The sequence below is a fragment of the Microbacterium sp. IEGM 1404 genome (assembly GCF_030056775.1).
GTDB lineage: Bacteria > Actinomycetota > Actinomycetes > Actinomycetales > Microbacteriaceae > Microbacterium.
In genome coordinates this window covers 160,045-390,730 of sequence record NZ_JASHKP010000004.1, presented here as the reverse complement: position 1 = coordinate 390,730, position 230,686 = coordinate 160,045, and the positions used below count along the sequence as shown (strand labels likewise).

Sequence of the window (230,686 nt, the reverse complement as noted above, 5' to 3'; positions counted from 1 at the left end):
GCGCCCACCCCGATCGCACGGAGAGGCACCTCGTCCCGTGGCGACGGCGGGACACCGCGTTCGTGCTGGCGTTCTGGGCGGTGTCGGCGGCGGTGTTCCTCGCCGTGTGACGCGGGTCAGTACGTCGGCGCGGCCGGGAGACCGAAGAACTCCTCGAGGGTCGTGAAACCCCCGTCGTGATACGCCTTCGCGAGCTCGGGCCCGATGTAACGGAGGTGCCACGCCTCGGGCTCGTACCCGGTGACGTCGATGCGACCGACGTCGTACCGGGTGATGAAGCCGTACTCCCAGGCGTGGTCGCGCACCCACGCGCCCTGACTCGACCCGGCGACGTCGTCGAGGGTGCCGCAGGAGCGGTTGCACGGCACGATGTCGACCGCCAGCCCCGACTGGTGCTCGCTGAACCCGGCGCGCGCGCTCTCGCGGTCGGCTTCTTCCACCCCACCGACCGAGACGCGATCCGCGTACGTCGCCTGCTGGTTCTCGTAGGAGCGGAAGGCGCTGAGATACCCGATCTCGCCCACCCCGGCATCCGCGGCCGCGCCCACGAGCGTCGTCAACGCGTCGGCCGCGGTCCGGCGCAGACCCGATTCCTTGAGGGCGCGCACATCGTCGGGCATCACGAGGTCGCCGGGCCGGTAGTCGGCGGGGTCGAACGGACGCTTCTTGTTCACCACGACCCATTCGCGGTTCGGGTCCGACAGCGAGATGCACGGAGCGATCCCGGATGCCACGGCGGACCGGAACGCCCCTGCCCCGCCGATCGCGGCGATCGTCGCGGTGTCGTCGCCCGTTGCGAGGACGGCGGTGAAGGCCGGGTCGTCGCACGGGCTCGTCGGCGCGGGCGCCTCGGCGATCACCGGGACGGGCAGGCCCTCCGCCGGCACCGCCGGTGGACCGACCATCGCCGCCGCCTCGGGCGCGGCCACCGGGGTGGACACGTTTCCCGCCGTCGCAATGCCCGCGGCGATGAGTCCCGCGGCCGCGGCCGTCAGCCCGAGCGCCAGCACCGCCATCCGTCGACGGACCCGCCGTGGGCGCGAAGCCCACCGCACGCCGAGACCCGCGGCCGTGGGGGCGTCGCGGCGCAGGCGCCGCGTCATCGGCGCGACGGGCTCTCCTGGAGGCGTGACCACCTCGATCGCTTCCGTCGCCCGCCGTTCGGCCTCGGCGCGCGCGGCGCGGCGGGGCGAGAGCTCGGGATCGAAGGAAGTCACTCGACCCATTCTCTCCCGCCGCTCCGGGCCGGTCGAGGGGGCGCACGGACGGGCACGGAATCCCTCGTTGCCCGGAAGCGCCCGCCCGGGCAGGGTGGGAGGGGTGGAATCCGACCGGGGGGCAACGATGATCGACGACCACGACCGCGAAGCGCTGCGTACGGTTGCCCGCTACCTGGAGCACGTGCAGAGGGTCGCCGCAGACGACCACGCGGACGGACGCAGCGCGTTGGCCGACGTCATCTCCGACCATTTGGGGGTGGATGCCGCGACCGTCCCCGTCACGACGGAGTCGCTGTCGCTGCACCGGTACGTGGATGCGGACATCGCCCTCGACGAGTTGACGGCCGTCGGCGGCGGCCGCGTCATCGGCGTCACGGGCGGCGACCAGCGGTGGCACGTCTCGGCATCCGAGCTCCTGGCGTCCTCCTACGCGCGGTTCGCACCCGGCCCCATCTCGTACGAGACGCGCGCGATCGGTCCCGGCACCGAGCGACGCGTCGTCGCCTTCGGCGTTCGGCTTCTGACGTTCGACGGGCACCCCCTGGCCGTGGTGCAGCGTTCGAGTTCGCCGAACGTCATGCCGCCGGCCGCACGGCTGGAAGTGTTCGGATCCGACCCGGATGCCACGAGCGCCGCGCTCGCCGAAATCCGCCGCCTCATGGTCGAGCGGAGCGTGCTGCGCGGTCAGGTGCTGTCGTTCGCGCCGACCGAGTACGGGTCGCACGCGGGAGCGACGTTCCTCCCCCGCCCGTCCGTCGAGGCCGACGACGTCGTGCTCGCGGACGGCGTGCTGCAGACCATCGTCGACCACGTCGTGGGCATCGGCGACCAGCGCGAGGTCCTGCGCGCCGCGGGGCAGCACCTCAAGCGCGGTGTCCTGCTGTATGGGCCGCCCGGCACCGGCAAGACGCTGACGGTGCGCCATCTGCTGTCGCGCACGCCGGGCACCACCGCCGTCGTGCTCACCGGATCGAGCATCCGCTTCGTGTCCGCTGCCGCGGAGATCGCGCGCACGTTCGCGCCCGCGCTCGTCGTGCTCGAGGACATCGACCTCGTCGCCGCCGACCGCGCGTACTCGCCCGAGCCGGTCCTGTTCGACGTGCTCGACGCGTTGGACGGCCTGGAACCGGATGCCGACATCGCGTTCGTGATGACCACGAACCACGTGCAGATCCTCGAGGAAGCCCTCGCGGCCCGCCCCGGCCGCGTCGACCTCGGCGTCGAGATCGCCCTGCCCGATGTCACCGCCCGACGCCGCCTGTTCCAGCACTACGCGGGCAGCCTCCCCTTCTCCGCCGAGGCGCTGCACGCCGCCGCCGAGCGCGCCGAGGGCACGACCGGCTCGTTCGCGAAAGAACTGGTGCGCCGTGCGGTCCTGCGGGCGGCGCTCCGCGGGGACGAGCTGCCCACCGACGACGACCTCGCGGCCGCGCTCGACGACCTGCTGTCGTCCGGCGCAGCGCTGACCCGGCTGTTGCTCGGCGGACGGGAGTCCTTTTCTTCTAGTCAGTGACGCAGGCGCTTGCCAATTCCTCGAACACATGTTCCCATGGGGAGATGAGGTGGCAGGGTCAGAAGCTGGGCGTCGACGACACGGCGGCGCTTCCCGGCATGGAGCGCATGGACGGTCTCGTCCGTTCGGTGACTACTCCCGAGTTCGCCGGAATGACCTTCCACGAGGTGCTCGCCAAGACGGCGCTCAACCGCGTCCCGGGCGCCTCGGCGATGCCCTTCGACTGGACGGTGAACCCCTACCGAGGGTGCAGTCATGCGTGTGCCTACTGCCTGTCCCCCGACACGCTCATCATGACCGCCGACGGGAGACATGTGCCTCTCCGCGAGGTCAAGATCGACGATGAGATCATCGGCACGCAGAAGCAGGGCGCCTACCGCCGATTCGTGCGCACGACGGTCACAGCCAAGTGGCCCACGAGAAAGCGCGCCTTCCGGGTGACGTTGGCCGACGGAACGGAGATCGTCGCCAGCGCTGACCACCGCTTCCTCACCGACCGAGGGTGGAAGTTCGTCTCCGGCGCGATGCAGGGGTCGAATCAGCGCCCCTATCTGACGACGTCGAACCGTCTGCAGGGGTTCGGTCTGGGCGCCCCGATCGCTCATCCCGTCGAGAGCGAAGACCGCAAGCAGGGGTATGTCACCGGCATGATCCGCGGCGACGGCATGATCTTCCACCGAACATACGACGACGGACATCGGGTCCGCGACATCCACCGATTCCGCCTCGCGCTCGCAGACCCGGAGCCGCTGGCGCTGACTCGCGCCTACATGGATGATCTCGATATCCAGACGACGCAACGCCCATTCGCGGTGCCTGAGGGATACCGGCCGATGACGGCTCTACACACAGCGCGTTCAGCGGACATCGCCCGCCTCGAGGATCACATCAGGGTCCCGCAACACCGATCCTCGGAGTGGCTCGCGGGATTCCTGGGCGGGATCTTCGATGCGGAGGGGTCCTGCTCCCGCGGCATCCTAAGAATCTCGAACGCGAACCCCGAACTGCTCGATCTGATCGAGGAGGGCTTCGCACACTTCGGCTTCGATGCCGTGCGCGAGAGCAAGACGACCACGGACGTGTGCTCCGTTCGACTTCGCGGCGGGCTGGCTGCGCGACAGCGCTTCTTCCGTATCGCGCGCCCTGCCCTGACGCGGAAGCTCGACGTCGTAGGGGCCGCCGTGAAGACCAGCTCCGACCTCCGCGTCGTCGCCGTGGAAGACCTCGGGTACGAGATCGACATGATCGATATCAGCACCGGCACGGGGGACTTCATCGCCAACGGCGTCGTCAGCCACAACTGCTTCGCCCGCAAGACGCACGAATACCTGGACCTCGACTCGGGGGCCGACTTCGACTCCCAGATCGTCGTGAAGATCAACGTCGCCGACGTACTGCGCAGCGAGCTGCGACGAGGATCGTGGGCGCGGGAACCCGTGATGCTCGGGACGAACACCGATCCGTATCAGCGGGCCGAGGGTCGCTACCGCCTGATGCCCGACATCATCGGCGCGCTCGCCGAGAACCGCACGCCGTTCTCCATCCTCACCAAGGGCACACTGCTCCGGCGTGACCTTCCGCTCCTCACCGATGCGGCGAAAGAGGTGCGGGTGACGCTCGCGATGTCGATCGCGGTGTTCGACGACGCGCTGCAACGGTCGCTCGAGCCCGGCACCCCCACCGCGGAGGCGCGACTCGACACCGTTCAAGCGGCGACCGCGGCCGGGTTCCGCGTGACGGTCTTCCTCATGCCGATCCTCCCGCACCTCACCGACTCGGTCGCCGCCCTCGACCACGCTCTCGGGCGCATCCGTGCCGCCGGCGCGGCGCGAGTCGTGTACGGGGCACTTCACCTTCGGCCCGGGGCGAAGGAGTGGTTCCTGCAGTGGCTCGAGCGCGAGCATCCGGAACTCATGTCCTCCTACCGGGGTCTGTATCCGGGGGTGTCGGTGCAGGCACCGCAGGCCTACCGGCGCTGGCTCGGCAAGCGCGTGCAGCCGCTGCTGAAGATGCATCGCCTCGACGGATGGGACGAGGACGACCACCCGCGCGGCCGACCGCAGCCGGGGCTCGCCGCGCGCACGGCGACCGCACCGCGACTCGGACCCGTCCGCACCACCGGGTCGGCGGCATCCGCCCGCCCGTCCGTCGCCCCCGCCAGCGAACCGACCCTGTTCTGAAACGGCGAAAGCCCCGCCCGCACACGGCGGACGGGGCTTTCGAGATCGACTCAGGACGTGACGTCGGAGAGCTGACGACCCGCGAGCTCCTCGAGCACGTCGTCACCCAGCTGCGTCGGCTCGAACGGCGCCTCGATCTCGGCACGATCGAGCAGCTCGGTCATACGGCGCTGACGCTGACGCGTGATGAGCGTCACGACGGTGCCGCGGCGACCCGCGCGACCGGTACGACCGGAGCGGTGCAGGTAGGTCTTGTACTCGTCGGGGGCGTCGGCCTGGATGACCAGATCGATGTCGTCGACATGGATGCCGCGCGCGGCGACGTCCGTGGCGACGAGCACGTTCACGCGACCCGAGGTGAGCTTCTCCAGGTTGCGGGTGCGCTTCTGCTGGTTGAGGTCACCGTGCAGGGCGACCGCGGCGATGCCCGCCTCGTCGAACTGCTCGGCGAGCATTTCGGCGTAGGCGCGCGTGCGGGCGAAGACGAGCGTCTTGCCCTCGCGGTCGACGAGCGAGTCGAGGATCTGCGCCTTGTCGCGGTGCTCGATCACGAGGACGCGGTGCTCGATGGTGCTCGAGTCCTGGTCTTCGCCGGCGACCTCGTAGACGGCCGGCTCGACGAGGAACTCGTCGACCAGGGCCGCGACCTCGCGGTCGAGCGTGGCCGAGAAGAGCAGCTTCTGGCTGCCCTCGGCGGTCGCGCGCAGGATGCGCTGGACCGGCTCGAGGAACCCGAGCTCGCACATGTGATCGGCCTCGTCGAGCACGGCCACCTGCACCTGCGAGAGGTCGAGCTTGCCCTGGTTGAGCAGGTCTTCGATGCGGCCGGGGGTGCCGATGACGATGTCGACGCCCTTCTTCAGCGCACCGACCTGGCGCGCCTGGGGCACACCGCCGTAGATCTGCGTGGTGAACAGGCCGACGCTGCGCGCGATGGTCTGCACCGTGCGGTCGATCTGCAGGGCCAGCTCGCGCGTGGGGGCCATGATGAGCGCCTTGGGCGCACGGGCGAACTCGCGACGCTGACCGGCCTGGGCACGGAGGATGCGCTCGACGAGCGGCGCGCCGAAGGCGATCGTCTTGCCGGAGCCGGTGCGGCCGCGGGCGAGGACGTCGCGGCCCTCGAGGATGGGCACGACCGTGGCCGCCTGGATCGGGAAGGGCTTCTCGGCCCCGAGGCCGGCGAGCGCGCGGACGATGTTGTCGCCCAGACCCAGGTCGGCGAAGCCGGCTCCGGTCACGGTCGCCGCATCGACGGCCTCGGCCTGGAGTCGCTCGTGCACGACGTCGACCCGCTGCTCGTGCTCGGCCGAGCGCTTCGGCGACGCGTTCCAGTCCGAACGGTTGGGGCCGTCCGTGCGGCGGGGACGGTCGTCACGACGCTCGAAGGACCGCGCGGGACGGTCATCGCGGGCGGGACGATCGTTGCGGTCGAACGAACGAGCGGGACGGTCGCTTCGGTCGAACGAACGGGCCGGACGGTCGTCACGGTCGAACGAACGAGCCGGACGATCGTCGCGGCGCTCGAAGGACCGAGCCGGACGGTCGCTGCGATCGAAGGAACGAGCGGGACGGTCATCCCGGGCCGGACGGTCGCTGCGGTCGAAGGACCGGGCGGGACGGTCATCCCGAGCGGGACGGTCGTCGCGACGGTCGAACGACCGCGCCGGACGGTCGTCACGGTCGAACGAACGAGCCGGACGGTCATCCCGGACCGGACGGTCGCTGCGGTCGAACGAACGAGCCGGACGGTCGCTACGGTCGAACGAACGAGCCGGACGGTCATCCCGGACCGGACGATCGTTGCGGTCGAAGGACCGAGCCGGACGATCGTTGCGGTCGAAGGACCGAGCCGGACGGTCGTTGCGGTCGAACGAACGGGCCGGACGGTCGTTACGGTCGAACGACCGCGCGGGACGGTCATCGAACGACCGGGCCGGACGCTCATCGGCGCGCGCGTTGCTGCGGATGCCGCGGGCCTCGTCGCGACCGGCACGGTCCGACGCGCTCCAGCGGCGCTTGGCGGGGGCGGTGTCGGCCTCGGGAGCGCGGTAGCCGCGGTGGGTGGGGCTCTTGCTGCCGGGCTTGGCGGGCGCGTCGGCACCGGGACGACGCTTGCGATCCTGGAACGAGGTCTGAGCGCCGTAGCGGGGCTCGAAGTTCTTCGCGGCGCGACCGCCGGCGGGCTTCTTGTTCTTGGGCATGGGGGACTTCCTGGGTTCTGTTCGCGCGAAACAGCGACACCGCTCAGGGCGGTGCGAAACCCGGACTGTCGTCGGCCGGGGGCCATTCACTGATGATGGTCGAGGCCGCGATCGCGTCCTGTCCATCGGCCCCTTGGACTCACAAACCCATCCGCGCATCACACGCGGCGTCCAGAGCCGACCGCACCACGTTACAGCCCGCGCCTGGGAATGGCATCCATGTCTTTGCCGAGTCGGACCTCGTCCCACCTTCTGCGGTTCTCACACCCACAGACCGGCCACTTCCGGAACATGCGGCGCGATAACCGGGACGAGGGCCGGGAGAACCGGGACGTGGACGGTAGCCGAAGATGGAACCATGGCAGACACCGACGCCCACCCCATCACGGTGGCGATCGAGCGGCGCATCGACCCGACGCGCACCGCCGAAGCGACCTCCTGGATGCAGGCCGGCACCGACCTCGCGACCGCCTTCCCCGGATTCCTCGGCTCGGGCTGGGTGCGCGCGGGGGAAGACAGCGACCTCTGGTACATGCTGTACCGCTTCCGCGACATCACCACGCTCGAGCAGTGGGAGACCTCGTCGCAGCGGCAGTGGTGGCTGGATTCCGGCCGCCCGTTCGCCCGCGAGGAGCGCGTGGAACGGCGCACCGGCATCGAGGGCTGGTTCGACGCCTCGCTCGGATCGGTGCTGACCGGGACGGATGCCACGACCCAGACCGTGCAGCAACCGGTCCCGGCCGCACCGCCCCGATGGAAGCAGGCGGTGACGATCTGGATCGGTTTCTTCCCCACGAACCTGCTCGCCAGCTGGCTGCTCGGGTTCATCCCGGGCTTCGCCGAGGTTCCGCTGCCGCTGCGCGTCCTCGGCACGACGCTGCTGCTCACGCCCGTGATGACCTACGCGGTTCTTCCCTGGGTGACCCGCCTGCTGCGACCCTGGTTGCAACGCCCGCCGCGTCCTCGAAAGGTGTCCTCATGACCGCCGACCCCACCGGCCACCGGTTCCGCTTGAACGGACCCCGTTCCTCGGCCGAGATCGCTCAGGTGGGCGCGACTCTGCGCGCCCTCACCGTCGACGGAGTCGATCTCGTCCCGCGCTACGCCGACGACGTGCCCACGCCCGCGGCATCCGGGGTCGTCCTGGTGCCCTGGCCGAACCGCATCCGCGACGGCAAGTACTCCTTCGGCGGCGTGGACCGTCAGCTCGCCATCAGCGAGCCGGCGTTCGGCAACGCCAGCCACGGACTGCTGCGCTTCGGCTCGTACACGGCGGAAGAAGTCGCCGACGAGCGGCTCGTGCTGACGGCGGACGTCGTCCCCCAGACCGGGTACCCGTTCCACCTGCGCACGCACGTGACCTTCACCCTGCTCCCGGACGGTCTGCACGTGGAGCACCGCATCGAGAACGTCGGCGCCGACACGGCGCCGGTGGCGCTCGGCATCCACCCGTATCTGCAGATCGGCGGGGTCGCCACCGAGGATCTCGTCGTGCACTCGACGGGCACGACGACGCTCGTCCTGGACGACCGGAAGCTCCCGGTCGACGAGGTCCCGGTCGACGAAGCCACCGACCTCCGCGCCGGTCGGCGCCTCGGAGACATCTCGCTCGACAACGCCTACCGCGGGCTCGAACGGGATGCCGACGGCCGCGCGCGTCACACCCTCACGGCCCCCGACGGTCAGGTCGTCGAGCTCTGGCAGGATGCGGGCTTCGAGTGGGTGCAGGTCTTCACCACCGACCGATACCCGGGGAACTCCCTGGCCGTGGCCGTCGAACCGATGACGGCGCCGTCGAACGCTTTCGCGACGGGGACGGATCTGCTGTCGCTCGAGCCGGGTGGAGAATTGCGTCGCGAATGGGGTATTTCCTACCGCGGATGAGGTTCTCGTCCCCCTGAATATGCCCCTTGTCCCCCAAATGGGGGACAAGAAATTCCGCCGACGATCTGGGGAATTCGCAGGCAAGACCTTTCCTATGAGGGCTCGGGGAAAGTTACCATTCCCTTGACGGATTCCGTCGCCACCGGGGAGACCGAGGACCATCGTTCCCTCGGTTCACAACCCGAATGAGCCGACGGGGGCCGGGGGTCTCGCGGTGTGGGGGGACACCCGTTCCGTCCACGACGAAAGTGCCCGACATGAGCATCGCGGTCCGCCCCGCCGTCCCTTCCGCCTCCCTTCCCGTCCTCGCGCGCCGGCTGGCCCGCCGCTTCGACGACATCCCCACCATGCACCTCGCCGGGCTCGTGCTCGTCGTGCTCGTGGGCGGCATCCTCGCGTCGATCCTCACCACCAGCGACCCGCTCTGGTGGCAGCTGCACTTCAGCCAGCTCGGCACGTTCCACGACCTGTCGGCCGCATTCTTCAACAACACGCTCAAGATCGGCGGGTCGCTGGTCGTCGTCTACGCGGTCCGTGTGCGGCGGGATCTCCGTCGCCTCGGTCGTCGCGCCGGACGCCGCGGCGCGCCCACCTCGGCGGCGTTCTTCCTGACCGTGATCGGTGTGAACCTCGCCCTCGTCGGATGCGTTCCGCTCAACACCAACAAAGACCTGCACGACAAGGTAGCCGGAATGATGGTCCTCGGGTTCGCGGCACTCCTGCTCACGTCGCCCTTCCTGCTGCACCGCCTGCCGAAGCGCCTGGTCATCTCCACGTCGGTCGTGTTCGTGTTCCTCTTCGCCGGCGCCTGGATGTTCGTGACGGCGACGATCAACCTCGCCCTGTTCGAGGTCATCGCGTTCAGCGCCATGTTCGCCTGGTCGGGCGTGTTCACCCACTGCCTGACGGGCGTCGGGACCCGTTCCGCGGTGGAGCCCGTCCACGCACCCGCGACCGTCGTCGCGCCCCGCATCCTGCCCCGGGGAACCGACGTCGCCGTGGCGGCGCTCTCGTCGCGCCCGACGCGGCGCATGCGCGGCGCGCTCGTCGGCACCGGCCGAGTCCGTTCGAGCCTGGCCCGGCGCCGCCCGGTGATCGTCAGTGGCCCTCGCGCAGCTGTCGCCGGCTCACCGGGTGCTCGCCCGTCGTCGGCTCCGCCGCGCCTGCGTCCGGCGTCGATGTCGCCGCGCGGCGGGCGGTCCTCCGCTCCCGCGCTCCCTCGACGAGGTTGTACAGCGTCGGCAGCACGAGCAGCGTCAGGAACGTCGACGACACGAGTCCGCCGATCACCACGACGGCCAGCGGCTGCGAGATGAAGCCCCCGTGCCCCGTGATCCCCAGCGCCATGGGCACGAGCGCGAAGATCGCCGCGAGGGCGGTCATGAGGATCGGACGCAGTCGGCGTGAGCCGCCGACGACGGTGGCGTCGAAGACGCTGAGTCCGCGCGCGCGATACTGATTCACCAGGTCGATCAGGACGATGGCGTTCGTGACGACGATGCCCACGAGCATCAATGCGCCGATCATGCCGGCCACACCGAGCGGGACGCCCGTGATCGCCAGCATGAGGATGGCACCGGTCGCGGCGAACGGCACCGAGACGAGCAGCTCGAGCGGCTGCCGCAGCGACTTGAACGTCGCGACCATCACGACGTAGACGATGAGGATCGCCGCGAGCAGCGCGAGGCCGAGCTGCCCGAAGGCGTCCTGCTGGTTCGTCACGACGCCGCCGAGCTTCGCCGTGGCCCCGTCCGGCAGCGCCACGTCCGCGAGCGCGTCGCGGACGCTCGCCGAAGAACTGCTGAGGTCGTCGGTCGTCGGGGTGACGGTCACGGCCGCGGTGCGAAGGCCCCGCGACGTGGTGATGCTCGGCGGCGTCTGACTCGTCTCCACCGTGGCGATCTCGTCGAGCCGCACCACACCGCCGGCCGTCGGGATCTCGAGCGCCTTGAGCGTGTCGATCGTGGTGGGCGGGTCGTCCGACGCGATGTAGACGCTCACGCCGCGCCCGTCGATCTCGACGGTGCCGGCCTGGCGCGGCTGCATCGCCCCCGACACGAGCGCTCCCACGGTCCGCTCCGAGAGTCCGCGCTCGGCGGCGGCATCCCGGTCCACCCGCACCGAGACGAAGGGCAACGAGGCCGACAGGCTGCTGGAGACCTGTCCGATGCCGTCGCGGCCCTCGAGCCCCCCGACCACCGCGTCGGTGGCCTGCTGAAGGCCGTCGGCGTCGGCGGCGGTCACGTCGATGGTGATGTCGGTCGAGCCGAATCCACTGCCCTGCGCACTGACCTCGATGTCGCCGGCGTCGGCGATGTCGGACACGGCGGTGCGGACGCGCTCACGCAGGTCGACCTGGTCGACCCCGGCCTCCGACGTGATCGAGTAGGTGATCCCCGAGCCCCCACCGGAGAAGGCATCGCGGAGGGCGGAGCCGCTGGACCCGATCGAGGTCTGCACGGTCTCGACACCGGGGATGTCGCGCAGCACCGCCTCGACCTTCTGAGCGGCGGCATCCTCGGCGGTGAGGCTGGGCGCCGAACCGATCTTCTGCGTCACGGTGAACGTGTTCTGACCCGAGTCGCCCAGGAAGTCGGTCTTGAGGAGGGGGACGGATGCCACGGTCCCGGCGAGCACGAGGAGAGCGAGGCCGAGGGTCACCCAGGAATGCCGGAGGGTCCAGCTGAGAATGGGGACGTAGGCCTTCTGCAGGCGCGAGGGCGGCGCGGTCGGCGATTCGGGATCGACCGGGTTGCCCTCGGCATCCCGGACCACCTTCCCGGGCTTGAGGAACCACGAGGCCAGGACGGGCACGATCGTCAGCGACACGAGCAGTGACGCCGCCATGGCGATGGTGACCGTGAGCGCGAACGGCCGGAACAGCTCGCCGGTGACGTCGCCGACGAAGGCGATGGGGAGGAACACCGCGACCGAAGTGATCGTGGATGCCGTGATGGCGGCGGCCACCTCCCGCACGGCGCGGATGATCGTGGGGATCTTGTCGGCGTCGCCGACGTAGTGGCGCTTGATGTTCTCGATGACGACGATGGAGTCGTCGACCACGCGCCCGATGGCGATCGTGAGGGCGCCGAGGGTCAGGACGTTGAGCGAGTAGCCGAATGCCTGCAACCCGACGAAGGTCACGAGGACGCTCGTGGGGATCGAGATCGCCGTCACGAGCGTCGAGCGCACGGACATCAAGAAGATCAGGATGACGACGACGGCGAACGCGAGTCCGAGGAGTCCTTCCTGCGCGAGCGCCTCGATCGACTGCTCCACGAACGGCGCCTGATCGAACACGACCGTGAACGTCGCGCCGTTGAGCGAGGACTCGAGGTCGGGGATCGCCGCCAGCACGGCGCGCGAGACGTCGACGGTGTTGGCCGCGGGGAGCTTCGTGACCGCGATCGTGAGCGCGGGCTCGCCGTTGACCCGCGACAGGGTCGTGACCGGGTCGGACTGCTGCGCCACGGTCGCGACGTCGCCGATCGTCGTGGGCCCGGCGGATGCCTGCGCGGCGTCGGTGGGGACGAGCGGGAGCGCCGTGATCTCGTCGACGCTGGTGAGCTTGGCACCCGTCTGGACCGTCAGCGTCTGGTCGCCCTCGGTGATCGATCCGCCGGGGAAGAGCACGCCGTTGGCCTCGAGGGCGTCGGAGATGGCCTGCTGACCGAACCCGCGTTCACCCAGGCGCGTCGGGTCCGGCGTGATCGTGACGCGCTGGCCGGTGCCGCCGACCACCTGGGCGGCATTGACCCCCGTGACGTCCTCGAGCGCCGGGACGACCACCGACTCCAGCGTGGACTGGATGGTCTGGGCGTCGGAATAGCCGGTGACGGCGAGCTGGATGACGGGGAAGTCGTCGATGCTCGCGGAAGCCACGGTCGTGTCGGCGGATTCGGGGAGCTGGTCCTTGATGCGGGCGATCGCCGCGAGGATCTTCTGCTGCGCGGCGGCCAGGTCGGTGCCGTAGGTGAAGGAGGCCGAGACGATCGAGGAGTTCGTCGTGCTCGTGGCCGTCGTGGATTCCAGTCCCTCGACGCCGCGGATCGCGCCCTCGATGGGCGTCGACACGTCGGCTTCGACCACCTCGGGCGAAGCCCCCGGGTAGGTCGTGACGACCGCGAGCTGCGGGAACTCGATCGACGGGATCAGCTCCTGCTTCAAGTTCGTCAGCGCGAGTCCGCCGAAGACGGCGGCGACGATCGTGACGAGCGCGATGAGCGCCCTGTTGCGGAGGCTCAGGACGGCCAGATACGACACGCGGGGCCCTTCGGGTCGACCGACTCGATACAGGACTGTATCGAGGCCAGTATCCCACGGCCGCGGTGGTGGGAGCGCGCTCAGAGGGCGCGGCCGAGGGCGAGACCCGCCGCCGCCGCGAGGACGGATCCCACGAACGAGGCGACCGCGTACGTCGTGGCCGCGCGGGCACGCCCCTCTTCGGCGAGCAGGGCGGTGGTCACCGCGACCGCGCTGAAGGTCGTGTACCCCCCGAGCAACCCGGTCCCGACGATCCAGCGCCACGCCTCGTCGACGACGAGCGGGGTGACGAGGCCGAGCACGAAGGCTCCGGTCAGGTTCACCACGAGGATCCCCCAGGGGAACCGGTCGCCGGTGCGCGCGCGCACGGCGGTGTCCAGCGTGAAGCGGAGCGCCGCGCCGACTCCACCGGCCACGAGCACCGCGAGGAAGACCAGGGGCGTCACGCGACGCGCCCCCCGCGCCCGATCAGAACGCCGAGCCACGCGGCGAACGTCCCGACCACGACGGTCACAGCCCCCCACCACAGCAGCGACAGGTCGGCGGACTCGACCGCCAGCGCGCTGTACGTCGTGAATCCGCCGAGGACGCCGGTGCCGAAGAACAGCTGCGCCCGCTGAGCGCGGGTGGACATCGGCATCCGGGCCCGGATCCCGAACAGGATGCCGATGGCGAACGCGCCGACGACGTTGATGAGCGGAACGAGCGCGGGGCCGAGATCGCCGGCGAGGACGAGGGTCAGGCCGGCGCGCGCCGCGGTTCCGAGCGCACCGCCGACGAAGACCGAGACGAGATCGCGCCAGGACACCACGCGATCACCTTATGCGCCCCGGGTCTCGGCCGTCCGTTTTGCATACCCCCGGGGGTATTGATACGCTGAGCCCACGACCGAGAAGGAGACAGATATGTGTCGAGCCGTCACCTGCCGCACCTGCGGGAAGACCACGTGGGCCGGTTGCGGTCAGCACGTGGACATGGTCATGGCCGGGGTCCCCCGGGCCGACCGCTGCCCCGGGCACGAGCGCTCGGAGTCCGGCGGACTCTGGTCGCGGCTGTTCGGACGATGACGGCAGCCCGCACGATCATCGTCGGCGGCGTGGCCGGGGGCATGTCCGCCGCCACCCGCCTGCGTCGACTCGACGACGCCCGCGAGATCATCGTCATCGAGCGGGGACCGCACGTGAGCTTCGCGAACTGCGGACTGCCGTACTACGTCGGCGGCGAGATCGAGGATCGATCCGCCCTCCTCCTGCAGACCCCGCAGACCCTCGGTGCCCGCTTCGGCCTCGACGTCCGCGTCCGCACCGAGGTGGTCGCCATCGATCGGGTCGCCCGGGCGGTGCGGGTTCACGACCTCGCCACGGGCACGGATCAGACGATGACGTACGACCAACTGATCCTGTCGCCCGGGTCCGTGCCGGTCCCCCCTCCGCCGGCCGACGAGGACTCCGTTCCGATCCTGACGCTGCGCACCATCGACGACGTCGACGACATCGTCGCCCGACTCGACGCCGGCGCCCGACGCGCGGTGGTCGCCGGCGGCGGCTTCATCGGGCTCGAGGCCGTGGAGAACCTCGCGCGGCGCGGCATCCGCGTCTCGCTCGTGCACCGCGGTTCGCACCCCTTCCGCCCTCTGGATGCCGAGATGGCGGGGCCCGTGATCGACGAGCTCCGGCGGCACGACATCGACCTTCACCTCGCGGACGAGATCACCCACGTCTCGGCGACCGCGGTGACGCTGGCCTCCGGCGCCCAGATCGAGACGGACCTCGTGATCGACGCGCGGGGGACTCGTCCCGACACCGCCCTCGCCGCGGCGGCGGGCCTCGCGCTCGGAACGAGCGGCGGCATCGCGGTCGACCCGTGGCAGCGCACCTCCGATCACCGGATCTTCGCCGTGGGCGACGCGGTCGAGAAGGTCGACGTCGTCTCGGGGGCACCGGCGCTGGTCACCATGGCGGGGCTGGCCAATCGGCACGGGCGCACCGTCGCCGACGTCATCGCGCTCGGGACGGATGCCGTCGACGCCGCCGACGACGCGACCGGCCTGGCCATCCTGCGGGTGTTCGACCTCGTCATCGCCACCGTCGGGGCCGGAGAAGCACGCCTGCGCGCCGAGGGGCGACCGCACCGGGTGCTGCACACGCACCCCACCGACCACGCCGGCTACTTCCCCGGGGCCGAGCGCATGTCGATGAAGCTGCTCGTGGACCCGGGCGATGACCGCATCCTGGGCGCGCAGATCGTCGGCGGGCGTGGCGTCGACCGACGCATCGACGTGCTGTCCCTGGCGATGCAGACCGGCGTCAGCGCTTCGCGTCTGTCCCGCCTCGAACTCGCCTACGCACCGCCGTTCGGGTCGGCCAAAGACCCGGTCAACCAGCTCGGGTACGTCGCCGACAACCTCCGCACCGGCCTGACGCGCGCCGTGCAGTGGCACGAACTCGCCGGCGTCCTGGCCGAGGGAGCGACCCTCATCGACGTGCGCTCCCCCGCCGAGGTCGCGGCCGGGGCGATCCCCGGCAGCACGAACATCCCGCTGGACGACCTCCGCGCGGGCACGACCCCGCTCCCGGACGGCCCCCTCGTCGTACACTGCCAGGTCGGACAGCGCGGACACACGGCCGCCCGGCTCCTGGCCGGGGCGGGGCGCGACGTCCGCAATCTCGACGGCGGTTACCTCACCTGGCTCGCCGGCCGCACCGTTACCGAAGGGACCCGCTCGTGACCGAGACGGACGCCGAGACCATCCGCAAGACCGCGAACCGCCTCAAGCGCGCCCGCGGCCAGCTCACCGCCGTCATCGAGGCGATCGAGGCCGGCGGCGACTGCCGCGCGGTCGTGACGCAGCTCGCGGCGGTCAGCAAGGCGATCGACCGGGCGGGATTCGCGGTGGTGAGCACCGCGATGCGCACGTGTCTCACCGACGACGAAGCCGCGGACCGAGAGGACGACCGGCTCTCGCTCGAGGACCTCGAGAAGCTGTTCCTGACCCTGGCCTGAGCTACTCGCCCAGGATGAGGCGGCGGATCGCGGCATCCTTCGATCCGCCCAGCTCCATCGTGCGGCCGCGACGGTAGAGCGAGAACACCCGCGGGTCGATGTAGCTCGAGCGGGCCACCGCGGGCGTGTTGCCGAGGGCGGCGGCCGCCGCGCGCACGGCGGCGAGCTCGACCTTCTTGCGCTCGTTCTTCGTCGTGGCGACGCCCGCCTCCGCGAGCGCCTCGGCGGCGAGGATCGTGCCGCGCAGGGTTCGGAAGTCCTTCGCGCTGAACGGCCCGCCGGTGAGCGACCGCACGTACGCGTTCACGTCGCCCGGCGTGAGCGGGACGCGACGGCGTCCCCGGCGGTAGCTGAGGAGGGCCGCGCGGGAGCGACCGGTCGCGAGCTCCGTCATGAGCGCCGCGACCTCGGCGTCCTTCAACGAGAGCTCGGCACGCTTGCCGCTCTTCGCGGGGAAGGACAAGCGGATGAGATCGCCCTCGACCGCGGCATCCCGGCGCTGGAGGGTCGTGAGTCCGCGGCTGCCGTTGCTGACGAAGTAGCGGGCGTTGCCCACGCGCGGGGCGACCTGGTCGAGCAGGCGGAACGAGACCGCGAGCACCCGCTCACGGTCGACGTCCGAGCGGCGCAGCGACTGGGTGACGCGCGCGCGAGCCCGTGGCAGCGCCTCGGCCAGTTGCAGGGCACGAGCGTACTTGCCCTTGTCCTGACGCTTGGACCAGTCCGCGTGGTACGTGTACTGGCGTCGCCCGGCCTCGTCGGTGCCCACCGCCTGGATGTGGGCGTTCGGCTCGCGGGCGATCCATACCTCGCGCCAGGCGGGCGGGATGACGAGCCCCCGGGCGCGATCCGCCTCCCGCTCGGGGACGGCCGCCCCGGTGTGGTCGACGAAACGGAACCCCGACCCGGAGCGGACACGACGGAAGCCGGGGTCCTCGTAGGGACGCACCCGGACGAGGCGCGCCACCGTCAGTGGGTGCGGAGCATCTCGATCAGCTCCGCCTTCTTCTTGCCGGAGTACCCGGTGATGCCCAGTTCCTTCGCCCGCTTCTTCAGCTCGTCCACGGTGCGGTCCTCGTAGTCCTCCGCACGGCCCCCGCGGGCGCCGACCTTCCCGCGCCCCTGGGCGGCGGCGGCGTTCGAGATGCGCGCGGCCTTCTCCTTCGAGTCGCCCTGCTTCCGCAGCTCCTCGTAGAGATCCGGGTCCTTCAGGCTGTTCGATCCTCGCCCCTGGGGCATGGCCGCCTCCTTCCGTGGAATGCCATGACGGTACGACTCGACGCCGACCGGCATCGGCGGGGTTGACAGCCACGCCCGGACGCCCCCACTCAAAGCCCGCGCGGGCTATCAGCCGATTTCCAGGAACGTCAACCCCCTGCCGGGATCCGCGCGCAATGAGAACGTGGAGGTCAACCACTCGCCGGTTGCCGCGCCCAGCGGAGACAGCAAGGAGCCCCCCATGAACATCTTCCTGATCATCATCATCGTCGCCGCGATCGTCATCGCGATCTTCAGCGGACTGGGTCAGGCCGCGAGCTTCCTGCTCTGGGTCGCCATCATCGTCGGCCTCATCGCCCTGATCGTGTTGCTGTTCCGCCTGATCAGCGGCCGCAAGCCGGTTTAACCCCCGAGAGGAGCGCTCGCGTTTCGGGTGCACGAGCCTCCTCATCCCCGCGGGTCCGCCCGCCCCGGATGCCACGTCCTCCCCCAGGACGTGGCATCCGTCGTTTCTGCGGGTCCCTGCGGAGCCACTTCACGTGATCTGGTTCCTGCGGAGCCACGCGCCCGGGTCCCTGCGGCGCCGCATCACGCGCCCGGGTTCCTGCGGAGCCCCATCACGCGCCCGGGTTCCTGCGGAGCCAGTTCACGTGATCTGGTCGAATGCACACGCCGCGACCGTGCACCGCGTGTGCGCTCGGCCAGTTCACGTGAAATGGATGGATGCCGGGACGCTGAACGCACAGCGAGACGCGGGGGCTTGACCCGGGGGCCCGGCGCACGACCCCGGCACGAACCCCAGCGCAGGCCTTGACGCGGACGCGATATATCGCGATACTCGAATCAACGCGATATATCGTGAGTAAGGAGATCGCCATGGAGAAATGGATCGTCCACCCCGGCGAGACGCGCGTCATCGACGTCGACGGACTGCGAGAACTGAAGATCGGCCTCGTCGGGGGCCAGGTCGACGTGATCGCACACGACGACCCGGGCGCACGCATCGAGGTGCACGGCGTCACCGTCAAGGACCTGCGCATCGAGATGATCGACGGCCGCCTCGAGATCGACCACCCGCAGCTGCGGTGGGACAACTTCCTCGAGGTGTTCCGCAACTTCGGCGCCGGCGGCCCCAAGGCCGAGGTAAGCGTCGCCGTCCCCCGCACCGTCGCCCTCACCCTCGGCGTCGTCAGCGCGAGCGCGCTCGTCTCCGGCCTCCGGACGGATGCCAAGCTCAACACCGTCTCGGGCGACATCATGGTCGACGGACTCGTCGGCGACGTGAGCCTCAACGCCGTCTCGGGCGACGTGCAGGTGCGCGAACTCGAGGGCGCCCTCACCGCCAACAGCGTCTCGGGCGACATCGCCGTGACCGGCGCCGTCACGAAGGCCTCCGTCGACACCGTCGCGGGCGCTCTGCTCGTGGACTCGACCGGCACCGTGCAATCCATCACCCTGAACTCCGTCAGCGGCTCGGCCACGATCCGTCTCGACCGCGGCCTCCCCGCCAACTACGTCGCGCGGTCGGTGAGCGGACGCGTGCAGATCGACGGAAGCGTGCGCTCGGGCTCGGGCCCCACCAACTACACCGGTTCGACCGGCGCCCTCGCGGGGTCGTTCGTCGACGTGCGGGCGAACACCGTCTCGGGCGAGATCACGGTCCTCCGCCGCGGCGTCTCGGGTCTGCGCCCCGACGAACTCGCCGGAGAGGAGGAGTGGTGATGAGCCCCGTCTTCTCCCACGGTGATCTGCGCCTCTACATCCTGAGCCTGCTCGCCGAGGCCCCCCGCCACGGCTACGACCTCATGCAGGCGCTCACCGAGCGCACGGGCGGGACCTACTCGCCCTCGGCCGGCACGATCTACCCGCGCCTCGCGAAGCTCGAGGAGGAGGGTCTCGTCACCAAGACCGTCGACGGCCGCAAGACCGTCTACGAGATCACGGATGCCGGTCGCGCCGAGGTCGCCTCCCGCGAGGGAGACCTCGAAGGCATCCAGGCGGGCCTCGCCGACAGCGTCCGCCTCATCGCCGACGAAGTCCGTGGGAGCGTCCGGGATGCCATGCGCAGCCTCCGCGCCGACCTCGCCGCCGCCTCGCGCGACGAACGCGAGCAGGCCGACAGGGCGCCCGCGCACGACCCGCGCGCACTCAGCCGCGAACAGCTCCATCGCGCGGATGCCGCGATCACCGAGTTCCGCGGACGCGTCCGCTCCGAACTGCGCTCGCACGTGGCTCGCGGCGGCGAGCTCACGGCATCCGGTGTGGATGCCATCGAGTCCGCGCTGCAGCAGGCGTCGGAGGCCGTCGCCCGCGCGGTGCGCGGCTGAGGGTCACTCCCAGACGAGTTCCTCGTCGGGTGCGAGCGGCTCACCCAGCGGGACGACCAGCACCGGTCGACGCTGCCGGTGGGTGAGTCGCGCGGCGACGGACCCGGTGAGGAACTCGCGCAGCGACTCCCCCAGCCCGCGTTTGCGGGTGCCGACGACGAGGAGCGACGCGTCCAGCTCGTCCGCGAGGTGGATCAGCGCGAGCGCGGGGTCGCCGATCGCCTGCCGCACCGACCACGTCACCTGCGCGTCGGCCAGCGCGGCGTCCGCCGCGGCCTGCACCTCGGAGAGGGCCGCCTTGGCCGCCGCTCCCGCGACGTCGACCGTCGAGGGGCTCACGTAACCGTCAGGGTCCTCGAAGGCGACGAAACGGGTCGTGTCGACGTGCGCCACGATCAGGTCCGTTCCCGCGAGCGCGGCCTGCCGCGCGGCGGCCCTCAGGACCCGCGGCGACTGGCCGGGAACGACGCCCGCGATCACGACACCGGGGCGCTTCGGGGCGGGGTTGTCGTCTGCCATGGTGACTCCTCTGAACGTGCGGCACCGCTCCCGTCGGCCCACAGCAGGCGGGGGCGGAAAGCACCGTGATATCCTGGCTGTTACTCTTACCGGCTCGGTCCGGAACCGCAATACGCAGGGCCCACAGCATGGCCCTCGACGTCGATCGTGAGGGGGTCTCGCATGGGGCGTGGCCGTCAGAAGGCGAAGAACACCAAGATCGCCCGTGAGCTGAAGTACGACACCTACTCGGTGAACTACTCCGCTCTCGAGCGCGAACTGGGTGCACCCGAACCGGGTGAGGACGCGTACGTCGACAAGTGGGCCGACCAGTACGCGGACGAGTACGAAGACGAGAAGGCCTAGCCCTCGTCCCACGCTCGACCGTGGCGGCGTTCCCACGCCTCCTCGATCGATTCCGAGCGCGCCACGACAACGGCCGCGGGGACGACGAGCACGATGACACCGCCCACGACGAGCAGTCCGGCGGTCCATCCGCCGGTCAGTTCGTGGGTGACTCCGATCGCGAGCGGAACGAGCGCGGCCAGGGCGTAGCCCAGGCTCTGCACGAACCCGCTCAGCGCGACCGCCGTCTCGTGCGACCGCGTGCGCAACCCGAACAGCACCAGCACCATCGGGAACATCAGCGGGGGGAGTCCGATGAGGACGACCCACAGCACGGTGGCGGCGCCCGGCGCGAAGAGCAGCCCGGCGACCCCGGCGAGGCCGCTGGCGACCGCGAAGACGTAGAACGGTGTGGTCCGCCGCAGGCGTGCCACGAGAAGCGGCACCACCAGCGACACCGGCAGCCCCATGAACGAGAACAGCGCGAGCAGACTCCCCGCGGTGGCGGCGTCGACACCGGCGGTGTCGATGAGGATCGTCGGCAGCCACGCGAACATGCCGTACGCGACCGACGAGTTGACGGCGAAGGTGATCACGAGCGCCCACGCCTGCGGCACGCGCACCACGCGGGAGAGCACTGACGCGCGCGGTTCCTCCACGGCATCCCCGCGTCCGGCCCGGGCCCGGAAGCTCGTCACCACCCAGGGCACGACCGCGACGACCGCGACGAAGGCCCACACCGCGAACGATCCGCGCCACCCGATCGCTCCGGCGAGCGGCACCGCGACCAGCGGCGGGGTGAAGGTCGCGACCGCCATCGTCGTCGTGTAGACCGTGGTCATCAGCCCGACGCGCTCGGGGAAGTACTTCTTCACCACCGCCGGGATCAGCACGTTGGCGACGCCGACCGCCGCGAACACCCCCGCCGTCGCGGCGAGGAGGGTCCAGGCATCCACCGCCACTGCCCGGAGGCCCAGCGCCGCAGCCGCAGCCACCGCGGCGATGAGGACGAGGCACTCCAGCCCGACCCGACGCTCGATGACAGGTGTCACGACCGCCGAGAGCGCGAAGGCCACGGGCGGCGCCATGCCGATGAGCCCCACGACCGCCGCCGGCAGAGGGAAGTCACGCGAGATGACGGTCAGCAGCGGCGACAGGGACGCCACGGCGATGCGCAACGTCAACGCGAGCAGCACGATGGCCGCAGCCGCCCACACGACCGTCCCCGCGCGGCGGGGCGTCAAGACTCCTGGCTGCCCTCGACCCAGGCGAGGTACTCCTCCGACACGGTTCCGGTGACGTACCGACCGTCGAAGCAGCTCATGTCGAGGTCGACGAGGTCGGTGCCCTCCATGATCGCGGCCTTGAGATCCTCGACCTCCTGGTACACGAGGTAGTCGCAGCCGAGCTCCTCGGCGATCTGCGGGATCGTGCGGCCGTGGGCGACGAGCTCCTGGCGGGACGGCATGTTGATGCCGTACACGTGCGGGTAGCGCACCGGCGGGGCCGCCGACGCGAACGTCACGCTCTTGGCACCGGCATCCCGAGCCATCTGGATAATCTCGCGGCTGGTCGTCCCCCGCACGATCGAGTCGTCGATGAGCAGGACGTTCTTGCCCTGGAACTCCGTCGACATCGCGTTGAGCTTCTGACGCACGCTCTTCTTGCGGATCGCCTGCCCGGGCATGATGAACGTCCGGCCGACGTAGCGGTTCTTGTAGAAGCCCTCGCGGTACTCGATGCCGAGCTTGCGCGCCACCTGCATCGCGGCGGGGCGCGAGGAGTCGGGGATCGGCATGACGACGTCGATCGACCCGTGCGGGGTGTACTTCGCGATCGTGTCGGCGAGGCGCTCGCCCATGCGCAGGCGCGCCTCGTACACCGAGATGCCGTTCATCACGGAGTCGGGACGGGCGAGGTACACGTACTCGAACGAGCACGGCGCCAGCGTCGGGTTCTGGGCGCACTGCTGCGCGTGGAGCGTGCCGTCGAGGGTGATGAACACGGCCTCGCCGGGCTCGACATCGCGGACGACCTCGAAACCGGCGTTCTCGAGCACGAGCGACTCGGAGGCGACGACCCATTCCTCACGGCCGTCGCGCCCGTTCGCCGGGCGCTTGCCGAGGATGAGGGGACGGATGCCGAAGGGGTCGCGGAACGCGAGGAGACCGTAGCCGGCGATCAGCGCGATCGTCGCATAGGAGCCCTCGACGCGCTCGTGCACCCGTGCGACCGCGCGGAACACCTGCGCCGGATCGAGGTCGGGGCCGGAGATCTCGGACTGCAGCTCGGAGCCGAGGATGTTCACCAGCAGCTCGGTGTCGCTGCTGGTGTTGAGGTGCCGGCGGTCCTTGCTGAACAGCTCGCGCGTGAGCTCGCGCGTGTTGGTCAGGTTGCCGTTGTGCACCAGCACGATGCCGTACGGGGCGTTGACGTAGAAGGGCTGCGCCTCTTCTTCGTTGGAGGCCGTGCCCTTCGTGGCGTACCGGACGTGGCCGAGACCGATGTCGCCCAGCAGCGCACGCATGTCGCGCGTGCGGAACGCCTCGCGCACCTGCCCGCGGGCCTTGTGGATGTGGAACACGCCGCTGGACTCGGCGGTGGCCATGCCCGTGGAGTCCTGCCCGCGGTGCTGGAGGAGAAGGAGCGCGTCGTAGATCTCCTGGTTGACCGGGCCCTGCCCGGCCATGCCGACGATGCCGCACATGGGGGGTTACTTCGCTCCGTTCGCCGGGAACCCGGCATCCGCGTACGAGCCGACCAGGCGCACCGCGCCTCCGTCGACGCCCTTCGCGCCCTGTTCGAACTCTCCGTCGGGGCGCGCGTCGTCGCGCACCACACCGACCTGCCAGGTGTCGATGCCGTCGGCCCGGAGCGCCGCGGTCGCGGCATCCGCGACCTCGGGCGCGACGACGGCCAGGAAGCCGATCCCGAGGTTCCACGTCCCCTCGGTCGCGGTCAGGTCGAGGCCGCCCATGTCGGCCAGGACGCGGAACACCGGCGAGGGGCTCCACGTCGAGCGGTCGACGTCGACCCACGTGTTCTGCGGCAGCACCCGGGCGAGGTTCGCGGCGATGCCGCCGCCGGTCACGTGGCTGAGCGAATGGATGCCGGCCCCCACGGCCGCATCGTCGATCAGGCGCAGCAGCGGCGAGGTGTACAGGCGCGTGGGCTCGAGCAGCGCTTCTCCCCAGGTGCCGCCGAGCTCGGCGGAGGCCGCGCCGTACGCGATGCCGCGGCCGGCGACGATGTGCCGCACGAGGGAGTAACCGTTGGAGTGCAGACCGCTGGAGGCCAGCGCCAGCACGATGTCGCCGCCGCGGACGCGGTCGGCCCCGAGCACGCGGTCGGCTTCGACTGCACCGGTCGCGGCGCCCGCGACGTCGTAGTCGTCGATGCCGAGCAGGCCGGGGTGCTCAGCCGTCTCGCCGCCGACGAGCGCCGTGCCGGTCAGCGCGCAGCCGCGCGCGATCCCGGCGACGATGTCGGCGATGCGCGTGGGGACGACCTTGCCGCACGCGATGTAGTCGGTCATGAAGAGCGGCCGCGCACCGACCACGACGATGTCGTCGACGACCATGCCGACGAGGTCTTCGCCGATCGTGTCGTGCTTGTCGATCGCCTGGGCGATCGCGACCTTCGTGCCGACGCCGTCGGTGCTGGTCGCGAGGAGCGGACGCGCGTAGTCGCGCAGGGCGGAGGCGTCGAAGAGGCCCGCGAAGCCGCCCACTCCCCCGAGGACCTCGGGGCCGTGGGTGCGTTTGACGGCCGACTTCATCAGTTCGACGGCGAGGTCACCCGCGGCGGTGTCGACGCCGGCAGCGGAATAGGGGTTTTCGTGGGGAGCAGAGGCCACCGCACCAGACTACCCGCAGGATCCGACACGCTCCCCGCGCCCGTCTGCGCCGGCGCCAGGGGCCCCCGCGCTCGACGTGGATGCAAGGCCCGCCCCCGGCGACCGCCTCGATCCCTACAATGGCGCCATGACGGGCGGCCAGCCGGAGTGGGTGATCCGCGAGGACGCGGCAATTCCCGTGCTCATCGCGCTCTACCTCCGGCAGGCCTGCGGCATCCGCTCCCCCGAGGAGCTCCCGGCGCTGCGGAGGGTCCCGGGGTACGACGGCGTCGCCCGCCCCGACGACGATCAGGCGCTCCTCGAACGGGAATGGCGGGAGTTCTGGGCGATGAGCGTCGAGCCGCTGGCGCACCCCTCGCCCGTCCCGCTCGAACTGGTCGAGGGCTTCGACGACCTGTTGGCGCTGCCGGTCGGTCGAGCCGAGGCGTTGCGTGAGGCGATCGCACCGCACGCGGCCGGCGCTCTGGAGTTCGCCCGATCCGCCCACGCCCGGTACGGAGCCGAGGGCGCCGCGCGCCCGGGCGTCTCGTATCGCGCCTACGCCAGCGCGATCGCGGTGCACGAGCGCCGGGTGGGTCGCCGCGCGCATTCTTTCGAATTGAACGTCCAGGTGCTTCCGCTGGCCCAGCGGGGGGTGTGGTGGATCGGCTCGCTCACCGTCGCGGTGACCGACGGACTGCGCAGCGACGTCGTCGCCTTCGACGCCGCGATCCACCCGATCATCGCCGAGCTGGCGTGATCTCCGCGATCAGTAGCGGTAGCGCTCGTGGTCGACGGCGACGTCGCGGACCCTCCGGCCCACGACGCGCTCGAAGATGAGCGCCGCGATCGCCCCGAGCGTCGCGCCGATGACGACGCAGATGAGGGCGGTGAACCCGAAGACCTGCAGCTGCGAATAGACGACGTTCGTGTACGGGCTCAGGTCGGTGCCGTCGATCGCGAAGGTGAGGATGAGGGCGGCCAGGATGCCGAGCACCGCACCGGCGGCCAAGAACACGCCGTACTTCGGGGCGCGCCGCACGCGCAGCGTGACGATCTCCTCGTGCACGAGGGGCTTACGTTCGGGGGCGGGCTGCTCAGCCATGCTCACATTGTCCCACCGCGGCAGCATCGGCGGGTCGCCGATTCCGCGACGTCGAGATCATGGCGCAGCGTCCGCGACGGTCACGGCCGCAGCGGCAGCAGCGCGCTGAGGTCGGCGCGGACGCCGGAGGCGACGATCCGCCCCGAGGCCGCGGCATCCGCCCAGTCCTCCGCGCCCGTGGCGACGGCGATCCAGGTGGCGGCGTCGGTCTCGACGACGTTGGGCGGGGTGCCGCGCGTGTGCCGGGGTCCTTCGACCACCTGGACGGCGCCGAACGGCGGGACGCGCATCTCGACCGAGTTGCCCGGCGCCTTCTCCACCAGCAGTTGCAGCAGGTATCGGACGGCGGTGGCGGTCGCCGTCCGGGGCGCGTCGCCCGCGGCCACTGCGGCGAGCGCCGCGCGGCCGTCTCCGGTCTCGATGCGGCGGGGAGGCATGGCATCCACGGTACTCGTGGGCGTTGCGACGGGGCACGAAGGTCGAGTGTCCAAGAAACGCCGTGTGGAGCGCCCGCCGTACGGCGTGTCTTGGACACTGAGCGGACGGTCCGAGCCGCGGCGGGCGGTGTCCGGGGCGCTCGGTAGGCTGACGGCGTGAGAATCCTGGTCCTCGGTTCGGGCGCGCGCGAGCACGCCATCATCCTCGCCCTGCGCTCCGAAGAGGTCTCGCACGCGATCTACGCCGCCCCCGGCAACGCCGGCATCGCCCGCGACGCCCACGTCGTCGAGCTCGACGCGAACGACCCGGCCGCCGTGACCGGGTTCGCGAACGCCGAGGCGATCGACCTCGTCGTGATCGGCCCCGAGGCGCCTCTCGTGGCCGGTGTCGCCGATGCGCTCCGTGAGCGCGGCATCCCGGTGTTCGGTCCGGGCAAGGCCTCGGCTCAGCTCGAGGGGTCGAAGACGTACGCGAAGCGGATCATGGATGCCGCCGGCGTGCCGACCGGTCGAGCCGTGCGCGCGCACGACCTCGCCGGCGTCGAGGCGGCGCTCGACGAGCTCGGCGCCCCGCACGTGGTGAAGGCCGACGGTCTGGCCGCGGGCAAGGGCGTCATCGTGACGTCCGATCGCGCCGCCGCCCTGGCCCACGCCGAGGCGTATCTGCCGACCGGCCCGGTGCTCATCGAGGAGTTCCTCGCCGGCCCCGAGGTGTCGCTCTTCTTCCTCAGCGACGGCGACCGCGTACTGCCGCTCAGCCCCGCGCAGGACTTCAAGCGCCTCCGCGACGGCGATGAGGGCCCGAACACCGGCGGCATGGGCGCGTACTCGCCGCTGCCGTGGCTGCTCGAGCGCTTCGGAGGCGAGGAGCAGTTCGTCGATCAGATCACGCGCGAGGTGGCCGAGCCGGTGATCCGGCAGATGGATGCCGAGGGCACCCCGTTCATCGGACTGCTGTACGCCGGGCTGATCCTCACGGAGTCGGGCGTGAAGGTCATCGAGTTCAACGCGCGCTTCGGCGACCCCGAGACGCAGGTCGTGCTGCCGCGCCTCGTCGACCCGCTGTCGACCCTGCTCATGGCCGCGGCCTCGGGCACCCTCGAGGATCAGCCTCGCCCGGCGTTCGCGGACGCGACCGCGGTGACGGTCGTGCTGGCGAGCGAGGGCTATCCCGAGGCCCCGATCACGGGTCGCCTGCTCACCGGGCTCGACGAGGCAGACGAGGTCGACGGGGTGCACGTCGCCCACGCCGCGACCGCGCTGCGCGACGGCCGTCTGCACGCCACCGGGGGTCGCGTGCTCAACGTCGTGGCGCTCGGCACGACGTTCCGCGAGGCCCGCTCCGCCGCCTACGAGGCGCTGGGCCTGATCGGACTCGAGGGCGGCCAGTACCGCACCGACATCGCCGCCCGCGTCGTCGAGGACTGACCCGGGCGGACCGGCGTCGTCCTGAGGCTGCGAGCCCTCGCCCTGGCATCCGGTTCGGGCTACCGTGTGCGCATGGTGGACCGGGATGCCATGGCACGCGGGCGCGCGATCTTCGACCCCGTCGTGCAGGATCTGTGCACGCTGCCCGACGTCGACAGGGGACGGATGTTCGGCACGGAGGGCGTTCGCGTGCGCGGCAAGGTGTTCGCCTTCGTCGCGCATGAGGGGTCTCTCGTCGTGAAGCTGCCGGAGCAGCGCATCGGCGAGCTCACCGCCGACGGCGTCGCCGCCCCGATGATCATGCGGGGGCGCCCGCTCCGGGAATGGGCCGAGGTCTCACCCGACGCCGGCGAGACCTGGGCCGCCCTGATCGACGAGGCGCACCGTTTCGTCGACGAGATCACGCCCTGAGTCCGTCGCCTCCGCTGCCGCCGCGGCGGCCGGCCCGGCGCGCGGGGGCCGCCACCTCCTCGCGCGACATCGCCGAGACTGCAGCTGCCTGACATCTCCACTGCGATCTGCAAGGGAGATGTCAGGCGCGTGCAGTCTCGGCGATCCGGGGCTCCCGGACGAACGACGCGGCTACTCGCCGGCGGTGGCCGGCGCTGCCTGGGCGGCGGGGGCAGCGTCGCGCGGGGCGCCGTGCGGACGGATCACCGACGGACGCTGCATGAACAGCACGGCGACCAGGCCCACCGCGATGACGATGATCGGCAGCAGAAGCGACTGGCCCATCGCCTGCGAGAAGCCGTCGACGACCTGCGGCGGCAGCGTCCCGGAACCGAAGCTCGCACCGGCATCCGCTGCCCCGGGCAGGTTCGCTTCGAGGCGGGCCTGCATGAAGGCCGCGATGGATGCCGATCCGATCACCGACCCGACGGTGCGGGTGGTGTTGTAGATGCCCGCGCCGGCACCCGCCTGCCGAGGGGGGAGGTTCCGCGTCGCGGTCGTGGCGAGCGGACCCCACATGCCGGCGTTGCCGACGCCCATGAGGGCGGAGGGGATGAGGAACGCCCAGATCGGGGCGTTGTTCAGGATGAGCGCGGTGTACAGGCCCAGGGATCCGCCGACCAGGAGGAGGCCCGGCACGAGGAGGAAGCGCGGGTCGGTGCGGTCGAGCAGCTTGCCGGCGAAGGGAGCGAGCACGCCCGACAGGATCGCGAGCGGGATGAGCAGCAGCGCCGACTCCGTGGGCGTGAGACCGCGGGCGAGCTGCAGATAGAACATCTGAGGCAGCGCCATGCTCGTGACGGTGAAGCCGACGGCCGCGATCGCGATGTTCGCGATCGAGAAGTTGCGATCGCGGAACAGGTCGAGCGGCACGAGCGGCTCGGTCGTGCTCCGGGCCTGCGTCCACACGAACAGGGCCATGACGACGACACCGCCGGCGACCATGGCCCAGATCCAGGGCGCCCAGCTGAAGTGCTCCCCCTCCTGCAGGCCGAACACGATGAGGAACAGACCGATGGCGCTGAGGACGACACCGAGGATGTCGAACTTGTGGGCGGTGCGCGGGAGCTGAGGAACGAGGATCAGCGCGGCGATGAAGCCGATCACGCCGACGGGGATGTTGATGAAGAAGATCCATTCCCACCCGAGTCCGTCGACGAGCAGTCCGCCGGCGAGCGGGCCGACGAGGGTGGCGACGCCGGCCGTGGCGCCCCACAGGCCCATCGCCGCACCGCGGTTCTGCGGCGGGAAGGTGCGCGTGATGACGGCCATCGTCTGCGGGGTCATGAGCGCGGCGCCCAGACCCTGCACCGCGCGGGCGATGATGAGCACCTCGAGCGTCGGGGCCAGACCGCACGCGAGCGAGGCGAGGGTGAAGATCGCGAGGCCCGTGAGGTAGACGTTCTTCGGTCCGAAGCGGTCGCCGAGACGACCGGTGATCAGCAGGGGCACCGCGTAGGTGAGCAGGTAGGCGCTCGTGACCCACACGACGTTGTCGAGGTTGTTGGTGTTCGGGTCGAGGGCCGCCTTGATCGCGGGATTCGCGACCGAGACGATCGTGGTGTCGACCAGGATCATGAAGAACCCGATGACCAGCGCCCAGAGGGCCGGCCACGGGCTGCGCGCGGGTGTGCCGTGCGTCCCGGTTCGAGGGGATGCCGCGGAGGCGGCGCGGGAGTCGGTCATGCGAGGGTCTCCTTCGAGACGTGGAGTCGTTGGTGGTGAGAGGGAAGGCCGTCGGCACCCCAGGGCAGGGTGCCGGTGACCAGGCCGTGGCGCAGGGAGTCCTGCCAGGCGAGTTCGGCGTCGAGGAGGACGGACTGCCGTTCGACCTCGACCATGAATTGATGCGGCACCGCGCGCTCGCGCGCACGGGAGAGCCCGTCGCGGTGCACTTCGCGCGAGGCGACGAGGAGCTCCCGCCGCCGGTCGAGGAGCGCGACGACGTCGTCGCGGTCGAGGTTGTGGGCCTCGGCGAGCGCGACGCGGAAATCGCCGGGCCGATCGATCTGCGGGAGTTCCGCGCGCACCCACGAGTCGACGGCGTCGCGTCCGGCGTCGAGCAGCCGATAGGTGGTGCGCTCGGGGCGGTTGCCGTCGCGGTCGACGCCCACCTCGGCGATCAGCCCCTCCCGTTCGAGGCGGGCGATCGTGTGGTAGATCGTGCCCTTCTGGAGGGGGACGAGCCGGTCGTCGCGGCGGTCGCGCAGGAGGCGCAGCAACTCGTACGGGTGCATGTCGCCCTCGCGCAGCGTCGCGAGCAACATCACCGCGAGCGGTGTGAGGCGCGTGGTCTCTGGCATCCACTCTCCATGGTCCGTGTCGACTAGTCCACGTGGACTATACCGCACGGATGGCCGGCGGGGGCGCGCGCGACGGATGAACGTTCGGTGTCCAGGACACACGGATGCGCTCGCGGGTCGTCCGCGTGTCTTGGACACTCAACGGGGAGCGGGGGCGGGGGCGGGATCAGAGGCGGGGCACCGGATGCCGGAACCCGGGCGTCACCCGAGACCGGCGTCAGCGCACAGGGGCGTCAGCCGACGGGGGTGTCGTGCTCCGCGGCGCGGTGACGCCGCCAGCGGGCGGGGAGGCCGAAGATGCCGCGTTGGTTCGCCTCTTCGACCTCGAGGCCGTAGTGCTCGCCGATCTGCTCGCGCAGCCGAGCGCGGTCGGCCTTGTCGTACGCCTTGAGTTCGCGCCGGAAGGCGACCACGGTGGCCCAGCAGATCGCCAGGAGGACGACGCTGAAGGGCAGGGCGATGCTGATGGCCGCCGCTTGCAGGGCCGTGAGCCCGCCCGCGAGGAGCAGGGCGAAGGCGATCACGGAGGTCGCGAGCGCGAAGAACACGCGCGTCCAGCGCGGGGGCTCCTCCTCGCCGCCCGTGGCGATCATGCTCATCACGAGGGCGCCGGAGTCGGCGGAGGTGATGAAGAAGATCCCGATGAGGAGCAGGAACCCGACGACGAGGAACACCGACCCGGGGACCGTCTCGAGCAACTGGAACAGCGCGGTGGACACGTCGACCGTGCCGTCCGGCCCGACGAACGACGCCGAATCGGTGAGTTGCGCGTAGATCGCCGAGCCACCGAGGACGGTGAACCACAGGATGCCGACGAGCGTGGGCACGAGGATCACCCCGGTGACGAACTCGCGCACCGTCCGGCCGCGCGAGATACGCGCGATGAAGATGCCGACGAAGGGCGCCCACGAGATCCACCAGCCCCAGTAGAAGGCCGTCCACGCGCCCTGCCACGCCACGCCCGCGTCGCCGGAATAGGCGCTCACCGTGAACGACAGTCCGATGAAGTTCTGGATGTAGTTGCCCAGCGACTGCACGACATCGCGCAGGAGGAATTCGGTGGGCCCGACGAAGAGCAGGAACAGCATCAGCACCCCGGCCAGCACGAGGTTGATGTTCGACAGCCACTTCATGCCGCGGCCCACGCCCGACAGCACCGAGAACAGGACGAATCCGGTGATGATGCCGATGAGGATCGCCTGGCTGACGATCGACGTCGGCACGACGTTCAAGAACTCGAGGCCGGCGCTGATCTGGATGACCCCGAGGCCGAGCGACGTCGCGACACCGAACAGCGTCCCCACGAGGGCGGCGACGTCGATGGCGTTGCCCCACCCGCCCTGCACGAGCCGGGCGCCGAGGATCGGCTCGAGCGCCCACCGGATCGTGCGAGGGCGCTGGCGACGGTGGAAGGCGTAGGCCAGCGCGAGACCGAGCACGACATAGATCGACCATGCGTGCACCCCCCAGTGGAGGAACGTCTGCGACATCGCCTGTTGCGCGAGCTGCGTGGGCGTCCCCTCGACACCGGGGCGGGGCGAGACGAAGTGGCTGAGCGGCTCGCTCACGCCGTAGAACACCAGACCGATGCCCATGCCCGCGGCGAACAGCAACGAGAACCACGACATCGTCGAGAATTCGGGCTCGTCGTCGTCCCGACCGAGCTTGATGCGGCCGAAACGGCTGAAGCCGACGACGAGCGCGAACACGACGAAGAACGCCGCGATGAGCACGTAGTACCAGTTGAACGCCGAGACGATCGCCGTCTGCAGCGCGCTGAAGGCCGCCTCGGCGGAGGCCGGGAAGATCAGCGAGAAAGCGATGAACACCAATGCGATGGCGGCGGCGGGCCAGAACACCCAGCCGCGCAGGGTGTGGCGTTGGGAGCTTCCGTCGGAGGGATCGATGGATGCCGCGGTGTCGGGGGTCGCCTCGGTCATCCTTCAACGGTAGCGAGGTGTCCCCGCGGCGCAGGGGGGCGGGCGCGCGCGGGCGCGATGTGACAAAATCCGCGGCCTCGGGGCCGTCGTCGGTCGAGCCGACCCGCGATAATGAGCGGGTGATCCCCGCTTCCCCCCTCGCCCTCGACGGCTGGCGCCACGTCTACTCGGGCAAGGTCCGCGACCTGTACGTCCCCGCCGACACCGCCGAGGGGGCCTCGCCCGCGCACCTCCTCGTCGTGGCGAGCGACCGGGTGAGCGCCTTCGACCACGTGCTGAGCCCCGGCATCCCCGACAAGGGCGTGCTGCTGACGACGCTGAGCCTGTGGTGGTTCGACCTTCTCGCGGGTTCCGACGGGGGACGTGGCATCCCGAATCATCTCGCCGCCGACCACGCGCTCGAGGGCGATGAGGCCGTCGAGCTGATCCCGGATGCCGTGCGCGGACGCGCCATGCTCGTCCGCTCGCTCGACATGCAGCCGATCGAGTGCGTCGTGCGCGGCTACCTGACCGGGTCGGGGTGGGCCGAGTACCAGGCGTCGCGCACGGTGTGCGGCATCCCGTTGCCCGAGGGGCTCACGGACGGCGACCGTCTCCCCGAACCGCTGTACACGCCCGCGTACAAGGCGCCGATGGGCGAGCACGACGAGAACATCACGTACGAGCGCTCCGTCGAGCTCGTCGGCGACGACACAGCCGCCGCGCTGCGCGACCTGTCGCTCGAGATCTACCGCCGCGCCGCCGCGATCGCCGAGGAACGGGGGCTGATCCTCGCCGACACGAAGTTCGAGTTCGGATACGACGACGCCGGGGTGCTGACGCTCGCCGACGAGGTGCTGACCTCGGACTCGTCCCGGTACTGGGATGCCGAGGCCTGGCGCACCGGCACGACCCCCGCCGAGCGCATGGCGAGCTTCGACAAGCAGATCGTCCGCGACTGGCTCGCCGCGAACTGGGACAAGCAGGGCGAGCCGCCCGCGCTGCCCGACGACATCGTGACGCGCACCCGCGCCCGCTACGCCGAGCTGCTCGAGCGCCTGACGTCCTGAGCCCGGCCGGCGGGCGGCCAGGCGTCGCACGGCACCGCACGGCGTCGAGAACACACGTTCGGGCCCAGCGCGTACGCTGCGGACGCACGGAGCGTGTGCCTTCGGCCGGAACGTGTGCGCTCGGCATCCATCCCCCACCCCCATCGCGAGGAGAACCATGTTCCAGTGGAAGCTGCACGGCAACGGGCGCACCGTCGAGGCCGGAGCGGTCGTCGCACCGGGTGAACGCCTGAACTGGGGCGCCACGGTCGCGATCGGGCTGCAGCACGTGATCGCGATGTTCGGGGCGACCTTCCTCGTCCCCGTGCTCACCGGCTTCCCGGTGTCGACGACGCTGCTGTTCTCGGGTCTCGGGACGCTGCTGTTCCTGCTCGTCACCCGAAACCGGCTCCCCAGCTACCTCGGTTCGTCGTTCGCGTTCATCGCGCCGGTGACCGCCGCCACCGCGATCGGCGGAACGGGGTCGGCTCTCGCGGGCATCGTCGCGGTCGGCATCCTGCTCGCTCTCATCGGGGTCGTCGTGCAGTTCGCCGGCCTCGGGTGGGTCGACAAGGTCATGCCGCCGGTCGTCGCGGGGGCCATCGTCGCCCTCATCGGCTTCAACCTCGCCCCGTCGCGTGGTCGAACTTCCAGCTGCAGCCGCTCCCCGGCACGATCACGCTCGTCGCGGTGATCCTGTTCAGCGTCCTGTTCCGCGGGTTCCTCGGCCGCATCTCGATCTTCCTGGGCGTCATCGTCGGCTATGTCGCGACGGTGCTGATCCAACTCGGGACGGGTGAGACGCTCATCGACTTCGCGCCCGTCGAGGCCGCGCCGTGGTTCGGCCTGCCGGAGTTCCACCTCGCCGATTTCACGACGCCGCAGACGTGGTCGGTCATCGCGATGTTCCTCCCCGTCGTGCTGGTGCTGGTGGCCGAGAACGTCGGTCACGTGCGGGGTGTCGCGGCGATGACGGATGCCACGGCCAACCGCTCCACCGGACGCGCGCTGATCGCCGACGGTGTCGCCACGACGCTGGCCGGAACATTCGGCGGGTCGGGCACCACGACGTACGGCGAGAACATCGGCGTCATGGCCGCCACCCGCGTGTACTCGACGGCGGTGTACTGGGTCGCCGGTCTCACGGCGATCGTGCTCAGCCTGTCACCGAAGGTCGGGGCGGTGTTCAACACCATCCCGCCGGGAGTGCTCGGCGGTGTCACGACCGCGCTGTACGGCCTCATCGGGATCATCGGCATCAAGATCTGGGTCGACAACCGCGTCGACTTCTCGCGCCCCGTGAACCAGTACACCGGCGCCGTCGCGCTGGTGCTCGCGATCGCCGGGTTCACGATGCAGTGGGGCGACTTCCAGCTCGGCGCGATCGTGCTCGGCGCCGTCGCGGCCCTGGTGATCTACCACCTCGGCAACGCGATTGCCCGGGCCCGCAAGACGGGCGCCGACGACGGCGGTCCGATCCCCGCGGTCGGCCCGCTGGGCGGCGACCCGTCCTGACGCGCGGGCGCCCGGCATCCGGCGCGTCCGCGCGGTCGCGCGCTGCCGCGTCCGCGCGTCCGCGCGCTGCCGCCGAAAGCACACGTTCGGGTCGAGCGCACACGCTCTGGACGGCCGGGGCATGTGCGCTCGGCCGGATCGTGTGCGCTCGGCGCAGCCCGGCGCGGCGGCGCGCGGCGCGCGGGCCGGGGAGTGCGCCACCGGGAGCCGTTTCACGTGAACTGGGCGACCGTACACGACGTGACGCGGCCAGGAGCCGTGCGCTCGGCCGGATCACGTGAAATGGGCCACCTCGGCACCGCCGCCCCGCACCGATCGCCCAGGCCGTCCCGGTAAACTGGATGAGGCGTGTCGGGAAGTCTGGTCGACGAATGAGTCGATCGACCCCTGGAAGGGATGCCATGACCGAGACCCACACGCGCGCGCCGAGCTGGCCGGGCTACCGCGAAGTCCACCGCGTCACGACCGTGCTGCGCCGCGAGTCGGTCGGCGGGATGCTGCTCGTCATCGCTGCGATCGCGGCGATCATCTGGGCCAACTCCCCCGCCGCGGACGCGTACTTCGCGCTGCGCGACCTGCGCTTCGGGTACGAGCCGTGGCACCTCGAGCTGAGCGTCGGCGCGTGGGCTGCCGACGGGCTGCTGGCGATCTTCTTCTTCATGGTCGGGCTGGAGCTCAAGCGCGAGATCGTGGTGGGAAGCCTCCGGCGCTTCAGCACCGCGATCGTGCCGATCACCGCGGCCGCGGCCGGTGTCGCGGTTCCCGCGCTGATCTACGTCGCCGTCGTCGCGTCGCAGCCGAGCCTGCTCGCCGGCTGGGCGATCCCCGCCGCGACCGACATCGCGTTCGCCGTCGCCGTGCTCGCGCTCGTCGGTTCGCATCTGCCCGGGCCGCTCCGCATCTTCCTGCTCACCCTCGCGGTGGTCGACGACCTCATCGCGATCGCGATCATCGCGCTGTTCTACACCAGCGACATCTCGCTCGTCCCCCTCGCCGTCTTCGCGGTACTGGTCGTGGTCTACGGCACGATCGCGCACCTCGGCCGTGCCTGGTTCGCCCGCAATGCGTGGGCGGCGTGGGTCGTGCTGCTGCCGATCGGTTTCGCGGCGTGGGCGTTCCTGCACGCGTCGGGCGTCCACGCAACGATCGCGGGTGTCGCGCTGGCGTTCACGATCCCGGTGGCCGCGTCGAAGCGGAAGCCCGAGATCCGCGGCATGGACCTCGCCGAGCAGTTCGAGCACCGCTTCCGACCCCTGTCCGCGGGCATCGCCGTGCCGATCTTCGCGTTCTTCGCGGCCGGCGTCGCGATCGGCGGCGGCGAGGGCCTGCTCCGCGCCATCCAGGACCCCGTCACCATCGGCGTCGTCGCGGGTCTCGTGCTCGGAAAGCCCATCGGCATCCTGCTCGGGGTCCGTCTGCTCACGCTCGTGACGAAGGTGCGCCTCGACCCGGCGCTCAAGTGGATCGACCTCGCGGGAGTGGGCCTCCTCGCGGGGATCGGCTTCACCGTGTCGCTTCTGATCGCCGAGCTCAGTTTCCCCGCGGGTTCACCGCACACCGACGACGCGAAGATCGCGATCATGGTCGCATCGCTGCTGGCATCCGTGCTGGCGGCCAGCGTGCTGCTCACCCGCAACCGCCGCTACAAGCAGCTCGCGGCGATGGAGGACGTGGATGCCGACGGCGACGACGTCCCCGATGTGTACCAGCAGCCGCTCCCCCGCGACAGCTGATCCCGGAGCGGGTCAGCCGTAGATCTGCGCGGCGATGTCCGACAACCAGGCCCGCGCGTTGACGTTCACGGTCTCGAGGTAGATCCAGACGTCGTCACGCGCGACGACGACGTCTTCGCTCGTGGCCGCGTCGCCGGGGCGCATGCAGTACTGCGCCCCGAAGTCCTGTGCCGCCTGGCACTGGTACCCCTCGGATGCCAGCTGCTGGAGGCCGGTCGAGACGTCGGCGTCGCTCGCGGTGCTGACGATGATCAGGACCGCCGCGGCTTCTTCCTGGATCCAGTTGCACGACAGCTTCGTGGTGGCGTTGGGGGGCGAGGGGCGGACGAACCCGTCGGCGTGCTGCGCGGTGAGGTTGCCGACGGTTTCGGCCCGGCTGCTTGCGGTGCCGAGGTCGTCGCAGGATGCCGGGATGTTGGCCGCCGCGCTCGGAGGCGTCTCGGAAGCGGTGGGTGTCGGCGTCGGACTCGGCGTCGCGACCGTCACCGTCGGCGTCGCGGTCTCGGACGCGACGGGCGTCGCCTGTTCGGGTACGCATCCGGCCAGGCTCGCGATCGCCACCAGCGCGGCGACCGCGGCGACGCTTCTCCATCGACGCATCGTCGATCCTCTCGACACCGGCGCGGACTCGGGTATCCGCGCGCTCGATAGCGCTCACAGTATCGGCTGGCGCCGACGTCCGCCCGACCCGTCACCCGACGGGGTCAGGCGGATCCGCGCTCGATGATCTCCGTCGGCAGGATCGCGGTGTTCGCCGTCGCCCGGCCGGCGAGCACGTCGAGCAGCATCGTCGCCATCTGTCGCCCCTGGTCGCGCGAGGGTTGCCGCACGGTCGTGAGGGCGGGAACGAGCGAGGTCGCGACCGCAGAGTCGTCGAAGCCGATGATCGCGATGTCGCGACCCGGCTCGTGCCCCTGCTCGCGCAGAGCGGTGTACGCGCCGCGGGCCATGAGATCGCTCGCGACGAACAGCGCCTCGGGAAGATCGCCGGATGCCAGGATCCTCCGCATCGCGTCGGCGCCCCCGGCCTCGGTGAAGTCGCCGTCCTCCACCGCGACGGGCTCCAGTCCCGCCTCGGCGAGCACGTCGCGGAAGCCCTGCAGACGGTCGATGCCGGCGGGCATGTCGGCGGGTCCGGCGACGGTCGCGATTCGGCGGTGGCCGCGGTCGATCAGGTAGCGGGTGGCATCCCGCCCGCCCCGGACGTTGTCGACGTCGACGTAGTGGTCGGCGGGACGCACGCGCGCGGGCCGCCCGCCGAAGACCACGGGCACGGTGTCGGCCAGGCGGTCGACGAACGTGTCGCTGGTGTGGTGGGAGGCGACGATGGCACCGTCGACGCTGCCCCCGCGGAGGTAGCCGAGGGCTTTGGCGCTGGCGTCGTCGGTGGCGATGAGCATGTTCATCACGTAGTCGGACTCGCCGATGACCTGCGAGATCCCGGCGACGATCGATCCGAAGAACGGGTCGCCGAAGAAGCGGTCGGTGTCTTCGGGGATGACCAGGGCGATCGCGCGCGTCTGGCGGCTGGCGAGCGAGCGGGCGGCGCGGTTCGGGACGTACTGGAGATCTTCGATCGCCCGGCGGACCGCTTCGAGCGCCGACGGAGAGACGGCGGTCGAGCCGTTGACGACGCGGGACACGGTGGAGCGGGAGACACCCGCTCGAGCGGCGACCTCTTCGATGGTGGCGGCACCGCGCACGGGGGTCAGTGACATCGGGCTCCTCCCGGGATCAGCGACGCGACGGTGAGCCGGATCACTCCCGGCGACGTTGCGAGCGTACTCCTCCGTGCTGTCGCACAACCCGCTCGGCGCGACCGAATGACGCGCCGAGCAGGTCGACGATGAGGGTGAAGTACGTCAGGCGGCAGGCAGCGCGTCGGCCGAAGCCGGCGCCACCAGCGCCCTCTCCTCGATCACTCGCGCGTACGCCAGGCCGGAGTCCTTCACGGAGCGCTCCTGCGTCGCGTAGTCGACGTGCACGATACCGAAACGCTTCTCGTAGCCCCAGGCCCACTCGAAGTTGTCGAGCAGCGACCAGTAGAAGTAGCCGCGGACGTCGATGCCCTTGTCGACGGCATCCAGGACGGCGGCGAGATGCGCCTCCACGAACTCCACGCGCTCGGAGTCGTGGACGCGCGTCTCGCCGTCCTCGGTCACGGGCACGTCGTCGTAGGCGGCACCGTTCTCGGTGATGTACAAAGCGACGTCGGCCTCGGCCGAGTACTCGGCGCTCACACGCTCGAGCAGACCGGTGAGGGCCTCGGGCTGCACCTCCCAGCCCATCGTCGTACGGGGAAGGCCCCGCTCGTGCCAGTACAGGTTTCCGTGCGCGGGGAACGGCGACGCGATCGGGCGCACCGTGGGGGCGTCGCCCGCCGGCGGGTTGACCAGCGGCGGCCTGCCGCCGACGTACTCGCCGTGGTAGTAGTTCACGCCGAGGGTGTCGATCGGGGTCGAGATGACGTCGAGGTCGCCCGGGCGCACGGCCTCCTGCCACTGCCGCACCGCGTCGGCATCCACGTTCCGGAAGTCCTGGATGATGTCGGCCGGGTAGCTGCCGCGGAACACCGGGTCGAGGAACCAGCGGTTGAACTGGCCGTCGATGCGGCGCGCGGCGTCGAGGTCGGCGGGGTCCGTGGGGTCGACGGCATCCGCCACGGTCAGGTTCAGCGTGAGCCCGAGGTTGAGCGAGGCGTCGCGGGCGCGGAGCTCGCGCACGGTCTGGCCGTGCCCCAGGAGCAGGTGGTGCGCGGCGAGCATGCCCTCGGCCTGCGAGTAGTGTCCGGGCGCGTGGGCGCCGGCGGTGTAGCTGAGGAACGACGAGCACCACGGCTCGTTGAGCGTCGTCCACACGTTCACGCGGTCGCCCAGGGCGTCGTGCATGTCGAGCGCGTACTCGGTGAAGAGGTCGCTCGTCTCGCGGACGGTCCAGCCGCCGCGTTCCTGCAGGGCCTGGGGAAGATCCCAGTGGTACAGGGTCAGCCACGGGAGGATGCCGGCATCCAGGAGCTCGTCGACGAGGCGCTTGTAGAAGTCGACGCCCTTCGAGTTCAGCGCACCGCCGTCGGGCCGCACGCGCGACCACGACGTGGAGAAGCGGTAGGTCTGCAGGCCGAGGCTCTTCATGACCTGCACGTCGTCGGCGTAGCGGTGGTAGTGGTCGCACGCGACATCGCCGTTGTCGGCGTTGATCACCGCGTCGGGAACCCGGCTGAAGGCGTCCCAGATCGAGGCCGTGCGCCCGTCCTCGAACGCGGCCCCCTCGATCTGGTACGCGGCGGTCGCCGCACCGAAGAGGAAGCCCTCGGGAAAGGCTCGGGTGTGGGACATGGATCGGGTTCCTTCCGTGGGCGCAAGCGTCATCCCTTGACCGCCCCTTGCATGATGCCACTGACCAGCTGCTTGCCCGCGAAGACGAACAGCAGCAGCAGCGGGATCGTCGACAGCAGCACGCCCGCGAGCACGATGGAGTAGTCGACGAAGTAGTTGGACTGCAGGAGCGACAGCGCCACCGGCAGCGTCGGGTTCTGGCGGTCGAGCACGATGAACGGCCAGAAGAAGTTGTTCCACGCGCTCACGAACGTGAACAGCGCGAGCATCGCCGCAGCGGGCCGAGCCGCCGGGACGCCCACGGTCAGGAACGTGCGGAACGAGCTGGCGCCGTCGACGCGCGCCGCCTCGATCAGCTCGTCCGGCACCGCCTGGCGCAGGTACTGCGTCATCCAGAACACGCCGAACGCGCTGGTCAGCGCCGGAATGATGATCGCGCCGAGCTGCCCGGTCCACCCGAGCTCGCTGAACAGGATGTACAGCGGCACGACGCCCAGCTGCGTCGGCACGGCCATGGTCGCCACGACGAAGACGAGCAGCCACGGCCCCCCGCGGAACTTCAGCTTCGCGAACGCCCACCCCGCGAGGGTGGAGAAGAAGACGACGGATGCCGCGATCAGACCCGAGCTGATGATGGAGTTCACCAGCGCCGGCCAGAAGTTGACCGCGGGGTCGCCCATGACGGACGCGGCATTGGCGAAGAAGTTGCCCCCGGGGATCCACGACCGGTTCGCGTCGCGGATGGTCGACGAATCGCCCGACCCGATCAGCAGCGACCAGTAGAAGGGGAACACGCTCGCGAGCAGCACCGCGCCGAGGGCGGTGTACACGAACCAGCCCGGGCGCGAGCCGCGCACCGCGCGGGGACGGCGCGGCTTCGTGGGCAGGTCGGGGTCGACGACGGCGACCGGGACGGCGTTGACGGCGGTCATCGGGCCGCCTCCTCTCGCTGGAGCTGCTTCTTCGCCGCGCGCGCCTGGGCGCGCAGCTCGCGGCGGGACCGCGTGTCGCGCCGGCCCTCGTCGCGCACGAGCGAGCGCGTGATGAACAGATTGACGACGCCGATGGCGAGGATGATGAGGAACAGGATCCACGCGAGCGCCGCCGCCCGTCCGAAGTTCCACTCCCCCCAGCCGACGTTGTAGAGCCACAGCGTCACGGTCAGCCACTGGTTGTCGGCGCCGCCGGTGCCGTACTGGTCGTACATGCGCGGCTCGTCGAAGATCTGCAGGCCGCCGATGGTCGAGGTGATGATGACGAAGATCAGCGTCGGCTTCAGGCTCGGCATCGTGATCGAGAAGAACTGCCGGACCTTGCCGGCGCCGTCGACGGTGGCCGCCTCGTAGTACTCGCGGGGCACGGCCTGCATCGCGGCCAGGAGGATCAGGGTGTTGTAGCCGGTCCAGCGGAAGTTCACCATCGTCGCGATCGCGATGTGGCTGGCGAAGGCATCCGAGTGCCAGGGCACCGCGGGCAGGCCGAGGTTCTGCAGCGTGGTGTTCACGACGCCGTACTGGTCGCCGAACATGTTGCTGAAGATCAGGGCCACGGCCACGGGCGCCATGACGTAGGGGATGAGGACGCTCATGCGCCAGAAGGTCTTGGCGCGGATGTTCTGGTCGAGCATCGCGGCGATGAAGATCGCGAGGATCAGCTGCGGCACGCTCGAGAGCAGGAAGATGCTGAACGTGTTGCGCAGCGCGATCCAGAACTTCGGCTGGCTGAGCACCCACGCGTACTGGTCGAACCCGATGAACTGGCCCGAGTTGCGCACCAGGTCCCAATCCATGAACGAGATCACGGCGGTGTACGCGATCGGGAAGAGCCCGGTGACCGCGAACAGGACGAAGAACGGCGAGATGTAGAGGTAGGGCGAGAGCTTCAGGTCCCACGCGCTGCGGCGTGCGCTGAAGCCGACCCGTCGCGGTTCGCGCGCCCTCGGCGCCGCGGCCCCTGTGGGTCGTTCGAGTGTGCTGGTCACGGTGTGTGCTCCGTTTCTGACGCGTGAGGGGTCAGAATCTGTCGCCTGCGACGGAGCCGAAGCGACAATTCTTGACCCCTCACGCGAGAAGGGGATGGGCGACGGATGCCAGGGGTGCGCAGCCGCGGCCCCTGGCATCCGTTCGCGGGGGTCAGGACAGGGCGTCGACCTCTGCCGCCCACTGCTTCCAGGAGTCGGTCGCGCTCTGCGTGCCGTCCTCGACACGGGTCAGCGCCTTCTGCATGGCGTCGTTGATCTGGAAGTAGAACTTCCCCTTGTAGGGCGAGACCTTCACGGCCTGCGCACGCTCGGAGAGGATCTCCCCGACGGGTGCGTTGTTGAAGTACTCGTTGGTGTTGCTCAACAGCGAATCGGCCTTCAGCGCGTCCGTCTGGCTGGGGAACGTCCCGGCGCTCTCGAACGCCTTGACCTGCGTCTCGGGGTTCGTCAGCCAGTCGGCCAGCTCCTGCGCGGCCTCGACGTTCTTGCCGTTGGCGGGGACGGTCAGGTACGAGCCGCCCCAGTTGCCGGCGCCGCCGGGGAAGACGTTGGCGATGTCCCAGCCCGTGACGTCGGGGGCGTTGCCCGAGATGACACCGAGCATCCAGCCGGGGCAGAGCATCGTCGCGAACGCGCCGTTGGACAGACCCGCGAACCAGTCGTCGGACCACTGGCCGAGGTGCGCCGACTGCGTGGCGCTGGCCGCGAGGACCTCGTCGTAGATCTTCTTGACCTCGGGGTTCTGGGTCGCGGTGATCGCGCCGCTGTCGGGGTTCTCGTACGCGGCCTCGACCTGATTGATGGCGCCCTGGTACGTGCCGCCGGCGGAGTCGAAGAACGCCTTGCCGGTCGCGGCGACGTACTTGTCACCCAGGGCGAAGTACGTGGACCAGTCGCCCTCGAGGAGCTTGGCGACCTCGGCGCGATCGGTGGGCAGACCCGCCGCGGCGAACAGATCGGAGCGGTAGCAGACGCCTTCGGGTCCGATGTCGGTGCCGTAGCCGATGAGATTGCCTTCGGGGCTCGTCGCGGCCGTCACCTTGTAGTCGAGCCAGCGGCTCTTCAGGTCGTCGGGGACCGGGGCGAGGAGGTCGGCGTACTGCATGACCTCGGGCAGCCAGTCGACCTCGATCGCCTCGATGTCGGCGAGGCCGGTCTTGCCGAGCTTCTGGAAGTAGTTCTCGCGGGCCTCGTTGCTGGTCGCGGCCTTGTTGTGGACGATCTTCACGTTCGGGTGCGCGTCCATGTACTCCTGCAGGAGCGCGTCGGTGTACCCGAAGTCGTTGAACGTGGCGACGGTGAGGGTGACCTCGCCGTCGGCCGATGCGGTGCCCCCGCCACCGGAGCAACCGGCGAGCACGAGGGCGGAGGTGGAGGCGGCGGCCGCGACGAGGGCGGCACGACGCAGGGCACGTGATTTCACAGAACACTCCTTCGTGGTGGGTGATGCGGTGTGCTCCTGTGCGCGGCGCCCCCTCGACCTCTGAACCGTGGGAGCGCTCTCACCGATCCCGCATGACGTTATGGGATCGCTCCCAAAGTGTCAAGAGAGCGCTCCCACACTCCGCCGCGGGACGCAATCCCTTGTCTCGACGGCGCAAGCCGGTGTCGGCGGCGGCGTGGAACGGCCCCGTAGAATGGCATCCACTGCCCTTCCGACACCTGGAGCTGGAATGCCCACCATCGTCGTCGACGTCATGCCCAAGGCCGAGCTTCTCGACCCGCAGGGGAAGGCCGTCGCCGGCGCCCTGTCGCGACTGGGCGAGAACCGCTTCTCCGACGTGCGGATCGGCAAGCGCTTCGAGCTGACCGTCGAGGGCGAGGTCGACGAGGCCACGCTGGCCCGCGCCCGCGAGCTCGCCGACGAGATGCTCTCGAACGCCGTGATCGAGGACGTGGTGAACATCGAGGTCGTCGAGTGACGACGCGCATCGGGGTCATCACCTTCCCCGGCTCCCTCGACGATCGCGACGCGCAGCGGGCCATCCGCCTCGCGGGCGCCGAGCCGGTCGCGCTGTGGCACGGCGAGCACGACCTCCGAGGCGTCGACGCCCTCGTCCTCCCCGGCGGCTTCAGCTACGGCGACTACCTCCGCGCCGGAGCGATCGCCGCGTTCGCGCCGATCATGGCCGAGGTGAAGGATGCCGCCGCCAAGGGCATGCCGATCCTCGGCATCTGCAACGGCTTCCAGATGCTCGTCGAGGCGCACCTGCTTCCCGGTGGGCTGATCCGCAATGCGCACCAGCAGTTCATCCGCCGCGACCAGCGCCTGCGCGTCGAGAACGCCTCCACCGCCTGGACCAGCGCATTCGACGAGGGCGACGAGATCGTCATCCCGCTGAAGAACGCCGACGGCGGATACATCGCGGATGCCGAGACCCTGGCTCGCGTCAACGGCGAGGGCCTCGTCGCGTTCCGGTACCTGGGCGTGAACCCGAACGGTTCGCTCGACGACATCGCCGGCCTCACGAACGAGCGCGGCAACGTCGTCGGCCTGATGCCGCACCCGGAGCACGCCGTCGAGCCCGGCTTCGGCCCGGGCACCTCCGTCGCGATGCGCTCCGGCGTCGACGGGCTCGGTTTCTTCACCTCGGCCATCTCGGCCGTCGTCGCCGCGGCGGCGTAACACCCCCCGCGGGTACCCGCCGTCCCACCTCCGGATCGTGCGCGATGCCGGCCGACTGACTATCGTTCTTCCTACCGACGGTCGGAGAGCCCGGCGGCACGGTCGCGGCGGACCCGACATCGCCCGATCCGCACCATTCGTTGCGCGTCGTACCGCAACGATCGCCGATGCTCACCCGCACCGACGGACGGGGAGTCCGGTGCACGTCGACGCGTGCGCGGGCGGAGGGGGATCGTCGTGGCAGAGGAAGCACCCGCGGGCGGGGACCTCTTGCGCGCGGCATCCGTCCAGACGCTGCTGCGACTGGAACCCGGGCACGGCCAGCCGATCGGGCGGCATCTGACCGTGCTCGCGGAGGTGGACCCCGGGCCGGCACCCGCGACGTGGACCGACGCCCGCGCCGGCGTACTCTCGAGCGTCCTCGCCGCACGCGCTCGGCGGGACGCCCTCGGCGACGGCCTGGACCTGATCCACCGCTACTTCGTCGACGGACGTCTCACCCGGCCGGCCTCCCTCTCGACGGCGGCCCGCTCGCGTCTGTACGCGAGCGTCAGCGAGTACTGCTCCGCGGTCGGTTGGCCGCAGATCGCGGCGCGGTACGCCGCGGAGGCCCGGGAGTTCGCCGACGCCGATGCGCAGCGATACCGCGCGCACAGCGTGCATGCCCTCGCTCTCGCCCTCAACGCGGAATACGTCTCGGCCGCCGACGCCGTCCGCGAGGCGCATGCCCTGTTCGCTGCGCACGACTGGCACGACGACGACCTCTCGCACTGTCTCTTCCTCGGCGAAGCGATGCTCGCCCTCACCCGCGCCGATGCCGAGCGCCTCCGCCAGCTCGCCGACGGCTTGCAGCGCACACCGTCGGATCAGCCGTACTGGAACTTCGGTGCAGCGGTGATGCGTGTCGCCGCGCACTTCTTCGACCGCGATCTCGCGTCCGGCCTGGCCGAGAGCCGTCGTCTGCTGCACGCCTCCGATCGCGCCCGCAGCCCCCGCCTCCAGCGCGACCTCCTCCTCGGGATGCACGCCGACATGCTCGCCCTCCATGGCGAGTTCGACGAAGCCCTCGCGGTGCTGTCCACCGGCGTCACGCATCCCGGTCACGCCGTGTGCTTCCCGATGCAGCGCGCCGCTACGCTGCTGCTCACCGGTCGCGAACGCGAGGTGATCGAGTCGACGAACGCGTGCGTCGCCCTCCACGACGAGCACTGCCTGCGCACGCTCACGCCGCTGCTCACGCGCCGCGCGGTGGCATTCCTGCGACTGGGCAACGACCAGCGCGCGACCCAGAGCATGGAATCCGCCGTGGTGCTCATCGCCCAGACCGGCGGATCGCTCATGCCGTTCCTGATGATCCCGAGCTCGGACGCGGCACGACTCCTCGACCTCGTGGCCGGAGTCCGCGACGATCTGGGCGAGACCATCGACCGGCTGCGTTCGGCCCTCCCGGCCCTCGCCGCCCGCCAGGCCCTGTCCCCGGCCCTGACGCCGCTGACACCGACCGAACGGGAACTCGCGCACCTGTTGCGCACGACCCGGTCGGTGGCCGAGATCGCCCGGGCTCGCGGGGTCTCGGTGAACACCGTGAAGTCGCAGATGCGCTCGATCTACGGCAAGCTCGGCGTCTCCCGACGCGAAGAGGCCCTGCGGGTGCTGGAGTCCCGCCCCGACTGAGGGGCCTGCGAGACGCCCGGGCCCGCGGAGACCAGCGACCCGTCACCGAGCAGGCTCTCCCGTGAGCCCGCCGCAGGCCACCCCTCCTCCCCCGCGCCGCTCGGCCGAGTTTCATCCGCTTCTCCGCCCCTCCCCGGGCGGAAGGCGGACATTTGTCCTATCCTCATGAATGGGACCGCTCCCCGGGGGCTGGCGGTTCCAGCGGCCGCTCGCGAACCCGAATCCGTGTCCGACCGCCCGTCCTGGGTGCCTGTCTATCCATGACGCGACCGTGGGCGCACCGATGCGCCGCACGTAGGCGGTCGCGTTCGTGTCACGGAGGTCACATGAGCGATTCCGATGGTCCCATCAGCCCGAGCGCCGCGCTCCGCGCGGCTGCGGCCCACACGTTCGCGCGCCTGGAACCCGGGCACGGGCAACCGCTCGCGCGCCACCTCGCCCTCCTGGCGGAAGCCGAGCCGGGCGCGACCCCCCTGATCTGGACAGACACCCGGGCGATGGTCCTCACCTCGATGCTGGTGGCACGCGCGCGTCATGACGCGCTCGGCGACGGCATCGAACTCGTGTCGCGCTACTTCGACAGCGGACGTCTCACGCGTCCCGCGGCACTGTCGGGTCCGGCCCGCTCCGCGCTGTACGCGGGCGTCGCGGAGTACTGCGCCGCGGTCGGATGGCCGCAGATCGGTGGGCACTACGCCGCCGAGGCCCTGCTCTTCGCCGAGACCCCGGCGCAGCGCTACCGCGCGTTGAGCGTGCAGGCGTTGAATCTCGGGCTGAACGCCGAATACCCCGGCGCGGCAAGGGCGATCGACGACGCGCGCCAGCTGTACGGCGACTACGGGTGGGCCGCCGAGGACGTCTCGCACTGCCTCCTGCTCGGAGACGGATTCGTCGCTGCCAGCCGCGCGGAATCAGCACGTATGCACGCGATCGCCGACGAACTCGAGCACGCCCAGCCCGATGATCCGTATTGGGTCTTCAGCGCCGAGATGACCCGGGTAGCCGCGATGTTCATCGGCCGCTCAGTTCCGGAGGCACTCGCCAAGAGCTGGGAACTCCTGCACTCCTCGGGCCGCACGCGGAGCTTCCGGATCGTCCGCGGCCTGCTCCTCGGCCTGCACGCCGACATGCTCACCGCCCTCGGTGAGTACGAAGAGGCCCTCGCCGTGCTCGACAACGCCGTCACCAACCCCGGCCATGCCGTGTGCTTCCCTATGCAGCGCTCGCGGACGCTCCTGCAGATGGGACGCGAGCGCGAGGTCATCGAGAACACGAACGCCTGTGTCGCCCTGCACGACGAACATTGCCTGCGCACCCTGACCCAGGTCCTCACTGTCCGCGCCGTCGCTTTCCTCCGGATGGGCGGCGAGAAGCGCGCACTGCAGAGCATGGAGTCCGCGTTCCGGCTCATCCAACGCACGGGAGGTTCGATGATGCCGTTCCTCATGATCCCGTTCTCGGAGACCGACCTCCTTCTGGATCGTCTGTCGGCGACCACTCCCGACCTCGCGTCCGCGGCAGCGACGACGCGACAGATGCTGCCGAAGATCGCCGCCCCTTCCGCCCGCGACGATGCCTTCGCCGCGCTGACCACCACCGAGCGGGAGCTCGCGTACCTCCTCACCTCGAGCCTCGGCATCCCCGACATCGCGCGGGCGCGGAACGTGTCGGTGAACACCGTGAAGTCACAGGTCCGGTCGATCTACGGCAAGCTGGGGGTGTCGAGCCGAGAGGATGCCGTCGCGTTGCTGCAGCGTCCGCACGAGTGACCGGGGAGCTCGCACCGAACGAGGAGCCCATGCGCGCGACAGACCAGGATGCCGTCATCGACCGGATCCTCGCGCTCTGGAGCGGCGATCTCGAGACGTTGCCGTCCGAACCGCGGCTCGCGGAGCTCACGGGGGCGAGCAGGGCCTCGGTCCGCGAAGCACTCGTCCGGCTCGAAGAGCGCGGGTACGTGCACCGGACGCAGGGGACGCGCACGACCCCCAACCGCCGGCTGCCCGACGTCGGGCGCCGGATCGACGAGCAGTTCGATCACTCCCTGTCGATCCGTGCGGCCGGATACGAGCCACGACTCGAGGTCGCGGCATCCGGGGTCCGGGTTCTCGCGGCAGGCGACCCCGAGCGGTTCGACGATCTGCCCGACGGCACGCGGGTGTTCCGCACCGTGAAGGTGTGGAGCGTCGACGGCGCGCCGTACGCGCTGGCGGAAGACCTCGTCCCCCTGGCCCAGGTCGTCGACCTCGACCCCCGGCGGCCGGTGTTCGACCTGGCGGAAGAGGCCAACGGCATCCGGGTCGCGTGGGAGACCCTGTGGGTCGACGCGGTGAGCCTGGACGCCGAGCGGGCGGCGCTGCTGTCGACGACGCCGGGTGTTCCGGTCGTCGAGATGACCTACTGCGGATACGGGACGGGCGACGACGTCGGCTACTGGTCGCGGGAGGTGCAGGTGTCCGCCCCCGCGGGGTTGCGGAATGCCCTCATCCGGCGCGTCCGCCACGATCGGGGCGTTTCGGGGTCGTAACGAGGTCGTGAACGTGTCAGACAAGTTGTCGCAGGACTTGTCTGACAGGCGTATCTTCGGGGCATGACCGAGCCGCTCCCCACCCACCCCCTCGCCGCCGCTACCATCACCGCCGAGGCGTTCGCCCCCTTCGGTGTCGTTCTGACCCCCATGGCAGACGGCACACCCTTCACGGCGGAAGAGGCCGTGCTCGACGTGTCCGGTGGCATCCCGCGCTTCTACCTGATGTCGCTCGACGACAAGAAGCCCGAGTTCGTCCGGGTCACGCGGCACCTCGAGACCACCCAGACCCTCATGGCCGTCGGCGATGTCGAGTGGACGATCGCCGTCGCACCCGCGGGCATCGACGAGCCGACCCTCGACGACCTCCGCGCGTTCCGGATCCCGGCACGCACCGCGATCACGATGCTCAAGGGCACGTGGCACGCCGGCCCGTTCTTCGCCGAGCCGAGCATGGACTTCGTCAACCTCGAGCTCGACGACACCAACGTCACCGATCACCACAACTTCCGACTCGACGACACCTACGGCGTGCGCGTCGTCGTCGAGTGAGCACCCTCACCCCGCTCGCCGACGCAAGTGCTCGCCTGGCCACCCTCGAACGCGAGGCCGCGCACCAGGAAGCGCTGAGCGCCGGAGACGGACGGTCGTGGGTCGGCGAACGCGACGGTGAACACCCGGTCGTGATCGTGGGCGGCGGACAGGCCGGGCTCGTCCTCGCCCGGGGCCTGCGCCGCCGCGGCATCGACGACGTCGTCGTCCTCGACTCCGCCCCGGTCGACGCCACCGGTCCGTGGACCACGTACGCGCGCATGCACACGCTCCGCACCCCGAAGGACATCGCCTGGCCGACGTGGGGCGTCCCGGCGGTGAGTCCGCGCGCGTGGTTCGAGGCCGTGTACGGCGCAGCGGCGTGGGACGACATCGCCTTCTTCCCGACCGTCGCGTGGCAGGGGTTCCTGCAGTGGTACCGGACGGTCGCCGGCATCGAGGCCGTCGGTTCCACCGCGGTCACGTCGATCACCCCGCCGGATGCCGACGGCCCCCTGCGCCTGCACCTCGAGGGCCCCGACGGGTCCTGGGTGCTCCTCGCCCGGCACGTCGTGCTCGCCACCGGCATCGAGGGCGCCGGAGGCCGGCAGGTTCCGGCGCTCCTCGACACCCTCCCGGCCGAGCGGGTGCACCACACCCACGACGCGATCGATTTCGCCGCCCTCGCCGGGAAGCGCATCGGCATCCTGGGCGCCGGCACCGGCGCGTTCGACAACGCCGCCACCGCCCTCGAGCACGGGGCGGCCTCGGTCGACGTGCACATGCGGCGCCCCGAGATGCCACAGGTCAGCCCCTACCGGTGGATGGAATTCTCGGGCCTCATCGAGAACTACGGCTCGCTCACCGACGCGCAGAAGTGGACGTTCAACGTGCACCTGTCCGCCGTCGACCAGCCCGCGACGCAGAACGCGATCTGGCGCGCGCACGCCTTCGACGGCTTCCGTTTCCTGACGGCGTCGCCGTGGCGATCCGTCGAGTGGGACGGCACCGACATCGTCGTGACGACGCCGCACGGCATCCATCGCTATGACGTCGTCATCGCCGCGACCGGGATCGTCGCAGATCTCTCGCGCCGTCCGGAGCTGTCGACGGTGGCCCCGGATGCCACGCTCTGGAGCGACCGTCTCACCCCGGCGCAGATCGCGGAGAACCCCGGGCTCGCGGCGTTCCCGTACCTCGACGACGACTTCGGCCTCGTCAGCCGGAGTGGGGCGGCGGGGTCGGCGCTGTCGCGCATCCACATGTTCAACCACGGAGCGCGGATCAGCCAGGGCATGCTCAGCCACCAGATCCCGGGACTCGTCGGGGGCGCGACCAAGCTCGCCGCGGCGCTGTCGCGGCGGCTCTTCACCCGCGACGCCGAGGCGCTGATGGCGGAGTACCTCGCCTACGACGTTCCGGTCGGGGTGCACATCGGGCGGCGGCCCGTACCGGCGGACGTCACCGGCTGAGGCGGCCGCGCCGCGTGTCCGCGGGGCCGCGGTCGCCGGACCCGCGGGTAGCGTGGGGCGGGTGACTTCCCCGCTGATCGTGTCCGTGCCCACCGCGCAGCTCCGCGACGATCTGCAGCCCCTGCCCGAGGGCGCGGAGGTGCTCGTCTGGGACATGACGGATGCCGCCCCCCGCCCGCACATCGACATCGTGGTGCCGCCGTACATGTCGATGGACGGCGTCATCGCGCGCCTGACCGAGGTGACGACGCGGCTCGTGCAGGGCCAATCGATCGGGTACGACAACGTCGAGGGGCGCCTCCCCGAGGGCATCGTGTTCGCCAACGCCACCAGCGTGCACGAGACGGCGACCGCCGAGCTCGCCGTCTCCCTCGCCCTCGCGGCCCAGCGCGCGCTTGCGGACTTCGTCCGCGCGCAGGACCGGGCGGAGTGGGAGGGGAAGTGGACACCGGGCCTCGCCGACGCCCGCGTCACTTTGCTCGGTTTCGGCGGTGTCGGCCGCGCCATCGCGGCGAGGCTGAAGCCCTTCGAGGTCGATCTCCGCGCGGTCGCGTCGCACGGACGACTGCAGGACGACGTCGAGGTCCTCCCCCTCGGCGAGCTGTACGACGTCCTCGCCGCCACCGACGTGCTGATCGTGTCGCTCCCCGGCGGCGACAAGACCCAGCACCTCGTCGACGACGCCGCGCTGTCGGCCCTGCCCGACGGAGCGCTCGTCGTGAACGTCGGCCGCGGCCCCGTGATCGACACCGACGCCCTCGTCGACCACGTGCGGCGCGGACGCGTCCGCGCGGCGCTGGACGTCACCGACCCCGAGCCGCTGCCCGCCGACCACCCGCTGTGGACTCTCGAGGGCGTGCTCATCGCGCCGCACGTCGGCGGCGCCACAGGAGCGATGCGGCCCCGGATCGCGCGGCTCGTCCGCCGGCAGATCGAGCACTTCCTCGCGGGCGAAGAGCCCGAGAACGTGGTGCTGCGCGGCTGATCCGCCGTTCAGCCGGCAGCGCGTGCGGCGTACGTGTTCGCCGTGGCGGCGACGTCGTCGACGTAGCTGTCGAGGTGGTTGTACGAGAAGATCGCCCGCCGCCAGCCGGAGGCGCTCGTCATCTCGCCGGCGGCGCACAGGTAGCGGCCCGCGGCAAGTGCGGCGTCGTCGATCTGGTTCGGATCGGCCACCCCGTCGCCATTGCCATCGGCGCCCCACCGCTGCCACGTCGCGGGGATGAACTGCAACGGGCCCACGGCGCGGTCCCAGGTGGCATCCCCGTCCCAGCGTCCGCCGTCGGTGTCGCCGATCGCGGCGCTGGCGGTGCCGTCGAGGGGGATGCCGCGGATCGCCGGCTGCGGATACCCCGCGTCGTCGAGGTGACCACCGGAGTGCGTGCCGTGGGCGGACTCGATGGCGCCGATCCCCGCGAGGGTGTTCCAGCCGAGCCCGCAGCCCGGCTGTTCGGCCTTCAGCGTGAGCGCGGCCGACGCGTAGGCGCGCAGGGCCCGCTCCGGGATGCCGGTCGCCGCCGCCGTGCGGGCGGTCCAGGCCGGATCGGCGGGGACGATCTCCGCGAGGGGCGGGGCCGACGGCACGGGAACCGCGGTCGGCACGGGGGCGGAGGCCGGCGCGTCGGCGACGGGCGCGGCATCCGGCTCGACCGCGGGGGCGTACGCCCCCACCCTCTCCTCGAGGGGACGCTCACGGCCGACGGCTTGCGACGACACGACGAGGGCGATCGCGATCACGACGAAGAGCACCGCCGCGACGGCGGCGGCGATCGAAGACCACGAGCGTCCGCGGTCGGCGTCGAGATCCACGCGGACCCTCCCTCGGCATCCACCCGGGTAGGGAACGCCGCGGCGAGACTAGCCACGCGAGGCGACGTGCGGGTGAACGGGGGCCGTCGAACCGGGGCGCCGCGGCACGCTCGTCCGGTTCGGTGTCCAAGACACGCGGATGCGACGCGAGGGCGTCCGCGTGTCTTGGACACTCAACCGGGAGAGGGGGCACCGAACTCGGAGGAGGCACCGAGCGCGGCCGGATGCCGCGGGACCGGCGTCAGCCGCGGCACCGGGCGTCAGCCGCGGAAGCCCGCGGGGTTCGCGAGGAGGTCGGCGAAGGCGAGCTCGGCGGGGCCGATGAGCATCAGGCGCGAGCGCAGGTGCGCGCGCTCGAGACGGATCGTGCGGCCGTCCGCGCCCAGCGGATGCACGCGTACCGCCTCGGCCAGACGCTCGCGGCTGACCGACAGCAGCGCGCCGAGGTATCCCGACAGCACGACCGTCTCGGGGCTGAAGGCGTTGACGAAGTTCGTCAGCGCCAGCGAGAGCACCTCGACCTGGCGCGTCACCTCCGCGAGCACCCGGGGATCGCGGGCGACGCCGAGCTCCACGTCGAGTTCGTCCTCGTCGAGCTTGCGCCGGCCGAGCAGCGGCTCGAGGAGGTCGAGGCGGACCTCGGCTTCGAGGCATCCCTTGCGTCCGCACACGCACGTGCGGCCGCGCGGGTCGACGACGGTGTGGCCGAGTTCGCCGGCGTAGCCGGAGGTTCCCCGCAGGAGCGTGCCGTCGATGATCAGGCCGCCGCCGATGCTGTGCATCGCGCCGCCGAGGTAGAGGAGGTTCGACACGCCGACGCCGACGCCGAACCGCGACTCGGCGAGCGCGCCGATGCTCGCGTCGTTTCCGGCGGAGACCTGGATGCCGAGTTCGTCGCTCAACCGCGCGGCCACCGGATCCCGGCGCCACCCGAGGGTGGGCGACACCAGCACGGAGCCGTTGGCGTTGACGAGTCCCGGGACGGCGAGGCCGGCGCCGACGACCCGGTAGTGGCGGTCGATGTCGGCGCGCATCGCCTCGACCGAGGAGGCGACGATCTGAACGAAGCGGCGGGGCGACGGCGCGCTCGCGGTGTCGTGGCGCAGCCGCGCGTGGACGACGCCGCCGAGCCCGACGAGGGCGACCGTCACGGCGTGGGGCTCGGCCCGCACGCTCAGCGCGGCGACGTGATCCTCGGGCTCGATGTCGAGCGTGGGGCGGCCGACCTTACCGGTGCGTTCGCCGGCGGCCACCTCGCGGACGAGCCCCAGTTCGGTCAGCTCCATGACGAGGCCCGTGACCGTCGAGCGGTTCAGGCCGATCGTCGCGCCCAGCTGTGCGCGTGAGAGCGCTCCCCGGAGGTGCAGCATCGACAAGACGGACGCGAGGTTCTGCTGACGGATCAGGTCGTTCGTCGTACGACCTGAGGGTGGTGCGAGCGGCGTGGCGGGCTCGAACACGGCAGGGGTCATGAGGGCACCTCCCCCATTCTCGCATCGACGGCCCCCCGGTTACGGCCGGTGTGGGGAGCACGGCGGACAGCCGCGCTCCCCACCCGATCAGACACCGCCGTTGCGTCGCTTGTTGAAGATGTCGAACGCGACGGCCAGGAGCAGAACGATGCCCTTGATCGCCATCTGCCAGGCCGCGTCGACGCTGAGGATGGACAGGCCCATGTTGAGCACGCCCATGACCAGACCACCGACGACGGCGCCGACGACCGTGCCGATACCGCCCTGGACCGCGGCGCCACCGATGAACACCGCCGCGATGGCATCCAGTTCGTAGTTCTGACCGGCGGATGCCACGGCCCCACCGGCGCGAGCGGTGCTGACCACCGCGGCGAGACCGGCGAGCACACCCATGTTGACGAAGATGAAGAAGTTGACCCACTTCGTCTTCACGCCGCTCATCACGGCGGCGAACAGGTTGCCGCCCATCGCGTAGATGTGCCGACCGAACGTCGTGCGGTTGAGCACGAACGTGTACGCCAGCACGAGCACGGCGAGGATGATGAGCACGATCGGCGTGCCGTTGTAGGCGGCGATGGTGAAGGCGACGGCCATGATCGCCACGACGGCGATCGCGTTCTTCAGCCAGAACGACCACGCGACCTCGCGGGGCAGCTCGAGGCGGCGGAGCGTCGCACGGGTGCGCAGCTGCTGGACGATGAGCAGGACGCTCGCGATCGCGCCGAGCACGAGGGTGAGGCTGTCCCAGTTGCCGACGTAGCCGAGCACGGGCGGGAGCCATCCGGCACCGATGGCGGTGAACCCGTCGGGCAGACCGCTGATCGTGCCGCCCGTGAGGAGGACGAGCGTGAGCCCGCGGAAGAGCAGCATGCCCGCGAGCGTGACGATGAACGCGGGTATCCCGACGAAGGCGACCCAGAAGCCCTGCCACGCGCCGACGATCGCGCCGACGACGAGCGACAGGACGACCGCGATGTACCAGGGCAGACCCCATTGGTTCATGGCGATCGCCGCGATCGCGCCGACCATGGCGACGACCGAACCGACCGACAGGTCGATGTGGCCGGCGATGATGACCATCACCATGCCGATCGCGAGGATCAGGACGTACGCGTTCTGCTGGATGAGGTTGTTGACGTTGCCCGGCATGAGCAGGCGCCCGCCGGTGAGCACCTGGAACAGCACGATGATGATGACCAGGGCAGCGAGGATGCCGAACTGCCGGAAGTTGATGCGCGCGAGCAGACCGCGGCGGCGCGGTCCCGGTTGCGTCGGCGCTTCGACCGTCTGGGTGGATGCGGTGGCCATTGCTGTCAGTTCCTTCCGGCGGTCATGTGCCGCATGAGCGTCTCCTGCGTGGCTTCCTCACGGCTGACCTCGGCCGTGATGCGTCCCTCGGAGATGGTGTAGATGCGGTCGGAGAGGCCGATGACCTCGGGCAGCTCCGACGAGATGACGATGACGGCCTTCCCCTGGGCCGCGAGTTCGTTGATGATGCCGTAGATCTCGTACTTCGCCCCGACGTCGATGCCGCGGGTCGGCTCGTCGAGGATCAGCACGTCGGGTCCGGTGAACATCCACTTCGACAGGACCACTTTCTGCTGGTTCCCGCCGGAGAGGCGTCCGGTGATCGCGGCGACACTGGGCGCCTTGATGTTCATCTTGTAGCGGTACGAATCGGCGACCTTGTACTCGCGGTACCGGTCGACGACGCCGAGGCGCGCGAGGCGGGCGAGGGCGGATGCCGAGACGTTGACCTGGATGTCGCCGATGAGGTTGAGGCCGTACTTCTTGCGGTCCTCCGTGGCGTAGGCGATGCCGTTCTTGATCGCCGCGTCGACGGTGCGGACGTCGATCTGCCGGCCGCCCTTGTACACCTCACCGGAGATGCCGGTGCCGTACATGCGTCCGAAGATGCTCATCGCGAGCTCGGTGCGCCCGGCACCCATGAGACCGGCGAAGCCGACGATCTCGCCCGCGCGCACCATGAAGGACGCGTCGTCGATGACCACGCGCTCGGTGTCGACGGGGTGGTGCACGGTCCAGTTCTCGACGCGGAACAGCTCCTCGCCGATGTCGGGTTCGCGCGGCGGGAAGAGGCTGTTGAGGTCGCGACCGACCATCGCCCGGATGATGCGGCCCTCGTCGGTGTCGGGGTCGTCGCGCCGCATGGTCTCGATCGTCCGGCCGTCGCGGATGATCGTGATGCGGTCGGCGATGCGCAGCACCTCCTTCAGCTTGTGGCTGATGATGATGCAGGTGATCCCCTGGTCGCGCAGCTGGTCGATGAGGTCGAGCAGGTGCGCGGAGTCGTCGTCGTTGAGGGCGGCGGTCGGCTCGTCGAGGATGAGGAGCTTGACCTCCTTGGCCAGCGCCTTCGCGATCTCGACGAGCTGCTGCTTGCCGACGCCGAGCTCGTAGATCTTGGTCGCCGGGTTCTCGCGGAGCCCCACGCGCTTGAGCAGGTCTGCGGCGGCGGTGTTGGTGGCGTTCCAGTCGATCACACCGCGCTTGGACTTCTCGTTGCCGAGGAAGATGTTCTCGGCGATCGAGAGGTAGGGGCTGAGGGCCAGCTCCTGGTGGATGATGACGATGCCGGCGGCCTCGCTGTCGTTGATCGAGCGGAACGCGACCGGCTCCCCCTCGAGGGTGATCGTCCCGTCGAAGCTGCCGGCGGGATAGACACCGCTCAGCACCTTCATCAGCGTCGACTTCCCCGCGCCGTTCTCGCCGCAGATCGCGTGCACCTCACCGCGATGCACGTCCACCGACACGTCGGCGAGAGCCGGGACGCCGTTGAACGACTTGGAGATCCCCGACATGCGCAGGATCGGTTCGGTCATGGTGTCTCCCTCCGTCGCCCGCGGGCGACAGGTAGCTCCGCCGCCGTGCGGCGACGGAGAGAGCGGCGGGGCGGGCGAACCCGCCCCGCCGCAGAGTGGATCAGAGCCCGACGTCGGAGGCCTTGAGGAAGCCCGAGTCAATGAGCTTGGACTGCACGTCGTCCTTGACGACGACCTCAGGCGTCAGCAGGTAGGACGGGACGACCTTCTTGCCGTTGTCGTAGGTCTTGGTGTCGTTGACCTCGACGGTCTTGCCGTCCTTGATCTCCTGGATCATCTGGAAGACGCGGTCACCCAGAGCACGGGTGTCCTTCCAGACCGTCATGGCCTGCAGACCCTCGAGGATCGCCTTGACGTTGGCCTTGTCGGCATCCTGACCCGTGATGATCGGGTAGTCGGCACCGGCGGTGTAGCCGGCCGACTTGAGGGATGCCTCGATGCCGATGGCGAGGCTGTCGTTGGGCGAGAGGACGACGTTGACCTTCTTGCCGTCGCCGTAGAACGACGAGAGGCGGTTGTCCATCTCGGCCTGCGCCTTGTCGGACGCCCAGCCCTGGATGCCGATGCTGGCCCACGCGTCGTCGTTGGCCGGCGACTTGCCGCTGGGGACGACGAGCTGACCCTTGTCGATGTACGGCTTCAGCACGTCCCAGGCACCCGCGAAGAAGAACTTCGCGTTGTTGTCGTCGGGGCTGCCGGCGAAGGGCTCGAGGTTGAACGGACCCTTGCCGTCCTTGAGGCCCAGCTGCTCCTCGATGAACTGGCCCTGCAGGGTGCCCACCTTGTAGTTGTCGAACGTGGCGTAGTAGTCGACGTTCTCGCTGCCGTTGATGAGGCGGTCGTACGCGATGACGGTCGCGTTCTGGGCCTTGGCCTCCTGCAGCACCGGCCCCAGCGTCGAACCGTCGATGGCCGCGATCACGAGGATCTTGGCACCGCCCGAGATCTGGTTCTGGATCTGGCTGATCTGCTGGTCGGTCTTGTTGTCGGCGTACTGCAGGTCGACGGTGCAGCCGGCGTCCGTGAGCTTCTTCTGGAGCTGCTCACCGTCGTTGATCCAGCGCTCGAGGCTGCGGGTCGGCATCGCGATGCCGACGTTGCAGTCGCCGCTGCCCCCGGCGGCGTCTCCGCCGCCATCGGCGGGGCGCGTGGAGCTACAGGCTCCGAGGCCGACGGCGAGCGCCGCGATGGCCGCGCCGGTCAGGATTTTCTTCAGCATTGTGATCTGCGTTCCTCTCTGAACTGCAGGGACCCCCGTGGTCCGCACCCGCCGCCCTCCCCGGCGTCGGATCGGGTACGTCCTCGTCCCGGCTTCCTGGTTCCGTCGTAATTATGACGGCTCCGTGAACATATCCCCGCCTCCCCGGATTTGTCCAGAGTCCGACCCCGGAAGGAATGCAACGAACGCGTAACGGAACGGGACTCGTCGGTCCCTCACCGCGGCGCGGCGGTCGTCAGCGGACGTCCTGATCGGCCCCGGACCACAGGTCGCCGCACTCCACCGCCAAGGCACCGTGCGCGCGAAGGTACGGGCGCGCTCCGACGTCGCCGCGGACCGCGGCGGCGAGCGCGACCCAGTGGTCGCGGCCGATCACGACGGGGGGCCCGGGGACACCGGCGTACTCCGCGGACGCGAGCACGGCAGCGTCCGCGCCGACGCGGGCGGCGAGCCGGCGCACGGCCACGGCGGGCAGATCGGGGGTGTCGACAGGCACCACGACGACCGCGCTCGCCGCGGTGCGCGCCAGGGCGTCGAGGCCCGCGCGTAGAGACGCGGAAACACCCTCTGACCAGGCATCGGTGATCGTGACGATGGCGCCGCGGGGAACGAGGCGAGCAGCGTCGTCGGACGCCGCGCCCAGGACGACGACGACCGGGTCGCACCCCCCGTCGCGCAGCGCGCCGACCGCCCTCTCCACCCACGCGACGCCCTCCGGATCACGCGCGAGGGCCTTCGGTCCGCCGAACCGGCGACCCGCACCGGCGGCCAGCACGAGACCTGCGAGCGGGGCGCCGGCGGGCCCGCCGACGGGGGGCGCGGAAGGCTCGGCGGGCATGGTCACGACAGCGTAGCGTGCACGAAACACGGCGCGGATACGGTCGCCCACATGTTCGAACTGGCCGCCGACCTGCTGCCCCTGCTGGAGGTGGGGGTGCCCGTGGCCGCGGTCACGATCACCCGGGTCGTGCGCAGCGCGCCGCGCGGGGTGGGGGCCACACTCGCCGTGACCGCGGACGCCCGCGTCATCGGTTCGCTCTCCGGCGGCTGCGTCGAGGGCGACGCCGTGATGCTCGGTCTCGACGCCCTCCGCTCGGGCGGGGTCCGCCGCGGAAGCTTCGGTTTCACCGGTCCCGATGACGCGATCGTCGCGGCCGGCCTCGCCTGCGGCGGTGCGATCGAGGTGGTCGCGTACACCGTCGACGGCGACGACCCCGCTGTGCGCGACGCGTTGCGACGCGCCGCGGCCGGACTCGAGAGCGCGATCGACCTCGACCTCGGCGACGGGACCGTGCTCGGACTGCACCGACGGTCCCGCCCGCGCCTCATCGTGCTGGGCGCCGGCGAACACGCGGCGGCCCTGTGCCGCGTGGGAGCTGCCGCCGGTTTCGCGGTGACAATATGCGACGCGTGGGCGCTGCTGGTGACGCGCGACCGTTTCCCCGAGGCATCCGATCTCGTCGTCGCCCCGCCGCACGAATACCTCGCGTCGCTCGAGGCGCCCGACGAGCGCACGGCCGTCTGCGTCCTGACCCACGACGAGCGCCTCGACGTCCCCGCCATCCGCACGGCGTTGCGGCTCCCGGTCGGCTTCGTCGGAGCGATGGGCTCACGCGCGACCGTGGCACGACGTGCGGCGCTGCTCACGCAGGCCGGAGTGACGGATGCCGAGCTCGGTCGGCTGCACTCGCCGCTGGGTCTCGACCTCGGTGCGGAGACGCCGGAGGAGACCGCCCTGTCCGTGATCGCGGAGATTGTCGCGGCCCGACGTGGCGCGAGTGCGCTCCCGCTGCGGTCGACCGGCGGCCCGCTGCACGTCGATGCCGCGCGCGGATGCGCCGTGCCGACGACGGTGATCGTGGGATGACGGCGCTCGTCATCCGCGACGCGGTCGCGGTCGTCGAGGCCGAGGGCCGGATCCGCACGGGCGACGTCGTGTGCATCGACGGGCTGGTCGTCGACACCCCCGCCCCCGCCGACGCGACGGTGATCGACGCGAGCGGCTGCGTCGTGACGCCCGGCCTCGTCAACGCCCACCACCACCTGCTGCAGACGGCGTTCCGGACGCTGCCCGGCACCCGCGGCATCCCGATGCGCGAGTGGCTGCCGGCGATGGCGGCCGCCTACGCCGAGGCCGGTGTCGACCCCGGATTGACCGGGATCGCCGCGCGCGCGGGACTCGCCGAGGCGCTGTTGAGCGGTGTCACGACCGTCGCCGACCACCACCTGACCTGGCCCTCCGGCGCCGACACGGTCGGCATGGCCCGCGCCGCCGCCGAGGCGGCCGCCGACCTCGGTGCGCGGCTCGCGTTCGTCCGCGGCGCCGCGCGCGACGATCCGCAGGAGGCCGCACTGTCGGCCGAGGCGATCGCCGCCGCGCTCGTCGACGGTCGCCCGGGCGGTGTCAGCGCCGACGGGATGCTGCAGGTCGCCGTGGGGCCGGCGGGCGTGCACAGCGACCCGCGCGAGACGTTCGCGCTGCTGGGCGAGGTCGCCGAGCGCCGCGGGCTCCGGCGCCGCACGCAGGCGAACGAGGTCGTCGACGTCGAGATCGCGCTCGCCCGCTACGGCCGCCGCCCGCTCGACCTGCTCGAGGACTGGGGCTGGCTCGCCCCCGATGTCACGCTCGCGCACCTGTGCGCGGTCACGGACGACGAGATCGCCCGGCTCGCGGCGGCCGGCGTCACCGCGACCCACGCGCCCGGCTGCGACGTGCCGATGGGCTGGGGCGTCGCGCCGGTCGCGAAGCTCCGAGATGCCGGCATCCCGGTCGGACTCGGAACGAGCGGCGGCGGCAGCAACGACGCGGGGCACCTGCTCGCCGACGCGCGTCTCGCGATGCAGGTCTCGGCGCTCGTGGGGCCGCAGCTGGCGGCATCCACCGTTCTGGCGATGGCGACCGAAGGATCCGCCGCGGGCCTCGGGCGCAGCGAGCTCGGTCGGCTCACCCCTGGTTCGGCCGCCGACCTGTGCCTGTGGGACGTCTCGGGCGTCGCCGACGCGGGGGTGGCCGACCGGGTCGCCGGGCTCCTGTGGGCCTCGCCCGGTCGGCGTCCGCGCGAGGTCGTCGTCGCGGGCCGCGTCGTCGTGGAGAACGGGACCCTGACCAGCGGCGACGAGGCCGAGATCACCGCGCGATTGTTCGAGAGGGTGGGACGATGACCACCATGGCTCCCGCGATCCCCGCCGACGACCCCGCGACCGGCTCCACCGGCGACGAGCGGCTCGGCGCGCACCTCCGCGGACTGCGCAAGGCGCGGGGGCTGACGCTCACCCAGCTCGCGGAGGCCGCGGCTTTGTCGCACCCGTTCCTCAGCCAGCTCGAGCGCGGCCTCGCCCGGCCCAGCATGGCCAGCCTCGAGCGCCTGGCGCGCGCCCTCGGTACGAGCCGGGTCGAACTCATCGCCGCATCCGAGCCCCCGCGCCCCGACGAGAGCGCCCACCCGACGTTCGTGCGGGCCGACGAGGGGCTCGTCGGACCCTACGCCGAGGGCAGCGCGCGGATGCTCGCCGAGGGTCCGCGCCGCTTCGAGCCCATGGAGTTCACCGGCGCGAACACCGAGGCGGGCGACCACTACGTGCACGAGGAGGACGAGTTCCTCACGGTGCTCGAGGGCTCGATCGTCATCTCGCTCGGCCCGTTCGGCGAGACGACCCTGGCCGTGGGCGATTCGGTGTACTGCCGGTCCGGGACGCCTCACCGCTGGCATTCGCCCGACGGCGCGCCCTACCGGCTGCTGATCGTGAAAGAACTGGTGCACGGCGCCCCCGACCCCGGCGAAGGAGACACATGAGCGGCGGTCTGACGTTCGAGGTGACGGTCCGCCAGCGCCGCGAGGCCGCGGACGGGGTCGTCGTGCTCGACCTCGAGCGCGCCGGCGGCGTGCTGCCGCACTGGTCGCCGGGTGCGCACATCGACGTCGTCCTGCCCGGCGGCGTCGAGCGGCAGTACTCGCTGTGCGGGTCGCCGACCGAGCGCGGCACGTGGCGCATCGGTGTGCTGCGAGAGCGCGAGGGCTCGGTGTGGCTGCACGAGAACGCGCACCCCGGAACCGCCCTCCGCGTCCGCGGCCCCGCGAACCACTTCCTCTTCGCCCCCACCGCCGGCCGGTCGTACGTGTTCGTCGCCGGGGGCATCGGCATCACGCCGATCGTGCCGATGATCGAGGCCGCCGAGGCGGCCGGCGCCGCGTGGACGCTGCTCTACGCGGGCCGGTCGCGGAGCACCATGGCATTCGTCGACGAGCTCGTCGAGCTCTACGGCGACCGCGTGGAGGTCTTCGCCGCCGACGAGGGACGCCGCCTCGACCTGGACGCGCGCCTGGCCACACCGGCATCCCGGACCGTCGTCTACGCGTGCGGGCCCGCACGCCTGCTGGAATCCCTGGATGCCACGATGTCGGGCTGGCCGCGCGGGAGCCTGCACGTCGAACGGTTCGAGGCGAAGGTGCTCGGCCCGCCGGTGTGGACGGAGCCGTTCGAGGTCGACCTCATGATGTCGGGGCTGACGGTCGTGGTGCCGCCGGAGAAGTCGATCCTCGACGTCGTCGAGGAGTACGGCACGGTCGTCCCCTCGAGCTGCCGCGTCGGCACGTGCGGCACGTGCGAGGTGCCCGTGATCGACGGCGACGTCGAGCACCGCGATTCGGTGCTCTCGCCGGAGGAGCAGGAGGCGAACCGCACGATGATGCTGTGCGTCTCGCGCGCGGCCTGCCCGCGCATCACGATCGAGCTGTAGCCGCCGGCCGCGGGCCGGGGGGGGGGGGGGGGGGCTGTTGATAGTCGAGCGACCGACGACCCCCGGTGCTGCATGCTGACCGGATGAGCAAACCGGTCGCCATCGTCTACGTCGACGGCTTCAACCTCTACAAGGGCCAGCTCGAGAACCGCCCGGCGAACAAGTGGCTCGATCTCGTCGCGCTCTTCGATGACGTGCTCGACGACTTCCGCGTGGCTCACGTGCACTACTTCACGGCGCGCATCAAGGGCCGAATGAATCCGGAGGATCCGCAGGCGCCCGATCGTCAGGACGCATACATCAGGGCCCTCCGGACCCTCGATCGACTGACTGTGCACGACGACTCGTTGTTCACCGTCCACCACGGGTTCGCCCGGGAGTGGATCGACGGGAAGGAGCAGCCCCCTCTCACTCGACACCACGTCCACAAGGTTCAGGAGAAGGGTTCGGACGTGAAGTTGGCCACTCAGCTTCTCCTCGACGCCCTGGACGGACGCGCCGACACCTACGTCGTGGTTTCATCCGACTCAGACCTCGCGCGGCCCATCGAGGTCGCGCGGAGCCGGTTCGGTGCCCGAGTGGGCGTGCTCTATCCCCGCGACGAACGAACGAAGCTCTTCGAAGCCGCCGGGATCGACTTCAGCCTCTACCTCCGCCCGAGCTATGCCGCGCGAAATCAAATGCCCGACGTCGTGCACACGGCGAAGCGCCCGGTCCGGCGACCGCCCTCATGGAAAGAGCAAGGCCCCGCATGAAATGCGGGGCCTTGAGCCTGATCCAGAGAACGAGGGGTTGTCTTCTCAGGATAGCAGCGCAATGGGCGCGCGGCGGGGTGGAGGCTGTGCGGATCGCTGATCCGGCGCCGCGCGCCGCAGGTTTGTCACGAGGGTCACGAGCGGGAAATACGGCGGAAACGACCGGTTCCTAGCATCGGAAACAGCCCGGATGTTGGTCACACCAACACTGGAGAGCCGCTCCCGACGGCGCCCGCCTCGACGAAGTGGCATCCTCACCCTCATTCTCCGGAGGTCCTCGTGTCCGCCGCTCCACCCGTCTCGATCACCGCGATCCACAACGCGCGGCTGGCGTCCGGCGCGCTCGTGGACATCGCGATCGACGGCGAGACGGTCGTCGCGGTGGTTCCGGCGGGAACGCCGCTGCCCGAGACCGGGGGCGAGATCCTCGACCTCGCCGGCTACGTCGTCACGGCCGCCGGCGCCGAGCCCCACGGGCACCTCGACAAGTCCCAGTCGTGGGATGCCATCCAGCCCCCGTTCGGCGACCTCGTGCGCGCCATCGAGAGCTGGCAGGCCTTCGCCCAGACGCTCGACGAGGACGAGACGCTCGACCGGGCCCGCTCCACGGCGCTGCGGATGCTGGCATCCGGGATCACCGCCGTCCGCACCCACGTCGACCTGCTGCACGGGGCGGACGCCCTGATCGGCGTCCGCGCCCTCGTGCGGCTGCGCGAAGAGCTCCGCGGCCTCATGGACATCGAGCTGGTCGCCCTCGGCGGGCCGACCGTGCCCGACGCCGTGTTCGACGCCGCCCTCGACGCGGGCGTCGACCTCGTCGGCGGGGCACCGCACCTCGCCGAGGACCCGATCGACGACCTCGACCGTCTGATCGCGATCGCCCGGCGCCGCGACGTCGGCCTCGACCTCCACACCGACGAGAGCCTCGCCGGTGCCGACACGCTCGCCGCGTACGCGGCGGCCGTGACCGGCTGGCACCGCCCCCGCTCCGCCGGCCACTGCGTGCGACTCAGCATGATGCCGACCGAAGACCTCGCGACACTCGCCGACGAGGTGCGGGCGGCCGACATCGGCATCATCGCCCTCCCCATCACGAACCTGTACCTGCAGGGGTGGGAGGACGACCACGCCGTCCCCCGCGGGATCGCCCCGATCGGCCGACTCAAGGCCGCGGGTGTCCGCGTCGCCGCGGGCGCCGACAACGTCCGCGACCCCTTCAACCCCGTCGGCCGGTGCGACCACCTCGAGACCGCGTCCCTGCTCGTCGCCGCGGGACACCTCGCCCCCGAAGAAGCGGTGGATGCCGTCACCACCGGCGCGCGCGACGTCATGGGCCTGCCGGCGGCCGGACCCGTCCCCGGTGCGCGCGCCGACCTCGTCGCCGTCCGCGCCGCCTCGCTCGGCGAGGCCGTCGCGTTCGCCTCCGCCGACCGCGTGGTCCTCCACCGCGGCCGCGTCGTCGCCCGCACCACGGTCTCGACGCGCATCGCCTTCCCGTCCGCCCCCACCCCGAAGACCGCACCGCCCGCCGACGCACCCGCACCGGCGCTTCCGACCCTCGTCCCGACCGGAAAGTGAGCGCTCCGTGACTCTCGCCTCCCCTTCCCCGGCAGCCACCCTCGCGGGCCCCACCCCGCCGCTGCTGGACTTCCGGAACGTCGCCATGACGTTCCCCAACGGCACCACCGCTCTCTCCGGTGTCGACCTCGTCGTCGAGCGCGGCGAGTTCGTCAGCGTCGTCGGCCCCTCCGGCTGCGGCAAGTCGACCCTCCTGCGCATCGCCTCGGGACTCGAGTCCGCGAGCGAAGGCACCGCGACGGTCAACACCGACCGGATCGGCTACGTCTTCCAGGACGCGACCCTCCTCCCCTGGCGCGACGTGCAGTCCAACGTCGAGCTCCTCGCCGAGCTGAACTGGCAGCCCAAGCGCATCCGCACCCCCAAGGCCCAGTGGGCCATCGACCTCGTCGGCCTGAACGGCTTCGAGAAGCACCTGCCCAAGCAGATGTCGGGCGGCATGAAGATGCGCGCGTCGCTCGCCCGTTCGCTCACCCTCGACCCCGAACTGTTCCTCTTCGACGAGCCGTTCGGCGCGCTCGACGAGATCACCCGCGAACGCCTGAACGACGAGCTGCTGAAGATCTTCGTCGAGCAGAAGTTCGGCGGACTGTTCATCACGCACTCGGTCTCCGAAGCGGTCTACCTCTCCACCAAGGTCGTCGTGATGTCGGGTCGCCCCGGCCACCTCGTCGACACGTTCGAGGTCCCCTTCGACATGCCGCGCGACCCCGAGATCCGCTACACGGGCGAGTTCGCCAAGCTCGTCGGCGAGGTCTCCCACGCCCTCCGGGAAGGACACTCATGAGCACCACCTCTGCAGAGCCGGTCGTCTCCGAGACGTCCGAGCCGTCGGCATCCACCCCCGTACCGCCCGTCGGCTCCGCCCCGGCGGCACCGCCGCGCGGTCGCGGCCCGATCTCGCGCGCACTGATCCTCGCCGGTCCGCCGCTGGGCGTCCTCGCCGTGCTCGTGGGGATCTGGTACCTCATCGCGGGCATCCTCACCGCCACCGGCAAGGGCTTCCTGCTGCCGATGCCGCACGAGATGTTCACGAAGGGCTTCTTCGACCCGCAGGTCAGCGTCGACATCTGGACCGCACTGTTCCGCACCACGGGCGTCGCCCTCACCGGTCTCGCGGTCGCCATGGTGATCGGCATCGGCTGGGCCGTCGCGATGTCGCTGGCCCGGTGGGTCGAGCGCAGCACGTACGCGTACGCGGTGATCCTGCAGTGCATCCCGATCCTCGCCCTGGTGCCGCTGGTCGGCTTCTGGTTCGGCTACGAGTTCACGGCCCGTGTGATCGTCTGCATCCTGATCGCGCTGTTCCCGATGGTGTCGAACACCCTGTTCGGTCTGCAGTCGGTGGACAAGTCGCAGCGCGAACTGTTCCGCCTGCAGAAGGCGAACAAGTGGACCGTGCTCACCAAGCTCACCCTCCCCGCCGCGCTCCCCTCGATCTTCGTCGGCATGCGCACCTCGGCCGGGCTCTCGGTCATCGGCGCGATCGTCGGCGATTACTTCTTCCGCCGCGGCGAGCCGGGCATCGGCTCCCTCATCTCCAACTACCAGTCGCGTCTGCAGAGCGCCGAGCTGTTCGCCGCGATCCTCGCGGCGTGCCTCCTCGGCGTGGTGATCTTCGCCTTCTTCGGCTGGCTGTCGAAGGTCGCCGTCGGCCGCTGGTACGACGCCGTCCGCTGACGCGGAACCGCCCCCACCTCACAGACACCGGATGCCACGGCACCGCGCCCTCGGGCGTGCCCGCGGCCGTGGCATCCGCCCCCTCCTGCACCACCTCCGCACCCGAGAGCTCCACCCGTCACAGAAAGCGAAACAGCATGAAGCGCAGCACCCTCGTCCGCGGCACCGCCGTCACCGGCGCGTTCGCGATCGCCCTCACGCTCACCTCGTGCGCCGGCAGCGCCGCGGATTCGGCGCCGAGCAGCTCCGACCTCACCGTCGGCTCGGTCGACCTGTCGGCCGACTGCCCCGCGACCATCGTCGTCCAGACCGACTGGAACCCCGAGGCGGAGCACGGTCACCTCTACGAGATGATCAAGGACGACTACACGATCGACGCGGGCACCAAGGCGGTGACCGGCCCCCTCAAGGTGGACGGCGAGTACACCGGCGTCAACCTCGAGATCCGCGCCGGCGGACCGGCGATCGGATTCCAGACCGTCTCGGCCCAGATGTACCAGGACGACTCGATCACCCTCGGCTACGTCAGCACCGACGAGGCGATCCAGCTCTCGAGCACGACCCCGACCAAGGCCGTCATGGCGCCGCTGGACATCAGCCCGACCATGGTCATGTGGGACCCCGAGACCTACCCCGACGTCAAGACCATCCAGGACGTCAAGCCGGCCCTCGAGAAGAACGGCGGCGTGTGGCGCTACTTCGACGGCTCGGCCTACATCGAGTACCTCAAGAGCGCGGGCCTGGCCAGCGCCGACATCCTCGACGGCTCGTACGACGGCACCCCGTCCAACTTCGTCGCCGCCGGCGGCAAGGACATGCAGCAGGGCTTCGCCTCCGCTGAGCCGTACGTCTACCAGAACGAGGTCTCGGCCTGGGGCAAGCCGGTGGACTTCGCCCTCATCCACGACTCGGGATGGCAGACCTACCAGTCGTCCATGTCGGTCAAGGCCGCGGACTTCGACACGCTGAGCCCCTGCCTCACCAAGCTCGTCCCCCTCCTGCAGAAGGCGGGCGTGGCGTACTACCAGGACCCGAAGGCCGCCAACGACCTCATCCTGAAGCTCGTCGAGGAGTACGACACGGGCTGGACCTACACGCAGGGCGTGGCCGACTACTCGGTCAAGACGCAGGTCGACCTCGGCCTCGTGGGCGACGGCCCCGACTCCACCTACGGCAACTTCGACGACGCCCGCTTCGCGGACTTCTTCGACAAGGCCAGCAAGGTGTACACCGACCTGGGCACCCCGCCCGCGTCCGGCTACACCGCGAAGGACCTGTACACCAACGAGTTCATCGACACGTCGATCTCCTTCTGATCGACCCGGCCCGGTCCGCCTCGTGCGGGCCGGGCCGACCCGGGTCCCTCGCGGGACTTCGGTCCCTGGTTCGGCCGTGATCTCGCCGAGACTGCACCTGCCTGACACCCCCACTGCAGCCTGCAACGCGGATGTCAGTCCACTGCAGTCTCGGCGATCCGAACCCCACCCCGGCCGCCTCCCACCGCGGCCCCGACACCTGGCATCCACCCCACCCGCGTCACCCGGAGACACCCCATGAGCGACACCGCCACCCGCGTCCTCTCCCTCGAGGACGACCTGCTCGACCTGCTCGGTCCCGCCGCCGTCAGCACCGAACCGCGCGTGCGGGAGCGCGCGAGCGTGGACGGGTCGCCGATGTCGCCGATCATCGCCGCCAAGCTCCCCCTCGGACTCGCCGACCTCGTGGTCTTCCCCGCGGATGCCGAGCAGATCGCGATCGCGGTCGCCGCCGCCGCGCGGCACGGCGTGCCCGTCACCGTCCGCGGCAAGGGCACCGGCAACTACGGCCAGGCCATCCCGATGCAGGGCGGCCTCGTCGTCGACACCACCCGCGCCAAGGCGATCGTGGAGGTCGGCGACGGCTTCATCACCGCCGAAGCCGGAACCCCCATGGTGCTGCTCGAACAGGCCGCATGGGCCGCGGGACAGGCGCTGTGGATGTACCCCTCGACCGCGCAGTCCACCCTCGGCGGCTTCCTCTCCGGCGGCTCCGGCGGCACCGGCTCCATCGAGCACGGCTCGAACGACCGCGGCTTCGTCGCCGCGCTCGACGTCGTGCACGCCGACGGCAGCGCCGACATCATCCACGTCGAGGGCGACGAGGCCCAGAAGTACGTGCACAACTACGGAACGGCCGGCGTCATCGTCCGCGCCACCGTCCGGCTCGAGCCGCTGCGCGAGTGGCGCGGGCTGTGGGCCAGCTTCCCCGACTTCTCGGGCACCCTGGCGGTGCTGCAGACCATCGGCAACCTCGACCCCACCCCGCGCCTGGTGTCGGGCGACGGGCCCGAGATCTCGGCATCCCTCCCCGCCGACGAGGCGATCCCCGAGGGCCGGTCGAGCCTCCGCGCGATCATCGACGCGTCGCTCATCGACACCGTCACCGCGATCGTCGAGGGCGCGGGCGGCCGCGTCGAGGCGGTGCGCGAGGGGCCGCAGGCCAGCATCCGCCTGTCGATGCTGAGCTACAACCACCCGATCGAGTGGTACCAGAAGAGCCAGCCGCACGAGGTGTTCCACCTCGAGGTCGCCGGAACGCCGCTCGCCGAGGACGTCGACGCCGTCGAGGCCGTCTTCGCCGGGGGGAAGCTGCACATCGAGTCGACGAAGGCCTTCCCGATCGGCATGCTCGCCGCTCCCTACGTCAGCGAGGAGGACGTGTACCGCGGGATCGCCGACCTCAACGCGATCGGCGTCGGCGTGCACAACCCCCACCAGTGGAACGTCGACTTCAACGTCGAGCAGACCGCGGAGCTCGCCCGTCTCACCGACCCGAACGGGCTGCTGAACCCCGGCAAACTCAACCCCGACTACTCGGGCGCACGCAAGGGAGCGATCATCTCGTGAGCCGTCTCCTCGCCGAGCTCAGCGGCCCCGCCGCAGCCGAAGCCCTCACCGAGAAGTCCATCATCGTGCTGCCGACCGGCGCGATCGAGCACCACGGTCCGCACCTGCCGCTCGCGACGGATGCCATCGTCGCCGAGGCCTCGGCCACGGCCGCGGTCGCGCGCGCCGCCGCGCAGGGCATCGACGTGTGGCAGCTGCCCACGCTGTCGATCACGAAGTCCGACGAGCACTCTTGGGCGCCGGGCACGCTGTGGCTCACGCCCGAGACGATGATGCAGACCATCGTCGACATCGGCCGGTCGCTCCTGACCACGCGCGCCCGGACCCTCGTGTTCCTCAACGGACACGGCGGCAACGTCGCGCTGCTGAACGTCGCGAACCGGGAGCTCCGCCGACGCTTCGGCCTGCGGACGTTCTTCATGCCCGCCGCGCGCGTGCCGTCCTTCAACGGCACCGACGGCGGTCCCGACGAGCACGGAACCGGCATCCACGCCGGGCACGGCGAGACGAGCATGATCATGCACCTGCGGCCCGAACTCGTGGATGCCTCGAAATTCGAGGCCACCGTCCCGGCGCACATCGGCGACTTCCGGCACATCGGCTTCAACGGCAAGCCCGTGACCTTCGGCTGGCTGTCGAACGACTTCGGCCCCACGGGGGTGCTCGGCGACCCGACGGGCGCCAACGCCGCCCACGGCGCCGAGCTGTTCGAGGACAGCGTGTCGTTCGTCGTCGAAGCGCTCGACGAGATCAGCCGATTCGACTACACGGCGTGACGGTGCCCGCGTCCCGCGGGACATCGCGGAAGGGCACGGAGTGAGCGTCGCGGCCGAGGCCACGGGCGTCCGCGCCTACGGACAGGTGCTGCGCCTGCCCGGCGCGCGGACCTTCGTCGCGGCCGGCATCCTGGCCCGGTTCCCCCGGGCGACCCTGTCGCTCGGCGTGATCCTCCTCGTCTCGGCCGCGACCGGCAGCTTCGGCTCGGCCGGGGTCGTCGTCGCACCGCTCGTCGGCGGCATGGCGGTCGCGGCCCCGCTGTGGTCGTCGCGCATGGACCGGCACGGCCAGGCCCGCGTCATCCTGATCTCGCTCGGATGCCTCGTGCTCGCGGCATCCGCGCTGCTCGCCCTGGTGCTGACGTCGGCGCCGTTCTGGACGTGGCTCGTCGCCGCGTTCGCGACCGGGGCGGCCACGCCCGACCTCACCTCGGCGGTACGTGCCCGGTGGACCGTGCTGGCCCCGCCGGGGCAGCGGACCGCGGCCCTCGCGCTCGAGACCATCGGCGATCAGATGGTGTTCATCTCCGGGCCGCCGGTCATCACCGCGGTCGCGGCGGCCGTGAACCCGACGGTCGCGATGCTCGGCTCTCTGACCCTCGGCGTCATCGGAGGGGTGTGGCTGGCGTCGCAGCGCCGCACGCAGCCGGCCGCGAGCGGGGCGACGGGTCGTGCGCGTCTGGCGCTGCCCCCGGCCGGAGTCGTGCCCGTCGCGCTCGCGTGCATCGCTCTGGGCGGCGTGTTCGGGGCGTTCGACGTGACGCTTGTCGGATGGGCCGAGCTGGGCGGACGTCCGTGGCTCGCCGGACCCGCGTTCAGCGCGTTGGCCCTCGCGATCGCCGTGGGCTCGGTGATCACCGGGGCCCGCGCGTGGAGGCTGTCGCCGATCGCGCGGTTCATCGGCTTCGCCGGCGCGGCCGCGATCGCCGCGCTGGCGCTGCCGCTCACGCAGGGCGTGACGCCGGTGCTGTTCTTGGCGATCCTCGTCCTCGGCCTGCTGCTGTCGCCCGTGATGATCTCGGGGATCCTCGTGGCATCCGCCCGTGCTCCCGAAGGCCGCGTGACCGAAACGCTCGCCTACCCGACCGCCGCGATGTCGCTGGGCGTCCCGATCGGCGGCGTGATCGCCGGATCGGCCCTGGATGCCACGGGCCCCGCGACCGCGCTCGTCACCATCGCCGTGGCGCTCGCGTGCGCCGCCGTGATCGCCGTGGCGGGCGAGGCGCTGCTGCGGGTCGCGCGGCGCTGAGGGCGAACGGGCGTCCCGGCGCCGACGAGAGCGCCGGGACCGCCCGTCAGCGCGCGTCGACGTCCGCGCGCTCCGTCCGAACGGTGGGAGCCGCGGCGGCGCGGCGCGCGATCACGCGGTTGCGGACCGCGAAGGCCAGGACCACCGCGAGCACCGCGTAGATCGCCAGGGCGATGGGGCTTTGCACGAGGGTCGTGAGGTCGCCGTTGGCGCTCATCGCGGCATCCCGCAGGCTCGTCTCCGCGAGAGGACCGAGGACCATGCCGATGATGAGCGGGGCGAGGGGGTAGTCGTTCGTCCGGAGGAGGAACCCGAGGAGCCCGACACCGAGCAGCATGAGGAGATCGAACGTCGCACCCGAGGTCGCGTAGATGCCGAGTCCGCTGAACACGGCGATCGAGGCGTACAGGTACGGGCGCGGGATGACGAGGAGCTTGGCCCACAGCATCGCGAACGGCAGGTTCAGGATCAGGAGCACCACCATCGCGAGGAAGAAGCTCGCGATGAGCGCCCACACCAGGTCGGGAGCCCGCTCGAACAGCAGCGGCCCCGGCTGCAGGCCGTACTGGCGGAACGCCGCGAGCATGATCGCCGCCGTCGCCGACACCGGCAGACCCAGCGCCAGCAGCGAACCCATCGCCATGCCCGTCGTGGAGTTGCCCGCGGCTTCCGGCGCCGCAAGGCCGCGGATCGCCCCGGTGCCGAACTTCGGCGTCCGCCGTCTGGCATCCAGTCGCTTCTCGATGCCGTAGGCGAGGAACGTCGGGATCTCCGAGCCGCCCGCCGGGATGACGCCGAACGGCAGACCGATCGCGGTGCCGCGGAGCCACGCCGGGGTGGCCTCGGCGAGCTCCTTGCGCGAGAGCCACGGGCGTCCGGTCGGGCGGATCATCGTCTTCCCGGAGATGTGCCGCTCGAGACAGGCGACGTAGATGACTTCGCCGAGAGCCAGGATGCCGACGGTCACGGTGATGAGCGAGATGCCGTCGAAGAGGTTCGGCGAGTCCAGCGTGAAGCGGGGCGCGCCCGAGACGCCGTCGATGCCGATGACCGCGATCCCGAGGCCGAGGAACAGCGACGCGAGACCCTTCACGGCGTTGTCGGTGACGACCGACGACGTCGCGGCGAACGCGAAGATCGCGAGGGCGAAGAACTCGGCGGGTCCGAAACTGCTCGAGAGATCGGCCAGCAGCGGCGCGAAGAACACCAGCAGCACCGACGCGATGATGCCGCCGATGAACGCGCCGATCGCGGCGGTCGCGAGGGCCTGCGCCGCGCGTCCGTTGAGGGCCATCTTGTGCCCCTCGAACGTCGAGGCGATCGCGGAGGCCTGGCCCGGGGTGTTCAGCAGGATGCCGGTGATCGAATCGCCGAACAGCCCGCCGAAGTACACGCCCGAGAACATGATGAACGCCGCGGTCGGGTCGAGCGAGAACGTCACCGGCAGCAGCAGCGCCACCGCCATCGACGAGCCCAGGCCCGGCATGACGCCGACCGCGGTGCCGAGCACGCAGCCCACGAGCACCCAGATGAGGTTCTGCCACGTGAGGGCACCGGCGAAGCCTTCGCCGAGGAGAGCGAGAACGTCCATGTCAGAAGGCCCATCCCAGGATGCCGGAGGGCAGGGAGAGTCCCAGCCCCATGTCGAACGCGATGTAGGTGAGGGAGCTGATCGTCAGACCGACGAACAGCGCGAACAGCGGCCGCGCGTGCCCGAACCCGCGCGCGATCCCGGCGAACAGCAGGGCCGCGGCGATGATCCAGCCCAGGATGCCGAGGAGGAACGCGAAGATCAGGAACGGCCCCACGACCCAGGCGAAGGACCGCCAGTCGACGCCGACCGCGCGCTCCCCGGAGGCATCGGCCCCCGCGGGGACCTCCACGGAGGCGGCGGTGGCGGGGGTGGCGGGGGCCTCACCGGCGGCGGGGGTCGTGGCATCCGCCGTCGGGTTCTCGCTCAGCGACCGCACGGCGGCGACCCCGAGGATCACGGCGAAGACGTACAGGCCCGCGGCGATGATCCCGGGGAAGAACTGCGGCCCGGGGAACGCCGCAGAGGCGGGCACCCTCATGGTCACGATGCCGTAGACGAGGTACGTCGCGAACGCCGCGAGCACCATCGGCATGACCAGCGCTTTGGCGATGCCGGACGCACCGCGTCCGCGACGGAATCGCAGCTTGTCGCCCACGACCGCCGAGACGGAGGTGGGATTGTTCGACGGCATCACAGGCCCATCTCCTCGTACAGTCGCTCGATGCGCGCCCGCTCCTCGGCGAGGAACGCCGTGAGGTCGTCACCGGTGATGAGGCGTTCGGTCCAGTGGTAGCGCTCGCGCGCGTCGGCCCACTCCGGGGTCGCAGTCGAATCGAGGACGAGCTGCGTCAGGCTGTCGACCTGCTCGCCGCTCAGTCCGCTCGGGGCGGCGAGCATGCGCCAGTTCGTGAGCTTCATGTCGTAGCCCTGGTCGATCGCGGTCGGTATGTCGACGCCCTCGAGGGGCTGTTCGGCGACCAGCGCGAGGGCGCGCAGACGCCCCGACTCGATCTGGTCGATGTTGTCGGGGTAACCGCCCGCGGCGGCCTGCGCGGTACCGTTCAGCAGCGCCTGGATCGCCTCGCCCCCACCGTCGGACGAGATGTAGGTCATGTCGACGGGCGGGATGCCGGCGGCGAGCGCCAGTTCCGCGACGACGAGCTGGTCGAACGACCCGCCACCGGTCCAGGGCAGGGCCTTGGGGTCGGCCTTCCACGCCTGCACGAGGTCGTCGAGCGTCTGGAACGGCGAGTTCGCCGGCACGACGATGACGTCGTACTCCTCGACCATGACCGCGAGGGGCGTCACGTCATCGAGGGTCGCCGCCGAGTTGAACTGCACGGTCGCGGCGAGGAGACCCGTTCCCCCGACCAGGAGGTTGTTGGCCTGGCCGTTCAGCACCGACACGTTGCCGAGGGCGATCGTGCCGCCGGCGCCCGGCATGTTCACCACCTGGACGTTGTTCACCAGCCCGTTCGCCTTCTGGGCCTGCTGCAGCTCGCGCGCGACGCCGTCCCAACCGCCTCCCGCGGCAGCGGGGGCGATGATCGTCATCGATGCGTGGATGTCGTCGCCCGCGGCGGCGGACGTGATCGATCCGTACGCGGCGGTCGCGATGGCCGCGACGCCGACGATGCCGCCGATCGTGCGGCCGACCCATCGGCGGCGGCCGGGGGGACCGTCCGCGGCATGGTCGGGGACAGCGGGAGGCGTAAGCTCCGTCATCACAGCTCCTCCTTGCGAACGTCGTCGTTTCGCAGAATGTGACGACGCTCGCAGGGGCGGGAGTGCGACGCACCCCCCGGTCGATTTGTGCTCATATTGCGCGCGAAAGAATGTCACCCCCATGTCCGACACCGCCCCCGCGGCCCGCACCCGTGGTGTCCGTCGCGCGCTCGTCGTGCTGCCGAGCCTCATCGTGCTGACCGCCGTCGGCGTCACGACCTTCATCGCCGCGTCGGTGCAGGAGCGCCACATCCGCGACGACACCGCCGAGCGCGTGTACGACGTCGCGGCGAGCCTCGCCGAGCTCGACGACGTCCGCGACACCGTGGCATCCGTGTCGTCCGTCGGCACGCCGGAACGGCTCGCGGATGCCGCCGCCCTCACCGGCGCCACGGCGACGCTGCAGCCGCTGGCCGACCTGATCGAGCGCACGACCGGGGTGTTCTACGTCGTGATCACGGACGACGAGGGTGTCCGCATCACCCACCCGGCGAGCGCCCAACGCGGACGCCAGGTCGAGACCGCCAATGCGAGCGTCTTGGCGGGGGTGCCGTTCCTCGGCACCGAGACGGGCCCCTCGGGCAGCTCGTTGCGCGCGAAGGTGCCCGTGCGCGCCGGGGAGACCGTCGTGGGGATGGTGGCCGTCGGGGTGCTGGAGTCGAGCATCCTGTCCGACCGCGACGACGCGCTCGGCGACCTCCTGCCGTGGGCACTCGGGGCGCTCGTCATCGGAACGATCGCGTCGTCGCTGCTGGCCGCGGCGATCGAGCGACACTTCCGGCGGCTGGACGACCTCGCCGCCGAGCAGGAGCGGACGGCCCGCACGATGGTGGCGCTGCGCGAGCAGGCGCACGAGTTCGGCACGCGCCTGCACGTGCTGCACGGCCTCATCTCGCACGGCGACACCCGCGACGCCCTGACCTACATCTCCGACGCGCTGCCCGGACTCACTCCCCGCGAGCCCTCGGACAGCCGACTGGATGCCTCGGTCGTCAGCGCGAGCATCGAGGCGCTGCGTAGCGAGGTCTCTTCGCTCGGAGCGCGTCTGGAGGTGCGCATCGACCGGGACATCGCGATCGACGAGACCGTCGTGCTCGTGCTCGTGAACCTGTGCCGCAACGCCGCCGAGGCGGGAGCGACGCGCGTCCGCTGCAGCCTCGACCTCGTGGGGGACGTCCTGCACGGCTCGGTCGACGACGACGGCCCGGGGATCGATCCGCGCGACGTCGAGCACGCGTTCACGCTCGGGTACACCTCCAAGCCCGACCTCACCGGGACGGGCCGCGGCATCGGGCTCGCCGTCGTCCGGCGCGCGGTGACCGAGCGCGGCGGCGAGATCCTCGTCACCCGGTCGGCGTGGGGCGGGACGAGGTTCGAGTTCGACATGGCGGCGCCGCGATGACCGACCGGATCCGCGTCCTCGTCGTCGACGACGACGCCGCGGCCCGCGCGCTGCACGGCCGCTACGTCGCCGAGGTGCCGGGCTACGCGGTCGTCGGCTCCGCGGCGGACGGGGCGGGGGCGATCGCTTCGGCGCAGGCGGGCGTCGACCTCGTGCTGCTCGACATGCGCCTCCCCGACATCAGCGGCGTCGAGGTGCTGCACCGACTCCGGACCCTCGGCGCCGGGGCGGTCGACGTGCTCGTCATCAGCTCGTCGCAGGACCAGGTCACCGTGCGGCAGGCGCTCGCCGCCCACGTCGTCGGCTACCTCGTCAAACCGTTCACGGCGGACACGCTCCGCCGGAGGCTCGAGGCGTACCGCGTCGAACGGAGCGAGAGAGCGGATGCCGACCGCGACCGCGCTCTCAGCCAGGGCGACATCGACCGTCTGCTCGGCACCGGGACCGTGCGCGTGCCGACGCGTACCGCACCGGAGGCGCGGCCGAAGGGCTTGGCATCCGTGACCCTCGAGCGGGTGCGCGCAGCCCTGGACCCGGTCGCGTTCGTGTCGGCAGCCGAGGTGGCGACCGCGTGCGGACTGTCGCGCGCCACCGCACAGCGCTACCTCGAGCACCTCGTCGCGACCGGTGTCATCGACCTCGCGCACCGGTACGGCGCCCGCGGCCGCCCGCGGATCCTCTACCGGCTGGCTCCCGCCCCACCGGAGTGAGACGCGGCGCGCGTCGGGGCCGGCGAGCCGGGGCCGGGTCGGCTACAGCTCGGCCTGCCCGGCCGGGAGGGAATTCCGGGGTCAGCTCACCCGTGCGAGGTTCGTCGTCGTCACGGCTCCGAGCTTCGCCGTGATGTCGGTGAGTGTCTGACCGACCCCGAGATCCAATCTCTTCGCCGTGATGGTGGAGGTCGCATTGTCGTAGTACTCGGCGCGGACCGGCAGGTTCGGCGACGAGAACCGCACGTAGTACCCGGTGTCGGCGCGGAGCCCGTCCACGACGTAGGTCCCCCCGGGTGTCACGATCGCCGACGCGACGATCTGGTTGTACTTCGAGTACACGTCGACGACGACGTACCCGTCGCGGTAAGAGACCCCTGCCGGAAGCCGCACGCGTCCGGAGATCGCGGAGAACGGGACGGGGGCGACGTCGACTCCGGTGAACTTCTGGTTCGCAGCGAGCGTGATGTCGGTGTACTCGCCGTACGACTTGGTCCACCACTTCGGGAAGACCCGCACGCCTTCGGCCACGATCCTCACGCGATACACCCCCGGGTCGAGGAGTCGCGCGATGTAGGTCCCGTCGGAGTTCACCTTCTCCTGCCGAACCACCGCACCGGTCGACACCGACACGATCTGCGCGGTGACCGTGCCGTCCGAGAACGACGTCCCCGCGGGGAGCGTCACGGTACCGGAGATGGCCGCGTAGGGCGCCTCCGCGAGCGTCGGGTTCACGGTCACTTTCTGACCCGCGCCGACGACCACCGCCGTCGCATCAGCCGGACCCTTCGCGCCCTTCCACCACTGCGTCTGCAGGGGGAGACCGGTCGAGCCGAAACGCAGCTTGTACGAGCCCGGGGGGAGTCCGCCGACGGAGTACGTCAACGAGGCCATGCTCACCGTTGTGCGGGTGAACAGGGTGTCCGGGGAGCCGACGCGGAGCACGTCAACGGTGATGGTCCCCGCCGACCGATCGACCCAGCTCGGAATGGCGACGGTTCCCGAGATGGATGCCGGCGCGACCAGGGCTGCGTTCACGCCCGTTCGCGCGGCTCCCGAGGCGAGTCGGATGGTCGCCGCGTCGGCGGCGACCGCGGCGTTGTTCCACCACTGGGTCGCGACGCGTCCGCCGTACTCGGTGAACGACACCCGGTAGTCACCCGGCGTGAGTCCGCGCAGCGTGTACGCGCCGTCGGAGGCCGGACGAGCGGTGACGTTGCGTCCCCCGGCGGTCAACGGGACAGCCGTGACCGTCACCAGTGTCCTCGCAACGCCCGATGGAGTCGTGACCTTCCCGGATACCGTGGCGAGCTTCTGCGCGACGAAGTCGATCCCCGAGCGGTTCTCACCCGCGGCGAGGACCACAGGGGTGGCGGCATCGCGGGTGGCGGCGTTCTGCCACCACTGCGGCGCCAGGGGGACGGAGTCCTCATTCGTCGAGTACACCCGCACGGTGTAACTCCCCGCCGCCAGGTTCGCCGCCGAATACGTCAGGGGGCCTGCGGCCGACCCGCTCACCACGGCGGGGATGCGCACGCTGGACCCGACTTGTTGCAGGTCGACCCGCAATGGGGTCGTCGACGTCAGCCCAGCCGGCAGCGTGACGGTGCCGGAGATCGACCCGGTCGCCGCGGCTGCCCGCGCCGCGGGCGGAGCGGGGCTCTCGGTGGGCGGTGTCGAGGGGGTCGGCGTCGCGGTCGGCGTCGGGGTCGCCGAGGGCGTCGGCGTCGGGGTCGCCGAGGGTGACGGCGTCGGCGAGGGAGTACCCGTCGCCGTCGGGGAGGGGCTCGCTGTCGGCGTGGCGGTCACGGCCGGAGTGGGGCTCGGCGTCGAAGCCGCTGACGCGGGACTCGCCACTACGGAGCCCGCCAGGAGTATCCCCGCGATGGCTGTCGCGGCGAACCAGGAGCGCACACGGGTGCGCGGATAGTGCGGCATGTCGTTTTCCCCCGGAAACGGAACGCCCGTACTTCACCCGCCGCCTCGGTAGCGAGCGGTCGCGAGTTCCCCTTCGCCCTGTCTATCGCACGTCAATCGAGCTCCACAAGCCTGCCGGCACGTCGACGGCCGGGCGATCACGGATCGGCTAGAGCACGGCCGCGAGGTGCCGCAGCACCGAGACGTGGCCGTCGCCGGGGTGCGTCTGCAGCGCCGCGTTCGGGAGCGCCTCCGCAAGCAGCTCCGCGTGCCGCGGCGGGATCACGCGGTCCCGCTCGCCCTGCACCAGCAGGACGGATGCCGTGACATCTGCCAGATCGAACCCCCACGGCCGCGCGAAGGCGAGGTCGTCGTCGATGAGCCCGTCGTCGCCGAACTCGGCCGACGCCCCGACGTCGGCGCCGAGCGACGCCCACTCCCCTCGCAGTGCCGCGTAGTCGGCATCCACGAAGGAGTCCGGATCGAATTCGTCGACCTCGGCGAACCAGCGCCGCGCCACCTCACCCTCCGCCGCGGCGCGGAGCGCTCGCGGCGCCTGCATCCCGGCGAACCACTCCTCGGTTCCGTCGAACGGCGCGGGCGACGCGAGCGTCACGACGCGGCGGACGAGCCCGGGCATCACGGCCGCGCACGCGAGCGCGTGCGGTCCGCCGCCCGACGCCCCGACGGAGACGACGGATGCCACACCCAACGCCTCGAGCACGGAACGCAGCCCCACGGCGACGTCGGCGACGGTCCGACCCGGCACGCGCGGGGAGAGCGCATAGGCGGGCCGAGCCACCGACACGACAGCCAGCCCGCGGGCGTCGGCCGCCGCCTCCACGGGCGGAAGGATCGCACCGGTCTGCGGCGAGCCGTGGTGCCAGAGCAGCACGTCGCGCCCGGCGACGTCGTCGTGCGAGACGTGGACGTCGAGACCCGCGATCGTCGTGCGCATGCGCCCAGGCTCGCACAAGCCGGGTCGAGTATCCCGGACACGCTGCTTCAGAATGCGAATCGAGGCGCGCCGGAACGTCACCACCCGAGACGGCGCCCGACCGCGCGGGCGGCGCGGTCGGGGAAGTCCTCCCAGCCGGGTCGGAGGATGTCGCAGGCGAGGACGAACAGGGCGTGCGCCGCTTCCTCTACCGGCTTGTCGAGGGCACCGCTGATCTCGGTGGCCCACCGTGGGTAATCGTGCTCGAATCTCCGTGTCGGGTCGATACGGTCGCGCGACTCCGGTGCGGCTCCGGGGTACCGGGCTCGGATGGCGCGTACGAGGTGGTTGACAGCGTGGAGACGGATGAACTGGCCGCCGTTCAGGATCTCCCCGCGCCGGACCCGTCCCATGCCCAGCAGGATCTTGACCAGGACGAGATTCGTCTCGTTGATCGGGTCGAACGCGTCACGCGCGACCGCTTCCCGCTGACCGGCGGCGACGATCTGAGCGGTGACCTGGTCGGAGTCGACCACGACGCTGGCGTCACCCGCGACGGCCCCGGCGAGTTCCGGTGGCTCGGCGAGCGCGAATTCGAGGACGTGCCCGTCGTCGTACATCGCCACGAACCCGATGCCCCCTTCTCGCGCGAGGAGGACCATGCGGTGCGGGTCGGGGAGCCAGGTGAGGTCCGCGCGTGCCGCGTCGCCTCGCCCTGTCTGCGCGATGACGAAGAAGTCGTGGTCCGACCATTCGTCACGACGATGTGCGCCCGCGTCGGAGGCGGAGCCCAGGAGGACGAGACCCGCCAGGTCGTCGCGCGACCTCACTCCCGCGATCAGTCCGGATGTGACCGCGGCGAAGCGCTCATCGGAAGATGCCGGTGGTGAGATCGCGGGGTCGGGTGCGGTCATGATGGCCCTTTCGTGCGTCCGTGTCCGAGAGCACGTCCTCACGACGTCGTGACGAGCCTCTGCGCTCGACGTTACGGGACCGGTCCCTCCCGTGCGTCCCGACACCTCCCGTCTCGACATCCATCACCTCGACGTCGCGGGGGGACCCGCCACTCGCAGGGTGTAACGTCTGCCGGGACAGCGTCTAGGGTTCCGGAGTTCCGACTCGCCTGGTCCGAGCGGCGCCACGTCGACCCGACCGCGGATCGACGTCATCTGAACGGACAAAAGCCTGGAGGACCCGCTTGTCGCGCCCGCGACACGCAGATGGGTCCCGTGTCCTCTTTCGCTTTCGTCCTCGTCTTCGCCGCCGCGATCACCCACGCCGCGTGGAATGTCATCGCCCACGGGTCCAGCCGATCGGGCGTGCCGTTCCTCTGGGCGGGGTCGCTCTGCAGCACGGCCATCTGGGCCGCGGCGGTCCCGGTGACCGGGGGTATCGGTACGACCGACGTCGGCGGCTTCCTCGCCGGCATCGGCGTATCGGCCCTGATCCACGTCGGCTACATGCTCGTTCTGCAGCGCGGGTACACCTCCGGTGACCTGTCCACCGTGTACGCGACGGCCCGGGGAGTGGGGCCCCTGCTGAGCGTCGTCGTGGCCATCGCCGTGCTCGGCGAGCGCCCGTCGCCACTCTCCCTCGTGGGCATCGCCCTGATCATCGCGGGCGTCGTCGGCGCCGGACTCATCGGCAGGCGCGGCCGTGGGACCACCGGCAAGCGGGTCGATCCCGCCCTCGTGTTCGGCGTGCTGACAGGGGTGGCGATCGCCGCCTACACACTCTGGGACACCGCCGCGGTGCGCACCTGGGGAATCAGCCCCGTGGCGTTCATGGTGGGATGCACCTTCCTGGAGACGCTCCTCTTCACGGCGATCCTCGGACGGCGCCTGCCCTCGGTCGTCCCCGTCGTCCGCGAGCAATGGCGCACCCTCGTCGCCTTCGGAATCCTCTCGCCGCTCGCGTACATCCTCGTGCTCACGGCCGTCGCCATCGCTCCGCTCGCGCTCGTCGCACCCCTCCGCGAAGTGAGCGTGGTCATCGTGTCGCTCTACGGGGTGGTGGTGCTGCGCGAGAGCAGCCCGGCCCTGCGCCTCGGGGTCTCGGTCGTGGTCGTCGGCGGCATCGCGCTCATCGCCTCGTGATCAGGTGCTGGCGCCCAGCGCGCGGACGTAGTGGTCCCCCGTCGCGGAGCGTCCACTGGCCCACACGGTGAAGCGCACGATGTCGCTCAGATAGCGGTCATCCGAAGCCTCGAAGGGAGCCCCCGCGGAATCCCGGGCGACGCGACGCAAGCGCAAGAGGGGATGCCCCGGCACCACCTGCAGCAATTCGGCGTCGGTGTCGTCGGCGGCCACCGCGTCGATCTCGTGCTGCACCGATGACGATGTGACGCCGCGCCCCTCGAGGTACTCGGTGATGGACACGGCATCCAGATCGGTGTCGAAGAGCATCCGCCCCACCGGTTCGAGATAGGTCAGACGCTCGAGCATCGTCGGTCGGTCATCCAGCAGTCGCAACCGCAGCACATCGACGACCGGGGTGCCCGGGTCGACCGCGAGCGCCCTCGCTTGCGCCGCGTCGGCACGTCGCAGCGCGACTTCGACGGTCCGCGCCCCGGGCACCGCTCCGATGTCACGCGCCCACCGCGTGAACGGGACGACGAGATCGACGCGCTGTCCCGCCTTCTTCTCGACGACCCGAGCGGGACGGCCCCTGGTGGTCTCGATCAGACCCTCGTTGCGCAATGCGCCGAGGGCGTTGCGGATCGGACCTCGGGAGGTCTGCCAGCGCGTGGCCAGCTCCGCCTCGGTGGGGATCTCGTCACCGGGAGCCAGATCGCCGCGGTCGATACGCCGGCGCAGATCGTCGGCGATCTGCTTGTACACGGGGTCGCTCACCCCGCGAGACTACCGACGCTTGACGAGGACTCCCAGTAAGAAGCCCGCGGCACATAGGTGAACAACTGTGAAACAGGGCCAACGTAGGTATACACCTGGGCGGTGAGCCTGGCAGAGTCGGGTTCGCCGCGGCGAGAACGACGCCGTGACAGTCGAACCCGATCACCCCGCATCCGCCCGAAAGGCACTGCCATGCGCATCTCTCGTCGCCTCCTCGCCGTCGGCGCGACCCTCGGTCTCGCCGCCCTCTCGCTCACCGCGTGCGCATCCGGCGCCGCGGACACCCCCGGCCAGACGGCCACGGCCGAGGGCGTCTACGCCTCCGGCAAATCCGACACCCTCATCTTCGGAGTCGTCCCCGACACCGAGTCCACCCAGAACAACTGGGAACCCCTCGGTCAGTACCTGTCGATCATCACCGGCAAGCAGGTCGACTACTTCGAGGCCGCTGACTACACCGCACTCATCGAGGCATCGATCGCCGGCAAGATCGACGTCGCGGCGTTCTCCGGCTTCACGTACTACAACGCCTGGAAGAACGGCGCCCAGATCACGCCGTTCGCCGGTCAGCTGACCGGCGACCTGAAGGAGCCCGGCTACTACTCCGTCGCCATCGCCAACCCGTCGGCCGGCGTCGCCGACCTCGCCGACTTCGCGGGCAAGAACGTCTGCTTCGTGTCCGAGACGTCGACCTCGGGGTATCTCTTCCCGAGCAAGGCGCTGCTGGAGGCGGGCGTCGACCCCTCGAAGGACCTGACGCCGGTCTTCGCGGGGAAGCACGACGCGTCGGCCGAGAAGGTCGCCGCGGGCACGGAATGCGTCGCGGGCTTCGCCGAGTACGCGGTCGCAGACCCGAAGATCGCCGACGGCTCCGTCGTCGAGGTCGCCCGCCAGCTGGTCCCGGGGGCCCCGCTCGTCTACGCCGACCAGCTGCCTCAGGAGATCAAGGACATCCTCGTCGCCAAGCTGAGCGAAACCACGATGGACGACATGATCGCCGCCGGGGTGAAGGTCAGCGACGCGAAGGCAGCGAAGGAATGGTTCGCGGGCACGAAGCCCGTCGACGACTCCTACTACGACCAGATCCGCGACCTCTGCGCGGAACTGCCGACCGTCGAATCCTGCCAGTGAGTCGCGGAGACATCGCACCATGACGGTCAACGACACCCCCGTCGTCGAGATCACCGACCTCGGCAAGACGTACGCCGGCGCCACCGATCCCGCTCTGTCGGGGGTGTCGTTGACGGTCCCGCGTGGCGAGATCGTCGTTCTCCTGGGTCTTTCCGGCTCGGGGAAGTCCACGCTGCTCCGACACATCGACGGACTCGAGACACCGACATCGGGGAGCGTCCGGGCCCTCGGCCAGGACGTCGCCGGGCTTCGCGGAGCCGCGCTCCGCCACCTGCGGGGGCGCATCGGATTCATCTTCCAGCAGTTCGACATCGTCGGGCCGCTGAGCGTGCTCGAGAACGTTCTGACCGGGGCGCTGTCGACGGTGCGCGGGCCACGCCTGGGCCTGTGGTCGTACTCCAAAGCCCTCCGCCTGAGCGCCCTCGGTCACTTGGACCGCGTCGGATTGCTCGAGCGCGCCTATCAGCGCGCCGACACGCTGTCGGGCGGACAGCAGCAGCGCGTCGCCATCGCCCGCGCCCTCATGCAGGACCCCGAGATCCTTCTCGCCGACGAGCCCGTCGCGTCGCTGGATCCCGAGTCGAGATCGCAGGTCATGGCCCTCATTCGCGAAATCGCCGCCGAACGAGGATTGACCGTCGTCTGCAGCCTCCACCAGGTCGATCTCGCCCTGGACTGGGCCGACCGCATCGTGGGGCTGCGCGCCGGCCGCGTCGTCCTCGACACCCGCACCGCCGGCATCGGTCGCGACGAGGTCATGGAGATCTACGGTCGTGTCGCCACCACGACGACCGAACTGCACGTGATCGAGCGGGAACTCGCCGACGTGCGCTCCGCTCTCCGCGACGAGCAGACGCCGGCCTCCTCAGGAGACTCGCGATGACCCTTCTCGAACGCCGCGCGACGGATGACCTCCACGCCCGCATCGCGGCGGTCGCCCGCCCTCGCCTGCGGAGCGCGACGGTCGCCTCGATCCTGACGCTCGTGAGCCTCCTCGGCCTGGGGATCGCCTCCCTCTCGGGCCTCGGCTTCTCGATACCGGCGATCGTCGGCAGCCTGGGCAACCTCCCCCAGTTCTTCGCCCGCACGGTGCCGTTCGCCTGGCCGGGCTGGCGATGGGACCGCGCGAGCGACGCGCTGATGTGGGAGGGCTGGGAACCCGTCGGCGAGTTCGCGTCATCGATCGTGATGACCCTCGGCATCGTCATCTGCGGAACGTTCCTCGCCTTCCTCGTGTCCATCCCGATCGCCTACGGCGCCGCCCGCACCACCACCCCCAACGCTGTCGTCATGGTGATCTGCCGCGGGATCGGCATCGTCTCGCGGGCGATCCCCGCGGTCGCCTTCGCCAGCATCTTCGTCTTCCTCTTCGCGCTGGGCCCGCTGCCCGGCATCCTGGCCTTCTTCCTGCACTCCATCGGGATGATCTCGAAGATGATGGCGGATGCCATCGAGCAGGTCGACGAAGGACCGCGTCGCGCGATCCGCTCCACCGGCGGAACCGGCGCACAGCAGTTCTGGTCGGCCATCGTCCCGCAGGCGTTCCCGGCCTGGGTCGCGATCGGCCTGCACCGCGCCGACATCAACCTGCGCGAGACCGTCATCCTCGGCTACGTCGGCGTCGCCGGCCTCGGCCTGGAGCTCGCGAACTCGATCCACGCGCTGAACTACCGCCGCGCCATCCCGATCGCCATCACCATCGTCGTGCTGTGCATCGTGTTCGAAGTCGTCTCCTCCGTCGTGCGGTCCCGGCTCCTCGGCGTCTCGCCCGTGGGCGGTGGCGTCGGCGATCGGCTGGTGCGTGCCGCTTCGCGACGATCGGCGGCCGTCGCATCCGCCGTCCGACCCCCCGAGGGCAGCGTGGACCGCACCTGGGCGATCCAGGCAGCCATGAAGCAGCCGTGGACGGGCGAGCGGATCGCCTCCCGCGTGGCCGTGTGGCTGACCGTCGCCGTCCTCGCCGCGAGTTTCGTCGCCGCTCAGGCCCCCCGGGGCGATCTGCTCACCTTCTGGGGAAACCTGCCCACCCTGCTCGCGAAAGACAACCTGTGGCCGCCCACGTTCGGCATCTACACCGCCGAGCAGGTGTGGGGTGCCGTGCTCGTCACCTTCCAGGTCGCTTTCGCCGCCACACTGATGTCGGCCGTGCTGTCGCTCATCGTCGGTTCGCTCGCGGCATCGAATGTCGCCCCGAACCGCCTCGTGCGTGGCACCTTCCGCGGCCTCCTGCTGATCGTGCGCGGCATCCCCGAACTGATCCTCGCGATCTTCTTCGTCATCATCACGGGCCTGGGGGCCCAGGCGGGCACGCTCGCCCTCGCGATCGGCGGAGTGGGCCTGCTCGGCAAGCTCATCGCCGACTCGTTGGAGGAGGTCGCGCACGGGCCGGAGCGCGCGCTCTTCGCGGTCGGAGCCACGCGCGCCCAGGTGTACTTCTCGTCGTCCCTGCCCCTGTCGCTTCCGGCGATGGTCGGGCATCTGCTGTACCTGCTGGAGCAGAACGTGCGCGCCGCGACGCTGCTCGGCATCGTCGGCGGCGGCGGCATCGGTCTCTACCTGTACGACTCACTGCGCGTATCGAACTACGCGCAGGCGTCGATGTTCATCATCCTCATCACCGTGCTCGTGATCGTCATCGAGGCGATCGCCATCGGCATCCGGAAGGCCCTGAAATGACCCGTCCCCCCGAATTCGATCTCGCCGTCGTCGGCGCGGGCATCGTCGGCCTCGGACACGCGTGGGCCGCGCACCGACGAGGCCTCCGCGTCGTCGTGGTGGATCGGATGGATGCCATCGTGGGCTCCACCGTGCGCAACTTCGGCCACATCGGCACGCACGTCCACTCCGGGCAGGCCGGGGAGTATGCTCGGCGCTCGCACGGGATCTGGCTCGACCTCGCGGAACGTGCGGGGTTCTGGATCCGCCGCCACGGCACCCTCGTGGTCGCGCGGACCGCCGAGGAGCTCGCCGTCGTCGAGGAGTCGGGCGCGGGCCGCATGCTCAGCTCCGACGAGACGGGGCGTCGGGCGCCCGTCGTCGGTGCGGTCGGCGCAGCGCACGTCGACGACGACCTCCAGGTCGACCCGCGCGAGGCGGGTCCCGCGATCGCCCGTCACCTCGCCGAATGCGGGGTGGAGTTCCGCTGGCGCACCGCGGCGTGGGGGGCGGAATCCGGCATCCTCCACACGTCGCGGGGCGAGATCCGCGCCGAGAACATCGTGATCGCAGTGAACTACGACATCGATCAGCTCTACCCGGAGGTCGCGGAGCGGTACGGCGTCCAGCGGTGCGGGCTCGACATGCTCCTGACCGACGGCGTGAGCCTGGACGTTCCGGTGCTCACCGGATCGTCGCTGCTGCGGTACAGCGCGTTCTCCCACGCCCCCTCGGCGGGCGCCCTACGGGCACGCCTGGCACGAGAACAGCCGGAGATGCTCGAACGCGACATCAACGAGATGTACACCGAGCGCCCGGACGGGACCCTGGTGGTCGGTGACACGCATTACCGCGGCAGCACCGTCACCCCCTTCCAGGACGAGGGCGCGTTCGACACGCTTCGGGGCCTGAGCCGGACGCTCTTCGGCCGCGACCTGACCGTCCGCCAACGCTGGCAGGGCGTCTACGCCAGCGCGCCGCAGGACTTCCTCCGCACCTCCCCCACCGACGGCGTCCACATCGTCGCCGTCACCACCGGCATCGGCATGACGACGGGTCTCGGACTCGCCGCCTCCGTCCTCGACGACCTGCAAGGAGCACTCTCATGACCCGCATCGAAACCATCGTCATGGACATGGCCGGGACCACCGTGGAGGACGGCGGCATCGTCGTCGAGGCCTTCACTCGCGCGTGGGACGCACGGGGCGAGACCGGTGATCGGGATGCCGCCGTCCTCTGGGTGCAGCAGACGATGGGCCAGTCCAAGATCGAGGTGTTCCGCCACCTGGTGTCGGAGCCGGCGGCCCAGGCGCTGAACCGCGCCTTCGAAGAGGCCTACGACGCCCTCGTCGAGGAGGGCCGCGCCGCCGCCGTTCCGGGGGCGGAAGACGTCATCCGCGCTCTGCAGGCGGAAGGCCGCCACGTCGTCCTGACCACGGGTTTTTCGAAGAAGACCGCCGTCGGCATCCTCGCCGCACTCGGCTGGAGCGACCTGCCCGACCTCGTCCTCACGCCCGCCGAGGTGGGGCGCGGCCGCCCCGCCCCCGACCTGAACCTCACCGCCCTCATCCGAACCCGCGCCTCGGGAGTGGACGCCGTCGCCGTGGTGGGCGACACCCCCTCCGACGCGCGGAGCGGTACCGCCGCGGGCGCGGGCCTCGTGGTCGGGGTGCTGACCGGAGCGTCGACGCGCGATGATCTCCTGGCGGCGGGGGCCGGGGAGGTCATCGGCTCCGTCGCCGACCTGCCCGCCGTGCTGGCCAGGGTCGGGCGGTGAGCGTGCTCCCCATCCCTCACGAGCGGGTCGTCGACCTCGTGCCAGCCGCGCAGGCGCGCGTCTTCCTCGGCCCCGGGCACGCCCACGAGACCCTCGCGGTGCCGCGGGTCGTACTCACCCCCGGCGAGGCGCTGGTCGCCGTCGAGCTCGCGACGATCTGCGGGTCGGACGTGCACACCGCCGAGGGCCATCGCGCTGCGCCCGCGCCGCTCGTCCTCGGTCATGAGTACGTGGGCCGCGTGGTCGCCCTGGGCGACGGCCCCGTGCGGACCGTCGATGACCGCCCGGTGAACCTCGGCGACCGCGTCGTCTGGTCGATCCTCGCGGCGTGCAGCCGATGCGACCGCTGCGAGCGCGGCCTGCCCCAGAAGTGCCGCTCCATCCTGAAGTACGGGCACGAGCGCGTCGTCGACCGCGCGGAGCTGCGCGGTGGCTTCGCCACCCACGTGCACCTGCGCACGGGGACGGCGATCGTCCGCGTGGACGAGGACCTCCCCGCCGAGGTCCTCGCGCCGCTGGCGTGCGGAACGGCCACCGCGTTCGCGGCGCTCGCGGCCGCAGAGGGCGCGACACCACTCGCCGGCGCGACGGTCCTGGTCACGGGGGCGGGCCTGATCGGCCTCACCGCGACCGCCATCGCCCGCGACCGGGGGGCCCGCGTCATCGTGTCCGACCCCGATCCGCGCCGCCGAGACCGCGCCGTGCGTTTCGGCGCTCACGCGGCCATCGACCCGGCGCAGGACCCGCGCGAGATCCTGCCGCAGACGGAGATCACCGTGGTCGTCGAGGCGTCGGGCGCACCCGCCGCGGTGACGAGCGCCCTGGCGGTGGCCGGGGTGGGTGCCGTCGTCGTACTGGTGGGCAGCGTCTTCCCCGCCCCGCCGGTGGCGCTGGACGCCGAGCGCGTGGTGCGGAACCTGTTGACGGTGCGGGGCGTCCACAACTACGGCCCCGACCACCTCGTCGCCTCCTCACGGTGGCTGCACGGCGACGGCCGCGAGCACCCCCTCGCGGAACTGGTCGGTGCGACCTACCCGCTGTCGCAGCTCGACGACGCGCTCCGGGTGGCCTCGACCGGCGCCCACGTACGGGTGGGCGTCTCCCCTTCCGCGCGCTGAGAAGACCGTGGCCGCGCCGATGCGCGCCCCGGCTGCTCGGCGGGTCGGGCATCGCGGAGGCGTGGGCTGGGGCGGCCCCTGCCGCCGCCGAGCGTCGCGTGCCGGGACACCCGAGCGCCCCGCGAGGGCCGGCCCGATGTCTCGGACGCGAGACGGCGTGGACGCGTGTCAGAGGATGACGCCGAACTCCTCCGCCAGCGCCGGGAGCTCCGTGTGCAGCACGTGCGTCGCCTCCGCGGCGAGCGGGTTCGTCGAGACACCGTTCTCGTTCACGAGCTTCCCGCCGACGTACACCTGCTTCAGGTTGCGCAGGCCGCACGCGAGCACGTAGCTGCGCACCGGGTTCCACAGCGGGCCGACGTCGGGAAGCCGCGGGTCGACGACCACGAAGTCGGCGAACTTCCCGACCTCGAGACTGCCGACGCGGTCGTCGACGCCCATGATCTCGGCCCCGCCGAGGGTGTGCAGGCGGAGGACCCGCTCGGGCATCATCGACAGCGGATCGTGGGTGCGGGCGCGCTGCATGAACATGCCCATGCGCATGTTCTGCCACGGGTCGGCGACGTCGGTGCACGCCTGGTCGTCCAGGCCCATGCCGACCTTCATGCCGAGGTCGAGCATCTCGGGCACGTGCGCGATGCCCGACGCGAGACGCCCGTTGGATGCCGGCTGCCACGACATGCTGGCGCCGCCGGCGGCGGCATCCGCGATGATCTCGGGCGTCGTCTGGATGAAGTGCCCGAACATCATGCCGGGGCGCAGGGCACCGGCGTTCTTGTAGAGCTGGAACTTCGTCTGCTGGTGCTCGATCGCTTCGAACGTCTCGAGGAAGTGCGCCTGGTTGGTGACGCCGAAGCGGTCCATGACGGCGACCTCGATCTCGGCGGCGTCGGGCCGCGTCGACCACTGCACCTGTCCCATGATCGAGGCGCCGAGCGCGATGTCCGGGTCCATCGCGAGGACGTGGTCGAGGGAGGCCTCGAACCGCGCAAAGATCTCGTCGTCGGTGCCGACGGTCGCGTCCAGGGCGATGGAGTCGACGAAGCGGAGCCCCGCGTCGTGGCATCCATCCGCCTGTCGGGTGTGCCACGCGTGATCGCGCAGGATGCCGCCGCCGTCGGCGCGCTTGCCCTCGACCATCGGCTCCCATGGCAGCAGCGGGTCGGTGAAGTTGTAGGCGGTCGTCACGCCGTTGGCGAGGAAGTCGAGCGACCCGTGCAGCGTCGCCCAGTAGATCTGGTCGGGCGAGGCGTTGTTGAGCACGCTGAACATCGACGTGCACCAGCCGTAGAGCGTCTGGTCGACGCCGAGCCCGCGGGAGCCGCTGGTGAAGAGGTGGCTGTGGGAGGAGACGAACCCGGGGGCGACGAACTTGCCGTCGACGTCGAGGATCTCGTCGGCCGTGAGCCCCGGGGCGGGGTCGCCGGCGCCGATCGCGGCGATGCGTCCGTCCTGGACGAGCAGGTATCCGCGCTCGATGTAGCCGGGGTCGTCGGTGCCTGCGGGGACCGTGATGAGCCGTGCGTTCGTGACCAGAAGCGACATGTTGATGACGGTAACAATCGCGTGTTTCCGCGGTGTTCCGAGAGGGTGGCGGGCTGTTTGCGGGCGTCCCTCGTCCCACTCTCGGCAGAACATGTCCCACAAACGGTCGCTGTGAAGGGGTCAGACCGACCACAAGTGGGACGAGGTTCGAGAAGGTCAGGCGAACGCCGCCCGCACCGCCGGCGCCACCGCCGCCAGCACGGCGTCGCGCGCGGGCGTCGACGGGAACACCAGGAACAGGTGCGGAACCCCCTCCCGTCGCACGAACTCGACGGGGGTCCCGGATGCCGTCAACCGCTGGGCGTACTCCTCGGCTTCGTCCGACAGCGGGTCGACGCCCGCCGCGACGATCACGGCCGGAGCCGAACCGGCGAGGTCCGGCGCGCGCAACGGCGCGGCCTCGACGGGCACCGGGGCGGCGGCACCCGCGGCGGCGCCCGCCCCCGCGGCATCCTGAACGTACAGCCCCCAGTACCACTGCATGCCCTTCGCGGTCAGCGGCAGGTTCTCGGTGTGCGCACGGTAGCTGGGCCGGTCGGGATCGGGGGCGTCGAGCACGGGGCACAGTAGAACCTGGATCCGGATGCCGGGGGCCCGAGCCTCGCGGGAGCGCAACGCCAGAGCGGCGGCGAGGTTGCCGCCCGCGCTGTGCCCGGCGACGCCGAGGAGCGCGGGATCGACGAGACCGCCGGCTCCCGCGGCGGCGAAGCGCAGCGCGCGGTCGAGGTCGTCGAGACCCGCGGGGAAAGGGTGCTCGGGCGCGAGGCGGTAGTCGACGCTCAGCACCTGCGCGCCGGTGGCCGCGGCGAGCGCGCGGCACAGGGCGTCGTTGTTGTCGAGGTCGCCCGCGACCCACCCGCCGCCGTGGGCGAACACGAGCGTCCCGCGGTGCCCGGCCCTCGGCCGGTAGAGCCGCAGGGCGAGGTCGCCGTCGGCGGTGTCGATCGACTCGACCACGTCGTCGTCGGGCAGCCGCACCCACGACGGGTTGGCACGCAGCTCGGCGATCCGCGCGGCGTCGTCGCCCTCGGCATCCGTTGCTCCCGAGGGGATCGTGCCCGCCCGCGCCGCGAGACGCGCGAGGTGCGCGCGGACGTCGGGGTCGGTGATCGCGGGGTGGACGCTGTCGCTCACGGTGCTCCTCGGGTCGGGCGGTGCGGTCGGGCGGGCGGCGCGGCGGCGACCAGTTCAGTGTCCAAGACACGCGGATGCCACGCGACCACGTCCGCGTGTCTTGGACACTCAACACCCTCGAGACACCCTCGAGCGCCGGAACCGGGCCCGCCGCGGCAAGCGTTACGGCGCGGAAACACCGCCGTCTCCCGCATCCCGAAACATGGCCGCATGACCTCTCCCGTGCAGCGCGCGGCCGCGATCCTCGCGACCCAGCGTTTCGTCGTGATCGGCACCGCCGACGCCGACGGCCCCTGGACTGCGGCGGCGCAGTACCGGCTCCTCCCGCGCGGCCTGTACGTCGAGTCCGACGTCTCGGCGCGGCACGCGCGCGCGATCGCGGCGTCGGGGGTGGCATCCGGGGTCGTCTTCGACTCCACGGCCGCGCCCGCCGACGCCGACGGCGTGCAGCTGGCGTTCGCGGCGCGGGAGGTGGATGCCGAGGCCCCGGCGATCCGTGCGGTGCTGGCCGCGCGACTCCCCCGCGATGCCGGCGACGACGATCCGGCGACCGTGCTCGACGTGCCGACGAAGCGGCTGTACGTACTCGCGGTGGAGGGGGCGTTCGTCTTCGATCGCGACGCCTGGCGCTCACGCGGGACCGATGCCCGGCTCGAGGTCGACGTCACCGAGGTGTGGGCGATGCTCGCGGCCCCCGCCGATAAACGCTGATCCCGGCGAGGAACGGGACGACCCGCCGTTCCTGGACGCGAACGCCGTTTCTCACGAGCAGGGGCCGCCGGGACGGGCCACGGCGCCCCGTTACGCCACCGAAACACCCGCGTCGCGGGGCCGTTCGCGCCCGGGCGTACGGTGACGCCGACGGGCGCTCCCGACGCCCGGGTGAGGAGAACCATGTCGCAGCGCGTCATCGTGACCGGGGGTTCCGGCGGCATCGGCGCCGCGATCGTCCAGCGCTTCACGGCCGACGGCGCGGAGGTCGCGGTGCTCGACCGGCGCGCGCCCGCGGGATGCTCGGCATCCTTCTTCCCGGTCGATCTTCTCGACCCGCTCGACACGCGGCGCGCGGTGGGCGAGGCGATCGAGGCGCTCGGCGGCGTCGACGTCCTGGTGAACTGCGCCGGGATCTTCCAGCACGCGTCGCTCCTGGACATCACCGTCGACGACTGGGATCGCGTCCTCGACATCAACGCCCGCGCGACTCTCGTCACGATGCAGGCGGTCGCCCCCGTGATGCTCGAGGCCCGGCAGGGCTCGATCGTCAACATCGCGAGCATGGCCGCCAAGCACGGCGGCGGCGGCGAGGGGCACTACGCGGCGTCGAAGGCGGCGGTCGTGGCGCTCACGCGCGCCGGGGCGCAGGAATGGGGATGCCACGGCGTCACCGTCAACGCCGTCTGCCCGGGGTACGTGCTCACCGACATGGGCGCCGACACCCGGTCCGAGGCCGACGTCGCGGCGTGGAGCGCGAAGTCGCCGCTCGGTCGCCTCGGCATCCCGGAGGACGTCGCCGGGGTGACGCACTTCCTCGCCTCGCCCGCCGGGGGCTACCTCACCGGCCAGGCGATCAACGTCACCGGCGGCATGATCATGCACTGAGCACGCGGGGGCGGCGGGCGGAAACTCCTGAGAAATCGAGTCGCCCAGCCGAATCCGACGGCCACGGCTCTCCGACACGGCAGTTTCTCGGGAGTTCGGCTCGCCGAGGACCGGGAATGACCCGCCCCGTCCGGCGTTGCATTCCGGGTACCCCACCCGGAATGGATGCCATGAGCTCGGCCGATCTCTCTCCCACCGCCTCGACCGCCGACGACTCCGCCCGCGTCGACGCTTCAACGGGCGCTCCGCTCGACAACGCCGCGGTGCTCGACAACGCCGCGGTGCTCGACAACGCCGCGTGGCACTCGCTCGCGGGGCCGCACGCGCGCTTCGCGATCGGCGGCGACCTGGTACGGCGGTATCCGGAGGACGTGGCCCCGTTCGTGGCCGTGCGGACGTGGGACGACCCGCACGTGTGGGACGCCCTGCGCGACCTCGTCGGCGCGGGCGCCGAGGTCGGGCTGTCGGGCTACGAGGGGGAGACCCCGGACGGGTGGGAGTTCCTCGGTGGGGGCGAGGGCGTTCAGCTCGTCGAGACCCCGGCGCTACAGCCGCGGCCGTTCGACGAGGCGGTCGAGCTCGACGCCGCCGACGCGGCCGAGATGTTGGCGATCGTCGATCGGAACCAGCCCGGACCCTTCCGGCCCCGCACGTACGAGCTGGGCCGGTACATCGGCATCCGTCGCGGAGGACGCCTGGTCGCGATGGCCGGCGAGCGGCTCCACCCGACCGGGTGGACCGAGATCAGCGCCGTCGCCGTCGACGAGGAGCACCGGCGGCAGGGCCTCGCCTCGCGGCTCGTGCTGGACGTCGCGTTCCACATCCAGCAACGCGGCGACCGCGCCATGATGCACGCGGCCGCGACGAATGTCGGCGCGATCGCGGCGTACGAGCGCCTCGGCTTCGCGCACCGCCGGGTCAACCGGTTCGCCGCGGTCCGCACTCCGGCCTGACCCGTCGGCGCGACACCGCACAACTCCCGCGAAGCCGCCGCCTCCGCGGCATCCGCGCACCCCCGGCGGACACAACGCAGGAGATCTGCACCCCGGATGCCACCACCCCGGGCCGCAACCCCACCCGGGCCGCTGTTCTCCTTCGTTGTGTCCCCGGCCGGCGTCAGCGCAGCCGCCGCGCGATCTCCGCCTGGGCCTCGGCGAACGACTCCTCGCCGCCGTCGCGGCCGCCCGACAGGTTCACGCCGGCCACGCCCGGGATCACGAGCATCTCCTCGGCGAGCGCGACCGCGAGCGCGATGCCCTCGGCGCGGGGGTCGGCGGCGCCGCGGATGCGCGCGAGGAACCCGTCCGGCACCGCGAGCGTCGTGAACGACTCCAGCACGTCGGCCGAGGCGTGATCCACGACGACCGGCACGCACGGGATGAACCGCACCGGGGCGGCCACGGCGTCGATGAACCGCCGCACCGGTTCCGCTCCCCCGGCATGGTTCACGAAGCAGACGTCGGCGCCGGCGCGCAGCTTCTCGCGCAGCCGCGCGGCCCGACGCTCCACGGGCGGCGCGACCGGGGAGGCCGCGACCGACACGACGTGTCCGGCGGCGCGGGCGAGGGCGGCGGCCTCGGTCGAGTCGAGGTCGAACACGGGCGCGGCATCGGGCCGGTGCCCCGTGCGGGTGTGGTCGCCGGTGACGCAGTGCACCCCGGCCACCCCCTCGACGGCCAGGGCCGCCAGCTCCCCCTCGATCGCCACGCGGTTGCGGTCGCGCATGTTCAGCCCCGTCCACACCCCCAGCCCCGCGCGCTGCAGCAGGTGGGCGCGGTAGGCCGGGGGGAACTGGACCCGCGCGGTTCCCGCGTCGCCGGCGAGGACGGCATCCACTTCTCCGGCGAGCACCGCGGCGCACGAGTCGATGGATGCCACGCTCAGCGCCCGCGCGGGGAGGTCGGCGACGACCCACGGGCGCGTGCCGAGCGAGGCGAGGGTCTCCGCGGCGGCAGCGGTGCGGGGGCCCGGGGCAGGTGCCGAGACGCGGTCGACGCCCGTCCACGGCACCGTCCGGCGCGGCAGGAACGCGCACGTGTGCTCCGCGTCGACCTCGCACGATCCGTCGAAGCCGACGCCCCCGCACGGGCCGTATTCCATGCGCTTGGGGCACGCGTCCAGCAGGGGCAGCAGGGTCATGCCCGGAGTGTACGAACCCTGTGTTTCAGCGAATGTTCATGGCGGCAACATCACCGAAACGCACGATGCCTACGCTCAGCGATGACACTGCACCCCGGAGGTGGCCATGATCACGGCAGGTACCACGTTCGGTTCCGACATCGACGAGGCCGACGCCCTCGTCGCCGACCCGCTGGCGCTGATGGTGCGGTGGCTTCCGCCGCACGACAGCGAGCTGCGGCCCCTCGCCGCGCTGTCGACGATCGGACGCGACGGCCTGCCTTCGCTCCGCCACGTGCTCGTGAGCGATCGGGACGCCACGGGCCTCTACTTCCACACCGACTCCGCCAGCGCCAAGGTCACCGAGATCGCGGCGAATCCCGTCGCGGCGATGGCGGTCGCGTGGCCCGAGGTGGGTCGGCAGCTCGTCGTCCGGGGGATCGTCGAGCGGGTGAGCGCCCGCGAGGCCGCCGCCGTGTACGCGCAGCGGTCGCGCTACCTGCAGCTGCTCGCTTGGATGAACACGCTCGACAACGCGCAGCTCCCCGCCGACGAGCGTCGGCGCGTGTGGGCCGAGTTCGATTCCTCGCACCCGATCCTCGACCCGCCGCAGCGCTGGGTGGGTTTCCGGTTGCGTCCCCTGACCCTGACGTTCTGGCGCGGCGACCCCGCCGGGCAGAGCACCCGTCAGCACTACCGACTCGCCGATGGAGCGTGGTCGGGCGAGATCCTGGCGGGCTGACGCGTGGACATCACCACCGTCACCTCGTACCGCGCCGCTCGCACCCGGGCGGATCTCGCGCTCGCCCCCGGCGAGGTCGTCATGGCCGGCGGAACGTGGATCATGAGCGAACCGCAGCCGCACACCACCGGGTTCGTCGATCTCACCACCCTCGGCTGGCCCGACGTCGAGGTCACCGACGAGGGCCTGCGCATCGGGGCGACCTGCACGATCGCGCGGCTCCTGGCGTGGGTCGAGCGCGAGGCGCCCGCGGCGTGGACATCGCTCGCGCTCGCGCGGCCGTCGGCCGACGCGCTGCTCGCGTCGTTCAAGATCTGGAACACCGCCACCGTCGGCGGCAACGTCTGCCAGGCGTTCGCGGCGGGCGCGATGATCGCCTTCCTCTCGACCCTGGATGCCACGGCCCTGATCTGGACGCCCGACGGCGGCGAGCGCCGGATCGCCGTCGCCGAGCTCGTCATCGACAACGCCGCGACCTCGCTCGAGCGCGGCGAGGTCGTTCGCGCACTCGACGTCCCCCTCGCGGCCCTCGCCTCGCGCGTCGGCCTGCAGAAGATCGCGCTGGCCGAGCTCGGCCGCTCCGGTGCGGTGGTCACGGCCCGCGTCGATCCGGACGGATCGTCGGTGTTCGTCGTCACGGCCGCGGTGCGGCGGCCGCGCGTGCTGCGGTTCGCGCGCGTCCCCGGTGCGGGCGAGCTGCGGGATGCCGTGGCATCCGCCACCGATTTCTACACCGATCCGCTCGGGAGCGCCGACTGGCGGCGCGGGGTGAGCGTGGTGCTCGCGGAGCGGTTGCGCGCGGGGTTCGTGCGCGAGGCGCACGAGGGTGCCGCGTGAGCACGCGACACCGAGCCGGCACGGTCCAGCAGGAGGACACCGAGTGAAGTTCCAGGTCAACGGGTCCGCCGTCGAGGCCGACCCGCGGCCCGGTCAGTGCGCGCGCACGCTGCTGCGCGAGACCGGGCATGTCGAGGTGAAGAAGGGATGCGACGCGGGCGACTGCGGCGCGTGCTCGGTGCTGCTCGACGGTGAGCCGACGCACTCCTGCATCGTCCCGGCGATGCGTCTCGAGGGGCGTTCGATCACGACGGCCGCGGGGCTCGCTCCGGGCGACGAGTTGCACCCGGTGCAGGAGGCGCTGGCATCCGGGTTCGGGTTCCAGTGCGGGTTCTGCACCCCGGGGATGAGCGTCACGGCCTCCACGCTGTGCGAAACCGACCTCGACGACCTCGACCGCCGCATGAAGGGCAACCTGTGCCGGTGCACGGGGTACCGCCCGATCCGCGAGGCGATCCGCGAGTCCGTGCTCGGCCCCGTGCGCGAGACCGGACGCGCGGCCACGGACGCCGGCCGCGTCGGCACCTCGGTCGCCCCCGACGCCGCCCGCCGCATCGTGCAGGGCAAGGAGCCCTTCACCTTCGACGAGCCCGTGCCGGGCGGTCCGCCGCTCGTGCTGCGGGTCGTCACCTCACCCCACGCACACGCGCGGATCACCTCGATCGACACGGCTGCGGCTCTCGCAACACCCGGTGTCGTGGCGGTCTTCACCCACCTCGACGTCCCCGACATCCGCTACTCGACCGGCCGCCACGAGCACCGCACCGACGACCCCGACGACACGCGGATGCTCGACGACGTCGTCCGCCACGTCGGCCAGCGTGTCGCGGCGGTCGTCGCCGAGACGGCGGAAGCGGCGGATGCCGGCTGCCGCGCGGTCCGCGTCGAGTACGACGTGTTGCCCGCCGTCTTCGCCCCCGAGGACGCGCGACGGCCCGGGGCTCCGCTGCTGCACCCCGACCGGACGCCCGACGAGCGGGTGATGGATGCCGGGCGCAACGTCGTCGCCGGCTTCCACACGGGTCACGGGGGCGACATCGACGCGGCCCTCGCGGCGAGCCACGTCACCGTCACGGGCGAGTGGCGGTCGGCGCGGGTCACCCATGCGGCTCTCGAGACGCACGGCGCGGTGGGGTGGCTGGACGACGACGGGCGTCTCGTCATCCGCTCGTCGACCCAGGTGCCGTTCCTCGCGCGCAACGAGCTCGCGCACATCTTCGGCCTTGAGCGCGACCGCATCCGCGTGTTCGCGACCCGCGTCGGCGGTGGCTTCGGGGGCAAGCAGGAGCTGTTCACGGAAGACCTCACGGCCCTGGCCGTGCTGAAGCTCGGCCGCCCGGTCGCGTACGAGTACTCGCGCACCGACCAGTTCGTGCGGGCTTCGCTCCGGCATCCGATGCGCGTGCGCACCACGCTGGGGGCGGATGCCGAGGGGCGCCTGACCGCGATGAAGCTCGACGTCCTCAGCGACACCGGCGCGTACGGCAACCACGCGATCGGCGTGCTGTTCCACTCGTGCGCCGAGTCGACGACGCTGTACCGTGTGCCGACGAAGTGGATCGACGCCGAAGCGGTCTACACGAACAACCCGCCGTCGGGGGCGTTCCGCGGCTACGGGCTCGGGCAGGTCGTGTTCGCGGTGGAATCCGCGATGGATGCCCTCGCCGAAGAGCTCGGCATCGACCCGTTCGACCTGCGCCGGATCAACGCAGTGAAGGAGGGCGACCCGCTCCACCCCGATGAGGACGAGAAGTACGAGGAAGACCTGATCTGGGGGAGTTACGGCCTCGACCAGTGCCTCGATCTCGCGCAGGACGCCCTGCGGCGTGGCAACGGCGTCGACGCTCCCGCGGGCTGGGCGGTCGGCGAGGGAATGGCCGCCGCGATGATCGCGACGATGGCGCCGCGCGGGCACATCGCGCACACGACCGCGACCCTGCGCGCCGACGGCACGTTCCTGCTGCGCGTCGGCACCGCCGAGTTCGGCAACGGCACCTCGACCGTGCACCGGCAGATCGCGGCGACCGTCCTCGACGTCCCGCACGACCGCCTGGAACTCTGGGCCGCTGACACCGACGCCGTCCGCCACGACACCGGCGCCTTCGCGTCGGCCGGCACGACGGTCGCCGGAAAGGCGCTCCATGCTGCGTGCACCGTGCTGCGTCGGCGGATGGTCGACATCGCCGCGCAGCTGACCGGGGGTGACGTGGTGTCGGCGGAGGTCGTGGCATCCGGGGTTCTGGCCGGAGACGAGCTCGTCTCGTGGGAACGGATCGTGGATGCCGCCCCCGCCACGCTCCGCGACGAGCACGGACTCACCGCGGACGGCGCGGAGTTCGGCGACTTCCGCTCGCTCGCGTTCAACGTCCACGCGGTGCGGGTGGCCGTCGACCCCGAGACGGGGACGGTGAGAGTGCTGCAGTCGATCCAGACGGCCGACGCCGGTGTCGTGATCAACCCGGCGCAGTGCCGCGGGCAGATCGAGGGCGGCGCCGCGCAGGCCCTCGGCGGCGCACTGTACGAAGAGGTGATGCTCGAGGACGGGGTGGTGCAGAACGCCGTGTTCCGCACGTATCGCGTGCCGCAGTTCGCCGACGTGCCCGACACCGAGGTGTACTTCGCCGAGACCGACGATGCGCTGGGTCCGTTCGGCGCGAAGTCGATGAGCGAATCGCCGTACAACCCGGTGGGCGCGGCGATCGGCAACGCCGTCTCGCGGGCCCTCGGCCGCCGCGGTTACGAGCTGCCGTTCTCGCGCGACCGCGTGTGGAGGCTCGCCGGCGGGGAGTGAGGCGTTGCTGTTCCCCCCCCCTCGTCCCACTTATGGGGGCGCATGTCCCAGTTGTTGCTGTTTGGAGGGGCCTCAGACAGCAAGAAGTGGGGCATGGGTTCGGATCGCCGACGCGGCGCTGGCCCCTCGTCCCACTTATGGGGGTGCATTTCCCACTTTTCGCCGCCTGAGTAGAGTCCAGCCAACCAGACTCGGGACATACCCCCGCGGAAGGTCACCCCTCCAGCGGCACGGCCGTCCCGGACACCTGGATGCCACCCACCGGCGGCGCGTCCACCTCGAGGATGCTCGGCCGACCGATGTGCCGCCCCTGGTGCACCGTGACGTGGAACGGCGCGGGAATCCCGACACGGTCGCGGAAGTAGGCGCCGAGCGCGGCAGCCGCCGAACCCGTGGCCGGATCCTCGGTGATGTCTCCGACCGGGAACAGGTTGCGCGCCTCGATCACTGCGCCGTCGGCAACCTCGCCGTCGACGTGCACCACCGTGACGGTTCCCGTCCAGCCGCGCTCATCCATCAGCACCCGCAGCTCAGCCGGGTCGTATCCGAAGGCGTCGAACCGCTCGATCGTGGGGACGGCGACCACCGGATGCCAGTTGCCCGCGAAGGCTTCGGCGAGCGGCATCCGCGGGTCGAGGTCTTCGGTGTCGAGTCCGAGCAGCGCGAGCAACGGTGCGGGGTCGGTGAAGTCGCGGACCGTCGGCTCGACGCTCGTGAATCCGGCCGCGATCCGGCCGTCCTCGTCGCGCGTCGAGACGTGCACGTCGCCCGCGGACGTCTCGAACACGAACTCCCCCGGCCCCGATGCTTCAGCGAGGGCGACCGCCGTCGCGATCGTCGCGTGCCCGCAGAACGGCACCTCGGCCTCGGGCGAGAAGTAGCGGACCCGCAGCCGCTCCCCGTCGCGGGCCGTGACGTACGCCGTCTCGGGATACCCCAGGTCAGCCGCGATCCGCAGCATGTCGGCCTCGTCGAGGGCCGTGGCATCCAGGACGACTCCGGCGGGGTTGCCACCGCCCGGTTCTGCGGCGAAGGCGAGCAGGTGCAGGATGCCGGGCGCGTCGGTCATGCGTCGATTCTTCCGGCCGCGGGGCGGGGCGTCGCGGGCCAACCCGGCGCCTGTGGACTGCGTCGATGGGCCCGAGCGACGGCCGTTGGTCGTGGTTACGGGCCACAACCTGGAATAGCCGACGCGCCAGTCCTGGTTACCGGCCACAACCTCGAATAGCGGACGCGTAGGTCGCGATGACGGGCCGTCAGTCGCGGGTGTCGCGGTCGCGGCGGGCGTGCGACAGAGCGCGGGCCGACGGGAAGCCCGACCGTCGCGCGATCTCGGTGGACGACAGCCCCGTGGACACGAGGGCATCGGCGAGCCGACCGTTGCGCGACGTTCCCTGAAGCCGATTGGGCTGAACCCGCGGCTTCTGACCTGCGGGACTACTAACCCCGCTCCGCCCCCAGCCCCAGCACCGCCTCGGCGAGTGCCCGGATCCCCGCCGAGACGTCGGCGCCGGAGACGGCCTCGTCGGGGTGGTGACTGATCCCGTCGGGGTTGCGGAGGAACAGCATCCCCACCCCGGTGATGGCCCCGATCGCCATCGCGTCGTGACCGGCGCGACTGAACAAGGTCGGGGCCTCACCGCCGATTCCCGCCCGCACCACGTCCTGCAGCAGCGGCTCGCAGAACACCGCGGGCGCGGAGTGAACCTCGCGCGACCGCCAGCGGAGGCCGCGGCGGCCCATGATGGCATCCAATTCCGCGGAGATCTCGGACCACGTGTGGTCGCGGGTCTCGTCGAACTCGCCCCGCAGGTCGAGCGAGAACACCGCCTCGCCAGGCACGACGTTGACCGCCCCCGGGAACGCCTCGAGCTGTCCGACGGTGCCGACGATGTGGTGCTCGGCGCGGCAGATGCGCTCCACCGCGAGCGCCGCCTCGCTCGCGCCGAGCAGCGCGTCGCGGCGCATGTCGTACGGCGTTCCGCCGGCGTGCCGGGCCTCGCCCTCGACGACGAGCTGGAACCGCCGCGCCGACGCGATCGACGACACCGCCGCGAGTGGCAGACCCGCGCGGTCGAGCTCAGGGCCCTGCTCGATGTGCGCCTCCAGGTAGCCGACCAGCTCCTCGGGCTTGCGCGCGGCCTCGCCGACGCGGCCCGGGTCGAGGCCGAACTCGCGGAACGCCTGCCGCAGCGTCGAGCCGTCGGCATCCGTCAGGTCCCACCAGGACGGATCCCACTGCCCGGCCACGGCCGACGACCCGAGGAGCGCCTTGCCGAAGCGCGTGCCCTCCTCGTCCGAGAACGCGATCACCTCGAGCGCGAACGGGAACGGACTGGATGCCATGCCCTCGTCATCCACGCGGCGCACCAGCCGCACCACCTCGAGCGCCATCAGCACACCCACGATGCCGTCGAAGCGCCCGGCATCCGGCACCGTATCGAGGTGCGACCCCATCAACAGGGCCGGGGCGTCGCGGGCGCCGGCGGGGGCGAGGCGACCGACCTGATTGCCGGCGGCGTCCTGGCGGGTCGACATGCCGAGCTCGCGCATCCACTCGGCGGCGAGCCGGTTCACGCGCGCGTGCTCGGGCGACAGGTACACGCGCTCGATGCTGCCGGGGGTCGCGGTGACGCGGGCGAGCTCCTCGCAGCGCCCCATCACGCGGCGCGCGGCCGACGCGATGCGCTCGGGCGCGACCTGGAGTCGCGTCTTCATCCGGCCGCCCCGTACACGCCCTGCGCGGCCTCGACGCCACCGCCCGCGGCGACCGCTGCACCGTGCCGCCGGAGCACCGTCTCGAGCGCGGCGAGCGTGGTGAGCACGGCGTCCTTCCGGGCGTTGTAGCCCATCGTGCCGATGCGCCAGACGCGGCCGTGCAGCGGACCGAACGACGTGCCGATCTCGATCCCGAAGTCGTTCAGCAGCTCGGCGCGCACGGCGTCGCCGACGACGGCATCCGGGATCTCCACCGCCACGACGTTCGTCATCTTGTGCGCGACGTCGCCGAAGACGGTGAGCCCGAGGCCCTCGACGCCGGCGAGCATCGCGTCGCCGTGCAGCTGGTGCCGCGCGATCACGGCATCCCGTCCCTCGAGAAGCAGCACGCGCGCGCACTCGCGCGCGCCGTAGAGCATCGTGGTCGCCTCGGTGTGGTGGTTCAGGCGCCGCGGACCCCAGTAGTCCAGGATCATCGCCAGGTCGAAGTAGTTCGAGCGGATGAAGTCGGATGCCACGGCATCCCCCTCCTCCCGGATCCCCGCCTCGACCCGGGCGCGCGACCGCACGACCTCGACGGCACGGTCGGACAGGCTGATCGGCGCCGATCCCGAGGGGCCGCCGAGGCACTTCTGCAGGCCCGCCGTCGCGGCATCCAGGCCCCAGGCATCCATCTCGAACGGGTTGCCGCCGAGCGACGCCGTGGCGTCGGTGTAGAAGAGGGCGCCGTGGGCGCGGCAGATCTCGCCGATCTCGTCGAGCGGCTGCAGCATCGTGGTCGACGTGTCACCCTGCACGCACGCGACGAGGTGCGGCTTCACCCGCTCGATCGCCTCGCGGATCGTCGAGACCGGGAAGACCTCTCCCCAGGGCACCTCGATCGTGTGCACCTCGGCGAGCGCACGCTCGGCGATCTCGGCGAGGAGGTGCCCGAAGCGGCCGAAGACCGGGACGAGCACGCGATCGCCGGGGCGGATGAGCGACACCATGGCCGCCTCGATGCCGGCGCGGCTGGTGCCGTCGATGAGCAGCGTCGCGTCGTTGGCGGTGCCCCAGACCTGGCGATACAGCTCCTGCGTTTCGTTCATGGTGGCGGTCATGAACGGGTCGTACTGGCCGACGAGCGGGGCGCCCATCGCGCGCAGCACGCTCGGGTACGCCGAGATCGGGCCGGGGCCCATCAGCAGGCGCGCGGGCGGGTCGATCGGGCCGGGGAGGTGGGTCATCTTGGCTCCGTGGTGCGGGGGTGTGACGTGGGGATACGTGGGGTGGCGTGCCGGGCTCCGGAGATTCGGGCCCTTCGAGGCTGTGGGTGGCTGGGGATTCGCGCGGGGCGGCGTTCTGTCCGGAGCGCGGCACACACGGCGCGGGTCATCGGCCAGCCTCCGCCCCGACCAGTGCCGCCAGACGCCGCGCGAGGCGGACCAGCGCGATGTCGGTGCCGGCGCGCGACACGAGGCACACACCGACGGGGGCGCCGGCCACTGTCAGCAGCGGCACCGAGATCGCGGGGAGCCCCGCGGCCGCCGCGGGGGCGGTCATGCGGAGGGTCGCCGCGCGGACGGCATCCACGTCCGCCGTGCGCAGCGGCGCGGGGCCGGGAACGGTCGGGAAGATCAGCACGGCACCGTCGACGAGCTCGGCCAGGTGCGCGGCGATCGACTCGAGGTCGACGCGCGCGGCGGCCTCCTCGGCGGCGGTGATCTGTGACGCGGCGCGGAAGCGCTCGGCGACCGCCGGACCCACCGCCCCGGGGTGCGCGCGCAGCCACTCGCCGTCGTTGCGCCAGGCCTCGGCACCCTGGACCGTGCGGAACGCGGTGAAGGTGGCATCCAGGTCTCCGGAATGCACGGCGCGGAACGGAGGCGGATCGTCGGATGCCGCGAGCGCGGCGAGCATCCGCGAGAAGGCTTCGCGGGTCGCCGGTTCGACGCAGTCGAGGATCTCCTCGGGCACGAGGAAGCGCCACGGGAGGTCGTCGCCGGAGGCGCCGTAGACGTTCTCGGTCGAGGCCGAGCCGTCGTAGCTCAGGCACCAGTCGGCGACGCGGTGGAGGGTCTCGCCGTCGCGGGTGAGCCAGCCGATCGTGTCGAATGACTGCGCGAGCGGCAGCATGCCCTGCCGCGGCACGAGGTCGTGCGTCGTGCGGAGGCCCCAGAGGCCCTGGTACGACGCGGGCACGCGGATGGACCCGGCCGTGTCAGTCGCGAGACCGATGTCGGCATGCCCGAGGGCGACGGCGGATGCCGGTCCGCTCGACGAACCGCCGGGGAGGGCCCCGACGACGGCACCGTTCGGCGGAGTTCCGTAGTGCACGTTGTCACCCGCGATCGAGTACGCGAACTCATCGGTGCGGGCGATGCCGCGGAGTGACGCTCCGGCACGGAGCAGGTCGGCGACGGCCGGGGCGGTCGCCTTCTCGGGGCGGGCCTCCTCGAGGAACGTGGGGTTGCCCGCGCCGATGCGGAACCCCGCGATCGCGAACAGATCCTTGACGGCGACAGTGAGGCCCTCGAGCGGACCCTCCCACGCGCCCTGCAGGAACGGATCGCCGACGCTGCGCCAGATCGTCCGGTCGAGAGCGGGCGTCCGCGGGGTCACGTGCGCCGCGGTGATGAGCCAGCGCCCGTCGATCCGCTGCCACACCTGCGTCTGCAGCCCCCGCCCGCCGCCGCGGAACGCCGAGACCGAGATCAGCAGCGCGACGTCGCCGTCGGTGCTCTCTTCGGCATCAGCACCGGATGCCACGGCCTCCCCGCCGCGGGCGAGCGGACGGTAGTGCACCTCGGCGATCTCGCGCGGGGGGACGCCGCCGCGGAGCGCCCGGAACCCGCTGATCGCGTCGTGCCCGACGAGGAGCCCCGCCGTGTCACCGCGCAGCGTGTCGTCGCCGGGGGCGAAGAACGCGTCGAGCGCGTCGAGGTCGTTCGCGACGATCGCCCGCTCGTACGCGTCGAACGCGTCGCGCAGGTCGCCCGGGATCGTGGCATCCGTCATCGCTCTTCCTTCCCGACGCGATCGAGTGTCCAAGACACGTCGCGTGCGACCCGCGCGATGCGGCGTGTCGTGGACGCTGAACCATCATCGGCAGCGGGCCGCGGAACCGTGCCGCGGGCGGCACCGGCGGCGTCCGCGGCCTCGGCGCGAGCGAGTGCGGCGGCGAGCGCGGGGGTCACGCGGCGTCTCCCTCGGGGGCGGCGGGGGCGTCCAGCGCCACCGGCTCCACCGCGGCCAGCCCGGCGAAGTCCGCTTCGCGGATGCGGGCGTGGACGCCGGACACGATGTCGACGACCTGCGAGATGTCGAAGTCGGTCGCGGCGCTGAGGTACGCGTACGCGAGGTGCTCGTCCATGCCCCAGCGGCCCCCGATCAGCGACAGCGACGCGCGGACGCAGGCGCGCATCGCGGCATCCAGGTCGGGGTCCATGCCGGTCGGCACGAGGTACTCGGGCGTCCGGACGAGCGGGCCGGTGACGTGTCCGAATGCGGCGCGGGCGGCATCCGCGGGGATCACCTCGAAACGCAGCGTCGCCCGGAGCGAGGCCTCGAGCGCGGTGAGCGCGACCTCGCCGTCGCCCTGCGCGAAGTGCGGGTCGCCGACGTACGCGAGCGCCCCCTCGACCTGCACCGGGAGGAACAGCGTCGTCCCCTCGACGAGCAGGTTGATGTCGATGTTGCCGCCGTGGGTTCCGGGCGGAACCGAGTGCGGGCGCTCGTGCCCGGCGACCGCGACGCCCATGGTTCCGAGGAACGGCGCGAGCGGGAACGCCACCACCGGCTCGCCGCCCTCGACGACGGGGAGCGTGCCGTGCAGGACGCCGTCCCGCTCGCTGACCGACGCGAACACGCTGACGTTGTGCTCTCCGCGAGGCAGTTCGCCGACGAGCGCGCCCTTGCCGTGGCGGTTCGAGATCACGCCGTACGGCACGCGCGGGGCGAGCGCCTCGACCGTGATCTTCAGCAGATCGCCGGGGTGCGCGCCGCGCACGTGCACGGGACCGACGACGACGTGAGGACCGTCCGCCATCACATCGCGGGCGACGGATGCCGCGATCTCGATCGCGTCGTCCAGCACCTGCTCGGGCGGAACACCGTGCGCCGCGAAGTACGCCGCCGGGTCTTTGCCCTGGTCGTCGAGGATGCCCTCGTGGCTCACGGTGTCGAACGTCACGGTCTCGCCCGACGCGATCTCGAGCACCGCGGCATCGGCCGCGCACGGGAGGCGTCCCCACAGCACCGTTCGGGGCGTCGCCGCGACGTAGTGGTCGCCGGGGATCGCGCCCGCGCCGGGCTGCAGGATCGGGACGGCGCTCACGCCTCGACCACCGTGGTCACGAGCTCGCGCCCCGAGCGGAGTGTCACCGGTTCACCGCGGCGGAACACCGACTCACCGCGCAGCCACGTCTCGCGCACGACGCCGGCGAGCGTCTGCCCGTGCCACGGCGAGACGGGGTTGCGGTATTCGAGGGCGGCGGCATCCACGACGAATTCCTCGTCGGGAGCGAACGCCACCAGATGCGCCGGTGCGCCGGGGGCGATGACGCCGAGGCCCCCGAGTCCGGCGATGCGCGCGGGCCCGGTGGTCAGGAGCGGCAGAAGATCTTCGAGCGGGATGCCACGCCCCCGCGCCGCGGTATGGACCGACGACAGGCCGGTCTGGAGGCCCGCGATCCCGCCCCAGGCCAGGCCGAAGTCGGGGTTGGACTTCAACTCCACCGTCGCGGGCGAGTGGTCGCTGACGATGGCGTCGACGGTGCCGTCGACCACCCCTGCCCACAGCAGGTCGCGGTTCGCAGCTCCCCGGATCGGCGGGCAGCACTTGAACGCCGCGGCTCCGTCGGGCACCTCGGCGGCGTCCAGCGTGAGGTAGTGCGGGCACGTCTCGACGGTCAGGCGCACGCCCTCGGCCTTCGCGGCACGGACGTCGTCGAGCGCCTCGCCGTCGGACACGTGCACGATGTGCGCGCGGGCACCCGTGCGGCGGGCCGCCTCGATCACCCGGCGGATCGCCGCGCGCTCGCTCATCGGCGGGCGGCTGGCCTCGAAGTCGGCGTAGTGCGAGCCGAGGGCGCCGTCGGCGTGCAGATGCGCGGGGTCTTCGGCGTGCACGATCAGCAGACCGTCGAACTCCGCGAGCTCCGCGAGGCAGGCCTCGAGCTGCGCGGCATCCAGGTGTCCGAACTCGTCGATCCCGCTCGGCGACAGGAAGCACTTCACGCCCACCACACCGGCATCCGTCAGCGCGCGCAGCGAGCCGAGGTTCTCGGGGACGGCTCCTCCCCAGTAGGCCACGTCGACCGCGAGCTTTCCGGCGGCGGCGGCGCGCTTGGCATCCAGGGCTTCGGGGGTCGTCGTGACCGGCGAGCTGTTCAGCGGCATGTCGACGACGGTCGTCACTCCCCCGGCCGCGGCGGCCGCAGTGCCGGTGGCGAAGCCCTCCCACTCGGTGCGGCCGGGCTCGTCGAGGTGCACGTGCGAGTCGACGAGGCCCGGCAGCAGCACCGCGTCGTCGGGCAGCACGCGGTCGGCCATCGGATCGAAGACGGTCACGGCCGCGATACGGCCCTCATCGATCACGACGGTCGCGGGGACGAAGCGCCCGCCCACGAACGTGCGCCGGGCCGAGATCCTGGTGCTCATGCCGATCACGCTAAAGGCCCCGCGTTTCCCCGATGTAACCGTCATCAACATTCACGCGAAAACTCGGGCTGGGGAGGAGGGGTGCGGCTCCGGGTTCGGGGCGTGATCGTCCGTTTGGGGCACGGCATCCCCCGCCCCAAACGGAAATTCGCGTCCCGAACGGGCACCGGTGACGCCCCGCACCGGAGGCGCCGCGTACTCGTCGCGCTTGCTCGTGCCGAGGCCCATGCGGACCATCCCGGATGCCAGTCCCACCGCGGCCGCGACTCCGTCGACGACCGGCACGCCCACGCGGGCCGTGAGCTCGGCGCAGAGGTCGGCCATACCGGCGCAGCCCAGCACGATGACATCCGCACCCCCGGACGCCGCGTCGGCCGCGAAGCGCTCGATGATCGCGACGGCGTCCGACCCGGTGTCCTCGAGATCGAGGACCGGGATGCCCGTCGCCGCCAGCGACACGCACGCGCGCTCCATGCCGTACCGGCCGACGAGGTCGCGGGCCCGGCCGAGCGTACGGCTCAGGGTCGTGACGACACCGAAGTGCCGCCCCGACACCGCGGCCAGGTGCATCGCGGCCTCTGCGATCCCGACGACCGGGGCATCGACCAGCTCGCGCGCCGCGTCGAGTCCCGGGTCGCCGAAGCACGCGATGACGTAGGCGTCGGCGGGCGCGGGACCGTCGCGGTCGGCCGTGACGAGCTCGACGACCGCGACCGCGGCCGCGACCTCGTCGACGTGGCTCTCGATGGCCGAGGCCCCGACCGCGGGGCACACCGCATCGACGAGGACGTCGGGCCCCGCCACCCCCCGGGCGGCGTCCGCGATCTTCGCGGTCATCGCCCGGGAGGTGTTGGGGTTGATGAGCAGGATCCTCACGCGGTCGCGCCCGACCCCGAGATGACCGTCGACGCCGAGGCCGTGGCATCCACGGGGATCACACCCGAGATCGCCGGCGGCTCGGATGCCGCGGTGTCCGCCGCCCCGTCGACGGTGCCGTCCGAGATGCCCTCGGCCTCGCCCTCGAAGGTCGGGATGCGGGGGTCGAGACGCTCGAACAGGAGGAACAGGACGTACCCGAGGCCGCAGCCGATGAACCAGCTGTAGTCGCTGATCGCGGAGACGTCGAACAGACCCAGGTCGGCGAAGAGCTTCGGGAAGACCGCGATGGCCACCGTCGGGATGCCCGCCGCGATGACGGCCTTGACCCCGTTGGGATTGAACCCGTTGCGGTACCAGTAAGGGCCCTTGGCATCCATCGTGAACATCGCGTCGACCTTCACGCGCTGGCGGGCGGAGATGTAGTACCCGGCGATCAGGATGCCGAAGAGCGGCCCGATGAGCGCACCCAGGACGCCGAGCGAGTAGTGGATCGCGTCGTCGTTGGCGTACCAGTTCCACGGCATGAGGAAGGTCGAGCCGACGGCGGCGATCATTCCGCCCGCGCGCCACGAGATCTTCTTCGGGGCGACGTTGGAGAAGTCGAACGCGGGCGAGATGAAGTTCGCGACGATGTTGATGCCGACCGTCGCGGTGACGAACGTGAGGCCGCCGAGGAGGATCGCGAAGGGCGCGTCGATCGCCTCGACCGTCTTGATCGGGTCGGTGATCAGCTCGCCGAACACCGGCACGGTCGCCGACGCCGTGATGACCGTGAGCAGCGAGAAGAACAGGAAGTTGATCGGCAGACCCCAGAAGTTGCCGCGCTTGACCGCCGAGAAGCTCTTGCCGTAGCGCGCGAAGTCGCCGAAGTTCAGCATCGGACCGGAGAAGTACGACACCACGAGGGCGATCGCGCCGAGCATCACCGGGATCGAGGCCCAGAAGTCCAGCTGCGTGGTCGACAGGGTGAACGAGATGTTCTGGATGCCGGCCTGCGACACGAGGTACACCGCGAGCACGATCATCACGAGGTACACCGCCGGGCCCGCCCAGTCGATGAAGCGTCGGATGACCTCCATGCCGTTCCAGAACAGGAGGAACTGCGCGGTCCACAGGATCGCGTACGAGATCCAGCCGAGGGCCGAAAGCCCCGCGAACGACACGTCGAGCAGGGCCGCGGAACCCGGGATGAACTTCAGGAACACGATGTTCAGCGACTCCGCCGCGAGGAACGTCTGCACGCCGTACCAGGCGATCGCGATGAGACCGCGGATGATCGCGGGGATGTTCGCCCCCCGGATGCCGAACACCACCCGGTTGATCACCGGGTAGGGGACGCCGGTCTTCTGGCTGGGCTTGGCGACGAGGTTCGCGAAGACCTGCACGATGACGATGCCGGCGATCAGGGCGACGAGCACCTGCCAGGACTGCAGGCCGAGGGCGAACAGCGAGCCCGCGGTGACGTAGCCGCCGACCGAGTGCACGTCGCTCATCCAGAACGCGAAGATGTTGTACGAGGTCCACTTCTGCTTCTTCAGCGGAGCGAGGTCCTCGTTGGCGAGCCGGTCGTCGTACTGCGGCTTCATGTTGCCGCCGCCGGTGGGGTGGCCTGCGGCCTCCACGAGATCGTGGGGGCCGGTGAGCGGTGTCGTGGTCATGTCATTCCTCTCAGGACGGTGGATGCCACGACGTGGAGTCCGCGGCCAGAGTGGTGCACTGATGTGAAGCTATGGGTTCACACATCCGTTCCGGTTTCGCTCATGTAACGGCTGTGTGAAGTCGCTCCTTCACACTTCGGGCGTCCCTAGACTCGGGGCATGACGCAGCCCGCCGCCGTGGACGACCTCGCGGGCTCCGCCGTCGGCACCCGCATCCGCGAGCTGCGCACCGCCCGCGGCATGTCGGCGCGCACCCTCGCGGCGAAACTCGGCATCTCCCCCAGCGCTGTGTCGCAGATCGAGCGGGGCGTCCTCCAGCCGAGCGTCTCGCGGCTCATCGCCATCACCGACGCCCTCGGCGTTCCCCTCGTGGCGGCGTTCGACCCGGCATCCGATCGCCCCGTCGAACCCGCCGGCCCCTCGGGCTTCACCCTGCAGCGCGCCGGGCAGTCGCCCGACATCGTGCTCGACAGCGGCGTCTCGTTCCGCCGCCTCACCCCCGGCACCTCGCCCGGCGTCGACTACTTCGAGTCGATCTACCCGCCCGGGGCGTCGGCGCACGGCGCCGACGGACTGTTCCACCACGAGGGGTACGAGGTCGGCACGGTCGTGTCGGGCGAACTGACCATCGACTTCGAGGCCGAGCGCGTGATCCTCCGGGCCGGGGATGCCATCAGCTACCCCTGCTCGGTCCCCCACCGCCTGCACAACACCGGCACCGCCGACGCCGTGGCGCACTGGTTGATCGTCCACGCCTGACGGGCTCGGGTGTGTGGGCGCGGGTTCGCGGCGCCGTGCGGGCGCGGGTTCACGGGGTCGCGGCGGGTTTGGGGCGCGATTCGCGCTTTGGGGCGTGAATATCGCGCCCCGAAGCGCGGAATCCGCCCCAAATCACGGATGCCACCCGCGGCTCCCCCCTTGAAATGTTCCCCACAGCAACATCGCGGACACATCCCGCCACAGCCCCGTAACGCGCGCCGCATAGCGTGGCGGGCATGCACCTCACCGCCTTCAACGCGGCTTCGCCCGCCGACGCGGCGGGAGTCGTCCGCGTCTGGGCCGACATCCCGGGATGGGTCGACGCCGTCGTCGCCGGCCGGCCCTACGCCGACGTCGACGCCCTCGCCGCCTACGCCGGCGACCTCGCCGCGACCTGGTCGCCCGCCGACCTGGAGCAGGCCCTGCACGCTCACCCCCGCATCGGCGCGAGAGTGTCGGGCGAGAACGCGGAGGCCGCGGCATCCCGTCGCGAACAGGCCGCGATGACCACCGCCGCGGACGACGACGTCGCCGCGATCGCCGCCGGCAACGCCGCGTACGAGGAGCGGTTCGGTCGTGTCTTCCTGATCCGCGCGGCGGGCCGCACCCCCGGCGAGATCCGGGCCGAACTCGAGCGCCGCCTCACCAACGACCCCGACGCCGAGACCCTCGAGGCGACGCGGCAGCTCGCCGAGATCGCGCTGCTGCGCCTGCGCGGCAGCGTCACCGACGCCCCGGAGGGCACCGAATGACTCACCTCACCACGCACGTCCTGGATGCGGCGACCGGCACGCCCGCGTCCGGCGTCGCTGTGACGCTCGCGCACCTCGACGGCGCGACGATCGACTCCGCCGCGACCGACGCCGACGGGCGCCTCGCGCTCGGCCCCGACCGTCTCGCCGACGGCGACTACTCTCTGACGTTCGGAACCGGCGCCTACTTCCGGAGCCGCGGCGTCGCGTCGTTCCACCCCGTCGCGACGGTCGCGTTCACCGTGAGCGGCGAGGGCCACCTGCACGTGCCGCTGCTGCTGAGCCCGTTCGCGTACTCGACCTACCGCGGCAGCTGAGGAGGAGCCATGAAGGTCATCGTCATCGGAGCCGGCATCGGCGGAACCTCCGCCGCCCTGGCGCTGCAGAAGCTCGGCCACGACGTCGTCGTCTACGACCGTATGCGCGAGAACCGGCCGGTCGGCGCCGCGCTGTCGCTGTGGTCGAACGGCGTGAAGGTGCTCAACTGGCTCGGACTCGGCGCCGAGGTCGCCGCCCTCGGCGGCCAGATGGACGACATGGCCTACTACGACGGCCACACCGGGGAGGAGATGTGCCGTTTCTCGTTGGCATCCGTCACCTCTCAGACCGGGCAGCGGCCCTACCCGGTCGCCCGCGCCGACCTGCAGGCGCTGATGATGGATGCCGTCGGCGCAGACCGCATCCACCTCGGGATGCGACTGGTCGGGGTCTCCGACGACGGCGAGACGGTGACCGCGACGTTCGCCGACGGTTCGACCGACACGGCCGACCTCCTCATCGGCGCCGACGGGGCGCGCTCGCTCGTGCGGGACTACGTCACCGAGCCGACCGGCATCCGTCCCGAGAGGCGCTACTCGGGGTACGTCAACTACAACGGCCTGGTCGCCGCCGACCCCCGCATCGGGCCGCCGCACCAGTGGACGACGTACGTCGGCGACGGCAAGCGCTGCGCCGTGATGCCCGTCGCGGGCGACCGGTTCTACTTCTTCGTCGACGTCCCCGGGCCCTCGGGCGTGCTCGAAGACCGTGTGGCGGCGCTCGAGTCCGCGTTCGGCTCGTGGGGAGCGCCGGGCGTGCGGGCCCTCCTGGATGCCATCGACCCCGATGCCTCGCTCAACCGCGTCGAGATCTGGGACATCGACCCGTTCGACACCTGGGTGCGGGGACGCGTGGCGATCCTCGGCGACGCCGCGCACAACACCGCCCCCGACATCGGGCAGGGCGCGTGCTCGGCACTGGAGGACAGCTTCGCGCTCGGGATCGTGTTCGCCACGACGACGCTCGGCGTCGAGGATTCGCTGAAGCGCTACGAACGCATCCGCACCGAGCGGGCGGGCGATCTCGTGCTGCGCGCCCGCAAGCGTGCGCACGAGACGCACGCGTTCGACGTCGAGGCGACGCAGGCCTGGTACGACGGCCTGCGGCGCGAGGACGGCTCCGGCGTCATCCGCGGCATCGTCGGCAACATCGAGGGCAGCCCCGTGGAGCTCGGCGCAAGCGTGCTGCGCTGACGCGGGGCGGCGCGGGGGCGGCGGGCCCGAGTGTCCAAGACACGCCGCATCGGGGCCCGGCGCAACGGCGTGTCCTGGACACTCACCATCGCGCGCCGCTGCGGGCGGCACGGTGTCTGGGCTTCGGTGTCCAAGACACGCGGATGCCACGACCCGCGGTCCGCGTGTCTTGGACACTCAGCGCCGCGCGGGGCGCTCAGTTCATCGCGACGTTGAAGTACGCAACGGCGGCGAGCGGCAGCGCGAACAGCGCGATCGCGGCGCCGAGCGCCCAACGTGCGGTGATGCGCGGCCCGCGGCGACCGCCGCGCTGGGCGCGACGCAGAGCCGTCGTCGCGAGGACCGTGAGCAGGACCGGCACGACGAGCCAGGGGACGAGGAGGACGGGAAGGAAGAGCGCAATCACGGCCGCGTAGAGAAGCGGCACGGCCCCGAGCACCACGGCCGCGATCACGACGATCGACATCACGAGGCTCGTCTCGCGCTGGTGCTTCTGCTCCTCCGGCGTCAACCCTTCCGGGCTCGGTGACGGCCGATCCGACGTCCGCTGCGAGGACACATAACTCGCCGCGGGCGGCCGCGGCGCCGTGGGATCGGCGGCATCCTGCTCGCTGGCCGAGGGGGTGGCATCCGTCGGTTCGGTCATTCGGCCACGGTAGCCGCCCTGTCACGCGCGGGCCCGAGTGTCCAAGACACGCCGCATCGGGGCCCGGCGTAACGGCGTGTCCTGGACACTCGCCGTTGCGCGCCGCTGCGGGCGGCACGGTGTCTGGGCTTCAGTGTCCAGGACACGCGGATGCCACGACCCGCGGTCCGCGTGTCTTGGACACTCACGTGAGGGGCAGCACCGACGCGCCCCGACGGGGAGGCGAACGCGCGCCGGGTCAGACGTGGAAGATGCTGTGCACGTCGCCGCCGAGCACATGGCGGCCGCCGAGGGCGTCGATCTCGAGCAGCACGGCGGTGCCGGTGACCTCTCCGCCGAGGCGGGCGACGAGGGCACGCCCCGCTTCGAGGGTGCCGCCGGTGGCGAGGACGTCGTCGAGCAGCAGGACGCGCGTGCCGTCGGCGATGTCGTCATGCATCTCGATCTCGGCGGTGCCGTATTCGAGCGCGTACGAGACGGATGCCGCCGGCCGCGGCAGCTTGCCCGCCTTGCGGATGGGAACGAGTCCCACGCCGGCCGCGACGGCTGCGGCTCCGGCGAGGAGGAAGCCGCGCGCCTCGATGCCGGCCACCACGTCGAAGCGACCCGCGAACGGCTCGAGCAGCGCCTCGATGGTGACGCGCAAGGCCTCGGCATCCGCCAGCAGCGGCGTGATGTCGCGGAACATCACCCCGGGCTCGGGGTAGTCGGGGATGCTACCGATCAGCGATTCGGCACGGGAGAGAGCGGAGGCGTCGGGCACCGTCCCAGCCTAATCGCCGCGGGTTCTCCGCGTCGGGACCCCCCGCCTGTCCGGCGGCCCTCGCCCTGACGTCCGCTTCGGTGTCCAAGACACGCGGACGGCAGTGGGCGGCATCCGCGTGTCTTGGACACCGAAACACCGGCGAGGGCGCCGAAGCACCGAGGCGCGGCGGAGCGGGGTGAGCCGCGGGGCGCCCTGTGACACGGCGGAAACGCGGCCCCGGTAGTCTGCGATCGTGTCGACCCCCTCCCCCGCGCTGCAAGCGCTTGCACTAGGTTGTACCGCATGACTTTCACGCAGCAGGACGCGCGCCCCGAACTCGAGTCCGCTCCCGGCTCCGAGTGGTGGCGGACCGCCGTCATCTACCAGATCTACCCCCGCTCCTTCGCGGACGCCTCGGGCGACGGCCTAGGTGACCTCCCCGGCGTCACCGCGCACCTCGACGACCTCCAGGAGCTGGGTGTGGATGCCATCTGGCTGAGCCCCTTCCAGCGGTCGCCGCAGAAGGACGCGGGGTACGACGTCGCCGACTACCGCGACGTCGACCCGATCTTCGGCACCCTCACCGATTTCGACGCGATGCTCGCGGGCGCCCACGACCGTGGCATCCGGGTGATCGTCGACCTGGTGCCGAACCACTCCAGCGACCAGCACGTGTGGTTCCAGGAGGCGCTGAAGGCCGCCCCCGGCAGCCCCGAGCGCGCGCGGTACATCTTCCGCGACGGGAAGGGCGAGAACGGCGAGCTGCCCCCGAACAACTGGGAGTCGGTGTTCGGCGGCGGCATGTGGAAGCGCGTGACCGAGGCCGACGGCACGCCGGGCCAGTGGTACCTGCACATCTTCGACGAGACCCAGCCCGACTTCGACTGGACCAACCCCGAGGTGCGGGCCGAGTTCCGCGACATCCTGCGCTTCTGGCTCGACCGCGGGGTCGACGGTTTCCGCGTCGACGTCGCCCACGGCCTCATCAAGGCCGACGGCCTCCCCGACTTCACCCCCGACCCCGAGGGCGGCTCGATGGGCGGCGACGCCGACGAGGTGCCGTACTGGGGCCAGCCGGGCGTGCACGAGGTGTGGCGCGAGTGGCACGAGGTCCTCGCCGAGTACGACGGCGACCGCGCCCTGTGCGCCGAAGCATGGCTCCCCACCGTCGCGCAGACGGCGCTGTGGGTGCGCCCCGACGAGATGCACCAGGCGTTCAACTTCGCCTACCTCGAGACGAAGTGGGATGCCGAGGCCCTCCGCGACGTGATCACCGAGTCGCTCGACGAGTACGCCGCCGTCGGCGCCCCGAGCACGTGGGTGCTGTCCAACCACGACGTCGTCCGGCACGCCTCGCGACTCGCACTCACCGCGGAGAACCCGCAGGGCGCGGGCATCGGTCCGAAGTCCCCGGGCCAGCCCGACCCCGTGAAGGGGCTGCGGCGCGCCCGAGCCGCGACCTCGCTCATGCTGGCGCTCCCCGGCTCGTCGTACCTGTACCAGGGCGAGGAGCTGGGCCTGCCCGAGGTCATCGACCTGCCCGACGACGCCCGCCAGGACCCGACGTGGTTCCGCACCGAGGGCGAGCGGTACGGTCGCGACGGCTGCCGCGTCCCGATCCCGTGGACGGCCGACGCCCCCGCGTACGGCTTCAACGAGACCGGCGCCGCTTGGCTGCCGCAGCCCGCCGAGTGGGCGGAGTTCGCCCGGGACGTGCAGCGCGAGGACCCGGCATCCACCCTGTCGCTCTACCGCTCGCTGCTCGCCGAGCGCCGCGCGCGCGGCCTCGGGGCGGGGTCGCTCGAGTGGCTCGACGGTTTCGGCGACGACGTGGTGGCGTTCCGCAACGGCTCCGTCACCGTGATCGCCAACCTCGGCGACACCGCGGTCGAGCTTCCCGCCGGAGACGTCCTGGTGGCGAGCGGACCGATGGACGGCGCTGCGCTCCCGACCGACACGACCGTCTGGATCGCCGCGGCCTGAGCCGTGGCATCCGGGATCCGCGAGACCGTGGTCGGCATCGACGAGGTCGCCCGCCGGGCGGGCGTGTCGACGGCCACGGTCTCGCGAGCCCTCAGCGGGCGCGGGCCCGTGTCGCCCACGACGCGGCAGCGCGTGCAGACCGCCGCGGATGAGCTGGGCTACGTCGTGTCGGCGGCCGCCTCGGCGCTGGCGACCGGCCGGGCCCGGGCGATCGGGGTCATCGTGCCGTTCCTGGACCGGTGGTTCTACAGCACGGTGCTCGCGGGGATCTCGGACGGTCTCGTGCGTCGCGGCTTCGACATCACCCTCTACGGCGTGAGCGCGGCGGCCGAGGAACGACACCGCGTGTTCTCCGACAACGTGCGCCGCCGCCGGGTCGACGGGATTATCACCATCGCACCCGAGCTCGACGCCGAAGAGGCCGAGCTCCTGCGCAGCCTCGGTGTCCCGATCGTCGCGATCGCCGGCCCCAATCCCCTGGTGACGACCCTCACCGTCGACGACCGCGCCGTGGGTCGCCTCGCCACCCGGCACCTGCTCGACCTCGGTCACCGGCGGATCGCGCACATCGGCTCGCACGAGACGAGGGGGTCGTCGGTGCCGGCCCTCCGCCGTCGTGGCTTCACCGAAGAGATGGATGCCGCCGGCGCGACGCCCTCGTTCGCCGACGCCGACTTCACGATCGAGGGGGGATCGGCTGCGGCGCGGCGCCTACTCGACGCCGTCGACCGCCCGACCGCGATCTTCGCCGCGTCGGACGAGATGGCGATCGGCGCCGTCCTCGCCGCACGGGAGGCGGGGCTGCGGGTGCCGCAGGACGTCTCGATCATCGGCGTCGACGGCAACGACCTGGGCCGCTGGTTCGGACTCACCACCATCGACCAGTTCGCCCGCGGTCAGGGCGAACGCGCCGCCGAGGCGGTCCTCGCCGACCTCGACGGGGCCGCCCCCACCCTTCGTCGCGGCACGCTCCCGTTCGCCTTGCTCGAGCGCGGCTCGACGGCGGTGCCGCCGGGCTGAGGCGGGTGCCGGGCCGTCGCATCCCGGCACGACTCCTGCATGGCGCGTCCCGCCCGACGGGCACACGCGCACGGATGCCGCTCCGCAGGACTATCGCGCGGCTCGCATCCCTTGCGAGCGGAACGAGACGCCCGTCCGGTCAGCGCTTCGAAGCGGCCAGCGACCCGGTCGTCTGCGCGACGGACGGGTCGAAGATCATGCACAGGATCTCGCGGTCGCCCTGCGCCCAGGTCTCCTTGGTCGGAGAGAGGTAGGTGTAGTCGAGAGTCGAGTCCGCGTACGGGATGCCCACGAAGGCGGCGAACGCCGCGTCGCACTTCTCGTAGGCCTGCTCCTCGAACACGCTCTCCCCGGGGAAGGCGCCGTCGTCGACCAGGAACGAGCTGAAGATCTCGAAGTTGTGGGGCTGGGCGCAGTCGAGCACGTTGTCGCTCGTGATGTAGGTGGTCGCCAACTCGTCGAGGCACGTGCCCACCGGGAGCGCGAAGGTGTCGTTCTCCGCCGGGGGGAGGAACGGATCGAGAGGAGAGCCGGCACTCGACGACGCCGCGCCCAGGGCGAACAAGAGGAAGAGGGCGATGCCGACGATGATCGAGAGCACCGTCATAACCGCCCCGGCCACGATGCCGCCGATGGCGAGGCCGCGGCCCTTCTCACCCGTCCGCTTCACCTGGGCGAGCGCCACGGAACCGGCGATGATGCCACCGATCGGGAAGACGAAGCCCAAGACGATCGCGACGATCGCGACGGTGTTCGTCCGCTGCTCGGCGCCCGGAACCGGAGCCGGGGCGCCGTACCGAAACCCGGGAGGTACCGCGGCGTACCCGGCGGGCGGGACGGGGGAACCGCCGGGAACGGTGGACGCGGGGTAACCGCCGGGGGCGGGCGGGGCCGGGTGGCCGCCGGGCGCGACCGGCGGCGCGGGTGCGCCCTCCGGCGCGTCGATGCCGGACGCCGTGTCCGGGCCGGCGGGGGCAGGGACGCTCCCGGCACCACCGGCCAGCAGCCCCTGCTGCGCGAGACGCACCCCGGCCAGGTGCGCCGCGTCGCGGACGATCTCGCCCACGCGGGCCGCGCCGACGGCGCCGCCCTTGAAGAACCCGCCGACCGCGGAGTGCTCGAACACGGCCAGGGTGCCCTCGGCACCCGGGGAGAGATGCACGTCGAACCGCACGTGCATGTCCTGTCCGGCGAACGCGCCCGCGACCACCGTCGTCCCCAGGCTCCCGCGGGAGACGTCGAGCGAACCGCCGGGCGTCGGCTGCACGGTGAAGCCCTGCTCGGCCAACGCCGAGCCCACGGCATCCCGCGCCTGATCGAGCGGAAGAAGAAGTCGCAGTTCTGCGGTCGCCACGGATGCCCCCCTGATCTCGTCGCACGGCGAGTGCCACGGCAGCGATCAGGCTATCGCCCGGCGGTCAGCGGATACGGCCCACCAGGTCGTCGCGCGTCAGGGTGTCGGCCTCCGCGAGCACGGAGCGGGCGGCGTCGCGGGCGTCCTCGACGTTCCACAGCAGCACGCCGACGACCCGGTCGTCGTCGAGGTAGTAGACGACGCCGCGGTCGGCGTCGATCCAGTCCTCCACCGTGGCGAGCGAGGAGTCGAGCGTGCCGACCGCCTCGTACCGGATGCCGAACACCGCCGAGTAGTAATACGGCGTGTGCGTGTACGGCTCCGCGGCGCCGGCGAGGTTGCGGCCGACGGCCCGGCCCATCTCATTGGCGTTGTCGACGTGCTCGACCCGGCGGCGCCCGAGCAGCCGGTCGGGGTAGCTCGCGACATCCCCCGCGGCCCACACGTCGTCGACCGACGAACGCAGCTGCGCGTCGACCACCACGCCGTCGTCGACGGCGATCCCCGCCGCCTCGGCCAGGTCGGTCGCGACCTCGATGCCGAGCCCGCTCACCACGGCGTCCGCGCGCACCTCGCCGCCGCCCTCGAGCGCGAGCCGGATGCCGTCGGCATCCGCCTCTCCTGCCTCGACCTTCGATCCCGCGACGATCTCGACCCCGGCGTCGCGGAACAGCTTCTCGAACCGCTCCGCGAGCGCGGCCGGGAACACCGCGTCGCCGAGCACCGCGCCGGTGTGGATCAGGACCGTGTCGACCCCGTTCTGCACGAGGGCGGCCGCGAGTTCGGAGCCGATGTAGCCGCCGCCGACGACCGCGATGCGCTCGACCTCCCCGGACAGGGCGCGCAGCCGCCGGTAATCCGCGGCGGTGCGGAACGTCAGGGCCCGTTCGCCGCCGGAGCGGTCGTCGATCGGGAGCGGCACGGGGTGTCCGCCGGTCGCGAGGAGCAGCTTTCCGTACGAGTACGTCTCGCCGTCGGCATCCACTTCGTGCGCCTCGGGGCGGACCACGGACGCGCGCGTGCGCAGCCGGATGTCGGCGCCGGTGTCGTCGGCGGTGCCGAGCGGCACCTTCTCCCACGTGAACTCGTCGTCGGTCCACAGCTTCTTGCTGAGGGCGGGGCGCGTGTAGGGCTCGTCGACATCGTCGCTCAGAATGACGATCGACCCGTCGGCGTCGATCTCGCGGATGCCGCGGGCGGCGGTGTCGGCGACCATCCCGCCGCCGACGATGAGGTAGTCGAAGTGTGTCGTGGCCATGCCGCCAGCCTCGCCGCCCTCGCCGCCCACCCGGGACGGCTGGACAGGCGAGGTGGCATCGGGTAGCGGGGGCCTGTGAGGAGATTCAGTGTCCAAGACACGCCGTACGGCGTCGGGCGGATGCGGCGTGTCTTGGACACTCAAGCGCCGGGAGTGCCGCGGCACGGAAGCGCACGGGACACCGCACGACGCGACGCATAGGCTCGGAGGCATGAGTGTCGACCTCGAAAGCCTGTACACCGACCTTCACACCCACCCCGAGCTGTCGTTCCAGGAGACCCGGACCGCCGGCGTCATCGCCCGGCACCTCGCGGACCTCGGACTCGAGGTCGAAGAGGGCGTCGGACGGACGGGCGTCGTCACGAAGATCGACAACGGCCCCGGTCCGGTGGTCTGGCTGCGCGCCGACATGGACGGCCTGCCCGTCGAGGAGCAGACGGGCCTGGCCTACGCGAGCACCGCGCGCGGGACCGACCCGGCCGGCAACGCCGTTCCCGTGATGCACGCGTGCGGTCACGACATGCACGTCACCGCCCTGATCGGGGCGCTCGAGCGTCTCGTCGCCACCACGTCGGAGTGGTCGGGCACGGTCGTCGCGGTGTTCCAGCCCGCCGAGGAGTACGGCGCGGGCTCGCAGGCCATGATCGCCGACGGCGTGCTCGACCGGTATCCGCGGCCCGACATCGTGCTCGGGCAGCACGTGACACCGCTCCCCGCCGGAACGATCGGCGTGCGCCCCGGCACCCAGATGGCGGCATCCGACGGGCTCACCGTCGTCCTCCACGGCCGCGGCGGACACGGCTCGCGCCCCCACTCCACGATCGACCCCGTCGTCATGGCCGCCGCCACCGTCATGCGCCTGCAGACGGTCGTCTCGCGCGAGGTCGACCCGCGCGATGTCGCGGTCGTCACCGTCGGCTCGATCCACGCGGGCCTGAAGAACAACATCATCCCGGCCGAGGCGAAACTCGAGCTCAGCCTCCGCTACCCCGACGACGCGGCCCGCGCGCGGGTCATGAGCAAGGTCGAGCGGATCATCCGCGCCGAGGCCGAGGCATCCGGAGCCGAGAAGACCCCCACCATCACGACCGACCACTCCCTGCCGCCCACCATCAACGACCCGGATGCCACGGCCCGCCTGACCGCGGCCTTCCGTCGGGCGTTCGGCGAGGCGGGCGTCGTCGACCCGGGCATGTTCACCGGCAGCGAGGACGTGTCGTGGTTCGCCCGCGAATCCGGCGCGCCGCTGGTGTTCTGGTTCTGGGGCGGCGTGGATCCGCAGAGGTTCGCGGACGCCCTGGCCGGCGGCACGATCGAGCGCGACATCCCCACCAACCACTCGCCGTTCTTCGCACCCGTGATGCAGCCGACGATCGACCGCGGCGTCGAGAACCTCGTGGTCGCGGCCCGGGAGTTCCTGGACTGATCGGCGCGCCCGTGTGAGGGTGGGAGGAACCTTTGGGGAGGCCGCCATGACCATCACGCAGGACGAGACCCACGTGAACGCGCTGCTTCCGGGGGCGGCGGTGGTCGTCGGCATCCGCTCGCTCCTGGTCTGGGCGATCGTGGCGGTGACGATGCTGGCGGTCTTCCTGCGCGGCAGCATGGGCAGCTGCTCGGGCGGCGTCACCGGCAGCGGGGGTTTCCTCGACGCCGAGGGACGACCGACCGACGTCGCCCCGATGTGCGGCTCGGTCACCGTGAGCGCGCACCCGCTGATCTACGTGGCGATCGGCCTGGTCGTGCTGTTCTCGCTGACGAGGATCCTGCGCCGTGCCGACACCGTCGAGCGCGCTCTGAGCATCCTCCACAACGCCCGGATGGTGATCGTGGTGCTGACCCTCGTCACGTTCGTCGTGGGCTACTGGGCCATCACGACCCTTCGCGTCGAGGACTGGAACGACTACTCGCTGTTCGCTCCCCTCCCCTTCGCCGGTTTCGACATCACGACGCGCCCGATGGGCTGACCGGCCCTGGTGCTCGCGTCAGCAGGCGCGCGTGCGCGACCGCCGGTGGGGGGCGACGACGCCCGCGAAGACGGCGAGCACACCTGCGTAGCCTTGTGGACATGTCCGCCGCCGCCCGCCTCCGCGACGAGCTCGTCGCCCGCATCGACGCGACCGGTTTCGCCGCGCACGGGGTGCACGTGAGGGTCGGCGACGACACCGCGACCCACCGCTGGGCGCCCGACGTGCGCGAGGAGATCCACTCCGTCGCCAAGGCCGTCGCCGTGCTCGCGGCCGGAATCGCGGCGGATGAGGGTCTCGTGTCGCTCGACGCCCCGCTGGGCGAGCTCGTGCCCACCTCCGCCGAGCTCACCCTGCGGCACCTGCTCACCATGACCGGCGGAATCGACTTCGCGTACTCCGAGACGATGATGGGCGAATGGCCCGACCTCGCCGCCGAGTTCCTCGCGCGACCCTCGCGCGGCCGCGTCTTCCAGTACTGCAACGCCAGCACGTATACCGCGATGCACGCGCTGTCGCAGCGCACCGGCGACGTCGAGGAGTACTTGCGGCCACGGCTGTTCGTCCCGCTGGGCCTGGACGAGATGCACTGGCGACGCTGCCCGAACGGCCGCGTGCTCGGCGGCGAAGGTCTTGCCCTCCGCACCGACGAGATGGCGCGCCTGGGCCTGCTGATCCGCGACCGCGGGCTCTGGAACGGTCGCCGCCTCGTCTCGGCGAAGATGGTGGATGCCATGCACTCGGAGTGGATCGAGACCGGCAGTGCGGGCGAGGGCTACCGCCGCTATGCGATGGCGGGGTGGGACGGTCCGGGGAACGCCTGGCGCCTGCACGGTGCGCACGGGCAGCTGATCGTCTTCGCCGGCGACGCGGTCGTCACGGTCACCGCGAACGATCACGGCGGCGCCGACGCGGTGGCCTCCTTCATCGCGGAACGGGCCGCCTGAGAGGGCTCCCGAGCGCGCCGCGGACCCCGCGCCCTCGGGACTGACCGGCCTGGAACCCTCCGTCAGCGCGCGAGTGCACGCACTCGGGTGGGGGCGTCCGCAACGGCCGCCCCCACCGAGTCTCAGTCCTCGCGGCGGTCGACCCGTGACGAGGGGGTGCGACGGCGGAGGATCACACCGGCGCCGATGCCCGCGACCGCCAGCAGCAGCGCGGCGAGCGGGAGCACGGTGCCGGTGACGGCGAGCGCACCTGCCGTTCCCGACGACGCGATCGAGCCGGGGGCCGTGCCTGAGCCCGAGCCGACACCCGAGCCGGGCTCGGTGGGCGTGGGCGTCGGCGTCGGCTCACCCGGGCCTGCGGCCTCCGCGATCACGAACGGAGCGGAAGCCTCGGATGCCGGCGACGATCCCGCCGCGTTGATCGCGATGACCCGCACCGTCCACGTGCCCGGCGCGAGGTCGGCCACGGTGGCCGAGAGCGATGCGGCATCGAGCGAGATCGATCGCGTTGCATCGGCATCCGAGACGAACTCGAGCGTGTACCCCGTGATCGCCGAACCGTTGTCGGCCGGAGCCTCCCACGAGACGACCGCCGTGGCGCCGTCGACCTGCACCACCGGCGCCGCGGGGGCGGCGGGGACACCGATCTCGGCGCCGTCGGTCTCGAGCACGAACGGGGCGAACGCGATCCAATCGACGTCGGGGGCGATCGCGTACCCGTTCAGCACGACCTGGTCCTGCTGACTGGTCCGTTCGTCGATCACGAGGGTCTGCTTCGTGTTGCCGAACGTCACCGCCCCACCGTCGGTGGTGAGGTTCAGCGGCATCACGGCCTCCCAGAAGTTGGTCGCTGTATAGGTGTAACGGAACGTCGAGCGCCCCACCAACCCGTCGTGACCGGCTTCCTGCGCCTGCAGCCCCAGGTCGACGACCTGCGGGTTGTAGTCGTGGCGGCCCTCGATGTCGTCGTTCGAGTAGTGCACGATCGCGTCGTACGCACCGGCCTTATCGAACCCGGCGCCGCGGGCGATCGTGAGCGTTCCCTGGTGGGCCGGGACGGCGTCGGTGATGCCGAGCCCGCCGACGTAGCCCGAGCCTGAGCCGTTCGTCAGCTCCGAGCCGAAGCCCTTCACCGCCGCGGTTCCGCCGAGCGTAGCCTTCGTGGCATCCTCCACCTCGACCTTGACGATCGCGGCGTCGCCCTCGACCGCGCGGGTCGTGCTGACCGCGCTCACCCGGGCACCACCGGCGCTGCGGAGTTCGATTTCGCTGATGCCCTCGGGCAGGTGGATGCGCGCCCGCTTCTGCCCCTCGGCGAAGGTGGTCGCGAGGCGGCCGTTGACGGTCAGGCCGAGGTCGGAGCCCTGCCAGTCGACCACCACGTCGTAGTAACCCGACTCGTCCGCCGACGGGTAGACGTCGACCCGGTCACCGTCGCCGATCGACACCGCTCCGCCCTCGAGCTTCGCGGAGCCCGCCAGACGCAGGGTCGTGGCGGGGTACACCGCGTGCTGGGTGTTGGTGTCATCGCCCACGCGGGTGAGTTCGACCCGGTCGACGGTGACGCCGCCGTCCGCGCCGGCACCGGGGAGCATGTTCTGCCCGTCTCGGCTGGTGCGCAGGCTCAGCGTGTGGGTGCCGGCATCCAGCTTGACGTACACCTCGGCGGTGCCGCGGGCCGTGCCGCGCACGTTGTCGGGCTTGATCGCGTTGGCTCCGTACTGCACGGTCGCGGAGTCGGCACCGTCGACGAACAGCTCGTGCTGGGCGGCGCGACCCGGTGTGGCGGCGAGCACCGTGTAGCGGTACAGGCCCGGCTCGGCCACGTCGACCTGCCAGTCCAGGCGCGCGTCGGCGCCCGTGAGGCCCGTGACGTCGCGGTCGCCCGAGAGGCGGTAGCCGCCACCCGGCTGTGAGCGCACGGCGCCCCCGGTGATCGCGAGGTCTTCGGCCTCCGCCCACTGGTGCGGGGCCTGCTGGGCCGCCTCGGCGGCGACGTCGCGGTCGGTGGCCGGGGTGATGACCACCTGGTACGCGGCGCTGGCGTTGGCCGAGGGGATACGCACCTGCACGGCGCCGCCCGAGACCGCGACGTCGTCGTACGCGGCGACCACGCGAGGCGTGTCGGCGACGCCGTCGGTGCCCGAAATGAGGTCCTCGCGCACCTCGATGTCGACCGCGCCGCCGAAGGTGTCGCTCGACAGTCCGTTGACCGTGAGCAGTCCGTCCCGGCCCTGCTCCACTCCGCCGACGATCACCTGGGCGCGACGGTTCGCGTCGTCGATCGCGGCGATCGCCTTCTCGCGGTTGGTGGTGACCTCGGCGGTCTGCGAGCCCTGCAGGTCGCCGTACCACTTGAACATCCACCAGCCGCCGTTGGCGGCGTTGACCTTGGCCTGGTTGTCGGACAACGTGCCGGATGCCGTCCAGTACGCGGTCTGCGCGTCGATCTTCGCCGCCTCGAAGCTGGAGAACCAGCGCAGGAGGTTGGCGGGCGAGCTCATGTCGTTGCTCGCGCCGTACTCGGTGATGTTGATCTGGGGGACCTTGTCCTCGGCGATGCCGAGATCCCGCGCGTACTGGCGGAACGCGTTCGCGCGGTCCGGCATCCACTGGTATCCGCGCAGCTCGTGCCACACGTACACGTCGGGGACGGTGTTCGTGGCGATCGCGGAGCGCAGGAACGCCTTGATGTTGCCCTCACCGCGCCACGCGGCATCCCCGGGTCCGGCGATGCGGGGCCGGCTCAGCCCGTGCTTGGCGTAGACGTCGGTGATGACCTTCCAGGCCGCGGCCCAGTCGCTAGCCCCGCCGGGGGTGTAGCTGTCGGGCTGGCCGCCCTGCTGCAGGTAGCGGTTGTACTTGTCGTCGGTATTGAGCCACTGCAGGTCGAGCTCGTTGAAGGGGATGAACGTGTACTTCTCGGGGTCGTCGGCCCCGGTCGCGACCGCCTCGGTCACGATCTCGAGCACTTCGAGGTAGTCCCACACCCCGTCGCCTCCGGGCGTCCACTCCGACGTGAGCTTTCCGTCCGCGTCGCGCACGTACGTGCGGTCGTCGCCGGGGCGAACGCCCTGGTTGTAGGGCCAGTCCGGGTAGTAGTCCTGGGTGTAGATGTAGAGGTCTTCGCCGTGCTTGTCGAAGAACGTCTTCTCGATGTTGAAAGCGTCGCCGCCCGGGTGCTGCGTGCCGAACGGCGGCTTCTGCGACACGTTGGTCATGGCCGCGCCGTTGACGAGGGCCTGCGTGGGCGACTGCTCGTCGCCGAGGCCGTAGAGGGTTCCCGAGGCGCCGCCGCGGAAGTCGCCGGTGCGACGGCTCAGGTCGGCGACGATGTCCTCGGTCTGCCGCTCGGCGACCGAGACGGTCGCGGTGACCTTGCGCTCCGTACCCTCGACCACGCCGTCGACGGTGAACGTCGCGCCCGCCGTCGCGTACTGCGACGACCGTACGGCGTCCCAGCGGACGGCCGCGTCGGTCTTCAGTCCGGACTCGCGCGTCACGCCGACCCGAGCGGGCAGCACGGGCGCCTGGCCGGCGGTGGTCTGCACCTGCCAGGCCGTCTGGTCCACCGCCGTGACGGGGCCCGCGGTGGCGGCGAAGCTCTGCGCCACCTGGTCGGATGTCAGGGCGACGTCGTAGATCGAGAAGTCGTCGAACTCGCCGCCGAACAGGGCGGCCCACTGCGGCGCCCACGGCACCCGCCCGATCAGCCCGGAGCGGGTACTCGACTCTGCGGCCAGCTTCGTGAAGTCGACCGCCGCGGCTTCACGTCGGACCAGCTCGCCGTTGATGTAGTACGACAGCGTCTGACCGTCGGCCACCGAGGTGATCTGCGCCCAGGCGCCCGCGGTGAGCGGGACAGGCGAGACGGCCTTCACCTCGGCACCGGAGTTGGCGACGGCCTTGGACTGTCCGCCCTCGTTCGGGACGTAGTAGAGACCCCAGTTGTCGCGCGGCAGTGCGTCGCTGCCGATGATGTAGGCCCAGGGCAGGTTGCCGGAGTTCTTGCCGTCCCACTTGATCCAGGTCGAGACGGTGAGCGCGGTGACTCCGTCGAAGAGCCCGGCGGGGATGTCGAGGTACGGGCTCGCCGAGCTCGACGAGCCCTGGGCGGCGCCCGGGAACAGTCCCGACGCGCCGGCGGTGGAGGTGGGTCCGGTGCCGCGCGCGAGCGACGCCGCGTTGCGCACGTGCGCGTCGAACGCGCCGCCCTTGGAGCCTTCGTTGGCGATGACGGATGCCGCGGCATCCCCGTCGAAGGTGTACTCGACGATGGGGCGGGGTGGGGTGTCGTCGGGCGCAGCGAAGGCCGCGGGAGCACCGACGAGGCCGACGACCAGGGGCACGGTCACGCAGGCGGCGACGGCCGCGGAGACGCGGCACGGGGGATGGGTGTGGGGTCTCATGTTTCCTCGACGTTGAGTGACTGGACACGCGCATCGCATCTTGATAGCGCTTTCAGACCGCGAGCATAGGGTGTGCGACTTCCGACCGCAAGGAGGCCGTCACATTTCTGATATCGCTTTCATATTGTGCTTGATAACGCTTTCAGAATCGGTTAGCGTCCTCTCGTTCGACACGACGGAGAGACGAATGACGACGATGCACCCCGCCCCCACCGACGCGGCCCCGGCCCCGCGCCTCGAGTGGGGCACCGACCTCGTGGCACTCACGTTCCAGTGGGACGACGATGCGCCCGTGGTCTGCAGCGCGGTGCGCGTCGCCGACCGGGAGTTCCCGGTCCACCGCATCCCGTTCGTCGAGGTCCTCACCGCCGACGCCGGCCACCGGCCCGCCTCGGGCCGGCTCGCGCACACCGAGCTCGGCCTTCGGATGCGGTACATCGACCACACCGAGACCGCCCGCGACGGCGAGAAGACCCTCGTCATCCGGCAGCGCTCCGGTGACATCGAGACGCGTCTGACGCTCACCGTTCGCGAGGGCGTAGCGGCGGTCTCGAGCAGCGTCGCTCTCACCAACGTCGGCACCGGACGCGTCGTGCTGCGGTCGGTCGCGTCCTGGGCGGCCGGGTTCACCGACGCCGGCACGACCGACGACGCGCTCTCGGACTGGGAGCGGGTGACCGGCGAGAGCGACTGGCTCGGCGAGGGGAGGTGGACGCGTACTCCTCTGCGCGGCCCGGACTTCGTGCCCCTCGCCGAGCACCTCACCGGCCATAACCCGCGTGGGGCCTTCACCGCTGTCTCCACCGGGACGTGGTCGACGGCGCACGCCCTGCCCATGGGCGTGCTCGCGTCCCGGGCGGCCGGTTTCGCGCTCGCATGGCAGATCGAGCACAACGGCGCGTGGCGTTGGGAGATCGGAGAGGACACCGCCGGTGGCTACCTGGCGCTGGCCGGTCCCACCGACGCCGACGCAGCGTGGACGCACGTGCTCGGCCCCGCCGACTCGTTCACGAGCGTGCCCGTTACGGTCGCCTTCGCCCCGCATGCCACCGCCGCGGTGTCGGCGTTGACCGACCACCGCCGCGCGACGCGGCGCCCGCACCCCGACAACGCCGCGATGCCCGTGGTCTTCAACGACTACATGAACACCCTCGACGGCGACCCCACCACCGAGAAGCTCCTCCCCCTCATCCGCGCCGCGGCCGAGGTCGGCGCCGAGGTGTTCTGCATCGACGCCGGGTGGTACGACGACTCGGGACACTGGTGGGATTCGGTGGGCGAATGGATCCCCTCGACGACCCGTTTCCCGGGGGGACTCGCGGAGGTCATCGACGCGATCCGCGCCGAGGGCATGGTCGCCGGGCTCTGGCTCGAGCCCGAGGTAGTTGGCATCCGGAGCGCCCTCGCCGACCGCCTGCCGGCGGAGGCCTTCCTGCAGCGCCACGGTCAGCGCGTCGTCGAGCACGACCGCTTCCACCTGGATCTGCGTCACCCGGCCGCCCGCGCGCACCTCGACGGCGTCGTCGATCGGCTCGTGGCGGACTTCGGTCTCGGATTCTTCAAGATGGATTACAACATCAACCCTGGCCCGGGAACGGACCTGGATGCCGACAGCGTCGGCGACGGGCTGCTCGGCCACAACCGGGCGGTGCTCGAGTGGCTGGACGGCGTGCTGGACCGGCATCCGACCCTCATCATCGAGAACTGCAGCTCGGGCGCGATGCGCATGGACTACGCGATGCTGTCCCGGCTGGCGATGCAGTCGACCTCCGACCAGCAAGACTTCCGCAAGTACCCGCCGATCGCGGCGGCGGCACCGATGGCGATCCTTCCCGAACAGGCCGCGAGCTGGGCCTACCCCCAGCCGGAGATGGATGCAGAAGAGTCGACGTTCTCGCTGGTCACCGGCCTCCTCGGCCGCTTCTACGTGTCGGGCCACCTCAACCGCATGACGCCCGCGCAGCTACAGCGGGTGGCCGACGCCATCGCGGTCGCGAAGGAACTGCGCGGCGAGATCGCGACCGCGCACCCGCACTGGCCCCTGGACCTCCCGCGCTGGGACGACCCGTGGTTCGCCCTGGGCCTACGCCTGCCCGCCGCCGATCTCGTGTCGGTCTGGCGACGCGGTGACGCGGTCTCCACGGCCCTCTCCTTCCCCCACCTCGTCGGCCACGACGTCGAGGTGACCCCGGTCTTCCCCCTGGACCTCCCTTCCTGGCACACCGAATGGGATGCCACGACGGGGACCCTCCACGTGCGCGCCGGAGATGCCCGTGTCTCCGCGCGTACCCTCCGCCTCTCGGCCCGACCGGTCCCGGTCGACGAAGGCGCTCGCACCGGATCAGACTGATCACACCAACAAGGAGCAATTCAATGAAGAAGCGGTTCTTCGCCGCCACGGCCCTCGCCGCCGTGGCCGCCCTCGCCCTCGCAGGCTGCTCGGACCCCGGCGCCGGCGGAGGCGCCGCCGCGGGATCGTCGGACTGGCCCGCCCAGGACACCAAGCTCGACGGCACGACCCTCACCATCTGGGCCGCGCAGAACTCGAACAAGGTCCCTGACAGCGTCGTCAAGGGCTTCGAGGCGGCCACCGGCGCGACGGTCAATGTCGTGACGATCCCCGACCCCTACGAGCAGAGCGTGCAGACCAAGGTCGCCACCGGCGACAAGCCCGACCTCGCCTTCTGGCAGCCCACCGCCTCGCAGCTGACGGCGCTCAACGCCACGACGAACCTGCAGTCGCTCGACGGTGCCCCCTTCATCGACGCGTACACGCCCGAGCTGAAGGACATCACCGGCATCCTGAACGGCACGCGCTACGCGGCGCTCATCACGACCCCGGCGGTCGAAGGCGTCTACTACAACAAGGAGGTGTTCGCGAAGGCGGGCATCACCACGACTCCCGGCAACTGGGACGAGTTCCTCGCCGACGCCCGCCAGCTGAAGTCCGCGGGCGTCACGCCGTTCTTCGACTTCGGCGGCGGAACCCCGTGGGCCACGCAGTGGTGGGTGCAGGTGCAGCTCGCCGACGCCGCCAAGGACGGCCTGTGGGACCGCGTGAACGAGAACAAGGAGAAGTTCACCGACCCGACCATCCAGGGCGCGATCGACACCTACCAGGGCCTGATCCAGGAGGGGCTGTTCAACTCCGACCTGAAGACCGCGAAGTTCGAGGACCAGGGTCCGGCGCTGCTGTCCGGCAAGGCCGCGATGGCCGTGCAGGTCAACTCCTTCTTCGGGCAACTGCAGTCGCTCGCCGACACCCAGGAGCTGAACGAGAAGATCGGCTTCTTCCCGATCTCCCCCAACGGCAACGTCGGTACCTTCATCCCCGACCAGTCCAACGCTCTCGTGGCGTTCAAGACGGGGGACGCCAAGCGCGAGGCCGCAGCGCGTCAGCTGCTGTCGTACTGGCTCGGCGACGGCTACAGCGACTTCGTCCAGGCGCAGAAGACGGTGTCGCTGCAGAGCGACGTGAAGTCTTCGTCCGACGTGCCGCAGGCGCTGCTGGACGTCAGCAGCTCGCTCGGCGACTCGGTCGGCTCGATGCAGGCACTGGCAGTGGCCAACCCCGACCTGTACCTCAACCTCGGCGACATGATCCAGGGCACCAAGACCCCGACCCAGGTCGCGGAGGCCACGCAGTCGCAGTTCGCCGAACTCGCCAAGGCCATCGGCGCCTCCGGCTTCTGATCCCTAGGGGGCGCCGGGACCCGACCCGGCGCTCCACTTCCCCCGGGAGGAACACGCATGACTTCGACCCTCGAGCGTCCCCGCACGGTGACGCCGCCGCCGCGATCCGCGCGTCCCGCTCCGCGCGGTCGGCACGCGAAGGACCACCCGCTGTGGTTCCTGATCCCGGCGCTCGCCGTCCTGGTGGTGTTCTTCGCCGTCCCCACCGTCTTCAACTTCGTCTACGCGTTCACGAACTGGTCGAGCTTCAAGAGCTCCATCGACTTCATCGGCACCGACAACTTCGTCTCGTTGTTCTCCAACGGCTCGCTGGTGAATGCGCTGACCGTGACGCTCGTCTACGCCGTTCTGGTGGCGATCTTCCAGAACCTCTTCGGCCTCGCCCTCGCACTACTGCTCGAGCGGGACACCCGGACGAACCGCGCGCTGCGCGTGGCGTTCTTCGTGCCCGTGATCATGTCGGCCCTGGCCGTCGGCTACATCTTCCAGGCCATGCTCAAGCCCGACGGCGCGCTCAACGACATCCTCAGCGCCGTGACGGGGCAGAACATCGACATCGCCTGGCTCGGCAGCACGACCTGGACGATCGTCGTCGTCGCACTCATCCACGCGTGGAAGTGGATGGGCCTGTCGATGCTCATCTACCTCGCCGGCCTCAAGACCATCAGCGACGACGTGCTCGAGGCCGCGCGCCTGGACGGTGCGGGGTGGTGGACGACGTTCCGCGCGATCCGCTTCCCGCTGCTCGCCCCGGCGGTCACCTTCAACGTCGCCACCGCCCTGCTCGGCTCGATGAACGGCTTCGACATCGTGCAGGCGACCACCGCAGGCGGCCCCGGCGGAACCACCGAGCTGCTCAACATCTTCATCTTCCGGACCTTCGGCCAGGGCCTGTTCGCCCAGGCCACGACGATGAGCCTCGTGCTGTTCCTCGTGGTCGCGATCCTCGCCTTCCCCGTCATCCGGATTCTGCGCAAGCGGGAGGACGTCCTGTGACCGAGACAATGACCCTCACCACGGGGCGCGCGCGTCGACTTCCTCGCCGCCGCACGCCGATCGGGCGGGTCGTGCAGCCCGCCGCCGCGATCCTCGTGGCCGTCGCCCTGCTCGGCATCCCGTTCCTGCTCACAATCCTCACCGCCGCCAAGACGCAGGCCGAAGCCTTCGTTCCGTCGTTGGCGCTCCCGACGGAGTGGCACCTCTTCGACAACTTCGCGACGGTCATCGGCGACGGGCGCATGCTCGCCGCGTTCGGCGGCAGCGTCCTCGTGATGGTGCCGGCGGTGCTGGGTGTGCTGGTCCTCGGGTCCATGGCGGCCTGGATCCTCGGGCGCCGGCGCTCCAAGGGCCTGGCCTTCGTCTACGCCGTCGCGATCAGCGGCATCGTGCTCCCTCCGGCCGTGGTCACGATCGTGCTCCTGCTGCGTCAGCTGGGGCTCGCGGGCACCCCCGTCGGCATGATCGGCGTCTACATGGGCATGTACATGTCGACCGTGATCTTCTTCGTCACGGGCTTCGTACGCACGATCCCCGTCGAACTCGAAGAGGCGGCCCGCGTGGATGGAGCCTCGCCCGTGCGGGTGTTCGTCAAGATCATCCTGCCGCTGCTCATGCCGGTGCTCGCGACCGCGACGATCCTCATCTGCCTCTACATCTGGAACGACGTCTTCTACGCGTTGTTCGTCGTGGGCGGCCGACTCGACACGCTGCCCCTGAACCTCTACCAGGTGGCGAGCGCCGGTCTTTACCTTCAGAATTGGCACCTGATCTTCGCGTACATCATCCTGATGAGCCTTCCGCTGCTGATCACGTTCATGGTGGCCCAGCGGAAGATCATCTCGGGCATCACGAGCGGCGCCGTCAAGTGACCATCAGCGGCGGCCCGCAGAGAGGGAGAGCGATGGACCCCTCGCGCAACAAGCCGGCGACGATCGCCGACGTCGCCGCGCGCGCGGGAGTCTCCGTCCCCACGGTGTCGCGCGTGCTGACGGGCGCCGCGAAGGTGAGCCCCGCCAAGCGCGAGGCAGTGGAGGTGGCCATCGCGGAGCTGGGATTCCGTCCCAGCGCCGCGGCCCGCGTGCTGGCCTCCCGCAAGGCGCAGGTAATCGCCGTCATCGCCGGCGACACGTCGCAGTACGGCTACGCCGAGACCATCCGGGGGATCGAGGAGGCCGCCCGCGCCGGGGACTACACGGTGATGATCACCGTGGTCGAGAGCACCGACGACGTCGAGATCGACCGGGCGATCGCCGCCACGCTCTCGCAGCCGCTCGCCGGCGTGTGCGTCCTGAAGTTCGACCCTCCGGGCGTCGCCGCGCTGCATCGCATCCCGCCCTCCCTCCCCGTGGTCGCGCTCTCGGGTGTCCGCGAGCCGGGGCTGCGGCAAGCGGTGCTGGACGAGTCCCGCGCCGCGGAGGAGCTCACCGACCACCTGCTCGACCTCGGCCACGCGACCGTGCACCACGTGCGGGTGCCGCCGTCGCGACGGGAGGACGGCCGGACGACCGGCTGGCGTCGCGCGCTCAAGCGTCGCGGCGCGGTCATCCCCCCGCTCGAGGACGCCACGTGGGACCCGCGCTCCGGTATCGAGATCGGACGCCGTCTGGCCGAGGATCCCGCCGTCACCGCGGTGTTCTGCGGCAACGATGAGATCGCGATGGGAGTGATCCGCGGGATCACGGCATCCGGTCTGCGTGTTCCGGACGACATCTCGGTCGCCGGCTTCGACGACCATCCGCTCGCCGCATTGTGGTCTCCCCCACTCACCACGGTCGACCAGGACTTCGCCGGGCTCGGGCGCCGGGGTCTGCAGCTGCTCCTCAACGAGATCGCCGGCGAGACGGGACGCCGCTTCTCGTCGGACCGTCCACAACTCGTGGTGCGGGAGAGTACGGCGCCGCCGCGGGCGACCGCGACGGTGCGCCGAATCGGCTGACGGCCGCGTTTCAAGCCCCCTTCCTTCGCGCCCGCCACGCGCTACCGTCTCGGACGTGACGTTCAACGACAACGCCCGCGTCGGCGGCAATTCGGCGAAGCGCCGCGGCGGCACGGTCGCCGCCGTCGGCGGTGGCGCGGTGGGCCTCGGCGCGGTGGTCTTCCTGCTCATCCAGCTCTTCACCGGCACCGACCTGAGCGGGATCGTCGGAGGCGGAGGCGCCGCGGCGCCGCAGACCGGCGGCGAGCGCATCGCGAACTGCGAGACCGGACAGGATGCCAACCGCAACGACGACTGCCGGCTCGCCGCCGCATCGCTGAACATCGACCAGTTCTGGGGCAAGACCGTCGAGGGGTACCGCGAGCCGCAGCTGATCATCGTCGACGGCGCGACCTCGACGCAGTGCGGCACCGCGTCGAACGCGACCGGGCCGTTCTACTGCCCGCCCGAGGAGACCGTCTACGTGGACCCGACGTTCTTCCTGCTGCTGCGCGAGCAGTTCGACACCACGGCAGGCCCCCTGGCCCAGTTGTACGTCCTGGCCCACGAATACGGCCACCACGTGCAGAACCTCATCGGCGTCATGGAGCAGTATCCGAACAACGGCACCGGCCCGGACAGCAACGGCGTGCGCACCGAGCTCCAGGCCGACTGCTTCGCCGGCGCGTGGGTGGCCGACGCGGGCGATCAGGTCGACGAGAGCGGCACGCCCTACCTCGAACCGCCGACCGATCAGCAGATCGCCGACGCCCTGGCCGCCGCGGCATCCGTCGGCGACGATCACATCCAGGCCGAGTCCGGCGGGGTCGTCAATCCCGAGAGCTGGACCCACGGTTCGAGCGAGCAGCGCCAGCGGTGGTTCGACGCCGGACGCGCGGGCGGGGTCAACGCCTGCGACACGTTCTCGGTGCCGGCGGCGAGCCTGTAGCCCCGGGTCCTCGTCCCACTTGTGGCGCGGTGTGTCCCACGTCTTGCGGGACACAGGGCGCCAGAACGACGAGAAGTGGGACGAGGTTCCGCGGGCCCCGACGAAGACCCTGACCTGCGGAGACGGGCGGAGTCCCCGAGGCCGACGGTTCAGCTCAACGGATACACGACCGTGGTGCCCGCGGTTGTCTCGACGTGAAGGTCGTCGCCGAGGGGGGCGAGGACGGCGCTGAACACCCCCGCCTCCGACGACAGTTCGAAGACCGGCCCGTCGAGGATGATCCGAACCGCCGCCCCGACGGGCACCGTCCACTGCTGCGTGCCCACGCGCACCACGGCATCCGTGTCGTCCTTGTCCACCGTCACGGCCTCCGCCCCGCCCGACCGGACGGTCAGGCGCCCGCTCGTCGCCGACCACTCGATGTCGGCCGCGAGGCCGGCGACCCGCCCGTCGACGGCGAGCGGGCCGCGGTGCCGGGCGACGTCGGGATGCGGTCTGGCGGTGAGCACCGAACCCTCGAGACCGAGGCGATACGGCACGCTGTGCGCGCCCTCCCAGCCGGCGTCGTGGTCGCCGACCCCGCGGATCCAGAATTGGAGGCACGCGGCGCCCTCGGCGTCGAAGAACAGGGACGGAGCGTACAGACCGTCGCCGTAGGTCAGGCGCCCCCACGCCTCGGCGTCGAAGCGATCGCCGTCGAACCCGCCGACGGCGTAGCCCGCGTAGTGCAGGATGTCGGCGTCCCAGACCGACGAGATCATGATGTCCCCGCCGTCGAGCGTGACGAACTGCGGACACTCCCACAGCGCCCCCATCCAGACGGGTTCCGTCAGCTCGGTCGAGCGTTGCAGCGCCACACCGGTGTACCGCCACGCACGAAGGTCGGGAGACGTCCAGGTCAGCGCCATCGCCGTCCCGTCGCGTCCCGCCGCACCGACGAACATCCGCCAACCGTCGCCGTCACGACGGATGAAGGGGTCGCGGAACGCGATGAGGTCGAGCTCGGTGGGCGCGGTGACGACGACCTCGCCCTTCACCCAGGCCCCGTCGAGGCCGGCATCGGGCGTTGCGACACGCACGCGGCCGATGCCGAAGTCGGGTTCGGTGATCGCGGTGTAGAAGATGCGCAGGTCGTCGCCGTCGACCACGAGGCATCCGGTCCAGATCCCGTCATCGCCGTCTCCCGGCGCGAGGACGACGGCGCGTTCCTGCAGCGACAGGAGGTCGGGCCCGCTGGCGTGGCCCCAGTGGCAGCTCGGAGCCCACTCGACCCGATCAGGGACGTACTGGAAGAACGCGTGGTACTCGCCGTCACGCCAGGTGATGCCGTGGGGGTCGTTGATCCAGCCCGAACGGGCGGTGAAATGCAGCGAAGGGCGCATGGAGGGTCTCCGAAGGAAGGGTCCCGGAAGGGGGAGGGGGAAAGGTCAGGCTCGGGGCGCCGCAACCGACTCGCGCTCGACGAGCGGGCACGCCAGCAGCGTCGGCGCGAAGGATGCCGCCCGCTCGCCCGACCCGCTGACGACGGCGTACAACGCGTCGACGGCCCACGCCCCCATCTCGTAGTGCGGGAGGGCGACGGTGGTCAGAGGCGGGAACAAGCTTTCGGGGATCGGCGCCTGGTCGTCGAACCCGACCACCGACAGGTCGCCGGGGATCGACAGCCCGCGTTCCCCGGCTGCCCGGTAGGCACCCATCGCCATCCGGTCGTTGTAGCAGAACAGCGCCGTAGGGCCCGCATCCAGGAGGGCGTTCGTGGCGGTGTAGCCGCCGCGGGCGTCGGAGCTCCCCTCGGCGACCAACCCCTCGGTGGGCAGCCCCGCCGCGGCCATCGCCTCGAGGTAGCCACCGAGGCGGCCGCGGGTGGCCGGGACGTCTTCGGCGCTCGCGGCGAAGGCGATGCGGCGGTGCCCCCGCGCGACGAGCATCTCGACGACCGCCACGGCCCCGGCGCGTTCGTCGGGGAGGACGGCGGGCAGGATGCCGGAGCTGTCGCGCGCACCGATGAGAACGGCCGGGCGGGCGGAGAGGTTCTCGGGCGCGACGATCTCGTCGTGGTAGACGGTGGCGTAGATGATGCCGTCGACCTGGCGGTCGAGGAACGCCTGCACCTGCACCGGGGGGACCTCCGGATCGGGGTTCAGCTCGGAGTTGATGATCGCCAGTGTGAGGTTGTGGCGGCTCGCCTCCTCCTGCGCCCCGAGGATGATGCGACCGGCGTGCGGGGTGGTCGCGATCTCCTCGGTGAGGAGTCCGATCATCTCCGACGCCTGCGTGCGCAGGCCACGGGCCAGGCGGTTCGGACGGTAGCCGAGCTCCTCCGCCGCGACGCGCACACGAGCGGCGGTCTCTTCGCTGACCCGGGTATGCGGGGTGGCGTTGAGCACGTGCGAGACGGTGGTCTGCGACACCCCGGCGCGCGCGGCGACGTCACGGATCCCCGCCGTCTTCTCGGTCAGCCGCGTCTCGGTCATCGTCGCCCCCCTCACGTTCGTACCATCTTCTGCCCCGGCACGGTGCTGTGCGACGTCCGGACGGCGGGTGTGAAGCGGACCGCGTTGACCGTGAGGTCGGCATCCACCTCGTCCTCGGTCCCGGAGTCGAGGATCGTGTTACCGGTGGACGCCGCGTCCACGCGCACCGCGACCACCGCGAGCGGCCGTGCCTCCGCGGTCGACAGCAATGCCTCGACCTGCGCCTCGAATGCCGAATCCTGTGAGCCCGGGTCGACGTCGGAGGCCACGACGTGATTGTCGGACACCCGGTTGCCGCGGCCCGCGGCCAGCCGGACGATCACGGGCGCCGCACCGTCCGGCCGGACCCGTGACGCGGCGACCACCTCGGAGAAGTGGTTGCCGATGATCGAGTTGCCGTCGCCGTCGACGTTCACGAGGCCGAACGCGTCGTCGTAGCGTCCCTCGACCCCGAGGAACGGTGTCCACGGCTCATGGTCGCGCAGGAAGTGATTGGATGCCACGAGGTTCTCGGAACTGCCGGCCGCCAGGACCACCATGCCGGGGTAGAACGAGTGCAGGCGGTTGTTCGTGACGCTCGACCGTGTCACCGCGTGGAGCGAGACGCTGCTGGACCCGCGCGGAAAGACGTTGTTGGCGGTGATGAGCAGACCGCCGTGATTCTCGGCGTAGATGGAATGACCCGCGAACCCCGCGCCGATGAGGTTGTCGGTGATCTTCGACGCCTGCCCCCACCCGCGCAGCTCCACGCAGCTCCCGCACTCGGCGATGAAGTTGTCGTGGATCGACAGCGCGTCGGCGTTGTAGATGGTGAGCGCGTTCTCGAGGTACACGAACCCCATCCCGTTCACGCGGAAGGAGTCATTGGCATCCCGGACGAAGATCCCGGTCTTGCCGTTGACGTAGGAGTTCTCCACATTGTCGTCGGGTCCGGGCGCCATGAAATGCAGACCGTCGATGCAGAAGCCGCTGAACTCCACCGAGCTGATCCGCGGGCTGCCCGTGCGCGCCACGAGAAACGCGGCTCCGGATGACTCGTCGTCCGGCTGAACGTCGACGAGATCGACCATGACCCGGCTCCCGCCCGGCCAAAGCTCGTGCAACCCCGCCCACTCGGACTCGGGGACGTTGAACCGGATGCTGGAGGACGTGAACCCGTGCCCCGCCCCCTCGATGCGCACGAAGCTGAGGTCGATGACCACCTGCGTGCGCAGGCGGTAGTCGCCCGGCGGGATCTGGATGACGGCTCCGGGACGACCGCCGTCTTCGACGTCGGCCCCCTGCTGGCGCTCTTTGACGTCGCGCAGGATGTCGTTGATCACCGCGCCGATGTCCTGAGCGGCGTCGCCATGGGGCCATTCGGTCACGTCGTAGCGGTTGTTGCGCGGAGGCATCGGCGAGTTCTCCTTATCTGCGAGTGCCATGTCAGCCCTTCACAGCACCCAGGGTGAGACCGGCGACGATGTGCCGCTGGAGGAACAGCGTGAGCAGGATGACGGGGACCGAGTAGACCGTCGCCAGCGCGGTCATGCCACCCCAGTCGAGGCCGAACTGGGTCTGGAAGTTGGCGATGACGACGGGCGTCGTCTGCGCTCGCACGGAGGTGAGCAGCAGCGCGAACAGGAACTCGTTCCACGAGGCGAGGAACGCGAAGATCGCCGTGACCGCGAGCCCCCCGGACACCACAGGCAGCACGACGCGCACCATCGCCTGGAGACGGGAGCACCCGTCGACTTCGGCGGCTTCGCCCAGCTCATCGGGCACCGCCTCGAAGAAGCTGGCCATGAGCCAGATCGACAACGGCAGCGAGATCGTCGTGTGCGCGAGGGCCAGCCCGAACGAGGTGTCGGTGAGGCCCAGCGATCGCATCACCTCGATGAGAGGCGCTCCGACGGCGATGGTCGGAACCATGCGGGTCACGAGGGCCGCGAGGATGAACACGCGACCGCTCGGGGTCCGGAACCGCGTGATCGCGTAGGCCGCCGGTACGGCCAACAGGAGCGACAGGGCGGTCGAGATCACCGCGGTCACCACGCTGTTGATCAGGGCGGCCGGCACTCCCGCGCGCGACAGCGCCGAGACGTAGTTCTCGAGCGTCCAGACGCCGGGGAGGACCGTGGGTGGAACGGCGATGGCATCCAACGGGGTCTTGAACGACGTCAGGAGGAGGTAGAGGAAGGGGAAGCCGTACAGGGCGACGACGACGGCGAGCAGTGCCCACAGCACCACGCGGCTGCGGCCGACCGTTTCGAGGGGGTTCATCGCGCGGTACCTCCGGGACGCCAGATGAGCAGGACGGCCGCGATCGCGACGGCGAGCATGGCCACGAGGTAGACCGTGCCCATCGCGCTCGCCAGGCCCGGGTCGCCGAAGCGCGTCATCGTGCGGTAGATCAGCAGGCTGAGGGTGGTGGTGCTGTTCTGCGGCCCACCGTCGGTCTGGATGAGGATGATGTCGAACGCCCGTGCCGCGTCGATGCCCCGGACGATCAGGGCCACGGCGATCACGGGCCGCAGCAGCGGAAGGATGATGCTGAACAGGATTCGGGGGTAGCGAGCCCCGTCGATGCGGGCGGCTTCGATGACGTCGCCCGGGATGTTCTGCAGTCCCGCGAACAGCACGAGCGTGATGAACGACGTCGTCAGCCAGATGTCCGGCACCGCCACCGAGAACAGGGCGATGCGCGGATCGCTCAGCCACGCGATCTGGCTCGGATCCGACAGGATGCCGACACGGGTGAGCAGCTCGTTGACGATGCCGAAGTTGTCGATGAGCAGGAAACGCCACAGGAGTCCCGCGACGACGGGGGCGATCATGAGCGGATACATGAAGATCGTGCGGAAGACCGCCGATCGACGTCCCAGAGCGGTGAAGAGCAGGGCGACGGCGAGGCCGAGGACGAACTCCGCCGTCACCACGACGACCGTGTAGACCACTGTGCGCATCGATGCCGACTGGAACGTCTCGGACCCGAAGGCCGCGGCGTAGTTGGCGAGCCCGACGAATGTGCGACCGGCTCCCGCGAACGGCGAGATCTCGAAGAAGCTGTCGTAGACGAAGCGGACGAGCGGCCACAGCACGAACACAGCGAGAAACAGCGCTGCCGGGGCCATGAGGGCCAGGGCGAAGCGCCGGTCTCCGGCGTCCTTGCTGCGGCGCCGACGCGGGGCCGCCGGCACGTCCCGCGACGGGGCGGCCGGGGCCACCCCGTCGCGGGCGGGAGGAGCAATGGTCTCCACGGAATGCTTTCGAACGGGATCGTCAGTTGACGATCGACTGGATCTGGGTCTTGGCGTCGGAGAGGAGCTTGGCGGTGTCCGCTCCCGGCTCGACGGCCTTCTGCAGCATCGGCACGAGCACCGAGTCGACGATCTCCTGCCACTCCGGCGTCGCCGGGCGGGGCGCGGAGCCGGGAGCTTCGAGGGTCTTCACGAGGGCCCCGTAGTTCTCGAACCCGGCGACGTCGGCCTTCGACTCGAACGCGCTCTTGCGGGCGACGAGTCCCAGCGACGTGTCGGCGGCGAGGTCGTTGTGCTCGTACGCGAACGCGATGAAGTCCTTCGCGGCATCCTGCTTCGTCCCGCTCGCGGGCACCGACAGGTACCAGGCGCCGGGAACCCCGGCCACTCCCCCGGGTCCGCCGATCATGGGCGCGACGCCGATGGAGTCCTTCACGGGCGAATCCGCCGGAGTCTGCCGGTAGGCGTGGCCCCAGAAGCGCATCATGGCGAGTTTGCCCTGGTAAAAGAGGTTCTGCGCTCCGGCCCAGTCGAGCTGGGCGGCACCGGACGGCGCGTACGGCAGCAGGCTGACGTAGAAGTCGAGAGCCGCCTTGTGCTTCGCGTCGTCGATGGTGACGTCGCCGCTCGAGGGGTCGAGGACCATCTGCGACTCCCCGGCCTGCGAGACGGTGGCGAGCCACTCGGTCTCGACGGCGCCCTTCACGTCGGTGCCGTAGAGGTCGACGGTTCCATCGCCATCGGTGTCACGGGTGAAGAATTCGGCGACGTCGCGGTACTGCTCCCACGTGGTGGGGGCGGCCAGCGGGTAACCGTACTTCGCCTGGAAGTCGGCCTTGTTGGTGGCGTCCTCGAACAGGTCGGTGCGGTAGAAGAGGATCTCGGAGTTCGTCCACACCGGCATCCCGATGTGCTTCCCGTCGACCTGCGACTCCCCCACGAGACCGTCGAAGAGATCGTTCTTCACGTCGTCCGTGAACAGGTCGTCGAGGGGGGCGAGACCCGGAGCGAAGGCCGGGAGCCAGATGGCATCCAGGGCGGCGACGTCGAACGACGGCGTGCCGGCCTGGAGTTCGGACTGGATGCGGTCGTACAGGCCGTCGTAGGGCAGCTCGACGAGCGTGACGTCGGTGCCCTTCTCCTTCTTGTAGAGGTCGGCGATCGGCTGGAGCTCGGCCTTGCCGCCGCCCTCCACGACGACGGTGAGGGTGGAATTCTCCTCGGCTGCACCGGTGCCGCCGCCGGCACCGCATCCGGTGAGGACGACGGCCGCGGCCGCCACGACGGCGAGCGGTCCGATCGCGCGCCGGACGAGTCCGGTCTGCTGTTGCGTGCGAAGCTTCATCACTTCGACTCCTTCGTGAGTGATTCGGGAAAGTGCGGGTGGGAGTCTCCGCCAATACGTTTTGGCAAATCGTCTTGGCATGAAGCTAACGGCCGCATGCCGCACCCGTCAAGCGCGGCCGGAGGCCAAAGTCTTTGGCGCTTGCCCGCCCCGCGAGCCCGTTCTACTCTCGCCTCGAGGCTGCATGCCAAATCCATTTGGCTCGAAGGAGAACCATGACCCGCATACGCTCACGCCGACTCGCGCCGGCGGCCACCGCCTCCGCGGGCGGACTCACCCGGCGGGGGTTCCTCTCCATCGCCCTCGCGGCCGGCGCCGTCGGCACCTGGGGCGCCCGCCCCGCCGTCGCGGCACCCACGGCCGGCGCAGCAGCCCCCGCCGCCGCGAACACGCCACCCGCACGACCCCACCGCACGCTGCTCGGCGTGCTCTGACGCGAACGACCCGAACGGCGAAGGAGCCGACATGCCCTCGACCATCTACGACGTGACGACCTGGACGATCCCCTCCGCACCGACGGTCACGGCCTCCACCGACATCGGCGCCGTGATCAACAGCATCATCGCCGACATCAAGTCGACGCAGACCTCCCAGGCGTCGAAGCCCGGAGCGGTGATCTACATCCCGCCGGGCGACTACTCGCTCAAGACCCGCGCCGTCATCGACATCAGCTACCTGCAGATCAAGGGCTCAGGCCACGGTTTCACGTCGTCGAGCATCCGGTACAACGCGGGTGACACGTCGTCGTGGTGGGAGATCTTCCCCGGCGGCAGCCGGATCCGCGTCGAGAACACCGACGGCAACGCCGAGGCGTTCCTCATCCAGCGCTCCGGATCGCCGCGACTGAGCTCGATCGAGTTCATCGACTTCTGCCTCGACGGCGTCTCATTCACGCCGAACCAGAACAGCTACACCAACGGCAAGATCGGCATCCGCTCCACCAGCGACACCGACTCCCTGCGGATTGCCGGGATGGGCCTGGTGTACCTGCAGCGCGGGCTCGTCGTCACGGGTGCCGACGCGCTGGCGGTGACGAACAACTTCATCGCCGAGTGCGGCAGCTGCATCGAGCTCGTCGCATCCGGACAGGCCAGCCTCGTCAGCGGCAACCTCGTCGGCGCGGGCCCCTACGGATTCTCGATCTTCGCCGAGGGCCACTTCGGTCTGCTCATCTCGGGCAACAATGTGTTCCCTCGCGGCAAGAGCAGCGTGCACCTGAAGAACTGCGGGAACAGCAGCGTCACGGCGAACCGCCTGCACAGCTTCTTCTCCGGCATGATCACGACCGAGGGCACCTGCGACAACAACCTGATCAGCAGCAACCACTTCCTGCGCAACCGCGAGAGCTTCCCGCCGTTCCAGAGCGTCCCCGCCCCGCAGGACGACCTCTTCGGGCTGATCCACGTACGCGGCAGCGGGAACACCGTGGTCACGAACCATTTCTCGTTCGACGTCCCGCCGGCGAACGTCCTGCCCTCGGGTGCGGTTCCCACGATGGTCCTGGTGAAATCGGGGAGCAACAACTACCTGGCGATGAACCACCACGCCGCGAACGTCGCCGTCCGGTCGGCGGTGCTCGATGGGAGCACGACGAACACCAAGGTCCTGGATTCCGGCACGACGGCCGAGTTCCAGGCACTCGGCGCGGCGACCTACGGCTTCCGCGCGACGCCCTGACGCCGGGCGGCCGGCCTCGGGCTCGGCCTCGGTCCGGGCTCGGCCTCGGGCTCGGCCCCCCGGCCTCGGTCCGCCATGCCGTCGCGCGGAGTCCTCGCCCGACACGCCGACACCGGATGCCACCACCCGGCGCGTCGCCCACGAACTCCGCACGACAGCCCGCACCGCCCCGCGCAGCAGCCCCGGGGAGCAGGGCTCAGCGGGTGATCGGGCTCACCACGCCCTCACGGTCGTCGACGAGCCGACGACGCCCGATCCAGCCGGTGAGGCCCCGTCCGTCGCGCCACGCGAACAGCAGCGCGATCGTGGCGATGAGGAGCACCACCGAAAGCAGCGACCACGGCGCCGGGAGGCCCTCGAGCACCGTGTAGGCGCCCGCGCCGGTCAGGAACCGCAGCACCCGCGCGAGCCAGGTCGGCAGGACGCCGTTCGTGTACCGCACGCGGGTGGCGAGGTCGCCCACCGAACGCCCGGTACCGAGGATCACGACGAGCCACACGACGGCGCCGACGCCCGTGCCCACCGCCGAGGCGAGGTCACCCGTGCGTCCCGGGTCGTCGAACAGGAGGACCAGCGCCGCCTGCAGCGCCACCGCGACGCCCGATCCGAGCAGTCCGATGCCCACCACGTCGCACAGGATGCCGAGCACCCGGCGGCCGCGCGTGACGGGCCGGGGGATCTCGGCATCCGGGGACTTCTCCAGTCCGCGGTGCTTCCGCGGCACGGCGAACGCGACGAGTGATCCCAGGAGCGCGCCGGAGGTGTTGGCGATGAGGTCGTCGACGTCGAAGACGCGGTACGCGCACGGGAACAGGCCCCACACACCCGTCAGCTGGGTCGTCTCGATGATCCCGCTGATCGCGAGACCGACGAGCCCGGCGACCACGATGCCGCGCCCGCCGAGCACGCGCAGAAAGAATCCGAGCGGCACGAACAGGAGAACGTTCAACGCGACCTGCAGCACGACCGGATCGGTGAGGTAGCGGCCCGAGACGGCGACGGCATCCCGGATCTCGTCCACGAACTGGAACGGGCGGAGGTTCCTCCCCGCGCAGCGGTAGGCGTCGCTGTCGGGCATGGGGACGAGCGTGTACGTCCAGATGGCCCAGAAATACACCGCCGCGCCCGCCCACAGGAGCGTCCGGCCGAACGAGAGCCGCCCGCGCCGTCGGTAGCTGACGGCCACGAACGGCACGAAGGCGAGGAACGCCACGACGCCTCCGAGGAAGATCGCCAGGCTCCCCGATCCGATGATGTTGTGCACCCGGCGAGCCTAGGGAATAGTGCCCGAGGCCACGGAGTTCTCACCGTTACGGTCACCCGTGCACCTCGCCGGATGACTACCAGCCGGTGAACGCGCCGCGGGTCAGATTGCGTACGGGCGGTAGTGCGCGTAATGTCGCGCGCCGTGACTGACGAAAGTCGCGAGCCCGGCGAACCGACGCCGATGGCCAAGCGCATCCTGATCGGCGAGCCTCTCACGTCGGAAAAACTCGACGAACAGCTCCTCCCCAAGAAGATGGCCCTCCCCATCTTCGCCTCCGACGCACTCTCCTCCGTGGCCTATGCGCCACAGGAGCTGCTGATGATCCTGCTGATCGGAGGAACGGCCCTGCTGACGCTCAGCCCCTGGGTCGCCGCAGCCGTCGTCGTCCTGCTGGTCGTGGTCGTCCTGAGCTACCGGCAGCTCATCAAGGCGTACCCCTCGGGCGGTGGCGACTACGAGGTCGCCAGCAAGAACCTCGGCGAGGTCCCCGGTGTCGTGGTCGCCGCCGCTCTGCTGGTGGACTACGTGCTCACGGTCGCGGTGTCGGTGGCATCCGGGGTCGACAACATCATCTCGGCGCTCCCGGAACTGAACCCCTTCCGGGTCGAGATCGCCGTCGGATTCGTCATCCTCATCGTCATCGTCAATCTCCGCGGAGTCCGCGAAGCCTCCTCGGTCTTCGCCATTCCGACGTACCTGTTCATCGGGTCGGTCGGCATCATGATCGTCGTCGGTCTCGGTCGCGCCGTGCTCGGCGATGTGCCGGTGGCATCCAGCGCCCAATACGCCGTGCAGGCCGAATCGCTGACGCAGGCCGCGCTCATCCTCCTCGTCCTCCGCGCGTTCTCGAGCGGGTGTTCGGCCCTGACCGGCGTCGAGGCCGTTTCCAACGGCGTGCCGGCGTTCCGCAAGCCCAAGATCCGCAACGCGCAGACGACCCTCACGCTCATGGGCGGCATCGCGATCGCCCTCTTCGTCGGCCTGACCCTCCTGGCGCTGCTCGCCGGCGTGCACTACGCCGAGAACCCCTGCAACCTGGTCGGCTTCGACTGCACGCTCCCGCAGCCGAGCCTCATGGCGCAGGTGGCCGCCGCCACGTTCGGCATGGGCAGCATCCCGTTCTTCATCATCCAGGCCGCGACCGCGTGCGTGCTCCTGCTCGCGGCGAACACCGCGTTCAACGGCTTCCCGCTGCTGGGTGCCGTGCTCGCGCGCGACGGCTACGCCCCCAAGGCGCTGAACACCCGCGGTGACCGTCTCGTCTACTCCAACGGCATGGTGATCCTCGGCATCGTCGCGATCGGCGTGCTGATCGTCTACCAGGCGAACCTCACGACCCTGATCCAGCTGTACATCATCGGCGTGTTCGTGTCCTTCTCGCTGGGACAGATCGGCATGGTCCGCCATTGGCGCCGGACGTTGGCCGGCCTTCGCGCGCTGTCGCCCGAGGCGGCGCGGCAGCAGAGCGCGCGGTACGAGCGACGCTCCGCGATCACGGGCCTGTGGATCAACTCCCTCGGCGCCTCCCTCACCGTGCTCGTGCTCCTCATCGTCACGATCACGAAGTTCACGCACGGCGCGTGGCTGGTGTTCATCGCGATCCCGATCCTCGCGACGCTCATGCTCGGCGTGAACCGCTACTACCGCGACGTCGAGCACGAGATCCGCATGGACGACGACGTGCACTTCGGCTCGTCGGGCGACGTCGCGATCATCCTCGTGAACCGTCTGCAGAAGCCGGTCATGAAGGCGATCGACTACGCCCTCGCCGCCAAGCACGACAAGACGCTGGCGGTGCACGTGGCGATCACCGAGGAGGATGCCGCGGGCCTGCAGAAGGAGTGGGCGGCGCACGAGATGCCCATCCCGCTCGTCATCATCGAATCGCCGTACCGCACGTACACGTCACCGGTCACGACCTTCATCAAGAGCTACCGCGAGAAGCACGGCTCGGCCGTCGTCACGGTCTACCTGCCGCAGTTCATCGTGGGCCACTGGTGGGAGTCGATCCTCCACAACCGCCGCTCGCGTCGCCTCGCGCAGCAGCTGATGCTCGTGCACGGCGTCTCGATCACGCTCGTCCCGTGGCTGCTCGACTCGTCGGAGCTCATCTACGGCCGGCGCTCGCGTCCGCTCCCGGGTCAGCAGCGCGGTGGCCAGCCCGTCGCCGAGGTGCCCGCGCACCGCGGGAAGACGCCGAACTCCCCGGCATCCTGAGCACCCGAGCCGGGTGAACGCGCAGGCACCCCTCCCGCGATCCTGATTGGATACCGGGAGGGGGAGGAGCGAGCGCAGGAGTGGATGACGAGGCGCGCGGGCGCGCGATCGGATTGCTGGGCGACTTCAACGACCGGATGACACGGGTCGTCGACGCCGTCTTCGGCACGAGCTGGGCCGAGATCGAGGAGATCATCGCGCTCGTCCTGCTCGCCTCCGAGCGGATGGTCACCACCCGTCGCCTCGCGGACGTCAGCGGGCTCGGGCGTCGTGCCGTCTCGCGTCTCGTCCTGCGGTTGCAGACGGAGGACCTGGTCGTCACGCGCGCGGCCGCGACGGACGCGCGGGCCGTGGAGGTCGTCCTGACCGCCGCCGGTGAGGAGAGGGCGCTGACCCTTCACCGGGAGACCACCGCGTTCTTCTCCGCAAGCACCGACATCGCCCGCGCCATCAGCGACGGGATGGGGACGCCGGCTCCGTCGTCGCCTCCCGTCTCACCCTCCGACGCTCTCGACCTCCTCCTGCGCATCTGCGAGGCGGGCTCCCGCCTGGTCCGGTACATGCCGGCAGCCGCGACGAGGGGAAAGCTGGCGGCGCGCCAACGGGCTGCGCTGGTCCTGATCGCGATGCAGGGCGGGGTACGTCCGAGCGAGCTCGCGGGTCCGCTGGAACTCTCGGCGGCGGGAGCCTCGCACGTCGTGGACCAGCTGTGCGCGAAGGGTTTCGTCGCGCGCGTGCGCGGCACAGTGCCCGAGGATCGGCGGGCCGTCGTGATCCGGGCGACGCCCGCAGGGTTCGAGGCCGTCGGGGCCGTCGCCTTCGGAATCGAACAGGAGTCCGCGTCGCTCGCCGCGCTCTTCGCCGAACTCGCGGCCTGGCGGACGGCCTGAGACTCCACGCCCGGTTTGTTAGAACCGCGAACTGTTCGCACTTGTCCCATAATGAACTCTCTCGGTACTGTCCTGAAAGGGATACGAAGGAGTCGGAAATGTCACGAGAAGAGCACGCACGGGAAGGTGCCCAGGCGGTCGTGCCCGATGATCAGATCATCGACGTCGCCGTGGTCATGCCACGTGGTTCGACGAAGGCGGGCCTCATCGGCTCCGTCATCGGCGTCAGCGCCGGAGGCGACAATCAGACGGCCTGGGGCGTCGCGGGCGGGATGCTGGCCCAACGGGCGCAGAGCGCTTCGCACGGGAGCTACCCCTCCATTGTCCTTGCCGTGTCCGAGTCGAAGCTCCACGTGCTCGGCCGGCAGTCCACCGGCATCGTCGGCGGGTGGAAGAACCTGCACCCCGTCGCCCACATCGCGCGCGCCGACCTCGAGGTCCGCACGCGGCACAGCGGCACCGTCCGCGTGATCGAACTCACCGACACGAACACCGGCACCACCCTCGAATTTGAGGCTCAGACCATCGGCGGCCTCGGGCTCAACGAGCTTCTCGCCGAACTCGGAAAGGACGCACACTGATGGCCTACAACGACCGTCCGGGGGGCGTGACACTCGTCGCCGTCATCGCCTGGATCACCGCCGTCCTTCAAATCGGCCTCTCGATCCTGATCCTCACCGGAGCCATCGCCCCCGCGGGCGTCTCCGTGCCGTCGGCATGGATCGGGATCGTCGTGGGGGTCATCACCTTGCTGGTGAGCTTCGGTCTCTTCGGCGCGAACCGCATCGCCCGCGTCATCGTCACGGCATCCCTCGGGCTCAGCATCCTGAGCTCGATCCTCCAGGCGGCGACCCACCAGGACGCGAACGTCCTCGTGGGCGCGATCATCACGATCGTCCTGGCCGGCATCGGGATCGCGTTGCTCTACACGGCCCGAGCGAACCGGTTCTTCGCGTGAGCGCGACCTCGACCGGCGACCGCGACCGCGAGACCATCGGCACGAACGGCTGGCAGCGATTCTGGAACCGGGGCGGATGGTGGCGCGCCGTCCTGATGGCGGCGATCTACATCGCGCTGTACAACCTCGTCGGCCTCGCTCTGCGTCCGGTCCTCGGCGGCCTCGTGCAGGGTGACGACATCTTCGCGACGCCGCTGGGAGCCTTCATCTCCATCGGGGTGCAACCGCTCGTCGGCTCGATCATCCTGGTGATCATCGCGGCCAGCATCGGGTGGCTGCCGCGTCCGCTGTTCGGACGTCAGCCGGTCGGACGCAAGTGGTGGTTCTGGCTCGGACCGATCCTCATCCTCGTGCCGATCGTGTTCCACTTCATCGGCATCGAGTACGGCCGGTACGGGGCGGCGGTCGTCGTCTCGGTCCTGATCGCCGGGCTGTTCGTCGGGTTCTCGGAGGAGTTCCTCACCCGCGGCATGGGCGTCACGATGCTCCGACGCCACGGGTACCGCGAGTGGGCGGTCATGACCCTCTCGTCGCTCATCTTCGCGTTGCTGCACCTGTCGAACCTGTTCACCGGGCAGAGCTTCGCGATCGTGGGCCCCACGGTCGTCTACACCTTCGCCTTCGGTATCTGCATGTACGCGACGCTGCGCACGGGCGGGTCGCTCATCTGGCCGATCCTCCTCCACGCGCTGACCGACCCGACGACGATCCTGGCCTCGGGCGGCATCGACGACGGCACGAACGCGTCGGTCAACACCGCCAACCTGGTGGCGACCGCGGGCACGTTCGCCTACGTGGCGTGGGCCATCGTCCTGCTCATCGTGACGCGCGGTGACGCCCACGGCCGCGCCGAGGCCGACGAGCCCGCCCGCGTCCGCGTGGAGGCCTGACCCCGCGGTGCCCCCGCCGCACGGGCGGGGGCCGTGCCAGCGGCATCCGGGGCGCTCGACCTCAGTCGGTGGGGCGCCGCCGCATCCTCTTCACATCGGTACGGCGCTGTTTGGCCTGCAGGCGACGCTCCTGAGAACCACGGGTCGGCTGCGTCGCCCGACGCGGGGTCGCGGGTGCGCGCACGGCCTCGCCCACGAGCGCGGCGAGTCGGGCGCGCGCGGCGTCGCGGTTGCGCAGCTGGGCCCGATGCTCGGACGCCGCGATCGTCAGCACCCCGCCGACCAGGCGATCACCCAGTCGCTCGAGAAGACGCTCGCGCTGCACCCGTGACAGCACCGCGGAGCCGGCGGCATCCCACATCAGCTCCACGCGGGAGTCGGTGGTGTTCACGCCCTGTCCGCCCGGGCCCGACGAGCGCGAGAACCGCCACGACAGCTCGGACGCCGGGATCACGAGTCCGGCGCTGACGCGGACGTCGGGTCCGTCGGAGGAGGGCATGGCTCCATCATGCGCGGTCTCTGCGAACAACTCCGGCAGGATCCGCCTCCGGGCGCCGGCATCCGGTCGCCCCCCAACCCGTTGAGTGTCCAAGACACGCGGACGCCGAACGAGGCGACCCGCGTGTCTTGGACACTGAACTGAGGTTGCGGCCCCGCCCCACCCGCCGAGGCGGGCGGGGACACCGGGTCCGGCGTCAGCGGCCGGACCGCCGGAACAGCGTCACCGCGACGGCCCACGCGACCGCGAGGATGCCGGCGCACCACGCCAGTGCGATCCACACGCTCGCGCCGACGGGCTGCTGCGCGAGCAGGGCGCGGATGGCATCCACGAGGGACGTCACCGGCTGGTTCTCGGCGAACCAGCGCACGGGACCGGGCATGGTGTCGGTGGGCGCGAACGCCGAGCTGACGAAGGGGAGGAAGATCAGCGGGTAGCTGAACGCGCTGGCACCGTCGATGGTCTTCGCCGCGAGGCCGGCGATCACCGCCACCCACGTGAGGGCGAGCGTGTACGCCATCAGGATGCCGACGACCCCGAGCCACGCGACGGGCGACGCGCCCGACCGGAAGCCGACGAGCAGTGCCACGCCGATCACCAGGGCCAGCGACACCGCGTTCGCGAGCAGCGACGTGAGGACGTGTCCCCACAGGACGCTTCCCGGGGCGATGGGCATCGACCGCAGCCGATCGACGATCCCGCCGCGCACGTCGAGAAACACCCGGTACGCGGTGTACGCGATTCCCGAGGCCACGGTGATCAGCAGGATGCCGGGCAGCAGGAAGTCCACGTACGCGGTGCTGCCGGTGTCGACCGCGCCACCCAGGACGAAGACGAACAGCAGCATGATCGCGACCGGCATGATCGCGGTCGTCACGATCGTGTCGGGGCTGCGGAGGATGTGCCGGAGCGACCGTCCGGTGAGGACGGCGGTGTCGGACAAGGCGTGGGTGGTCATGATTCCTCCTCGGCGAGCGGGCCGGCGGAGCCCGGGGCGGAGCCGACGATGGCGAGGAAGATCTCCTCCAGAGTGGGCTGCTTCTCGACGTACTCCACCGTCGTCGGCGGGAACAGCGCGCGGAGTTCCGCGAGCGTTCCCTCGGCGATGACGCGTCCGCCGTGCAGGATCGCGATGCGGTCGGCGAGGTGTTCGGCCTCGTCGAGGTACTGCGTCGTGAGCAGCACGGTGGTGCCGGACGCGGCGAGGGAGCGCACGGCATCCCACACCTCCAGGCGCGCCTGCGGGTCGAGCCCCGTCGTCGGCTCGTCGAGGAAGACCACGGCCGGCTCACCGACGAGGCTCATCGCGATGTCGAGACGCCGGCGCATTCCACCGGAATACGTGGATGCCGCCCGGCGCGCGGCATCCGTCAGCGAGAAGCGCTCGAGCAGCGTGTCGGCCACGCGGGCGGGGTCGGGCAGATGACGCAGGCGGGCGACGAGCGTGAGATTCTCGCGCCCCGTCAGGACCTCGTCGACCGCGGCGAACTGCCCCGTGAGGCTGATGGCGGCGCGGACGCGCGCGGCCCGGGTCGCGACGTCGGCTCCGTCGACGACCGCGGTCCCGCCGTCGGCGCGGAGCAGCGTCGACAGGATCCGGACGGCCGTCGTCTTCCCGGCGCCGTTGGAGCCGAGGAGCGCGACGATCGTGCCGCGTTCGACATCGAGGTCGAGGCCGTCGAGGACGCGGACGTCGCCGTACGACTTGGTGAGGTTCCGCACGCGGATGGCGGGACCGGTATCGGTGATGGGCATGGTGTTCCTCTCGTCGTGTTCCGGCCGGAGGGCGCACGAGGCCATCGCCTCCGGCCAGCCGGTTCCGGAGGACGCGTGCGGGAGAGGGCGCTCAGCCCTGCGACTGCGCCGCCTCGTCGATCGCGCGGGCGAGGCGGGCGCGCTCGCGTCCGATCCAACTGCCGTCGCCGTAGTTCGCCATGAACTCCTCGGCGAACACCGACGGTTCGGCGCCCGTCAGGTCGCGGATGGGCGTCTCGGCCGCGGCGGCCTGCTCGAGCAGGTCGGCGAGGTCGGTCACCATGCGGATCAGCGCGTCGCTGTCGTCGCTCGGCCCGAGGTTGAGCACGTAGCGCTCGAGCGCGCGGCCCGCCTGCCGGTAGGGGCCGGGAAGGGCGTCGAGGCGGCGCCGGTAGTCCCGCCACTGCTTCTTGGCGCCCAGGTCGCCGAGGATCTTCTCGTACCAGGCCATGTCAGTTCCCTTCGTCGCGGAGCTGCTCGAGCCGATCGGCGAGCAGACCCCAAGTGGTCCAGAATTCGGCGAGCTGTTCTCGCCCCGTGTCGTTGAGGGTGAAGACCTTGCGCGGCGGACCTTTCTCGGATGCCACCTTCTCGACGTCGACGAGATCCCGCTGCTCGATGCGGACGAGGATCGCGTATACCGTGCCCTCGGCGAGGTCGGTGAACCCCCGCTCGCGGAGATCGGCGGTGATCTCGTACCCGTACGCCGGCCGACGCGAGAGGACGGCCAGGACGACGCCCTCGAGCACCCCCTTGAGCATTTCGGTGTCTTGCCTCGCCATGCGGTACTCCTCAACGTTGACTACCGCTACAAAGTAACACTGAGTACCGGTACCTAGCAAGAGCGAGTAGCACCGCGTAGTCGAGTGTCCAAGACACGCGGATGCCACTCGGGTCGAACCGCGTGTCTTGGACACTGAACCCGGATGTGTCGGCGCCCCGCACGCGTAAGCGCCCCGTATGCGTCCGCGGGCGGGCCGTAGGGAAACCGTGAGGATCGCGGGATGCCACGGCGCACAGGAGTTGCATCGACACACGTGCCGCCCTGCGGCGCCCGCGCCACAGCAGTCGCGCGGAAGCTCCCGAACCTGGAGTCATCGTGCTCGATGTCGTCTACCTCGTCGCGATCCTGGCGCTCTTCGCGCTGGTCGCGCTCATCGCGCAGGGGGTCGAGAAGCTGGGCCCGCAGCCCGGCGCTCCCTCCGCGCGCACCTCCGGCCGCGGCCCGCAGACCCCCGCCGCACCCGAGCGAGGGGGCGACTCCGCATGAGCATCCTCGCCGCCGTCCTCGCCGTCGCCGCGATCGTCTACCTCGTGGTCGCGCTCGTCCGTCCGGAGAAGTTCTGATGGATGCCGGAACCACCTGGTCCATCGTCCTGACCAGCCTCACCCTCATCGTCGCCCTGGGCCTGGCCTACCGCCCCCTCGGCGACTACATCGCGCGCATCTACACCGGCGAGCGCGACCTCGCCGTGGAGCGCGGCACCTATCGCCTCATCGGCGTCGACCCGCGGGGTGCCCAGACCTGGCAGGCGTACCTGCGGTCGGTGCTGCTGTTCTCCGCCGCCGGCGTCGTGTTCGTCTACGCGCTCATGCGCCTGCAGCCGCTGCTGCCCTTCTCGCTCGGACTCGACGCCCCCGGCGAGGCCCTGTCGTTCAACACGGCGGTCTCGTTCGTGACGAACACCAACTGGCAGTCGTACGCGGGTGAATCGACGCTCGGCTACACGGTGCAGTTCGCCGCGCTGACCGTCCAGAACTTCGTGAGCGCCGCTGTCGGCATCGCGATCGCGGTCGCGCTGGTGCGCGGCTTCGCTTATCGCCGCAGCGGCGTGATCGGCAACTTCTGGGTCGACCTCGTGCGGGGCACCTACCGCCTGCTGCTGCCGTTCTCGATCGTCGCGGCCGTCGTGCTGCTCACGGGCGGCGTCATCCAGAACCTGAACGGGTTCACGGATGCCACGACCCTCGCGGGCGCGGCCCAGTCGATCCCCGGCGGGCCGGTGGCATCCCAAGAGGCGATCAAGCTCCTCGGCACCAACGGCGGCGGGTTCTTCAACGTCAACTCGGCGCACCCGTTCGAGAACCCCGCGCCGTGGACGAACCTGTTGGAGATCTTCCTGATGCTCGTGATCCCGTTCTCGCTCCCCCGCGCGTTCGGCCGGATCGTCGGCGACGACCGCCAGGGCTACACGATCCTCGGCGTCATGGGCGCGATCTTCGTGGCATCCGCGGCTCTGCTCACGTGGGCCGAGCTCGCCGGCGCCGGGACGGCCCCGCAGCTCGCCGGCGGTGCGATGGAGGGCAAGGAGGTGCGCTTCGGCATCTTCGGCTCGACGCTGTTCGGAACCACCAGCACCCTGACCTCGACGGGTGCCGTCAACTCGATGCACGACAGCTACACGGCGCTCGGCGGCATGATGCCGATGATCAACATGATGCTCGGCGAGATCGCGCCCGGCGGCGTCGGCTCGGGCCTGTACGGCATGCTGATCCTCGCCGTGATCGCGGTGTTCGTCGGCGGCCTCCTCATCGGCCGGACGCCCGAGTACCTCGGCAAGAAGATCGGGCCGCGCGAGATCAAGCTCGCGAGCCTGTACATCCTCGTCACGCCCACGCTCGTGCTGGCCGGCACCGCGCTGAGCTTCGCGCTCCCCGGCATCCGGGACGACGTCGAGACCACCTCGATCCTCAACCCGGGCGTGCACGGCCTGAGCGAAGTGCTCTACGCCTTCACGTCGGCGGCGAACAACAACGGCTCGGCGTTCGCGGGTCTCACCGCGAACACCCCGTGGTTCAACACGGCCCTCGCGGTCGCGATGCTGCTCGGGCGGTTCCTGCCGATCGTCTTCGTGCTCGCCCTGGCCGGTTCTCTCGCGGCGCAGGATGCCGTCCCCGCCACCGCCGGCACCCTGCCGACGCACCGCCCGCAGTTCGCGGGCCTCCTCGCGGGCGTGGCGGTCATCGTCACCGCCCTCACCTACTTCCCGGTCCTCACCCTGGGACCCCTGGCCGAAGGACTCGTCTGACCATGTCCACGCTCACCCACGCCCCGGCGCCCGCCGAGGCCCCGACCCCGGTCGCTCCGCGCCGCGCGTTCAGCGCCGCGCAGATCGTCGCCGCCCTCCCCGGAGCGGCGAAGAAGCTCAACCCCGCGTCGCAGTGGCGCAACCCCGTGATGTTCCTCGTGTGGGTAGGGGCGGCCCTCACCACCCTCATCGCGCTCACCGAGCCGTTCCTCGGCGACGGCGGCGGCGACGCCTCGCTGCCGTTCGGCTTCACGTGGGGCATCGCGATCTGGCTGTGGCTCACGGTGTTCTTCGCGAACATCGCCGAGTCGGTCGCCGAGGGCCGCGGCAAGGCGCAGGCGGCGACGCTCCGAAAGACCCGGACGACCACGACCGCGCGCCGCGTCGTGGCGTACTCCCCCGCGGACCCGCTGGCCACCGCAGCCGCCACCGAGGACGTGCCCTCGGGCGACCTGAGGGTGGGCGACGTCGTGCTCGTCGAGGCCGGGCAGCTGATCCCCGGCGACGGCGACATCGTGGCGGGCATCGCGACCGTCGACGAGTCGGCGATCACGGGCGAGTCGGCACCGGTGGTGCGCGAGTCCGGCGGCGACCGCAGCGCCGTCACCGGCGGCACGCGCGTGCTCAGCGACCGGATCGTCGTCACGATCACGTCGAAGCCCGGCGAAACGTTCGTCGACCGCATGATCGCGCTCGTCGAGGGCGCCTCGCGGCAGCGGACGCCGAACGAGATCGCGCTGAACATCCTGCTGGCGAGCCTGTCGATCGTGTTCGTCGTCGTGGTCCTGGTGCTGAACTCGATCGCCTCCTACGCCGCGTCGCCGGTGTCGATCCCGGTGCTCGTCGCACTGCTCGTGTGCCTCATCCCCACGACGATCGGGGCGCTCCTGAGCGCGATCGGCATCGCGGGCATGGACCGCCTGGTGCAGCGCAACGTCCTGGCGATGTCGGGTCGCGCGGTCGAAGCCGCGGGCGACGTCACGACGCTGCTGCTCGACAAGACCGGAACGATCACCTACGGCAACCGTCGCGCGTCGGCGTTCGTCCCTCTCGAGGGCGTCGGCGGGCCGCTCCTCGCGGAGTACGCGTCGCTGTCGTCGCAGGCCGACCCCACGCCCGAGGGCGTCTCGGTCGTCGAACTCGCCGCCGCGCAGGGGATCGTCGCCGAGATGCCCCGGGGCGCGGAGCCCGTGCCGTTCACGGCGCAGACCCGCATGAGCGGCCTCGACCTCACCGACGGCACGCAGGTCCGCAAGGGCGCCGCGTCGGCCGTGGTCGCCTGGCTCGCGGCATCCGGATCGGCCGTTCCCGAGACGCTGCGCGCGCAGCTGCAGGAGGAGACGGATGCCATCGCCCAGTCCGGCGGCACCCCGCTGGTCGTCGCGACCCTCACGCCCGCGGGCGAGGGGCGCGTGCTCGGCGTCATCCACCTCAAGGACGTCGTCAAGGACGGCCTGCGCGAGCGGTTCGGCGAGCTGCGGGCCATGGGCATCCGCACCGTGATGATCACGGGTGACAACCCGCTCACGGCCAAGGCGATCGCCGCCGAGGCCGGCGTCGACGACTACCTCGCCGAGGCCACGCCCGAGGACAAGCTCGCCCTCATCCGCCGCGAGCAGGAGGGCGGCAACCTCGTCGCCATGACCGGCGACGGCACCAACGACGCGCCCGCGCTCGCGCAGGCCGACGTCGGCGTCGCGATGAACACCGGCACGTCGGCCGCGAAGGAGGCCGGCAACATGGTCGACCTCGACAGCGACCCGACGAAGCTCATCGACATCGTGCGCATCGGCAAGCAGCTGCTCATCACGCGCGGTGCGCTCACGACGTTCTCGCTCGCGAACGACGTCGCGAAGTACTTCGCGATCATCCCGGCGATGTTCATGGGCGTCTTCCCCGGACTCGCGGTGCTCAACGTCATGCAGCTGTCGTCGCCGGCCTCCGCGGTGCTCAGCGCCATCATCTTCAACGCGATCGTCATCATCGTGCTCATCCCCCTCGCCCTCCGCGGTGTGAAGTACCGCGCGGCGAGCGCCTCGAGCATCCTCAGCCGCAACCTGCTCGTGTACGGGCTCGGCGGCATCCTCGTCCCCTTCATCGGCATCAAGCTCATCGACCTCGTCGTGAGCCTGCTCCCGGGATTCTGAAAGGCCCCGTCATGCGCACCACCCTGCGTACCGCCGGCGTCGCCGTCCGCGCGATGCTCGTCTTCACCGTGCTCCTCGGCGTCGGCTACATGCTGCTCATCACCGGCATCGGCCAGCTCGCCCTCCCGTCCCAGGCGAACGGTTCGCTCGTGCGTTCCGCGGACGGCACCGTCGTCGGCTCGTCGCTGATCGCGCAGTCGTTCCAGGATGCCGACGGCACCGCGCTGCCGCAGTACTTCCAGTCGCGTCCGTCCGCCGCCTCCTGGGACGCCGCCGCCTCGACCGGGTCGAACCTCGGCCCGGAGAACGCGGATCTCATCGACTTGATCTCCACGAACCGCGCGGCGTTCGAGGCGCTGAACGGGTCCGGCGCGATCCCCGCCGACGCGGTCACCTCCTCGGCCTCCGGCCTCGACCCCGACATCTCCGTTGCGAACGCGGAGCGCCAGGTCGCGCGGGTCGCCGAGGCCCGTGGCATCCCGGTCTCCGACGTCGAAGCGCTGGTCGCGGAGCACACGCTGCCGCGTGACGTGGGCTTCCTCGGCGACCCGCGCGTGAACGTCCTCGAGCTCAACCGCGCGCTGGACGCCCGATGACGCGCGAGAATCGCTGACATGCGCACGCTTCCCGCCGCCGCCGTCGCCCTCCCCGGGCGGCGGCGGTTCGGCGCGTCCGCGGTCGGCGCGGGGTTCGCGGCCGCGACCGGCGTCGTGTTCGCGCCCGCACCCAGGTTGAGTGTCCAAGACACGCCGTTGGCCGCGGGCCGCATCGGCGTGTCTTGGACACTGAAGCCGCACCACCGCGGGAGCGTCCGGTGAAGCGCGGGCACCTGCGCGTGCTGCTGGGCGCGGCGCCGGGCGTCGGCAAGACGTACGAGATGCTCGAAGAGGGGCGCCGGCTCCGCGAGGACGGCCGCGACGTCGTCATCGCGATCGTCGAGACCCACGGCCGCGCCGCCACCGCCGCTCAGGCCGAGGGACTCGAGGTCGTCCCGCGCCGCGACGTCGCGCACCGGGGCGTCGCCCTCGACGAGATGGACCTGGATGCCGTGCTCGCACGCCGCCCCCAGCTCGCCCTCGTCGACGAGCTCGCGCACACCAACGCGCCCGGGTCGGCGAACGAGAAGCGGTGGCAGGACGTCGAGGTGCTCCTCGACGCGGGCATCGACGTCATCACGACGGTCAACGTGCAGCACATCGCCTCGCTCGGCGACGTCGTCGAGAAGATCACCGGCGTGGTGCAACGCGAGACGGTTCCGGATGCCGTCGTCCGCGCGGCCGACCAGATCGAGGTCGTCGACCTCGCGCCGCAGTCGCTGCGCGACCGGTTGGCATCCGGGTTCGTGTATCCCGCCGAGCGGATCGACGCGGCCCTGTCGAACTACTTCCGGCTCGGCAACCTCACGGCGTTGCGCGAACTCGCGCTGCTGTGGCTCGCCGACGAGGTCGACTCGGCGCTCCAGCGGTACCGCGTCGAGCAGGGCATCGAGGGGTCGTGGCAGGCCCGCGAGCGGGTCGTCGTCGCGCTCACCGGCGGCGCCGAGGGTGAGACGCTGCTCCGCCGCGGTGCCCGCATCGCCGCGCGTTCGGCCGGCGGCGAGCTGCTCGCCGTGCACGTGTCGACGCAGGACGGTCTGCGCGCCGAGGAACCTGGCGCCCTCGCCGTGCAGCGCGCCCTCGTGGAGGCGCTCGGCGGGACGTACCACCAGGTCGTGGGCGACGACGTCGCCGCGGCGCTGGTCGACTTCGCGCGCTCGGTGAACGCGTCGCAGCTCGTCATCGGCGTCAGCCGGCGGGGACGCCTCGGCGCAGCCCTCACGGGCCCCGGCATCGGCGCGACCGTCATCCGCCTCTCCGGCGACATCGACGTGCACATCGTCAACCACGCGCGCGCGGGCGGACGGTTCGCGCTGCCGCGCCTCACGGGCCCCGCGCTGAGCGCGAAGCGCCGCATCCTCGGCTTCGTCACGGCGCTCGCGGGCGGCCCGCTGCTGTCGTGGCTCCTCATCGCCACGGGCACCGACGAGTCGATCACCACCGACGTCCTCGCCTACCAGCTGCTCGTCGTCGTCGTGGCCCTGATCGGCGGCATCTGGCCCGCGGTCTTCGCGGCGGTGCTCTCGGGCCTGACCCTCGACTTCCTGTTCATCCAGCCGCTTTACACGGTCACGATCGCCGACCCGATCCACGCGATCGCCCTCGTGCTCTACGTCATCATCGCGATGCTCGTCAGCGTCGTCGTCGACCAGGCAGCCCGCCGCGCCCGTGCCGCGCGCCGCGCCGCCGCCGAATCCGAGCTGCTCGCCACCGTTGCCGGCAGCGTCCTGCGCGGAGAGAGCGCGGTGCCGGCGCTGGTCGCCCGTGCCCGTGAGGCGTTCGGGCTCGCGGGGGTGCGACTCGTGGCATCCGACGGGTCGGTGCTCGCCACCGACGGCGAACCGGTGCGGGACGGCCGACGCGTCGAGATCCCCGTCGGCGACGGACGCGCCCGTCTCGAACTGCACGGCAGAGACCTGGATGCCACCGAGCGGCGGCTCCTCGACGTCGTCGTCGCGCAGCTCGCCGCAGCCCTGGAGCGCACCGATCTGGCCGAGACCGCCGCCGAGGCGGGAGTGCTGGCCGCGACCGACCAGGTGCGCAGCGCCCTGCTCTCGGCGGTGAGCCACGACCTGCGCCGGCCGCTCGCCGCCGCCGTCGCCGCCCTCGGCGGCCTGCGCGCCGCCGGCGATCACCTCTCCGCGGACGATCGCCGCGAGCTGCTGGAGACCGCGGACGAGAGCCTGGCCACGCTGTCGGTGCTCGTCACCGACCTGCTGGACGTCAGCCGCGTGCAGGCCGGAGTGCTCGCGGTGTCGCTCGGGCCGGTGGATTCTGCCGGTGTCGTTCTCGCGGCGCTGGATGAGCTGGGCCTCGGTCCCGACGACGTCGAGCTCGCGCTCGATCCCGACCTGCCGCCGCTGCGGGCCGATCCGGTGCTGCTGCAGCGTGTGCTCGTGAACGTCCTCAGCAACGCCGTCCGATTCACGCCTTCCGGAGGGCGCGCACGGGTGGCGACGAGCCGTCTGGGCGGAGTCGCCGAGATCCGCGTGATCGACCACGGGCCCGGGGTCGCCCCCGAGCGTCGCGGCGACATGTTCGCGCCGTTCCAGCGCCTCGGCGACACCGACAACACCGTCGGCCTCGGCCTGGGGCTGGCGCTCTCGCGCGGCTTCGCCGAGGGCATGGGCGCAACCCTCACGCCCGAGGACACCCCCGGTGGAGGCCTCACGATGGTGGTGGCGCTGCCGGTCGCCGATCAGACGGCTCCCGGCGCCGGGGCCTCGGCATCCCTCCCCCGAACGGAGACCCGATGAAGGTCCTCATCGCCGACGACGACCCGCAGCTCGTGCGGGCGCTGCGGATCACCCTCGCCGCGCACGGATACGACGTCGTCGCCGCGGCCGACGGGGCGGCGGCGATCACGCTCGCCGCCCAAGCGCATCCCGACATCGTGCTCCTCGACCTCGGGATGCCGCACCTCGACGGCGTGCAGGTGATCCAGGCGCTGCGCGGGTGGACGACCGCGCCGATCATCGTCGTGTCGGGGCGCACCGGCTCGGCCGACAAGGTCGAGGCGCTGGATGCCGGCGCCGACGACTACGTCACCAAGCCGTTCCAGATCGATGAGCTGCTCGCGCGCCTCCGGGTGCACGCGCGGCGGTCGATGCCGTCGAGCGGCGAGTCGGTGGTGCGGTTCGGAGACGTCGAGGTCGACCTCGCCGCGAAGGCCGTCACCCGCGCCGGTGCGCGCGTGCACCTCACGCCGACCGAGTGGCGGATGCTGGAGTTCCTCGCCCGGAACCCGGGCTCGCTCGTGACGCGGCAGACGCTCCTCAAGGAGATCTGGGCCAGCGAGCAGGTCGCCGACAGCGGATATCTGCGCCTGTACATGTCGCAGCTGCGGAAGAAGCTCGAAGCCGAGCCCTCGACCCCCGCGCACCTGCTGACCGAGCAGGGCATGGGATACCGGCTGGTGCTGTAGAGCGCGCTCCCCCGCCCGCCGTGCGGCGCCGCCCCGCTCCCGAGACGCTGACTCGCCGCGAACGTACGCGAGACCGGCGCGGGGGCGAGCACTCGCCCGAAGTCATCGGGTCGTCGGGGGCTCGAGCGCGCGGTCCGCTGCCTCCGCGGCCTCGAACTCGGCCTGCACGCGGGCGCAGCGGCAGGCGTAGACGATCGAGTGCAGGAGCATCAGCGGACCTCGCCGACCGTGTGGCATCCGGGGCACGGGAAGGCGATGCGGTCACCGCCCCGCACGTCGTCCGGCAGGGTCACGCTCCCGACCGCGCGCCCCGCCGCATCCACGACGGCGAACTCCACGTCGTACGCGTGCGACACCCGGCCGAGCAGACGCGCCTCGCGCCACACCGCGCCGAGCTCTGCGACGCACGCGTCGATCCGGAGCGCCCGGCCCTCGGCATCCACCACCGTCGCGACCACCACGGTCGTCGAGTGGATTCCGGATGCCACCCCTCCCGACGCCGGGATCACCGCGGGGCCCGTGCAGACGCACGGCGTGCCGCAGATGTCGGCGTAGCGGACGACCGACACCGCGCGGACGGTGACATCGTCGAGCGTCGGGACCGATCCGGCGGGCCACGCGGTCGCGTCGAAGGGCGCCGGGATGCTCGCGCGCAGGGTGGGAAGGAGGGTGGTGAGGGTCATGGCATCCGGTCTACGCCGCGCGGGGCCGGGCTTCTGCGGCGCTGACGTTTTCCGTGCGGCCGCTGCCGCGATCCTCACGGCGCCGCCCCGCCCGCCCCTCGCCCCCGCCCCTCCACCCCCTCCGTCGACTCGGGCCGAATGCACGCGGGATCACCCCGCCGGCGTACGTTCGGCCGAAGTCAGCGGGTGGGGCCGCGCGGGTGGGGCCCCACCCGCGCCCGGCCGCCGCCGCGTAGCCTGGAGGGGTGACACTCCCCTTCGACGTGGCCGCGGTGCGGGCCGAGTTCCCGATCCTCGGCACCGAGATCGACGGCCGCCCCCTCGTCTACCTCGACTCGGGCGCGACGAGCCAGAAGCCGCGCGCGGTCCTGGATGCCGAGCGCGACTTCCTCGAGACCGCCAACTCCGCGGTGCACCGGGGTGCGCACACGCTCGCCGCCGAAGCGACGGAACTGTTCGAAGACGCCCGCGCCGCCGTCGCGGAGTTCGTCGGCGGCACGCCCGAGCAGCTCGTCTGGACCTCCGGCGCGACCGCGGGCCTCAACCTCGTCGCGGGTTCCCTCGGCTACGCCGGGCGCCTCCGCGAGGGCGACGAGATCGTGGTGACCGAGAGCGAGCATCACGCGAACCTCATCCCGTGGCAGGAGCTCGCCGCCCGCACCGGCGCGCGCCTGCGCCACATCCCGGTGCACGACGACGGCACGCTCGACATGGCCGCGGCGGAAAGCCTCATCGGCGCGCGCACGAAGGTCGTCGCCTTCCCGCACGTCTCGAACGTCCTGGGCATCGTGAACCCCGTCGCCGAGCTCGTCGCCCTCGCGCGGAGCGTGGGCGCGTTGACCGTCCTCGACGCGTGCCAGTCGGCCCCGCACCTCGTGCTCGACCTGCCGGCATCCGGCGTCGACCTGGCCGTCTTCTCGGGCCACAAGATCTTCGGTCCGTACGCGATCGGCGGCCTCTGGGGTCGCGAGGACGTGCTGGACTCGCTGCCGCCGTTCACCACCGGCGGATCCATGATCACCACCGTCACGCTCGAGAAGGCCGAGTTCCTGCCGCCGCCGCAGCGCTTCGAGGCCGGCACGCAGCCGGTGTCGCAAGCGATCGGGCTCGCCGCCGCCGTCCGCTGGTTCGGCGCTCTCGATCGCGCGGCCGCGCACGCGCACGAGGCCGCGCTCGAACGGCGCCTGCGGGAGGGACTGCGCTCGATCGCCGGCATCCGTCTGCTCGGAGACACGGATGCCGCCGACCGCGTCGCCCTGCAGGCGTTCGACGTCGAGGGGGTCCACGCGCACGACGTGGGGCAGTTCCTCGACAGCCGCGGCGTCGCGGTCCGCGTCGGGCACCACTGCGCCCAGCCGCTGCACCGCCGTTTCGGCCTCACCGCGTCGGTGCGCGCGAGCGCGGCGGTCCACACCACGACCGACGAGGTCGACACCTTCCTGGATGCCGTTTCCGGCGTCCGCAGCTTCTTCGGGGTGAGCGCATGAGCGGGCTGGAGTCCCTGTACCAGGACCTGATCCTCGACCACTCGAAGAACCGCCGCGGCTTCGGACTGGCCGACCCCGGAGCGCACAGCGCCACGGTGCACCAGCGCAACCCGATCTGCGGCGACGAGATCACGTTGCGGGTCGACGTCGACGGCGACCGCGTGGTATCCGTCAGCTGGGAGGGCGCGGGCTGCTCGATCTCGCAGGCGTCCGCGTCGATGCTCGTCGCCCTGCTCGACGAGGACGGCGGAGATGACGGGATGCCGCTCGGTGACGCCGAGGCGCTGATCGGTCGCTTCCGTGAGGCACTGCGCTCGCGCGGCCAGATCCCCCTCGACGAGGAGACGTTCGGCGACGCCGCCGCGCTCTCCGGCGTCTCGAAGTACACCGCGCGCGTGAAGTGCGCGATGCTCGCCTGGGTCGCGCTGGAGGAAGGCCTGCGTCAGGCCTGACCTGTGTGGGCAGGAACTCCGCGATCCGCGCAATCTCCGTGGCATCCCGTCGGTCCTGGCTGACCGGGCGCGGATCCCCCACCCTGCGCGGCCGTCGTCGGCGCTATCCTGCGGAGCGACGACGTCGAAGGGACGGATGCCATGGCGGCCAGCGGAGCAGGATTCAGCGACGAAGAACGCGCGGCGATGAAGCAGCGCGCCGAGGAGCTCAAGGCCATGAAGGGGCTGAAGGGCGCGGCGAAGCTCGAGAAGGAGAACGAGGCCTGCCTCGAGGCGATCGACAAGCTCGAGGGCACCGACCGCGCGGTCGCGGAGCGCGTGCACGTCATCGTGCTCGAGGAGGCGCCGCACCTCTCGCCCAAGACGTACTACGGCTTCCCGGCGTACGCGAAGGACGGCAAGGTCGTGGTGTTCTACCAGCCGGGCTCGAAGTTCAAGACGCGCTACGGCACCGTGAGCTTCGATGAGACGGCGCAGCTCGACGACGGACCCATGTGGGCCGTCTCGTACGCCGTGATCGAGGTCACGCCCGAGGTCGAGCAGAGAATCCGCGAACTGGTGCGCCGGGCGGCCCCGGCCGCCTGACACAGCGCCGGGGAGCCGGCATCCATGGATCTGGCGGACGGACCCGTGGATGCCGCACCTCAGCGGACGAGCACTCCCTCGAGCCGCCGGTAGCTGTCTTCCATGCCGCCGATCATGCCGGTGGCGAGGACCATGTCGCGGGTGGCGGCATCCGGGTACTCGATGAGCAGGGTCAGGAGCGTCACGCCGTCCTCCTCGTAGAGCGAGAGGTCGTTCTTCGTGGACGGGAAGTCGGTGCCGCTCATGCGCTCGGTCTGGACGACGCGCCGCGGCGCCTCGATGTACAGCACCTCGCCGTCGAACCCGAAGGCCTCGCCCTCGGTCCCCGGTTCGGGTGCCCACGCGGTGCGGTACGTCGCGCCGACGGTGTCGCCGATCTCGCACACCGTCATGCGCCAGCCGTCGGGGCCGAGCAGCCAGCGTCGCATCAGGTCGGGATCGGTGTGCGCGCGCCACACGAGGTCGCGCGGACCGTCGATGAGCCGCGTGATGCGCACGTGCTGGTCGCTCAGCACCTCGAGCTGCGTGCCCTTTCCCTGCGCGTAGTCGCGGAGGTCCTGCACCACGATGTCGAGCTGGTTCATCGCGAGGGTCGAGCCGTCGACGACGCCCATCGCCACGACCTGTTCGAGCGCCTCGGCCGACGCGAAGCGCGACACGCTCGTGAGGCGCGAGCCCTCGGGCGTCGCTTCGAACGTCAGCGCCATGCGCATCGCCGGCATCGACTCGAGCGGCTCGCCGTTCTCGTCGGCGAAGGAGTCGACCACCTCGTATCCGCGCGGCGGGTCGATGGAGAGGAACTCCCAGGAGCCGTTCGCGTTCTCGCCGGTCGGCGACGTCATGCGGTACGTCGCCCGGCCGCCGGGGGCGAACTCGAACGTGTCGAAGGTCGACGGCCACCCGGGAGGACCCCACACCCGCTCGAGCTGACGGGGGTCGGTGAAGACCGCCCACAGCCGTTCGGGGCCGACCGGGAAGTCGGCGACGAGGGTCAGGGTGAGCGCTTCGGTGTCGGTCTCGACGGATGTGACAGGCATGAGGGACTCCTTCGTCTTTCAGTTCGGTCCGGTGGATGCCGTGGCATCCGGGTCTTCGGCGAGGAGGGCGTCGAGGCGGTCGATGCGTCCTCGCCAGAGGTCTTCGTACGAGCGGAGGAGGCGCTGCACGCGGGCGATGGCCTCGGGTTCGGCGCTCACGAGACGCTCCCTCCCGTCGGCGCGCTTGCGGACGAGTCCGGCCTCGACGAGCACGCCGACGTGCTTCGACACCGCCGCGAACGACATCGCGTATCCCGCCGCGAGCGCCGACACCGACTGCTCGGCCACGAGCGTGCGGCGCACGATGTCGCGACGCGTCGCGTCGGCCAGCGCGTGGAACACGCGGTCGATGTCGGTGTCGGTGGGTGCGATTCGTTCAACCATTTGGTTGCACGTTAGCAGCAGGGGTGAACGGTGGCAAGGCCCCTCGCGCAGCGTTGTTGCACTCCGCCCAATATCCATTCATGCGCATCCACCCCTCTCGCGCGGGCGTAGGGTCGAAGGACGAGGACGGACCGTCCGAGAAGATCTCCCGGCACCGCGCCCGCCCGGGAAGAAGGCCACCCATGGCCCAGTACGACGTAGCGAACCGTTCGGCGATCGTGACGGGAGCGGGCAGCGGGATCGGACGCTCGACCGCTCTCCTCCTTGCCCGCAACGGCGCCGCCGTGGTCGTGAACGACCTCAACGCCGACAACGCGAACGCGGTCGTGGACGAGATCCGCGCGGCCGGCGGAACCGCCGAGGCCTCCGTCGGCGACGCCACCGACAGCGCCTGGATCGCGTCGTCGGTCGAGCTGGCGAACACCCTCGCGCCGCTGCGCATCGGCGTGAACAACGCCGGCATCGGCGGCGCCGCCGCACCGACGGCGGAGTACACCGACGAGGCCTGGGACAAGGTCATCGCCATCAACCTCAACGCCGTCTTCCGCAACATGAAGGCGCAGATCCCCTCGATCCTCGCGAACGGCGGCGGCTCGGTCGTCAACATCGCCTCGATCCTCGGCAGCGTCGGCTTCGCCACGTCGCCCGCGTACGTCGCCGCGAAGCACGCCGTCGTCGGCATGACGAAGACCGCCGCGCTGGAGTACTCGGCGCAGGGCGTCCGCGTGAACTCGGTGGGCCCCGGCTTCATCGACACCCCGCTGCTGGACGGCGTCGGTGACGACGTCAAGGAGTTCCTGGTCAGCAAGCACCCCATCGGCCGCCTCGGCAAGCCCGACGAGGTCGCGCACCTCATCGCGTTCCTCGCCAGCGACGCCGCGAGCTTCGTGACCGGCAGCTACCACCTGGTCGACGGCGGCTACACCGCCTCCTGATCCCGGATGCCGCGCGGCCCGGGCCCCGGGCGGGTCAGGGCCGCGCGAGCTCCTCGAACTCCCCCTCGGGCAGCGCCACCCACCCCTCGCGCCTTGCGGCTTCGGCGTCGCCGGCGCCCGGACGCGAGAAACGGCCGAGAGCCGCGGCGCGCGTGGAGAGCGCCGCGATCATCGCGTCGAACGCGTCGGCGGATGCCACGGCGAGCGCCGCGTGCGGACCGACGTCGAACCACGGTGCCCGCTGCCGCAGCACGACGAGCAGGTCGGCCCGGCGGGTGGCATCCACCCGGTATTTCCGGGTGTCGAACCCCCAGATCCGCAGGGCGCCGCCGGGATACACCTCGAACAGACGCCCCTCCCCGGCGCGGTCGACGGGGAATCCCGCGGCGGCGAGCCGTCGGAGCAGTCCCGCTCCGCGCAGCGCCGTCACGCCGAGCCGATCTGTGGAGACGCTCAGCGGCCACCGTCCGATGCGCTCGCGCACCACGACGTCGGTGCGGCGGTAGACGAGGCCGCGACGCCAGTCGGCGCCCCCGTCGACGGGACCGAGCTCGGGCTCCGCTCCGGCGTGGTGCGCGCGCACGAAGTCGACGAACGCGTCGGGCCAGCCGAGCGGACAGTCCAGCCCCAGCCACGCGCCGTCGCCGACGGATGCCACGATCGCGGCGTCGTCGACTCCCACCTCGAGCCGCGCGAGCCGCGCACCGCCGCCCGACCACACGATCTCGGCGAGGGCGGTGCCGGGCACCCCGGCGGCCAGGTCGACGCCGATCGTTCTCATCCCCGCAGGCTACGCGGGGGCGTCGACATCGGAGCCCTCTCGCCGCGGGGGCGGCGAACCTGCGAGGATCGACCCATGCCCGCCGACGACGCTCTCCCCGACTCCCTCGAGCCGGGCCAGCACGTGCCGCCGCGGGATCAGCCCCCCGCACCCCCGACGCCGCGCGGCGACCTGCGTGTCGTGTCGATCCTCGCGGTCATCACGGGCGTGATCGTGGTCGGCTGGCACATCTTCCTGGTGTCGGTCAGCGCCGTGGCGGAGCTCGACCAGTTCCTCTGGATCCAGATCGGCATCTGGGCCCTGGCGCTCGTGTCGTTCGTGCTCGGCATCCTGAGCCTGAATGCGCGCATGGCGCGCGAGCTGGCCGCCGCCGGCTTCATCGCGGGGGTCGCGGCGTTCCTGCTGTCGATCTCGATCGGCCTCTTCAGCGGCGCGCTCTTCCTGAGCTGAGGTCGCGGCCGCGGTGCGGCACAGCCCCCGCCCCCCGGTCGAGTGTCCAAGACACGCGGACGGGATGCCGCGGCACCCGCGTGTCCTGGACACCGAACCGCCCGGGCGCCGGGGGCGCAGAGCATGGCGCGACCCAGTGTCCAAGACACGCCGCATCGCGCGGTCGGGATACGGCGTGTCCTGGACACCGAACCGCCGGGGCGCCGGGGGCGCAGAGCATGGCGCGCCTCAGTGTCCAAGACACGCCGCATGGCGCGGCCGGGATGCGGCGTGTCTTGGACACTCAACCCCGTGCGCCGGCCCGGGCCGGCGACGCCGCAGGCCTACGCGGGCGCCCGCCCGACGTACCGCGCGGACGGGCGGATGATCTTCGGGTCGCGCGCCTGCTCGAGGATGTGCGCCGTCCACCCGACGGTCCGGGCCAGGGCGAATGTGGGCGTGAACATCTCGGGAGGGATGCCGCACTCCTCCATGACGACGGCGGCGTAGAACTCGACGTTGGCGTGCAGCGGCCGGTCGGGCTTGTGCTGGGCGAGGAGCCTCTCGGCCGTGCCCTGGAACGCCAGAGCCTGCGCAACGCGCGGTCCGCCGAAGCTCTCGGCGACCGCGCGCAGCAGCGCGGAACGCGGGTCGGTCGTGCGGTACACCGCGTGGCCGAAGCCCATCAGCCGACGGCCGGCGGCGAGCTCGGCGCGGATCCACGACTCCGGGTCGTCACCCGCGCGGTCGAGGCTCTCCAGCGACCGCGCCGGCGCTCCGCCGTGCAGCGGTCCGGACAGCGCCCCCAGCGCGCCGGTGAGGCACGCGGCCATGCCCGCGCCGGTCGAGGCGATGACCCGCGCGGTGAACGTCGAGGCGTTGAAGCCGTGGTCCATCGCGGCGATGAGGTACGCCGTCAGCGCGCGCTCGTGCGCGGGATCGGGATGGATGCCGGTGAGCGCGGCGAGGTAGCCGGAGACGACCGGCCCCGTCGGGCCGGGGTCGGCGCCGCGGGCGACGGCGGCGATCACGCGCGGGGCGACCGCCGCGAAGGCGATCGCGTCGTCGAGCCGCCCGCGCTCGTCGAGGTCGTACAGCGGACGGGTTCCCCGAGCGGATGCCAGCAGCGGCCAGGCCGCGCGCAGCGCGGTGAGCGGGTCGTCGGTGCGGGCCACCACGGTCTCGACGACACGGTCGACGGCGGGGTGGGCGGCGGCCTGCGCGACCAGGTCGAGGAAGGATGCCCGGGTCGTGGCATCCGGGAGCTCACCCACGACCAGCAGGTGCCAGACGTCTTCGAACGTGCGCTCGCGCGCGAGATCCACTGCCGGGATTCCGCGGTAGTGGTACATCCCGGCCTCGCCATCCACGTCGCCGATGGCGGTTTCGGCCGCCACCACTCCCGTCAGTCCGCGGGGCACATCGATCAGCTCGCTCATGCGCTCAGTGTGCGAACATGACGATCACACCGTCAACGTTGATCGGATCAATGTGCCGCCGTCACTCGCCCGCCTCACCGCCGCCCAGGCCGCCTCCCGCCTCGACGTCAAGCCCGCGACGCTGTACGCCTACGTCTCGCGCGGTCTGCTTGCGCGCGACCGCGACGCGCGCGGGTCGACGTTCGACGCGCTCGAGGTCGAGGCGTTCGCCGCCGCACGTCGGCGCACGGCCGCACACACTCCCGCGCACCCGACGACCGGTCTGCCCCTCGGGGTGATCCGCACCGATGTGGCCGACATCGAGGACGGCGAGCTCCTCTACCGCGGTCGCCGCGCCCGCGACCTGATCGACCGCCCGTTCGCCGAGGTCGTCGCGTGGCTGTGGGATGCCGAGCGCGTCGACGCGCCCGACACCGCGATCGGCTCCGCACGCGCGATGGTGCAGGCGCTACCGCTCCACACGGGCCCGATGGACCGACTGCGCGCGGCCCTGACGGGCTTCGCCGCCGACGATCCGCTGCGCCGCGAGGCGAGCCCGGAGACGGCGTATCGCATCGGCTGGACCCTCGTGACCGGACTCCCCGTCGCCCTCGGCGGACACCCGCACCCCGATCTCGCGCGCTCCCTCGTCACCGCCTGGATCCCCGGCCCGTCGGACCCGGTCGTCGCGGCCGTCAACGCCACCCTCGTGCTGCTCATCGACCACGATCTGGCGGTGTCGACCTTCGCGGCGCGCGTGGCGGCCTCCGCGCGCGCCGACGGGTACGCCGCGGTCAGCGCGGCGCTCGGCGCCGCCGATTCCCCCCTCCACGTCTCCGCAGCGACGCGCACGGCGCGCCTCCTGGCCCGGGTGCGTCGCGGTCTGGAGCCGGAGCGGGCCCTGGCCGAGGCGCTGCAGGAGGGCAATGGCATCCCGGGATTCGGTCATCCGCTCTACGACAGCGTCGACGATCGGGCCGACGCCCTGTTCCCACTCTTGGCCGCGCTGCCCGATGGCAAGGGAACGATGGATGCCGTGCGCCGACTGCAGGAGGTCGTCGCCGATCGCGCGCGCCTCGCGCCGAACGTCGACCTGGCTCTGGCGGCGCTCGCCTCGGCGGCCCGGCTTCCCGAGGACACCGCGGCCACGATCTTCGTCGTCGGGCGGACGGCCGGGTGGATCGCCCACATCGCCGCCGAGTACGCCGAGCCCGCGATGCGGCTGCGTCCGCGCGGCGAGTACGTCGGGCCATGAAGTTCCGGGCGGCCGGAGGTGAAAGCGTCCGCCTTCGCGCTCGTCCTCACCAGGGACCTGGCTAGGTTGCCGGACATGATGTACAACGTCCTGGAGGCCCGGAACCACCTCTCGCGGCTCATCGCCGACGCCGAGTCCGGCGTCGAGGTCACGATCGCACGACGGGGTATCCCTGTCGCGCGGATCGTGCCGATCGCCCCCGAGCCGCGACGGGCGAGCAACGCCTTCGCGCAATGGCTCGCGGAGAACCCCCTGACTCCTGACCTGGCGCGTCCGGTCGATGAGATCGAGGCCGTGATCGCCGAGAACAGGGCGTGATCTACGTCGACAGCTGTCTCGTCATCTACGCCGTCGAGCGCGACGACGGCGTCGGGAGCCGAGCCCGTGAAGCTCTCGCCGGTTCCGACGAGCCGCTCGCGACGAGCCCGCTGGTGATGCTCGAGGCGCTCGTCGGCCCGATGCGAGCGGGAGACGCACTGCCACAGGCGCAGATGTGGAACGCCCTCGACCGCTTCGAGCTCCTCCCCCTCGACGATGACGACTATCTCCGCGCCGCTCGGCTTCGGGCGCGGCACCGCGGACTGCAGACGGCGGACGCGCTGCACCTCGCCGTCGCCCAGCGTGCGGGGTGCACCGCGTTCTGGACCAACGATGCGCGCCTCGCGGGCGCCTCGGGCGGTCTGGCAGTAGACGTGATCGGCGGTGGATGACACCGCCCGGCGCTCAGCCCGCTTGCCACTCCTTCGCCAGCTCGACCACCGCGGCGACGGCGGCCTCGGTGTCGGCGGGCGTCCCCCCGTCGCGGCCCGCGACGAGACCCGCGACGAACGCGCTCAGCGGCGCTGCCGGCCGAGCCACGCCGTTCGCGACGTCGCGCGCCAGGTCGAGGATCAGCGAGATGGGCACATCGCCCTCGGCGAGGCCGAAGCGCTCGGCGAGCGCGGCGCTCCACTCGTTCAGCGCCTCGGGCGGCAGGGTGCGGGATTCGGTCACGGCTCCTCCTCGGGCTCGCTCGCGGCCGAGCCTCCGACCGCCGTCAGATCGTCCCACGTGTCGATGTCGCGCGATAGCGCCGCGGGCGCGTCGACGAACGCGATCCGCAAGCTCGAGAGAAGCGCCCGCATCGCGGCATCCCGTCCGCCTCCGGGAATCGTGGATGCCGCCGCGCGGAGCGCCGCGGTCCGGTATCGGCCCGTGAGCCACTGGGGTCGGCCGCCCTCGGCCAGGCACACGCCGTCGGCGCCGCCGGGGATCGGCGGAAGGGCGCCGACCGCGGCCGCCGGGTCGACGAGGTCGCACGCGAGGAGCAGCACCTCCTCGGCCTCGACCGCGGCGAGTGCCGCGACGGTCCCGGCGACGGGACCGCCGAACGGCGGATCCTCGCGCACCCAGATGACGTCGAGGTCGGGCGCGAGGACCGGCGCGGCGACGACGATCCGCGCGGCCTCGACGCCCCGGGCCGCCGCCACGGCACGGGTCAGGAGCGTCTCTCCGTCGAGCCGGAACAGGGGTTTCCGCGCTCCACCGACACGGGCGGCCCGGCCTCCCGCGAGCAGGATCGCGTCGAGGCTCATCCGACCCGCACCTCGACGAGGTCGCCGGGCTCGAGGTCGCGCTCGCCCGGCGGGATCACGGCGTAGCCGTCCGCGTCGCCGAGACCGCGGGTGGAGCCGCGGGTGCCGGGCGCGGGCGGCACGGCGCGCCACGCGGCGGGATCGGTCCGGTCGAGCCGCACGGGAACGTACTGCACCCGGTCGGCGCGCACTCGCCACCCCTCGGCGAGCGGCAGGCGGACGACCGTGCGGTCCTCGCCGGAGTGCCCCTCCAAGGCGCGCAGCGCGGGGCGGACGAACACCTCGAACGACACCGCCGCACTCACCGGGTTTCCCGGCAGACCGAACACGAGGGTTCCCGCGGCCGTCCGCCCGAAGCCCTGCGGCCGCGCGGGCTGCATCGCGACCTGCACGAACGACAGCAGGTCGCCCAGGCTGTTCTTCACGACCTCGTACGCGCCCGCGCTCACCCCGCCCGAGAACACGACGACGTCCGCCCCGAGCCGCTCGGCCTCGGCGATCGATGCCCGCGGTCCGTCGCCCTCGTCGGCGATGCTGGCGCGGAGCACGACCTCGGCCCCCGCCTCCTCGGCGAGACCCGCGAGCAGGTAGCTGTTCGACTCCGGGATCTGCCCGTGCCGCAGCGGCATCCCGGGCGCGACGAGTTCCGACCCGGTCGAGATCACGGCGACCCTCGGCGCCCGGGCGATCTCGACGGACGCGGTTCCGGATGCCGCGATCGCGGCGATCCGCGCGGCGGTCAGCCGCGCTCCGGCGGGGGCGATCACGGCGCCGGCGGGCGTGTCCGACCCGCGCCGGCGGATGTGGGCACCGGGCCCGCGCGGGGCGATCAGCACCTCGGTCTCGGACAGCGACCCGTCGAGGCCGAGACGGGTGTCCTCGAAGGGGACGACGGCCGTGGCATCCGTCGGCACGGGAGCGCCGGTCATGATCCGCGCGGCTTCGCCGGGCCCCAGTGCTGGGTTTCGCGGCGTCCCCGCCGGCAGGTCGGCCACCACCCGGAGCGTGACGGGGACGGTCGCGACGTCATCGACCCGCACGGCGAACCCGTCCATGGCCGAGTTGTCGAAGCCGGGCACGTCGACGGCCGCGTGCACCGGATGCCGCAGCACTCGGCCGCGGGCGTGCGCGAGAGGTCGCTCCTCAGCCGGAAGCGGAACGACCGCGGCGAGGATCGCGGAGAGGTGCGCGGAGACCGCGATCACAGGCATTCCCTCAGCGTAGGCGGCGGGTCCTGGCATCCGGTCCGGTCCCGTTCGCAAGCCTCGCCCGCGACGGCCGCGCGCGAGTACCGTGTGCGGCATGAGCGACCTGACCTACCCCGAGATCGGGGCGACGGCGGGGCGGCTGCCGCCGGGGTATCACCACGTGCGCGCGGAACGCGTGATCGGTCGCGGCCGGGTGGCGTTCGAGCAGGCCGCCGACGCGCTCCTGTGCGGAGCGGTGCAGCGGCGGGCGGGAGCGACCGTGCAGTTGTCGCAGACGCCGCTGCGCGTCGGAACCCGGATCGACATGCGGCTCGGCCCGTTCGGCATCCCGTGTCTGGTCGTGTGGGCGGAGCGCGACGACGACCACGCCGGTTTCGCCTACGGTTCACTGCCCGGGCACCCCGAGAGCGGCGAGGAACGGTTCGAACTGACCCTGGCCCCCTCGGGAGAGGTGACCTTCACGATCACGGCGTTCTCGCGTCCGGGCCGCTGGTTCACGCGCCTCGCGTGGCCGGTGAACCGTCTCGTGCAGCGCCACATGACCCAGCGGTACCTCTGCACCCTCGACTCCCCGACGCGCTGAGAACGGGGAGGGGCCGCAGCCCCTCCCCGTTCGCGTCACTCGGCGTCGGCGTCGCCCTTCCGGCGCGGCCGCAGGAGCAGCGCGATGACGACGCCGACCACGATGACCGCCACGCCACCGACGGACAGACCGATCACCAGCCCCGAGGGTGCGGCCGCGGGCGCCGCGGCATCCGGTGCCGCCTCCGCCTGCTGCGAAGCGACGCCCGCGCAGGGCGACGACTCGGCGCCCTGGCCGACCGGCTCTCCCGCGGCGGGCGCGTACGAGAACGCGTAGGTTCCCGACACGGGGTGCCCGTCGGACGACACCGCCCGCCACGTCACCTGGTACTCGCCGGCGGCCCCGAGCTCGACCGGGGTGGTCAGCGTCGGACCGGCGAGCGCGGTGCAGTCGGTCTCGTAGTGACGGGCGTCCGGCCCGACCACGATCACCTCGTTCCCCCCGTCGGCACCGAGGAGGTTGGCGCTGAACGTCAGCTCCACATCGGATGCCGTCGACACCGTCGCATCCGCCGCCGGCGTCGACGAGACAAGGCTGTCGTGGGCCGATGCGGCCTGTGCCCCGCCGAACGCGGCGCCCACGGCGACCGCGGCGACGATGAGGCTGAGGACGCCGACTCGACGCCGGGGCGCCGTGAGCGCGCGCACGGTCAGGCCTTCTTCGGACGGCGGGCGAACGCCAGTGCGCCCAGCACCGCGCCGCCGATGCCGATCACGAGCGCGGCGATGCTGAGGCCCAGGGCCGCGCCCGCGGAACCGTCCGTGGACGACGCCGACGCCTCGGACATGGTGTGGTCGTCATGTCCGTCGGCCGCGGGTGCCGCGGTCGACGTGTCGTGCGACGCACCGTGACCCGTGGTCGGGGGCGCGTCGTTGATGTACAGCACGGGAGCGGGCTCGAGCGTGTCGTCGGCGGCGACCTCGTCGGGAGTCGCCGACCAGTTCACGACCTCGCCGTCGGAGTACGTCTGCACGGCCGGGAGGACGACGTGTCCGGTGTCGGGCACGGGTCCGAGGACGGCCGAGAAGACCTGGAACTGGTCCTGGCCGATGCCCACGCCGGGGTCGGCCTGCCAGACGATCTTCAGCGGTCCGTCGCTGACGGTGTTGCCGTCGACCTCGACGGGCGCGGGGTAGGCGCCCTTCTCGACGGTCGCCGTCCAGCCGGGCACCGGCTGCACGAGAACGGCGGTGAACGGGGTGTCGGTCGGGAGCGTCACCTCGACCTTGACGGTAGAGGCTGTCTCGGACTCGGTCGGAACGCGGAAGTTCACCGTGGCGTAGCTGCCCGGGGTGGCGGTGTTCGGGTTGACGGTGACGTGTGCGGATGCCGCGAGGGGCACGCCCAGAGCGAGGGCGAGGCCGGCGGCCGCGCCCACGAGGGCGCGCGAGAGGGAACGGGACATGAATGCTGCTTTCTGAATGTGCGCAGGCGTGATCGCACGCCGGAACGCGAGGGGTGAGGAGGTGGGAGGGTTCTACGCCGGAAGCGGCGGGCCCCGATGCCTCATCACCGACAGGACGGTCATGCCGACCGTCAGCAGCGGCGGCTCCGGACGCACCCGGGGCAGCGCGAGCGGGCGCGGTGCCGTCAGGGGCACCAGCGCACGGAAGGTGTCGGACAGCAGCCCGGCGACCGCGCGCAGCGCGCGTTCCCCCGAGCCCAGCGCGAGGACCGTGACCCCCGCGGCGAACGCGTGCGCCAGCCACATCCAGGGCGACTCGGTGCCCGTGAGTCCGTGAGCGTGACCGGATGCCGCGACCTCGGCGAGCGCGACCGCCTCGCCGTGATGCCCGGCCGTCGCGATGCCCCCGCTCAGGTCGAGGGCCAGCAGCGAGTGGAACAGCAACTGACTGGCGGCGATCGCGGCCGTCAGACGCCACCAGGACACGGTGCGTCCGACGAGGGCGATGCACAGCGGCGAGGCGAGGCTCAGGGCCAGGACGACGTTGAGCACGGAGGGGAGCTCGCCGGCGGCGACGGTGTGCGACAGTGTCGCGACCAACGTCGCGACCACGGCAGCGGAGACCCCGCGTGCCGCGCGGCGCGCGCGCCCCGCCCGTGCCGACATGTCGGTCCTCTCCATCCGTTCGCTGCCATTCCACCACACGGGTCGGACACCTCGGCGCTGTATGGCGCCCCGCGGCGGCGGTCCCCGGTGCCGCCCCGCGCCCGTCGGCCGGGCGTACGCTCGACCCATGTCCCCCTCCTCGCGCGGCCGGTCCTGACATGGGCCGCCTGACCGCTCCGCGTCGCGTCACCCGCATCACGCTGGACGGCGTGAACCGGCAGCGGCCGGACGTGGTCGCCGTCGAGGAGCCGCTCGAGATCCGGGTCGCCGGTTCCCCGCTGTCGGTGACGATGCGCACGCCCGGGCACGACGTCGAACTCGCGGCCGGATTCCTCGTGTCGGAGGGCGTCCTCCACCGCGGCGACCAGTTCGCGCGGGCGATCCACTGCGGCGGACCGGGCACGGGCGGCGCCGACGGCAACACCTACAACGTCCTCGACCTCACGCTCGCTCCCGGTGTGACGCTCCCCTCCCCCGACATCGCCCGCAACTTCTACACCACGAGTTCGTGCGGCGTGTGCGGCACGGCATCCATCGAGGCCGTCGAGAAGGTGTCGTCGTATGACGTGTCGGAGGATGGCATCCGGGTCGATGCCGTCGACCTCGCCGGCTTCCCCGACCGGCTCCGCGAGGGGCAGAAGGTGTTCGAGAAGACCGGCGGACTGCACGCCGCGGCGCTCTTCGACATCGCGACCGGCGAGATGCTCGTCGTCCGGGAAGACGTCGGACGACACAACGCCGTCGACAAGGTCGTCGGCTGGGCCCTGCTCAACGACCGGCTGCCGCTGCGCGGCACCGTGCTGCAGGTGTCGGGCCGCGTGAGCTTCGAGCTGGTGCAGAAGGCCGTGATGGCCGGCATCCCGATCCTGTCCGCCGTGTCCGCGCCGTCGTCTCTCGCGATCGAGCTCGCGGAGCGCGCGGGACTCACCGTCGCGGGGTTCGTCCGCGGCGGCAGCATGAACCTCTACACACGTCCGGATCGCATCCTCGTTCCATCCACAACCCCCGCACTCGCGGAAAGCTCCGGCGTACGCTGACGGCAGGCGCACGGTGTGTGGATGCCACCGACTCGGCGCCGAAACCATCGGAGGGTGAACATGGGTGACGCGTTCGGGCTGATGAAGGACGCACCGCGTCAGGGCGGCCTCGGCCCCGCGGTCACGGGCGACTGGGAGAGCACCGGCGAGTACGAGCACCCGGCCGCCGGCTGGGGTGCGGCGCTCACGGTCGGGAAGGTCCTGCTCGAGCAGCGCCAGCCGATCGCCGGCACCAAGGCCATGTTCACGATGAACCACCCGAAGAGCGGTTTCGACTGCCCCGGGTGCGCGTGGCCCGACGACAAGGGCGTCGCCCTCGACATCTGCGAGAACGGCATCAAGCACGTCACGTGGGAGATGACCCACAAGCGCGTCGGCAAGGAGTTCTTCGCCGAGCACTCCGTGACCGAGCTGTCGCAGTGGACGGACTTCGCGCTCGAGGATGCCGGTCGCCTCGTCGGTCCGATGGCGTACAACGCCGCGACCGACCACTACGTGCCGATCTCGTGGAACGACGCGTTCCGCCTGATCGCCCAGCACCTGCAGGGTCTCGACAGCCCCGACCAGGCCGCCTTCTACACCTCGGGGCGCCTGAGCAACGAGGCGTCGTTCCTCTACCAGCTGTTCGCGCGCGAGCTGGGCACGAACAACCTCCCCGACTGCTCGAACATGTGCCACGAGGGCTCGGGCCGCGGGCTCACGGCTTCCCTCGCCACCGGCAAGGGCACCGCTGACCTCGAGGACTGGCAGAACTGCGACGCGCTGTTCGTCCTCGGCGTCAACGCGGCCTCGAACGCCCCGCGCATGCTCACGAGCCTCGCCGAGGCGGTCGAGCGCGGAGCGCAGGTCGTGCACGTGAATCCGCTCCGCGAGGTCGCGGCGACCCGCACGATCGTGCCGCACGAGATCGTCGACATGGCCACGTTCCACGACCACCCCACGAGCACGCTCAACCTGCAGGTGCGTCCGGGCGGCGACCTGGCCCTCATCCGCGGCATGGCCAAGGTCGTGTTCGAGGCGGCCGAGCGCGACCCGTCGGTGCTCGACCACGCGTTCATCGACGGCTACACGCACGACTACGAGGCGTACCGTGCGCTCGTCGAGGCGACGCCGTGGGATGCCCTCGTCACGCAGGCGGGCCTGACCGAGACCGAGATCCGCGCTGCCGCCGACATCTACCTCGCGTCGGAGCGCACTGTGATCAGCTGGTGCCTCGGCGTCAGCCAGCACGAGCACGGCGTCGACACGGTCCGCGAGATCGTCAACCTCCTGCTGCTCCGCGGCAACGTCGGCCGCCTCGGCACCGGACCCTCGCCCGTGCGCGGCCACAGCAACGTGCAGGGCAACCGCACGTGCGGGATCAACCACAAGCCGACGGAGGAGTGGCTCGCGAAGCTCGACGAGGTGTGCGGCATCCGGTCGCCCCGCGATCCCGGACTCGACACCGTCCACACGGTCGCGGCCCTCCACCGCGGCGACCTCAGAGTGTTCGTCGGCATGGGCGGCAACTTCGTGCGGGCCGCTCCCGACACCAAGCTCACGGCCGAGGGCATGAGCCGCTGCGAACTCACGGTGCACGTCAGCACGAAGCTCAACCGCAGCCACCTCACGCACGGCAAGGCCGCGTTGATCCTCCCGTGCCTCGGCCGCACCGAGCGCGACGAGCAGGAGTCGGGTCCGCAGTCGATCTCGACCGAGGATGCCATGAGCTCCGTCATGCTCTCGCTCGGGTCGCGCAAGCCCGCCTCGCCGCACCTGCTCAGCGAGCCGGCGATCATCGCGCGCCTGGCCCGCGCCGCGATGCCCGCCTCGAAGACGCCGTGGGAGTGGTACGTCGGCGACTACGACCGCATCCGCGACACCATGGCGAAGGTGCTGCCCGGGTTCGAGGGCTTCAACGAGCTCGTCCGCCAGCACTGGGGCTTCCGCATCCCGCAGCCGGCGCGCGAACGCGACTTCCGCACCCCCTCGGGCAAGGCCGAGTTCTCCACCGCCGAGCTGCCCGACGTCATCCCCGCCGACTCCGACGTGCTGGTGCTCCAGACCATGCGCTCGCACGACCAGTGGAACACCACGATCTACTCGGCCGACGACCGCTACCGCGGTGTCCGCAACATCCGCGAGCTCATCTTCATGAACCGCAGAGACATGCGCGACCGCGGCATCGCCGAGGGCGACCTCGTCGACATCGTCGCCACCTCGCGCGACGGGTCGGTCCGCAGCATCACGGCGTTCCGGGCGCTGGAGTACGACACCCCGCGCGGCAGCGCCGCCGGGTACTTCCCCGAGATGAACGTGCTGCTCGGCCCCGACGATTACAGCCGTCAGAGCGACCAGCCGCTGATGAAGAGCCTGCGCGTGCGGGTGGCCAGGACCGCCTGACCGGATGCCGCCGCTGCACGTTCTGTTCGTGTGCTCGCGCAACCGCCTCCGCAGTCCGACGGCGGAGGCGGTCTTCCGCGACTGGCCGGGGATCGAGGTCGCCTCGGTCGGTCTGAAGCCCGACGCCGAGGAGGTCGCGACACCCGAGGACATCGCGTGGGCCGACCTCATCCTCGTCATGGAGCCGACGCACAAGCGCGAGCTGTCGCGCCGGTTCGCGCCGCAGCTGCGCGACACGCGCGTGGTGGTGCTCGGCATCCCGGACGACTACGGATTCATGGATGCCGACCTCGTCGAGCGCCTGAGACGGGTGGTGCCGCGGCACCTGCCGTGACGGCGCGCTCTCACACCGCGGAGTCACCACCGAGCACCGCGCGCAGACCGACGGAGTACTCCTCGAACGTCGTCTTCACGCCGAACGCGCGCTGCACGATGTACCCCTGCGCGAGCGCGACCATGTGGAGGCTGAGGTCCGTGGCATCCGTGCCGGGGTGCTCGGCCACCCACGGACCGAGGGCCTCCTCGTAGGCGCGCCGGATGCGCCCCACGATGTGGGTGATCAGCTGCTTCATCTCGGGGTCGACCGCGGCTTCGGCCCACATCTGCAGGACGACTGAGGCGGGGGTGCCGTCGTCGTCGAACCCGCGGAGGAAGCCTGCCACGAGCTCCCACGGCGAGCGCGGCTCCCCGCCTGCAGCCGCGATGTGCGCTTCGCGCGCCCCGATCACGGCGTTGGCGGCGTAGAGGGCGATCTGCGCCTTGCTCTCGAAGTGCGAGTAGATCGACCCGGTCGACAATCCGGACTCCGCCGAGATGTCGGCGATGGCCGTCCGGGCGAGTCCTTTCCGCTCCATGACACGGATGGCGGCGCTCACGATTTCGTCGCGGCGGGCCTGCGAGGACGCTTCCGTGAGTCTCGGCATGCAAACAGAGTACCCGTTCTGTATAGTCACACCCAGAACGCTCATTCTCTTTGGAGGCCGCCATGTCCGCCCGCGTCGATCCGCCCACGCACTGGGCCCGCTCTCTCGCCATCGCCGTCGGCGCCGCGATCGCCGTCACGCTGATCGTGTTGGCCTTCCTGTGGCCGGTGGCCACGGCATCCGCGAAGAACATCCCGCTCGCCGTCGTCGGCGATGCGGCATCCGTCACCCAGGTCGAGAACGGCCTCGCGGAGAACGCCGACGGCGTGTTCGCACCGACGACCTACGACAGCCGGGATGCCGCGATCGACGCGATCCAGCGACGGGAGGTCTACGGCGCGATCGTGACGGGCACGCAACCCGAGGTCGTCGTCGCGACGGCGGCCGGCCCGGCCGTGGCGACGGCGCTCCGGGGAGTGGCGCAGGGCCTGCAGGCGCAGGTGTCCGCGCAGCTGGCCGCGGTGGGGCAGAACCCCCTGGCCGTCACGGTCACCGTCACCGACGTCGTGCCCCTCGTCGACGCCGACCCGAACGGTGCGGGCATCGTCGCGATCGGCTTCCCCCTCGTCCTGGGCGGCCTGGTCGGCGGCATCCTGATCTCGCTCCTGGTGACGGGGGTGGCCCGACGGATCACCGCCCTGGTCGTCTACGCGGTCGTGGCCGGAACCGCCGTCACCCTCATCGCGCACACCTGGTTCGGCATCCTGCCCGGCGACGCGCTCCCCCTCGCGGCCGGGGTCACTCTCGCCATGCTCGGGACCGCGTCGTTCATCGTGGGCCTGAACGCGCTGATCGGCCCTCCGGGCATCGCGGTCGGCGCCGTGACGACGATGCTCATCGGCAATCCCCTGTCGGCGGCGAGCATGCCGGTCCAGTTCCTCGCGGCACCGTGGGGCGGCGTCGGCCAGTTCTTCGTGCCCGGGGCCTCGGCGACCCTCATCCGCGACCTCAGCTACTTTCCGGCAGCAGACACGACCCAGCCCTGGCTCGTGCTGTCGGCGTGGGCGCTCGTCGGCGTCATGCTCAGCGCGATCGGCCACTGGCGCAACCGCGAGGTCGTCCACGTCGCAGAGTGACCGGGCGGATGCCGCGCCACGCCGCCTCCACGCGACCTCGGCGATTCGCGCAGCCTCGGCCCGGATCCCCCCGAACCGGCTGAGATTGTACGGATCCCGGAGCCACGGCGGCCCGTACCGACCGCCCAACTAGACTGTCCCCGTCCGGCCCCTGCGATTCTTGGAGCTCAGCCGCGTGACCACCCCGAACCCCGCCGCCCGTACAGCTCTCGCTGACACCGTCGAGAACGCGATCGCGACTCCCGAGAAGGACCAGCCGTACGGCGCCCTCGGACTCAAGGACGACGAGTACGCGAAGATCCGCGAGATCCTCGGCCGTCGCCCCACCAGCGGTGAGCTGGCGATGTACTCCGTCATGTGGAGCGAGCACTGCTCCTACAAGTCGAGCAAGATCTACCTGCGCCAGTTCGGCCAGAAGGTCAGCGACGAGATGAAGACCCGCCTCATGGTGGGCATGGGCCAGAACGCCGGCGTCGTCGACGTGGGCGACGGCTGGGCGGTCACCTTCAAGGTCGAGTCGCACAACCACCCGAGCTACATCGAGCCCTTCCAGGGCGCGGCTACCGGCGTCGGCGGCATCGTCCGCGACATCATCTCGATGGGCGCGCGTCCGGTCGCGGTCATGGACCAGCTCCGCTTCGGCGCGATCGACCACCCCGACACCCCGCGCGTCGTCCACGGCGTCACCAGCGGCATCTCCTTCTACGGCAACTGCCTGGGCCTGCCGAACATCGGCGGCGAGACGGTGTTCGACTCCGTCTACCAGGGCAACCCGCTCGTCAACGCCCTCGCGGTCGGCGTCCTCCGCCACGAAGACCTCAAGCTCGCCAACGCCTCCGGTGCGGGCAACAAGGTCGTGCTGTTCGGTGCCCGCACGGGCGGCGACGGGATCGGCGGCGCGAGCATCCTGGCATCCGACACCTTCGCCGACGGCGGACCCACCAAGCGTCCCGCGGTCCAGGTCGGCGACCCGTTCGCCGAGAAGGTGCTCATCGAGTGCTGCCTCGAGCTCTACCGCGACGACCTCGTCGAAGCCATTCAAGACCTCGGGGCCGCGGGCATCTCGTGCGCCACGAGCGAGCTGGCCGCCAACGGCAACAGCGGCATGAAGGTCGAGCTGTCGAAGGTGCTGCTGCGCGACCCATCGCTCACGCCGGAAGAGATCCTCATGAGCGAGAGCCAGGAGCGCATGATGGCGATCGTGGCTCCCGAGAAGCTCGACGCGTTCCTCGAGGTCGTCGGCAAGTGGGACGTCGAGACGAGCGTGCTCGGCGAGGTCACCGGCGACGGCCGCCTCATCATCGACTGGTACGGCGAGCGCATCGTCGACGTCGACCCCTCCACCGTCGCGGTCGACGGTCCCGTGTACGAGCGCCCGGTCGCCTACCCGACGTGGATCGACGCGCTGCAGGCCGACTCCGCCGCGAAGCTCCCCCGGGCGACGGATGCCGACACCCTCCGCGCGCAGTTCACGACCCTCGTCGCGAGCCCCAACCTCGCCGACACCTCGTGGATCACGAACCAGTACGACTACTACGTGCTCGGCAACACCGCGCTGAGCTTCCCCGACGACGCCGGAATGATCCGCGTCGACGAGGAGACGGGCCTCGGCTTCGCGATCGCCACCGACTGCAACGGCCGCTACTGCCAGCTCGACCCGTACACCGGCGCGAAGCTCGCCCTCGCCGAGGCGTACCGCAACGTCGCCGTCACCGGCGCCGTGCCGACGGCCGTCACCGACTGCCTGAACTTCGGCAGCCCCGAGAACCCCGAGGTCATGTGGCAGTTCAGCCAGGCCGTCGAGGGTCTCTCCGATGGATGCCTCGAACTCGGCATCCCGGTCACCGGCGGCAACGTGTCGTTCTACAACCAGACCGGAGACCAGCCGATCCACCCGACCCCCGTGGTGGGCGTCATGGGCATCATCGACGACGTCGCCGCGCGCATCCCGAGCGGTTGGCAGGATGCCGGCGAGAACCTGTACCTGCTGGGCGTCACCGCCGACGAGCTCGACGGCTCGCAGTGGGCGGGGACCATCCACGACCACCTCGGCGGTCTTCCGCCCAAGGTCGACCTCGCTCAGGAGCGCAAGCTCGCCGAGCTGCTGCAGGCCGCGGGGTCGCAGTCGCTGGTCTCCAGCGCCCACGACCTCTCGTCCGGCGGTCTCGCACAGGCCCTCGCCGAGGGCGTGATGCGCTTCGGCGTCGGCGCGCGCGTCTGGCTCACCGAGCTGATGGAACGCGACGGGGTGGATGCCACCGCCGCCCTGTTCAGCGAGTCCACCGGCCGCGTGCTGGTGAGCGTGCCGCGCGAGGAGGACGTGAAGTTCCGCGGTCTGTGCAACGGACGCGGATACCCGGTGCTCCGCATCGGCGTCACCGACGTCGAGCCGGGCGCCGAGGCGACGCTGGAGATCCAGGACGTCTTCACCGTCCCCGTGTCGGAGCTGCGCCGCCTGTCGACCGAGACGCTTCCCGGCGTCTTCGGCCCGACGGTGACCGAGCCCGTCGCCTGAGCCGTTCGCGGTAACCGCCCCACGAGAAGGAGTCGCCGATGACCGACCACGACGACGACATGGCGGGCTTCGACGCGCGCCGGCAGCGCCGCGTCAGGATCACCGCGTGGGTGGTGATCGGCGCCCTCGTCATCACCGGCGGCGGCGCGACCGTCCTGTCGCTGATCTTCGGCTGACACCCGTGGCGTGAGACGCCAGGAATTGTCGCCGCGGGCCACGGCCAGGCGACGAATCCTGGCGACTCACGCGTTCAGAGCAGGGCTGCGAAACGCTCGGTTCGCTCGACGGGACCGATGACGATCAGCAGATTCCCCGCCTCGACCACGGACGATCCGCCCGCGGCGTGCCACTCCCCGTCAGCCCCCTTGATCTTGACCACCGTGACGCCGTGACGACGACGCACGGCCGCCTCCTCCAGCGTCAGTCCGACCATCTCCTGCGGAGCGACGGTCTTGGCGACGACGAGGTCCGTGTCGAACTCGACATAGTCGAGCATCGACCCGCGAACAAGGTGCGCGACGCGGCGACCCATGTCGGCCTCGGGGAAGATCACGTGCTCGATGCCGAGCTGTTCGAGGATCAGCCCGTGCTGCTCGCTGATCGCCTTCGCCCAGATCGAACGCACGCCCATCCGCTTGAGGAGGGACGTCGTGAGGATGCTGGCCTGGATGTCGCTGCCGATCCCCACCACGACACGATCGAAGTCCACGACCCCCAGTTGCTCCAGGGCGCCCTGCTTGGTGGAGTCCGCGCGCACAACGTGCGTGAGCACGCCGTTCAGGGACTGGACGATGTCCTCATCGGTGTCGATGCCGAGCACTTCGGTACCGGATCTGGCCAGCTCGACCGCGAGTGCGCCGCCGAAGCGCCCGAGACCGATGACCGCGACGGCGGAGGCGTTCTCGCGCGCGCGACGACGACGGAAGAAGGGGGCTGCGTTATCCAATGATCGGACGCTCCTTGGGGAGTTCGTACATGCGTTTCTCTCGGGTCAGAGCCAGTGCGGTCCCGAGCAGGACGGGGCCGAGTCGGCCGATGAACATCAGGCCGATGAGGATGAGCTGGGCGGCCGCGGGGAGGTCCGCGGTGATGCCGGTCGACAGCCCGACCGTGCCGAACGCCGAGATCACTTCGAACAGGACGCGGTCCAGACCGAAGGGGCTCATCACCATGATGGCCAGCGTCGAGCCCACCACCAGAGCGAGGGACAGGAGCGCCACGGTCAGCGCCTCGCGGTGCGTGGACCGCGGGAGGCGTTTGCCGAACATGTTGACCGCGGTGTCACCGCGCAGCTCGGCCACGATGATGAAGAGCAGGACGGCGAAAGTCGTGATCTTGAGTCCACCCGCCGTTCCCGCCGGCCCACCGCCGATGAACATGAGGATGTCCGTCACGTACCAACTCGCTCCGTGCATCTGCGACACGTCGATCGAGTTGAATCCGGCGGTGCGCGGCATGACCGACATCGTGAACCCGGCGAGGACACGACCGGCCGGGTCCAGGGGACCGAGGGTCGCCGGGTTCGACCACTCGAGCGCCGTGAGCGCGACCGCACCGGCCACGAGCAGGACGAGCGTGCCGGAGATCACCGTCACGGTATTGAGGGTCCAGCGGCGAGGGAAGCGGATCCGCCGACGTAGCTCCATGATCACCGGGAAACCGAGACCGCCGAGGATGATGGCGGCGCAGATGGGCAGACATACCCACGGGTCCGTCGCGAACGACATCAGGTTGTCGCTGAACAACGCGAAGCCGGCGTTGTTGAAGGAGGACACGGCGTGGAAGACCCCGAGCCACAGCGCACGTCCGAGGGGCTCGCCGTAGCCGAGTCCGAATCGCCCCGCGAGCACGATCGCGACGACGGCCTCGACGATCACGGTGATCGCCGCGACGCCGAGGAGGACGCGTCGCACGTCGCCCACCGCGACCGTGTGCGTCTCGCTGACAGCGGTCAACCGCGTGCGCAATCCGAGGCGTCGGGCGACGAGCAGGCCGAGGAGGGTCGCGAGCGACATGACCCCGAAGCCGCCGATCTGAATGAGCACCATGATGACGACCTGCCCGAAGGGTGTCCAGAACGTCGGGGTGTCCACGACGATATGCCCCGTCACGCACAGGGCGCTGGTGGCGGTGAACAGCGCTTCGAGGAAGGTCGCAGCTCGCCCCTCGGTCGCGATCGGAAGGCTGAGCAGCCCGGTCCCCACCGCGAGGACGAAGCCGAACGCGAGCGTGATCGCCTGCCCGGGCGTGAGCCGGACAGGGGCCCGGGGGCGGTTATCGCCCCGCGCCGCGAATCGCCGGTTCCTCACTCGGTAACGATCTCACACCCCGACGGCCGGGCTAATCCTCCCGCCGCACGAGACGTGAGTCGCCAGGAACCGTCGCCTCGGGCTGGCGGGAGGCGACAAATCCTGGCGACTCAGGCGCTTCGCGGAACACAGACGTAGCATGAAACCGTGGAACCGCTCCTCGCGCTGATGGCCGATTGGTGGTGGATCGCTCCCGCCGCGGCCGGAGCCGGCACCGTCGGCTGGATCGGCGTGCGCGGCACACGACGCCGCGCCCTCCCGGCCGGCGCCTCCACGACCGATCGCGCCACGCGGGCGTGGGCGAACCGCCCCATGAGCAAGTCGGCGGCCCGGCGTCTGGAGCTGGATGCCACGCTCCTCGACCTGCAGACCGCCCGTCACGCCGTCACGCGGGGGCGTGCCGAGGTGAAGATCGCGGATGCCGAGGTCATGCGCGCGCAGGCCGAGCGGGCGGCATCCCGTGCCTCGTCCGACGTCGTCGGCGCCGCGCGCGCTCGCCTCGCCGCAGCCCAGCGCGAGCTGCGCGCGGCTTCGGCGGAGATCCGCGCGCGCCGGGCGGCCGTGCGGGCCGCGAAGGCGATGCTGCCCGCGATCCGCGCCGGCAGCGCCCCGCTTCCGGTGGCGCGGCTGTTCGCCGAGCACGACGCGATCCTCCAGCGCTGGATGGCCTACGAGACCGACCCGGCGCTCGCGATCGACTTCCCGGCCATGAGCGATTCGCGGTCGCCGCTCACCGCCGAGTTCCTCCGGGCGCAGGAGCGCGCGCAGTGGCTGCGCCCCTCCTCGACGGCCGCCCGCCTCGAACCCGCCGACTTCCTCGCCTACCGCGACGCCGTGCGGGCCCTGCACCACGCGTTCGAGCGCGCCGAGCGTGCCGCACGCCACGGCCGCGGCGATCGACCGGAGGCCGAGCCCGCCGAGGCCTGGGGATGGATGACGTCGGAATGGGCGGAGCAGGCGCAGCGCGCGCTGACCTGGTCGATGGAGAACATGGGGCGCGCGGCATCCAAGTCCTGGACCGAGCGTCAGGCCAAGCGCGCCCGCAAGAACGACCCGAACGCGTAGCGTGGCGCCGTGAACGAATTCCTGCAGTTCGCCGGACACTACTGGTGGCTCGTCTTCCCCCTGTTCGGGATGACGATGGGCGCCATCGGAACGGTGAACAAGCAACGCGAGCTCTCCGCCCGCCGCCGCCACCGCGAGCAGCTGGAACTGATCCGGATGCAGGGCGGCGAGGTCGCGGCATCCCGCCCCGCCCCGGCGGTCGCGGCGCCGGCCGTGAGCGACGACCTCGCACGGGTCGAGGCGCAGCACGATGACGTCACGCACCGCTGGCTCGACTACGAGCTCGACGTGTCGAAGCTCATCGCGTACCCCGCCATGAGCGACGGGCGGCAGCCGCTGACGGCGGCGTTCCTGCGGGCCAAGAAGGTCGCGGACAACCTGCGCCCCGCCGCGGGCGAGACACCGTCCCCCGAGCGGGCGAAGGAGTACCGCGACGCCGTGACCGACTACGAGGTCGCGTTCGAGCTCGCCGAGCGCGATGCGCGGCGCGTGAAGGCGGCCGCGTTCACGCCCGACGAGCGCAAGCGCCTCGAGACGGCGCAGCAGCTCCTCGGTGTCGCCGTGGACCAGGCCGCCACCCCGAACGAGCGGCAGGTCGCCTACCGACGCGTGCGGCAGGAGCTGGACGGCCTCATCTGGCTGAGCGACGAAGCCGTCGAGAACCTCGAGAAGAAGGTCGCGCTCGAACTGCCCTCCGCGACGCCGCCCGAGCCCGCCGCCTGACGCGGTCCGGTCAGCGCACCCGCCGGATTCGGACGGGTCCGCGTGCGGTCCTCACGTCGACGACCTCGCCGCGCTGCGTGACCTCGACCTCACCGGCGTCGACCAGCTCGCGCGCGGCATCCCGAGCCGGCTGCATGAGGTCGCGCCAGTCGTCGCCGCCGACCTCGCGCGCCGCCTCGGACGGGCAGATCGTCGCCCCCTCGGCGCGCAGCGCGAGCAGGGCGCGGATGGATGCCACGAGCCGAGGATCCGCAGCAGATGACGGGGGCATGTGTCCAGTGTCCCTCCGCGCGACGGCGTCGGGGCGAGAATCGGCCCGTGCCTGTCGAACGCCATGCTCCCACCCTCCCCGGCCGCGCCGTCATCGAACAGCGGTGGAACCGCGCCGTCTTCGTGCACTGGCGCGTCGACCCGGACGAGATCGCGCCGATGCTCCCCGCCGGGACCCGGCCCGACGTGCACGACGGCTCGGCATGGGTGGGGCTCGTGCCGTTCGTGCTGAGCGAGTTCCGCTTCCTGCCGCTCCCGCCGGTTCCTTTCGTCGGCACGTTCACCGAGATCAACGTCCGCACGTACGCCGTGGACGACGCCGGCCGCCGCGGCGTCGTCTTCCGCACGCTCGAGGCCGAGCATCTCGCGCCCGTGCTCGCGGCGCGCGCGTTGTTCGGCCTGCCGTACCGCTGGGCGCGGGCGGGGGTGCGCACCGACGGGCCGCTCATCGAGTACCGGTCGCGGCGGCACACCGGGCGGCATCCGGGCACCCGGCTGCGGGCGCGCCTCGGCACCGACCCCGTCGACACCCCGCTCTCGCGATTCCTCACGGCGCGCTGGGGCTTCCACGAGAGGCATCTGGGGCGGACGATCTGGGCCGCCAACTCCCACGAGCCGTGGCCGCTGGTGCGGGCGGAGCTCGAGACACTCGACGACGACCTCGTCGCGGATGCCGGTTTCCCGCGGCTGCGCGGACGCACCCCCGACTCGGTGCTCGCGATGCCCGCCGGACACCCGGGCTTCCGCACCCGCTTCACGGCCGCCCGCGGGATCGCGAAAGCCCCCTCCGCCTGAGGCGGCGGAGGGGGCTCGGGACGCGGGGGTCAGTCGCGCTGCGTCGAGAACGCGTCGGGGTTCTGCTCGAGCCACGCGTCGACGGCCTCGGCCTCACGGCCCTCGCCGTACTCGTTGACGACGAGGTCTTCGAGCGAGCCGTACTGCGCGTCGTCGAGCTGGATGCCGGCGATGAGCTCGGCGGCATCCGGATACTTCTCTGCGAAGCCGGCCGTGCCGAGGAAGTGCAGCTTCTCGGGGTCGCCCATGAGGCCCTGCGGGTCGGCGAGGTCCTTCACGTCGTAGGCGTCGTTGGCCCAGAACGGACGCCAGAGCGTCACCGCGATGTCCTTCTGCGCGGCGATGGCGTTGTCGAGCTCGGTGAGCATCGCCGCGGTCGACGAGGTCACGAGCTCGTAGTCGCCGTCGAGGCCGTAGCCGGGGAGCATCGTCTCCTGCGTCTGCTTGGTCAGGCCCGCACCCGGCTCGATGCCGTAGATCTTGCCGTCGAAGCGCGCGGCGTTCGCCTGCAGCTGGTCGATCGAGTCGATGTCGACGTAGCTCGGCACCGCGATGGTGAGCTTGGCGTCGTCGTAGTACGACCCGAGGTCTTCGATCGCGTCGCCGTAGGTGTCCATGTACGACTTGTGGGTCAGCTCGGGCCAGGCCGACGGGTAGATGTCGACGTCGCCCTGCGCGAGCCCGGCGTACAGCGGACCGGCCTCGGTGAGCGTCTGCATCTTCACCGTGTAGCCGAGCTTGCCGAGCTGGTCCTCGAGGAGGTACGCGGTGCTGAGCCCGTCGGTCCACGAGGGCAGGAAGCCCAGCGTGATCGTGCCCTTGTCGCCGCCGTCGCCGGCACCGCCTTCGGCCTGGTTGCCGCTCGCGCATCCGGCGAGCGCGAGGGCCGCACGGTGCCGAGGGCGAGGGTTGCTGTGAGGTGTCGCGTGTTCTTCATGTGAATGCTCTCTTTCTGGTTCCGTATGTCGTTTCGTTCTCGCGTGAGTCGCCAAGATTTGTCGCCACCGGTGCATCGCAGGCGACAAATCCTGGCGACTCACGCAAAGGGTCAGGCGCCCGTCGTGATCGGGGCGCGGCGCGGGGAGGCGACCTCGCGGTCGGCCTCGCCTGCGGCATCGCCCTGCGGGCCCGCCGGGGTGCCGGGGCCGCGGCGGCGGGCCAGTGCGGCCAGGAGCGACGACGTGTTCGCGGCGCGGGTGCCGAGAGCGGCGGTCAGGCGGTCGAGGTACACCGCGAGGATCACCACGCTGAGGCCCGCCTCGACGCCCTTGGGGAGGTTGACCGTCGAGATCGACTGCACGACCTCCTTGCCGAGACCGTCGGCGCCGACCATTCCAGCCACGACGGCCATCGACAGCGCGAGCATGATGACCTGGTTGACCCCGGCCATGATCGTGGGCATCGCGAGCGGGAGCTGGATGCCACGGAGGATCTGCGCGGGCGTCGCACCGAAGGCGTGTCCGGCCTCGACCGTCTCGGCATCCACACCCCGGATGCCGAGCTCGGTCAGGCGCACGCCGGGAGGCAGCGCGAAGATGACCGTCGCGACGACGCCGGGGACGACACCGATGCTGAAGAACGTGATCGCCGGGATCAGGTAGACGAACGCGGGCATCGTCTGCATGAAGTCGAGCACCGGCTTCATGACCGCCCGCACCGCCGGGTTGCGCGCCGACCAGATGCCCAGCGGCACCGAGATCGCCACGGCGACGGCCGCCGCCACGACGACGAGCGCGAGCGTCTGCATCGCGGTCACCCACTGCCCCATCGCGAGGATGAGCGCGAACCCGACGAGGGTTCCGAGCGCGAGCTTCCACGAACGAATCAGCCAGGCCAGCAGCGCGGCGACCACGATCACGACGATGATCGGCGCGGCCAGCAGTACGTCGCTGAGTCCTCCGACGAGGAAGCGGACGACCACGGCGATGACGTCGAACAGGCCCGACAGATTGTCGCGGAGCCAGTCCACGCCCGCGTCGACCCACGTGCCGACAGGAATGCGGAACCCGTCCATCAGCGCACCCCCTCGATTCCGGATGCCACAGCTTCCGGCGCGTCACCCGCGTCAGCCAGCACGGCGTCGATCTCGGCGGACGGCACGGGCTGCGGGAGCACGGTGATCTCCTCCGTGGCGGTGGGCCCGGGCCCGAGGGCGGCGAGCAGCGTCACGCGCGGGATGACGCCGGTGAGGCGACCCTCGGCATCCAGGACCGCCAACGGCAGCGGCGACTCGACAGCGGGCACGAACAGGTTCATGAGCACCTCGTCCTCGCGGACGCTCTGCGGCACGGGCTTGAGCCGCCCGAGGAGCGAGCTCTCGCCCGCGCGGACGAGCTTCACGGCATCCCGGTCGGTGACGATCCCGAGGAGCTTGCGGTCGCGGTCGGTCACGTAGACGGCCGACATGTACGCGTCGCGCATCTGGCGCAGGGCCGTGCGCGGGCCGGCGGCGGCATCCACCCGGGGACGGGGACGCTCCATGACGTTCGCCGCCGTGAGCACACGGGCGCGGTCGACGTCCTGCACGAACTGCTCGACGTAGTCGTTGGCGGGATCGGTGAGGATGTCCTCGGGCGTGCCGATCTGGACGATGCGGCCGTCGCGCATGACGGCGATGCGGTCACCGAGGAACATCGCCTCGTTGAGGTCGTGCGTGATGAACACGATCGTCTTCTTCAGCGTCCGCTGCAGCTCGAGGAGCTGCTCCTGCATCTCGCGGCGGATGAGCGGGTCGAGAGCGCTGAACGCCTCGTCCATCAGCAGGATGTCGGTGTCGGCGGCGAGCGCGCGGGCGATGCCCACACGCTGCTGCATCCCGCCGGACAGAGCCGAGGGAAGCTTGTCGCCCCAGCCCTCGAGGCCCACGAGCGCGAGGATCTCGTTCGCCTTCGCGAGACGTTCGGCCTTGCCGACGCCACGGATCTCGAGCGGGTACGCCACGTTCGCGGCAACCGTGCGGTGCGGCAGGAGGGCGAAGTGCTGGAAGACCATCGCGATGCGCTCGCGGCGCAGGCTCCGCAGGCGTGCGGGGCTCACGCCGGTGAGCGGGTCGCCCTGCACCTCGACGGTGCCGGCCGTGGCGTCGTGCAGGCCGTTGAGCATGCGGATGATGGTGGATTTGCCGGAGCCGGAGAGGCCCATGATCACGAAGATCTCGCCGGGCTCGACGTCGAAGCTCGCGTCGATGACGGCGGCGGTTCCGGCGTCGCCGAGGTCGTCGCGCCGCGCACCGGCACGGAGCTTCTCGACGGCGGACTGCGGGGAGCGGCCGAAGACCTTGAAGAGGTTCTTCGCCGCGATGGCGTGCGGAGGGGTCACTGTGTGCACCTGCGCGGCCTCGGGTGGCCGCATCGGTCACGCCCGGGTGGCAGCCGTCCGGCGCTCACCGGGGGTGCGAGCGCTCCGACGCCGGATGTCGGATCCGGGTCCTGGCCGCCGACCGTACGCTCGCGGCGCGACTCCCCCGAGCCAGCACCGGCGACCGCGGACTGGTCGGGTGGGCGGCCCACTGGGGGCCGTATCTACCGTTTCACGCTGATGGATCCGCTGGCAAACCAGCGGTCGGGTTGCGATCTCCGGGCGACCGTGGCACGCGCGGGCGCGTGCCGAGGAGGTGCGCGACCCCGACGTCGCGACGACGCCCGGGCGTGTCGCGGAGCCGGATCAGTCGTCGGCCGACGTGGCCTCGGCCGACGTGCCCGCGGCCGACCGGTGGTGACGGATGACCTCGGCCACGACGAAGTTGAACCACTTCTCCGCGAACTCCGGGTCGAGGTCGGCCTCGGCGGCCAGACGCTTCAAGCGGGCGATCTGCTGCTCTTCGCGAGAAGGATCGGATGCCGGCATCCCGTGCTGCGCCTTGAGCACACCGACCTGCTTGGTGCAGCGGAATCGCTCGGCGAGCAGGAAGATGAGCGCGGCGTCGATGTTGTCGATGCTGCCGCGCAGGCCCTGCAGGATCGTCGTGGGGTCGGCGTCGGTCATGGGTCCTCCGGACCCGACCCTATCGCGCACCCGCGCTCGGCCGCGGCGAGCCCTACAGTGTGACCATGAGCCGCTCGTCGCACCCCGATCCCTCCGCCGCCGGCGCCAACGCCGGGGAGGTCACCTCGCGTGACCGCCCCGTGTGGTCGGCGATCGCGCGGCCCTACGCGGCGGGTTTCTTCCTCACGCTGGGTGGGCTGACCGCGCTCCTCCTCGGCCTGTCGCTGGCGAACCTCTCCACGGTCCTCATCTACATCGCGATCGCCCTGTTCATCGCCCTCGCCCTCGATCCGCTCGTGCGGCGGCTGGTGCGTCGCGGCATTTCGCGGGCGTGGGCCATCGTCATCGTGTTCGGTGGGCTCGCGATCATCCTCACGGCCGCGCTGCTCCTCCTGATTCCCCCGGTCGTGCGTCAGATCTCGCAGTTCATCACGGACGTCCCCACCTTCATCAACGACGCCATCGACAGCGACGCCGTGCGGTGGGTCGAGGCGAACTTCGGCGACAGCCTCGGTGACATCCTCAAGGAAGTGCAGACGTTCTTCACCAACCCCGCGAACCTCACCGCGATCGGCGGCGGTCTGCTGCAGGCCGGCGTGACGATCGCGACGGGCATCTCCGGCGCGATCATCGTGCTCGTGCTGAGCCTGTACTTCCTGGCATCCCTGCCGTCGATGAAGAACTCGCTCGTGCGCCTCAGCCCCGCCCGCAACCGCGCGACGGTGTCGGAGATGACGGGTCAGATCACCGACTCGGTCGGTGGGTACCTGTCGGGCATGGTCGTGCTGGCGCTGATCAACGCGGTCTTCGCCTTCATCGTCCTGACGATCGTCGGGCAGCCCTTCGCCGCCCTGCTCGCGGCGCTCGCGTTCGGAATCACCCTGATCCCCCTCGTCGGGTCGGTGCTCTTCTGGGGCACCGCCACCGTGTTCACCCTCATCGTCAACCCGACCGCGGGTCTCATCTTCGCGATCGTGTACCTCGTCTACATGCAGCTCGAGGCATACATCCTGACGCCGCGGGTCATGAGCCGGACAATCTCGGTCCCGGGGTCGCTCGTCGTGATCGGTGCACTCGTCGGCGGCACGCTGCTGGGTCTGCTCGGCGCCCTCGTCGCGATCCCCGTCACGGCCTCGCTGCTGCTGATCGTGAAGCAGATCATCATCCCGCGTCAGGATGCCAAGAAGTAGTGCGATGCGGGGCCGCGACAACGCGGCCCCGCACAGCACCGCCTATCGGCGATCCCGCCGCGGGCGACGGACGACCACGCCGACGTAGAGCAGGACGACCGCGAGCGCGAGCGCGGACAGGGGCCAGATGGTGCCGGTCCGGGCGAGGGTCGCGGGACCCGTGACCCCGGCCGTCACCGATCCGTCGGCCGACGCGCTCGCCCCGGTCGGAGACGGCGAGTATGTCGGTGTCGGCGAGGGCGACGGGTCGACCGGCCCGGTCGTACCCGTGTCGACCGCCACGGTGAGCGGGTCGGACGTGTTGCCGGCGACGTCGGTCGCCCGCAGCACGACCGGAACCGTTCCCCCGCCCGAGGGCAGCGCCACCCGGGCGTCGACCAGGGTGACCCACGTCTCGTCCACGCGGCGCTCGATCGATCCGACGCCGGACAGTTCGTCCGCGGCGACGACCTCGACCACGGGCCCCGAGGCCTCGTGCGTCACGACGGTCGTCACGGTGGGCGCGGCCCCGTCGATCTTCACCGTCCGCGCGATCCGCGAGGACACGTTGCCGGCGGCGTCGACCGCCTCGGCCTCGACGAGGTGCGTACCGTCACCGGCGACCTGGAAGTCGTCGGTCAGCGGGGTCCACGCTCCGCCGTCGATCCGCACGCGCACGGCCGGAGACGGATCGGCGTCATCGGTGACGGTCGCGGCGACGCGCACGGCTTCGCGGTACCAGCCCGACGCGGGGGCCGGGGAGGCCGCCTCGAAGTCCAGCGCCGGCGGCGTCGTGTCGCCCGGTGGCTGGTCCGCAGCCGCCCACACCTCGAACTCCGCGATACCGGCCGACCCCTGGCTCTCGGCGGCGCCCCACGACTGCATCAGCGCGCGCACGGCGGTGGTCTCGACCGCGGCGAAATGCACCTCGTTCGCGGCATCCGACGACCGGCCGTAGGCGTCCGAGGTCGTGACGTCCTTCCAAGCGCCCGAGTCGTCGCGGTACTGCAGCACCCACGAGCGAGGCGGGATGAGACCGGCGTTCGCGTCGTCGGCCGCGTCGCGGGCGAACTGCACGCTCGCCCGGTCCACCGTCACCGCGCGATCCCAGGTCAGCTGGACCCACTGCTCACCGACGCGCGGCCAGGTGCCCCAGGGGGTCCCCGTCGTGCTGCCGTCGTTCACCCCGCCGACGGGCGCCCAGCCGGACGCCGAAGAGGCCGTCGGCGTCGCGTACGGCGCGATGTTGCCGGTCAGCGGCGCGTCGGGCGACCGCGGAACGGTCACCGCCGTCGGGTTCGAGACGTTGCCCGCCGCGTCCGTCGCGCGCACGTAGACGACGTGCCGCTCCAGGTCGGGCGCCGCGACGGCGGCCGTGTACGGCTTCCACTGCAGCGGATCGTCCAGCGCGTATTCCACACCCGCCAGGCCCGAGACGGCATCGGTCGCCGTCGCCGAGACCGATCGGGCTCCCTCGTCCACGGTCGCCGTGACCGCGGGGGCGGTCGCGTCGATGCGGAAGGATGCCGTCGCCTCGGGCGAGACGTTGCCCGCGGCGTCCGTGGCCCTCGCGGTGACGGTGTGCGATCCGTCCTGACGGACGACGGTGTCGACGCGGCGCACATCGGTCGTGGTCTCCTCCGGGGCGCCGTCCACCGCCACCGAGATGGCGACGCGCAGGTCGCGGTCGTCGGTCGCCTCGGCCCGCGCCGTCACGGGACCGACGAACCACCCGCCCGCGCCCTGCGGACCCCGCGCCTCGAGCGACACCTCGGGGGCGGCGGCATCCACCGTCTCGCCGAGCACCTCGAGTTCGGACAGGCCCACGGCAGCATGCGTGGTGCCGTCGGACTGCGCGTCGAGCACGACACGGATGCCGGTGGTCGTCACGGGGGTGAAGGACACGCGGCTGGGAGCCGATGCCTCGACCGGGTAGCCGCCGGCCCCCGAGACCGCGGTCCAGTTCCCGTCCACGAGCGCCTCGACGCGCCAGGCGGCAGGGACGGCCACGCCGTTGCCGGCGCCCGAGGCTCCGGGCACGTCGCTCCAGAAGTGCGCGGTCACCGCGTCGACGGTGACCGGCTCCTCCCAGGTGTACCCCACGTCGCGGCTCGCCGGACGGACACCGGCCCACGTGGCCCAGACCTGCGACCCCTCGCCGCCCTCGTAGACGATGGTGCCGTCGTTGATCGACGCGAGCGAGTTCCAGCCGGCGGTGAAGTCGGCGACCGGCGTACCTGTCTTCGCGAGGTTGGTGCGCCACGCGTCCGCGCCGATCACCGTCACCGTGGCCTGCACGCGACCGGCGGCGTAGCCCCGCGCGGTGCCGTTCACCGTGAACGTGCCGGGAGCGGCGTAGGCGCCGGGGTCGACGGCATCCCAGGTCACGGGCGCGGCCACGCGCTCGTCGCCGTAGAGGAGCGCGACGGTGTCGGGGAGCACCGGCGCCTCTCCGACGAGCGTGCTCGACGCGGCCGGCTCGACACCCGTCGGTGCGACGGCACCTGCGGTCCATTCCTCCACCGCGAGGGCGGAGTAACCCGACGACGGACCGGTGCCCGCGGAGGCGTTCAGGACCGCCCGCAACCGGGTCGTGGTCACGGGCGAGAAGGTCACCTCGTGCAGTTCGCGCGTCGTCGTCGGGTATCCGCTCGGATTCTCGACGTCGCTCCAGCGACCGTCCGCCCAGTACTGCAGCTTCCACGACGACGGCGCCGACACCCCGTCGCCGCTCCCCGGCTCGCGATCGCTCCAGAACTGGATCGACGAACGGTCGAGGCGCACGGGTTCCGACCAGTCGTACTGGATCCACTGGGATGCCGGTCGGTCGGCGGCGTACGAGCCCCACATGTCCGGTGGCAGCGGATTCGGGCGGATGATGCCGTCATTCAGCGCCGCCTTCCAATACTGCACGGGCACCGGCTCGTTCGACGCCGAGACCGCGGCCCACGGGGCGACGTTCCCCGAGGGGGTCGTCGTGACGTCCTGGGGCGGAGTGGTGACCACGGGCTTCATGCGCGCCGGGGTCACCGAGTCGTCCCACTGCACCTCGTCGACGGCGACCGATCGGCGGAAGTGGTTCCCTCCGACGGCATCCGCCGTGTGATACGCCACGTACCACTTGTCGTGGTACTCGGTGATGGCGGGGTGGCTCGTGGTCGACGAGACGGGCGCGAGCACGCGGCCTTGCGAGGTCCACGGCCCCATCGGCGTCGGGGCCGTGGAGTAGGCGATGCACGCGTGGTACACCGCCGGGGTGCACCAGCTGTCGGGCCCGGCCGTGTTGGCGGCGTAGGCGAGGTAGTAGGTGCCCTTCCGTTCGAACAGCCACGCGGCCTCGAAGAAGCCGTCGACTCCGCTGCGGAACTCGGTGGGGGTGCCGATCAACGTCTTCATGTCGGATGCCAGCTCGACACCGAGCAGGCGACCGAAACTGCCCCAGTACATCCAGACGCGCCCGTCGTCGGCGACGTAGACGGTGGGGTCGATGTTGTGGGCGTTGTTGCCCAGGATCTCCTGCGACACGATCGGCCCGCCCGCGTCGTCCTTCCACGGGCCCAGCGGGGTGTCGGACACCGCGACGCCGATGCCGAACGGATCGGGCGAGCTGCTGCCGGCCTCGTGCACGGGGACGTACCAGTAGTAGCGGCCGTCGCCGCCCTGCACGACCTGACCCGCGTAGGCGCGGCCCGGCGTCGCCCACGAGAAGACCTGCTCGGGGCGCATCAGCGACGGGTGGTGCTCCCACGCGCCGCCCTCGACGTCGGTCGTGGAGAACGCCTGCCACTCGTTCATGATGAAGTCGTTCGTCGTCGCATCGGCCTCGTCGCGACCGGCGTAGACGTACAGCGTGTCGTCGGCGACGAGAGTGGCGGGGTCGGCCGAGTAGACCGAGCCGTCGCCGATCAGGGGATTGGGCAGCGCGGCGGCGGGGCTCGCCGGCGCCAGTGCCAGCAGCCCTCCCATCAGGCCGACGACGGTCGCGGCCGCCCAGAAGCGGCGATGGGCAGGACGGATCACGGTGGTCTCCTTCGACCGACGGGACGAGCGGGAGGGGCCGGGGGCGAGACGCCCCCGGCCCCGGAATGTCAGGCCGAGCGGCGCCGACGGAAGCGGGCGATCGCCAGGACGATCAGCCCGAGCAGCAGCACGCTCACGCCGATGCCGATCGCGACCTGGGTCGACGCGGCATCCTGTCCCGTGACGGCCAGCGGCGGCGTCTGCGACGACGTCGCCCCGGGGGCGACCACCGTCACCTGCGCGGTGAGCTCACCGCCGGGCACGATCAGCGCCACCGTGTGGACCCCCGCCTCGGCGTAGGCCGGAACCGTGAACACTCCGCCGGCGGTGCCGTCGGCGCCGACCGTCAGGGTGCCCAGGCGCGCCGGGGTGGAGCGGAACTCCACCGCGAACACCGTTCCCGGAGCCGCGCCGCTGACCGAGACCGGCAACTGCCCGCCCGGTGCCACCTGGGCGACGCCGATCCGGACGACCTCGTTGCCGGTGAGCGACCCCGTCGGCTCCGATCCCGGATCGGTGCCGCCACCACCACCGGGGTTGGTGCCGGGGTCGGTGCCGGGGTCGGTCGTCTTGACGGGCACCGCGACCTCGGCGACGTCGGAGACGTTGCCGGCGACGTCGGTCACCCGCACGCGCACCGTGGTGGCGGCGTCGCCGACGGCGATCGGACCCGCTGCGGCGGTCCACGCCCCCTCGCCCAGCTGGTACTCGACGACAGCCACGCCCGAGCCGGCATCCGCGCCGGTGGGGGTCACCGTGCGCGATGCGGCGTTCCACCCCGCGTCCGCGGTCGGCTGCGTGGCATCCCGCTTCACCTCGACGCCCACGGGCTCGGAGGTGTTGCCGGCGGCATCCTTCGCCCGGAACGACACGGTGGTCGTCCCGTCGGTCGCGACCTCGACGGGCGCGGTGTAGGCCGACCACGCGCCGTCGCCGACCCGCACCTCGACGACGGGAGCGTCGTCACGGTCGTCGATGGCGGAGGCCGAGACCGTCACCGTGCCGGTGTGCCAGCCGCTCGCGGGAGCGGCCGGGTCGACCGTGGTGGTGACGACGGGCGCCTGGGTGTCGGGGACCGGGGTCTCCGGCTGCTCCCACACCTGCCATTCCTTGATGCCCACGCTGCCCTTGCCCTGCTCGGTCCCGACCGGGTCGAGCGTGAGGCGGAGCTTCGTCGTGGTCACCGGGTCGAACGACACCGTGTTGTACGTGTCTTTCGCGGTGCCGTAGGCCCCCGCGTTCTTCACCGGCACCCACGCGCTCGTCGTGGCATCCCAGTACTCGGCCTCCCATTCCGCCGGGACGTCGATGCCGAGCCCCTGCGCGTCGATGTTCGACACGAAGTAGACGCCCAGCTCGCCGATGGTCACGGGCTCGGTCCAGTCGTACTGCACCCACTGGTCGGTCACCTGGGGCCAGATGCCCCAGACGTTCGCGTTGTCGTTGGGCGTGACATCGCCCGACGACGTGGGCTGGACGTTGTCGTTGAGGCCGGTGACCTTGTTCCATCCGGCGGTTCCGGATGCCGTGGGCGTGGCGAGCAGAGCGACGTTGCGCTTCTGCGAGCCGTCGGCCTTCGGCACCGTGCGCTCGACGACCGGCGAGACGTTGCCGGCCTTGTCGGTGGAACGCACCTGCACCTTGGTCTCGTCGAGTCCGACGAGCACGGAGCCCGTCAGTGCCATCCAGTCACCCGAGTCGCCCAGGCGGTACTCGATCGACGCGACGCCCGACCCGGCATCCGTCGCCGACGCCTTGACCGTGCGCGAGACCGCGTCGGCGGTGACCTCGACGGCCGGGGCCGTGGTGTCGATGCGCACGGTCTGCTCGGCCACCGGCGAGGTGTTGCCCGCCGCGTCCGTCGCCCGCGCCTGCACCACGTGGGATCCGTCGCCGGTCACCGAGACGGTGCCGGTGTAGGCGGCCCACGCTCCGGCATCCACGCGCACCTCGATGCGCGGAGAGGCGTCCTGGTCGTCGCGCGCCGTCACGTCGACGGCGACCGCCTGCGTGTACCAGCCCGAGCCGGGGGCCGCGGGCGACACCTGGAACGCCACCGTGGGCGCCTTCGTGTCGTCGCCGCCCTCGCCGACGGTCACCGCGGCCGACGCGGCCTTGGTACCGGGCAGGTCGCTCTGGACCGTCCCGGCGACCGTGAACTGCCCGGGGGCGGCGTAGGAGTCCGCGGCGACCGCGTCCCACGTCACCGGCAGGTCCTGGCGCGAGCCGTCGTTGAACAGCACGCCCACCGCCTTGGGCAGCACCGGCGCGACACCCGGCTGGGTGCGGCTGGTCACGGCATCCACCTGGTTGATCTGTCCCGGAGCCGTCGCGCGGACCCAGACCGTGGCCTTGGCCGACACCGGCGAGCCGGGGACGATGCCCGACACGGGGAAGCTGCCCTCACCGGCGACCTGCGCGTCGCTGACCGCGGCCCACGTCACGGGGAGGTCGGCGTGGCTGCCGTCGGAGAAGGTGGCATCCACCGTCGCGGGCAGCACCGGCTTCGTGCCGATGGACGTGCGCACGTCGATCGGCTCGATCGAGGTGGGGGCGTCGGCGAACACCTTCAGCTCGCTGACGGCGACCGCCGCGTACGGTCCGTTCCCGGCCGCCTGCAGCACGACGCGGAACTTCGTCGTCGTGACCGCGTCGAACGTGACGGAGTTCGTCTCGTCGCGCTTCACGGTGTACTCCGAGGCGTCGGCGACGTCGGCCCAGTCCGAACCGGTCCAGTACTGCGCCTTCCATCCCTTCGGCACGTTGACGCCGTTGGCGGAGTTCGCGTCGTCCTGGTCGCGCCAGAAGCCGATCTCGGCTCCGGCGATGCGCTGCGGCGCGCTCCACTCGTACTCCAGCCAGCGGGTCGCCGGGTGATTGCCCGACCAGGTGCCCCAGATGTCGCTCTGGCTGCCGCCGGTGAAGAACACCTTGCCGTCGTTGACGGCCTTGACGTTGTTCCATCCCGCCGTGTACTCGGCGGTCGGGGTCGCCTCGGGCGCGACGTTCGTCCCCGCGGTGACCGGCTCGCCCTGGACGGTCACGTCGGTCTGCGACGTCTTCTCCCCGTCATCGGCGGTCAGGCGCAGCACGTACTGGCCCTTGTCGGAGAAACGCGCGGTGGTGGAGGCGGCCGCGGCGTCGTCGAAGAGCACCGTCGCCCCCTCGGGCGCGCTCACCACGCTCCAGGCCGACGACACCGTCCCCGAGGGCAGTCCGTCGTCCTTGACCGTGCCGACCAAGGCCGCCGCGCCTCCGACCGATGCCTGGAGGTTCTGCCACGCCGTCACCAGCGGAGCTTCGTTCGTGGATGCCGGAGCGGCCACGCCCGTGCGGAACACCTGCAGCTCCTTGACGCCCGTCTTGAATCCGCTGGCGTGGGTCACCGTCAAACGCACGGCGTCACCGGTCACCTCCGGGAACTGCACGTGGTTGTAGTTCGCGCGCGGATACGCCGGCGTGCGGGCCTGCTGCGGGATCACCGACCACTGCCCACCGCGACGCACCTCGAGGGTGTAGACCGACGGCTCGGCGTATCCCGGCGCGGTCGCCGACGAGGAGCTGTCGTAGAAGTACGGGCGGATGTCGTCGAAGGTCTTCTCGCCGCCGAGTTCGACGGTGAGGGAGTCCTTCGCGTTGGGCGAGCCCGCGGTGCCCCAGAAGGGCTCGTTGATCGTCGTCCCGTCCACGGCCCCCGAGGGCGCACGGCCGGAAGCGGAGAAGGTCGCGGTGGCCGAGCTCGCGAGGTTCGCGCTGCCCGTGCTGGCGGTGCGGACGTCCGCACCCGCCTTGGCGAACAGGTCGACGACGCGGGCGTCATCGGCGAAGCGCACGTCCTGCGGGGCCTTCACCGACGATGCCGTGGCCGTGGTGACCTTCGCGTCGCCCTTGACGACCTCGACCGTCCCCGACGCAGGGTCGTAGACGACGTGCGAGAGCTTGTCGACGGTGAAGGCGAGCGTGCCGTCGAGGAAGACGGAGTACCCCTCGGGCACGTCGTCGCCGTAGTACCGCGTGCCGCCGGGCGCGTCCCACGTGACCGTCAGGTCGCGGTCGCGGTAGCGGATGTTGTTCGCGGTGAAGTGGTCCCAACCGATGTCGATCGGGTCGAGCTCGATCTTGGCGTCGTCACGGGTGCGCACACCCATCGCGTCCTCGATCATGGTGAAGTTCGTCGCGCCGAGGATCGTGTGGTGGATCCAGGAGCGGTAGTCGATCTTCTGCGGGTCCGCCGAGCCGTTGGCCCAGAACTCGTTCTGGTCGGGCAGACGGTTGTCACCGCCGTTCTGGTAGTGCGCCCACGCGTTCCAGTACAGGAGCTTCTTGTACCACTCCGCGTTGATCGCGTCGGTGGGGTAGTCGCGCAGCACCTTCGACAGCATCCGGAAGGTCACGGTCGAGTTGATGACCGAGAAGTTGTTGCTGCCCTGGCCGCCGGTGGCGTTGTAGGCCGCCTGGTCGGCCTGGTTCGCGGTGTAGAAGGGGAAGATCGGGTACTGCTTGTCGTCGGCGAAGAGCCGCAGCGCCTCGACGTAGTCGTCCTTGTAGTCGGGGTCGCCGGGTTTGGGCACGAGGCCGACCGAGAACGGGTAGTAGTTGTTGATCTCCTTCCAGGGCACGTGCTCGCCGTTGCCGGCCATCGCGTGCTCGAGGAGCTTGGTGTCGGGGTTCCAGAGCACCTTCATGACCTGGGTCTTGATGTTCTGCGCGAACGCCTCCATCTCGTCGGCCTTGGCGGTGTTGCCGGCCGTCCGGTAGGCCTCGGCCGAGGCGAGGGCGTTGGAGTAGAGGTAGGCGTTCTCGGCGCGATCCTGGTATCCGCCCTTCCAATGGAAGGACACGGCATCCGCATCGTTGCCGGTCATCGCGCCCCAGTTGTACTCGATGAGGCCGTTCTTGTTGAAGTCGTACGCGTCCTGCAGACCCTTGACGTCGTCCTCGGCGTACTTCGCCAGGTTCCCCGCGATCGCGGTCGGGCCACCGTGCAGCTCGTACGAGCGCCACGCCGCCTCGGAGATGTACTGGGTGTAGCTGTTCGACCAGTTCGCGGGGTCGCCGGGGTTGTCGACGAACTTGTAGCTCTTGCTCGTCTCGCCCGTCGAGACCCAGGGCCCGTACGAGTAGATCGGGTCGCGGAAGTACTTCAGGTCGTCGATGAACATGCCGGTGGTCAGCACGATCGAGTTGTTGTACCCGAGGACGCCCTCCATGGCGACCGGGAACTGGTAGGTGTTGCCGGGCATGTCGGCGTCGAGGAAGTTGAACCGCATGAGCCACCAGCGGTAGAACAACGTCTTGTCGATGTTGTCCTCGGGGGTGTCCAGGTACGGCACGTTCTCGGCCCACCACCGGTTGTAGACGGTCACGTGGGTCGTGTACGCCTCGGCCGGCGACTGCGTCCGCGTGGCGTCGTAGTCGGTCCGCGACTCGGCGATCTCGTCGGTGATCAGCCCCAGCTGCACCTTGGTCGTCGCGCTGCCGCCGGCGGGGATCGACAGGGTGCGCGCCAGGGTCGCGCCCGCGGGCGAGAAGCCGTCGCCGGAGAAGCGGGGAGACAGCTTCGTCAGGTCGTTCAGCGCCGTGACGTGGCCGACGAGTTCGTCGCCCTCGGCGGTGGTGGCGTAGGGCGAGGATGCCACGAGCTCGACGTCGACCGCCCCACCCGTGGAGCGCACCTCGAGGTCGGTCACGAGCACGTTGGCATCGGTGATGAACTTCGTCTGGACGACCTCGATGCCGCCGCCGCGGTGGACGCTCCGCCAGTAGCTCGGCGTCTGCTTCCGCTGCGCGACGTCCTCGGTCAGGGTGACGTCGGCGCCGCCGACCCGGGCGGTGATCGTGTAGCCGGAGCGGCCGTCGATGGCCTCCCAGTACGCCAGCTGGCCGCCGAACCCGAGGGCTGCGGGGTTGTGCTCCTTCATGAACGCCGCGCGTCCGCGGGTGAAGAGCCACTGGTTGTTGTCGCCGAAGCTGCCCGCGTCGCCCGTGCGGGCGAGCATGCGGTCCATCCAGAAGTCCTTGTCGACACTCGTGCCCGCGCCGGCCGCGACATCGGCGTCGAAGATCTTCTGGAGCTGGTTGCCGGGGGTGTAGGTCACGCCCGTGGCCGGGACGGGGGTCGGGCTACCCGAGAACGTGGGGTAGCCGATGTCGGCGTTGGCGGCCTGCGCGGGGGCTGCGGCGACCAGGGTGGCGACGATGGCCGCGGAGGCGATCGTGCCGATGGCCGCGCGGCAGGTGCGACGGCTCGAGCGATGTGGGGAGTCCACGATGTCTCATCCTCTCGGTCTCTCTCTTCGCCGAGAGGGACATGCGGGATGAAACGCTAAGGAAACGCTTACGTTTTCTCAATCCTTTTCGAAGATTTCGAAGGGAGCGAAAAGTCAGCGGCGCGCGATCGTCGATCCGCGGATGATCAGACGCACCGGGAGCTCGGTCGTCCCCGAATCCAGGCGCGCGCCGTCGATCGCCTCGAAGACCCGTTGCGCCGCGAGCCGGCCGAGGCGTTGGAGGTTGGCATCCACCGTCGTCAGCGCCGGACGCGAGTTCGTCGCGAGGATCTCCCAGTTGTCGTAGCCGACCACCGCGAGATCGTCGGGCACCGTGCGGCCGAGCTCGCGCACGGTCTCCAGCACGCCGCGCGCGATCTGATCCGACCCCGCGAAGATCCCGTCGATGTCGGGATGCCGGGCCAGCAGCATCGCGGCCGCGTCGCGCCCCCAGTTCTCGGACCACTCCGAGAACATCGGCTCGCCCACCAGCTCCAGCCCCGCCGCCGCGAGCCCCTCGCGGGCTCCGGCGAGACGGTCTTTGGCCGCGGCGTAGGTCGGGTCGCCCGACACGTGGGCGATGCGCGTGCGGCCGCACGAGATCAGGTGCTCGACGGCGAGACGCCCGCCGGCGCGGTTGTCGGGTACGAGCGAGAGGTCGCGCGGATCGTCGGAGGGAGAGTAGGCGTAGACCACGGGAACGGGGATGTCCGGTCCCAGCGACGGCCGCGGGTCGGTCTGCCGGCCGACCACGATGATGCCGTCGACCCGCCGGCTGAGCAGCGCCCGCAGGTGGTGCTGCTCGCGGATGGCATCCCCGCGGGCGTCGCAGAGGAAGACGTTGACCTGCCCCGCCCCGAACGCGTCTTCGGCGCCCATGAGGATCGGCAGCACGAAGCGGCCCTCGAGGTCGCTCGTGAGCAGGCCCACGGTGCCCGTCCGGCCCGCCACCAGACCCCGCGCCATCGCGTTCGGGGTGAAGGAGAGCTCGTCGGCCGCGAGCAGCACACGACGGCGCGTCGCGTCGGCGACATCCTCGCGCCCGTTCAGCGCCTTCGACGCCGTCGCGATGGAGACCTGCGCCCGCTTGGCCACGTCGCCGAGCGTCACCGCACGATTCGCTCCATTGCCACTCACCGGCGCCTCCTTCCGAAAACCTTATCGAGATGTGTTGACCATAGTGCCTCAGGTGGATAGTGTCCCGAAATGGGTTTCGAGTTTTCGAGCCCGTCCCGATCACATGTGCGACAGCGGCGCCCGCCGCAGCGCTTACTCGATGAAGAGCAAGAGGAGTACCGATGATGCATTCCCGGAGCCGGACCGCACTGCGGACGCTGACCGCCGCGCTCGCGGCAGGCGTGCTGGTGGGGTCGCTCACCGCCTGTGGCAGCAGCAGCACCACCACCGCCCCCGCTGACATCCCGGCGGAGGGCACCGACGACGGCACCAGCCTGACGCTGTGGACGCGCGCGCCGCTGGAGAAGCAGGCGAAGGAACTGGTGGAGGCCTACAACTCCAGCCACAAGAACCAGGTCGAGCTGACCGTCGTTCCCAACGACGACTACGTCGCCAAGGTCGGCGCCGCCGCCGGCTCCGGCGGACTGCCCGACCTCTTCGCCGCCGACATCGTCTACGTGCCGAACTGGGTGCAGCAGGGCCTCTTCCAGGACGTCACCTCGCAGATCGACGGCCTCTCCTACAAGGACACCCTCAACAAGGGCCACCTGGATGCCGGCACCCTCGACGGCAAGCAGTACGTCCTGCCGTTCGTGCTCGACCTGTCGGTCATGATGTGGAACAAGGACCTCGTGAAGGAGGCCGGACTCGACCCCGAGAAGGCCCCCGCGACCCTCGCCGACTTCGCCAAGACCGCCAAGGCCGTGCAGGCGCTGAACAAGCCCGGCGTCTCCGGCACCTCGACGGGCCTGAACTGCGGGGGCTGCCTCCTGTTCACCTGGTTCCCCTCGATCTGGGCCTCGGGCGAGGACGTGCTCAACGCCGACGGCACCGAGTCGCTGCTGAACAACAGCGCGGCCAAGGACGTCTACTCCACGTGGAAGGACCTCCAGGCGTCGGGCGCCGTCGCCCCCGGCTCGACCGACGAGACCGGCGCCACCTGGGTCGCCGGCTTCCAGGAGGGCAACGTCGGCATCATGCCCTTCCCCGCCACCCTGCTGCCGGGCCTGACCTTCGACGCCGGCGTCGCGGGCATCCCGGGCGTCGACGGCGGCGAGTCCACCTTCGTCGGTGGTGACGGCATCGGCATCTCGAAGGACTCGAAGCAGTCGGCCCAGGCCTGGAACTTCCTGTCGTGGCTGACCTCCGAGGACGCGCAGGTGGGCGTTCTCGCCAAGGGCGGCAGCACCGTGGCGCGCTCCGACCTCGCCGACAACGAGTACTCCGCGAAGGACCCCCGCCAGGTCGCGATCAACGAGGTCGCCGGCAAGGGCAAGACGCCCGTCGCGCTGAACTTCCAGCAGGCGTTCAACGCCCCCGGCAGCCCGTGGCTGACGCTCGTGCGCAACGCGGTCCTCGGCGACGGCGACACCGTCGACGCGGACAACGACGAGATCACCGCGGTCCTGTCGCAGTAATCCTCGCGGGGGTGCCGGCGGACACGTCGGCACCCCCGCACCCCTCGGAAGGAACACCGTGGCTCTCTCCCTCTCGACCCGGCGCCCCCGCCGGTACGCGCGCTCCGCGCTCGGCGGCCCCGTCCAGGGCTGGCTCTACGCCGCCCCGACGGCACTGTTCGTGGTCGCCCTCTTCGTCATCCCCCTGCTCCTGGTCCTGCAGATGTCCGGGTCCGAGTGGCCCCTCCTGCGCGGGAACATGGGCCCGAACTTCCCCGAGAACTTCGCGGATGCCGTGAACCACCGCCTCTTCTGGGATTCGGTGCGGTTCACGGTGCTGTACACCGTGATCACGACGGTGCTCCTGATCGGCCTGGGCCTGGGGCTCGCGCTCCTCGTCCAGGAGTCCACCGCCTGGAAGGGATTCCTCCGCACCGCGTTCCTCCTGCCGAGCGCGCTGGGCCTGGCCTCGGCATCCCTCCTCTTCTACGTGCTCTACTCCCCCATCGCCGGACCCTTCGCGGGCCTCATGCAGTCGTGGGGGATCACGTTCCTCGGCTCCCCGGAGGGCGCGTTGTGGTCGACGGTGTTCCTCATCGTCTGGCGCTTCGCCGGCTTCTACATGCTGCTGCTGCTCGTGGGTCTCCAGGGCATCCCGGAGGACATCTACGAAGCCGCCCGCATCGACGGCGGGAGCCGCTGGCAGATCTTCCGCGACATCACCGTGCCGCTGCTGCGGCCCACGTTCGCGCTGACGACCGTGATGTGCGTGACCGGCTCGCTCCTGGCGTTCGACCAGTTCTACATCCTCACCAAGGGCGGACCCGACAACAGCACCATGACGGTGGTCCAGCTCATCTACAACATCGCCTTCCAGGGTCAGAACAGCCTCGGCATCGCCGCCGCGCTGTCGGTGATCATCCTGGTCGCGCTCGTCGTCATCAACGTCGTGCAGCTGCGCGCGTTCCGCCGCACCGAGGAGGCCTGACATGGCCCTGACCGACACTCCCGCCCGCCCCGCGACCCTGAGCACGCGAGCGATCGTCGCACCGGGATCCACGGGCCGTCGCCGTCGCTCCCAGGGACCCGTGCTCTGGGGACTCCCCTCGAAGATCTTCACCGGCGCGCTGGCGATCATCTTCCTGTACCCGCTGGTGTGGACGGGCGTGGCATCCGTCAGCCCGCAGGCGGGGACCAGCCAGGTCGACGGGTGGGGGTTCGCCAACTACACCAAGCTGGCAAGTTTCCAGTCGGGGATCTGGGTGTACCTGGGCAACTCGCTGTTCGTGTCGCTGTTGACCGTCGCCCTGACGCTCATCGTGTCGTTCTTCGGCGGCTACGCGTTCGCGCGCTTCTCGTTCCCGGGCAAGAACATGCTGTTCCTGCTGGTGCTGGCGATCCTGATGGTCCCCTACGCCACGCTGCTCATCCCGCTCTACGTGATCCTGAACGCGGTGGGGCTCCAGAACTCGCTCGTGGGCGTCGCGTTGGTCCTGACGATGTTCCAGCTGCCGTTCTCGATGTTCATGATGCGCATCTCGTTCGAGTCCGTCCCGCGCGAACTCGATGAAGCGGCCCTCGTCGACGGCTGCACGAGCTTCTCGGCCCTGCGCCGCGTGCTGCTCCCCGCGGTCAAGCCCGGGCTCATCACCGTGGGTCTGTTCGCCTTCCTCACCGCGTGGAACGACTTCATCGCCCCCCTGATCCTCATCAACGACCAGTCCAAGATCACGCTGCCCCTGGCCGTCGCGAACCTCCGCGGCCAGACCATGGGCGTCATCGACTACGGCGTCACCGAAGCCGGAGTCGTCGTCCTGGCGCTGCCGTGCATCGTCCTGTTCCTGATCCTCCAACGTCACTACGTGCGCGGCTTCATGTCCGGCGCCTTCAAGGGATGACCATGTCCACCACCCTCCCCTCCCGTCCGCTCGACGTCGCCTCCCCCGGAATCGTGATCGCCCCCGTCGTCCCGCCGCGCTCGGCACTGCGCCCGCTCGGCCTCGGCGAGGTCCGGATCACGGGCGGGTTCTGGGGCGACCGGCAGCGCGTGAACGCCGCCCACACGCTCAGCCACATCCTCGGACGCCTGGAATCCGAGGGCTGGCTGCCCAACTTCGACCTCGCGGCCGCGGGCCGGCTCCCCGCCGGCCGCCACGGCCGGGAGTTCTCCGACTCCGAGGTCTACAAGTTCCTCGAAGCCGCCGCATGGGAGATCGGCCGCAGCGACGACGCCGACCTCGAGCGCACCTTCCGAGACGTGGTCGCCCGCGTCGCCGCCGCTCAGGAGCCCGACGGCTACCTGAACACCGAGTTCGGCCGCCCCGGGCAGCAGCCCCGCTGGTCCGACCTCGAATGGGGCCACGAGCTGTACTGCCTCGGGCACCTCTTCCAGGCGGCCGTGGCGCGCGAGCGGACGCGGCCGGGGGCCGACGACGGGCTGCTGACCATCGCCCGCCGCGCCGCCGACCTCGTGTGCGACGTGTTCGGACCCGACGGCATCCCGGCCTTCTGCGGTCACCCCGAGATCGAGACGGCCCTGGCCGAGCTCGCTCGCGTGACCGGGGAGCCGCGCTACGGGCACCAGGCGGCGCTCTTCGTCTCGCGCCGCGGCCACGAGACGCTCCGCGACATCGAGTGGGGCCGCACCTACTTCCAGGACGACGTCCCGGTGCGCGACGCTGAGGCTCTCAGCGGCCACGCGGTCCGCGCCAACTACCTCGCCGCGGGTGCCGTGGACGTGGCGGTCGACACCGCCGACGAGGCGCTGCTCACCTCCCTCCGCCGCCAGTGGGACCGCACGCGCGGTCGCCGGACGTACATCACGGGCGGTCAGGGCTCGCACCACCAGGACGAAGCGTTCGGGGTCGACTGGGAACTGCCTCCGGACCGCGCCTACTCCGAGACCTGCGCCGGCATCGCCTCGGTGATGTTCTCCTGGCGGCTGCTGCTCAACGACGGCGACGCGTCGTACGCCGACCTCATCGAGCGCACCCTGTACAACGTGGTGGCGACCTCGCCCTCGGCGGACGGGCGCAGCTTCTTCTACGCCAACACCCTGCACCAGCGGGTCCCCGGCGTGGTCGCCGACCCGGACGGCACCTCCCCGCGCGCGTCGTCGTCGCTGCGGGCGCCGTGGTTCGAGGTGTCCTGCTGCCCGCCGAACGTCGCACGCACCCTCGCGAGCCTCGACGCCTACATCGCCACGGCGGATGCCGATGGCATCCAGCTCCACCAGTACGCCCCGGCGCAGATCCGGACCGTGCTCGACGACGGCCGCCCCGTGTCGCTCGACGTCGAGACCGTGTACCCCGCGGACGGCACCATCCGCGTCACGGTGAACGACGACGCCGCGGGCGAGTGGACGTTGTCGCTGCGCGTGCCGCAGTGGGCGGAGGGCGCGCACATGGCCATCCGCTCGGGCGGGGAACTGGTCGACACGCACGCGGTGGCGCCGGGGGTCGCCCGGGTGCGTCGCGAATTCCGCGCCGGCGACGTCGTCGAGCTCGAGCTGCCCATGGCGCCGCGCGTGGTCACGCCCGACCCCCGCATCGACGCAGTGCGCGGCTGCGTCGCCGTCGAACGCGGACCCGAGGTGCTGGCGCTGGAATCGACCGACGTGTCGGGCGTCGACGACGTGGGCGATGTGTGCCTCGTCGGCGACCCCGCGCCGTTCGAACGCGACGGACGGGTGTGGGTCCGCGTCGGTCACCGCGTCGTCCCGAGCGACCGGTGGCCGTATCGGGAGTCGACGGCACCCGAGGTCGCCGACGCGGATGCCGTTCCCCTCGTGGCGTACCACGACTGGGGCAATCGCGGACCCTCGACGATGCGGGTGTGGATCCCCACCTCCTGAAGCCGACTCGGCGCCTCACCTCACGGTGGGGCGCCGATGTCGTTCGTTCAGCGCAGGGGGAGCAGGCGCGTCGGCGAGGGGGACGCCGTGCGGTGGCGCACCCGGCCCGGGACGCCCGTGCGAGCGTCGAGCGGGAGCGACACGATCTCGTCGGCGAGCTGACCGGCCACGAGCAGCGTGTCGTTCACGACGACGTGATGCCGCGGCCAATGCGTGCCGGCCTCGGCGAGCGCGGTGAGCTGCAGCGCCTCGCCCGCGCCGCGCACGGCGAGCACGCCGATCGTGTCGCTGCCGCGCACTCCGGCGTAGAGCGTGGTGCCGTCGCGGCTGGTGCAGAGCTCGGCGGCGGTGTCGCCGTCGAGCGTGCCGAGCAGCGGCTCGCCCGACAGGACGCGCCAGCGCCCCTCGGCATCCGGGGTCAGGACGAACACCTCGCGGCTGAGCTCGGTCACGACGTACAGGTGACCGGAGGGATGCCAGACCCCGTGGCGCGGCCCGCTGCCCTTCGGCAGCACCACCTCCTGGACGAGACGCAGACCGGCCCCGCTCGAACGCCAGAACCGCACGAGGTCGAGACCCATGTCGGTGGTGGCCAGGAGTCCGCGCGGAAGGACGATCGTCTCGTGCGCGCGGGAGACGCGCGCACCCGCGGCCGCCTCCTCCGACTCGGCGTCCGTCTCGGGCACGGCGTCGTACTCGGGAACGAGGTGCCCGAACTCCGCGCCCGCCGCCTCGCGCAGGGCGCGCGCCGCGGCAGCGAGGTCGGGCACGGCGGCGCCCGAGACGGCCGCCCCGGTCTCGACGACGAACGGGTCGACGGTGGAGCCGTACGGGTCGTTTGCCGCGGCGGCGATCACGGGGGATGAGGCGCGGCCCGTGGCATCCAGGGCGATGCGGACGACGCGACCGTCGCCCCAGCAACTCGCCACGAGGAACGATCCGTCGGGGGCTACCGCGACGTGACAGACGGCAGCCCCGGCGTGCACCGGGGCCCCCAGCGGTGCCAGACTCGTTTCGCCGGTGCGGCGGTACGCCTGCACCGTGCCCTCGGCCTCGAGCGCCGCGTACAGGACGTCCAGCTGCGGGTGCGGCGCGACCCACGACGGCGAACCCGGCGCGGCGACGGCGGTGCCGACCATACCGAGAGGGCCGGAGGCCCAGACCGAGTCGACGTCACCGGCCTGCAGGATGCCGATGCCCTCGGCAGACCCCGCGTCGGGGGCGTACGCGCCGACCCAGAACCGCACGTCAGTCGATCAGGTCGTGGCGGACGATGACCTGGTCGCGTGCCGGACCGACGCCGATGACCGAGATGCGCGTCCCGCTCATCGCCTCGAGCGCGAGCACGTAGTCCTGCGCCGTCTGCGGCAGCTCGTCGAACGTGCGCGCGGTCGAGATGTCTTCGCTCCACCCGGGCAGGTACTCGAGGATCGGCTTCGCGTGGTGGAAGTCGGTCTGGTTCACCGGCAGGTCGTCGTACCGCTCCCCGTCGACGTCGTAGGCGACGCACACGGGGATCTGCTCGAGACCGCCGAGGATGTCGAGCTTGGTGAGGACGAGGTCGGTGATGCCGTTGATGCGCGTGGCGTACCGCGTGATCGGGGCGTCGTACCAGCCGACGCGACGGGGACGGCCCGTCGTGGTGCCGAACTCGAAGCCGCGCGAGCGCAGCCAGTCGCCGCTCTCGTCGAACAGCTCGGTCGGGAAAGGACCGGATCCGACGCGGGTCGTGTACGCCTTGACGATGCCGACGATGCGGTCCAGCCGGTTCGGGCCGACGCCCGAGCCGGTCGAGGCGCCACCGGCCGTCGCGGACGACGAGGTGACGAACGGGTAGGTGCCGTGGTCGACGTCGAGCATGGTGGCCTGGCCGCCCTCGAAGACGACGACGTCACCGGCATCCAGGGCATCGTTCAGCAGCAGCGAGGTGTCGCTGACCATCGGGCGCACGCGCTCGGCGTACGAGAGGAGGTCTTCGACGACCTCGTCGGCGGTGATCGCACGGCGGTTGAAAATCTTCACCAGCAGGTGGTTCTTCTGGTCGAGGGCTCCCTCGACCTTCTGCCGCAGGATGTTCTCGTCGAACAGATCCTGCACGCGGATGCCGACGCGGTTGATCTTGTCGGCGTACGCGGGGCCGATGCCTCGACCGGTCGTGCCGATCATGCGCTTGCCGAGGAAGCGCTCGGTGACCTTGTCGAGCGTGCGGTGGTACTGCGTGATGATGTGCGCGTTGGCGCTGATGCGCAGACGGCTCGTGTCGAGACCGCGGGCGTTGAGCGCCTCGAGCTCGTAGAAGAGCACCTCGAGGTCGATGACCACGCCGTTGCCGATGACGGGGGTCACCCCGGGAGACAGGATGCCGCTGGGCAGCAGGTGCAGGGCGTACTTCTCGTCTCCGATGACGACGGTGTGCCCGGCGTTGTTGCCGCCGTTGAACTTCACCACCCAGTCGGTGCGCTCACCGAGCAAGTCGGTGGCCTTGCCCTTGCCTTCGTCGCCCCACTGGACGCCGACGATCACGATTCCGGGCATGTGCGCTCCTCGCGTGTTATCCGGCGGTACACCCCATCCTATCGAGCGGTCCCGACACACCCTTCCGGGGTTGTCCACAAGCCCACGCGGCGGCGCCGCGGCGTCATTACCCTGGGCGCATGCTCCGCTCCCCCACCTGGGCCACCGTCTGGACGGCTCTCCGCCTCGCGATGGCGGCGCTCATCGCCGCCGCGATCATCGCCCAGTTCGTCTCCACCGTCGCCGGCGCCGTCGACGGCGGCCGCGACGTGCTCACCACCGTGACGAACTTCTTCAGCTTCTTCACGATTCTCTCCAACACCGCCAGCGTCGTCGTCCTGACCTGGGCGGGCGTCCGGTTCCTCTCGCGGGGCCGACGCCTCGAGCCGGATCCGCTCGCCCTCGCGGCCGCCCTCGCTTGGGTCTCGACCTACATGGTCATCACCGGCGTCGTCTACAACCTGCTCCTGCGCGGTCTCCCGCTCCAGCCCGAAACGGTGGGCTGGTCGAACGAGATCATGCACGTGTGGGGTCCGCTGTTCCTCCTGCTCGACCTGTTCTTCGGGCCGTGCCGCCGGCGTCTCCCCTGGAAAGCGGCCCTCGGCGCGGCGATCTTCCCGATCGTGTGGATCGTCTACACGCTGCTGCGTGCGAACTTCATCACCAATCCGAGCACCGGTGCGGCCTACTGGTACCCCTACCCCTTCCTGAATCCGTACGAGAGCAGCTGGGGCAGCGTCGTCGGCTACATCATCGGCATCGCCGTGACGATCGTGGTCGTCGCGATCGGGGCCGTCGCGATCGGGCGGGTACGGGGGTCGGCGGTCGCCACCGCCGACGTTTCGGGCCGCGGCATCCGTCCCGAATAGAATCGAGGGCATGTCCAAGGTCCTGCAGTCCCTTCCCGTCGGCGAGCGCGTCGGCATCGCCTTCTCGGGTGGTCTCGACACCTCGGTGGCCGTCGCGTGGATGCGCGACAAGGGCGCCGTGCCCTGCACGTACACCGGCGACCTCGGTCAGTACGACGAAGACGACATCGCCTCCATCCCGGGCCGTGCCACGCAGTACGGTGCCGAGATCTCGCGCCTCGTCGACTGCAAGACCGCGCTCGTCGAGGAGGGCTTCGTCGCCCTCGCGTGCGGCGCGTTCCACATCCGCTCGGGCGGACGCACGTACTTCAACACCACGCCGCTCGGCCGCGCCGTCACCGGCACGCTCCTCGTCCGCGCGATGAAGGAGGACGGCGTCGACATCTGGGGCGACGGCTCCACCTACAAGGGCAACGACATCGAGCGGTTCTACCGCTACGGCCTGCTCGCCAACCCGGCGCTCCGCATCTACAAGCCGTGGCTCGACGCCGACTTCGTCACCGAGCTCGGCGGCCGCAAAGAGATGAGCGAGTGGCTCGTCGCCCACGACTTCCCCTACCGCGACTCCGCCGAGAAGGCGTACTCGACGGATGCCAACATCTGGGGCGCGACGCACGAGGCCAAGACCCTCGAGCACCTCGACGTGTCGCTCGAGATCGTCGAGCCGATCATGGGCGTCCGGTTCTGGGATCCCGCGGTCGAGATCGAGACCGAAGACGTCACCGTCCAGTTCGAGGCCGGTCGCCCCGTCGCGATCAACGGCACGCGCTTCGCCGACCCCGTCGAGCTCGTGCGCGAGGCGAACACCATCGGCGGCCGCCACGGTCTCGGCATGAGCGACCAGATCGAGAACCGCATCATCGAGGCCAAGTCGCGCGGCATCTACGAGGCCCCTGGCATGGCGCTGCTCTTCCTCACCTACGAGCGCCTCGTCAACAGCATCCTGAACGAGGACACCCTCGCGACCTACCACGAGCAGGGCCGCCGCCTCGGTCGCCTCATGTACGAGGGCCGCTGGCTCGAGCCGCAGTCGCTCATGCTGCGCGAGTCGATCCAGAAGTGGGTCGGCTCGACCATCACCGGTTCGGTCACCGTGCGCCTGCGCCGCGGAGAGGACTACACGATCCTCGACACCGTGGCATCCGGCATGTCGTACTCGCCCGAGAAGCTGTCGATGGAGCGCGTCGGCGACGCCGCGTTCGGTCCCGTCGACCGCATCGGCCAGCTCACGATGCGCAACCTCGACATCGCCGACTCGCGCGCGCGCCTCGAGCAGTACGCGGCGCAGGGCCTCATCGGCGGTCCGACCGGCGAGCTCGTCGGCGACGTCGCCGCAGGTGGCGCCCGCGAGATCATCGAGCCCGCGACGCCCCGCGACGCCGCCGACGAGCGCCTGGCCGACGCGACCGACGCGGCCGGCGAGTCCGCCGCGTTCGACTCCGGCACCGACTGACCATCGGTCCCGCCGCGGTCTGTGCACACCGTCGGCGGGCTCTCGGCAATGTCGCGACCTCATAGAAGCGAGCAACACAGACGGTCGCAATACTGGGCGGTTGTGTACGCGAGCCTCTGTCCACCAGTACTATCACCCCATGGGGGAACGGATAGTACTGGACGATCAGTTCTTGATCGATGCGGGCTACGAGCATCTGAACGCGGAACAGGCCAAGTTGGCGTTAGAAGCTATCTACGACGCACTTGAGTTGCGAGTCGGACGCGAACTGACCAAAGACCTCTCGGACGCACAACTTCGCAAGTTCGAAGAGCTAGTGGACTCGAACGATGAGGCGGCGACACTGCAGTGGATGGAAACAAATCGCAAGAACTATCGCGATGTGGTCAGAGCTGAAATGGAGACCGTGCTGCGAAGAGTTCGCGCCGCGCGCGCCATCCGTGCCGACGAAATAGCCATGTTGGCACCGGAGGGTACACAAACAGATGTCTAGTCACGCCGCCGAGCGAGTCATCTGCGCCCCTGAACTCATCCCCACGGACGTTTCGGACAACGTCGAAGCGATCATCGATCTCATTACAACCGTGTCTGCAACTTTGCAGCAACCGAGAGATATCAATCCCAAGGTCGAGAGATTCCGAAGAAGCTCCGCACTCGAAGGTGACGAACTCATCTCAATCGTGGGTTCTCGAGGCTCGGGGAAAACAACCCTTCTGGCGGCGGCGTGCGCTCGGCTACTCGCCGAGGACAGGGCCCTCGTTCTTCCCATCATCCGGCCCGAGCACTTCCGCGCAACCGACTCCCTGACTACCGTGATTGTGGCGGGACTCTCCGACTTGTTCTCTGGCCCGACTGGCGGTCAAGTGGGGGACGAGCCGAACAAGCGCTCGGACGTGCAACTCGCGCTACATAGAACACTCCGGGCCGCCGCTCTAGCCACTGTTGCTCTGGGCGACAGCCTCGCAAGCCGGTCCGAATCGCTGTCTCAGTATGCACTGGATGTTATGGGAGTTATTCAGTCCCGCGACGAGCTGATCCCATCCTTACGCGAACTCGTTAAGACAATTCGAAGTGACATGGGGGGCGCTAACTTCGCTCCTATCGTCCTCCCGATCGACGATATAGACCTCATCCCGGGGCGTGCGGCCGAGGTGCTATCTGAGCTCCGCCAGTTGTCATCCGTTGGTGGGCTAATCCCAATCATCACTTTCAACCGCGCCGACCTTCAACGTAACGTTGAGGCGGACCTCTCCCGGGCGTCGGGCGGCTCGGCGAACCGGTCAGCTATCTCGAATCTGGCACAGCAGCAGATAGAGAAGACCGTGCGACCTGCGTTGACCGTCGAGCCGACAGTCATCGCGTCGCACCTACGTACGCATTTCAAGCCGGTAGGCGAAGCGAAGTCCCTCAATGATCTTCTGGCTGAGGTAACGCATCGACTGGACGCTGGCGGGAGCTCGTCTCGGGGCTTGATGGACTGGATCAATTCAGCCGCGGAAACTCGCTCTAGATCGAACATCCATGGTGCTGCGTGGCTCCCGGAGACGCCTCGCAGGCTGGAGACCTTGTGGTCTGTGTTGCGCCAACTCGCCAATGCATTGAACGATCAGAGTCCGACCGCTGGAACCTGGCTGAAGCGACTCACCGAAACTATCGGCGGACCTTCCCCCCAGTACGACTTAGTGAACCTGGACGTGTCTGAGACCCGGTATGAGTCAGACAGGGTTCGGTTCGAGGCAACAGCCCGCTGGCCAAGGGTTGAGCTGTACACGGATCCGAACGTCCGGCGGAGACCGAGGATTACGGCCCCAGCAGTCCGGATAGACTTTCGGATGTTTTTGGAACCCCTGCTCGAGTACGGCGATCAGGAAGACAACGAGCCAGCAATGCGGCGGCGAATCGATCCCATGCCGACATCAGCACTGCTCATGCTGGATAGCATATTTCAACTTGAGGCATTCGAAGGCTCGCGCCCCACGGCGCCCGGTTCATTGCAACCGTTCGACTACTGGGGGTTGCAGGCAGTACGGCTATTGGGAGAGCCGACCGATGATCGCTTCTTCGCCATGCCAATCACGCGCGGCGCCGTCCACTTCGAACGCTCGAGGACAGCTTGGAATGCTATCGCCCGAGGCTTGAGCTTGCCTGGCGGTACACAGCCGCCCAGTATTGTCGCCGCATACATACACGCGGTGTCCAACGTCTGGCTTGACGGCGATTTGGCTAGCACACGGGCAGGTGATCTCCACGACGAGTTCGCCGCAGTCACCGAGCGATACATTGCGATCAGTGACAGCCTCACTAGCGCAGGAGATTTCTACCGGAATTACTCACCTGATCGCGCATTCTGTCGATGGTACGAAGAGTGTCTGCCGTTTGCGCTCCACGAACTCCTCCTGCCGGAAGAGTCGACCGAAGACTTGGTCGGCCGGTGGTTCGCTGCGGCGACGCGCAACTCTCAGGGCGAGATGTCCGATGCAGCGCAGAGCGAGTTGCGCGAATCTTTCAGGGGCCGTATTGATCGGGGCGTCTCAGACTCAAATCGCGCCACTGCAGCAGGAAGCTGGTTCTTCGGATATACACCTGTACTCCAACTTATAGACGCTGAGCTTTCGGATGCAGTTTCACACCACCGGGAGCGATACCAGACTCTGAAACGAAAGGCAAAACTTGGGCGCTCCCTAGCGAGTGGTGTCGTGACCCACGCGGAGCCCGGGCTCAGCCGCTGGTCTTCTGCCGCTCCAAACGCCGCTGGCGACTTCGAGTTTGAGCTACTGCTCAGTACCGTCGATCGCCTAAGAGAAACGTGATCTGTTGACGGCCGATGCAGCGGCATTTCTGAGCGCCTACTCATTCAGCAGGTTCACGACTCTTGGCGCGCCGCTTCCAGAATTGGTAGCGCACCGCTTGTTCTGGAACGGCAAGGAACTGGACCCGGAGAGAGCGGCGCGGGAACTTTCCCGCGAACTCAAGCGTCTCGGGGGATACATGGCGCATGACCCCGAACTCGGTAGCGCCGTCCATGCCGTCCTCAGAAGTGCCAACTTCAGCTTAATTGAAGTGCTTCGGGTGGCGGTTCACTCCGATCCGACGACGACGGGGCACGTGTTTCCTACCATTCTGTCTGCAAACCCACCTGCGAAGCGTGAAACAACAACGACCGAAGAATTTGCGGACTCCCATATGCACTCAGGTGCAACACTTTCTCTAGAGGCTCTTATCGAGCTCGGGATCGCCGCACGCGGAGAATTTCCAAGGAAACTCCGCGCGGTGAGCGCCTACGACACCGTCGGGAGGAAGTACTCTCTTGGCGTCATATTTGTGGCCACCATCCGCGCGATTCAACACCGACTGTCGGTAGTCAACGCTTCCCCTTCACCGGTCGCAGAAAGCGTCGCCACCGCCATCGGAGAAGGAAATTACTGGCCCCAGGTTCGCTCGATGGCCGAATCCTTCGAGGCGCCTCTGGAAGTTCCAGGAAGAGCACTCGCGTGGGATGAGCTTGCAAGCCTCGGGCCGGTTCCCGAACTGATCGACCTGGATGCTAAGAAGGAGGTTGCCAAGGTCCTTGCTGACCTCTTTTCCCACAAAGCGAACTCAAGCCTCGAAATTGGTTTGATACACGCAATATTTCTCATACACGGGTTCTTGCGCTCAGATCACGGTGAAGGTTTGAGCGCGTTCGTATCTCGGTTCTCCCGTGTCAGTGAGTTTCGAAAGCTGGCGTCTGGCGAACAGCGGGCACGGACCCTTTCCCGATCTGTCCGTGACGTATTCACCGACAACGTTGTTGCGGCTGAGTTTCGAAAGACTATCGACCCAACAGATGGCCACTCGTTTGAGACGGAGATCCTGCAGGACCTAAAGGAACATATCCTCGCCTTCGACAACAGCGGCGTCTTCGAGGTTCAGTCACGTGGCGCCTCAATGCCCGTCACTTTCAGGCGAAAACCGGCGACAACGCTGCGGGACGACGGTCTACTGCAGCTGATTCATCCTTTGGATCGGCATCAGGGTTTTGCCGAGGCTCTTGCGGGATTGCTGGAGAGATGGCCAGGGCTACTCCCCTTGATCTCTGGGGTGGATGTGGTCGGAAATGAGCTCCACCAGCCAAACTGGGCGTTCATCCCGGCACTACAGATGCTGTCAGACCGCCTTCCCTCACCATTCCGGATAAACTGTCACGCTGGCGAGCACTTTGCATGGCCACTGCAGGGAATACGCAGTGTCGGCGAGCTAGTCCGCCCGAACCGCGTGGTCGATCACATCGGGCATGCATTGTCGTTAGATCCTTTATGCGCGGACCTCATTACCGGTCCATCGCAGCCTCGCTATGATGCGCGAAGCGTGATGGATGATCTGTGTTGGCTGAGTTCTGTCGGACTTGCTTCGTCAGAGGTCCTGGACTTCTCTGAGCGGCTCATCGGCTGGCTTGGGATGAAGGAGCGGGGGGTCACGTTCGAAGACTTCGCGGGCGCATGGCGCGATCGGCGGCGCTTCTCTACGATCGCAGAGTCATTTCGGGCCACCCTAGACGCGTTTCCGGCGGCAACAATGCCCGCAGACCTAGCCCTCAATATGTCGGGACGACGCTTAGCGCTCGCGCTGATGCTCTATCGCGGCCCAGCGGCCGGCTTCGAGGTACTTGACGGCTTCCTTCCGGACGACCTCGCAAGCGCATACTCACGTATCAATGACAGTGTTTGCGAGGGGGTTGGCAACGAGGTTCTCCGATGGATAATCGAAGATGGCGTCGTCATTGAGGCATGCCCGACATCCAACCTCACTCTTGCCGGAATTCCCCGTCCACGCCACCACCCCTTGATGCGTTGGATCAGCGCCGGCGCAGTTGTGACTGTGAGCTCTGACGATCCAATTCACTTCTCGACTCGAGTTTCTGAGGAAGTTGAGATTGTTCGTCGGACGCTTGATGCGACCGATTTTGCGGCGTTGCTCCGAAATTCAGTGCTCCACTGCGCCCCTGCGGGAGTCCGCTGGGACAGCCGACAGATCCGACAGTTTTCGGAAGCTGCTCGCATTGATGCTTGGGGCCTGATCAGCTCATGACTGTCAGATGTATGCACGCCACCCGTCGTCCAGGATGCAAGTTCGCTCGCTAACTTGCACATCGATGTAAACTTTCGATGTACGCTGGCGGAGATGAGAACGCCCGCTACCCGCCGCGACGCCGTCGAGAACCGCGCCGGCATCGTCGATGCCGCCACCGCGGCGATCGGCCACGACCCGCACGCCTCGATCGCGGCCATCGCGGCCCGCGCCGGACTCTCGCGCCGCGCGCTGTACGGCCACTTCGACGACCGCAACGCCATCGTCCGCGAGGTGATCGCGGCGGGGGCTGCGCGCTTCAACGCCATCGCCGACCGCATCGATGACGCCGACTCCCGTCTCGCACTCGCGCGCCTCGCGTCCGAGCTGTGGCGCGAGGCCGCGCACGTCCAGGCCGCGGCCGCTCTCGCCCTCGACGACGCCCACCTGCCCGAGACGTCCGCCGCCCTGGCGCCGTTGCGCCGCCGGATCGACGCGATCGTCCGCCGCGGGCAGGACTCCGGCGAGCTGCGGACCGACCTGCCCGCGCCGACCCTGTCGCGCCTGCTCGAAGAGACCGGCCGCATGGTGATCGCCCGCGTAGATGCCGAATCCGAGACCGCCCGCTCGATCGCCGTCACCGCCGTCCTCGGCATCGCCGGACTGTCGTGGACCCAAGCCCGAGACCTGATGGATCAGCACCCCGACCTGGAGGCGCAATGAAGATCGTGCTCGACGCGGTCGCGAAAGGACGGGCGCAGCGCGCCCTCCCCGAGACCTCCACCTCGTACGAGACCGGGCGGGCGACCCTCGCCGTCGCCGAGACCGAGCAGCGCCCCACGGTGCTCGGGCTCGTGGCATCCGGTCGGATGAAGATCGACAGCGGATCCGTCACGATCGACGGACGCGTGGATGCCGGGGCCATCCGCCGCCGTGTCGCCCTCGTCGACGCCCCCGTCGTCTCGGAGCCGGAGTCCAACGTCACCGTCACCGGCGTCGTCGCGGAAGAGCTCATGTTCGCGGGGCAGGCGCCGACGCCCTTCGCCGCGCAGCGGTGGCTCGAAGGACTCGGGCTCGACTCGCTGGCGTCCCTGCCGATCGGCAACGTCGATGCGTCCGCGCGGATCCGGCTGCTGCTGGAGCTCGCGGCCCTGCGGAAGGATGTCGAAGGCCTCGTACTCGTCGCGCCCGACCGGCACGGCGGCGAGCCCGCGGCCTGGTGGCGGATCGCCCAGGAGTTCGCGGAGCGCGGGTACGCCGTCCTCGTGATCGCGGGGCACGCGTCGCGCACGGCGCTCGAGACCGTCGACACCGAGAAGGAGGACGCCCGGTGAAGATCCCCCAGATGATCGCGGCGGAACTGCGCCGCCTCACGTCGACGCGCATGTCGGTGATCGCGCTCGTGGCGCTCCTGGCCGTGCCGATCCTCTACGGCGGCCTGTACCTGTGGGCCAACCAGGACCCCTACGGCAACCTCTCGAACGTGCCGGTGGCTCTCGTGGTCGACGACCAGGGCGGGGAGGTCAACGGCGAGCAGCGCAACCTCGGCGACGAAGCGGCCGAGCAGCTGCTCGACGACGGAACGTTCGAGTGGCACCGCGTGTCGTCCGACCAGGCCGACGCGGGCCTGCAGACGGGCGATTTCGACTTCATTGTGACCCTGCCGACCGACTTCACGGATGCCGTGGCCTCGCTGTCGACCGACACGCCCCGCCAGGCCGACATCGAGCTGCGCACCAACGACGCCAACAACTACCTCGCCTCCACGATCGGGACGCAGGCGGTCGCCCGCATCCAGACCTCCGTCGCGCAGAAGGTGATCGACGAAGCCAGCGGGACCCTGCTCGACGCCCTTCACACGATCCGCGTGAAGCTCGTGGATGCCACCACCGGGGCGACCCAGCTCGTCGACGGTCTCGCGACGGCCAAGGACGGCTCTGCCCAGCTCGTCTCCGGCTCGACGCAGCTCGCCGACGGGACCGCTCAGCTCTCGGACGGTGCGGCGCAGCTCCGCGACGGTACTGCGCAGCTTCGCGACGGCTCGGCGCAGGTCGCCGACGGCGCGCAGCAGGTCGCGGGCGGTGTCGACCGGATCGACGCGGCCGCCCGCCAGGTGGGGACGATCGCCGGCGACGCGGCCGCCCAGTTGCCGCAGGCGCGCACCGACATCGCGAAGGCCCTCGCCGACGCCGGACTCGATCAGCAGCGCATCGACGAGATCCTCTCCCGCCTCGATCCGGTCGGCGACCGTCTCGAGGCCGCGAACACCCGCGTGCAGGAGACCGTCCAGCAGATCAACACCCTCGACGACGGGGCGCGGCAGGTCGCCGCGGGCAGTGCCCAGGTGGCATCCGGAGCCGCCACCGCGGCCGACGGAGCGTCCGCCCTCGCCGACGGTGCGAGCAGCGCGGCCTCCGGCGCCGCTCAGCTGCGCGACGGCGCGAGCCAGCTCGACAGCGGAATCGGCCAGCTCGCCGACGGGGCCACGCAGCTTCGGGACGGCCTGGCGGAGGGCGTCGCGCAGATCCCCGACTCCGACGACGCCACGCGGCAGGCCCAGGCCGCCGCCATCAGCGACCCCGTCGCGGTCGGCACGAGCGCGGTCACGAAGGCCCAGAACTACGGCGCGGGTCTCGCCCCGTTCTTCGCCGCCCTCGCCGGCTGGATCGGCATCTACGCCCTGTTCCTCATCGTGAAGCCCGTCTCCAAGCGCGCCGTGACGGCGCTGCGCTCCCCCTTCCGCGTGACGCTGGCGGGATGGCTCACCCCGGCCGGTCTCGGTGCTGTGCAGATGGTGGGTCTGTTCACCGTGCTCGCCGTCGCCCTGCAGTTCTCGTTCGCGAACCCGTGGGCGGCGCTCGGCATCCTGCTGTTCGCCTCGGCGACGTACGCGGCGATCGTGCTCGCCCTGAACGTGTGGCTCGGATCCGTGGGTCAGTTCCTGGGGCTCGTGCTGATGGTGCTGCAGCTCGTAACGGCCGGAGGCACGTTCCCGTGGCAGACCCTGCCCGGCCCGCTCGCCGCCCTGCACCACGTGCTGCCCATGGGGTACGTCGTGGATGCCATGCGCCAGGTGATGTACGGAGGCGACATCGGCCGCGTCGGTCCCGACCTGCTCGTGCTCGGCGCGTGGATGGTCGGGGGCGTCCTGCTCGCGGCGATCGGCGTGACGCGCATGACGCACCACCGCACGCTCCGCGACCTCCAGCCCAGCCTGATCGGCTGAGTCCCGCGCTCGGCGTCCTCCGCGAGAAACGGCGTCGGCGGTGGGAAACGGTACGTCCCGCCGTTTCCCACCGCCGATACCGTTTCTCGGTGCCGTCACGCACGCGGCTTCGCCGGTGCCGTCGCGCACGCGGCTGCGCACGCACCGTCAAGACCGTGCGCCGAAGGGTGGCCGCGACATAGGGTCGGGACACGACGATCACGGAGGGATGCCATGGCCGCCCGCAACACCCGCCTGATGCGCTGCACCCCCGACGACCTGTTCGCCGTGCTCGCGGACGGCTGGCTGTACCCGGTGTGGGTCGTGGGGGCGGCGCGCATGCGCGACGTCGACCCGGAATGGCCGCAGGAGGGCGCGCGCATCCACCACTCCCTCGGCGTCTGGCCGGTGATGATCCACGACACCACCGAGATGGTCGAGTGGGACCCGCCGCGGCGGGTCCGCCTGCGCCCCAAGGCCGGGCTGCTGGGCCGCGGAGTCATCCGGTTCGACGTGCGCCCGCACGGGGACGGCATCGCCGTCACCATCGCGGAGGAGCCCGTGTCGGGGCTGCCGGCGGTGCTGCCCGGCATCCTGTGGCGCCCTCTGCTGGTGCTCCGCAACCACGAATGCCTCAACCGTCTCGCGTTCCTCGCCGAGGGTCGGCGCGAAGAGCGGGAGACGGGCGAACTCGAAGCCCGCCCCGAGACGCCCGAGCCGGCCGAGGGCGCGGCCTCGCCCCAGGCGGCGAGCGACGCGCGGGAAGCCGACATCTGAACTCGGGGCGAACGGGAATGCGCAGCGCCTCGACGCCCTTATAGTTGACAAAACACAACTTCTTTTCGGCGCCGGCGGCCTCCCTCCTCCGGCCCCGCCCGAGCCGCGCCCGCCCTCTCGCGCGGCCTTCCTGTCGGCCCCCTTCGCCCTTCCGAGGAAACGTGACCACTGCTGCCGTGTCGACCCCGACCACCCGAAGCACCCCGGTGATGACTCACCGCCAGATCCTGTTCGTCATCTTCGGGCTCATGGCGGGCATGTTCCTGTCCGCGCTCGACCAGACCGTCGTGGGAACCGCGATCCGCACGATCGGCGACGACCTGAACGGTCTCAGCCAGCAGGCGTGGGTGACCACCGCCTACCTGATCGTGTCCACGATCGCGACGCCGATCTACGGCAAGCTCTCCGACATCTTCGGTCGCCGCCCCCTCTTCATCATCGCCATCGCGATCTTCATCGTCGGGTCGATCGCGGCGAGCTTCTCCACGTCGATGTTCGAGCTCTCGGCCTTCCGCGCCATCCAGGGACTCGGCGCCGGTGGCCTCATGTCGATGCCGCTCGCGATTATGGGCGACATCCTCGCTCCCCGGGAACGCGCCAAGTACCAGGGCTACTTCCTCGCCGTCTTCGGCATCTCCTCGGTCATCGGGCCGCTCGTCGGCGGTCTGTTCGCCGGAGCGCCCGAGATCCTCTTCCTCGCCGGATGGCGCTGGGTGTTCCTCATCAACGTGCCGATCGGACTCGTCGCCCTCGCGATCGTGCTGCGATTCCTGCACATCCCCCGCCACCCGCACGGGGCCGTGCGCATCGACTGGTTCGGTGCGATGGCGGTCATCATCGCGCTGGTCCCCCTGCTGCTCGTCGCCGAGCAGGGCCGCGAGTGGGGCTGGACCTCGCCCATCTCGATCGCCTGCTACGTCGTCGGGGCCCTCGGCATCCTGGCGTTCATCCTGATCGAGCGCGGCATGAAGGACGACGCGCTCATCCCGCTGAAGCTCTTCCGCTCCTCCACGTTCTCGATGGCGACGATCATCGGAGTCTTCGTCGGCTTCGCGATGTTCGGCGCCATGCTGACCCTGCCGCTGTACCTGCAGCTCGTGCTCGGCTCGAGCCCGACCGAGAGCGGCATCCAGTTGCTGCCGATGATCCTCGGCCTCATGATCTCGTCGATCGTGAGCGGCCAGATCATCTCGCGTACCGGGCACTACCGGATCTTCCCCACGATCGGCACCGCCTTCATGGCGCTCGGCTTCTTCACGCTGACGTTCATCCGCTACGACACGTCGTACTGGCAGATCGCCGGAGCGATGCTCCTCATCGGCCTCGGCCTCGGACAGCTGATGCAGACGCTCACGATCGCCTCGCAGAACTCCGTCGGCCCGCGCGACATCGGCGTGGCCACCTCGGGTTCCACGTTCTTCCGTCAGATCGGTGGAACGTTGGGCACCGCCGTGCTGCTGTCGCTCCTGTTCGCGCTCGTGCCGCTGAACCTGCAGACGAACTTCCGCGACCAGGGCACGCTGACCGATGCGCTGGATGCCGCCCTCGACCCGACCGTCGCGACCGCCCCGGCCAACGCGGGCATCATGTCGAAGGTCTACGACCCGTTCGTCGCGAAGCTCACCGACGGTGCACTGACCGGCGCGCAGCAGGGCGTGGAGCAGGCCAAGACCGCCGCCGCGGACGCCGTCGCGCAGCAGGTCGCCGCAGGGGCCGTGCCCGCCGCCGCGCAGGCGCAGGTGACCGCAGCCGCGCAGGAACAGGCGATTCAGCAGGCGGCCGCCGCGATCCAGCAGCAGCTCCCCGTCGCGGAGGTCGCCGCGGACGGCACCGTCACGCTCGACTTCTCGGACGCCACGGCGCGACGCGCCTTCGTCGACCAGGCCGTCCCACAGATCATCGACAACATGTCGGGATCGTCGGAGTCGTCGTTCGACAGCAGCACCATGGATGACACGTCGTTCCTCAACGGCGCCGACCCGCGACTCACCAAGCCGCTGCTGGTGTCGTTCAACCAGTCGACCGTCGCGGTGTACTGGGTCGCGATGGGCGTGGCGCTCATCGCCTTCGTGCTGACGCTGTTCTTCCGGACGCCCCCGCTGCGCGCGAAGTCGGCGCTGCAGGAGTCGGCCGACGCGGAGCGCCACCCCGAGCCGGTCGCCCTCGGCTGACGCACGGCCCGGGTCGGCGCCATCGCAGCGCCGCCCGGGCCGATGCATCGAGCCGTGGCATCCGCTCGATAAACACTTCTCGCTCGCATAAACGCTCTCTCATCGCGTTTATGCGAGCGAGAAGTGTTTATGCGCGGGGCGGCGAGCCCGCGTGCGGGGGCGCGACCGCGGCGCAGCGCAACCGCGGCGCAGCGCGACCCCGGGGCGCAAACGCGGTGCCTCGCCGGCCGCGGCGCGCGCGCTCAGCTCTCGGGGCGCGAGGGTGCGGCGATCGAGCCGCCCTCTTCGGTGCGGTGCTGCAGGTCGTCGACGTAGAGGCCCTGCTCGTCCATCGTGCGGTTGCGGTACGCGGCGCGGCCGACCATGTGCGCGGCGAGGGGCGCCGTGGCGAACTGGATGAGGACGATCGGGATGCCGAAGGCCAGCGCCTCCCACGTGCGCACCGACAGCACGACCGCCGTGACGACCAGCAGCACGCCGAGCACCTGCGGCTTGGTCGCCGCGTGCAGGCGTGAGGGGACGTCGGGCCACCTCAGCAGACCGATGGTCGCCGTGAGACACAGCACCGCGCCGATCAGCACGAGCACGAGTGCGACGACGTCGAGGACCGACTCCAGGGTCACCGGGGGTTCTCCTTCCTCGCGACGAACCGCGCGACGGCGATCGACCCGAAGACGCCGACCGCGGCGATGATGAGCATCGCCGGCAGTGACCGGGTGTGGTGGTTGATGACCATGTCGGCGCCGAGGATGCACACCACCTCGGTGAGCAGCACGTCCGCGGCGACCGCCCGGTCGAGGATCGACGGGCCGACGACGAGCCGGATGAGCGCCAGCACCGCGGCGACGGCGAAGACGATCAGGATGACGACGACGAGTGCGGTCATAGCGGGGTCCGTCCGTCGCGGGGCGTCTCGGCGCCGAGGTGGGCGTGGTCGTCGGCCTCGGCGATCTGGCGCCGGAGGTCGGCGAGCTGCGCGCGAGATCCCACGGCGCGCGTGATCCGCGCCTCCCAGCCGAGCACGACGCGGCGCTGGTGCTCGGCATCCTCGTCGCTGCGCACCCCGATGGTGTGGAGGAACAGCGTGCGACCCTCGCGATCGACGTCGACGATGAGAGAACCGGGGATGAGGGATGCCGTGACCGCCGTGTGCGCCATGATCACGTCGTCGTCGACCCGGAGCGGGACGGCGATGATCGCGGCGCCGGGCGGACGCCGGAAGTCGAGAACCTGCCAGGCCACCACGAGCGAGCCGCGCACGACGGCGGCGAAGAACGTCACGACGAAGACCAGGCCGTACCAGAGGTTCAACCGCCCGGACAGGTCGACCGGGGGCAGGCGGAACACGCGTGTCACGAAGATCGCCGCACCGACTCCGGTCAGGAAGGCGAGCCAGGTGAACTGGCCCCACAGCAGCATCCACAGGGCGACGAGGACGAGGAAGAACGGCAGCTGGTGCAGGAAGAAGCCGACCTGGGAACGACGCGAGGGGCTCACTGCTCCGCCTCCTGGTCCTGCAGCTGCACGAGCGTGATGCCGTCGGTGATGCGCTCGCCCGCGCGTAGGCAGACATCGAGCAGGGGGCCGGCGAAGACGGTCAGCGCGACGGTCACGGCCACCATGCCGGCGGTCGCGGCGGTCATGATGCGAGGGATCGTGCGGCGCTCGGTCGAGATGGCCGCGGCCGGAGCGTTGCCGAGGTAGGCGATCCGTTCGAGCGTCTCGGTGGAGTCGTTCTCCTCGCGCCAGAACGACAGGTTCCACGCGCGCATCAGGGCGTAGAGCGTGAGGATCGAGGTCGCGATACCGCCGACGATCAGCACCATCATCACGGGCGTGCCCACCTGGGCGGCGGCGTCGAACAGCGCGTACTTGCCGATGAATCCCGAGAACGGCGGAAGTCCGCCCAGGTTGACCGCCGGGATGAAATACAGCACCGCCAGCACCGGCGCCGCTCTCATCAGGCCCTTGACCTTGAGGATCGACGTGCTGCCCGCGCGGCGTTCGATGAGGCCCACGGCCAGGAACAGCGTCGTCTGCACGATGATGTGGTGGACGATGTAGTAGATCGTCGCCCCCACCGCGAGCGGGGTGTTGATCGCCAGCCCGAAGATCATGTAGCCGATGTGGCTGACCAGCGTGAACGACAGGATGCGCTTGAGCTCGGCCTGCGCGACGGCTCCCAGGATGCCGACGATCATCGTCGCGAGCGCGACCATCATCAGCAGGAAGTTCAGGTCGTTGTCGACGAACAGCTGCGTCTCGGTGCGGATGATCGCGTAGACGCCGACCTTGGTCAGCAGGCCCGCGAACACGGCCGTGACGGGGGCGGGGGCGGTCGGGTAGGAGTCGGGCAGCCAGAACGACAGCGGGAAGACGGCCGCCTTGATCGCGAACGCGAGCAGCAGCATGAGGTGGAGGATCGTCTGCACGTCCTGCGGGAGCTGGGCCATCCGCTCGCTGATCTGCACCATGTTGACCGTGCCGAGCGCGC

General features: G+C 70.7%; 206 protein-coding genes and 2 pseudogenes (2 of these 208 running past the window's edge). 117 read left to right on the top strand and 91 right to left on the bottom strand.

Features of this window, described 5'->3' with window-relative positions; translation table 11 throughout:
* Positions 1-110: the 3' portion of an energy-coupling factor transporter transmembrane component T gene (locus tag QM517_RS16225; protein ID WP_283288934.1), read on the top strand. Its footprint begins 649 nt before the window's first position; only the last 110 of its 759 coding nucleotides appear in the window; its start codon lies beyond the left edge, outside the window; it ends in the stop codon at positions 108-110.
* A gap of 6 nt (positions 111-116) precedes the next feature.
* Here the strand turns inward: QM517_RS16225 and QM517_RS16220 are convergent, their stop codons facing one another.
* Entirely contained in the window at positions 117-1,217 is a 1,101-nt protein-coding gene (locus QM517_RS16220) for a M15 family metallopeptidase (RefSeq protein WP_283288932.1), read from the bottom strand.
* Positions 1,218-1,320: 103 nt separating this feature from the next.
* On the opposite strand from QM517_RS16220, the gene QM517_RS16215 reads away from it, so the two are divergent.
* On the top strand, positions 1,321-2,733 hold the full coding sequence (locus QM517_RS16215) for an AAA family ATPase (RefSeq protein WP_283288930.1): 1,413 nt from the start codon (positions 1,321-1,323) through the stop codon (positions 2,731-2,733).
* A 44-nt stretch (positions 2,734-2,777) separates the two neighbouring features.
* Positions 2,778-4,913, top strand: a complete 2,136-nt coding sequence (locus QM517_RS16210; RefSeq protein WP_283288928.1) for an intein-containing Rv2578c family radical SAM protein — start codon at positions 2,778-2,780, stop codon at positions 4,911-4,913.
* 50 nt (positions 4,914-4,963) lie between these two features.
* Here QM517_RS16210 and QM517_RS16205 read toward each other — a convergent pair whose 3' ends face one another.
* On the bottom strand, positions 4,964-7,117 hold the full coding sequence (locus QM517_RS16205; protein ID WP_283288926.1) for a DEAD/DEAH box helicase: 2,154 nt from the start codon (positions 7,115-7,117) through the stop codon (positions 4,964-4,966).
* Between the two features lie 358 nt (positions 7,118-7,475).
* On the opposite strand from QM517_RS16205, the gene QM517_RS16200 reads away from it, so the two are divergent.
* From QM517_RS16200 to QM517_RS16190, 3 genes and pseudogenes are all read left to right on the top strand, one after another.
* On the top strand, positions 7,476-8,099 hold the full coding sequence (locus QM517_RS16200) for an antibiotic biosynthesis monooxygenase (RefSeq protein ID WP_283288924.1): 624 nt from the start codon (positions 7,476-7,478) through the stop codon (positions 8,097-8,099).
* Positions 8,096-9,001 carry an aldose 1-epimerase family protein gene (locus tag QM517_RS16195; protein ID WP_283288922.1) on the top strand — a complete coding sequence of 302 codons (906 nt, stop codon included), beginning with the start codon at positions 8,096-8,098 and terminating at the stop codon, positions 8,999-9,001. Before QM517_RS16200 ends, QM517_RS16195 begins: the two co-directional genes overlap by 4 nt.
* 185 nt (positions 9,002-9,186) lie before the next feature.
* Positions 9,187-9,834: pseudogene (locus QM517_RS16190) on the top strand (hypothetical protein); the annotation flags it as partial.
* A 265-nt stretch (positions 9,835-10,099) separates the two neighbouring features.
* On the opposite strand, the gene QM517_RS16185 reads toward QM517_RS16190, so the two are convergent.
* From QM517_RS16185 to QM517_RS16175, 3 genes are all read right to left on the bottom strand, one after another.
* Positions 10,100-13,264: an efflux RND transporter permease subunit gene (locus tag QM517_RS16185; protein WP_283288919.1), complete on the bottom strand. Its 3,165-nt coding sequence runs from the start codon at positions 13,262-13,264 to the stop codon at positions 10,100-10,102.
* Between the two features lie 80 nt (positions 13,265-13,344).
* Entirely contained in the window at positions 13,345-13,710 is a 366-nt protein-coding gene (locus QM517_RS16180) for a fluoride efflux transporter FluC (protein WP_283288916.1), read from the bottom strand.
* On the bottom strand, positions 13,707-14,075 hold the full coding sequence (locus tag QM517_RS16175; RefSeq protein ID WP_283288915.1) for a fluoride efflux transporter FluC: 369 nt from the start codon (positions 14,073-14,075) through the stop codon (positions 13,707-13,709). The genes QM517_RS16180 and QM517_RS16175 overlap by 4 nt, the downstream gene beginning before the upstream one ends.
* A 252-nt stretch (positions 14,076-14,327) precedes the next feature.
* Here QM517_RS16175 and QM517_RS16170 point away from each other — a divergent pair, with 252 nt between their 5' ends.
* Together QM517_RS16170 and QM517_RS16165 are read left to right on the top strand one after the other, a co-directional pair.
* Entirely contained in the window at positions 14,328-15,992 is a 1,665-nt protein-coding gene (locus QM517_RS16170; protein ID WP_283288914.1) for an FAD-dependent oxidoreductase, read from the top strand.
* Positions 15,989-16,267: a metal-sensitive transcriptional regulator gene (locus QM517_RS16165; RefSeq protein ID WP_077050844.1), complete on the top strand. Its 279-nt coding sequence runs from the start codon at positions 15,989-15,991 to the stop codon at positions 16,265-16,267. The genes QM517_RS16170 and QM517_RS16165 overlap by 4 nt, the downstream gene beginning before the upstream one ends.
* Before the next feature lies 1 nt (position 16,268).
* Here QM517_RS16165 and QM517_RS16160 read toward each other — a convergent pair whose 3' ends face one another.
* Complete coding sequence (locus QM517_RS16160; protein ID WP_283288913.1) at positions 16,269-17,234, bottom strand: DNA topoisomerase IB; 966 nt, start codon at positions 17,232-17,234, stop codon at positions 16,269-16,271.
* Positions 17,235-17,236: 2 nt separating this feature from the next.
* Positions 17,237-17,506 (bottom strand): DUF7218 family protein, encoded by a 270-nt coding sequence (locus QM517_RS16155; protein WP_283288911.1) that lies wholly within the window; start codon positions 17,504-17,506, stop codon positions 17,237-17,239.
* A gap of 220 nt (positions 17,507-17,726) precedes the next feature.
* Here QM517_RS16155 and QM517_RS16150 point away from each other — a divergent pair, with 220 nt between their 5' ends.
* The 3 genes from QM517_RS16150 to QM517_RS16140 all read left to right on the top strand — a co-directional run bounded on the left by QM517_RS16150 (position 17,727) and on the right by QM517_RS16140 (position 19,812).
* Positions 17,727-17,891 carry a hypothetical protein gene (locus QM517_RS16150; protein ID WP_175611068.1) on the top strand — a complete coding sequence of 55 codons (165 nt, stop codon included), beginning with the start codon at positions 17,727-17,729 and terminating at the stop codon, positions 17,889-17,891.
* 464 nt (positions 17,892-18,355) lie between these two features.
* A complete protein-coding gene (locus QM517_RS16145; RefSeq protein WP_077051359.1) occupies positions 18,356-19,207 on the top strand; it encodes a DUF4097 family beta strand repeat-containing protein in 852 nt (283 codons plus the stop codon).
* Positions 19,207-19,812: a PadR family transcriptional regulator gene (locus QM517_RS16140; RefSeq protein WP_077050847.1), complete on the top strand. Its 606-nt coding sequence runs from the start codon at positions 19,207-19,209 to the stop codon at positions 19,810-19,812. Before QM517_RS16145 ends, QM517_RS16140 begins: the two co-directional genes overlap by 1 nt.
* Positions 19,813-19,815: 3 nt before the next feature.
* On the opposite strand, the gene QM517_RS16135 is transcribed toward QM517_RS16140, so the two are convergent.
* Positions 19,816-20,331, bottom strand: a complete 516-nt coding sequence (locus tag QM517_RS16135) for a universal stress protein (protein ID WP_077050848.1) — start codon at positions 20,329-20,331, stop codon at positions 19,816-19,818.
* A gap of 162 nt (positions 20,332-20,493) precedes the next feature.
* Between QM517_RS16135 and QM517_RS16130 the strand changes: the two genes are divergently transcribed.
* Positions 20,494-20,676 (top strand): DUF3073 domain-containing protein, encoded by a 183-nt coding sequence (locus QM517_RS16130; protein ID WP_077050849.1) that lies wholly within the window; start codon positions 20,494-20,496, stop codon positions 20,674-20,676.
* Here QM517_RS16130 and QM517_RS16125 read toward each other — a convergent pair.
* From QM517_RS16125 to purM, 3 genes are read right to left on the bottom strand one after another with little or no spacing between them, the layout of a single operon-like run.
* On the bottom strand, positions 20,673-21,899 hold the full coding sequence (locus QM517_RS16125) for an MFS transporter (RefSeq protein ID WP_283288903.1): 1,227 nt from the start codon (positions 21,897-21,899) through the stop codon (positions 20,673-20,675). The genes QM517_RS16130 and QM517_RS16125 overlap by 4 nt on opposite strands.
* Complete coding sequence (gene purF, locus QM517_RS16120) at positions 21,896-23,362, bottom strand: amidophosphoribosyltransferase (RefSeq protein WP_077050851.1); 1,467 nt, start codon at positions 23,360-23,362, stop codon at positions 21,896-21,898. The genes QM517_RS16125 and purF overlap by 4 nt, the downstream gene beginning before the upstream one ends.
* A 6-nt stretch (positions 23,363-23,368) precedes the next feature.
* Positions 23,369-24,511, bottom strand: a complete 1,143-nt coding sequence (gene purM / locus QM517_RS16115; protein WP_283288900.1) for a phosphoribosylformylglycinamidine cyclo-ligase — start codon at positions 24,509-24,511, stop codon at positions 23,369-23,371.
* A gap of 127 nt (positions 24,512-24,638) precedes the next feature.
* Here purM and QM517_RS16110 point away from each other — a divergent pair, with 127 nt between their 5' ends.
* Positions 24,639-25,250: a zinc-binding alcohol dehydrogenase gene (locus tag QM517_RS16110; RefSeq protein WP_077050853.1), complete on the top strand. Its 612-nt coding sequence runs from the start codon at positions 24,639-24,641 to the stop codon at positions 25,248-25,250.
* 9 nt (positions 25,251-25,259) lie between these two features.
* Here the strand turns inward: QM517_RS16110 and QM517_RS16105 are convergent, their stop codons facing one another.
* Both QM517_RS16105 and QM517_RS16100 read right to left on the bottom strand, forming a co-directional pair.
* Positions 25,260-25,595 (bottom strand): hypothetical protein, encoded by a 336-nt coding sequence (locus QM517_RS16105; protein ID WP_283288897.1) that lies wholly within the window; start codon positions 25,593-25,595, stop codon positions 25,260-25,262.
* Between the two features lie 80 nt (positions 25,596-25,675).
* Positions 25,676-26,032 carry a sterol carrier family protein gene (locus QM517_RS16100; RefSeq protein WP_283288895.1) on the bottom strand — a complete coding sequence of 119 codons (357 nt, stop codon included), beginning with the start codon at positions 26,030-26,032 and terminating at the stop codon, positions 25,676-25,678.
* Positions 26,033-26,188: 156 nt separating this feature from the next.
* Between QM517_RS16100 and purD the strand changes: the two genes are divergently transcribed.
* Positions 26,189-27,460, top strand: a complete 1,272-nt coding sequence (purD, locus tag QM517_RS16095; RefSeq protein ID WP_283288893.1) for a phosphoribosylamine--glycine ligase — start codon at positions 26,189-26,191, stop codon at positions 27,458-27,460.
* A gap of 72 nt (positions 27,461-27,532) precedes the next feature.
* Positions 27,533-27,871, top strand: coding sequence for a TfoX/Sxy family protein (locus tag QM517_RS16090; protein ID WP_283288890.1), 339 nt, complete (start codon positions 27,533-27,535; stop codon positions 27,869-27,871).
* A 171-nt stretch (positions 27,872-28,042) separates the two neighbouring features.
* Here QM517_RS16090 and QM517_RS16085 read toward each other — a convergent pair whose 3' ends face one another.
* From QM517_RS16085 to QM517_RS16075, 3 genes are all read right to left on the bottom strand, one after another.
* Complete coding sequence (locus QM517_RS16085) at positions 28,043-29,596, bottom strand: DHA2 family efflux MFS transporter permease subunit (protein ID WP_077050857.1); 1,554 nt, start codon at positions 29,594-29,596, stop codon at positions 28,043-28,045.
* Positions 29,593-30,213: a PadR family transcriptional regulator gene (locus QM517_RS16080; protein ID WP_283288887.1), complete on the bottom strand. Its 621-nt coding sequence runs from the start codon at positions 30,211-30,213 to the stop codon at positions 29,593-29,595. The genes QM517_RS16085 and QM517_RS16080 overlap by 4 nt, the downstream gene beginning before the upstream one ends.
* 233 nt (positions 30,214-30,446) lie before the next feature.
* Positions 30,447-32,153, bottom strand: a complete 1,707-nt coding sequence (locus tag QM517_RS16075) for a BCCT family transporter (protein ID WP_283288885.1) — start codon at positions 32,151-32,153, stop codon at positions 30,447-30,449.
* Positions 32,154-32,272: 119 nt separating this feature from the next.
* Here QM517_RS16075 and QM517_RS16070 point away from each other — a divergent pair, with 119 nt between their 5' ends.
* The 3 genes and pseudogenes from QM517_RS16070 (at position 32,273) to nhaA (ending at position 36,429) form a co-directional block, all read left to right on the top strand.
* Complete coding sequence (locus QM517_RS16070) at positions 32,273-33,202, top strand: phosphoribosylaminoimidazolesuccinocarboxamide synthase (RefSeq protein WP_283288883.1); 930 nt, start codon at positions 32,273-32,275, stop codon at positions 33,200-33,202.
* 157 nt (positions 33,203-33,359) lie between these two features.
* Positions 33,360-34,696 (top strand): annotated as a pseudogene (locus tag QM517_RS16065) (uracil-xanthine permease family protein).
* A 401-nt stretch (positions 34,697-35,097) separates the two neighbouring features.
* On the top strand, positions 35,098-36,429 hold the full coding sequence (gene nhaA, locus QM517_RS16060) for a Na+/H+ antiporter NhaA (protein WP_283288881.1): 1,332 nt from the start codon (positions 35,098-35,100) through the stop codon (positions 36,427-36,429).
* 12 nt (positions 36,430-36,441) lie between these two features.
* Here nhaA and QM517_RS16055 read toward each other — a convergent pair whose 3' ends face one another.
* The 6 genes from QM517_RS16055 to QM517_RS16030 all read right to left on the bottom strand — a co-directional run bounded on the left by QM517_RS16055 (position 36,442) and on the right by QM517_RS16030 (position 43,168).
* Complete coding sequence (locus QM517_RS16055; RefSeq protein ID WP_077050862.1) at positions 36,442-37,029, bottom strand: hypothetical protein; 588 nt, start codon at positions 37,027-37,029, stop codon at positions 36,442-36,444.
* Between the two features lie 104 nt (positions 37,030-37,133).
* Positions 37,134-38,147 (bottom strand): LacI family DNA-binding transcriptional regulator, encoded by a 1,014-nt coding sequence (locus tag QM517_RS16050; protein WP_283288877.1) that lies wholly within the window; start codon positions 38,145-38,147, stop codon positions 37,134-37,136.
* 144 nt (positions 38,148-38,291) lie between these two features.
* Positions 38,292-39,764: a glycoside hydrolase family 1 protein gene (locus tag QM517_RS16045; protein WP_283288875.1), complete on the bottom strand. Its 1,473-nt coding sequence runs from the start codon at positions 39,762-39,764 to the stop codon at positions 38,292-38,294.
* A gap of 29 nt (positions 39,765-39,793) precedes the next feature.
* Positions 39,794-40,696, bottom strand: coding sequence for a carbohydrate ABC transporter permease (locus tag QM517_RS16040; protein ID WP_278103415.1), 903 nt, complete (start codon positions 40,694-40,696; stop codon positions 39,794-39,796).
* A complete protein-coding gene (locus tag QM517_RS16035; RefSeq protein ID WP_283288872.1) occupies positions 40,693-41,745 on the bottom strand; it encodes a carbohydrate ABC transporter permease in 1,053 nt (350 codons plus the stop codon). The genes QM517_RS16040 and QM517_RS16035 overlap by 4 nt, the downstream gene beginning before the upstream one ends.
* 151 nt (positions 41,746-41,896) lie before the next feature.
* On the bottom strand, positions 41,897-43,168 hold the full coding sequence (locus QM517_RS16030; protein ID WP_283288871.1) for an ABC transporter substrate-binding protein: 1,272 nt from the start codon (positions 43,166-43,168) through the stop codon (positions 41,897-41,899).
* 250 nt (positions 43,169-43,418) lie between these two features.
* On the opposite strand from QM517_RS16030, the gene purS reads away from it, so the two are divergent.
* The 8 genes from purS to QM517_RS15990 all read left to right on the top strand — a co-directional run bounded on the left by purS (position 43,419) and on the right by QM517_RS15990 (position 51,560).
* Positions 43,419-43,667, top strand: coding sequence for a phosphoribosylformylglycinamidine synthase subunit PurS (gene purS, locus QM517_RS16025; protein WP_022878640.1), 249 nt, complete (start codon positions 43,419-43,421; stop codon positions 43,665-43,667).
* Positions 43,664-44,371, top strand: a complete 708-nt coding sequence (gene purQ, locus QM517_RS16020; protein ID WP_283288868.1) for a phosphoribosylformylglycinamidine synthase subunit PurQ — start codon at positions 43,664-43,666, stop codon at positions 44,369-44,371. Before purS ends, purQ begins: the two co-directional genes overlap by 4 nt.
* 237 nt (positions 44,372-44,608) lie before the next feature.
* Positions 44,609-46,045, top strand: a complete 1,437-nt coding sequence (locus tag QM517_RS18735) for a helix-turn-helix transcriptional regulator (protein ID WP_283288864.1) — start codon at positions 44,609-44,611, stop codon at positions 46,043-46,045.
* Between the two features lie 326 nt (positions 46,046-46,371).
* The gene (locus tag QM517_RS16010; RefSeq protein ID WP_283288862.1) at positions 46,372-47,814 is read left to right on the top strand and encodes a LuxR family transcriptional regulator; all 1,443 of its coding nucleotides are present in this window, start codon (positions 46,372-46,374) and stop codon (positions 47,812-47,814) included.
* 29 nt (positions 47,815-47,843) lie between these two features.
* Complete coding sequence (locus QM517_RS16005) at positions 47,844-48,572, top strand: GntR family transcriptional regulator (protein ID WP_283288859.1); 729 nt, start codon at positions 47,844-47,846, stop codon at positions 48,570-48,572.
* Positions 48,573-48,635: 63 nt separating this feature from the next.
* Positions 48,636-49,124: an ureidoglycolate lyase gene (locus tag QM517_RS16000; protein WP_283288856.1), complete on the top strand. Its 489-nt coding sequence runs from the start codon at positions 48,636-48,638 to the stop codon at positions 49,122-49,124.
* Positions 49,121-50,575: an NAD(P)-binding domain-containing protein gene (locus QM517_RS15995; protein ID WP_283288854.1), complete on the top strand. Its 1,455-nt coding sequence runs from the start codon at positions 49,121-49,123 to the stop codon at positions 50,573-50,575. The genes QM517_RS16000 and QM517_RS15995 overlap by 4 nt, the downstream gene beginning before the upstream one ends.
* Before the next feature lie 61 nt (positions 50,576-50,636).
* Entirely contained in the window at positions 50,637-51,560 is a 924-nt protein-coding gene (locus tag QM517_RS15990; protein WP_283288851.1) for a 2-hydroxyacid dehydrogenase, read from the top strand.
* 8 nt (positions 51,561-51,568) lie between these two features.
* Here the strand turns inward: QM517_RS15990 and QM517_RS18730 are convergent, their stop codons facing one another.
* The 6 genes from QM517_RS18730 to QM517_RS15960 all read right to left on the bottom strand — a co-directional run bounded on the left by QM517_RS18730 (position 51,569) and on the right by QM517_RS15960 (position 58,756).
* Entirely contained in the window at positions 51,569-52,384 is an 816-nt protein-coding gene (locus QM517_RS18730) for a lytic transglycosylase domain-containing protein (RefSeq protein ID WP_238592350.1), read from the bottom strand.
* A 260-nt stretch (positions 52,385-52,644) separates the two neighbouring features.
* Positions 52,645-53,856 (bottom strand): ROK family protein, encoded by a 1,212-nt coding sequence (locus tag QM517_RS15980; protein WP_077050875.1) that lies wholly within the window; start codon positions 53,854-53,856, stop codon positions 52,645-52,647.
* A gap of 87 nt (positions 53,857-53,943) precedes the next feature.
* Positions 53,944-55,164, bottom strand: a complete 1,221-nt coding sequence (gene mmsB, locus QM517_RS15975) for a multiple monosaccharide ABC transporter permease (RefSeq protein ID WP_077050876.1) — start codon at positions 55,162-55,164, stop codon at positions 53,944-53,946.
* Between the two features lie 5 nt (positions 55,165-55,169).
* Positions 55,170-56,699: a multiple monosaccharide ABC transporter ATP-binding protein gene (gene mmsA / locus QM517_RS15970; RefSeq protein WP_278103404.1), complete on the bottom strand. Its 1,530-nt coding sequence runs from the start codon at positions 56,697-56,699 to the stop codon at positions 55,170-55,172.
* A 100-nt stretch (positions 56,700-56,799) separates the two neighbouring features.
* Positions 56,800-57,918: a multiple monosaccharide ABC transporter substrate-binding protein gene (gene chvE / locus QM517_RS15965; protein WP_077050878.1), complete on the bottom strand. Its 1,119-nt coding sequence runs from the start codon at positions 57,916-57,918 to the stop codon at positions 56,800-56,802.
* Positions 57,919-58,153: 235 nt separating this feature from the next.
* Complete coding sequence (locus tag QM517_RS15960) at positions 58,154-58,756, bottom strand: nucleotidyltransferase family protein (RefSeq protein ID WP_283288845.1); 603 nt, start codon at positions 58,754-58,756, stop codon at positions 58,154-58,156.
* A gap of 51 nt (positions 58,757-58,807) precedes the next feature.
* On the opposite strand from QM517_RS15960, the gene QM517_RS15955 reads away from it, so the two are divergent.
* The 12 genes from QM517_RS15955 (at position 58,808) to QM517_RS15900 (ending at position 71,579) form a co-directional block, all read left to right on the top strand.
* Complete coding sequence (locus tag QM517_RS15955; RefSeq protein ID WP_283288843.1) at positions 58,808-59,785, top strand: XdhC family protein; 978 nt, start codon at positions 58,808-58,810, stop codon at positions 59,783-59,785.
* On the top strand, positions 59,782-61,080 hold the full coding sequence (locus QM517_RS15950; RefSeq protein ID WP_283288841.1) for an amidohydrolase family protein: 1,299 nt from the start codon (positions 59,782-59,784) through the stop codon (positions 61,078-61,080). Before QM517_RS15955 ends, QM517_RS15950 begins: the two co-directional genes overlap by 4 nt.
* Positions 61,077-61,712 (top strand): helix-turn-helix domain-containing protein, encoded by a 636-nt coding sequence (locus tag QM517_RS15945; protein WP_283288837.1) that lies wholly within the window; start codon positions 61,077-61,079, stop codon positions 61,710-61,712. Before QM517_RS15950 ends, QM517_RS15945 begins: the two co-directional genes overlap by 4 nt.
* Positions 61,709-62,656, top strand: coding sequence for a PDR/VanB family oxidoreductase (locus QM517_RS15940; protein ID WP_283288835.1), 948 nt, complete (start codon positions 61,709-61,711; stop codon positions 62,654-62,656). The genes QM517_RS15945 and QM517_RS15940 overlap by 4 nt, the downstream gene beginning before the upstream one ends.
* Positions 62,657-62,739: 83 nt before the next feature.
* A complete protein-coding gene (locus QM517_RS15935; RefSeq protein ID WP_283288833.1) occupies positions 62,740-63,411 on the top strand; it encodes an NYN domain-containing protein in 672 nt (223 codons plus the stop codon).
* 279 nt (positions 63,412-63,690) lie between these two features.
* Complete coding sequence (locus tag QM517_RS15930) at positions 63,691-64,989, top strand: amidohydrolase family protein (protein ID WP_283288832.1); 1,299 nt, start codon at positions 63,691-63,693, stop codon at positions 64,987-64,989.
* A 7-nt stretch (positions 64,990-64,996) separates the two neighbouring features.
* The gene (locus QM517_RS15925) at positions 64,997-65,776 is read left to right on the top strand and encodes an ABC transporter ATP-binding protein (RefSeq protein WP_077050883.1); all 780 of its coding nucleotides are present in this window, start codon (positions 64,997-64,999) and stop codon (positions 65,774-65,776) included.
* The gene (locus tag QM517_RS15920) at positions 65,773-66,669 is read left to right on the top strand and encodes an ABC transporter permease (protein ID WP_077050884.1); all 897 of its coding nucleotides are present in this window, start codon (positions 65,773-65,775) and stop codon (positions 66,667-66,669) included. Before QM517_RS15925 ends, QM517_RS15920 begins: the two co-directional genes overlap by 4 nt.
* A 137-nt stretch (positions 66,670-66,806) precedes the next feature.
* Positions 66,807-67,985 carry a nitrate ABC transporter substrate-binding protein gene (locus tag QM517_RS15915; protein ID WP_077050885.1) on the top strand — a complete coding sequence of 393 codons (1,179 nt, stop codon included), beginning with the start codon at positions 66,807-66,809 and terminating at the stop codon, positions 67,983-67,985.
* 237 nt (positions 67,986-68,222) lie between these two features.
* A complete protein-coding gene (locus QM517_RS15910; protein ID WP_077050886.1) occupies positions 68,223-69,554 on the top strand; it encodes an FAD-binding oxidoreductase in 1,332 nt (443 codons plus the stop codon).
* On the top strand, positions 69,551-70,330 hold the full coding sequence (locus tag QM517_RS15905; RefSeq protein ID WP_283288826.1) for a creatininase family protein: 780 nt from the start codon (positions 69,551-69,553) through the stop codon (positions 70,328-70,330). Before QM517_RS15910 ends, QM517_RS15905 begins: the two co-directional genes overlap by 4 nt.
* A gap of 40 nt (positions 70,331-70,370) precedes the next feature.
* Entirely contained in the window at positions 70,371-71,579 is a 1,209-nt protein-coding gene (locus QM517_RS15900; protein ID WP_283288824.1) for an MFS transporter, read from the top strand.
* A gap of 46 nt (positions 71,580-71,625) precedes the next feature.
* Here QM517_RS15900 and QM517_RS15895 read toward each other — a convergent pair whose 3' ends face one another.
* Genes QM517_RS15895 through QM517_RS15885 form a run of 3 tightly spaced genes read right to left on the bottom strand, consistent with a single transcriptional unit; the run spans position 71,626 to position 74,838 of the window.
* The gene (locus QM517_RS15895) at positions 71,626-73,170 is read right to left on the bottom strand and encodes a tripartite tricarboxylate transporter permease (protein WP_283288822.1); all 1,545 of its coding nucleotides are present in this window, start codon (positions 73,168-73,170) and stop codon (positions 71,626-71,628) included.
* A gap of 1 nt (position 73,171) precedes the next feature.
* Positions 73,172-73,804, bottom strand: coding sequence for a tripartite tricarboxylate transporter TctB family protein (locus QM517_RS15890; RefSeq protein WP_283288820.1), 633 nt, complete (start codon positions 73,802-73,804; stop codon positions 73,172-73,174).
* Positions 73,804-74,838, bottom strand: coding sequence for a tripartite tricarboxylate transporter substrate binding protein (locus tag QM517_RS15885; RefSeq protein WP_283288817.1), 1,035 nt, complete (start codon positions 74,836-74,838; stop codon positions 73,804-73,806). Before QM517_RS15885 ends, QM517_RS15890 begins: the two co-directional genes overlap by 1 nt.
* A gap of 121 nt (positions 74,839-74,959) precedes the next feature.
* On the opposite strand from QM517_RS15885, the gene QM517_RS15880 reads away from it, so the two are divergent.
* The gene (locus QM517_RS15880) at positions 74,960-76,240 is read left to right on the top strand and encodes a sensor histidine kinase (protein ID WP_283288815.1); all 1,281 of its coding nucleotides are present in this window, start codon (positions 74,960-74,962) and stop codon (positions 76,238-76,240) included.
* The gene (locus QM517_RS15875; protein WP_283288813.1) at positions 76,237-76,950 is read left to right on the top strand and encodes a response regulator; all 714 of its coding nucleotides are present in this window, start codon (positions 76,237-76,239) and stop codon (positions 76,948-76,950) included. The genes QM517_RS15880 and QM517_RS15875 overlap by 4 nt, the downstream gene beginning before the upstream one ends.
* 81 nt (positions 76,951-77,031) lie before the next feature.
* On the opposite strand, the gene QM517_RS15870 is transcribed toward QM517_RS15875, so the two are convergent.
* Positions 77,032-78,486, bottom strand: a complete 1,455-nt coding sequence (locus tag QM517_RS15870) for a carboxypeptidase-like regulatory domain-containing protein (RefSeq protein ID WP_283288811.1) — start codon at positions 78,484-78,486, stop codon at positions 77,032-77,034.
* On the opposite strand from QM517_RS15870, the gene QM517_RS15865 reads away from it, so the two are divergent.
* Positions 78,479-78,880 carry a hypothetical protein gene (locus QM517_RS15865; RefSeq protein ID WP_283288809.1) on the top strand — a complete coding sequence of 134 codons (402 nt, stop codon included), beginning with the start codon at positions 78,479-78,481 and terminating at the stop codon, positions 78,878-78,880. The two genes, QM517_RS15870 and QM517_RS15865, sit on opposite strands and share 8 nt — an antisense overlap.
* Positions 78,881-79,036: 156 nt before the next feature.
* On the opposite strand, the gene QM517_RS15860 is transcribed toward QM517_RS15865, so the two are convergent.
* Positions 79,037-79,825, bottom strand: coding sequence for an alpha/beta fold hydrolase (locus QM517_RS15860; RefSeq protein ID WP_283288807.1), 789 nt, complete (start codon positions 79,823-79,825; stop codon positions 79,037-79,039).
* 77 nt (positions 79,826-79,902) lie between these two features.
* A complete protein-coding gene (locus tag QM517_RS15855; protein WP_283288805.1) occupies positions 79,903-80,718 on the bottom strand; it encodes a hypothetical protein in 816 nt (271 codons plus the stop codon).
* A 315-nt stretch (positions 80,719-81,033) separates the two neighbouring features.
* Here QM517_RS15855 and QM517_RS15850 point away from each other — a divergent pair, with 315 nt between their 5' ends.
* Positions 81,034-81,900 carry a transporter gene (locus tag QM517_RS15850; RefSeq protein WP_283288804.1) on the top strand — a complete coding sequence of 289 codons (867 nt, stop codon included), beginning with the start codon at positions 81,034-81,036 and terminating at the stop codon, positions 81,898-81,900.
* On the opposite strand, the gene QM517_RS15845 is transcribed toward QM517_RS15850, so the two are convergent.
* Positions 81,901-82,656 carry a GntR family transcriptional regulator gene (locus QM517_RS15845; protein ID WP_077050898.1) on the bottom strand — a complete coding sequence of 252 codons (756 nt, stop codon included), beginning with the start codon at positions 82,654-82,656 and terminating at the stop codon, positions 81,901-81,903.
* A gap of 192 nt (positions 82,657-82,848) precedes the next feature.
* Between QM517_RS15845 and phnD the strand changes: the two genes are divergently transcribed.
* The 6 genes from phnD to QM517_RS15815 are packed head-to-tail and all read left to right on the top strand — an operon-like array spanning position 82,849 to position 89,337.
* Entirely contained in the window at positions 82,849-83,787 is a 939-nt protein-coding gene (gene phnD, locus QM517_RS15840; protein ID WP_283288800.1) for a phosphate/phosphite/phosphonate ABC transporter substrate-binding protein, read from the top strand.
* Positions 83,788-83,806: 19 nt separating this feature from the next.
* A complete protein-coding gene (gene phnC / locus QM517_RS15835) occupies positions 83,807-84,670 on the top strand; it encodes a phosphonate ABC transporter ATP-binding protein (protein ID WP_283288797.1) in 864 nt (287 codons plus the stop codon).
* Positions 84,667-86,463, top strand: coding sequence for a PhnE/PtxC family ABC transporter permease (locus QM517_RS15830; protein ID WP_283288795.1), 1,797 nt, complete (start codon positions 84,667-84,669; stop codon positions 86,461-86,463). Before phnC ends, QM517_RS15830 begins: the two co-directional genes overlap by 4 nt.
* Positions 86,460-87,551, top strand: coding sequence for a TIGR03364 family FAD-dependent oxidoreductase (locus QM517_RS15825; protein WP_077050901.1), 1,092 nt, complete (start codon positions 86,460-86,462; stop codon positions 87,549-87,551). Before QM517_RS15830 ends, QM517_RS15825 begins: the two co-directional genes overlap by 4 nt.
* On the top strand, positions 87,548-88,219 hold the full coding sequence (locus QM517_RS15820; RefSeq protein ID WP_283288793.1) for an HAD family hydrolase: 672 nt from the start codon (positions 87,548-87,550) through the stop codon (positions 88,217-88,219). The genes QM517_RS15825 and QM517_RS15820 overlap by 4 nt, the downstream gene beginning before the upstream one ends.
* Positions 88,216-89,337 carry an alcohol dehydrogenase catalytic domain-containing protein gene (locus QM517_RS15815; protein WP_283288791.1) on the top strand — a complete coding sequence of 374 codons (1,122 nt, stop codon included), beginning with the start codon at positions 88,216-88,218 and terminating at the stop codon, positions 89,335-89,337. The genes QM517_RS15820 and QM517_RS15815 overlap by 4 nt, the downstream gene beginning before the upstream one ends.
* Before the next feature lie 168 nt (positions 89,338-89,505).
* Here the strand turns inward: QM517_RS15815 and QM517_RS15810 are convergent, their stop codons facing one another.
* Together QM517_RS15810 and QM517_RS15805 are read right to left on the bottom strand one after the other, a co-directional pair.
* The gene (locus QM517_RS15810; protein WP_283288789.1) at positions 89,506-90,882 is read right to left on the bottom strand and encodes an amidohydrolase family protein; all 1,377 of its coding nucleotides are present in this window, start codon (positions 90,880-90,882) and stop codon (positions 89,506-89,508) included.
* A 156-nt stretch (positions 90,883-91,038) separates the two neighbouring features.
* Positions 91,039-92,016, bottom strand: a complete 978-nt coding sequence (locus tag QM517_RS15805) for an alpha/beta hydrolase (protein WP_283288786.1) — start codon at positions 92,014-92,016, stop codon at positions 91,039-91,041.
* A 210-nt stretch (positions 92,017-92,226) separates the two neighbouring features.
* Between QM517_RS15805 and QM517_RS15800 the strand changes: the two genes are divergently transcribed.
* From QM517_RS15800 to QM517_RS15790, 3 genes are all read left to right on the top strand, one after another.
* The gene (locus tag QM517_RS15800) at positions 92,227-92,727 is read left to right on the top strand and encodes a hypothetical protein (RefSeq protein WP_283288784.1); all 501 of its coding nucleotides are present in this window, start codon (positions 92,227-92,229) and stop codon (positions 92,725-92,727) included.
* A 183-nt stretch (positions 92,728-92,910) separates the two neighbouring features.
* A complete protein-coding gene (locus QM517_RS15795; RefSeq protein ID WP_077050906.1) occupies positions 92,911-93,615 on the top strand; it encodes an SDR family NAD(P)-dependent oxidoreductase in 705 nt (234 codons plus the stop codon).
* 161 nt (positions 93,616-93,776) lie between these two features.
* Positions 93,777-94,568: a GNAT family N-acetyltransferase gene (locus QM517_RS15790; RefSeq protein ID WP_283288782.1), complete on the top strand. Its 792-nt coding sequence runs from the start codon at positions 93,777-93,779 to the stop codon at positions 94,566-94,568.
* 163 nt (positions 94,569-94,731) lie between these two features.
* On the opposite strand, the gene QM517_RS15785 is transcribed toward QM517_RS15790, so the two are convergent.
* Positions 94,732-95,754 (bottom strand): methylenetetrahydrofolate reductase C-terminal domain-containing protein, encoded by a 1,023-nt coding sequence (locus tag QM517_RS15785; RefSeq protein WP_283288780.1) that lies wholly within the window; start codon positions 95,752-95,754, stop codon positions 94,732-94,734.
* A gap of 106 nt (positions 95,755-95,860) precedes the next feature.
* Between QM517_RS15785 and QM517_RS15780 the strand changes: the two genes are divergently transcribed.
* The 3 genes from QM517_RS15780 to QM517_RS15770 are packed head-to-tail and all read left to right on the top strand — an operon-like array spanning position 95,861 to position 100,103.
* Entirely contained in the window at positions 95,861-96,475 is a 615-nt protein-coding gene (locus QM517_RS15780; RefSeq protein WP_077050909.1) for a pyridoxine/pyridoxamine 5'-phosphate oxidase, read from the top strand.
* A 3-nt stretch (positions 96,476-96,478) separates the two neighbouring features.
* Complete coding sequence (locus tag QM517_RS15775) at positions 96,479-97,312, top strand: FAD binding domain-containing protein (protein WP_283288777.1); 834 nt, start codon at positions 96,479-96,481, stop codon at positions 97,310-97,312.
* Between the two features lie 43 nt (positions 97,313-97,355).
* Positions 97,356-100,103, top strand: coding sequence for a molybdopterin-dependent oxidoreductase (locus QM517_RS15770; protein WP_283288774.1), 2,748 nt, complete (start codon positions 97,356-97,358; stop codon positions 100,101-100,103).
* A 214-nt stretch (positions 100,104-100,317) separates the two neighbouring features.
* On the opposite strand, the gene QM517_RS15765 is transcribed toward QM517_RS15770, so the two are convergent.
* The 8 genes from QM517_RS15765 to QM517_RS15730 all read right to left on the bottom strand — a co-directional run bounded on the left by QM517_RS15765 (position 100,318) and on the right by QM517_RS15730 (position 110,998).
* Positions 100,318-101,172 (bottom strand): PhzF family phenazine biosynthesis protein, encoded by an 855-nt coding sequence (locus tag QM517_RS15765; RefSeq protein WP_283288772.1) that lies wholly within the window; start codon positions 101,170-101,172, stop codon positions 100,318-100,320.
* Positions 101,173-101,543: 371 nt separating this feature from the next.
* On the bottom strand, positions 101,544-102,821 hold the full coding sequence (locus tag QM517_RS15760) for an allantoate amidohydrolase (protein ID WP_077050913.1): 1,278 nt from the start codon (positions 102,819-102,821) through the stop codon (positions 101,544-101,546).
* Positions 102,818-104,047, bottom strand: a complete 1,230-nt coding sequence (locus tag QM517_RS15755; RefSeq protein WP_283288770.1) for a pyridoxal-phosphate-dependent aminotransferase family protein — start codon at positions 104,045-104,047, stop codon at positions 102,818-102,820. Before QM517_RS15755 ends, QM517_RS15760 begins: the two co-directional genes overlap by 4 nt.
* A 145-nt stretch (positions 104,048-104,192) precedes the next feature.
* Complete coding sequence (locus QM517_RS15750; RefSeq protein ID WP_283288768.1) at positions 104,193-105,818, bottom strand: AtzH-like domain-containing protein; 1,626 nt, start codon at positions 105,816-105,818, stop codon at positions 104,193-104,195.
* A 175-nt stretch (positions 105,819-105,993) separates the two neighbouring features.
* The gene (locus QM517_RS15745) at positions 105,994-107,136 is read right to left on the bottom strand and encodes an acetamidase/formamidase family protein (RefSeq protein WP_283288766.1); all 1,143 of its coding nucleotides are present in this window, start codon (positions 107,134-107,136) and stop codon (positions 105,994-105,996) included.
* Entirely contained in the window at positions 107,133-108,461 is a 1,329-nt protein-coding gene (gene allB / locus QM517_RS15740) for an allantoinase AllB (protein ID WP_283288765.1), read from the bottom strand. The genes QM517_RS15745 and allB overlap by 4 nt, the downstream gene beginning before the upstream one ends.
* A gap of 51 nt (positions 108,462-108,512) precedes the next feature.
* On the bottom strand, positions 108,513-109,337 hold the full coding sequence (locus tag QM517_RS15735) for an aspartate/glutamate racemase family protein (RefSeq protein ID WP_283288762.1): 825 nt from the start codon (positions 109,335-109,337) through the stop codon (positions 108,513-108,515).
* Positions 109,334-110,998 carry an NCS1 family nucleobase:cation symporter-1 gene (locus QM517_RS15730; RefSeq protein WP_283288760.1) on the bottom strand — a complete coding sequence of 555 codons (1,665 nt, stop codon included), beginning with the start codon at positions 110,996-110,998 and terminating at the stop codon, positions 109,334-109,336. Before QM517_RS15730 ends, QM517_RS15735 begins: the two co-directional genes overlap by 4 nt.
* A 159-nt stretch (positions 110,999-111,157) precedes the next feature.
* Between QM517_RS15730 and QM517_RS15725 the strand changes: the two genes are divergently transcribed.
* The 4 genes from QM517_RS15725 to hpxO all read left to right on the top strand — a co-directional run bounded on the left by QM517_RS15725 (position 111,158) and on the right by hpxO (position 114,020).
* On the top strand, positions 111,158-111,757 hold the full coding sequence (locus tag QM517_RS15725) for a helix-turn-helix domain-containing protein (protein ID WP_283288756.1): 600 nt from the start codon (positions 111,158-111,160) through the stop codon (positions 111,755-111,757).
* Between the two features lie 236 nt (positions 111,758-111,993).
* Positions 111,994-112,509, top strand: coding sequence for a 2-oxo-4-hydroxy-4-carboxy-5-ureidoimidazoline decarboxylase (gene uraD, locus QM517_RS15720; protein WP_077050919.1), 516 nt, complete (start codon positions 111,994-111,996; stop codon positions 112,507-112,509).
* A complete protein-coding gene (gene uraH / locus QM517_RS15715) occupies positions 112,506-112,826 on the top strand; it encodes a hydroxyisourate hydrolase (protein ID WP_077050920.1) in 321 nt (106 codons plus the stop codon). Before uraD ends, uraH begins: the two co-directional genes overlap by 4 nt.
* Before the next feature lie 9 nt (positions 112,827-112,835).
* Positions 112,836-114,020, top strand: a complete 1,185-nt coding sequence (gene hpxO, locus QM517_RS15710; RefSeq protein WP_077050921.1) for an FAD-dependent urate hydroxylase HpxO — start codon at positions 112,836-112,838, stop codon at positions 114,018-114,020.
* 196 nt (positions 114,021-114,216) lie between these two features.
* Here the strand turns inward: hpxO and QM517_RS15705 are convergent, their stop codons facing one another.
* Both QM517_RS15705 and QM517_RS15700 read right to left on the bottom strand, forming a co-directional pair.
* Positions 114,217-114,666, bottom strand: a complete 450-nt coding sequence (locus QM517_RS15705; protein WP_283288750.1) for a hypothetical protein — start codon at positions 114,664-114,666, stop codon at positions 114,217-114,219.
* A 238-nt stretch (positions 114,667-114,904) separates the two neighbouring features.
* The gene (locus QM517_RS15700) at positions 114,905-115,429 is read right to left on the bottom strand and encodes an adenine phosphoribosyltransferase (protein ID WP_077050923.1); all 525 of its coding nucleotides are present in this window, start codon (positions 115,427-115,429) and stop codon (positions 114,905-114,907) included.
* A 285-nt stretch (positions 115,430-115,714) separates the two neighbouring features.
* On the opposite strand from QM517_RS15700, the gene QM517_RS15695 reads away from it, so the two are divergent.
* Positions 115,715-117,394, top strand: coding sequence for a glycoside hydrolase family 13 protein (locus QM517_RS15695; protein WP_283288748.1), 1,680 nt, complete (start codon positions 115,715-115,717; stop codon positions 117,392-117,394).
* Positions 117,395-117,421: 27 nt separating this feature from the next.
* Positions 117,422-118,414 carry a LacI family DNA-binding transcriptional regulator gene (locus QM517_RS15690; RefSeq protein ID WP_374114704.1) on the top strand — a complete coding sequence of 331 codons (993 nt, stop codon included), beginning with the start codon at positions 117,422-117,424 and terminating at the stop codon, positions 118,412-118,414.
* A 139-nt stretch (positions 118,415-118,553) separates the two neighbouring features.
* Here QM517_RS15690 and QM517_RS15685 read toward each other — a convergent pair whose 3' ends face one another.
* A complete protein-coding gene (locus QM517_RS15685; RefSeq protein ID WP_283288744.1) occupies positions 118,554-119,768 on the bottom strand; it encodes a DUF4190 domain-containing protein in 1,215 nt (404 codons plus the stop codon).
* Positions 119,769-119,832: 64 nt separating this feature from the next.
* Positions 119,833-121,026: an NAD(P)/FAD-dependent oxidoreductase gene (locus QM517_RS15680; RefSeq protein ID WP_283288743.1), complete on the bottom strand. Its 1,194-nt coding sequence runs from the start codon at positions 121,024-121,026 to the stop codon at positions 119,833-119,835.
* A 211-nt stretch (positions 121,027-121,237) separates the two neighbouring features.
* Between QM517_RS15680 and QM517_RS15675 the strand changes: the two genes are divergently transcribed.
* The 3 genes from QM517_RS15675 to QM517_RS15665 all read left to right on the top strand — a co-directional run bounded on the left by QM517_RS15675 (position 121,238) and on the right by QM517_RS15665 (position 123,940).
* Entirely contained in the window at positions 121,238-122,452 is a 1,215-nt protein-coding gene (locus QM517_RS15675; protein ID WP_283288741.1) for an amidohydrolase, read from the top strand.
* A 46-nt stretch (positions 122,453-122,498) separates the two neighbouring features.
* Positions 122,499-122,993 carry a hypothetical protein gene (locus QM517_RS15670; protein WP_283288740.1) on the top strand — a complete coding sequence of 165 codons (495 nt, stop codon included), beginning with the start codon at positions 122,499-122,501 and terminating at the stop codon, positions 122,991-122,993.
* Between the two features lie 101 nt (positions 122,994-123,094).
* Complete coding sequence (locus QM517_RS15665; protein WP_283288738.1) at positions 123,095-123,940, top strand: serine hydrolase domain-containing protein; 846 nt, start codon at positions 123,095-123,097, stop codon at positions 123,938-123,940.
* A gap of 122 nt (positions 123,941-124,062) precedes the next feature.
* On the opposite strand, the gene QM517_RS15660 is transcribed toward QM517_RS15665, so the two are convergent.
* On the bottom strand, positions 124,063-128,349 hold the full coding sequence (locus QM517_RS15660) for a LamG-like jellyroll fold domain-containing protein (RefSeq protein WP_283288736.1): 4,287 nt from the start codon (positions 128,347-128,349) through the stop codon (positions 124,063-124,065).
* A 187-nt stretch (positions 128,350-128,536) separates the two neighbouring features.
* On the opposite strand from QM517_RS15660, the gene QM517_RS15655 reads away from it, so the two are divergent.
* From QM517_RS15655 to ypfJ, 6 genes are read left to right on the top strand one after another with little or no spacing between them, the layout of a single operon-like run.
* The gene (locus QM517_RS15655; protein WP_283288735.1) at positions 128,537-130,699 is read left to right on the top strand and encodes a glycoside hydrolase family 36 protein; all 2,163 of its coding nucleotides are present in this window, start codon (positions 128,537-128,539) and stop codon (positions 130,697-130,699) included.
* 23 nt (positions 130,700-130,722) lie between these two features.
* Complete coding sequence (locus QM517_RS15650) at positions 130,723-132,042, top strand: ABC transporter substrate-binding protein (RefSeq protein WP_283288733.1); 1,320 nt, start codon at positions 130,723-130,725, stop codon at positions 132,040-132,042.
* 57 nt (positions 132,043-132,099) lie between these two features.
* Positions 132,100-133,038, top strand: a complete 939-nt coding sequence (locus QM517_RS15645) for a carbohydrate ABC transporter permease (RefSeq protein WP_175627583.1) — start codon at positions 132,100-132,102, stop codon at positions 133,036-133,038.
* Positions 133,035-133,910 carry a carbohydrate ABC transporter permease gene (locus QM517_RS15640; RefSeq protein WP_238592351.1) on the top strand — a complete coding sequence of 292 codons (876 nt, stop codon included), beginning with the start codon at positions 133,035-133,037 and terminating at the stop codon, positions 133,908-133,910. The genes QM517_RS15645 and QM517_RS15640 overlap by 4 nt, the downstream gene beginning before the upstream one ends.
* Before the next feature lie 32 nt (positions 133,911-133,942).
* Positions 133,943-134,977: a LacI family DNA-binding transcriptional regulator gene (locus QM517_RS15635; RefSeq protein ID WP_283288727.1), complete on the top strand. Its 1,035-nt coding sequence runs from the start codon at positions 133,943-133,945 to the stop codon at positions 134,975-134,977.
* Positions 134,978-135,032: 55 nt separating this feature from the next.
* Positions 135,033-135,905 (top strand): KPN_02809 family neutral zinc metallopeptidase, encoded by an 873-nt coding sequence (ypfJ, locus tag QM517_RS15630; RefSeq protein WP_283288725.1) that lies wholly within the window; start codon positions 135,033-135,035, stop codon positions 135,903-135,905.
* Positions 135,906-136,054: 149 nt separating this feature from the next.
* On the opposite strand, the gene QM517_RS15625 is transcribed toward ypfJ, so the two are convergent.
* The 6 genes from QM517_RS15625 to QM517_RS15600 all read right to left on the bottom strand — a co-directional run bounded on the left by QM517_RS15625 (position 136,055) and on the right by QM517_RS15600 (position 142,963).
* Positions 136,055-137,287 carry a glycoside hydrolase family 32 protein gene (locus QM517_RS15625; RefSeq protein WP_283288723.1) on the bottom strand — a complete coding sequence of 411 codons (1,233 nt, stop codon included), beginning with the start codon at positions 137,285-137,287 and terminating at the stop codon, positions 136,055-136,057.
* A 45-nt stretch (positions 137,288-137,332) separates the two neighbouring features.
* On the bottom strand, positions 137,333-138,379 hold the full coding sequence (locus tag QM517_RS15620) for a LacI family DNA-binding transcriptional regulator (protein WP_077050935.1): 1,047 nt from the start codon (positions 138,377-138,379) through the stop codon (positions 137,333-137,335).
* Positions 138,380-138,390: 11 nt separating this feature from the next.
* Positions 138,391-139,803, bottom strand: a complete 1,413-nt coding sequence (locus tag QM517_RS15615) for a NosD domain-containing protein (RefSeq protein WP_283288719.1) — start codon at positions 139,801-139,803, stop codon at positions 138,391-138,393.
* A 1-nt stretch (position 139,804) separates the two neighbouring features.
* Positions 139,805-140,641 (bottom strand): carbohydrate ABC transporter permease, encoded by an 837-nt coding sequence (locus tag QM517_RS15610; RefSeq protein WP_283288718.1) that lies wholly within the window; start codon positions 140,639-140,641, stop codon positions 139,805-139,807.
* A complete protein-coding gene (locus tag QM517_RS15605; RefSeq protein ID WP_077051371.1) occupies positions 140,638-141,492 on the bottom strand; it encodes a carbohydrate ABC transporter permease in 855 nt (284 codons plus the stop codon). Before QM517_RS15605 ends, QM517_RS15610 begins: the two co-directional genes overlap by 4 nt.
* 148 nt (positions 141,493-141,640) lie before the next feature.
* Complete coding sequence (locus QM517_RS15600; protein ID WP_283288714.1) at positions 141,641-142,963, bottom strand: ABC transporter substrate-binding protein; 1,323 nt, start codon at positions 142,961-142,963, stop codon at positions 141,641-141,643.
* Between the two features lie 215 nt (positions 142,964-143,178).
* Between QM517_RS15600 and QM517_RS15595 the strand changes: the two genes are divergently transcribed.
* Both QM517_RS15595 and QM517_RS15590 read left to right on the top strand, forming a co-directional pair.
* Positions 143,179-143,397 carry a hypothetical protein gene (locus QM517_RS15595; RefSeq protein WP_077050938.1) on the top strand — a complete coding sequence of 73 codons (219 nt, stop codon included), beginning with the start codon at positions 143,179-143,181 and terminating at the stop codon, positions 143,395-143,397.
* Positions 143,398-143,428: 31 nt separating this feature from the next.
* A complete protein-coding gene (locus QM517_RS15590; protein ID WP_283288711.1) occupies positions 143,429-144,640 on the top strand; it encodes a NosD domain-containing protein in 1,212 nt (403 codons plus the stop codon).
* Between the two features lie 196 nt (positions 144,641-144,836).
* Here the strand turns inward: QM517_RS15590 and QM517_RS15585 are convergent, their stop codons facing one another.
* Positions 144,837-145,904: a VanZ family protein gene (locus tag QM517_RS15585; protein ID WP_283288708.1), complete on the bottom strand. Its 1,068-nt coding sequence runs from the start codon at positions 145,902-145,904 to the stop codon at positions 144,837-144,839.
* Between the two features lie 132 nt (positions 145,905-146,036).
* On the opposite strand from QM517_RS15585, the gene QM517_RS15580 reads away from it, so the two are divergent.
* The 5 genes from QM517_RS15580 to QM517_RS15560 all read left to right on the top strand — a co-directional run bounded on the left by QM517_RS15580 (position 146,037) and on the right by QM517_RS15560 (position 150,862).
* Positions 146,037-148,124, top strand: a complete 2,088-nt coding sequence (locus QM517_RS15580) for an APC family permease (RefSeq protein WP_374114697.1) — start codon at positions 146,037-146,039, stop codon at positions 148,122-148,124.
* A gap of 80 nt (positions 148,125-148,204) precedes the next feature.
* A complete protein-coding gene (locus QM517_RS18725) occupies positions 148,205-149,014 on the top strand; it encodes a MarR family transcriptional regulator (RefSeq protein WP_077050942.1) in 810 nt (269 codons plus the stop codon).
* A 98-nt stretch (positions 149,015-149,112) separates the two neighbouring features.
* Positions 149,113-149,595 carry a hypothetical protein gene (locus tag QM517_RS15570; RefSeq protein ID WP_077050943.1) on the top strand — a complete coding sequence of 161 codons (483 nt, stop codon included), beginning with the start codon at positions 149,113-149,115 and terminating at the stop codon, positions 149,593-149,595.
* A complete protein-coding gene (locus tag QM517_RS15565) occupies positions 149,595-149,972 on the top strand; it encodes a hypothetical protein (RefSeq protein WP_077050944.1) in 378 nt (125 codons plus the stop codon). The genes QM517_RS15570 and QM517_RS15565 overlap by 1 nt, the downstream gene beginning before the upstream one ends.
* A complete protein-coding gene (locus QM517_RS15560; protein WP_283288702.1) occupies positions 149,969-150,862 on the top strand; it encodes a CPBP family intramembrane glutamic endopeptidase in 894 nt (297 codons plus the stop codon). Before QM517_RS15565 ends, QM517_RS15560 begins: the two co-directional genes overlap by 4 nt.
* Before the next feature lie 61 nt (positions 150,863-150,923).
* Here the strand turns inward: QM517_RS15560 and arfB are convergent, their stop codons facing one another.
* The 5 genes from arfB to QM517_RS15535 all read right to left on the bottom strand — a co-directional run bounded on the left by arfB (position 150,924) and on the right by QM517_RS15535 (position 153,898).
* On the bottom strand, positions 150,924-151,361 hold the full coding sequence (gene arfB / locus QM517_RS15555) for an alternative ribosome rescue aminoacyl-tRNA hydrolase ArfB (protein ID WP_283288699.1): 438 nt from the start codon (positions 151,359-151,361) through the stop codon (positions 150,924-150,926).
* 196 nt (positions 151,362-151,557) lie between these two features.
* On the bottom strand, positions 151,558-152,319 hold the full coding sequence (locus tag QM517_RS15550; RefSeq protein WP_283288697.1) for an ABC transporter permease: 762 nt from the start codon (positions 152,317-152,319) through the stop codon (positions 151,558-151,560).
* Positions 152,316-153,116: an ABC transporter ATP-binding protein gene (locus QM517_RS15545; RefSeq protein WP_283288695.1), complete on the bottom strand. Its 801-nt coding sequence runs from the start codon at positions 153,114-153,116 to the stop codon at positions 152,316-152,318. The genes QM517_RS15550 and QM517_RS15545 overlap by 4 nt, the downstream gene beginning before the upstream one ends.
* A gap of 91 nt (positions 153,117-153,207) precedes the next feature.
* Positions 153,208-153,567, bottom strand: coding sequence for a DUF1048 domain-containing protein (locus QM517_RS15540; RefSeq protein ID WP_283288694.1), 360 nt, complete (start codon positions 153,565-153,567; stop codon positions 153,208-153,210).
* 1 nt (position 153,568) lies between these two features.
* On the bottom strand, positions 153,569-153,898 hold the full coding sequence (locus QM517_RS15535) for a PadR family transcriptional regulator (protein WP_077050949.1): 330 nt from the start codon (positions 153,896-153,898) through the stop codon (positions 153,569-153,571).
* 317 nt (positions 153,899-154,215) lie between these two features.
* On the opposite strand from QM517_RS15535, the gene QM517_RS15530 reads away from it, so the two are divergent.
* The 8 genes from QM517_RS15530 to QM517_RS15495 are packed head-to-tail and all read left to right on the top strand — an operon-like array spanning position 154,216 to position 162,312.
* Positions 154,216-154,386, top strand: coding sequence for a hypothetical protein (locus QM517_RS15530; RefSeq protein ID WP_175627576.1), 171 nt, complete (start codon positions 154,216-154,218; stop codon positions 154,384-154,386).
* A complete protein-coding gene (gene kdpF, locus QM517_RS15525; RefSeq protein WP_077050950.1) occupies positions 154,383-154,463 on the top strand; it encodes a K(+)-transporting ATPase subunit F in 81 nt (26 codons plus the stop codon). The genes QM517_RS15530 and kdpF overlap by 4 nt, the downstream gene beginning before the upstream one ends.
* Positions 154,463-156,145, top strand: a complete 1,683-nt coding sequence (gene kdpA / locus QM517_RS15520; protein WP_283288691.1) for a potassium-transporting ATPase subunit KdpA — start codon at positions 154,463-154,465, stop codon at positions 156,143-156,145. The genes kdpF and kdpA overlap by 1 nt, the downstream gene beginning before the upstream one ends.
* Before the next feature lie 2 nt (positions 156,146-156,147).
* Positions 156,148-158,292: a potassium-transporting ATPase subunit KdpB gene (gene kdpB, locus QM517_RS15515; protein ID WP_283288690.1), complete on the top strand. Its 2,145-nt coding sequence runs from the start codon at positions 156,148-156,150 to the stop codon at positions 158,290-158,292.
* An 11-nt stretch (positions 158,293-158,303) separates the two neighbouring features.
* A complete protein-coding gene (kdpC, locus tag QM517_RS15510) occupies positions 158,304-158,888 on the top strand; it encodes a potassium-transporting ATPase subunit KdpC (RefSeq protein ID WP_283288688.1) in 585 nt (194 codons plus the stop codon).
* Between the two features lie 18 nt (positions 158,889-158,906).
* The gene (locus tag QM517_RS15505) at positions 158,907-159,110 is read left to right on the top strand and encodes a hypothetical protein (protein ID WP_283288686.1); all 204 of its coding nucleotides are present in this window, start codon (positions 158,907-158,909) and stop codon (positions 159,108-159,110) included.
* Entirely contained in the window at positions 159,107-161,644 is a 2,538-nt protein-coding gene (locus QM517_RS15500) for a DUF4118 domain-containing protein (protein ID WP_283288685.1), read from the top strand. The genes QM517_RS15505 and QM517_RS15500 overlap by 4 nt, the downstream gene beginning before the upstream one ends.
* Positions 161,641-162,312, top strand: coding sequence for a response regulator (locus QM517_RS15495; RefSeq protein ID WP_077050956.1), 672 nt, complete (start codon positions 161,641-161,643; stop codon positions 162,310-162,312). The genes QM517_RS15500 and QM517_RS15495 overlap by 4 nt, the downstream gene beginning before the upstream one ends.
* A 209-nt stretch (positions 162,313-162,521) precedes the next feature.
* Here the strand turns inward: QM517_RS15495 and QM517_RS15490 are convergent, their stop codons facing one another.
* On the bottom strand, positions 162,522-162,995 hold the full coding sequence (locus tag QM517_RS15490; protein WP_283288683.1) for a hypothetical protein: 474 nt from the start codon (positions 162,993-162,995) through the stop codon (positions 162,522-162,524).
* 245 nt (positions 162,996-163,240) lie between these two features.
* Here QM517_RS15490 and QM517_RS15485 point away from each other — a divergent pair, with 245 nt between their 5' ends.
* The 3 genes from QM517_RS15485 (at position 163,241) to QM517_RS15475 (ending at position 165,519) form a co-directional block, all read left to right on the top strand.
* The gene (locus QM517_RS15485) at positions 163,241-164,482 is read left to right on the top strand and encodes an aminotransferase class V-fold PLP-dependent enzyme (RefSeq protein ID WP_283288681.1); all 1,242 of its coding nucleotides are present in this window, start codon (positions 163,241-163,243) and stop codon (positions 164,480-164,482) included.
* On the top strand, positions 164,479-164,934 hold the full coding sequence (gene sufU, locus QM517_RS15480) for a Fe-S cluster assembly sulfur transfer protein SufU (RefSeq protein ID WP_283288679.1): 456 nt from the start codon (positions 164,479-164,481) through the stop codon (positions 164,932-164,934). The genes QM517_RS15485 and sufU overlap by 4 nt, the downstream gene beginning before the upstream one ends.
* Positions 164,935-165,075: 141 nt before the next feature.
* Positions 165,076-165,519 carry a hypothetical protein gene (locus tag QM517_RS15475; RefSeq protein WP_077050960.1) on the top strand — a complete coding sequence of 148 codons (444 nt, stop codon included), beginning with the start codon at positions 165,076-165,078 and terminating at the stop codon, positions 165,517-165,519.
* Between the two features lie 59 nt (positions 165,520-165,578).
* Here QM517_RS15475 and QM517_RS15470 read toward each other — a convergent pair whose 3' ends face one another.
* Positions 165,579-166,556, bottom strand: coding sequence for an SRPBCC family protein (locus QM517_RS15470; protein ID WP_283288676.1), 978 nt, complete (start codon positions 166,554-166,556; stop codon positions 165,579-165,581).
* 18 nt (positions 166,557-166,574) lie between these two features.
* On the bottom strand, positions 166,575-166,940 hold the full coding sequence (locus QM517_RS15465; RefSeq protein WP_077050962.1) for an ArsR/SmtB family transcription factor: 366 nt from the start codon (positions 166,938-166,940) through the stop codon (positions 166,575-166,577).
* A gap of 182 nt (positions 166,941-167,122) precedes the next feature.
* On the opposite strand from QM517_RS15465, the gene QM517_RS15460 reads away from it, so the two are divergent.
* Positions 167,123-167,875 (top strand): SDR family NAD(P)-dependent oxidoreductase, encoded by a 753-nt coding sequence (locus QM517_RS15460; RefSeq protein WP_283288673.1) that lies wholly within the window; start codon positions 167,123-167,125, stop codon positions 167,873-167,875.
* 34 nt (positions 167,876-167,909) lie between these two features.
* On the opposite strand, the gene QM517_RS15455 is transcribed toward QM517_RS15460, so the two are convergent.
* On the bottom strand, positions 167,910-168,656 hold the full coding sequence (locus tag QM517_RS15455) for a DUF429 domain-containing protein (protein ID WP_283288671.1): 747 nt from the start codon (positions 168,654-168,656) through the stop codon (positions 167,910-167,912).
* A gap of 75 nt (positions 168,657-168,731) precedes the next feature.
* Between QM517_RS15455 and QM517_RS15450 the strand changes: the two genes are divergently transcribed.
* Complete coding sequence (locus tag QM517_RS15450; protein ID WP_077050965.1) at positions 168,732-169,106, top strand: hypothetical protein; 375 nt, start codon at positions 168,732-168,734, stop codon at positions 169,104-169,106.
* 323 nt (positions 169,107-169,429) lie between these two features.
* Here the strand turns inward: QM517_RS15450 and QM517_RS15445 are convergent, their stop codons facing one another.
* Positions 169,430-170,524: a citrate synthase gene (locus tag QM517_RS15445; protein WP_283288668.1), complete on the bottom strand. Its 1,095-nt coding sequence runs from the start codon at positions 170,522-170,524 to the stop codon at positions 169,430-169,432.
* Positions 170,525-170,576: 52 nt separating this feature from the next.
* Between QM517_RS15445 and QM517_RS15440 the strand changes: the two genes are divergently transcribed.
* The 3 genes from QM517_RS15440 to QM517_RS15430 all read left to right on the top strand — a co-directional run bounded on the left by QM517_RS15440 (position 170,577) and on the right by QM517_RS15430 (position 172,468).
* Positions 170,577-171,758, top strand: coding sequence for a citrate/2-methylcitrate synthase (locus tag QM517_RS15440; protein ID WP_283288666.1), 1,182 nt, complete (start codon positions 170,577-170,579; stop codon positions 171,756-171,758).
* A 75-nt stretch (positions 171,759-171,833) separates the two neighbouring features.
* Complete coding sequence (locus tag QM517_RS15435; RefSeq protein WP_283288664.1) at positions 171,834-172,076, top strand: type II toxin-antitoxin system Phd/YefM family antitoxin; 243 nt, start codon at positions 171,834-171,836, stop codon at positions 172,074-172,076.
* On the top strand, positions 172,073-172,468 hold the full coding sequence (locus QM517_RS15430; protein ID WP_283288662.1) for a type II toxin-antitoxin system VapC family toxin: 396 nt from the start codon (positions 172,073-172,075) through the stop codon (positions 172,466-172,468). The genes QM517_RS15435 and QM517_RS15430 overlap by 4 nt, the downstream gene beginning before the upstream one ends.
* Before the next feature lie 13 nt (positions 172,469-172,481).
* Here the strand turns inward: QM517_RS15430 and QM517_RS15425 are convergent, their stop codons facing one another.
* From QM517_RS15425 to QM517_RS15415, 3 genes are read right to left on the bottom strand one after another with little or no spacing between them, the layout of a single operon-like run.
* Positions 172,482-172,751, bottom strand: a complete 270-nt coding sequence (locus QM517_RS15425; protein ID WP_283288661.1) for a DUF6457 domain-containing protein — start codon at positions 172,749-172,751, stop codon at positions 172,482-172,484.
* Positions 172,748-173,332 carry a molybdenum cofactor guanylyltransferase gene (gene mobA / locus QM517_RS15420; protein WP_283288658.1) on the bottom strand — a complete coding sequence of 195 codons (585 nt, stop codon included), beginning with the start codon at positions 173,330-173,332 and terminating at the stop codon, positions 172,748-172,750. The genes QM517_RS15425 and mobA overlap by 4 nt, the downstream gene beginning before the upstream one ends.
* Complete coding sequence (locus QM517_RS15415; RefSeq protein WP_283288656.1) at positions 173,329-174,543, bottom strand: molybdopterin molybdotransferase MoeA; 1,215 nt, start codon at positions 174,541-174,543, stop codon at positions 173,329-173,331. The genes mobA and QM517_RS15415 overlap by 4 nt, the downstream gene beginning before the upstream one ends.
* A 91-nt stretch (positions 174,544-174,634) precedes the next feature.
* On the opposite strand from QM517_RS15415, the gene QM517_RS15410 reads away from it, so the two are divergent.
* Positions 174,635-175,123: a DUF1990 family protein gene (locus QM517_RS15410; RefSeq protein WP_283288655.1), complete on the top strand. Its 489-nt coding sequence runs from the start codon at positions 174,635-174,637 to the stop codon at positions 175,121-175,123.
* 35 nt (positions 175,124-175,158) lie between these two features.
* On the opposite strand, the gene QM517_RS15405 is transcribed toward QM517_RS15410, so the two are convergent.
* The 3 genes from QM517_RS15405 to QM517_RS15395 form a co-directional block, all read right to left on the bottom strand.
* Positions 175,159-175,770, bottom strand: a complete 612-nt coding sequence (locus QM517_RS15405; protein ID WP_160897615.1) for a copper resistance CopC family protein — start codon at positions 175,768-175,770, stop codon at positions 175,159-175,161.
* A 2-nt stretch (positions 175,771-175,772) separates the two neighbouring features.
* Complete coding sequence (locus QM517_RS15400; protein ID WP_077050978.1) at positions 175,773-176,528, bottom strand: YcnI family copper-binding membrane protein; 756 nt, start codon at positions 176,526-176,528, stop codon at positions 175,773-175,775.
* Positions 176,529-176,600: 72 nt separating this feature from the next.
* The gene (locus QM517_RS15395) at positions 176,601-177,194 is read right to left on the bottom strand and encodes a hypothetical protein (RefSeq protein WP_283288654.1); all 594 of its coding nucleotides are present in this window, start codon (positions 177,192-177,194) and stop codon (positions 176,601-176,603) included.
* Positions 177,195-177,352: 158 nt separating this feature from the next.
* Here QM517_RS15395 and fdhD point away from each other — a divergent pair, with 158 nt between their 5' ends.
* Genes fdhD through QM517_RS15380 form a run of 3 tightly spaced genes read left to right on the top strand, consistent with a single transcriptional unit; the run spans position 177,353 to position 180,947 of the window.
* Positions 177,353-178,231 (top strand): formate dehydrogenase accessory sulfurtransferase FdhD, encoded by an 879-nt coding sequence (gene fdhD, locus QM517_RS15390; protein ID WP_077050979.1) that lies wholly within the window; start codon positions 177,353-177,355, stop codon positions 178,229-178,231.
* A gap of 60 nt (positions 178,232-178,291) precedes the next feature.
* Positions 178,292-180,613 (top strand): FdhF/YdeP family oxidoreductase, encoded by a 2,322-nt coding sequence (locus QM517_RS15385; protein ID WP_283288652.1) that lies wholly within the window; start codon positions 178,292-178,294, stop codon positions 180,611-180,613.
* Positions 180,614-180,617: 4 nt separating this feature from the next.
* The gene (locus QM517_RS15380) at positions 180,618-180,947 is read left to right on the top strand and encodes a low molecular weight protein tyrosine phosphatase family protein (protein ID WP_283288650.1); all 330 of its coding nucleotides are present in this window, start codon (positions 180,618-180,620) and stop codon (positions 180,945-180,947) included.
* Positions 180,948-180,957: 10 nt separating this feature from the next.
* On the opposite strand, the gene QM517_RS15375 is transcribed toward QM517_RS15380, so the two are convergent.
* Positions 180,958-181,536 (bottom strand): TetR/AcrR family transcriptional regulator, encoded by a 579-nt coding sequence (locus QM517_RS15375; RefSeq protein ID WP_283288648.1) that lies wholly within the window; start codon positions 181,534-181,536, stop codon positions 180,958-180,960.
* Positions 181,537-181,598: 62 nt separating this feature from the next.
* Here QM517_RS15375 and QM517_RS15370 point away from each other — a divergent pair, with 62 nt between their 5' ends.
* The 3 genes from QM517_RS15370 (at position 181,599) to QM517_RS15360 (ending at position 185,303) form a co-directional block, all read left to right on the top strand.
* Positions 181,599-182,612, top strand: a complete 1,014-nt coding sequence (locus QM517_RS15370) for a hypothetical protein (protein WP_283288646.1) — start codon at positions 181,599-181,601, stop codon at positions 182,610-182,612.
* A gap of 175 nt (positions 182,613-182,787) precedes the next feature.
* Positions 182,788-185,127, top strand: a complete 2,340-nt coding sequence (purL, locus tag QM517_RS15365; protein WP_278103276.1) for a phosphoribosylformylglycinamidine synthase subunit PurL — start codon at positions 182,788-182,790, stop codon at positions 185,125-185,127.
* Between the two features lie 38 nt (positions 185,128-185,165).
* Positions 185,166-185,303, top strand: coding sequence for a hypothetical protein (locus QM517_RS15360; RefSeq protein ID WP_175627586.1), 138 nt, complete (start codon positions 185,166-185,168; stop codon positions 185,301-185,303).
* A gap of 74 nt (positions 185,304-185,377) precedes the next feature.
* Here the strand turns inward: QM517_RS15360 and QM517_RS15355 are convergent, their stop codons facing one another.
* Both QM517_RS15355 and QM517_RS15350 read right to left on the bottom strand, forming a co-directional pair.
* Entirely contained in the window at positions 185,378-186,073 is a 696-nt protein-coding gene (locus tag QM517_RS15355; RefSeq protein ID WP_077050984.1) for a potassium channel family protein, read from the bottom strand.
* A complete protein-coding gene (locus QM517_RS15350; protein WP_283288640.1) occupies positions 186,066-187,436 on the bottom strand; it encodes a TrkH family potassium uptake protein in 1,371 nt (456 codons plus the stop codon). Before QM517_RS15350 ends, QM517_RS15355 begins: the two co-directional genes overlap by 8 nt.
* A gap of 147 nt (positions 187,437-187,583) precedes the next feature.
* Between QM517_RS15350 and QM517_RS15345 the strand changes: the two genes are divergently transcribed.
* Both QM517_RS15345 and QM517_RS15340 read left to right on the top strand, forming a co-directional pair.
* On the top strand, positions 187,584-188,501 hold the full coding sequence (locus tag QM517_RS15345) for a hypothetical protein (RefSeq protein WP_283288638.1): 918 nt from the start codon (positions 187,584-187,586) through the stop codon (positions 188,499-188,501).
* A 9-nt stretch (positions 188,502-188,510) separates the two neighbouring features.
* Complete coding sequence (locus tag QM517_RS15340; RefSeq protein ID WP_283288636.1) at positions 188,511-189,224, top strand: hypothetical protein; 714 nt, start codon at positions 188,511-188,513, stop codon at positions 189,222-189,224.
* Between the two features lie 10 nt (positions 189,225-189,234).
* Here the strand turns inward: QM517_RS15340 and QM517_RS15335 are convergent, their stop codons facing one another.
* Positions 189,235-189,495 (bottom strand): DUF3253 domain-containing protein, encoded by a 261-nt coding sequence (locus tag QM517_RS15335; protein WP_283288634.1) that lies wholly within the window; start codon positions 189,493-189,495, stop codon positions 189,235-189,237.
* Positions 189,496-189,542: 47 nt separating this feature from the next.
* On the opposite strand from QM517_RS15335, the gene QM517_RS15330 reads away from it, so the two are divergent.
* Positions 189,543-190,289 (top strand): YqjF family protein, encoded by a 747-nt coding sequence (locus QM517_RS15330; RefSeq protein ID WP_077050988.1) that lies wholly within the window; start codon positions 189,543-189,545, stop codon positions 190,287-190,289.
* Positions 190,290-190,318: 29 nt separating this feature from the next.
* On the opposite strand, the gene QM517_RS15325 is transcribed toward QM517_RS15330, so the two are convergent.
* The 4 genes from QM517_RS15325 to QM517_RS15310 form a co-directional block, all read right to left on the bottom strand.
* On the bottom strand, positions 190,319-191,281 hold the full coding sequence (locus QM517_RS15325; RefSeq protein WP_283288630.1) for a glycine betaine ABC transporter substrate-binding protein: 963 nt from the start codon (positions 191,279-191,281) through the stop codon (positions 190,319-190,321).
* 56 nt (positions 191,282-191,337) lie between these two features.
* Entirely contained in the window at positions 191,338-192,303 is a 966-nt protein-coding gene (locus QM517_RS15320) for an ABC transporter permease (RefSeq protein ID WP_283288628.1), read from the bottom strand.
* On the bottom strand, positions 192,303-193,640 hold the full coding sequence (locus QM517_RS15315) for a quaternary amine ABC transporter ATP-binding protein (protein WP_283288626.1): 1,338 nt from the start codon (positions 193,638-193,640) through the stop codon (positions 192,303-192,305). Before QM517_RS15315 ends, QM517_RS15320 begins: the two co-directional genes overlap by 1 nt.
* Before the next feature lie 312 nt (positions 193,641-193,952).
* Complete coding sequence (locus QM517_RS15310; RefSeq protein WP_283288625.1) at positions 193,953-194,273, bottom strand: chorismate mutase; 321 nt, start codon at positions 194,271-194,273, stop codon at positions 193,953-193,955.
* Between the two features lie 65 nt (positions 194,274-194,338).
* Here QM517_RS15310 and QM517_RS15305 point away from each other — a divergent pair, with 65 nt between their 5' ends.
* Complete coding sequence (locus tag QM517_RS15305; RefSeq protein ID WP_283288623.1) at positions 194,339-195,463, top strand: AI-2E family transporter; 1,125 nt, start codon at positions 194,339-194,341, stop codon at positions 195,461-195,463.
* Positions 195,464-195,505: 42 nt separating this feature from the next.
* Here the strand turns inward: QM517_RS15305 and QM517_RS15300 are convergent, their stop codons facing one another.
* From QM517_RS15300 to QM517_RS15290, 3 genes are all read right to left on the bottom strand, one after another.
* On the bottom strand, positions 195,506-199,462 hold the full coding sequence (locus QM517_RS15300; RefSeq protein ID WP_283288621.1) for an OmpL47-type beta-barrel domain-containing protein: 3,957 nt from the start codon (positions 199,460-199,462) through the stop codon (positions 195,506-195,508).
* Positions 199,463-199,530: 68 nt separating this feature from the next.
* Positions 199,531-205,731, bottom strand: a complete 6,201-nt coding sequence (locus QM517_RS15295) for an OmpL47-type beta-barrel domain-containing protein (RefSeq protein WP_283288619.1) — start codon at positions 205,729-205,731, stop codon at positions 199,531-199,533.
* 114 nt (positions 205,732-205,845) lie between these two features.
* Entirely contained in the window at positions 205,846-206,868 is a 1,023-nt protein-coding gene (locus tag QM517_RS15290; RefSeq protein WP_077050996.1) for a LacI family DNA-binding transcriptional regulator, read from the bottom strand.
* A 161-nt stretch (positions 206,869-207,029) separates the two neighbouring features.
* Here QM517_RS15290 and QM517_RS15285 point away from each other — a divergent pair, with 161 nt between their 5' ends.
* Genes QM517_RS15285 through QM517_RS15270 form a run of 4 tightly spaced genes read left to right on the top strand, consistent with a single transcriptional unit; the run spans position 207,030 to position 212,157 of the window.
* Positions 207,030-208,325 (top strand): ABC transporter substrate-binding protein, encoded by a 1,296-nt coding sequence (locus tag QM517_RS15285; protein WP_283288616.1) that lies wholly within the window; start codon positions 207,030-207,032, stop codon positions 208,323-208,325.
* A 58-nt stretch (positions 208,326-208,383) separates the two neighbouring features.
* A complete protein-coding gene (locus QM517_RS15280) occupies positions 208,384-209,292 on the top strand; it encodes a carbohydrate ABC transporter permease (RefSeq protein ID WP_283288614.1) in 909 nt (302 codons plus the stop codon).
* 1 nt (position 209,293) lies between these two features.
* On the top strand, positions 209,294-210,202 hold the full coding sequence (locus tag QM517_RS15275; RefSeq protein ID WP_283288612.1) for a carbohydrate ABC transporter permease: 909 nt from the start codon (positions 209,294-209,296) through the stop codon (positions 210,200-210,202).
* A gap of 2 nt (positions 210,203-210,204) precedes the next feature.
* Positions 210,205-212,157 (top strand): glycoside hydrolase family 127 protein, encoded by a 1,953-nt coding sequence (locus QM517_RS15270; RefSeq protein ID WP_283288611.1) that lies wholly within the window; start codon positions 210,205-210,207, stop codon positions 212,155-212,157.
* Between the two features lie 47 nt (positions 212,158-212,204).
* Here the strand turns inward: QM517_RS15270 and QM517_RS15265 are convergent, their stop codons facing one another.
* Positions 212,205-213,404: a lactonase family protein gene (locus QM517_RS15265; RefSeq protein WP_283288609.1), complete on the bottom strand. Its 1,200-nt coding sequence runs from the start codon at positions 213,402-213,404 to the stop codon at positions 212,205-212,207.
* Position 213,405: 1 nt separating this feature from the next.
* Positions 213,406-214,692: an adenylosuccinate synthase gene (locus QM517_RS15260; RefSeq protein WP_283288607.1), complete on the bottom strand. Its 1,287-nt coding sequence runs from the start codon at positions 214,690-214,692 to the stop codon at positions 213,406-213,408.
* A 119-nt stretch (positions 214,693-214,811) separates the two neighbouring features.
* Between QM517_RS15260 and QM517_RS15255 the strand changes: the two genes are divergently transcribed.
* From QM517_RS15255 to QM517_RS15210, 10 genes are all read left to right on the top strand, one after another.
* Positions 214,812-215,540, top strand: coding sequence for a Pr6Pr family membrane protein (locus QM517_RS15255; RefSeq protein WP_283288605.1), 729 nt, complete (start codon positions 214,812-214,814; stop codon positions 215,538-215,540).
* Positions 215,541-215,550: 10 nt separating this feature from the next.
* A complete protein-coding gene (gene argG, locus QM517_RS15250; protein ID WP_283288603.1) occupies positions 215,551-216,993 on the top strand; it encodes an argininosuccinate synthase in 1,443 nt (480 codons plus the stop codon).
* Between the two features lie 139 nt (positions 216,994-217,132).
* A complete protein-coding gene (locus tag QM517_RS15245; protein ID WP_283288600.1) occupies positions 217,133-217,486 on the top strand; it encodes a DUF5663 domain-containing protein in 354 nt (117 codons plus the stop codon).
* Positions 217,479-219,803: a hypothetical protein gene (locus tag QM517_RS15240; RefSeq protein WP_283288597.1), complete on the top strand. Its 2,325-nt coding sequence runs from the start codon at positions 217,479-217,481 to the stop codon at positions 219,801-219,803. The genes QM517_RS15245 and QM517_RS15240 overlap by 8 nt, the downstream gene beginning before the upstream one ends.
* Before the next feature lie 4 nt (positions 219,804-219,807).
* Positions 219,808-222,060: a hypothetical protein gene (locus QM517_RS15235; protein WP_283288595.1), complete on the top strand. Its 2,253-nt coding sequence runs from the start codon at positions 219,808-219,810 to the stop codon at positions 222,058-222,060.
* Between the two features lie 93 nt (positions 222,061-222,153).
* Positions 222,154-222,762 carry a TetR family transcriptional regulator gene (locus tag QM517_RS15230; protein WP_283288593.1) on the top strand — a complete coding sequence of 203 codons (609 nt, stop codon included), beginning with the start codon at positions 222,154-222,156 and terminating at the stop codon, positions 222,760-222,762.
* A complete protein-coding gene (locus QM517_RS15225) occupies positions 222,759-223,373 on the top strand; it encodes a hypothetical protein (RefSeq protein WP_283288591.1) in 615 nt (204 codons plus the stop codon). Before QM517_RS15230 ends, QM517_RS15225 begins: the two co-directional genes overlap by 4 nt.
* A complete protein-coding gene (locus QM517_RS15220; RefSeq protein WP_283288589.1) occupies positions 223,370-225,265 on the top strand; it encodes a YhgE/Pip family protein in 1,896 nt (631 codons plus the stop codon). Before QM517_RS15225 ends, QM517_RS15220 begins: the two co-directional genes overlap by 4 nt.
* A gap of 213 nt (positions 225,266-225,478) precedes the next feature.
* Positions 225,479-226,021 carry an SRPBCC family protein gene (locus QM517_RS15215; protein WP_077051007.1) on the top strand — a complete coding sequence of 181 codons (543 nt, stop codon included), beginning with the start codon at positions 225,479-225,481 and terminating at the stop codon, positions 226,019-226,021.
* A gap of 209 nt (positions 226,022-226,230) precedes the next feature.
* Positions 226,231-228,192 (top strand): MDR family MFS transporter, encoded by a 1,962-nt coding sequence (locus QM517_RS15210; protein ID WP_303655701.1) that lies wholly within the window; start codon positions 226,231-226,233, stop codon positions 228,190-228,192.
* Positions 228,193-228,434: 242 nt separating this feature from the next.
* On the opposite strand, the gene mnhG is transcribed toward QM517_RS15210, so the two are convergent.
* The 4 genes in view from mnhG to QM517_RS15190 are tightly spaced (at most 2 nt apart) and all read right to left on the bottom strand, a layout consistent with a single transcriptional unit that may run on beyond the window.
* Positions 228,435-228,809 carry a monovalent cation/H(+) antiporter subunit G gene (mnhG, locus tag QM517_RS15205; RefSeq protein WP_077051387.1) on the bottom strand — a complete coding sequence of 125 codons (375 nt, stop codon included), beginning with the start codon at positions 228,807-228,809 and terminating at the stop codon, positions 228,435-228,437.
* A gap of 2 nt (positions 228,810-228,811) precedes the next feature.
* Complete coding sequence (locus QM517_RS15200) at positions 228,812-229,078, bottom strand: monovalent cation/H+ antiporter complex subunit F (protein WP_077051008.1); 267 nt, start codon at positions 229,076-229,078, stop codon at positions 228,812-228,814.
* On the bottom strand, positions 229,075-229,689 hold the full coding sequence (locus tag QM517_RS15195) for a Na+/H+ antiporter subunit E (RefSeq protein WP_077051009.1): 615 nt from the start codon (positions 229,687-229,689) through the stop codon (positions 229,075-229,077). Before QM517_RS15195 ends, QM517_RS15200 begins: the two co-directional genes overlap by 4 nt.
* Positions 229,686-230,686, bottom strand: partial view of a Na+/H+ antiporter subunit D gene (locus QM517_RS15190; RefSeq protein WP_160897617.1) — the 3' portion only. 556 nt of this gene lie beyond the right edge of the window; 1,001 of the gene's 1,557 nt are visible here — the last part of the coding sequence; its start codon lies beyond the right edge, outside the window — the gene reads right to left on this strand; it ends in the stop codon at positions 229,686-229,688. The genes QM517_RS15195 and QM517_RS15190 overlap by 4 nt, the downstream gene beginning before the upstream one ends.

Bases quoted from the DNA above. Each gene is read 5' to 3' on its own strand.
- QM517_RS16210 (WP_283288928.1), top strand. From the start codon at position 2,778: ATGAGGTGGCAGGGTCAGAAGCTGGGCGTCGACGACACGGCGGCGCTT.
- QM517_RS16205 (WP_283288926.1), bottom strand. From the start codon at position 7,117: ATGCCCAAGAACAAGAAGCCCGCCGGCGGTCGCGCCGCGAAGAACTTC.
- QM517_RS16200 (WP_283288924.1), top strand. From the start codon at position 7,476: ATGGCAGACACCGACGCCCACCCCATCACGGTGGCGATCGAGCGGCGC.
- QM517_RS16195 (WP_283288922.1), top strand. From the start codon at position 8,096: ATGACCGCCGACCCCACCGGCCACCGGTTCCGCTTGAACGGACCCCGT.
- QM517_RS16170 (WP_283288914.1), top strand. From the start codon at position 14,328: ATGACGGCAGCCCGCACGATCATCGTCGGCGGCGTGGCCGGGGGCATG.
- QM517_RS16155 (WP_283288911.1), bottom strand. From the start codon at position 17,506: ATGCCCCAGGGGCGAGGATCGAACAGCCTGAAGGACCCGGATCTCTAC.
- QM517_RS16150 (WP_175611068.1), top strand. From the start codon at position 17,727: ATGAACATCTTCCTGATCATCATCATCGTCGCCGCGATCGTCATCGCG.
- QM517_RS16140 (WP_077050847.1), top strand. From the start codon at position 19,207: ATGAGCCCCGTCTTCTCCCACGGTGATCTGCGCCTCTACATCCTGAGC.
- QM517_RS16135 (WP_077050848.1), bottom strand. From the start codon at position 20,331: ATGGCAGACGACAACCCCGCCCCGAAGCGCCCCGGTGTCGTGATCGCG.
- QM517_RS16130 (WP_077050849.1), top strand. From the start codon at position 20,494: ATGGGGCGTGGCCGTCAGAAGGCGAAGAACACCAAGATCGCCCGTGAG.
- purF (WP_077050851.1), bottom strand. From the start codon at position 23,362: ATGTGCGGCATCGTCGGCATGGCCGGGCAGGGCCCGGTCAACCAGGAG.
- QM517_RS16110 (WP_077050853.1), top strand. From the start codon at position 24,639: ATGACGGGCGGCCAGCCGGAGTGGGTGATCCGCGAGGACGCGGCAATT.
- QM517_RS16105 (WP_283288897.1), bottom strand. From the start codon at position 25,595: ATGGCTGAGCAGCCCGCCCCCGAACGTAAGCCCCTCGTGCACGAGGAG.
- QM517_RS16100 (WP_283288895.1), bottom strand. From the start codon at position 26,032: ATGCCTCCCCGCCGCATCGAGACCGGAGACGGCCGCGCGGCGCTCGCC.
- QM517_RS16090 (WP_283288890.1), top strand. From the start codon at position 27,533: ATGGTGGACCGGGATGCCATGGCACGCGGGCGCGCGATCTTCGACCCC.
- QM517_RS16085 (WP_077050857.1), bottom strand. From the start codon at position 29,596: ATGACCGACTCCCGCGCCGCCTCCGCGGCATCCCCTCGAACCGGGACG.
- QM517_RS16080 (WP_283288887.1), bottom strand. From the start codon at position 30,213: ATGCCAGAGACCACGCGCCTCACACCGCTCGCGGTGATGTTGCTCGCG.
- QM517_RS16075 (WP_283288885.1), bottom strand. From the start codon at position 32,153: ATGACCGAGGCGACCCCCGACACCGCGGCATCCATCGATCCCTCCGAC.
- nhaA (WP_283288881.1), top strand. From the start codon at position 35,098: ATGACCGAGACCCACACGCGCGCGCCGAGCTGGCCGGGCTACCGCGAA.
- QM517_RS16055 (WP_077050862.1), bottom strand. From the start codon at position 37,029: ATGCGTCGATGGAGAAGCGTCGCCGCGGTCGCCGCGCTGGTGGCGATC.
- QM517_RS16050 (WP_283288877.1), bottom strand. From the start codon at position 38,147: ATGTCACTGACCCCCGTGCGCGGTGCCGCCACCATCGAAGAGGTCGCC.
- QM517_RS16045 (WP_283288875.1), bottom strand. From the start codon at position 39,764: ATGTCCCACACCCGAGCCTTTCCCGAGGGCTTCCTCTTCGGTGCGGCG.
- QM517_RS16040 (WP_278103415.1), bottom strand. From the start codon at position 40,696: ATGACCGCCGTCAACGCCGTCCCGGTCGCCGTCGTCGACCCCGACCTG.
- purS (WP_022878640.1), top strand. From the start codon at position 43,419: ATGCCCACCATCGTCGTCGACGTCATGCCCAAGGCCGAGCTTCTCGAC.
- QM517_RS16010 (WP_283288862.1), top strand. From the start codon at position 46,372: ATGAGCGATTCCGATGGTCCCATCAGCCCGAGCGCCGCGCTCCGCGCG.
- QM517_RS16005 (WP_283288859.1), top strand. From the start codon at position 47,844: ATGCGCGCGACAGACCAGGATGCCGTCATCGACCGGATCCTCGCGCTC.
- QM517_RS16000 (WP_283288856.1), top strand. From the start codon at position 48,636: ATGACCGAGCCGCTCCCCACCCACCCCCTCGCCGCCGCTACCATCACC.
- QM517_RS15980 (WP_077050875.1), bottom strand. From the start codon at position 53,856: ATGACCCCTGCCGTGTTCGAGCCCGCCACGCCGCTCGCACCACCCTCA.
- mmsB (WP_077050876.1), bottom strand. From the start codon at position 55,164: ATGGCCACCGCATCCACCCAGACGGTCGAAGCGCCGACGCAACCGGGA.
- mmsA (WP_278103404.1), bottom strand. From the start codon at position 56,699: ATGACCGAACCGATCCTGCGCATGTCGGGGATCTCCAAGTCGTTCAAC.
- chvE (WP_077050878.1), bottom strand. From the start codon at position 57,918: ATGCTGAAGAAAATCCTGACCGGCGCGGCCATCGCGGCGCTCGCCGTC.
- QM517_RS15960 (WP_283288845.1), bottom strand. From the start codon at position 58,756: ATGCCCGCCGAGCCTTCCGCGCCCCCCGTCGGCGGGCCCGCCGGCGCC.
- QM517_RS15955 (WP_283288843.1), top strand. From the start codon at position 58,808: ATGTTCGAACTGGCCGCCGACCTGCTGCCCCTGCTGGAGGTGGGGGTG.
- QM517_RS15950 (WP_283288841.1), top strand. From the start codon at position 59,782: ATGACGGCGCTCGTCATCCGCGACGCGGTCGCGGTCGTCGAGGCCGAG.
- QM517_RS15945 (WP_283288837.1), top strand. From the start codon at position 61,077: ATGACCACCATGGCTCCCGCGATCCCCGCCGACGACCCCGCGACCGGC.
- QM517_RS15940 (WP_283288835.1), top strand. From the start codon at position 61,709: ATGAGCGGCGGTCTGACGTTCGAGGTGACGGTCCGCCAGCGCCGCGAG.
- QM517_RS15935 (WP_283288833.1), top strand. From the start codon at position 62,740: ATGAGCAAACCGGTCGCCATCGTCTACGTCGACGGCTTCAACCTCTAC.
- QM517_RS15920 (WP_077050884.1), top strand. From the start codon at position 65,773: ATGAGCACCACCTCTGCAGAGCCGGTCGTCTCCGAGACGTCCGAGCCG.
- QM517_RS15915 (WP_077050885.1), top strand. From the start codon at position 66,807: ATGAAGCGCAGCACCCTCGTCCGCGGCACCGCCGTCACCGGCGCGTTC.
- QM517_RS15910 (WP_077050886.1), top strand. From the start codon at position 68,223: ATGAGCGACACCGCCACCCGCGTCCTCTCCCTCGAGGACGACCTGCTC.
- QM517_RS15895 (WP_283288822.1), bottom strand. From the start codon at position 73,170: ATGGACGTTCTCGCTCTCCTCGGCGAAGGCTTCGCCGGTGCCCTCACG.
- QM517_RS15890 (WP_283288820.1), bottom strand. From the start codon at position 73,804: ATGCCGTCGAACAATCCCACCTCCGTCTCGGCGGTCGTGGGCGACAAG.
- QM517_RS15885 (WP_283288817.1), bottom strand. From the start codon at position 74,838: ATGACGGAGCTTACGCCTCCCGCTGTCCCCGACCATGCCGCGGACGGT.
- QM517_RS15880 (WP_283288815.1), top strand. From the start codon at position 74,960: ATGTCCGACACCGCCCCCGCGGCCCGCACCCGTGGTGTCCGTCGCGCG.
- QM517_RS15875 (WP_283288813.1), top strand. From the start codon at position 76,237: ATGACCGACCGGATCCGCGTCCTCGTCGTCGACGACGACGCCGCGGCC.
- QM517_RS15865 (WP_283288809.1), top strand. From the start codon at position 78,479: ATGCGCACGCTGGACCCGACTTGTTGCAGGTCGACCCGCAATGGGGTC.
- QM517_RS15860 (WP_283288807.1), bottom strand. From the start codon at position 79,825: ATGCGCACGACGATCGCGGGTCTCGACGTCCACGTCTCGCACGACGAC.
- QM517_RS15855 (WP_283288805.1), bottom strand. From the start codon at position 80,718: ATGACCGCACCCGACCCCGCGATCTCACCACCGGCATCTTCCGATGAG.
- phnD (WP_283288800.1), top strand. From the start codon at position 82,849: ATGCGCATCTCTCGTCGCCTCCTCGCCGTCGGCGCGACCCTCGGTCTC.
- phnC (WP_283288797.1), top strand. From the start codon at position 83,807: ATGACGGTCAACGACACCCCCGTCGTCGAGATCACCGACCTCGGCAAG.
- QM517_RS15830 (WP_283288795.1), top strand. From the start codon at position 84,667: ATGACCCTTCTCGAACGCCGCGCGACGGATGACCTCCACGCCCGCATC.
- QM517_RS15825 (WP_077050901.1), top strand. From the start codon at position 86,460: ATGACCCGTCCCCCCGAATTCGATCTCGCCGTCGTCGGCGCGGGCATC.
- QM517_RS15820 (WP_283288793.1), top strand. From the start codon at position 87,548: ATGACCCGCATCGAAACCATCGTCATGGACATGGCCGGGACCACCGTG.
- QM517_RS15810 (WP_283288789.1), bottom strand. From the start codon at position 90,882: ATGTCGCTTCTGGTCACGAACGCACGGCTCATCACGGTCCCCGCAGGC.
- QM517_RS15800 (WP_283288784.1), top strand. From the start codon at position 92,227: ATGACCTCTCCCGTGCAGCGCGCGGCCGCGATCCTCGCGACCCAGCGT.
- QM517_RS15795 (WP_077050906.1), top strand. From the start codon at position 92,911: ATGTCGCAGCGCGTCATCGTGACCGGGGGTTCCGGCGGCATCGGCGCC.
- QM517_RS15790 (WP_283288782.1), top strand. From the start codon at position 93,777: ATGGATGCCATGAGCTCGGCCGATCTCTCTCCCACCGCCTCGACCGCC.
- QM517_RS15785 (WP_283288780.1), bottom strand. From the start codon at position 95,754: ATGACCCTGCTGCCCCTGCTGGACGCGTGCCCCAAGCGCATGGAATAC.
- QM517_RS15780 (WP_077050909.1), top strand. From the start codon at position 95,861: ATGATCACGGCAGGTACCACGTTCGGTTCCGACATCGACGAGGCCGAC.
- QM517_RS15765 (WP_283288772.1), bottom strand. From the start codon at position 101,172: ATGACCGACGCGCCCGGCATCCTGCACCTGCTCGCCTTCGCCGCAGAA.
- QM517_RS15760 (WP_077050913.1), bottom strand. From the start codon at position 102,821: ATGAAGACGCGACTCCAGGTCGCGCCCGAGCGCATCGCGTCGGCCGCG.
- QM517_RS15755 (WP_283288770.1), bottom strand. From the start codon at position 104,047: ATGACCCACCTCCCCGGCCCGATCGACCCGCCCGCGCGCCTGCTGATG.
- QM517_RS15750 (WP_283288768.1), bottom strand. From the start codon at position 105,818: ATGACGGATGCCACGATCCCGGGCGACCTGCGCGACGCGTTCGACGCG.
- allB (WP_283288765.1), bottom strand. From the start codon at position 108,461: ATGAGCACCAGGATCTCGGCCCGGCGCACGTTCGTGGGCGGGCGCTTC.
- QM517_RS15730 (WP_283288760.1), bottom strand. From the start codon at position 110,998: ATGACCACGACACCGCTCACCGGCCCCCACGATCTCGTGGAGGCCGCA.
- QM517_RS15725 (WP_283288756.1), top strand. From the start codon at position 111,158: ATGACGCAGCCCGCCGCCGTGGACGACCTCGCGGGCTCCGCCGTCGGC.
- uraD (WP_077050919.1), top strand. From the start codon at position 111,994: ATGCACCTCACCGCCTTCAACGCGGCTTCGCCCGCCGACGCGGCGGGA.
- uraH (WP_077050920.1), top strand. From the start codon at position 112,506: ATGACTCACCTCACCACGCACGTCCTGGATGCGGCGACCGGCACGCCC.
- hpxO (WP_077050921.1), top strand. From the start codon at position 112,836: ATGAAGGTCATCGTCATCGGAGCCGGCATCGGCGGAACCTCCGCCGCC.
- QM517_RS15705 (WP_283288750.1), bottom strand. From the start codon at position 114,666: ATGACCGAACCGACGGATGCCACCCCCTCGGCCAGCGAGCAGGATGCC.
- QM517_RS15695 (WP_283288748.1), top strand. From the start codon at position 115,715: ATGACTTTCACGCAGCAGGACGCGCGCCCCGAACTCGAGTCCGCTCCC.
- QM517_RS15680 (WP_283288743.1), bottom strand. From the start codon at position 121,026: ATGGCCACGACACACTTCGACTACCTCATCGTCGGCGGCGGGATGGTC.
- QM517_RS15675 (WP_283288741.1), top strand. From the start codon at position 121,238: ATGAGTGTCGACCTCGAAAGCCTGTACACCGACCTTCACACCCACCCC.
- QM517_RS15670 (WP_283288740.1), top strand. From the start codon at position 122,499: ATGACCATCACGCAGGACGAGACCCACGTGAACGCGCTGCTTCCGGGG.
- QM517_RS15665 (WP_283288738.1), top strand. From the start codon at position 123,095: ATGTCCGCCGCCGCCCGCCTCCGCGACGAGCTCGTCGCCCGCATCGAC.
- QM517_RS15660 (WP_283288736.1), bottom strand. From the start codon at position 128,349: ATGAGACCCCACACCCATCCCCCGTGCCGCGTCTCCGCGGCCGTCGCC.
- QM517_RS15655 (WP_283288735.1), top strand. From the start codon at position 128,537: ATGACGACGATGCACCCCGCCCCCACCGACGCGGCCCCGGCCCCGCGC.
- QM517_RS15650 (WP_283288733.1), top strand. From the start codon at position 130,723: ATGAAGAAGCGGTTCTTCGCCGCCACGGCCCTCGCCGCCGTGGCCGCC.
- QM517_RS15645 (WP_175627583.1), top strand. From the start codon at position 132,100: ATGACTTCGACCCTCGAGCGTCCCCGCACGGTGACGCCGCCGCCGCGA.
- QM517_RS15635 (WP_283288727.1), top strand. From the start codon at position 133,943: ATGGACCCCTCGCGCAACAAGCCGGCGACGATCGCCGACGTCGCCGCG.
- QM517_RS15625 (WP_283288723.1), bottom strand. From the start codon at position 137,287: ATGCGCCCTTCGCTGCATTTCACCGCCCGTTCGGGCTGGATCAACGAC.
- QM517_RS15620 (WP_077050935.1), bottom strand. From the start codon at position 138,379: ATGACCGAGACGCGGCTGACCGAGAAGACGGCGGGGATCCGTGACGTC.
- QM517_RS15615 (WP_283288719.1), bottom strand. From the start codon at position 139,803: ATGGCACTCGCAGATAAGGAGAACTCGCCGATGCCTCCGCGCAACAAC.
- QM517_RS15610 (WP_283288718.1), bottom strand. From the start codon at position 140,641: ATGAACCCCCTCGAAACGGTCGGCCGCAGCCGCGTGGTGCTGTGGGCA.
- QM517_RS15605 (WP_077051371.1), bottom strand. From the start codon at position 141,492: ATGGCCCCGGCAGCGCTGTTTCTCGCTGTGTTCGTGCTGTGGCCGCTC.
- QM517_RS15600 (WP_283288714.1), bottom strand. From the start codon at position 142,963: ATGAAGCTTCGCACGCAACAGCAGACCGGACTCGTCCGGCGCGCGATC.
- QM517_RS15595 (WP_077050938.1), top strand. From the start codon at position 143,179: ATGACCCGCATACGCTCACGCCGACTCGCGCCGGCGGCCACCGCCTCC.
- QM517_RS15590 (WP_283288711.1), top strand. From the start codon at position 143,429: ATGCCCTCGACCATCTACGACGTGACGACCTGGACGATCCCCTCCGCA.
- QM517_RS15580 (WP_374114697.1), top strand. From the start codon at position 146,037: ATGTCGCGCGCCGTGACTGACGAAAGTCGCGAGCCCGGCGAACCGACG.
- QM517_RS15570 (WP_077050943.1), top strand. From the start codon at position 149,113: ATGTCACGAGAAGAGCACGCACGGGAAGGTGCCCAGGCGGTCGTGCCC.
- QM517_RS15565 (WP_077050944.1), top strand. From the start codon at position 149,595: ATGGCCTACAACGACCGTCCGGGGGGCGTGACACTCGTCGCCGTCATC.
- arfB (WP_283288699.1), bottom strand. From the start codon at position 151,361: ATGCCCTCCTCCGACGGACCCGACGTCCGCGTCAGCGCCGGACTCGTG.
- QM517_RS15550 (WP_283288697.1), bottom strand. From the start codon at position 152,319: ATGACCACCCACGCCTTGTCCGACACCGCCGTCCTCACCGGACGGTCG.
- QM517_RS15545 (WP_283288695.1), bottom strand. From the start codon at position 153,116: ATGCCCATCACCGATACCGGTCCCGCCATCCGCGTGCGGAACCTCACC.
- QM517_RS15540 (WP_283288694.1), bottom strand. From the start codon at position 153,567: ATGGCCTGGTACGAGAAGATCCTCGGCGACCTGGGCGCCAAGAAGCAG.
- QM517_RS15535 (WP_077050949.1), bottom strand. From the start codon at position 153,898: ATGGCGAGGCAAGACACCGAAATGCTCAAGGGGGTGCTCGAGGGCGTC.
- kdpF (WP_077050950.1), top strand. From the start codon at position 154,383: ATGAGCATCCTCGCCGCCGTCCTCGCCGTCGCCGCGATCGTCTACCTC.
- kdpA (WP_283288691.1), top strand. From the start codon at position 154,463: ATGGATGCCGGAACCACCTGGTCCATCGTCCTGACCAGCCTCACCCTC.
- kdpB (WP_283288690.1), top strand. From the start codon at position 156,148: ATGTCCACGCTCACCCACGCCCCGGCGCCCGCCGAGGCCCCGACCCCG.
- kdpC (WP_283288688.1), top strand. From the start codon at position 158,304: ATGCGCACCACCCTGCGTACCGCCGGCGTCGCCGTCCGCGCGATGCTC.
- QM517_RS15505 (WP_283288686.1), top strand. From the start codon at position 158,907: ATGCGCACGCTTCCCGCCGCCGCCGTCGCCCTCCCCGGGCGGCGGCGG.
- QM517_RS15495 (WP_077050956.1), top strand. From the start codon at position 161,641: ATGAAGGTCCTCATCGCCGACGACGACCCGCAGCTCGTGCGGGCGCTG.
- QM517_RS15490 (WP_283288683.1), bottom strand. From the start codon at position 162,995: ATGACCCTCACCACCCTCCTTCCCACCCTGCGCGCGAGCATCCCGGCG.
- sufU (WP_283288679.1), top strand. From the start codon at position 164,479: ATGAGCGGGCTGGAGTCCCTGTACCAGGACCTGATCCTCGACCACTCG.
- QM517_RS15475 (WP_077050960.1), top strand. From the start codon at position 165,076: ATGGCGGCCAGCGGAGCAGGATTCAGCGACGAAGAACGCGCGGCGATG.
- QM517_RS15470 (WP_283288676.1), bottom strand. From the start codon at position 166,556: ATGCCTGTCACATCCGTCGAGACCGACACCGAAGCGCTCACCCTGACC.
- QM517_RS15465 (WP_077050962.1), bottom strand. From the start codon at position 166,940: ATGGTTGAACGAATCGCACCCACCGACACCGACATCGACCGCGTGTTC.
- QM517_RS15460 (WP_283288673.1), top strand. From the start codon at position 167,123: ATGGCCCAGTACGACGTAGCGAACCGTTCGGCGATCGTGACGGGAGCG.
- QM517_RS15455 (WP_283288671.1), bottom strand. From the start codon at position 168,656: ATGAGAACGATCGGCGTCGACCTGGCCGCCGGGGTGCCCGGCACCGCC.
- QM517_RS15450 (WP_077050965.1), top strand. From the start codon at position 168,732: ATGCCCGCCGACGACGCTCTCCCCGACTCCCTCGAGCCGGGCCAGCAC.
- QM517_RS15445 (WP_283288668.1), bottom strand. From the start codon at position 170,524: ATGAGCGAGCTGATCGATGTGCCCCGCGGACTGACGGGAGTGGTGGCG.
- QM517_RS15435 (WP_283288664.1), top strand. From the start codon at position 171,834: ATGATGTACAACGTCCTGGAGGCCCGGAACCACCTCTCGCGGCTCATC.
- mobA (WP_283288658.1), bottom strand. From the start codon at position 173,332: ATGAGCCTCGACGCGATCCTGCTCGCGGGAGGCCGGGCCGCCCGTGTC.
- QM517_RS15415 (WP_283288656.1), bottom strand. From the start codon at position 174,543: ATGCCTGTGATCGCGGTCTCCGCGCACCTCTCCGCGATCCTCGCCGCG.
- QM517_RS15410 (WP_283288655.1), top strand. From the start codon at position 174,635: ATGAGCGACCTGACCTACCCCGAGATCGGGGCGACGGCGGGGCGGCTG.
- QM517_RS15400 (WP_077050978.1), bottom strand. From the start codon at position 176,528: ATGTCCCGTTCCCTCTCGCGCGCCCTCGTGGGCGCGGCCGCCGGCCTC.
- QM517_RS15395 (WP_283288654.1), bottom strand. From the start codon at position 177,194: ATGTCGGCACGGGCGGGGCGCGCGCGCCGCGCGGCACGCGGGGTCTCC.
- fdhD (WP_077050979.1), top strand. From the start codon at position 177,353: ATGGGCCGCCTGACCGCTCCGCGTCGCGTCACCCGCATCACGCTGGAC.
- QM517_RS15385 (WP_283288652.1), top strand. From the start codon at position 178,292: ATGGGTGACGCGTTCGGGCTGATGAAGGACGCACCGCGTCAGGGCGGC.
- QM517_RS15380 (WP_283288650.1), top strand. From the start codon at position 180,618: ATGCCGCCGCTGCACGTTCTGTTCGTGTGCTCGCGCAACCGCCTCCGC.
- QM517_RS15375 (WP_283288648.1), bottom strand. From the start codon at position 181,536: ATGCCGAGACTCACGGAAGCGTCCTCGCAGGCCCGCCGCGACGAAATC.
- QM517_RS15370 (WP_283288646.1), top strand. From the start codon at position 181,599: ATGTCCGCCCGCGTCGATCCGCCCACGCACTGGGCCCGCTCTCTCGCC.
- QM517_RS15360 (WP_175627586.1), top strand. From the start codon at position 185,166: ATGACCGACCACGACGACGACATGGCGGGCTTCGACGCGCGCCGGCAG.
- QM517_RS15335 (WP_283288634.1), bottom strand. From the start codon at position 189,495: ATGCCCCCGTCATCTGCTGCGGATCCTCGGCTCGTGGCATCCATCCGC.
- QM517_RS15320 (WP_283288628.1), bottom strand. From the start codon at position 192,303: ATGGACGGGTTCCGCATTCCTGTCGGCACGTGGGTCGACGCGGGCGTG.
- QM517_RS15315 (WP_283288626.1), bottom strand. From the start codon at position 193,640: ATGCGGCCACCCGAGGCCGCGCAGGTGCACACAGTGACCCCTCCGCAC.
- QM517_RS15310 (WP_283288625.1), bottom strand. From the start codon at position 194,273: ATGACCGACGCCGACCCCACGACGATCCTGCAGGGCCTGCGCGGCAGC.
- QM517_RS15305 (WP_283288623.1), top strand. From the start codon at position 194,339: ATGAGCCGCTCGTCGCACCCCGATCCCTCCGCCGCCGGCGCCAACGCC.
- QM517_RS15285 (WP_283288616.1), top strand. From the start codon at position 207,030: ATGATGCATTCCCGGAGCCGGACCGCACTGCGGACGCTGACCGCCGCG.
- QM517_RS15275 (WP_283288612.1), top strand. From the start codon at position 209,294: ATGGCCCTGACCGACACTCCCGCCCGCCCCGCGACCCTGAGCACGCGA.
- QM517_RS15270 (WP_283288611.1), top strand. From the start codon at position 210,205: ATGTCCACCACCCTCCCCTCCCGTCCGCTCGACGTCGCCTCCCCCGGA.
- QM517_RS15260 (WP_283288607.1), bottom strand. From the start codon at position 214,692: ATGCCCGGAATCGTGATCGTCGGCGTCCAGTGGGGCGACGAAGGCAAG.
- QM517_RS15255 (WP_283288605.1), top strand. From the start codon at position 214,812: ATGCTCCGCTCCCCCACCTGGGCCACCGTCTGGACGGCTCTCCGCCTC.
- argG (WP_283288603.1), top strand. From the start codon at position 215,551: ATGTCCAAGGTCCTGCAGTCCCTTCCCGTCGGCGAGCGCGTCGGCATC.
- QM517_RS15245 (WP_283288600.1), top strand. From the start codon at position 217,133: ATGGGGGAACGGATAGTACTGGACGATCAGTTCTTGATCGATGCGGGC.
- QM517_RS15240 (WP_283288597.1), top strand. From the start codon at position 217,479: ATGTCTAGTCACGCCGCCGAGCGAGTCATCTGCGCCCCTGAACTCATC.
- QM517_RS15230 (WP_283288593.1), top strand. From the start codon at position 222,154: ATGAGAACGCCCGCTACCCGCCGCGACGCCGTCGAGAACCGCGCCGGC.
- QM517_RS15225 (WP_283288591.1), top strand. From the start codon at position 222,759: ATGAAGATCGTGCTCGACGCGGTCGCGAAAGGACGGGCGCAGCGCGCC.
- QM517_RS15215 (WP_077051007.1), top strand. From the start codon at position 225,479: ATGGCCGCCCGCAACACCCGCCTGATGCGCTGCACCCCCGACGACCTG.
- QM517_RS15210 (WP_303655701.1), top strand. From the start codon at position 226,231: ATGACTCACCGCCAGATCCTGTTCGTCATCTTCGGGCTCATGGCGGGC.
- QM517_RS15200 (WP_077051008.1), bottom strand. From the start codon at position 229,078: ATGACCGCACTCGTCGTCGTCATCCTGATCGTCTTCGCCGTCGCCGCG.